At 60.2% G+C, this 230,214-nt stretch carries 194 protein-coding genes, 1 tRNA gene, 7 pseudogenes and 2 riboswitches (2 of these 204 only partly in view); of the genes and pseudogenes, 81 read left to right on the top strand and 121 right to left on the bottom strand.

Annotation, left to right across the window (positions count from 1 at the left end):
* The 3 genes from UIA24_RS09140 to UIA24_RS09130 form a co-directional block, all read right to left on the bottom strand.
* Window positions 1-1,756, bottom strand: partial view of an efflux RND transporter permease subunit gene (locus UIA24_RS09140; RefSeq protein WP_330522711.1) — the 5' portion only. 1,424 nt of this gene lie to the left of the window's left edge; the window shows 1,756 of its 3,180 coding nt (coding positions 1-1,756); the start codon lies at window positions 1,754-1,756; the stop codon falls past the left edge of the window.
* A 12-nt stretch (window positions 1,757-1,768) separates the two neighbouring features.
* A complete protein-coding gene (gene mexE / locus UIA24_RS09135; protein ID WP_330522710.1) occupies window positions 1,769-3,010 on the bottom strand; it encodes a multidrug efflux RND transporter periplasmic adaptor subunit MexE in 1,242 nt (413 codons plus the stop codon).
* Between the two features lie 174 nt (window positions 3,011-3,184).
* The gene (locus UIA24_RS09130; protein ID WP_102053852.1) at window positions 3,185-3,919 is read right to left on the bottom strand and encodes an SDR family oxidoreductase; all 735 of its coding nucleotides are present in this window, start codon (window positions 3,917-3,919) and stop codon (window positions 3,185-3,187) included.
* Window positions 3,920-4,042: 123 nt separating this feature from the next.
* Here UIA24_RS09130 and UIA24_RS09125 point away from each other — a divergent pair, with 123 nt between their 5' ends.
* Window positions 4,043-4,858 (top strand): LysR family transcriptional regulator, encoded by an 816-nt coding sequence (locus UIA24_RS09125; protein WP_330522709.1) that lies wholly within the window; start codon window positions 4,043-4,045, stop codon window positions 4,856-4,858.
* On the opposite strand, the gene UIA24_RS23295 is transcribed toward UIA24_RS09125, so the two are convergent.
* The 3 genes and pseudogenes from UIA24_RS23295 to UIA24_RS09115 all read right to left on the bottom strand — a co-directional run bounded on the left by UIA24_RS23295 (window position 4,798) and on the right by UIA24_RS09115 (window position 6,593).
* On the bottom strand, window positions 4,798-5,016 hold the full coding sequence (locus UIA24_RS23295) for a GNA1162 family protein (RefSeq protein WP_442963007.1): 219 nt from the start codon (window positions 5,014-5,016) through the stop codon (window positions 4,798-4,800). The genes UIA24_RS09125 and UIA24_RS23295 overlap by 61 nt on opposite strands.
* Window positions 4,946-5,359 (bottom strand): annotated as a pseudogene (locus UIA24_RS09120) (GNA1162 family protein). The gene UIA24_RS23295 and the pseudogene UIA24_RS09120 overlap by 71 nt, the downstream one beginning before the upstream one ends.
* Before the next feature lie 298 nt (window positions 5,360-5,657).
* Window positions 5,658-6,593, bottom strand: a complete 936-nt coding sequence (locus tag UIA24_RS09115) for a LysR family transcriptional regulator (protein ID WP_330522708.1) — start codon at window positions 6,591-6,593, stop codon at window positions 5,658-5,660.
* Between the two features lie 110 nt (window positions 6,594-6,703).
* On the opposite strand from UIA24_RS09115, the gene araD1 reads away from it, so the two are divergent.
* Window positions 6,704-7,699, top strand: a complete 996-nt coding sequence (gene araD1, locus UIA24_RS09110) for an AraD1 family protein (protein ID WP_102053156.1) — start codon at window positions 6,704-6,706, stop codon at window positions 7,697-7,699.
* A 54-nt stretch (window positions 7,700-7,753) separates the two neighbouring features.
* Window positions 7,754-9,337 (top strand): aldehyde dehydrogenase (NADP(+)), encoded by a 1,584-nt coding sequence (locus tag UIA24_RS09105; protein ID WP_330522707.1) that lies wholly within the window; start codon window positions 7,754-7,756, stop codon window positions 9,335-9,337.
* Between the two features lie 67 nt (window positions 9,338-9,404).
* Here UIA24_RS09105 and UIA24_RS09100 read toward each other — a convergent pair whose 3' ends face one another.
* The 4 genes from UIA24_RS09100 to UIA24_RS09085 all read right to left on the bottom strand — a co-directional run bounded on the left by UIA24_RS09100 (window position 9,405) and on the right by UIA24_RS09085 (window position 14,854).
* Complete coding sequence (locus tag UIA24_RS09100; RefSeq protein ID WP_330522706.1) at window positions 9,405-10,799, bottom strand: FAD-binding oxidoreductase; 1,395 nt, start codon at window positions 10,797-10,799, stop codon at window positions 9,405-9,407.
* A gap of 62 nt (window positions 10,800-10,861) precedes the next feature.
* Window positions 10,862-11,584: a FadR/GntR family transcriptional regulator gene (locus UIA24_RS09095; RefSeq protein WP_102053153.1), complete on the bottom strand. Its 723-nt coding sequence runs from the start codon at window positions 11,582-11,584 to the stop codon at window positions 10,862-10,864.
* Window positions 11,585-11,679: 95 nt separating this feature from the next.
* On the bottom strand, window positions 11,680-12,954 hold the full coding sequence (locus UIA24_RS09090; protein ID WP_330522705.1) for an OprD family porin: 1,275 nt from the start codon (window positions 12,952-12,954) through the stop codon (window positions 11,680-11,682).
* 160 nt (window positions 12,955-13,114) lie between these two features.
* Complete coding sequence (locus tag UIA24_RS09085; protein WP_330522704.1) at window positions 13,115-14,854, bottom strand: IlvD/Edd family dehydratase; 1,740 nt, start codon at window positions 14,852-14,854, stop codon at window positions 13,115-13,117.
* Between the two features lie 197 nt (window positions 14,855-15,051).
* Here UIA24_RS09085 and UIA24_RS09080 point away from each other — a divergent pair, with 197 nt between their 5' ends.
* From UIA24_RS09080 to dmpG, 3 genes are read left to right on the top strand one after another with little or no spacing between them, the layout of a single operon-like run.
* Window positions 15,052-16,359: an MFS transporter gene (locus tag UIA24_RS09080; protein WP_330522703.1), complete on the top strand. Its 1,308-nt coding sequence runs from the start codon at window positions 15,052-15,054 to the stop codon at window positions 16,357-16,359.
* A gap of 43 nt (window positions 16,360-16,402) precedes the next feature.
* Window positions 16,403-17,341, top strand: coding sequence for an acetaldehyde dehydrogenase (acetylating) (locus tag UIA24_RS09075; protein ID WP_330522702.1), 939 nt, complete (start codon window positions 16,403-16,405; stop codon window positions 17,339-17,341).
* 11 nt (window positions 17,342-17,352) lie between these two features.
* Window positions 17,353-18,375 (top strand): 4-hydroxy-2-oxovalerate aldolase, encoded by a 1,023-nt coding sequence (gene dmpG / locus UIA24_RS09070; RefSeq protein ID WP_330522701.1) that lies wholly within the window; start codon window positions 17,353-17,355, stop codon window positions 18,373-18,375.
* Window positions 18,376-18,518: 143 nt separating this feature from the next.
* On the opposite strand, the gene UIA24_RS09065 is transcribed toward dmpG, so the two are convergent.
* Complete coding sequence (locus UIA24_RS09065; protein WP_330522700.1) at window positions 18,519-19,475, bottom strand: LysR family transcriptional regulator; 957 nt, start codon at window positions 19,473-19,475, stop codon at window positions 18,519-18,521.
* 151 nt (window positions 19,476-19,626) lie between these two features.
* Here UIA24_RS09065 and UIA24_RS09060 point away from each other — a divergent pair, with 151 nt between their 5' ends.
* Genes UIA24_RS09060 through UIA24_RS09050 form a run of 3 tightly spaced genes read left to right on the top strand, consistent with a single transcriptional unit; the run spans window position 19,627 to window position 22,596 of the window.
* Window positions 19,627-20,460, top strand: coding sequence for an amidohydrolase family protein (locus UIA24_RS09060; RefSeq protein WP_330522699.1), 834 nt, complete (start codon window positions 19,627-19,629; stop codon window positions 20,458-20,460).
* Between the two features lie 49 nt (window positions 20,461-20,509).
* Entirely contained in the window at window positions 20,510-21,856 is a 1,347-nt protein-coding gene (locus UIA24_RS09055) for an MFS transporter (protein WP_330522698.1), read from the top strand.
* Window positions 21,856-22,596 (top strand): SDR family NAD(P)-dependent oxidoreductase, encoded by a 741-nt coding sequence (locus UIA24_RS09050; RefSeq protein ID WP_102053145.1) that lies wholly within the window; start codon window positions 21,856-21,858, stop codon window positions 22,594-22,596. The genes UIA24_RS09055 and UIA24_RS09050 overlap by 1 nt, the downstream gene beginning before the upstream one ends.
* 206 nt (window positions 22,597-22,802) lie before the next feature.
* Here UIA24_RS09050 and UIA24_RS09045 read toward each other — a convergent pair whose 3' ends face one another.
* Window positions 22,803-25,226, bottom strand: a complete 2,424-nt coding sequence (locus UIA24_RS09045) for a glucose/quinate/shikimate family membrane-bound PQQ-dependent dehydrogenase (protein WP_330522697.1) — start codon at window positions 25,224-25,226, stop codon at window positions 22,803-22,805.
* Window positions 25,227-25,662: 436 nt separating this feature from the next.
* Between UIA24_RS09045 and feaR the strand changes: the two genes are divergently transcribed.
* The 4 genes from feaR (at window position 25,663) to UIA24_RS09025 (ending at window position 32,066) form a co-directional block, all read left to right on the top strand.
* Window positions 25,663-26,595: a transcriptional regulator FeaR gene (gene feaR, locus UIA24_RS09040; protein WP_330522696.1), complete on the top strand. Its 933-nt coding sequence runs from the start codon at window positions 25,663-25,665 to the stop codon at window positions 26,593-26,595.
* A gap of 178 nt (window positions 26,596-26,773) precedes the next feature.
* Window positions 26,774-28,885 (top strand): PQQ-dependent dehydrogenase, methanol/ethanol family, encoded by a 2,112-nt coding sequence (locus UIA24_RS09035; RefSeq protein WP_330522695.1) that lies wholly within the window; start codon window positions 26,774-26,776, stop codon window positions 28,883-28,885.
* Window positions 28,886-28,979: 94 nt separating this feature from the next.
* Window positions 28,980-29,840: a transporter gene (locus tag UIA24_RS09030; protein WP_065758969.1), complete on the top strand. Its 861-nt coding sequence runs from the start codon at window positions 28,980-28,982 to the stop codon at window positions 29,838-29,840.
* A 204-nt stretch (window positions 29,841-30,044) separates the two neighbouring features.
* Window positions 30,045-32,066: a TonB-dependent receptor family protein gene (locus UIA24_RS09025; protein WP_330522694.1), complete on the top strand. Its 2,022-nt coding sequence runs from the start codon at window positions 30,045-30,047 to the stop codon at window positions 32,064-32,066.
* Window positions 32,067-32,128: 62 nt separating this feature from the next.
* Here UIA24_RS09025 and UIA24_RS09020 read toward each other — a convergent pair.
* A pseudogene (locus tag UIA24_RS09020) lies at window positions 32,129-32,813 on the bottom strand (Fic family protein); the annotation flags it as partial.
* Window positions 32,814-33,098: 285 nt separating this feature from the next.
* Complete coding sequence (locus UIA24_RS09015) at window positions 33,099-33,695, bottom strand: LLM class flavin-dependent oxidoreductase (protein ID WP_256588040.1); 597 nt, start codon at window positions 33,693-33,695, stop codon at window positions 33,099-33,101.
* Here UIA24_RS09015 and UIA24_RS09010 point away from each other — a divergent pair.
* From UIA24_RS09010 to UIA24_RS08985, 6 genes are all read left to right on the top strand, one after another.
* Window positions 33,694-33,876, top strand: coding sequence for a 4-oxalocrotonate tautomerase (locus UIA24_RS09010; RefSeq protein WP_099774546.1), 183 nt, complete (start codon window positions 33,694-33,696; stop codon window positions 33,874-33,876). The two genes, UIA24_RS09015 and UIA24_RS09010, sit on opposite strands and share 2 nt — an antisense overlap.
* 133 nt (window positions 33,877-34,009) lie before the next feature.
* A complete protein-coding gene (locus tag UIA24_RS09005; RefSeq protein ID WP_330522693.1) occupies window positions 34,010-34,495 on the top strand; it encodes an acyl-CoA dehydrogenase family protein in 486 nt (161 codons plus the stop codon).
* 3 nt (window positions 34,496-34,498) lie between these two features.
* On the top strand, window positions 34,499-35,584 hold the full coding sequence (locus UIA24_RS09000; RefSeq protein WP_330522692.1) for an efflux RND transporter periplasmic adaptor subunit: 1,086 nt from the start codon (window positions 34,499-34,501) through the stop codon (window positions 35,582-35,584).
* A 9-nt stretch (window positions 35,585-35,593) separates the two neighbouring features.
* Complete coding sequence (locus tag UIA24_RS08995) at window positions 35,594-38,680, top strand: MexW/MexI family multidrug efflux RND transporter permease subunit (protein WP_330522691.1); 3,087 nt, start codon at window positions 35,594-35,596, stop codon at window positions 38,678-38,680.
* A gap of 4 nt (window positions 38,681-38,684) precedes the next feature.
* Window positions 38,685-40,124: an efflux transporter outer membrane subunit gene (locus tag UIA24_RS08990; protein WP_330522690.1), complete on the top strand. Its 1,440-nt coding sequence runs from the start codon at window positions 38,685-38,687 to the stop codon at window positions 40,122-40,124.
* 385 nt (window positions 40,125-40,509) lie between these two features.
* Window positions 40,510-40,869, top strand: a complete 360-nt coding sequence (locus UIA24_RS08985) for an ArsR/SmtB family transcription factor (protein ID WP_065758978.1) — start codon at window positions 40,510-40,512, stop codon at window positions 40,867-40,869.
* Window positions 40,870-40,899: 30 nt separating this feature from the next.
* Here UIA24_RS08985 and UIA24_RS08980 read toward each other — a convergent pair whose 3' ends face one another.
* On the bottom strand, window positions 40,900-41,091 hold the full coding sequence (locus tag UIA24_RS08980; RefSeq protein ID WP_177442403.1) for a hypothetical protein: 192 nt from the start codon (window positions 41,089-41,091) through the stop codon (window positions 40,900-40,902).
* A 245-nt stretch (window positions 41,092-41,336) separates the two neighbouring features.
* Window positions 41,337-42,251, bottom strand: coding sequence for a LysR family transcriptional regulator (locus UIA24_RS08975; protein WP_099774556.1), 915 nt, complete (start codon window positions 42,249-42,251; stop codon window positions 41,337-41,339).
* Between the two features lie 193 nt (window positions 42,252-42,444).
* On the opposite strand from UIA24_RS08975, the gene UIA24_RS08970 reads away from it, so the two are divergent.
* Window positions 42,445-43,467, top strand: coding sequence for a zinc-dependent alcohol dehydrogenase family protein (locus UIA24_RS08970; RefSeq protein ID WP_099774558.1), 1,023 nt, complete (start codon window positions 42,445-42,447; stop codon window positions 43,465-43,467).
* Window positions 43,468-43,525: 58 nt separating this feature from the next.
* Here UIA24_RS08970 and UIA24_RS08965 read toward each other — a convergent pair whose 3' ends face one another.
* Window positions 43,526-44,557: a hypothetical protein gene (locus UIA24_RS08965; protein WP_330522689.1), complete on the bottom strand. Its 1,032-nt coding sequence runs from the start codon at window positions 44,555-44,557 to the stop codon at window positions 43,526-43,528.
* Between the two features lie 363 nt (window positions 44,558-44,920).
* Here UIA24_RS08965 and UIA24_RS08960 point away from each other — a divergent pair, with 363 nt between their 5' ends.
* On the top strand, window positions 44,921-45,526 hold the full coding sequence (locus UIA24_RS08960) for an OmpW/AlkL family protein (RefSeq protein ID WP_330522688.1): 606 nt from the start codon (window positions 44,921-44,923) through the stop codon (window positions 45,524-45,526).
* A gap of 12 nt (window positions 45,527-45,538) precedes the next feature.
* A complete protein-coding gene (locus tag UIA24_RS08955) occupies window positions 45,539-46,783 on the top strand; it encodes an SfnB family sulfur acquisition oxidoreductase (RefSeq protein ID WP_330522687.1) in 1,245 nt (414 codons plus the stop codon).
* Window positions 46,784-46,797: 14 nt separating this feature from the next.
* On the opposite strand, the gene UIA24_RS08950 is transcribed toward UIA24_RS08955, so the two are convergent.
* Window positions 46,798-47,478, bottom strand: a complete 681-nt coding sequence (locus UIA24_RS08950; protein WP_099774566.1) for a cupin domain-containing protein — start codon at window positions 47,476-47,478, stop codon at window positions 46,798-46,800.
* 888 nt (window positions 47,479-48,366) lie between these two features.
* Between UIA24_RS08950 and UIA24_RS23290 the strand changes: the two are divergent.
* Together UIA24_RS23290 and UIA24_RS23285 are read left to right on the top strand one after the other, a co-directional pair.
* Window positions 48,367-49,395: pseudogene (locus UIA24_RS23290) on the top strand (HAMP domain-containing protein); the annotation flags it as partial.
* A gap of 90 nt (window positions 49,396-49,485) precedes the next feature.
* Window positions 49,486-50,250: a methyl-accepting chemotaxis protein gene (locus UIA24_RS23285; RefSeq protein ID WP_371917239.1), complete on the top strand. Its 765-nt coding sequence runs from the start codon at window positions 49,486-49,488 to the stop codon at window positions 50,248-50,250.
* A 62-nt stretch (window positions 50,251-50,312) separates the two neighbouring features.
* On the opposite strand, the gene UIA24_RS08940 is transcribed toward UIA24_RS23285, so the two are convergent.
* The gene (locus UIA24_RS08940) at window positions 50,313-50,864 is read right to left on the bottom strand and encodes a GNAT family N-acetyltransferase (protein WP_330522686.1); all 552 of its coding nucleotides are present in this window, start codon (window positions 50,862-50,864) and stop codon (window positions 50,313-50,315) included.
* 178 nt (window positions 50,865-51,042) lie between these two features.
* Here UIA24_RS08940 and UIA24_RS08935 point away from each other — a divergent pair, with 178 nt between their 5' ends.
* Window positions 51,043-51,333 carry a DUF7693 family protein gene (locus UIA24_RS08935; RefSeq protein WP_330522685.1) on the top strand — a complete coding sequence of 97 codons (291 nt, stop codon included), beginning with the start codon at window positions 51,043-51,045 and terminating at the stop codon, window positions 51,331-51,333.
* A gap of 125 nt (window positions 51,334-51,458) precedes the next feature.
* Here UIA24_RS08935 and UIA24_RS08930 read toward each other — a convergent pair whose 3' ends face one another.
* Together UIA24_RS08930 and UIA24_RS08925 are read right to left on the bottom strand one after the other, a co-directional pair.
* The gene (locus tag UIA24_RS08930) at window positions 51,459-52,811 is read right to left on the bottom strand and encodes a D-serine ammonia-lyase (RefSeq protein WP_330522684.1); all 1,353 of its coding nucleotides are present in this window, start codon (window positions 52,809-52,811) and stop codon (window positions 51,459-51,461) included.
* A 189-nt stretch (window positions 52,812-53,000) separates the two neighbouring features.
* Complete coding sequence (locus UIA24_RS08925; protein WP_065761496.1) at window positions 53,001-53,453, bottom strand: Lrp/AsnC family transcriptional regulator; 453 nt, start codon at window positions 53,451-53,453, stop codon at window positions 53,001-53,003.
* A gap of 188 nt (window positions 53,454-53,641) precedes the next feature.
* On the opposite strand from UIA24_RS08925, the gene UIA24_RS08920 reads away from it, so the two are divergent.
* From UIA24_RS08920 to UIA24_RS08910, 3 genes are read left to right on the top strand one after another with little or no spacing between them, the layout of a single operon-like run.
* The gene (locus UIA24_RS08920; protein WP_330522683.1) at window positions 53,642-54,259 is read left to right on the top strand and encodes a LysE family translocator; all 618 of its coding nucleotides are present in this window, start codon (window positions 53,642-53,644) and stop codon (window positions 54,257-54,259) included.
* A gap of 25 nt (window positions 54,260-54,284) precedes the next feature.
* A complete protein-coding gene (gene panB / locus UIA24_RS08915; RefSeq protein WP_330522682.1) occupies window positions 54,285-55,127 on the top strand; it encodes a 3-methyl-2-oxobutanoate hydroxymethyltransferase in 843 nt (280 codons plus the stop codon).
* A gap of 31 nt (window positions 55,128-55,158) precedes the next feature.
* Window positions 55,159-55,644, top strand: a complete 486-nt coding sequence (locus tag UIA24_RS08910) for a MaoC family dehydratase (RefSeq protein WP_099774578.1) — start codon at window positions 55,159-55,161, stop codon at window positions 55,642-55,644.
* A gap of 56 nt (window positions 55,645-55,700) precedes the next feature.
* On the opposite strand, the gene UIA24_RS08905 is transcribed toward UIA24_RS08910, so the two are convergent.
* A complete protein-coding gene (locus UIA24_RS08905; RefSeq protein ID WP_099774580.1) occupies window positions 55,701-56,018 on the bottom strand; it encodes a DUF3077 domain-containing protein in 318 nt (105 codons plus the stop codon).
* A 125-nt stretch (window positions 56,019-56,143) separates the two neighbouring features.
* On the opposite strand from UIA24_RS08905, the gene UIA24_RS08900 reads away from it, so the two are divergent.
* Entirely contained in the window at window positions 56,144-56,851 is a 708-nt protein-coding gene (locus tag UIA24_RS08900; protein ID WP_218195300.1) for a hypothetical protein, read from the top strand.
* Window positions 56,852-57,098: 247 nt separating this feature from the next.
* On the opposite strand, the gene UIA24_RS08895 is transcribed toward UIA24_RS08900, so the two are convergent.
* On the bottom strand, window positions 57,099-57,869 hold the full coding sequence (locus UIA24_RS08895) for a class II aldolase/adducin family protein (protein WP_099774582.1): 771 nt from the start codon (window positions 57,867-57,869) through the stop codon (window positions 57,099-57,101).
* Window positions 57,870-57,886: 17 nt separating this feature from the next.
* Window positions 57,887-58,726, bottom strand: coding sequence for a TauD/TfdA dioxygenase family protein (locus UIA24_RS08890; protein WP_099774584.1), 840 nt, complete (start codon window positions 58,724-58,726; stop codon window positions 57,887-57,889).
* Window positions 58,727-58,939: 213 nt separating this feature from the next.
* Between UIA24_RS08890 and UIA24_RS08885 the strand changes: the two genes are divergently transcribed.
* From UIA24_RS08885 to UIA24_RS08855, 7 genes are all read left to right on the top strand, one after another.
* Window positions 58,940-59,620: a TetR/AcrR family transcriptional regulator gene (locus UIA24_RS08885; RefSeq protein WP_099774586.1), complete on the top strand. Its 681-nt coding sequence runs from the start codon at window positions 58,940-58,942 to the stop codon at window positions 59,618-59,620.
* Between the two features lie 143 nt (window positions 59,621-59,763).
* Window positions 59,764-59,922, top strand: coding sequence for a DUF2986 domain-containing protein (locus UIA24_RS08880; protein ID WP_099776657.1), 159 nt, complete (start codon window positions 59,764-59,766; stop codon window positions 59,920-59,922).
* 165 nt (window positions 59,923-60,087) lie between these two features.
* Window positions 60,088-61,548 carry a DUF3300 domain-containing protein gene (locus UIA24_RS08875; RefSeq protein WP_330522681.1) on the top strand — a complete coding sequence of 487 codons (1,461 nt, stop codon included), beginning with the start codon at window positions 60,088-60,090 and terminating at the stop codon, window positions 61,546-61,548.
* Window positions 61,549-61,574: 26 nt separating this feature from the next.
* Window positions 61,575-62,462 carry a DUF2950 domain-containing protein gene (locus tag UIA24_RS08870; protein WP_330522741.1) on the top strand — a complete coding sequence of 296 codons (888 nt, stop codon included), beginning with the start codon at window positions 61,575-61,577 and terminating at the stop codon, window positions 62,460-62,462.
* 118 nt (window positions 62,463-62,580) lie between these two features.
* Entirely contained in the window at window positions 62,581-63,408 is an 828-nt protein-coding gene (locus tag UIA24_RS08865; RefSeq protein ID WP_330522680.1) for an alpha/beta fold hydrolase, read from the top strand.
* Window positions 63,409-63,507: 99 nt separating this feature from the next.
* Window positions 63,508-63,852, top strand: a complete 345-nt coding sequence (locus UIA24_RS08860) for a cupin domain-containing protein (protein WP_099774594.1) — start codon at window positions 63,508-63,510, stop codon at window positions 63,850-63,852.
* 371 nt (window positions 63,853-64,223) lie between these two features.
* Entirely contained in the window at window positions 64,224-66,428 is a 2,205-nt protein-coding gene (locus UIA24_RS08855) for an OsmC domain/YcaO domain-containing protein (RefSeq protein WP_330522679.1), read from the top strand.
* A 134-nt stretch (window positions 66,429-66,562) separates the two neighbouring features.
* On the opposite strand, the gene UIA24_RS08850 is transcribed toward UIA24_RS08855, so the two are convergent.
* Together UIA24_RS08850 and UIA24_RS08845 are read right to left on the bottom strand one after the other, a co-directional pair.
* Window positions 66,563-68,041 (bottom strand): MFS transporter, encoded by a 1,479-nt coding sequence (locus UIA24_RS08850; protein ID WP_218195301.1) that lies wholly within the window; start codon window positions 68,039-68,041, stop codon window positions 66,563-66,565.
* A complete protein-coding gene (locus tag UIA24_RS08845; protein WP_099774601.1) occupies window positions 68,038-68,580 on the bottom strand; it encodes a hypothetical protein in 543 nt (180 codons plus the stop codon). The genes UIA24_RS08850 and UIA24_RS08845 overlap by 4 nt, the downstream gene beginning before the upstream one ends.
* A 144-nt stretch (window positions 68,581-68,724) precedes the next feature.
* On the opposite strand from UIA24_RS08845, the gene UIA24_RS08840 reads away from it, so the two are divergent.
* Complete coding sequence (locus UIA24_RS08840; RefSeq protein ID WP_099774603.1) at window positions 68,725-69,630, top strand: LysR family transcriptional regulator; 906 nt, start codon at window positions 68,725-68,727, stop codon at window positions 69,628-69,630.
* 106 nt (window positions 69,631-69,736) lie between these two features.
* On the opposite strand, the gene UIA24_RS08835 is transcribed toward UIA24_RS08840, so the two are convergent.
* Window positions 69,737-70,486: a 3-oxoacyl-ACP reductase family protein gene (locus UIA24_RS08835; RefSeq protein ID WP_099774605.1), complete on the bottom strand. Its 750-nt coding sequence runs from the start codon at window positions 70,484-70,486 to the stop codon at window positions 69,737-69,739.
* A gap of 329 nt (window positions 70,487-70,815) precedes the next feature.
* On the opposite strand from UIA24_RS08835, the gene UIA24_RS08830 reads away from it, so the two are divergent.
* Window positions 70,816-71,646, top strand: coding sequence for a class I SAM-dependent methyltransferase (locus UIA24_RS08830; RefSeq protein ID WP_099774607.1), 831 nt, complete (start codon window positions 70,816-70,818; stop codon window positions 71,644-71,646).
* A 291-nt stretch (window positions 71,647-71,937) separates the two neighbouring features.
* On the opposite strand, the gene UIA24_RS08825 is transcribed toward UIA24_RS08830, so the two are convergent.
* The 9 genes from UIA24_RS08825 to UIA24_RS08785 form a co-directional block, all read right to left on the bottom strand.
* The gene (locus tag UIA24_RS08825) at window positions 71,938-72,831 is read right to left on the bottom strand and encodes a LysR family transcriptional regulator (protein WP_099774609.1); all 894 of its coding nucleotides are present in this window, start codon (window positions 72,829-72,831) and stop codon (window positions 71,938-71,940) included.
* 82 nt (window positions 72,832-72,913) lie between these two features.
* Complete coding sequence (locus UIA24_RS08820; protein ID WP_099774611.1) at window positions 72,914-73,966, bottom strand: alpha/beta hydrolase; 1,053 nt, start codon at window positions 73,964-73,966, stop codon at window positions 72,914-72,916.
* A 49-nt stretch (window positions 73,967-74,015) separates the two neighbouring features.
* Complete coding sequence (locus tag UIA24_RS08815) at window positions 74,016-74,960, bottom strand: alpha/beta hydrolase (protein ID WP_177442442.1); 945 nt, start codon at window positions 74,958-74,960, stop codon at window positions 74,016-74,018.
* Window positions 74,961-75,081: 121 nt separating this feature from the next.
* Window positions 75,082-75,855: a carboxymuconolactone decarboxylase family protein gene (locus UIA24_RS08810; RefSeq protein WP_099774615.1), complete on the bottom strand. Its 774-nt coding sequence runs from the start codon at window positions 75,853-75,855 to the stop codon at window positions 75,082-75,084.
* A 229-nt stretch (window positions 75,856-76,084) separates the two neighbouring features.
* Window positions 76,085-76,552 (bottom strand): (R)-mandelonitrile lyase, encoded by a 468-nt coding sequence (locus UIA24_RS08805; protein ID WP_330522678.1) that lies wholly within the window; start codon window positions 76,550-76,552, stop codon window positions 76,085-76,087.
* A 59-nt stretch (window positions 76,553-76,611) separates the two neighbouring features.
* Window positions 76,612-77,604: an aldo/keto reductase gene (locus UIA24_RS08800; RefSeq protein WP_330522677.1), complete on the bottom strand. Its 993-nt coding sequence runs from the start codon at window positions 77,602-77,604 to the stop codon at window positions 76,612-76,614.
* Window positions 77,605-77,628: 24 nt separating this feature from the next.
* Window positions 77,629-78,219, bottom strand: a complete 591-nt coding sequence (locus tag UIA24_RS08795; RefSeq protein WP_099774619.1) for a flavodoxin — start codon at window positions 78,217-78,219, stop codon at window positions 77,629-77,631.
* Window positions 78,216-79,205 carry an aldo/keto reductase gene (locus UIA24_RS08790; protein ID WP_099774621.1) on the bottom strand — a complete coding sequence of 330 codons (990 nt, stop codon included), beginning with the start codon at window positions 79,203-79,205 and terminating at the stop codon, window positions 78,216-78,218. Before UIA24_RS08790 ends, UIA24_RS08795 begins: the two co-directional genes overlap by 4 nt.
* A gap of 312 nt (window positions 79,206-79,517) precedes the next feature.
* Window positions 79,518-80,522: a sensor domain-containing diguanylate cyclase gene (locus UIA24_RS08785; RefSeq protein WP_330522676.1), complete on the bottom strand. Its 1,005-nt coding sequence runs from the start codon at window positions 80,520-80,522 to the stop codon at window positions 79,518-79,520.
* A gap of 227 nt (window positions 80,523-80,749) precedes the next feature.
* Here UIA24_RS08785 and UIA24_RS08780 point away from each other — a divergent pair, with 227 nt between their 5' ends.
* A complete protein-coding gene (locus tag UIA24_RS08780) occupies window positions 80,750-81,448 on the top strand; it encodes a potassium channel family protein (protein ID WP_099774624.1) in 699 nt (232 codons plus the stop codon).
* A gap of 72 nt (window positions 81,449-81,520) precedes the next feature.
* Here the strand turns inward: UIA24_RS08780 and UIA24_RS08775 are convergent, their stop codons facing one another.
* The 10 genes and pseudogenes from UIA24_RS08775 to UIA24_RS08730 all read right to left on the bottom strand — a co-directional run bounded on the left by UIA24_RS08775 (window position 81,521) and on the right by UIA24_RS08730 (window position 90,966).
* Window positions 81,521-82,447, bottom strand: coding sequence for a transporter (locus UIA24_RS08775; protein WP_330522674.1), 927 nt, complete (start codon window positions 82,445-82,447; stop codon window positions 81,521-81,523).
* 31 nt (window positions 82,448-82,478) lie between these two features.
* Window positions 82,479-83,087: pseudogene (locus UIA24_RS08770) on the bottom strand (nucleotidyltransferase family protein); the annotation flags it as partial.
* Window positions 83,088-83,150: 63 nt separating this feature from the next.
* Window positions 83,151-84,152: pseudogene (locus UIA24_RS08765) on the bottom strand (XdhC family protein); the annotation flags it as partial.
* A gap of 81 nt (window positions 84,153-84,233) precedes the next feature.
* Window positions 84,234-86,492 (bottom strand): xanthine dehydrogenase family protein molybdopterin-binding subunit, encoded by a 2,259-nt coding sequence (locus UIA24_RS08760; protein WP_330522673.1) that lies wholly within the window; start codon window positions 86,490-86,492, stop codon window positions 84,234-84,236.
* Window positions 86,492-86,950 (bottom strand): (2Fe-2S)-binding protein, encoded by a 459-nt coding sequence (locus UIA24_RS08755; RefSeq protein WP_099774632.1) that lies wholly within the window; start codon window positions 86,948-86,950, stop codon window positions 86,492-86,494. The genes UIA24_RS08760 and UIA24_RS08755 overlap by 1 nt, the downstream gene beginning before the upstream one ends.
* A 175-nt stretch (window positions 86,951-87,125) precedes the next feature.
* The gene (locus tag UIA24_RS08750; RefSeq protein WP_330522672.1) at window positions 87,126-87,347 is read right to left on the bottom strand and encodes a LysR substrate-binding domain-containing protein; all 222 of its coding nucleotides are present in this window, start codon (window positions 87,345-87,347) and stop codon (window positions 87,126-87,128) included.
* A gap of 108 nt (window positions 87,348-87,455) precedes the next feature.
* Window positions 87,456-88,343: pseudogene (locus UIA24_RS08745) on the bottom strand (LysR substrate-binding domain-containing protein).
* 77 nt (window positions 88,344-88,420) lie between these two features.
* Window positions 88,421-89,005, bottom strand: coding sequence for an isochorismatase family protein (locus tag UIA24_RS08740; protein ID WP_099774635.1), 585 nt, complete (start codon window positions 89,003-89,005; stop codon window positions 88,421-88,423).
* 48 nt (window positions 89,006-89,053) lie between these two features.
* Window positions 89,054-89,890, bottom strand: a complete 837-nt coding sequence (locus tag UIA24_RS08735; RefSeq protein ID WP_102052243.1) for a pirin family protein — start codon at window positions 89,888-89,890, stop codon at window positions 89,054-89,056.
* 11 nt (window positions 89,891-89,901) lie between these two features.
* The gene (locus tag UIA24_RS08730; RefSeq protein ID WP_330522671.1) at window positions 89,902-90,966 is read right to left on the bottom strand and encodes an alkene reductase; all 1,065 of its coding nucleotides are present in this window, start codon (window positions 90,964-90,966) and stop codon (window positions 89,902-89,904) included.
* A gap of 99 nt (window positions 90,967-91,065) precedes the next feature.
* Here UIA24_RS08730 and UIA24_RS08725 point away from each other — a divergent pair, with 99 nt between their 5' ends.
* The gene (locus UIA24_RS08725) at window positions 91,066-91,947 is read left to right on the top strand and encodes a LysR family transcriptional regulator (protein WP_102052245.1); all 882 of its coding nucleotides are present in this window, start codon (window positions 91,066-91,068) and stop codon (window positions 91,945-91,947) included.
* 16 nt (window positions 91,948-91,963) lie between these two features.
* On the opposite strand, the gene UIA24_RS08720 is transcribed toward UIA24_RS08725, so the two are convergent.
* Window positions 91,964-92,521: a TetR/AcrR family transcriptional regulator gene (locus UIA24_RS08720; protein ID WP_099774641.1), complete on the bottom strand. Its 558-nt coding sequence runs from the start codon at window positions 92,519-92,521 to the stop codon at window positions 91,964-91,966.
* A 109-nt stretch (window positions 92,522-92,630) separates the two neighbouring features.
* Here UIA24_RS08720 and UIA24_RS08715 point away from each other — a divergent pair, with 109 nt between their 5' ends.
* Window positions 92,631-93,131 carry an HPP family protein gene (locus UIA24_RS08715; protein WP_099774643.1) on the top strand — a complete coding sequence of 167 codons (501 nt, stop codon included), beginning with the start codon at window positions 92,631-92,633 and terminating at the stop codon, window positions 93,129-93,131.
* An 11-nt stretch (window positions 93,132-93,142) separates the two neighbouring features.
* Here UIA24_RS08715 and UIA24_RS08710 read toward each other — a convergent pair whose 3' ends face one another.
* The 8 genes from UIA24_RS08710 to UIA24_RS08675 form a co-directional block, all read right to left on the bottom strand.
* Window positions 93,143-93,781: an START domain-containing protein gene (locus tag UIA24_RS08710; RefSeq protein ID WP_099776659.1), complete on the bottom strand. Its 639-nt coding sequence runs from the start codon at window positions 93,779-93,781 to the stop codon at window positions 93,143-93,145.
* 76 nt (window positions 93,782-93,857) lie between these two features.
* A complete protein-coding gene (locus tag UIA24_RS08705) occupies window positions 93,858-94,763 on the bottom strand; it encodes an amino acid ABC transporter substrate-binding protein (protein ID WP_099774645.1) in 906 nt (301 codons plus the stop codon).
* 47 nt (window positions 94,764-94,810) lie between these two features.
* The gene (gene potE, locus UIA24_RS08700; protein ID WP_330522670.1) at window positions 94,811-96,151 is read right to left on the bottom strand and encodes a putrescine-ornithine antiporter; all 1,341 of its coding nucleotides are present in this window, start codon (window positions 96,149-96,151) and stop codon (window positions 94,811-94,813) included.
* Window positions 96,152-96,231: 80 nt separating this feature from the next.
* Window positions 96,232-98,532 (bottom strand): Orn/Lys/Arg decarboxylase N-terminal domain-containing protein, encoded by a 2,301-nt coding sequence (locus UIA24_RS08695; RefSeq protein ID WP_330522669.1) that lies wholly within the window; start codon window positions 98,530-98,532, stop codon window positions 96,232-96,234.
* A 37-nt stretch (window positions 98,533-98,569) separates the two neighbouring features.
* On the bottom strand, window positions 98,570-100,750 hold the full coding sequence (speF, locus tag UIA24_RS08690) for an ornithine decarboxylase SpeF (protein ID WP_330522668.1): 2,181 nt from the start codon (window positions 100,748-100,750) through the stop codon (window positions 98,570-98,572).
* A 373-nt stretch (window positions 100,751-101,123) separates the two neighbouring features.
* On the bottom strand, window positions 101,124-101,360 hold the full coding sequence (locus UIA24_RS08685) for a thioredoxin family protein (protein WP_099774653.1): 237 nt from the start codon (window positions 101,358-101,360) through the stop codon (window positions 101,124-101,126).
* A gap of 19 nt (window positions 101,361-101,379) precedes the next feature.
* A complete protein-coding gene (locus UIA24_RS08680) occupies window positions 101,380-102,417 on the bottom strand; it encodes a permease (RefSeq protein ID WP_099774655.1) in 1,038 nt (345 codons plus the stop codon).
* Between the two features lie 27 nt (window positions 102,418-102,444).
* Window positions 102,445-103,524: an ArsO family NAD(P)H-dependent flavin-containing monooxygenase gene (locus tag UIA24_RS08675; RefSeq protein WP_330522667.1), complete on the bottom strand. Its 1,080-nt coding sequence runs from the start codon at window positions 103,522-103,524 to the stop codon at window positions 102,445-102,447.
* 360 nt (window positions 103,525-103,884) lie between these two features.
* Between UIA24_RS08675 and UIA24_RS08670 the strand changes: the two genes are divergently transcribed.
* From UIA24_RS08670 to arsJ, 4 genes are all read left to right on the top strand, one after another.
* On the top strand, window positions 103,885-104,241 hold the full coding sequence (locus tag UIA24_RS08670) for a metalloregulator ArsR/SmtB family transcription factor (RefSeq protein WP_330522666.1): 357 nt from the start codon (window positions 103,885-103,887) through the stop codon (window positions 104,239-104,241).
* Window positions 104,242-104,314: 73 nt separating this feature from the next.
* Window positions 104,315-105,031, top strand: coding sequence for an arsenical resistance protein ArsH (arsH, locus tag UIA24_RS08665; protein WP_099774662.1), 717 nt, complete (start codon window positions 104,315-104,317; stop codon window positions 105,029-105,031).
* Between the two features lie 111 nt (window positions 105,032-105,142).
* Window positions 105,143-106,147, top strand: a complete 1,005-nt coding sequence (locus tag UIA24_RS08660) for an ArsJ-associated glyceraldehyde-3-phosphate dehydrogenase (protein ID WP_330522665.1) — start codon at window positions 105,143-105,145, stop codon at window positions 106,145-106,147.
* Between the two features lie 13 nt (window positions 106,148-106,160).
* A complete protein-coding gene (gene arsJ / locus UIA24_RS08655) occupies window positions 106,161-107,381 on the top strand; it encodes an organoarsenical effux MFS transporter ArsJ (RefSeq protein ID WP_065761199.1) in 1,221 nt (406 codons plus the stop codon).
* An 8-nt stretch (window positions 107,382-107,389) separates the two neighbouring features.
* Here the strand turns inward: arsJ and UIA24_RS08650 are convergent, their stop codons facing one another.
* Complete coding sequence (locus tag UIA24_RS08650) at window positions 107,390-108,124, bottom strand: phytanoyl-CoA dioxygenase family protein (protein ID WP_330522664.1); 735 nt, start codon at window positions 108,122-108,124, stop codon at window positions 107,390-107,392.
* Between the two features lie 292 nt (window positions 108,125-108,416).
* Here UIA24_RS08650 and UIA24_RS08645 point away from each other — a divergent pair, with 292 nt between their 5' ends.
* Both UIA24_RS08645 and UIA24_RS08640 read left to right on the top strand, forming a co-directional pair.
* A complete protein-coding gene (locus UIA24_RS08645) occupies window positions 108,417-108,929 on the top strand; it encodes a GNAT family N-acetyltransferase (protein WP_065761197.1) in 513 nt (170 codons plus the stop codon).
* Window positions 108,930-109,300: 371 nt separating this feature from the next.
* Window positions 109,301-109,375 (top strand) — tRNA-Gln (locus tag UIA24_RS08640).
* Between the two features lie 219 nt (window positions 109,376-109,594).
* Here the strand turns inward: UIA24_RS08640 and UIA24_RS08635 are convergent.
* Window positions 109,595-111,307, bottom strand: a complete 1,713-nt coding sequence (locus UIA24_RS08635; RefSeq protein ID WP_330522663.1) for an amidase — start codon at window positions 111,305-111,307, stop codon at window positions 109,595-109,597.
* Window positions 111,308-111,805: 498 nt separating this feature from the next.
* On the opposite strand from UIA24_RS08635, the gene UIA24_RS08630 reads away from it, so the two are divergent.
* The gene (locus UIA24_RS08630) at window positions 111,806-112,972 is read left to right on the top strand and encodes an HPP family protein (RefSeq protein ID WP_330522662.1); all 1,167 of its coding nucleotides are present in this window, start codon (window positions 111,806-111,808) and stop codon (window positions 112,970-112,972) included.
* Here the strand turns inward: UIA24_RS08630 and UIA24_RS08625 are convergent.
* From UIA24_RS08625 to UIA24_RS08595, 7 genes are all read right to left on the bottom strand, one after another.
* Complete coding sequence (locus UIA24_RS08625; RefSeq protein WP_330522661.1) at window positions 112,946-113,809, bottom strand: LysR family transcriptional regulator; 864 nt, start codon at window positions 113,807-113,809, stop codon at window positions 112,946-112,948. The genes UIA24_RS08630 and UIA24_RS08625 overlap by 27 nt on opposite strands.
* A 128-nt stretch (window positions 113,810-113,937) precedes the next feature.
* Window positions 113,938-114,774, bottom strand: a complete 837-nt coding sequence (locus tag UIA24_RS08620) for a nitrilase family protein (protein ID WP_330522660.1) — start codon at window positions 114,772-114,774, stop codon at window positions 113,938-113,940.
* Window positions 114,771-116,201 (bottom strand): purine-cytosine permease family protein, encoded by a 1,431-nt coding sequence (locus UIA24_RS08615; RefSeq protein WP_099774674.1) that lies wholly within the window; start codon window positions 116,199-116,201, stop codon window positions 114,771-114,773. The genes UIA24_RS08620 and UIA24_RS08615 overlap by 4 nt, the downstream gene beginning before the upstream one ends.
* Window positions 116,202-116,367: 166 nt before the next feature.
* Entirely contained in the window at window positions 116,368-117,450 is a 1,083-nt protein-coding gene (gene ada / locus UIA24_RS08610) for a bifunctional DNA-binding transcriptional regulator/O6-methylguanine-DNA methyltransferase Ada (protein WP_330522659.1), read from the bottom strand.
* A 134-nt stretch (window positions 117,451-117,584) separates the two neighbouring features.
* Window positions 117,585-118,241: a DNA oxidative demethylase AlkB gene (gene alkB, locus UIA24_RS08605; protein WP_099774677.1), complete on the bottom strand. Its 657-nt coding sequence runs from the start codon at window positions 118,239-118,241 to the stop codon at window positions 117,585-117,587.
* Window positions 118,242-118,357: 116 nt separating this feature from the next.
* Entirely contained in the window at window positions 118,358-119,350 is a 993-nt protein-coding gene (locus UIA24_RS08600) for an asparaginase (RefSeq protein ID WP_330522658.1), read from the bottom strand.
* Between the two features lie 97 nt (window positions 119,351-119,447).
* On the bottom strand, window positions 119,448-120,890 hold the full coding sequence (locus tag UIA24_RS08595) for an alanine/glycine:cation symporter family protein (RefSeq protein WP_330522657.1): 1,443 nt from the start codon (window positions 120,888-120,890) through the stop codon (window positions 119,448-119,450).
* Between the two features lie 174 nt (window positions 120,891-121,064).
* Between UIA24_RS08595 and UIA24_RS08590 the strand changes: the two genes are divergently transcribed.
* Window positions 121,065-121,883: a helix-turn-helix domain-containing protein gene (locus tag UIA24_RS08590; protein WP_065761410.1), complete on the top strand. Its 819-nt coding sequence runs from the start codon at window positions 121,065-121,067 to the stop codon at window positions 121,881-121,883.
* A gap of 6 nt (window positions 121,884-121,889) precedes the next feature.
* On the opposite strand, the gene UIA24_RS08585 is transcribed toward UIA24_RS08590, so the two are convergent.
* From UIA24_RS08585 to UIA24_RS08550, 8 genes are all read right to left on the bottom strand, one after another.
* Window positions 121,890-122,960, bottom strand: coding sequence for a lipocalin-like domain-containing protein (locus UIA24_RS08585; RefSeq protein WP_330522656.1), 1,071 nt, complete (start codon window positions 122,958-122,960; stop codon window positions 121,890-121,892).
* On the bottom strand, window positions 122,950-125,427 hold the full coding sequence (locus UIA24_RS08580) for an ABC transporter permease (RefSeq protein ID WP_330522655.1): 2,478 nt from the start codon (window positions 125,425-125,427) through the stop codon (window positions 122,950-122,952). Before UIA24_RS08580 ends, UIA24_RS08585 begins: the two co-directional genes overlap by 11 nt.
* A complete protein-coding gene (locus UIA24_RS08575; RefSeq protein WP_330522654.1) occupies window positions 125,427-126,092 on the bottom strand; it encodes an ABC transporter ATP-binding protein in 666 nt (221 codons plus the stop codon). The genes UIA24_RS08580 and UIA24_RS08575 overlap by 1 nt, the downstream gene beginning before the upstream one ends.
* Before the next feature lie 87 nt (window positions 126,093-126,179).
* Window positions 126,180-127,118, bottom strand: coding sequence for a copper homeostasis membrane protein CopD (copD, locus tag UIA24_RS08570; protein WP_065761414.1), 939 nt, complete (start codon window positions 127,116-127,118; stop codon window positions 126,180-126,182).
* A 4-nt stretch (window positions 127,119-127,122) separates the two neighbouring features.
* Complete coding sequence (gene copC, locus UIA24_RS08565) at window positions 127,123-127,506, bottom strand: copper homeostasis periplasmic binding protein CopC (protein ID WP_065761415.1); 384 nt, start codon at window positions 127,504-127,506, stop codon at window positions 127,123-127,125.
* 68 nt (window positions 127,507-127,574) lie between these two features.
* A complete protein-coding gene (locus tag UIA24_RS08560; protein WP_330522653.1) occupies window positions 127,575-128,465 on the bottom strand; it encodes a copper resistance protein B in 891 nt (296 codons plus the stop codon).
* 9 nt (window positions 128,466-128,474) lie between these two features.
* The gene (locus tag UIA24_RS08555; protein WP_065761417.1) at window positions 128,475-130,301 is read right to left on the bottom strand and encodes a copper resistance system multicopper oxidase; all 1,827 of its coding nucleotides are present in this window, start codon (window positions 130,299-130,301) and stop codon (window positions 128,475-128,477) included.
* A gap of 151 nt (window positions 130,302-130,452) precedes the next feature.
* The gene (locus UIA24_RS08550; RefSeq protein ID WP_330522652.1) at window positions 130,453-131,805 is read right to left on the bottom strand and encodes a methyl-accepting chemotaxis protein; all 1,353 of its coding nucleotides are present in this window, start codon (window positions 131,803-131,805) and stop codon (window positions 130,453-130,455) included.
* 336 nt (window positions 131,806-132,141) lie between these two features.
* On the opposite strand from UIA24_RS08550, the gene thpR reads away from it, so the two are divergent.
* Window positions 132,142-132,687: an RNA 2',3'-cyclic phosphodiesterase gene (gene thpR / locus UIA24_RS08545; RefSeq protein WP_330522651.1), complete on the top strand. Its 546-nt coding sequence runs from the start codon at window positions 132,142-132,144 to the stop codon at window positions 132,685-132,687.
* 1 nt (window position 132,688) lies between these two features.
* Here the strand turns inward: thpR and UIA24_RS08540 are convergent, their stop codons facing one another.
* The gene (locus UIA24_RS08540) at window positions 132,689-133,507 is read right to left on the bottom strand and encodes an AraC family transcriptional regulator (RefSeq protein ID WP_099774700.1); all 819 of its coding nucleotides are present in this window, start codon (window positions 133,505-133,507) and stop codon (window positions 132,689-132,691) included.
* Between the two features lie 92 nt (window positions 133,508-133,599).
* Between UIA24_RS08540 and UIA24_RS08535 the strand changes: the two genes are divergently transcribed.
* Window positions 133,600-134,565 (top strand): bile acid:sodium symporter family protein, encoded by a 966-nt coding sequence (locus UIA24_RS08535; protein WP_102052267.1) that lies wholly within the window; start codon window positions 133,600-133,602, stop codon window positions 134,563-134,565.
* Window positions 134,566-134,667: 102 nt separating this feature from the next.
* Entirely contained in the window at window positions 134,668-135,672 is a 1,005-nt protein-coding gene (locus UIA24_RS08530; RefSeq protein WP_330522650.1) for a formylglycine-generating enzyme family protein, read from the top strand.
* 49 nt (window positions 135,673-135,721) lie between these two features.
* Here the strand turns inward: UIA24_RS08530 and UIA24_RS08525 are convergent, their stop codons facing one another.
* From UIA24_RS08525 to UIA24_RS08515, 3 genes are all read right to left on the bottom strand, one after another.
* Window positions 135,722-138,223, bottom strand: coding sequence for a LysM peptidoglycan-binding domain-containing protein (locus UIA24_RS08525; RefSeq protein WP_330522649.1), 2,502 nt, complete (start codon window positions 138,221-138,223; stop codon window positions 135,722-135,724).
* A 248-nt stretch (window positions 138,224-138,471) separates the two neighbouring features.
* Window positions 138,472-139,518: a class I SAM-dependent methyltransferase gene (locus UIA24_RS08520; protein ID WP_330522648.1), complete on the bottom strand. Its 1,047-nt coding sequence runs from the start codon at window positions 139,516-139,518 to the stop codon at window positions 138,472-138,474.
* Window positions 139,519-139,661: 143 nt separating this feature from the next.
* A complete protein-coding gene (locus UIA24_RS08515) occupies window positions 139,662-140,273 on the bottom strand; it encodes an eCIS core domain-containing protein (RefSeq protein WP_083199920.1) in 612 nt (203 codons plus the stop codon).
* Window positions 140,274-140,668: 395 nt separating this feature from the next.
* On the opposite strand from UIA24_RS08515, the gene UIA24_RS08510 reads away from it, so the two are divergent.
* Window positions 140,669-141,862 (top strand): sugar transporter, encoded by a 1,194-nt coding sequence (locus tag UIA24_RS08510; protein WP_102052270.1) that lies wholly within the window; start codon window positions 140,669-140,671, stop codon window positions 141,860-141,862.
* A 6-nt stretch (window positions 141,863-141,868) separates the two neighbouring features.
* Here UIA24_RS08510 and UIA24_RS08505 read toward each other — a convergent pair whose 3' ends face one another.
* The 4 genes from UIA24_RS08505 to hydA all read right to left on the bottom strand — a co-directional run bounded on the left by UIA24_RS08505 (window position 141,869) and on the right by hydA (window position 146,566).
* Window positions 141,869-142,255 carry a DUF2784 domain-containing protein gene (locus tag UIA24_RS08505; RefSeq protein WP_330522647.1) on the bottom strand — a complete coding sequence of 129 codons (387 nt, stop codon included), beginning with the start codon at window positions 142,253-142,255 and terminating at the stop codon, window positions 141,869-141,871.
* Window positions 142,256-142,417: 162 nt separating this feature from the next.
* Window positions 142,418-143,692 carry an NAD-dependent dihydropyrimidine dehydrogenase subunit PreA gene (preA, locus tag UIA24_RS08500; RefSeq protein ID WP_330522646.1) on the bottom strand — a complete coding sequence of 425 codons (1,275 nt, stop codon included), beginning with the start codon at window positions 143,690-143,692 and terminating at the stop codon, window positions 142,418-142,420.
* On the bottom strand, window positions 143,693-145,060 hold the full coding sequence (locus tag UIA24_RS08495; RefSeq protein WP_330522645.1) for an NAD(P)-dependent oxidoreductase: 1,368 nt from the start codon (window positions 145,058-145,060) through the stop codon (window positions 143,693-143,695). It lies immediately after the preceding gene.
* 66 nt (window positions 145,061-145,126) lie between these two features.
* Window positions 145,127-146,566, bottom strand: a complete 1,440-nt coding sequence (gene hydA / locus UIA24_RS08490) for a dihydropyrimidinase (protein WP_330522644.1) — start codon at window positions 146,564-146,566, stop codon at window positions 145,127-145,129.
* Window positions 146,567-147,155: 589 nt separating this feature from the next.
* On the opposite strand from hydA, the gene UIA24_RS08485 reads away from it, so the two are divergent.
* Together UIA24_RS08485 and UIA24_RS08480 are read left to right on the top strand one after the other, a co-directional pair.
* On the top strand, window positions 147,156-148,643 hold the full coding sequence (locus UIA24_RS08485) for an NCS1 family nucleobase:cation symporter-1 (RefSeq protein WP_330522643.1): 1,488 nt from the start codon (window positions 147,156-147,158) through the stop codon (window positions 148,641-148,643).
* A 45-nt stretch (window positions 148,644-148,688) separates the two neighbouring features.
* The gene (locus UIA24_RS08480) at window positions 148,689-149,972 is read left to right on the top strand and encodes a Zn-dependent hydrolase (protein WP_102052276.1); all 1,284 of its coding nucleotides are present in this window, start codon (window positions 148,689-148,691) and stop codon (window positions 149,970-149,972) included.
* 197 nt (window positions 149,973-150,169) lie between these two features.
* Here UIA24_RS08480 and UIA24_RS08475 read toward each other — a convergent pair whose 3' ends face one another.
* Window positions 150,170-151,081 (bottom strand): LysR family transcriptional regulator, encoded by a 912-nt coding sequence (locus UIA24_RS08475; RefSeq protein ID WP_330522642.1) that lies wholly within the window; start codon window positions 151,079-151,081, stop codon window positions 150,170-150,172.
* A 286-nt stretch (window positions 151,082-151,367) separates the two neighbouring features.
* Between UIA24_RS08475 and UIA24_RS08470 the strand changes: the two genes are divergently transcribed.
* From UIA24_RS08470 to UIA24_RS08440, 7 genes are all read left to right on the top strand, one after another.
* Window positions 151,368-152,684 carry an MFS transporter gene (locus tag UIA24_RS08470; protein WP_102052278.1) on the top strand — a complete coding sequence of 439 codons (1,317 nt, stop codon included), beginning with the start codon at window positions 151,368-151,370 and terminating at the stop codon, window positions 152,682-152,684.
* 19 nt (window positions 152,685-152,703) lie between these two features.
* Complete coding sequence (locus UIA24_RS08465; RefSeq protein WP_102052279.1) at window positions 152,704-154,095, top strand: FAD-dependent oxidoreductase; 1,392 nt, start codon at window positions 152,704-152,706, stop codon at window positions 154,093-154,095.
* A 100-nt stretch (window positions 154,096-154,195) separates the two neighbouring features.
* Complete coding sequence (locus tag UIA24_RS08460; protein WP_330522641.1) at window positions 154,196-154,900, top strand: YebC/PmpR family DNA-binding transcriptional regulator; 705 nt, start codon at window positions 154,196-154,198, stop codon at window positions 154,898-154,900.
* 112 nt (window positions 154,901-155,012) lie between these two features.
* Window positions 155,013-155,513 (top strand): PaaI family thioesterase, encoded by a 501-nt coding sequence (locus tag UIA24_RS08455; RefSeq protein ID WP_065758377.1) that lies wholly within the window; start codon window positions 155,013-155,015, stop codon window positions 155,511-155,513.
* Between the two features lie 167 nt (window positions 155,514-155,680).
* Window positions 155,681-156,904 (top strand): multidrug effflux MFS transporter, encoded by a 1,224-nt coding sequence (locus UIA24_RS08450; protein WP_330522640.1) that lies wholly within the window; start codon window positions 155,681-155,683, stop codon window positions 156,902-156,904.
* 32 nt (window positions 156,905-156,936) lie between these two features.
* Window positions 156,937-157,527, top strand: a complete 591-nt coding sequence (locus tag UIA24_RS08445; protein ID WP_065758379.1) for a TetR/AcrR family transcriptional regulator — start codon at window positions 156,937-156,939, stop codon at window positions 157,525-157,527.
* 85 nt (window positions 157,528-157,612) lie between these two features.
* Entirely contained in the window at window positions 157,613-159,502 is a 1,890-nt protein-coding gene (locus UIA24_RS08440) for a propionyl-CoA synthetase (RefSeq protein WP_102052282.1), read from the top strand.
* 803 nt (window positions 159,503-160,305) lie between these two features.
* On the opposite strand, the gene zapE is transcribed toward UIA24_RS08440, so the two are convergent.
* Window positions 160,306-161,406: a cell division protein ZapE gene (gene zapE, locus UIA24_RS08435; protein WP_330522639.1), complete on the bottom strand. Its 1,101-nt coding sequence runs from the start codon at window positions 161,404-161,406 to the stop codon at window positions 160,306-160,308.
* A gap of 124 nt (window positions 161,407-161,530) precedes the next feature.
* Window positions 161,531-162,379: a LysR substrate-binding domain-containing protein gene (locus UIA24_RS08430; RefSeq protein WP_330522638.1), complete on the bottom strand. Its 849-nt coding sequence runs from the start codon at window positions 162,377-162,379 to the stop codon at window positions 161,531-161,533.
* Window positions 162,380-162,480: 101 nt separating this feature from the next.
* Between UIA24_RS08430 and UIA24_RS08425 the strand changes: the two genes are divergently transcribed.
* From UIA24_RS08425 to UIA24_RS08410, 4 genes are all read left to right on the top strand, one after another.
* Window positions 162,481-163,710: a cyanate transporter gene (locus tag UIA24_RS08425; RefSeq protein WP_330522637.1), complete on the top strand. Its 1,230-nt coding sequence runs from the start codon at window positions 162,481-162,483 to the stop codon at window positions 163,708-163,710.
* 121 nt (window positions 163,711-163,831) lie between these two features.
* Window positions 163,832-164,074, top strand: coding sequence for a DUF2790 domain-containing protein (locus UIA24_RS08420; RefSeq protein ID WP_330522636.1), 243 nt, complete (start codon window positions 163,832-163,834; stop codon window positions 164,072-164,074).
* Window positions 164,075-164,225: 151 nt separating this feature from the next.
* A complete protein-coding gene (locus tag UIA24_RS08415; protein WP_330522635.1) occupies window positions 164,226-164,846 on the top strand; it encodes a TetR/AcrR family transcriptional regulator in 621 nt (206 codons plus the stop codon).
* Window positions 164,847-164,912: 66 nt separating this feature from the next.
* On the top strand, window positions 164,913-166,331 hold the full coding sequence (locus UIA24_RS08410) for a hypothetical protein (RefSeq protein ID WP_330522634.1): 1,419 nt from the start codon (window positions 164,913-164,915) through the stop codon (window positions 166,329-166,331).
* A gap of 13 nt (window positions 166,332-166,344) precedes the next feature.
* On the opposite strand, the gene UIA24_RS08405 is transcribed toward UIA24_RS08410, so the two are convergent.
* The 16 genes from UIA24_RS08405 to paaF all read right to left on the bottom strand — a co-directional run bounded on the left by UIA24_RS08405 (window position 166,345) and on the right by paaF (window position 182,450).
* Window positions 166,345-166,830: a GNAT family N-acetyltransferase gene (locus UIA24_RS08405; RefSeq protein ID WP_065758386.1), complete on the bottom strand. Its 486-nt coding sequence runs from the start codon at window positions 166,828-166,830 to the stop codon at window positions 166,345-166,347.
* Window positions 166,831-166,974: 144 nt separating this feature from the next.
* A complete protein-coding gene (paaZ, locus tag UIA24_RS08400) occupies window positions 166,975-169,029 on the bottom strand; it encodes a phenylacetic acid degradation bifunctional protein PaaZ (protein WP_330522633.1) in 2,055 nt (684 codons plus the stop codon).
* A 59-nt stretch (window positions 169,030-169,088) separates the two neighbouring features.
* Window positions 169,089-170,342, bottom strand: coding sequence for an OprD family porin (locus UIA24_RS08395; protein ID WP_330522632.1), 1,254 nt, complete (start codon window positions 170,340-170,342; stop codon window positions 169,089-169,091).
* Between the two features lie 42 nt (window positions 170,343-170,384).
* Window positions 170,385-172,025, bottom strand: a complete 1,641-nt coding sequence (locus UIA24_RS08390; RefSeq protein WP_218060839.1) for a cation acetate symporter — start codon at window positions 172,023-172,025, stop codon at window positions 170,385-170,387.
* Window positions 172,022-172,330, bottom strand: coding sequence for a DUF485 domain-containing protein (locus tag UIA24_RS08385; RefSeq protein ID WP_102052287.1), 309 nt, complete (start codon window positions 172,328-172,330; stop codon window positions 172,022-172,024). Before UIA24_RS08385 ends, UIA24_RS08390 begins: the two co-directional genes overlap by 4 nt.
* 86 nt (window positions 172,331-172,416) lie before the next feature.
* Window positions 172,417-173,493, bottom strand: a complete 1,077-nt coding sequence (paaE, locus tag UIA24_RS08380; protein ID WP_330522631.1) for a 1,2-phenylacetyl-CoA epoxidase subunit PaaE — start codon at window positions 173,491-173,493, stop codon at window positions 172,417-172,419.
* Between the two features lie 20 nt (window positions 173,494-173,513).
* Window positions 173,514-174,047 (bottom strand): 1,2-phenylacetyl-CoA epoxidase subunit PaaD, encoded by a 534-nt coding sequence (gene paaD / locus UIA24_RS08375; RefSeq protein ID WP_102052289.1) that lies wholly within the window; start codon window positions 174,045-174,047, stop codon window positions 173,514-173,516.
* Window positions 174,034-174,789 carry a 1,2-phenylacetyl-CoA epoxidase subunit PaaC gene (paaC, locus tag UIA24_RS08370; protein WP_330522630.1) on the bottom strand — a complete coding sequence of 252 codons (756 nt, stop codon included), beginning with the start codon at window positions 174,787-174,789 and terminating at the stop codon, window positions 174,034-174,036. Before paaC ends, paaD begins: the two co-directional genes overlap by 14 nt.
* 1 nt (window position 174,790) lies before the next feature.
* Window positions 174,791-175,072 (bottom strand): 1,2-phenylacetyl-CoA epoxidase subunit PaaB, encoded by a 282-nt coding sequence (paaB, locus tag UIA24_RS08365; RefSeq protein ID WP_065758393.1) that lies wholly within the window; start codon window positions 175,070-175,072, stop codon window positions 174,791-174,793.
* A gap of 15 nt (window positions 175,073-175,087) precedes the next feature.
* Window positions 175,088-176,077, bottom strand: a complete 990-nt coding sequence (gene paaA / locus UIA24_RS08360) for a 1,2-phenylacetyl-CoA epoxidase subunit PaaA (RefSeq protein WP_065758394.1) — start codon at window positions 176,075-176,077, stop codon at window positions 175,088-175,090.
* A gap of 191 nt (window positions 176,078-176,268) precedes the next feature.
* Window positions 176,269-177,579, bottom strand: a complete 1,311-nt coding sequence (paaK, locus tag UIA24_RS08355) for a phenylacetate--CoA ligase PaaK (protein WP_099774743.1) — start codon at window positions 177,577-177,579, stop codon at window positions 176,269-176,271.
* 94 nt (window positions 177,580-177,673) lie between these two features.
* A complete protein-coding gene (pcaF, locus tag UIA24_RS08350; protein WP_330522629.1) occupies window positions 177,674-178,885 on the bottom strand; it encodes a 3-oxoadipyl-CoA thiolase in 1,212 nt (403 codons plus the stop codon).
* Window positions 178,882-179,322 (bottom strand): hydroxyphenylacetyl-CoA thioesterase PaaI, encoded by a 441-nt coding sequence (gene paaI, locus UIA24_RS08345; protein WP_099774747.1) that lies wholly within the window; start codon window positions 179,320-179,322, stop codon window positions 178,882-178,884. Before paaI ends, pcaF begins: the two co-directional genes overlap by 4 nt.
* Window positions 179,315-180,832, bottom strand: coding sequence for a 3-hydroxyacyl-CoA dehydrogenase PaaH (gene paaH / locus UIA24_RS08340; protein ID WP_330522628.1), 1,518 nt, complete (start codon window positions 180,830-180,832; stop codon window positions 179,315-179,317). Before paaH ends, paaI begins: the two co-directional genes overlap by 8 nt.
* A gap of 2 nt (window positions 180,833-180,834) precedes the next feature.
* Window positions 180,835-181,626, bottom strand: coding sequence for a 2-(1,2-epoxy-1,2-dihydrophenyl)acetyl-CoA isomerase PaaG (paaG, locus tag UIA24_RS08335; RefSeq protein ID WP_065758399.1), 792 nt, complete (start codon window positions 181,624-181,626; stop codon window positions 180,835-180,837).
* Between the two features lie 53 nt (window positions 181,627-181,679).
* Complete coding sequence (gene paaF / locus UIA24_RS08330) at window positions 181,680-182,450, bottom strand: 2,3-dehydroadipyl-CoA hydratase PaaF (protein WP_330522627.1); 771 nt, start codon at window positions 182,448-182,450, stop codon at window positions 181,680-181,682.
* 288 nt (window positions 182,451-182,738) lie between these two features.
* On the opposite strand from paaF, the gene paaY reads away from it, so the two are divergent.
* The gene (gene paaY, locus UIA24_RS08325) at window positions 182,739-183,338 is read left to right on the top strand and encodes a phenylacetic acid degradation protein PaaY (protein ID WP_102052296.1); all 600 of its coding nucleotides are present in this window, start codon (window positions 182,739-182,741) and stop codon (window positions 183,336-183,338) included.
* A 77-nt stretch (window positions 183,339-183,415) separates the two neighbouring features.
* Entirely contained in the window at window positions 183,416-184,378 is a 963-nt protein-coding gene (gene paaX, locus UIA24_RS08320) for a phenylacetic acid degradation operon negative regulatory protein PaaX (RefSeq protein ID WP_330522626.1), read from the top strand.
* 11 nt (window positions 184,379-184,389) lie between these two features.
* Here paaX and UIA24_RS08315 read toward each other — a convergent pair whose 3' ends face one another.
* From UIA24_RS08315 to wecB, 4 genes are read right to left on the bottom strand one after another with little or no spacing between them, the layout of a single operon-like run.
* Window positions 184,390-185,241 carry a DUF4434 domain-containing protein gene (locus UIA24_RS08315; RefSeq protein WP_330522625.1) on the bottom strand — a complete coding sequence of 284 codons (852 nt, stop codon included), beginning with the start codon at window positions 185,239-185,241 and terminating at the stop codon, window positions 184,390-184,392.
* Window positions 185,241-188,102: an NfrA family protein gene (locus tag UIA24_RS08310; RefSeq protein WP_330522624.1), complete on the bottom strand. Its 2,862-nt coding sequence runs from the start codon at window positions 188,100-188,102 to the stop codon at window positions 185,241-185,243. The genes UIA24_RS08315 and UIA24_RS08310 overlap by 1 nt, the downstream gene beginning before the upstream one ends.
* Window positions 188,099-190,273, bottom strand: a complete 2,175-nt coding sequence (gene nfrB / locus UIA24_RS08305; protein ID WP_330522623.1) for a cyclic di-3',5'-guanylate-activated glycosyltransferase NfrB — start codon at window positions 190,271-190,273, stop codon at window positions 188,099-188,101. The genes UIA24_RS08310 and nfrB overlap by 4 nt, the downstream gene beginning before the upstream one ends.
* Window positions 190,270-191,424, bottom strand: coding sequence for a non-hydrolyzing UDP-N-acetylglucosamine 2-epimerase (gene wecB / locus UIA24_RS08300; protein WP_330522622.1), 1,155 nt, complete (start codon window positions 191,422-191,424; stop codon window positions 190,270-190,272). Before wecB ends, nfrB begins: the two co-directional genes overlap by 4 nt.
* Before the next feature lie 336 nt (window positions 191,425-191,760).
* Here wecB and ilvA point away from each other — a divergent pair, with 336 nt between their 5' ends.
* Window positions 191,761-193,323 carry a threonine ammonia-lyase, biosynthetic gene (gene ilvA / locus UIA24_RS08295; RefSeq protein WP_330522621.1) on the top strand — a complete coding sequence of 521 codons (1,563 nt, stop codon included), beginning with the start codon at window positions 191,761-191,763 and terminating at the stop codon, window positions 193,321-193,323.
* Between the two features lie 84 nt (window positions 193,324-193,407).
* Window positions 193,408-194,556 (top strand): L-threonine dehydrogenase, encoded by a 1,149-nt coding sequence (gene yiaY / locus UIA24_RS08290; protein ID WP_330522620.1) that lies wholly within the window; start codon window positions 193,408-193,410, stop codon window positions 194,554-194,556.
* Between the two features lie 37 nt (window positions 194,557-194,593).
* Here the strand turns inward: yiaY and UIA24_RS08285 are convergent, their stop codons facing one another.
* On the bottom strand, window positions 194,594-195,946 hold the full coding sequence (locus UIA24_RS08285) for a GntP family permease (RefSeq protein ID WP_102052304.1): 1,353 nt from the start codon (window positions 195,944-195,946) through the stop codon (window positions 194,594-194,596).
* A 99-nt stretch (window positions 195,947-196,045) separates the two neighbouring features.
* Window positions 196,046-196,585 (bottom strand): gluconokinase, encoded by a 540-nt coding sequence (locus tag UIA24_RS08280; RefSeq protein ID WP_102052305.1) that lies wholly within the window; start codon window positions 196,583-196,585, stop codon window positions 196,046-196,048.
* Window positions 196,586-196,790: 205 nt separating this feature from the next.
* Between UIA24_RS08280 and UIA24_RS08275 the strand changes: the two genes are divergently transcribed.
* From UIA24_RS08275 to UIA24_RS23275, 3 genes and pseudogenes are all read left to right on the top strand, one after another.
* Window positions 196,791-197,810, top strand: coding sequence for a LacI family DNA-binding transcriptional regulator (locus UIA24_RS08275; protein WP_330522619.1), 1,020 nt, complete (start codon window positions 196,791-196,793; stop codon window positions 197,808-197,810).
* Window positions 197,811-197,835: 25 nt separating this feature from the next.
* Window positions 197,836-198,687: pseudogene (locus UIA24_RS23280) on the top strand (PAS domain-containing protein); the annotation flags it as partial.
* Window positions 198,688-198,786: 99 nt separating this feature from the next.
* Complete coding sequence (locus UIA24_RS23275) at window positions 198,787-199,224, top strand: methyl-accepting chemotaxis protein (RefSeq protein ID WP_442963010.1); 438 nt, start codon at window positions 198,787-198,789, stop codon at window positions 199,222-199,224.
* Window positions 199,225-199,226: 2 nt separating this feature from the next.
* Here UIA24_RS23275 and UIA24_RS08265 read toward each other — a convergent pair whose 3' ends face one another.
* The 7 genes from UIA24_RS08265 to UIA24_RS08235 all read right to left on the bottom strand — a co-directional run bounded on the left by UIA24_RS08265 (window position 199,227) and on the right by UIA24_RS08235 (window position 205,816).
* Window positions 199,227-202,556 (bottom strand): transporter substrate-binding domain-containing protein, encoded by a 3,330-nt coding sequence (locus UIA24_RS08265; RefSeq protein ID WP_330522617.1) that lies wholly within the window; start codon window positions 202,554-202,556, stop codon window positions 199,227-199,229.
* Window positions 202,553-203,161: a response regulator transcription factor gene (locus tag UIA24_RS08260; RefSeq protein ID WP_065758412.1), complete on the bottom strand. Its 609-nt coding sequence runs from the start codon at window positions 203,159-203,161 to the stop codon at window positions 202,553-202,555. Before UIA24_RS08260 ends, UIA24_RS08265 begins: the two co-directional genes overlap by 4 nt.
* Window positions 203,162-203,413: 252 nt before the next feature.
* Window positions 203,414-203,668, bottom strand: coding sequence for a DUF1272 domain-containing protein (locus UIA24_RS08255; RefSeq protein WP_330522616.1), 255 nt, complete (start codon window positions 203,666-203,668; stop codon window positions 203,414-203,416).
* 47 nt (window positions 203,669-203,715) lie between these two features.
* Entirely contained in the window at window positions 203,716-204,462 is a 747-nt protein-coding gene (cobM, locus tag UIA24_RS08250; RefSeq protein WP_330522615.1) for a precorrin-4 C(11)-methyltransferase, read from the bottom strand.
* Window positions 204,463-204,501: 39 nt separating this feature from the next.
* On the bottom strand, window positions 204,502-204,927 hold the full coding sequence (locus UIA24_RS08245; RefSeq protein WP_102052311.1) for a cobalamin biosynthesis protein: 426 nt from the start codon (window positions 204,925-204,927) through the stop codon (window positions 204,502-204,504).
* Entirely contained in the window at window positions 204,927-205,616 is a 690-nt protein-coding gene (locus tag UIA24_RS08240) for a CbtA family protein (RefSeq protein WP_330522614.1), read from the bottom strand. The genes UIA24_RS08245 and UIA24_RS08240 overlap by 1 nt, the downstream gene beginning before the upstream one ends.
* An 11-nt stretch (window positions 205,617-205,627) precedes the next feature.
* Window positions 205,628-205,816 carry a CbtB domain-containing protein gene (locus UIA24_RS08235; protein ID WP_065758417.1) on the bottom strand — a complete coding sequence of 63 codons (189 nt, stop codon included), beginning with the start codon at window positions 205,814-205,816 and terminating at the stop codon, window positions 205,628-205,630.
* A gap of 97 nt (window positions 205,817-205,913) precedes the next feature.
* Window positions 205,914-206,135, bottom strand: a riboswitch (cobalamin riboswitch).
* Window positions 206,136-206,194: 59 nt separating this feature from the next.
* A riboswitch (cobalamin riboswitch) is annotated at window positions 206,195-206,394 on the top strand.
* Window positions 206,395-206,492: 98 nt separating this feature from the next.
* On the opposite strand from UIA24_RS08235, the gene cobW reads away from it, so the two are divergent.
* From cobW to UIA24_RS08215, 4 genes are read left to right on the top strand one after another with little or no spacing between them, the layout of a single operon-like run.
* On the top strand, window positions 206,493-207,560 hold the full coding sequence (cobW, locus tag UIA24_RS08230) for a cobalamin biosynthesis protein CobW (protein WP_065758418.1): 1,068 nt from the start codon (window positions 206,493-206,495) through the stop codon (window positions 207,558-207,560).
* A gap of 3 nt (window positions 207,561-207,563) precedes the next feature.
* Window positions 207,564-211,325: a cobaltochelatase subunit CobN gene (gene cobN, locus UIA24_RS08225; protein ID WP_330522613.1), complete on the top strand. Its 3,762-nt coding sequence runs from the start codon at window positions 207,564-207,566 to the stop codon at window positions 211,323-211,325.
* Window position 211,326: 1 nt separating this feature from the next.
* The gene (locus tag UIA24_RS08220) at window positions 211,327-212,328 is read left to right on the top strand and encodes an ATP-binding protein (protein WP_330522612.1); all 1,002 of its coding nucleotides are present in this window, start codon (window positions 211,327-211,329) and stop codon (window positions 212,326-212,328) included.
* A 53-nt stretch (window positions 212,329-212,381) separates the two neighbouring features.
* Entirely contained in the window at window positions 212,382-212,993 is a 612-nt protein-coding gene (locus UIA24_RS08215; RefSeq protein WP_330522611.1) for a vWA domain-containing protein, read from the top strand.
* Window positions 212,994-213,112: 119 nt separating this feature from the next.
* Here the strand turns inward: UIA24_RS08215 and UIA24_RS08210 are convergent, their stop codons facing one another.
* The gene (locus UIA24_RS08210; RefSeq protein ID WP_065758421.1) at window positions 213,113-213,379 is read right to left on the bottom strand and encodes a DUF3509 domain-containing protein; all 267 of its coding nucleotides are present in this window, start codon (window positions 213,377-213,379) and stop codon (window positions 213,113-213,115) included.
* A gap of 312 nt (window positions 213,380-213,691) precedes the next feature.
* Here UIA24_RS08210 and UIA24_RS08205 point away from each other — a divergent pair, with 312 nt between their 5' ends.
* A complete protein-coding gene (locus UIA24_RS08205) occupies window positions 213,692-215,017 on the top strand; it encodes a sigma-54 dependent transcriptional regulator (RefSeq protein ID WP_330522610.1) in 1,326 nt (441 codons plus the stop codon).
* On the opposite strand, the gene UIA24_RS08200 is transcribed toward UIA24_RS08205, so the two are convergent.
* On the bottom strand, window positions 214,970-215,947 hold the full coding sequence (locus tag UIA24_RS08200) for a site-specific integrase (protein WP_330522609.1): 978 nt from the start codon (window positions 215,945-215,947) through the stop codon (window positions 214,970-214,972). The genes UIA24_RS08205 and UIA24_RS08200 overlap by 48 nt on opposite strands.
* A gap of 178 nt (window positions 215,948-216,125) precedes the next feature.
* On the opposite strand from UIA24_RS08200, the gene UIA24_RS08195 reads away from it, so the two are divergent.
* Complete coding sequence (locus UIA24_RS08195; protein ID WP_330522608.1) at window positions 216,126-217,181, top strand: DNA-binding protein; 1,056 nt, start codon at window positions 216,126-216,128, stop codon at window positions 217,179-217,181.
* Here UIA24_RS08195 and UIA24_RS08190 read toward each other — a convergent pair.
* Genes UIA24_RS08190 through UIA24_RS08180 form a run of 3 tightly spaced genes read right to left on the bottom strand, consistent with a single transcriptional unit; the run spans window position 217,143 to window position 224,677 of the window.
* The gene (locus UIA24_RS08190) at window positions 217,143-218,531 is read right to left on the bottom strand and encodes a DUF1552 domain-containing protein (RefSeq protein ID WP_102052320.1); all 1,389 of its coding nucleotides are present in this window, start codon (window positions 218,529-218,531) and stop codon (window positions 217,143-217,145) included. The two genes, UIA24_RS08195 and UIA24_RS08190, sit on opposite strands and share 39 nt — an antisense overlap.
* Before the next feature lie 2 nt (window positions 218,532-218,533).
* Window positions 218,534-222,778, bottom strand: coding sequence for a DUF1592 domain-containing protein (locus tag UIA24_RS08185; RefSeq protein WP_330522607.1), 4,245 nt, complete (start codon window positions 222,776-222,778; stop codon window positions 218,534-218,536).
* Window positions 222,779-222,817: 39 nt separating this feature from the next.
* Entirely contained in the window at window positions 222,818-224,677 is a 1,860-nt protein-coding gene (locus UIA24_RS08180; protein ID WP_330522606.1) for a zinc-dependent metalloprotease family protein, read from the bottom strand.
* A gap of 238 nt (window positions 224,678-224,915) precedes the next feature.
* On the opposite strand from UIA24_RS08180, the gene UIA24_RS08175 reads away from it, so the two are divergent.
* Complete coding sequence (locus tag UIA24_RS08175) at window positions 224,916-225,521, top strand: SCO family protein (protein ID WP_099774788.1); 606 nt, start codon at window positions 224,916-224,918, stop codon at window positions 225,519-225,521.
* 23 nt (window positions 225,522-225,544) lie between these two features.
* Complete coding sequence (locus UIA24_RS08170; RefSeq protein ID WP_442963009.1) at window positions 225,545-226,027, top strand: copper chaperone PCu(A)C; 483 nt, start codon at window positions 225,545-225,547, stop codon at window positions 226,025-226,027.
* Window positions 226,028-226,067: 40 nt separating this feature from the next.
* On the opposite strand, the gene ppk2 is transcribed toward UIA24_RS08170, so the two are convergent.
* The 4 genes from ppk2 to UIA24_RS08150 form a co-directional block, all read right to left on the bottom strand.
* On the bottom strand, window positions 226,068-226,886 hold the full coding sequence (gene ppk2, locus UIA24_RS08165; RefSeq protein WP_330522605.1) for a polyphosphate kinase 2: 819 nt from the start codon (window positions 226,884-226,886) through the stop codon (window positions 226,068-226,070).
* A 107-nt stretch (window positions 226,887-226,993) separates the two neighbouring features.
* A complete protein-coding gene (locus UIA24_RS08160; protein ID WP_065757780.1) occupies window positions 226,994-228,184 on the bottom strand; it encodes a cation:proton antiporter in 1,191 nt (396 codons plus the stop codon).
* 6 nt (window positions 228,185-228,190) lie between these two features.
* Window positions 228,191-228,754 carry a PqiC family protein gene (locus UIA24_RS08155; RefSeq protein ID WP_065757779.1) on the bottom strand — a complete coding sequence of 188 codons (564 nt, stop codon included), beginning with the start codon at window positions 228,752-228,754 and terminating at the stop codon, window positions 228,191-228,193.
* Between the two features lie 17 nt (window positions 228,755-228,771).
* Window positions 228,772-230,214, bottom strand: partial view of a PqiB family protein gene (locus UIA24_RS08150; protein ID WP_330522604.1) — the 3' portion only. Its footprint extends 210 nt past the window's final position; the window shows 1,443 of its 1,653 coding nt (coding positions 211-1,653); the start codon falls outside the window, past its right edge; the stop codon is at window positions 228,772-228,774.

The raw sequence follows: 230,214 nt of genomic DNA, 5'->3' as shown, positions 1-230,214 counted from the left end.
GGGCGAAGGCCACCAGGTACTGCTTGTCCTGAGCCGGGACGAAACCAGTCGGCGTCGAGGTAAAGCCCAGCCAGGTCATGACCATCAATCCGCCGTAGACGAACAGAGCAATGCCGCTGCTGCGGATAACCCGTCCCACGGTGCCCACGTAGCTGTGGCTGGCGCGCTCGAAGAAACGGTTGAACGGGGCGAACAACCAGCCGCCCAGCAGGCGTTCAAGTGCCTTGGAGAAACGGTCCTTGGGCGCATGGTGGTCTTTGAGCAGCACCGCTGCCAAGGCTGGCGACAAGGTCAGCGAGTTGAAGGCCGAGATCACGGTGGAAATGGCGATGGTCAGGGCAAACTGCTTGTAGAACTGCCCGGTGAGGCCGGAAATGAACGCCGCCGGTACGAACACCGCGCACAGCACCAGTGCCGTGGCGATGATGGGGCCGGTCACTTCGCCCATGGCGCGCTTGGTGGCTTCCAGCGGGGTGAGGCCAAGGCCAATGTTGCGTTCGACGTTCTCCACCACGACGATGGCGTCGTCCACCACGATCCCGATGGCCAGCACCAGGCCGAACAGCGACAGCGCGTTGAGCGAGAAGCCGAACAGGTGCATGACCGCAAAGGTACCGATCAGCGAAACCGGCACTGCCACCAGCGGAATGATCGAGGCGCGCCAGGTCTGCAGGAACAGGATGACTACCAGTACCACCAGGATCAGCGCTTCAAACAAGGTATGGACGACCGCTTCGATGGAGCCACGGACGAACACGGTCGGGTCATAGACGATGCTGTAGTCCATGCCTTCAGGGAAGTTCTGCTTCAGCTCGTTCATCTTGGCCCGCACTTCATCGGAGATCTCGATGGCGTTCGAACCTGGACGCTGGAAGATCGGGATGGCGACGGCGGGTTGGTTGTTCAACAGCGAGCGTAGCGCGTACTGGCTTGAACCGAGCTCGACCCGGGCGATGTCTTTCAGGCGAGTGATTTCGCCGTCGGCACCGGAACGGATGATGATGTTCTCGAACTCTTCTTCGCTGACCAGACGGCCTTGGGTGTTGACCGACAGCTGGAAGCTGGTGGTGCCCGGTGCGGGTGGCGCACCCAGTTGCCCTGCGGCAACCTGACGGTTTTGCTCACGGATTGCTGCCACCACATCGCTGGCGGTCAGGTTGCGCGATGCGGTCTTGTTCGGGTCGAGCCAGACCCGCAGCGAATAGTCGCCCATACCGAACAACTGTACGTCGCCGACACCGCCCAGGCGTGCCAGCTCGTCCTTGATGTTGAGGATCGCGTAGTTGGACAGGTAGAGCATGTCATAGCGGTTATCCGGCGAGGTCAAGTGCACGACCATGGTCAGGTCGGGCGAGGCCTTGTCGACGGTGATGCCGATCCGCGTCACTTCTTCGGGCAGTTTCGGCTGGGTTCGGGTCACGCGGTTCTGCACCTGCACTTGCGCGTTGTCCAGGTCGGTGCCCAGGGCGAAAGTGATGGTCAGGGTCAGCTTGCCGTCGGCGGTGGACTGCGAGGACATGTACAGCATGTTCTCCACACCGGTGATGGCCTGCTCCAGTGGCGCGGCGACGGTTTCACCAATGACCTTGGGGTTGGCGCCCGGGAAGTTGGCGCGCACTACCACCGTCGGTGGTACCACTTCCGGGTACTCGCTGATCGGCAGTTGGAACAGCGAAATGCTGCCAGCGATCAAGATCAGCAGTGACAGCACTGCGGCGAAGATCGGCCGAGTGATAAAAAACTTGGAAAAATTCATCGGTGGTGTCCCTTAACCGCGTGGTGCCTGGTTACTGGCGAGCTTGACCGTGGTGTTGCCCATCGGTTTGCCCTGGGTGCTGGCTTCAAGTGCCTGACGTTGCCGGGCGAGGGCGGCCAAGGTCGCTTCGCTGGCCATCGGTGTGTCCTGCGGGGTGACTGGCGAGCCAGGGCGAACCCGCTGCAGGCCCTTGACCACGATGCGCTCGTCTTTGTTCAGGCCGCTACGAACGATGCGCAGGCCTTCCAGCTTCGGTCCCAGTTCGACCGCGCGATAATCGGCCTTGTTGTCCTTGTCCATCACCAGCACGAACTTCTTGCCCAGGTCGGTACCGACGGCTTCGTCGTTGATCAATACCGCGGAGTAAGTGGCACTGCCGACCAGCTTCAGGCGTGCATACAGCCCAGGGGTGAATTGCCCGTCGCGGTTGTCGAACACGGCACGGCCGCGGATGGTGCCGGTCTTGGGGTTGACCTGGTTGTCGACGAAGTTCATCTGCCCCAGGTGTGGGTTGCCCTGTTCATTGGATAGGCCGAGGTACACTGGGGTGCTCTGGCCACGCTGACCATCGCGGGCCAATTGGCTGTATTTGAGGTAGACCCGCTCGTCGGCATCGAAGTAGGCATACACCTTGTCGGTGGAGACCACACTGGTCAGCGGCGTCACATCGGCGCTGACAATGTTGCCTGCGGTGTACTGGGCGCGGCTGACGCGACCGCTGATGGGGGCGGTGACACGGGTGAAGCTCAGGTTCAACCGGGCCAGGTCCAGTTGCGCCTGAATTGCCGCGACGCCGGCGCGTGCTTCGGCAGCGGCGCTGGTGCGCGACTCGGCCAGCTCGGCGGAAATCGCATTGCTGCTGCGCAGGCGCTCGCCACGTTCGGCTTCGTTGGCGCTGCGGGTAGCGGTGGCACGGGCTTGCTGCAGTTGTGCCTCAAGGCGGCGGACTTCTGCCTGGAACGGGCGCGGGTCGATCTGGAACAGCAGGTCGCCTTTCTTCACCTGAGCGCCTTCGGTAAAGGCCACCTGATCGATCTGCCCGGAGACACGAGGCCGAACCTCTACGGTTTCCGGCGCTTCCAGCCGGCCGGTGAATTCGTCCCATTCATTGACAGGCTGCTCCAGCACCTTGGCCACACTGACCGTGGGCGCGCTGGGTGCCTGTACGGCTTCAGGGGTACGGCCGCAGGCACTCATGACCAGAAGTGCCAAAGCGGCGAGGGGATAACGCAAGGGTTTGAGTGACTGCTCCATGGAGAGAATCCGCCAATTATTGAAAGTGGGCGAATTCTGCGTGCTAGAGCGGTCAACAACGAATCGAACGAGGCGAAGGTAACTATCACTGGGAATGATGGATGGTGCTGGATCCCTATCATCAGTATCAGCGATAGGCGTCGCCTGGCCCGTCCAGGGGCGCGTGGTTGGGCATCAGGCCTGCTGGCGGGTCGCTGCTAGAACGATCTCGCGGATGCACACGCCTTGGGGCTGGCCATAGGCGTAGTCGATGGCATTGGCGACGTCGTCGGCCGAGAGCACCACGCCACCCATGTCCTGTTTCCAGGCGTGGTAACCGGTCTTTATGGTTTCGTCGGTGGTGTGGCTGAGCAGTTCGGTTTCCACCGCGCCCGGCTCAATGGTGATGACCCGGACGTTGTGCGGGGCCAACTCTTCACGCAGGTTTTCCGAAAGGCCTGTGACGGCAAACTTGGTGCCGACGTAGGCCACGTGGTTGGAGAAGGTTTTGCGCCCGGCGACGGAGCTGACGTTGATGATGGTGCCGTGTTTGCGCGCTACCATGCCACGGGCTACGGCGAGGATGCCGTTGAGCAGGCCACGTACGTTGATGTCCAGCATCTGGTCCCATTCCGATGGGTCCTGTCGGGTGATATCGCCCAGCAGCATGACTCCGGCATTGTTGATGATGGCATCCGCCGGGCCGAACTGTTGCTCGGCCTGAGCGACCGCGTCGAGCAACGCGGCGCGGTGGGTTACATCCACTGATACCGCCAGGGTGTCAGGCAGGTTCAGTGCCAGCATGGGTTCCAGGCGACGAGCCAGCAGTAACAACGGGTGTCCACGACGGGAGAGCAGTCGGGCGGTGGCTTGGCCAATACCGGAACTGGCGCCGGTGATGACAATGAGGGGCTTGCCGGTAGTCGTCATGAAAGGTGCTCCTGGGATCGAAATATTTGATGGCTTGAGGTGGGCGAAACTATAGATTTCTCTAGAGAGCCTGAAAAATGGATTATTCTTCTTCCTGCCATCGGCTTTTGTTATGGGTTAGCAATGGACTACCGCCAGCTTCGTGCTTTTATCGCCGTTTTTGAGGCGCGCAACATCACGGTTGCTGCGCAGCGTATCCACCTCAGCCAGCCGGCACTTTCCGCGAGCATCAAGCTGTTGGAAGACGCCTTGGGTACCCCATTGTTCGTGCGCCAGGCGCGCGGCGTGGAGGTCACCGAAGATGCTCGCGCGCTTTACCCGCAGGCCAGACGCATGGTGGCGGACGTCGACAGTCTGGCCCGACAATTTCGCGAGAAGCGTCACCGTGTGCTGCTGCAGGTCGGCGTGGAGCAGGACATTGCCCAGTGTTACGTTCAGGCGCTGATTCGCGGCGCGAGTCAAGTCGTTCCCGGCGTGTTACTGGGGCTACTGGAGGGCTGTGAAGGGGATGCGCGGCTGGCGAGCGAGGAACTGCGTTGTGAAGACGAACTGTTCTTGCCGTTGTGGAGCGAGCCTTATGTACTGGCGCTGCCAATGGACTACAGCCAGGCAGAGGGTGAGTCGACCGTCGACCCTGCACTGGAGCAGGCAGCCTGGATCACATGCCCAGGCCATGCCAGTCATCAGCGCTTGCTGCCCTTGTATGGCGCAGGCGCCATCACGCCTGAAGCCCAGGCCGGCTCCTTCAGGCTGGCACTGGCCTTGGTCGCTGCCGGTCAGGGCATCGCGGTGGTACCAAAGTCCTTGGCCGAAGAGCAGCCTGAAGTTCTCGTGCGGTCATTGCCCATGCTTGATCTCAAGCGCCGCATTGGCCTGTGCTATTCAGCCCAGGCGCTGGGCAACCCGGCCTTGGTGCAACTGCGTGATGCCATGCGTTGACCGCCGGGCGTTAGCCAGTAATTCGACGGTCTTTTGTTGATGACCTGCTTTACCGCAGCAGAGATTAGCAAGCCGATCACACGATCATCATAGGTGTGACGGCCTTCCTCGCTCGACGCAGAAGCCGACCACAGCTCGGTGCCGGTCTTGAGGTTCACTCGCCTGGCTTGGGACTGTCACAACCGTTGCGCTATTCAATACCGTGTAGCGGCTTCCGTATGCCTTCACGGTGACATACAAGGCCGCATCGGCACCGAAGATTTCCTGCAACCTGGCCGTCTATATCTGGTGGATATCACCGGGTTTCGTCATCCCATTCTGACGCAAGGTTTCATCCACCAGTGCCACTGGCAGGACGTAGTAACCGGCCTCGGCCAGCGGAAAGGTGAGCTGGGTCTTCATATCGATGGCGGTCAGGGTTCCAAGGTTCTCCTTCAGGCGATGCGGCTTCGCCGTGCCTGGTAATTGAGACAATCCATGGATTCTGCGCCAGCAGATCATGCTCCGGCCCACGCCAGAACAGCGAGCACTCGCTCTGTATCGCCGTCAGCGGTTGAACTGCATAGGCACGCCGGTTTCCAAGTTTTCGCTTTTGCATTTCAGATCTCCCGGCTTGGGCGATCAGATTTGAGCTCGTGGGTAAAAAGTTGGCTCAGTGCAATACCGCTGCGAAAAGACAAAGCGAGCAAGCGGGTGCGGACTAGATGGGTAAATCAGCAATGACTTATGAGTGAAACTCATTATTCAAGCGGTGGCGCGTGATGTCAGTGCGCCTGTCAAGATCGAGGAAATGACCACTTCATAGCGTGGGATGTTGTGCGTGTTGCAATGCGTCCCACAGTAGTTTTGCAGGGGCGGAAAGCTGGACACCCTGGCGAGTCACTATTGAGTAAGGCTCGCTGCGCGAAATCAATATCAGTGGCAGCGATACCAGTACGCCCATTTCGCTTGCGGCATCGGCGACTTCCTCTGGCATCAGGGCGACCAGATTCTGGTCCTGCTGCAGCAACATCAGCGTTGTGAAGGTTGAGGCTGTTTCCAGAGGGAATCTGGGGAACTCTAGCCCTGCTTCGCTGAACTCACGTTCAAGTACCAGGCGCATCGGCATGTTCGCCGGGTAGACGATCCAGCGGTAGTCGTTGAGTTGCGTCAGTTCCAGTGAGTCAGCGTTGGCCAGTGGATGCCTGGGACTACTCACAACCCTCAACTGTTCCCGGTACAGCGGCAGGCAGTCGTAGGCTTCCGGGCGCTGACTAACACTGGTTCGGCAAACTGCAAGATCCAGTCGACCTTGGTCGATCAGGGCGAGCAGTCGGGCGCTGGTGTCTTCGATGATTTCCACCGATAGCTCCGGTTGGCTCTGGCGCAGGCGCGCCAGGCTACTGACCAGCAACGGTACTGCCCCCATGATGATTCCGACAGAGATCCGTCCTCCCTGACCTTGAAGGATGCCGATCATTTCCTCACGTAAATGTGCCAGGTCGCTATGGATCAATCGCGCGTAGCGAACGGCGCAGCGCCCTAGATCATTGGCCTCCAGGCCTTGGCTGGTGCGAGTGAATAGCCGCGTGCCAAAGGCCGATTCAATTTCATTGAGTGCCTTGGTCGCACCAGGCTGGGTAATCGACACCTGTTCAGCAGCCTTGTGCAATGAGCCGTGTTCATCCAGAGCGATAAGCAGCCGCAACTGTTTCAGGCGCAAACGGGAAATCAAGGAGGGGAGAGAAGCAATCATGGGGATGAGGGAAAGTTATCGCTTGATCAGTGGCTCTCATTAGGCAGGCTGCGGCCGGATTCGTAAAGTGCGGTCAGCAAATTCTTTCCCCAATACAAAGGGTCACGGTCATGCGACTGATTCAATTCGAGACGGTTACCGGTGTACGTTCGGTCGGTATCGTTGAAGGCGAGCAGATTCAAGTAGTGCACGGCACAGCCAGCACCCGAGAGCTGGCCCTGGCAGCTATTTCCGAGGGGCGCGGCCTTGAAGCCGAAGTACTGGCCCGAGGCAGTTCCCCCGGCCCGCTGTACCGTGAACTGCTGGAGGCCGGTCGCGTCCTGCCGCCGCTGGACCATGAAGACCCTGCTCACTGCCTGATCAGCGGCACAGGATTGACCCACCTGGGCAGTGCAGCGACCCGCGACAAGATGCACCAGCAGAAGGCGCAGGACGAGTCGCTAATGACCGACACCCTTCGGATGTTCAAATGGGGCCTGGAAGGCGGTAAACCTGGCGCGGGCCAAGTCGGTTCACAGCCTGAATGGTTCTACAAGGGTGATGGCAGCATCGTAGTACGTCCCGGCGCAGACTTTTTGGTGCCGGCTTTCGCTGAGGATGCCGGCGAGGAGCCGGAGCTGGTCGGCCTCTATGTGATCGGAGCTGACGGTCGACCCTATCGCCTGGGCTATGCCTTGGGCAACGAATTCTCCGACCACGTAGTTGAGCGTCGCAGCTATCTGTACCTGGCGCACTCCAAACTACGCATGTGCGCCTATGGTCCTGAGCTGCGGGTCGGCGATTTGCCGGCGAACCTGTGTGGTTTCAGCCGCATCCACCGCGATGGTGAGGTGTTATGGGAAAAGGCGTTCCTCAGTGGCGAAGAGAACATGTGCCACAGTTTGGAAAACCTCGAGTTTCACCATTTCAAGTATCGGCAGTTTCTCCGGCCGGGGGACGTACATGCGCATTTTTTCGGCACCGCAACGTTGTCGTTCGCCGATGCTATCAAGGCGCAGCCGGGGGATACCTTCGAGATAGCGATGAGCGAATTTGGCGCGCCATTGCGCAACGGCATTGCGATCGACGCCGAGCCGCTGGCCCCGGGGGCGATCACCTCGCTGTGAATGGGTGTATTAGGGGCTTCGGCCCGGTCTCGCAATAAGCTTACGGAGCAGAGAATGACCGTCATAACCGGTTGGAACTATATCGCAGGCGTCAGAAGCGCCGCAGGCAGTATTACCCTACAAAGCTACGACGCAACGTCAGGCCAGGCATTACCTTTCTGTTTCCATCAAGCCACCCAGGCCGAAGTGGATGCCGCTGCCCAAGCTGCTCAGACGGCTTATCCGGTTTATCGCAATCTATCGGCGACTCGCCGGGCGGAATTTCTTGAGGCCATCGCCGACGAGATCGATGGGCTGGGTGATGATTTCGTTGCGCTAGTCTGCCAGGAAACGGCTCTGGCCACGGGCCGCATTCAGAGCGAGCGTGGGCGGACTAGCGGGCAGATGCGTCTGTTTGCCAAGGTGTTGCGTCGCGGCGACTTCTACGGCGCACGGATCGATCGTGCGTTGCCGGATCGCCAACCGCTACCGCGTCCAGACCTGCGCCAGTATCGCATCGGTCTTGGCCCGGTGGCGGTGTTCGGAGCCAGTAATTTCCCGCTGGCTTTCTCCACAGCCGGTGGTGATACCGCTGCTGCCTTGGCGGCAGGTTGCCCAGTCGTGTTCAAGGCCCACAGCGGGCACATGGCGACTGCCGAATGGGTCGCAGATGCCATTACTCGCGCCGCGAAGAAAACCGAGATGCCGGCGGGTGTATTCAATATGATTTATGGGAGTGGTGTGGGTGAATGGCTCGTCAAGCATCCAGCGATCCAGGCAGTCGGCTTCACCGGTTCTCTTGGTGGTGGTCGGGCGCTGTGCGACATGGCCGCGGCACGGCCACAGCCGATTCCTGTGTTTGCCGAGATGTCGAGTATCAACCCGATGCTGTTGTTACCGGAAGCAATCAAGGTGCGTGGCGACAGGATTGCCAGCGAGCTCGCCGCCTCAGTGGTGCTCGGCGCCGGTCAGTTCTGTACCAACCCTGGCCTGGTGATCGGCATTCGCTCGCTTGAGTTCAGCGCGTTTCTCGAACGCTTCACCGCGTTGATGAATGATCAGCCGGCGCAAACCTTGCTCAACGCCAGTGGTTTGAGCAGTTACAGCCGTGGGCTCGACAACCTCCATGATCATGCTGGTATTACCCACCTGGCGGGTTCACCACAGGTCGGCAAACAAGCACATGCCCAAGTATTCAAGGCCGATGTCAGCTTGTTGTTGAGCGGTGATGCCTTGCTACAGGAAGAAGTCTTTGGTCCAACGACTATTGTCGTCGAAGTGGCCGACAAGGCCGAGTTGGTCCAGGCGCTGCATGGTCTGCGCGGTCAACTTACCGCCACATTGATTGCAGAACCCGGCGATCTCGAGACTTATGGCGATCTGCTAGCCCTGCTTGAGCAGAAGGCCGGGCGTCTATTGCTCAACGGTTATCCGACGGGGGTCGAGGTGTGCGACGCGATGGTGCATGGCGGCCCTTATCCAGCAACGTCCGATCCTCGCGGCTCCTCGGTTGGCACCTTGGCTATCGAGCGCTTCCTGCGCCCTGTGTGCTATCAGAACTACCCGGACGCTTTGCTGCCGGATGCGCTGAAAAACGCTAACCCATCAGGTATCCAGCGTCTGGTGGACGGTGTGAGTTCCTGTGTTGCCTTGGGCTGAGCCTGGCGTGCGGTAGGTCAAAGGTCGACCGGTATTTCCGGTCGGCCTTTTTTCTGGGTAACACCCCTCAGCCGAGCTGACGGAAGATCTTGCCTGGATTCATCTGGTTGAGCGGGTCGAGTGCCTGTTTGATTGCACGCATGGTGTCGATAGCGACCTGACCGTGCTCCTCTACCAGAAAGTCGATTTTGTGCAGGCCAACGCCGTGCTCGCCAGTGCACGTGCCGCCTGCCGCCAGCGCCCGATGGACGATGGCGTGGTTGAGGCGTTCGGCTTCGGCCAGTTCCGCGGGGTTATTGGGGTCCAGTAACAGGCAGACGTGGAAGTTGCCGTCGCCGACATGTCCGAATATGGGGGCTGGCAGGTAAGACTGACGCAGGTCCTGTTCGGTAGCGCTTACGCAGTCGGCGAGTTTCGATAGCGGAACGCAGACATCTGTGGACAGCGCCCGGCAACCTGGCTTGAGCTGTAAAAAGGCGAACAGTGCGTTGTGGCGTGCACTCCACAGGCGGTTGCGCTCTTCCTGTTGGGTCGCCCATTTAAAGTCCATCCCGCCATTGCTGGCGGCCAGGTCCTGCACCGTTTTCGCTTGTTCGGCAACACTGGCTGCGTTGCCGTGGAACTCCAGGAACAGTGTTGGAGACTCCTGCAGCGTCAGCTTGGAATAGTGGTTCAGTGCCTGGATCGCCAAGCGGTCAACCAGCTCGGCTCGGGCTACCGCAATGCCTAGCTGGATGGTTTCAATCACGGTTTGTACCGCGCCCTCGACCGAATCGAAACTGCACACCGCAGCGCTGATCGCTTCTGGCTGCGGATGCAGTTTCAAGGTGACTTCGCTGATCACCCCAAGCGTGCCTTCACTGCCGATGAACAGCCGAGCGAGGTCGTAGCCAGCGGAAGATTTCTTTGCCTTCGAACCGCTGCGCAGTAGCCGCCCGTCGGCCAGCACGGCGTTCAGGCCGAGCACGTTCTCGCGCATGGTGCCGTAGCGCACCGCGTTGGTCCCTGAGGCACGGGTGGCGCACATGCCGCCGATGCTGGCGTCTGCACCAGGATCTATGGGGAAGAACAGGCCGCTGGTACGCAGGTATTCATTCAATGCCTTGCGGGTGATACCTGGCTGCACGGTGATGCTCAGGTCTTCGGGCTGGAATGAGAGCACCTGGTCCATCCGTGAAACATCGAGACTGATACCTCCCTGCACGGCCAACAGGTGGCCCTCCAGGGACGAGCCGCTGCCGTACGGGATCACGGGTACTCGGTGTTCATGGCATAGCTTCAGGATAGCGCTGATGTCTTCGACACTGTGTGCGTAGGCCACGGCATCGGGCAAGACCGGGTCATACAAGGACTCGTCGCGACCGTGATGTTCACGCACCGCTTGGGCGGTGCTGAAGCGCTCGCCAAGCAGGTTGTCGAGGGCGTCGCGCAAGGGTTGGGGCAGAGGCTGGGATGAGGTCATGACAGGGCTCCTGTAGGGGAAGGTCGGTTCGCCCGGCGCGACCGCGACCCATTCCCCACCGGCTACAGCGGGGTCAGGACATTCATCACGGTATCGAGGGCGACACGGGTGTCGTCGAGTTGTACCAGCGAGGCATGCCGGGCGCCGAGGGCGTCGCGGTTCTTGATCGCGGTAAGGATTGCCTTGTGCCGCGGCAGGCTCAGTTGCTGGGTGTTGGGGCGTCGGTTGGTAACATTGATCGACTCGCGCAGCGGTAGCGAAAGCATGTTGCACATGTAGGCGAGTAGGTCGTTGTGGGTTGCTTCTGCGATCGCACGGTGGAAGTCCAGGTCCGGCTGTAACAGGTCCTTGCGGGTCTGGGCTGCCTCCATGCGTTGGTAGGCTTCTTCGATGATTGCGATGTCGGCATCGGTCGCGGTGGTCGCTGCCATCGCGGCGATCTCGGGCTCGAGGATCCGTCGCACGCCTGCCAGGGTGTGGAAGAACTCGCTGTGAGGCGTTGACTGCATCAGCCAGAACAGTACGTCTGGGTCGAGCAGGTGCCATTCGACACGCGGGCGCACCACCGTACCGACCCGCGGCTTGGAGTAGACCAGGCCTTTGGCACTGAGCACGCGAGTCGCCTCGCGCAGTACCGGCCGACTGACCTGGTATTCCTCGCACAGTGTTGCCTCCAATGGCAGCTTCTCTTCCGGCTTGAAACGGCCGGAAACGATGTGCATGCCCAGCTCCTGGACGATACGGGCATGCATGCTTTTGCGTGGTGTGGGCGTCTGGTAATTCATGACGGAGACGTTGCTCTGGCGAAATGCCGTCCATCATAGCATCGCTCTCGGATCGATTTGGCTCCATGGGGCGATCCCGAGAGTTGCACCCACCCTTACTTCAACGGGATTGTGTAGGCCAGGATCAAGCGGTTCTCGTCGATATCTGCACCAAAACTGGAGCGCACCATCGCGTTACGCCAACGCACGGCGAGGTTCTTCAAGGGCCCGCTCTGCAGGACGTAGGTGATGTCCAGGTCGCGCTCCCACTCGTGACCTTCGCCGCCTTTGGCCAGCTTGACGTTGTCGCCACTGACATAGCGGGCGAAGGTAGTCAGCCCCGGTATACCGAGTGCGGCGAAGTTGTAATCGTAGCGTGCCTGCCAGGAGCGCTCGCCGGCGAAGATGAAGTTACGCACCTGAATATCATTGACCAGTGGCGTGCTGGCGCCGGACAGCAACAGGGCATCGTTGTCGCCGTACATGCGCTGGTAACCCGCGCTGATGGTGTGACCGCCGTAACCGGCGCCGAACAGGCTGGTGAGGGATTTGTTGTCGAGCGTGCCTGCTCGGGCGCTGCCGTCATCTTCACCAGTGAACAGGCCAACGTTGGCAGAAAGGCTCCAATCGCCAAGCTTCTGTTTGTGGACAAGGTTGTAGAAACGCTGCTGGTAGATGTTCTCAAGCTGTGATTGCCATAGGCCAATCATGGTTCGTTCGGCGTTGAAACGGTATTCAGCACCGGCATAATTGAAGCGGTCTGAGGTCACACCGGCGATGCCATTGGCCGCGAGATCCGCGTGACCCGACTCGTTGCGCTGGCTGGCAGAGCGAAATTGGCCGGTGTAGAGCGTTAGTCCCTCTAACTCACGTGAGGTCAGCATGCCGCCTTGATAGCTTTGAGGCAGCAGGCGGGCGTCATTGCGCATCGCAATTGGCAGTTCCGGAAACAGTTCGCCTACCTTGAGTTCGGTCTTTGAGAGACGAATCTTGCCCACCGCGCCGGCGCGCGAGAATTCGTCGGCAGAGGAGCCGTCGTCCTGGGTCGGCAACAGTCCGCTGTTCGAGCGTCCAGGACCGCTGTCGAGCTTGACCCCGAGCATACCAACAATATCCACACCCACGCCTACGGTGCCCTGGGTGTAGCCCGATTGAGCCTGGAGCAGAAACCCTTGGGCCCACTCCTCCTGTTTCGACTGGGCAGCACTGTCCTGGCGAAAGTCTCGATTGAAGTAGAAGTTGCGGGCAAGAATGTTGGCCGTGGCATCTTCTACAAAGCCATGCTCCTCGGCATGTGCGCTCCATGCCGCCGCGGACAGTGGCACGACCATGCAGGCGGCCAGCAGTTGCGCCGGTGACAGAGCGAAGGGGTTGGCGTTGATACGGGTCATTATTGTTGTACTCCCGATGTAGTGGATTCCCTGAAGGGAAGTAGGGCCGTTGTTGGACTGGGTAACAGTTGTTTCGGGCGAGCGGCTGTGTCCCGTTTGAGCAGGATTCGCAAATGTCTGGGGAAGCGAGCGCCAGCGAGTGCTGGCGCTCATGTTGAGATCAGTGCGAGTGACGCGGTACTTCCGAACCGCGACAGCCAACCAGGAAGTCGAAGTCGCAGCCTTGATCGGCCTGCAGCACATGATCGACATACAGGCGGCTGTAGCCGCTGGAGAAAATTTTGGCGCTTGTGTCGGGGTTGAGATCGCTTAGTCGCGCCTGCAATTCCTCGTCGCTGATGTCCAGATGCAGGCGACCACCCGCACAGTCGAGCTCGATAAAGTCACCATTGCGTACGGCCGCCAGTGGTCCACCCGCGGCTGCTTCCGGGGCGACGTGGAGCACCACGGTGCCGTAGGCGGTGCCGCTCATGCGCGCATCGGACAGGCGCACCATGTCTGTTACGCCCTTGGCCAGGACTTTGGGGGGCAAGCCCATGTTGCCGACTTCGGCCATCCCAGGATAACCCTTGGGGCCTGCGTTTTTCAGGACAAGGACGCAGGTTTCGTCAACATCCAGATCCGGGTCGGCAATGCGCGCCTTGTAGTCGTCGAAGTTCTCGAAGACCACTGCACGCCCGCGATGCTGCATAAGCTCGGGGGTCGCTGCCGAAGGCTTGAGAACCGCGCCGCGGGGTGACAGATTGCCACGCAAGATGCAAAGCCCACCGTCGGCCACCAGCGGGTTGTCGATCTGGCGGATCACTTCATCGTTGTACTGTGGCGAGGCCTGGCAGTTTTTCCATAGGCTTTGGCCGTTGGCAGTCAGGGCGTCGGGGTTAGGGAGCAGGCCGGATTCGCCAAGACGACGGATCACCGCTGGCAGGCCACCCGCGTAGTAGAACTCTTCCATTAGAAAACGACCGGAAGGCTGCATGTCGACGATGGTGGGTGTACCGCGACCAATGCGAGTCCAGTCCTCCAGATCCAGTTCGACGCCGATGCGCCCGGCAATGGCCTTCAGGTGAATCACTGCGTTGGTCGAGCCGCCGATGGCGGCGTTGACTTTGATGGCGTTCTCGAACGCAGCTTTGGTGAGAATCTTCGACAAACGCAGGTCCTCATGGACCATGTCGACGATACGCATGCCCGACAGGTGCGCCAGGACGTAGCGGCGAGAGTCAACGGCCGGGATCGCTGCGTTGTGCGGAAGTGAGGTGCCTAGGGCCTCGGCCATGCAGGCCATGGTAGAGGCGGTACCCATGGTGTTGCAGGTCCCGGCCGAGCGTGACATACCTGCTTCGGCGGAAAGGAATTCATCAAGGCTGATCTGCCCGCCCTTGTAGGCTTCGTGCATCTGCCAGACCACAGTACCGGACCCGATATCCTTGCCTTTGTGCTTGCCGTTGAGCATCGGGCCACCGGTGACGACGATCGCTGGAACGTCGCAACTGGCTGCGCCCATCAGAAGGGCCGGGGTGGTCTTATCGCAACCGGCGAGCAGGACCACGGCATCTACCGGGTTTCCTCGAATGGCTTCTTCCACATCCATGCTGGCCAGGTTTCGGGTGAGCATGGCAGTAGGGCGCAGGTTCGATTCGCCGCTGGAGAACACCGGGAACTCGACAGGGAAGCCTCCGGCCTCAAGTACGCCTTTCTTTACGTGTTCGGCGATTTTGCGGAAATGCGCGTTGCAGGGCGTCAGTTCTGACCAGGTGTTACAGATGCCGATGATGGGCTTGCCCTGGAATTCGTGATCCGGGATACCCTGATTTTTCATCCAACTGCGGTACATGAAACCGTTCTTGTCGGCCGTACCGAACCATTGTGCGGAACGAAGCGGAGTTTTTTTATCTGTCATGGCGCGGTCAGCTCTTATTGTATGACTAATTGGAGGATGTTCCGCTGAATTTACCCGATAAAAAGCCATTTTGAAATCGTTGCGCACAAAATAGTATTACTATATTGTCTCGGTCACTTGGCCGGGATCGGTGCGCCACTGCCGCTTCGACTGGTCGGGGTCAACAAATCCATAACAAAAACAATTTGGAGAAGACTATGAGTCCGGAAGCTCGGATCATTCGCACGCTCACGCTCAGGTTGATTCCCTTCCTGATCCTGTTGTACCTCGTTGCCTTCATCGACCGCTCCGCGGTCGGCTTCGCCAAATTGCACATGAATGCCGATATAGGCCTGAGTGACATGGCTTATGGTTTTGGTGCAGGCCTGTTCTTCATTGGCTACTTTATGTTCGAGGTGCCGAGCAATCTGTTGCTGGAACGTTTCGGTGCGCGTCGTTGGTTTGCCCGCATACTCATCACGTGGGGTGCGATCACGGTGGGCATGGCGTTTGTACAGGGCTCCTACAGCTTCTATGTGATGCGCTTTTTGCTGGGTGCAGCCGAAGCCGGGTTTTTCCCGGGTGTGCTGTACTACATCACCCGTTGGTTCCCTGTACGTAACCGCGGCAAGGTGCTGGGCTTCTTTATTCTTTCCCAGCCCATTGCGCTGATGGTTACCGGGCCACTGGCCGGCTGGCTGTTGGGCATGAATGGCATTCTCGGTCTGGCCGGCTGGCAGTGGCTGTTCATTACCATCGGCATTCCGGCGATCGCGCTGGCCTGGCCAACGCTGAAGTTCCTTCCTGACACCCCCAAGGATGCGCGCTGGCTGGCGGATGCTGATCGCCAATGGCTGCTCGGTGAACTGGAAAAAGACCGCAAGGAGTACGGCCAGACCGAGCACACCAATCCATTGCGTGCCCTGACCGATCGCCGTGTACTGATCCTGGCCCTGTTATACCTTCCAAGCACCCTGAGCACTTATGGCCTGAGCCTGTGGCTGCCGACCCTGGTGCATCAGTTCGGCGGCAGCGACCTGACGACGGGCTTCATCTCAGCGATTCCATACATCTTCGGTGTTATTGGCCTGCTGATCATCCCGCGCAGCTCCGACCGTTTGAATGATCGCTATGGGCATCTCACGGTGCTTTATATCCTTGGCGCCACAGGCTTGTTCCTCAGCGCATGGCTGAGCTTGCCAAGCCTGCAGCTGGCGGCTCTGTGCCTGACGGCCTTCAGTCTGTTCTCGGTAACAGCAATCTTCTGGGTGCTGCCGGGGCGCTTCCTGTCCGGTGCCACGGCCGCTGCGGGGATCGCGTTGATCAACTCGTTCGGCAACCTGGGCGGTTACATCGGTCCGTTCGGTATCGGTGCCTTGAAGGAGTACACCGGCTCTTTGTCCTCCGGCCTGTATTTCCTTTCGGCGGTGATGCTCAGTGGTGTGGTGTTGACCTACATCGTTTACACAAAACTGGAAAAGAAAGCCTCGCTCGCGCGTAACGCTGCGCTCGGACAGGCATCCTGATTGCTCAGGTGGGCAGGGATGCCCGCCGTTCTGGAGTACTTGCATGACTAGAAAACTCAAAGTCGCCATCGTCGGCTCGGGCAACATCGGAACTGATCTGATGATCAAGGTCCTGCGTAACAGTCAGCACCTTGAAATGGCTGCCATGGTGGGCATTGACCCGGCGTCCGACGGGCTGGCCCGCGCCCAGCGCATGGGGGTTGCCACCACCCATGAAGGGGTCGAAGGGCTGACCCGCATGGATGTGTTCAAGGACATCGACTTTGTCTTTGACGCCACCTCAGCTGGCGCCCACGTGAAGAACGATGCTTTCCTGCGTTCGATTAAACCGGGTATCCGCCTGATCGACCTGACCCCGGCCGCCATCGGCCCGTACTGTGTGCCAGTGGTCAACCTGGAACAGAATCTTGCCCAGCTCAATGTGAACATGGTCACCTGTGGTGGCCAGGCGACCATCCCGATGGTCGCAGCAGTATCGCGGGTGGCCAAGGTGCATTATGCAGAGATTGTCGCCTCAATCGCGAGCAAGTCGGCCGGCCCTGGCACCCGTGCTAACATCGACGAATTCACTGAGACCACATCCAAGGCCATTGAAGTGATTGGAGGCGCTGGCAAGGGCAAGGCGATCATCGTCATGAACCCGGCCGAACCGCCTCTGATGATGCGTGACACAGTATTCGTCCTGTCCGAAGCTGCCGATCAGGGGCAGATCGAAGCGTCTGTCGAAGAAACTGTTGCAGCGGTGCAGGCCTATGTGCCGGGCTATCGCCTCAAGCAGAAAGTGCAGTTCGACGTTATCCCGGAGAACGCGCCCCTGAAAATTCCCGGCCTGGGTACATTTTCCGGTCTGAAGACCTCGATTTTTCTGGAAGTCGAAGGCGCCGCCCATTACCTGCCAGCCTACGCTGGCAACCTCGACATCATGACCTCAGCGGCCCTGGCCACCGCCGAGCGCATGGCGCTGTCGATGCTGAATGCTTGAGGACAAACGCCATGACGTTCAACCCTGCGAAAAAGCTCTACATTTCAGACGTGACGTTGCGTGACGGCAGCCATGCCGTTCGCCATCAGTATTCGATCCAGAATGTCCAGGACATCGCCCGTGCGCTGGACAAGGCAAAAGTCGATTCGATCGAGGTCGCCCACGGTGACGGCCTGCAGGGCTCTAGCTTCAACTACGGCTTTGCCGCTCACACCGATCTAGAGTGGATCGAAGCCGTGGCGGATGTGATCAGCCATGCAAAAATCACTACGTTGCTGCTGCCCGGTATCGGTAGCGTGCATGACCTCAAGGCTGCCTACGACGCTGGCGCCCGGGTGGTTCGCGTGGCGACCCATTGCACCGAAGCGGACGTGGCCAAGCAACATATCGGTTACGCTCGCGAATTGGGCATGGACACTGTCGGTTTCCTGATGATGAGCCACATGCTCGCCCCCGAACAGTTGGCGCAACAGGCAAAGCTGATGGAAAGCTACGGCGCTACTTGCGTGTACATGGCCGATTCTGGCGGTGCAATGAACATGCAGGATGTGCGCGAACGGTTCCGCGCCTTCAAGGCTGTGCTAAAGCCGGAGACCGAAACCGGCATGCACGCGCACCACAACTTGAGCCTTGGCGTGGCAAACTCGATCACTGCGGTGGAAGAGGGCTGCGACCGCATCGACGCGAGCCTCGCCGGTATGGGCGCTGGCGCCGGTAACGCGCCGCTTGAAGTTTTCATCGCGGCAGCCGAGCGCCTTGGTTGGAACCACGGCACCGACCTCTATACGTTACTCGATGCTGCCGACGATATTGTCCGGCCACTGCAGGACCGCCCGGTACGGGTCGATCGGGAGACGCTGGCACTGGGCTATGCCGGTGTCTACTCGAGCTTCCTGCGTCATGCCGAAATCGCCGCAGCCAAGTACGGCCTCAGGACCCTCGACATTCTTGTCGAACTGGGCAAACGGCGTATGGTCGGCGGCCAGGAAGACATGATCGTTGATGTGGCGCTGGACCTGCTCAACAAGGCCTGAACTCAACCCGGCCCAAGTTCTTGATGGGCTACCCGGTTCTGATACGTGTTGTGCCACATTTCGAGTTGAGCGATTTGTAGCTGTGATCGGAACCGGTCTTGCGTCTTGCGGGTGACGTATTGTCCGCTTCACCGAAGGGGTAGTTATCGGTCGGCATTCGGCAATTCGAAGCCCGGGATGACCCGCCCCACCGTGATCGCCTGGCGATAAAGCACCTGCATGATCTGTATGGCCGACTCGGACATCGGCTCGAACCGTGAGTAGACAAAGCTGATATCGAAGTGAATCGCCTCAACCAGCGGTACAACGATCAGACCGCTGTCCTGCGCCACGAACTCGTCGATGATGGTCAAACCCATGCCCTGCTTGACCAAGGCGACCGCTTCGTTTGCATTGGTGAAATTCAGCATCGACTTCAGGTGCAAGCCTTGGCGTTCAATCTCGTTGGCCAGCAACCGGCCAAACGGCATGTCAGGGCGAAACAGCAGTAATGGCTGGTCGACCAATTCATGCAATGACAGTGACGACCTTTTGGCAAAGGGATGATCCGCTGGCATCACGCAGACCATGCGTGCACGCATGAAGGCACGCGAGTGCAGGTGGTCATGGATCAGCGGTAGTGCCGAAATTGCCAGGTCGACTTTCTTGGAGAGGATCTGGTTGGGCATATCTCCCATCAACGTGGTTTGCCATTCAATATTCAGCGCCGGTACTTCTCGCTTGAGTTGGGCTAAGGCGAACGGGATGACCACGGTCGACAGCGACGCGCTGCAACAGATGCGGAGCTGGCGGTGGGTACCGCTGGCCAGGGCAAGTGCACATTCGTTGACCGCCAGCGCGGCTTGGTAAACGCGCTCGACTTCCCGGTAAAGGGTGTGGGCCTCGGCGGTGGGTACCAAGCGGTTGTTGATGCGCTGGAACAAGCGGTAGGCCAGCCGGCTTTCGATATAGGCGATCAGCTTGCTGACCGCCGGCTGCGACACATACAGCATTTTCGCCGCAGCGCTGATCGATCCCGTGAGCATCACTGCCCGGAACACTTCCATGTGTCGCAGCTTGAACACCATCGTGTTGGCGTCTGGGCCTTCGCCGTAGGGCATGGGGTCATTAACCTTTGGTTATTGTTCTAGCGATCTCTGTATGAGCGCGTTTTACAGCGTGATCGTATCTTCACTGCAGCTGCATCGCTCGCAGCGACGAACAATAACAAAGATCAATGATCAAGCGCAGCGACGCTTGGCAGGAGCAGCCTTGAGCATCTACGACGAACCCAAGATTGATTGCCATAACCATCTCTTTGACCCCGTGCGATTTCCTTATCGCGCCGACACGCTCTACACGCCGACCAAGCAGGAAGTTGCGCCCCTTGAACAGTTCGGTCGGGTCATGGACGCCTATGGCGTGCAACACGCTTTGCTGGTGGGGCCGACTAGCGGCTATCGCACAGACAACCGTTGCCTGCTGCATGCATTGGCCCAAGGCGAGGGCCGTTTCAAGGGCATTGCCGTGGTCGACCCTGGCACTGGCCTGGAAGAACTGGCAGCGCTGAGGGAACAGGGGGTGGTGGGTATAGCGTTCAACCCGGCGCTGGAAGGGGTGGCGGTGATGAACGGTGCGGCCGCACTGTTCGAACGGCTCGCCGAACTGGACCTCTTCGCACAGATTCAGGTGTGCGGCGACCAGCTAGTCGACTTGCAGGGCTTGATAGAAACGACTGCGCCGCGCTTGCTAATCGACCATTGTGGCCGCCCCGATATCAACTCAGGCCTGAACCAGGCAGGGTTCCAGACGCTCTTGGGCCTTGCCGGGAGCGGCAGAGCCTGCGTGAAAATCTCCGGCATGCATAAGTTCGCCGCCTTGAATCATCTGGATGAGCAGTCAGGCGATTACGTGCGCGCACTGCTCGAGGCCTTTGGCCCGGATGCCTGTGTGTGGGGCTCGGACTGGCCGTTCATTCGCGAGCAGTCGCGGGTGGACTACGGGCCGCTGCTGAAGCTGGCAGAGCGGTTGATGCCCGATACCGATGTACGTCGCAAAGTGATGTGGGACACGCCACGGCGATTGTTCGGCTTTGGCGAGCATTGAGCCAGACCTGGGCTGAGTAACAACCCCGATAATAACAAGGAACAAGACAATGACGACCGACAATCGATTCGGAGCGGCAACGTTCGCCTGTCCGACGGCGCAAATTGCCAGAACACGCACTAGATTCATGATCCTGGCGCTGATATCCGGTGGCACCATGATCAACTACCTGGATCGCAGTGTGATGGGCATCGCCGCCCCCAGCATCAGTGCCGACCTGGGCCTGAACGCGGTGATGATGGGCCTGATTTTCTCGGCGTTCTCCTGGACCTACGCGGCAGCGCAGATTCCTGGCGGAATCCTGATCGATCGGCTGGGCACGAAACGCACTTACTGGCTGGCGCTGACATTATGGTCGTTGTTTACGGGCCTGCAGGGTCTCGCGCAAGGCTTTCTCTCGTTGCTGGGCTTTCGCTTGCTGGTGGGCGCCAGCGAAGCACCGTGCTTTCCCACCAATAGCCGTGTGGTGGCGACCTGGTTCCCGCAGAATGAACGTGCCCGGGCGACCGGTATCTACACCTTCGCCGAATACGTCGGCCTGGCATTCCTCACGCCGTTGCTGTTCTGGGTGTTGCACGCCTATGGCTGGCGCGTTCTGTTGATGGCAGTGGGCGTCCTGGGGGTGATCTACGGCCTGGTCTGGTTGCGCAAGTACCACGAGCCTCATGAGTCGACCACGGCCAATCAGGCGGAGCTTGATTACATTGCCGAAGGTGGCGGAGTGATCGATGGTGGCCAGAAAGCCAAGCGGTTCTGCTGGTCGCAGATTCCCGCGCTGCTCAAGCACCGGAACATGCTGGGGATTTGCCTGGGGCAGTTTGCCTGTAACTCGACCAACGTGTTTTTCCTGACTTGGTTTCCCACCTATCTGGTCACAGAGCGGTACATGCCTTGGCTCAAGGTGGGTTGGGTAGCGGTGCTGCCATTCATCGCAGCCTCGCTCGGTACCCTGGCCGGCGGCTGGTTGTCGGACGCCTTGTTGCGCCGCGGCTACTCGCTGAATCTCGCACGTAAGTTGCCGGTGATTGCGGGGCTTCTGACCGCATCCGTGATCGTGCTGGCCAACTACGTGGACTCCGATGCGCTGGTGATTGCCATTCTCTGCGTGGCCTATTTTGCCCAGGGCATGTCTGCGCTGGCCTGGATGATCGTCTCCGATATCGCACCCAAAGGCTTGCTCGGCTTGAGCGGCGGGGTATTCAACCTGTTTGCCAATGCCGCCGGTATCGTCACCCCGCTGACCATCGGCGTCATTGTCTCGACCACTGGCTCGTTCGTCTGGGCATTGGCCTTTGTGTCCTCGATTACCGTACTGGGTGCGCTGTGTTACCTGTTCATGGTCCGCGATCTGCAGCGCCTGCCTGATATTCAATCCGTTCAACAAGGAGCACTTTGATGACTCTACAGCTTGAAGGTCAGACGGCCATCGTTACCGGCGGCATGCGCGGTATTGGCCTGGGCATCGCTCGCCGCTTGCACAGCGCGGGTGCGCAAATTGTTATCTGGGACCTGGCAGTCGATGGCTGGGACAGCATCGCCAATGGCTTTGAACCGGTGATGCGCCAGGCGGTCAACGTGGCTTCCCTGGCGTCCGTAGAAACAGCCTTCGGCGAGGTCGTTGCCCAGCAAGGACGAGTCGATATCCTGGTCAACAATGCCGGTATCAATGGGCCGGTCGTTCCCTCCTGGGAGTACCCGGCCAGCGCCTGGGACCAGGTCATTGCTATCGACCTGACCGGCGTGTTCTATTGCTGCCGCACGGTCATCCCGCACATGCGCGAGCGCGGTTACGGGCGTATCGTCAATATCGCGTCAATGGCAGGCAAGGATGGCGTGCAGTACATTTCGGCCTACTCAGCGGCCAAGGCCGGCGTGATCGCATTCACCAAAGCCGCGGCGAAGGAACTGGCCCAGGACGGCGTGCTGCTCAACTGCATCGCACCGGCCATGGTGGAAACCGGGCTGATGGCGGAAATGACGCCCGAGCACATTGCGGCAAGCAAGGCCAAGATTCCCATGGGGCGTTTCCTGCAAATCGAGGAGATCGCCAACATGGTGACCTGGATCGCCGGGCCTGAGTGCAGTTTCACCACAGGCTTTGTGTTCGACCTCAGTGGGGGGAGGGCGACCTATTGAGCGATCTGGGTGTAGTGCAACTCACCGCAAGTGAGCTCGAGACCGGCTAGCCCTTGTAGCGGGTGCCGAAGGTGGCGTGGAGGTCTTCCTTGACCTCGAAAGATCAAGGAAGACGCAGCCTTCGTCAGCGGCTATAGGGGGCGTGCAAGCAACAACGTAACGCTGAAACCCTCATGTGACGACAGCGGGTTTCACGTGTTACAGGTTTACTTGCTGTCAGGCAGCGCGTAAGCCATCACATAATCGCCGCGATCAGGTGACTGACGCGCACCACCCGCGGTGATGACGATGTACTGCTTGCCCGTCTTCGGCGACACGTAGGTCATTGGGCCACCCTGACTGCCTACAGGCAGGCGGGCTTTCCAGGCTTCTTCACCGGTGGCCGAGTTGAAGGCGCGCAGGTAGTAATCCTGAGTGCCGGCAATGAACACCAGTCCGCCCTGGGTGGACAGCGTACCACCTAGCGTCGGCATGCCGATCGGCAGAGGCAGGTGCATCTTGATACCCAATGGGCCTGTGTCCTGGACGGTGCCAACCGGTACTTGCCAGGCGATTTTCTGGCTCTTCATGTCGATGGCGGTCAAGGTCCCAAAGGGGGGTGCCTGGCAAGGGATGCCGGCAACCGACAGGAAGCGGTTCTTGTTCACCGCATACGGCGTGCCTTTGAGCGGTACCGCGCCCATGCCGGTGTTCAAGGCTTCACCACCGGAAGAGGCCTTGGCATCTTTCTGTTGTGGAATCATCTGTATCCACAGGCCCAGACGCATGTCGTTGACGAAGATGAAACCGTGTACCGGATCGGTCGAAATACTGCCCCAGTTCATCCCGCCCAGCGAGCCCGGGAAGCTCAGCGACACATCGGTGCCAGGCGCGGTGTACAGCCCCTCGTAACGCATTTTCTTGAACGAGATACGGCACAGCAGTTGGTCAAATGGAGTGGCTCCCCACATGTCCGACTCCGAAAGGTGCTGGGCGCCGATCTGCGGCATCCCTACCGATTTCGGCTGGGTCAGCGAGTAAGGCTCGTTCGGGATGTTGGCCGCCTTGACCGGAACTTCTTCAACCTTGGTTAACGGCTGGCCAGTGTGGCGGTCCAGTACATAGATCTGGCCGGCTTTGGTACCGATCACAACGGCGGGGACCTTACTGCCGTCAGCCTTGGTGAAATCGATCAGGCTTGGCTGCATCGGCAGGTCGAAGTCCCACAGGTCATTGTGGACGGTCTGGTAGACCCACTTCTCTTCGCCAGTGGTCGCGTTCAGCGCCAGAACGGAAGCACCGTACTTGTGGTTCAGCTCGGTACGCTCCACACCGTAGATGTCGGTGGAGGAGCTGCCCATCGGCAGGAAGACGGTGTTCATCGCCGGGTCATAGGACATCGGGGCCCAGCTGTTAGGCGTACTGCGCACGTAGGTGCTACCGGCAGCCGGCGCTCGCTTGTCTTGCGGGTTGCCCGGGTCGAACGCCCAGCGCATTTCGCCGGTGATCACGTCGAAGCCACGGATCACGCCGCCTGGCATGTCGGTCTGGACGTTGTCGGCCACACGGCCGCCCACTACCACCGTGGTCCCGGCCATCAGCGGCGCCGAGGACAACTGGTAATAGGCGTCAGGCACATTGCCCAGACCAACTTTCAGGTCAACCTGGCCATTCTTGCCGAAGCCTTGGCAGTACTCGCCGGTGTCGGCGTCCACGGCGATCAGGCGCGCATCGATGGTGTTGGTCAGCAGGCGGCGTTGGCAAGCGGCACCGGCCGGCACCGATACAGGCTTGACCGGCGTGCTGCCATCGGTGGGCTGGGCGACCGCAGCGGTAGCATCGAAGTAGGCGAGACCGCGGCAGCGCTGCCAAACAGCAGATTTGGCGTTGATCTCGTTTTTCCACAGTTGTTTGCCGGTGTCGGCATCCAGTGCAATGACGTTGTTGTGCGGGGTGCAGATGAACACCTTGTCGCCAACCTGCAACGGCGTCATCTGGTCTTCGGCGCCATTGCCATCACTGATGGCCATGTCTCCAGTGTGGTAGGTCCAGGCCGGCGCCAGCTTCGAAACGTTGTCACGGTTGATCTGGTCCAGCGCGGCGAAGCGGCCACCCCCTTCGTCGTTACCGTAGTGTTCCCAGTTTTTCTGGGCCTTGGCAGGGTCGACCTTGGTCAGCCCAGGGCCGTCACCGGTTGGCGCCACAGGCGCGTGTGGGACGAACATGCCAGCGAAACCGGCTAGCAAGGCGATCGCCAGAACACCGCTCGGGGCGTAGCTAGCGCTGCCGCTGGCCAGGCCATTGGCCTTGCGCAGGGTAGGGTAGACCAACGCCACCAGCAGGCTCAGCACGCCCAGAGCGAACAAACGAGAGACCAGTGGCCAGAAATTCAGACCGGCATCGGCGAGTGCCCAGACCACGGTGATTACCATCACCGCCGCGAACAGCCAGACGCCCGACAGGCGCTGTTTGAAGAGCAGAATGGAGGACACGATCAAACCGAGACCAGCGAGCAGAAAGTACCAACTGCCGCCAAGCGTAGCGAGGTATCCACCACCTGCTGCGAAGAGTAACCCGAATACCAGCACACCAAAGGCGCCGAACCCTATGAGCCAGCGACCGGCGGATGCCGGAGGTCGAGACGTAGTCATGTTGCATGATCCTTCTGACGCATGAGCGTTTGTGGGAGTAGTTTTAGAGTAGTGGAGGCCAGAGTGCTTGGCCTGGTTTTCAGGGCGCCGGTCGCTGGGGAGTCCCAACGCCTGCGCATCGCCGCTGACACAACCGCTCAAGGCGATGTGTTCGATGAAAGCCCGAAAATTATGAACTAAATAGTTAGTCTTGTGACGATATCAAAAAATGAGGGTGGCTGCGACACGTTGTCATTTGCCAGAAAGGTCGATGTCAAAGCCGAACTTGGTCGCCAGCACCACGTGCTCACGAATCTTGCGTGTCTCTTTCTGAGGCGAGCCTTCCAGGCTCGTGAGCAGCATTCAGCATGGGTGCGAAGCACCCATTCGACCACCCCAGACCTTGCCCTCCAGCAATTTAGATAATATGTTAATAAAAATAAATCCTGGAGGCGCCATGTTCCTGTCATCAAGCGAGCAGATCGGATTCGAACGCTGGTGCCAGTCCCTACGCAGCATCTGCGGCAATTTCAGCACGCTGCCTTCTAGCCTTACCCGGCATTTCATCGGAGAAATCCACAGCCAGGCGATTGGGGCGCTGGATACGGCGCATATCCGTACTAATGCCAGTTTGATCAGTCGTGAGCGTATCGGTATCGACAGTGATGACAGTCACTGCTTCCTCATCTATCAGCGCAGCGGCCGCCAGCGGATCCGTCAGGCCGGGATGGAGGTGGAGTTGGGGCCGGAGGACATTGCACTTGTGGACTCGGCGAGGTTGTTCGAAATCGAGCCGCTGGGGTTGGTGGAGAACGTCTCTGTGCATCTGCCACGGGACATCGTCACCTGCAAATTCAAGGGCGATAACCTGTTCGGCAAACTGTCGCGCAATAACGTTTCCAGTCGCATGGTGCGTTCGCTGGTGCAGTCGATCGGCATGCTTGGCGACGGTGCCGCCAGTGGTGACGATGGACAGGCGATCCAGAGTGCGCTGGTCAGCCTGGTGCTGCCGGCGATGTCCGGCCAGGCGCAAAGGCAGGAGCATCCGCTGGAAAGCAGTAATCTGTATTTGACTGCGCTGCGCCTGGTGGATGAGTCTTTGCATGATGTAGATCTGGGCCCGGCCTATCTCGCCGATCAGTTGCACACGTCTGTGCGCAGCCTTTATCGCCTGTTTGAAGAGCACGGTGAAAGCGTGTCGCGCTACATACTCCGAACCCGCCTGAGTAAAGTGGCCCATGACCTGTGCAGCCCGCCATTGCGCAGTCAATCAATCACCCAGATTGCCTTCAAGTGGGGCTTTGTCGATGTTGCCCATTTCAGCCGGGCGTTCAAGCGTCAGTTCGAAGTCTCGCCCCGTGATTACCGGGCGCATGCGTTCCAGAAGTAAGCCCAGTCGGTACTGGCAGAAAATGCCAACTGAATTGGCGGCCACAGTCAAGCGCAGCCCTCCCTCAAAACTTCTAATACCTCTACGTAGCGCAAGCCCTGCTATTGCGTGACCCGCGGGGGCGGTCTGCCCTGTGGATTCATAAAAACAATAAATGTGTCGTTGGAGTCAGAAACACATGAAAACCCTCTTTCTGCTGGCGGGTCTCCCATTGCTGCTTTCCTCCCTGCATGCCTCGGCTGTGGAAAGCACGCATCCTGCCCAGGTCGATACGAAACGCCTTGTCAACGCCAATCTCGAACCCGGCAACTGGATGAGCCACGGTCGTACCTATGATGAACAGCGCTACAGTCCGCTCAGTGGTGTCAATGACAAGAACGTCAGCCAGCTCGGCGTGGCCTGGACCACTCGCCTGGATATCGACAGCGGTACTGAAGCGACGCCCTTGGTGGTTGACGGGGTGATGTATACCACCGGTGCCTTCAGCATCGTCTATGCGATGAATGCGGCCACCGGTGAGCTTCTGTGGAAGTACGATCCGAAAGTGCCGCCAGCCAACCTCAGCCAGGGCTGCTGCGGCCCGGTCAACCGCGGTGTCGCGGTGTGGAACGGTAAAGTCTACGTCGGCAGCTTCGACGGCCGTCTGATCGCCCTCGACGCGGCTACGGGTCAGGAAGTCTGGTCGGTGGACACCATTCTCGATCGCTCCAAGAGCTACTCCATCACCGGCGCCCCGCGCATCGTCAAAGGCAAGGTGTTGATTGGCAACGGCGGTGCCGAGTTTGGCGTGCGGGGATATGTCACCGCCTACGACGCCGAGACTGGCAAGGAAGCCTGGCGCTTCTACACCGTACCGGGCGATCCGAAGCTGCCGCCGGAAAACCCGGCGATGGCCATGGCCCTCAAAACCTGGACCGGCGACAGTTGGGTAAAGTGGGGCGGCGGCGGCACGGCTTGGGACTCCATGGCCTATGATCCGGAGCTGGACCTTCTGTACATTGGCACCGGCAACGGCTCGCCGTGGAATTACCAGTTCCGCAGCGAGGGCAAGGGCGACAACCTGTTCGTCTCGTCGATCCTGGCCCTGCGCCCGGACACCGGCGAGTACGTCTGGCACTATCAGGTCACGCCGCAGGACCGTTGGGACTACACCGCAACCCAGCACATGATTCTCGCCGACATCAAGGTTGACGGCCAGGTGCGTAAGGTGTTGATGCAGGCGCCGAAGAACGGCTTCTTCTATGTGCTAGACCGCACCAACGGCAAGCTGATCTCGGCGAAGAACTACGTGCCGGTGAACTGGGCCAGTGAGATTGACCTGAAGACGGGTCGTCCGGTGCTGACCGGCGCCGCGGACTACTCCAAGGAGCCGAAAGTCGTACAACCGAGCTTCCTCGGTGGACACAACTGGCACCCAATGTCCTACAACCCCAACACCGGTTACGTGTACATTCCGGCCCAGCACACCCTGGCCGAGCTGAAGGCGGCCAAGGAGCCGGTGTTCGTCCCGAACAAGTCGGTAGTGAACTTCGGTCTGGACGTGCCCGACCTGCCGGAAGACCCGAAGATCCTCAACCAGATCCGCGACGCCTGGACCGGCGAGTTGATCGCGTGGGACCCGGTCAAGCAGGCGCCGGCCTGGAAGCAGGCGTACATCAGTGCAGGCAACGGCGGCACCCTGAGCACCGGCGGCAACCTGGTGTTCCAAGGCACCGCCGATGGAAGGGTTGTGGCTTACAGCGCCGACAAGGGCGAGAAACTCTGGGAGCACCGCGCCAACTCCGGCGTGATGGCTGGCCCCATTACCTACACCGTTGGCAACGACCAGTACGTGGCGTTCTCCGTGGGCTGGGGCGGTATTTTGCCGTTGCTGACTGGGCCGCTGACTAACAAGGGCAAGGTGCAGCCAGAGTCGCGGATCATCGCCTTCAAGCTGGGCGCCAAGGGTGAACTGCCGCCGCCGCGTCAGGCACCTGTGTTCCCCAACGTCGACCTGAAACTGACCGCCACGCCGGAGCAATTGGTCCAGGCCCGCGGTATGTTCAACGGCCTGTGCGCCGGCTGCCATGGCCTCAACGCCATCAGCGGTGGTGTGGTCCCGGACCTGCGCTACCTGACCAAGGACAAACATGCGGCTTTCCCGGCGTTCGTCAGCGGCGCGCTGATCTATCGCGGCATGCCGAACTTCTCCGACATCCTCAAGCGCGAGGACATGGAGCTGATCCGTCAGTACCTGATCAAGCGCACCCATGACCTCCAGGCCGACCTGAAGGCCACTGCCGCGCACTAAGTCTCACCGCCGACCCAACCAAAGCCTTGGTGGCCCCTGAAAAGGGGCTGCCCGGGGCGCTTCACGCCAACAAAAACAACAACGAGAGTTCACCATGAAGATCATCAGTCCCTCGACCCTGGCGACCGGCCTGGCTGTGTTTGGTATTTCCCTGTCCGCGCTGGCCGACGTAAAGCCCGATCCGGGTGACTATACGGCGCTGCCCAAGGGCACCGACGTGGTCGTGCTTTACCAGCAGAACCCGCGCGGCGACAAGGTCTACTCCGGCGGCAAGAAGGTCGCCGACGACCTCGACCTGGACATGACCGTCGGCGTTCTGCGTCTGATCCACTTCACCGACTTTTTCGGCACCGGGTATACCTGGGACCCACAGATCGTTATCCCCTTCGGCCAGCAGGATATCGGCGCCAGCCATAGCAAGACGTCAGGGCTGGGCGACATCACCTTCGGCGGCACCTTGTGGACCATCGGCGATCTGGAACACAACGAGCACCTTGGCTGGTCGGTGTTCTTCACGGCGCCTACCGGCAGTGACAAGAACGAAGGTTTTGCCCTCAGCAACAACCGCTGGGCCGTGGACTTCCAGGTGGGCTACATCAAGGGCCTGACTGACAAAATCAGTTGGGATGTGATCGCCGAAGCTGAGTTCTATGACGATCAGCGTTCTACCGACGCGAAAAAGGACACGCTGCTGCAGCTGCACAATCACCTGCGCTACAACTTCACGCCTGACACCTATGCCGCCATCAGCTACAGGCACAACTGGGGCGCACGGGAAACCCTCGACGGCGAGACCCTGGCCACCAGCCACAACAATGGCACTGTCGGTTTCACCATGGCGACCATGGTCAACAAGCAATTGCAGTTGATGGGGCAGGTGATGCACGACACCTCGGTGCGTGAGGGGGTGAAGATCGATAATTCGCTGCAGTTTCGGTTGGCGTATTTCTATTGATCCGACTCGCTGGGGTAACGGGCCGCACGGCGGCCCCAACTTCCTGCTTTCGAGTGACCAACCTTCGTACCCTGCGCTTCTAAGTCCTGCTTAATAGCCATGTGCCTGTGAGCTTGCGCATGGTCTGCCTTAAACAGCGTCCAACCCAAGAGAGGGCGCCCCGGTACGTTGGAAAATGTCCAGCGCTGCCAAGTGGAACAACCCATGAAAAATAACCAGCGGCACCGTGCCGCACATCGCCGTAATGCATTCGGCGCACTTTTACTGACCACCACCGGCGCTCTGGCGGACTCATCCGTCGAAGTCAAACCGGTAGTCGTCACGGCTACCCGCACCGGTGACCAGTGGGCGCAGACCGCGCTGTCGGCCAGCGTCGTAGATGCCGCTGACAGCCGTGGCGAGCAGGCGTTGACTCTCGGCAATATGCTTTCCAGCGTGCCCGGTGTCGTCGTGCAGAGCCGCTACAACGCCGCCCAGGGCCTGCGGCCGGCGATCCGCGGTTTCGGCTCGCGCTCCAGTTTCGGCGTGCGCGGCATCCGCGTGCTGGTGGACGGCGTTCCCCTGACCATGCCCGACGGCCAGACTGAACTCGACGGTGTCGATATCGGCCTGGTGGAGCGTATGGAAGTCATCCGCGGCCCGGCCGCGGTGCTCTATGGCAACGGCGCCGGTGGCGTACTGGTGATCAACACCCGCGAGCCGGGCGACCATCCGAGCGTATCCGGCAACTTCGGTTTTGGCAGCTCCGGCTATCGCTGGCGGAGCGTCGAAGCCAGCGGCACCGAAGGCAACTTCGGCACCTTGGTGGCGGTCAGCTCGACCCAGGTGGATGGCTATCGTGATCACGCTACCAGCGAAGCCAACAATCTCACTGGCAAACTGCGCTGGTGGGGTGAGACCGGCCGTTTGGCGCTGAGCTTGCACGCCCTCGACAATCGATCCGAAGACCCCGGTGGTCTGACGCTCGATCAGGTTCGTACTGATCGTCATCAGGCGCGTCCGCAAAGCCTGAGCTTCGACGCTGACGAGCGCATCACCCAGCAGCGTCTGTCACTGGTTTGGGACGGCCAGTCGGTGGGCGAGGATACGTATCAGGTACGCAGCTACGTTGGTCAGCGCGACTTCACCAACCACCTACCGTTGGCGGCCAACGGGCAGACGAGCTACGAGCGACTGTTCGATGGTGTCGGCGCGCACTACAGCCATGTCGCAGACTGGTTCGGCCTGAGCCACACGCTGACGTTCGGTGCGGACCTGGAATCGCTGCGCGACGACCGTGATCGCAACAACAACCTCATCGGAGGCGAAAAAGGTGCTTTGACCCAACGTCAGCGTGAAGAGGCCCAGAGCCTTGGACTGTTCATTGAAAACCAGACTGCGCTAGGCGAAAACTGGATGCTCAGCCTCGGCCTGCGCCATGACGAAGTGCGTCTGAGCATCGACGATCACTTCCTCAGTGATGGCCGCGATGACTCCGGTGATCGGGTCTTGCGCGACCTTAACTACAGCGCTGGCCTCAGCTACCGCCTGGACGAGCACCACACCCTTTACACGCGCGTTGCGACCTCCTTCGAAACCCCGACGGTCAGCGAACTGGCGAACCCCGCGGGAGGCGGTTTCAACAGTAGCCTGGAGCCGGCCCACGCCCTCAACCAGGAAATCGGCCTGAAGGGCGAAACCGCGCACTGGCGTTACGAAGCGGTGGTCTACCGCATCGACACGCGCGATGAGCTGGTGCCTTATGTCGATGGCCGTACCTTCTACCGCAATGCCGGCTCCACCCGCCGCGACGGCCTGGAACTGAGCGCGCGCTGGCAGCCCGACGAGCACTGGCAACTGACCACCGCCTACAGCCTCAATGACTACAGCTACCGCAGTTTCGAGAATTACGATGGCAAGCGCCTGCCGGGCATCCCCGTGACGAGCCTGTTTGGTGAGCTGAGCTATAGCCGGGACAACTGGTATGCACGCATCAACACCTCGGTCTACGACCGCCAGTACGCGGACAGCGCCAACACCGCACGGGTGGGTGGCTATGCGGTGGTTAACCTGCGTGCCGGTATGTCACTCAAGGGCAAGGCGAAAAATCTGGAGCCTTATGTGGGGCTGGATAACCTCACGGACCGGCGTTACTACGACAACTTGCGGATCAATGACAATGCTGGTCGTTACTACGAACCTGCTCCAGGGCGGACGTTCTATGCAGGGCTGAAGGTACAGTTCTGAGTGGGGAGGGCAGTGCTCAGCTTGCGGTACACGAACGCGTACCGCTGATTTAGAAACCGATCTCAAAGACTGTCCGGGTCCTTAACCGAGTCCGGTTCTTCGAATGCTGAGCGCACGGCTTCCACAACACGTTCTGCCCGGTGAGCGTCGTCCAGTTGCGGATACGCTTTTTTCAGCTTGCCAGATACCTGCCAGCCGTTCTCCTTGAGAGAACGAATGATCCGGCTCGCATCCTGATCCGGCATTTCCAGCACCTCTTTGAGCCGTTCCTGAGCACGCTGGAAAATAACCAGCACACGGGCCTCGTCTGCCATTTCGGTACGGACCGTATGCGCAAAGACCTGTGCCGCGTAAAGAACGCGTTCGGTCAAATCGATAGGATGCTGCGTATCGTTGCATGAGTGGCCGCGAAAACACCTCCAGCGTACGGTCGTAGCGTGTCCGGAAATCGATCGAGCTCGTGATGGTGGCCGACACTGGCAGAATCACGCCATCCGGCACCATGTTATCGCGGATCAGGGTGTCATTGATCAGGAAACGGTGGATCCGGCCATTGCCGTCCCGCATGGGGTGGATGTATGCAAAAGCGAAAGCGATAGCCGCTGCTCGAGCCAGCGGCTCGGCGCCCCGCGTTGCCAGCTCGAACGCTTTCAGGCCTTCGAGCAGTTGCGGCAGCACCTCAAATTTCGGCGCAATGTAGTGCACGATGTGCTCGCGCATGGTCGCTTGCGCGACGAAGACCGGCGAGTGGCTTGAAACCCACCTGCAGTGTCGAATCCCTTAATGGGAGCTGGAAAATGATAGCCAGAAGAAGGTGGTACGTGAAAACAGTAATTTGTTGGGCGCGAAAACGCTAACGATCACTCAAATTTGATGACGAGTCTGCTAGTTTTTCCGAAAACGATAACGCGCTAGAGGCCCCGCTCTACACTTGCCCTCAAGTCAGGCCCAGGCCCTAGTGGCACTTGGTGTGTTGGGGCCACAACATGCCAGCATGTGCTCAAGGTTGGGCTTAAGCCTGTAGGTACGCACTCACCCAGTCTTGAAATGCCGAGGCTGTGTGCCTTGCAACCAGGCGTTCAGCCGGTGAAACGGGCCTTTGATCCATAGCGGCAAGCCGGCCTCCTCGCTACCGAATAGCTCGAGCATTTCCAGTACCTCAGGCAGTGGGATACCGGCATGGTCGAAGAGGAACAGCTGGCGCTGGTAATCGCCGAACTGCTCGCGGAAGGTCAGTGTCTTGTCGATGATTTCCTGAGGGCTGCCGACTGACAAAGGGGTATCGCGCATGAACTCTTCCAGCGAAGGGCCGTGGCCGTACACCGGCGCGTTGTCGAAGAACGGGCGGAAACGCTCGCGGGCAACTTGCGACTGGCGGTTGACGTAGATGTGCCCGCCAAGGCCGACGATGGCCTCCTGAGGGGTGCCATGGCCGTAGTAGGCGTAGCGAGAGCGATAGAAGGTGACCAGGCGCTGGAAGTGACTCTTGGGCCAGAGGATATGGCTGGCAAAGAAACCGTCCCCGTAGCGCGCCGCCTGTTCGGCGATCTCTGGGGTGCGGATCGAGCCATGCCGGTCGATGTTTTCCTCCCGCCAGAGCATGGGTAAGCAGACAAGGAGATCCTTCATGCCAGAAGTCATCGCCTATGCAGCCGCTGCCCGTTCCCAGCAGCAGAAGAATAAATTGCTGCGTTCGGTCACTGACTACGTTGCCAGCAGATTCGAAACTGCCCGCGAGCACATGGTGCAGATCGTCAAGGCGCAGCCTGGCGACAAGGCCAGGGGCGGGATCCCTTTCGACGAGCGCTGAAGGCCATACATGCGGCTTATTACAGAAAGATTGTACGACTACATTGAAATAGTACGTTAATGTGCGTACAGTCGTATCGTTCGATGTCGATACGGACCTCCGGGATTCATCTCACCCCAGCAGGGAGCTGAACATGAGGACAGTGATGCAGTGGCGTGACCTGCCTGCTGAGGCCGAGGAATGGGTAGCGCGTATCGAGGCGGTTCGGCCGCTGATTCGGCAGTATCGCGATTACGCCGAAGAACAAGGTGAAGCCCATCCCAAAGTCATTGCCGAGCTGTGCAAGCTGGGCTTTTCCCGTCTGTGCGTGAGCAAGGACTTTGGTGGCCAGCAACGGGATATCCGCGTCATTTCGCAGATCGTACAGCGCCTGGCCGCGCTGGATACCTCGGTCTCGTGGCCTCAGGTACGGATGTTTTTCATGCCGCGCAGCGAGTGCCGCATCACCAACACCTACGTCCAGCAGGCCGATGGCGATGGCCTGAACGTGCGGGTCGGGCTAGCCGGGTCGATGCTCAGCGAGCATGCCGTCAACACGGTCGGGCCAGTGCAGATGCAGGTTGGAGTTTTTCAAATGTTGAATTTCCAGGCGGTCGCCACCAGAGGCGACAGGGAGTAAGTCATGCGGGCGAAACACTATCTAGGGAAGGTAACGGCGTCGGTGGTCACGCTTGCTGTGCTGGGCGGCTTGACGCTGCGTTACATGGCTCACGGAGAGGAACCGGCGCCCGCCCCTGCACTGGTACCCGCGGCACTGGCTCTGGTCAGGCAAGTGCCGTACACCTATTACCAGGTCGCCATCGGCCAGATCGAGGCTCGCCAGCAGGTGCTGCTGTCGGCCGAGGTCAGTGGGCAGGTGGTGGCGCTGGCCTTCGACTCGGGCGACCGGGTCAAGGCGGGCAATGTGGTGGTGAGGCTCAACACTTCGCCGGAGGAGGGTGAGCTCACCCGCCTGCGTGGCGAGTTCGAGGCCGCCAAGACCCATTACGCACGGCTGCAGGCGCTGGCGCGCAATGGTGCCGAGAGCCAGCGGGCGCTGGACAGCGCACGGGCACAGTTCGATGCGGCCAAGGGCAACCTGGAGAACATCCAGGCGCAGATCGCGCAGAAGACCATCCGGGCACCATTCTCCGGCGAGCTGGGCATCCGCCAGGTTCACCTGGGCGACTACGTCCAGGCTGGCCGACCGTTGGCCACGCTCACCGACCTCAACGGGCTGCGGGTCAACTTCACCGTGTCCGAGCGTGACAGTGCCAGCATCGTCAAGGGGCAGGCCGTGGAAGTGGCGGTCGATGCCTGGGGCGGCATGACGTTCGAAGGCGTGGTCAGCGCCATCGATCCGCAGGTCAACAATTCCCATGTGATTCGTGTCCAGGCGCTGCTCAAGGACCATCAGGACAAGCTGCGTCCGGGCATGTACGCCAAGGTGAAGGTGCAACTGCCGGGCAAGGACGAGCTGGTCGTGCCGGAAACCGCGATCACCTACAACGCCTATGGCGAGAGCGTCTTCGTCACCTACGAGGACAATGGCCAGAAGAAGGTGCGGCGCAAGAACATCAGCATCGGCGAGCGTCGCGATGGCTTGGCGGTGGTGCTCAAGGGGTTGCAGGCCGGTGAAGAGGTGGTGACGTCCGGGCAGATCAAACTGCAGGACGGCGTTGCCATTGAGCCCGTGACCGACACGGTGCGACTGAACGTCCAGCGCTGAGGAGCGATCATGCATTTCACTGATATTTTCCTGCGCCGCCCGGTGCTGGCGCTGGTGGTCAGCACGTTGATCCTGCTGTTCGGGATCATGGCTTTCAGCAAGCTTCCGGTGCGTCAGTACCCGATGCTGGAAACCTCTACCATCACTATCACTACCCAGTACCCCGGCGCCTCGTCGGAGCTGATGCAAGGCTTCGTGACGCAACCGATCAGCCAGGCCGTGGCCTCGGTCGAGGGCATCGACTACCTGTCGTCCACCTCTACCCAGGGAAAGAGCCTGGTGACCGTGCGCATGCAGCTCAACAGCAACTCGATCAATGCTCTGACTGAGGTGATGGCCAAGGTCAACCAGATCCGTTACAAGTTGCCCGAAGAAGCTTATGACCCGGTGATCGAGCGCACCTCGGGCGGCTTCACCAGTGTCGCCTACGTGGCGTTTTCCAGCGAGCAGCTGTCGATGCCCGAAGTGGCCGACTACATCTCGCGGGTGGTCGAGCCGATGTTCTCGGGGATCGATGGTGTCGCCAAGATCAACGTGCTGGGCGGGCAGACCCTGTCCATGCGCCTGTGGCTCGACCCGGACCTGCTGGCCGGTTATGGCATCACAGGCCAGGACGTGGCGGATGCGATCAAGGAAAACAACTTCCAGGCCGCGCCCGGTCAGGTCAAGGGCCTGTATGTGGTCAGCAACCTGCGGGTCAACACCGACCTGAGCAGCGTCGACGACTTCAAGGACATGGTCCTGCGCAACGACAACGGCAACATCATCCGGGTGCGCGACGTCGGTACCGTGGAGCTGAACGCCGCGTCGTTCGACACCAGCGGTGCGATGAGCGCAGTCCCGGCGATGTTCCTGGGCCTCGACGCGGCCCCCACCGGCAACCCACTGACCATCGTCAACGCGGTCAAGGCACTGATCCCCGAAATCGAGAAGACCCTGCCGCCAGGCGTCAAGGTGCAGATTCCGTTCGAGGTGGCGCATTTCATCCAGTCGTCCATCGATGAGGTGACCCATACCCTGGTCGAGGCGCTGGTGATCGTGGTCCTGGTCATCTACCTGTGCCTGGGCACCTTCCGCACCGTGCTGATTCCCCTGGTGACTATTCCACTGTCGATGCTGGGTGCCGCGGTGCTGATGCAGATGTTCGGTTTCAGCCTGAACCTGCTGACCTTGCTGGCGATGGTGTTGGCGATCGGCCTGGTGGTGGATGACGCCATCGTGGTGGTGGAGAACGTCCACCGTCACATTGAAGAAGGCAAGACACCGTTCGAGGCGGCCTTGCTCGGCGCCCGTGAGGTGGCCGGCCCGGTGGTGGCGATGACCTTCACCTTGGCGGCGGTGTATGCGCCTATCGGTCTGATGGGGGGGCTGACCGGGACGCTGTTCAAGGAGTTCGCGCTGACCCTGGCCGGCTCGGTGGTGGTATCAGGCATCGTCGCCCTCACGCTGTCGCCGATCATGAGCACCCGCCTGCTCGATGCCAAGTCGAGCGAAGGCTATATGGCGCGCAGGGCCGAGGCTTTCTTCAGTTGGTTGGCCGAGCGCTATGGCAAGTTGCTGGGCATGTCGTTGTCCATGCGCTGGATCAGCCTGGCCATCGCCCTGGTGATCTTCTTCAGCCTGCCAGTGCTGTACAAGTCGGCGCAGAGCGAACTGGCCCCGCTGGAAGATCAGAACATCCTGCTGACCGCGATCAAGGCGCCGCAGCACGCCAACATCAATTATATCGAGGCGTTTTCCCAGAAGCTCCACGAGGTGTTCCAGGAATTCCCCGAAGGCTACAGCGACTGGGTGGCCAACGGTACCGACGGCTTGTCCAATAGTGTCGGCGGCATCAACCTGGTGGATTGGGACAAACGCGAGCGCAGTGCCAATCAGATCCAGCCACTGCTACAGCAACGGGTGAGCCAGATCGAAGGCACCAGCATCTTCGTCTTCCAGATGCCGCCGCTGCCAGGTTCCACAGGTGGCCTGCCGGTACAGATGGTGGTGCGCAGCGACCAGGACTACCAATTACTGTTCGACGTAATGGACAAGCTCAAGGCCAGTGCTCGCAGTAGTGGCCTGTTCGCTGTGGTCGACAGCGACCTTGACTTCAACAACCCGGTGGTCGAGGTTCAGGTCGACAGGGCCAAGGCCAATGCCATGGGTATCCGCATGAGCGACATCGGCAGGACGCTCAACAGCCTGATCGGCGAGAAGTACGTCAACCGGTTCGCCTACCATGGCCGTTCCTACGATGTGATTCCCCAGTCGGTGCCCCAGGATCGCCTGACCCCCGAGGCGCTCAATCGCTACTACGTCAAGGACCAGCACGGCAACCTGGTGCCGCTGTCGACCCTGGCTACCATCCAGGTCAAAGTCGAGCCGAACCTGCGTCCACAGTTCAACCAGCAGAATGCCGCTACCTTCCAGGCCATTCCGATGCCAGGCGTGACCCTGGGCGACGCCGTTGCCTTCCTGAGCGAGCAGGCCAGGCAGTTCCCGGCTGGCTACACCTACGACTGGCAGTCCGATACCCGGCAATATGTGCAGGAGGGCAACACCTTGGTGCTGACCTTCGCCTTCGCCCTGGTCATCATCTACCTGGTGCTGGCAGTCCAGTACGAAAGCTTCATCGACCCGTTCATCATCCTGATCAGTGTGCCATTGTCGATCTGCGGGGCGCTGCTGCCGCTGGCGCTGGGCTACACCTCGCTGAACATCTACACGCAGATCGGCCTGATCACGCTCATAGGGCTGATCAGCAAGCACGGCATCCTGATGGTAGCGTTCGCCAACGAACTGCAGATGCAGCACGGCATGGGCAAGCTGGAGGCGATCCGGCATGCGGCCGAGGTGCGCCTGCGCCCAATCCTGATGACCACTGCGGCCATGGTGGTGGGGCTCGCACCGTTGATCTTCGCCACCGGCGCGGGTGCCAACAGCCGCTTCGGCTTGGGCCTTGTGATTGTCGTCGGCATGTTGATCGGCACCTTGTTCACGCTGTTCATCCTGCCGACGGTCTACAGCCTGTTGAGCACTGGCAGGCAGCCAAAGGTGCTGCCCGTCGCGGAGCACGACGGCCAGGTCATCGATGCCGCGGCGCGGGGATAATCCAATGTTGAAAATGACACGATGTGCACGGCCGCTGTCGCTGGCGGCCCTGGTGGTAATGGGTGGTTGCGTGAACTACGCCGGCATCGACCATCGTCAGACCCTGCTGACCCCCGAGGGAGCGCCTTCGGCATCCCTGGCCGACGCGCGGCTGCCAGCCGCGCCCTGGCCGACCGAAAATTGGTGGCAGCAGTATGCCGATGCCCAGCTCGACCGTCTGGTGGCCAAGGCCTGGGCGAGCAACCCCGGATTGCAGGAGGTGCGGGCGAGGGCGGACAAGGCCAACGCCTACCAGGAATACTACGACGCCGACCGTGCTCCACAGGTCGATGCCGCAGGGGGTGTGTCCCGCTCGCGGCTGTCGCACAGCGAGGACTTCGCCGGACAGGGCAATCGCTATGTCAGTGTGCGCAGCCTGGGCGTGACCTTCGACTACGACCTCGACTTGTGGGGCGGTAAGCGCAGTGCCTGGGAGGCTTCGGTCAACCAGGCCCGGGCCGCGGAGGTCGAGCTGCAGTCGGCGCGCTTGCTGCTGGCCGCCAACGTGGTCAAGGCCTACAACCAGCTGACCTATGCCTGGGACGTGGTCGACCTGAGCGAGCGTGATCTCAAGCGTTTGCGCAACCTGCAGAGCCTGACCGGTGACCGCTTCCATAACGGTTTGGACAACAAGTCCCAGCTGCAGCGGGTCGATGGCCTGGTGGCGCGCGCCGAGGCGAGCTTGCTGGGGGCGCGCAGCGATGTGGAAATTGCCCGCCTGCAGCTATCGGCCCTGCTCGGCGCGGGCGTTGACGGTGCCCGCGACATCGTCCGGCCCAAGCCGCTGAAAAGCACCGAGGTGGCGTTGCCGGAGAGCCTGCCTGCCGAACTGCTTGGGCGGCGTCCAGACATCGTCGCGGCCCGCTGGCGGGTTGAGGCCGAGTCTCGCACGGTGGCCTCAGTGAAGACCCGTTTCTATCCCAACATCAACCTGCGTGCCGCAGGCGGTATCCATGCCATGTCTGGCGACAGTTTCAACGACACCGTCAGCCGGTTCTGGAACATCACGCCAACCGTGACCGTGCCGTTGTTCGATGCCGGTCGCCTGCGTGCCGACCTCAAACAGAGCAACGCCGACCTGGACCTGGCGATCGCCCGCTACAACGCCACGTTGAACACGGCGTTGCACCAGGTTGCGACGTCGGTGACCGAACTGCAGGCCGTCAACCGGCAGATCGGCCTGCAGCGTACTGCGCGCGATACGGCCCAGTCGTCCTTCGATCTGGCTGTAGAGCGGTTTGAAGTCGGAGAAAACAACTTCCTTGATTCGCTCAATATCGAGGAGCAATTGATTGAGGACGAACTGCGTCTTGCCCTGTTGAGCAGCAAGCAGGTTGACTCGGCAGTGGGCCTGGTGACGGCACTGGGCGGTGGTTACCAGCCCGAGTCAGTGAACGTTCAGTAGATGCCCGTCTTCCGGCGCCAGGGTTGCATCCTGGCGCCGGCTTTACACCTTGAAACAATCCCTTAATCCGCTCCGCATGGTTTTCAACCCTTTGTTTTGCAAGGCCCAATGGGTTGCGCCTCAAGGGCATCAGGTAGCACGTTTGCCGTGTCTGGCTCACGGAGCGCTGCAAAACTGGTGTATAGTCCTACATTGCTCGTACTAACAAACAGTCGCGATTCCAGATGCAGACAGCCATAGGCTGACGGCCCGAGGTCAATGGGAGATTGCTTTCCCCCAAGGGCGCGACATGGAATCGTACCTGTTCAATACGAGGAAACCGCTGTGCCGACGCGCTTCCATGCTTCAGTACGCGGTGATCCTTGTAAAGTTATTGAGGTATCGCATGTACACTGCCAACCACCCCAGCATTGAACAGATCCGCCTGGAAAACGTCCTGACAGCACTTGGCAATCCGTTGCGCCTGACCGTGCTGAAGGTACTTTCCGATGGTGAGGAACACCCTTGTGGGCGCATTCTCAAGGGGGCATCGAAATCGACCATGACCCACCATTGGCGTGTCCTGCGTGACAGCGGTGTGATCTGGCAACGCCCTTATGGTCGCGAGAACCTGCTGTCGATTCGCCGCGAAGACCTGGAGAGCCGTTTCCCCGGGCTGTTGAGCTCTCTGCTCGAAGCCGTTGCGAATGACCCGCAGACCGTGCAGGTCATTCGCGACAACGAAGCACGTTTGGAGGAAGGCTGAGTCGCCTTCCTTCCTGGGCGCGCCCCTGGCTCAGATCGCCAGCTTGAGCGGTGTGCCAGCAGGCCCATGCAAGACTGGCCTAGTGACTGGGTAGAGGATGCTGTGGCTGCCCGCGCCGCGGATTTCGTTGATCCGGCAGTCGAAGCCCACCATTGCCTCGTCCATCGTTGGTGCGTCACTGCGGCCGGTGGACCACTTGGTGGCGAGGAAACGCTGTTTCATATCTAGGTGTTTATTGGCGAAAATTCCCGACAGGTGCTGATGGTCGAGACGGCGCTGCCGAGTCGGGCCATGGCATTCATGGCGTTTCATCAACCAGCGAAGGCAGCCAGGCGATCGTGCAGTGGTTGCTGGAGCAGCCGATACTGGCTGGTCTGATGGCGCGGCAGAAGAGCCAGCATGGTGAACTTGAACGGGCGGATGCAGGGCCGACCTATGAATAAGGCCCCACAGGTTTGTCGCAAGCGTCAAAGGCTATCCGGATCCCCAAAGAACATCTGAATCCGCGAACGCAGCCAGCGTTCACCCGGGTCGTTGTCCTGAGCGCCGCGCCAGGCCATGTGCAGCTCAAAGCTGCGGACGTCGATCGGCAGTTCTTCGGCGCGCAAGCCGCCTGCAGCGGTCAGCACTTCGGCGGTGTAGTCGGGCACGATGGCCAGGATGTCGGTGCCGGTCAGCAGGCTACCCAGGCCATTGAACTGTGGCACGGCCAGTACGACATGGCGCTTGCGGTCGAGTTTGGCGAGTTCTTCGTCGATAAAGCCACTCAGGTCACCAGCGAACGACACCAGTGCATGGGGGCGGCAGCAGAAGTCGTCCAGGCTGAGGCTGCCCGGCATGCTGTCGGCCCGCAGCAGCTTGGGTTTGCTGCGCCGCAGTACCTTGCGCTTGGCATTTGCCGGCAGGTCACTGGTGTAACTTACACCCACCGAGATCTCGCCCGAGGCGAGCAAGGCCGGCATCAGAATGTAGTTCACCCGCCGCACGACCAGCACGATACCCGGTGCTTCGGCGCGAATGCGTTTGAGCAGTTGCGGCAGCAGGGCAAACTCGGCGTCGTCGGAGAGGCCGATGCGAAAGACCGCCGTGCTGGTGGCGGGGTCAAAGTCGGCCGCACGGCTGACGGCGGTGGAGATGGAGTCCAGCGCGGGGGAGAGCAGGGCGAAGATCTCTACCGCACGTGCCGATGGCTCCATGCTGCGGCCGGTGCGAACGAACAGCGGGTCGTCGAACAGCGTGCGCAGGCGCGACAGTGCGGCACTGATGGCCGGCTGGCCGAGGAACAGTTTCTCCGCTGCACGGGTCACGCTGCGTTCATGCATCAGGGTTTCGAAGACGATCAGCAGGTTCAGGTCGACGCGGCGCAGGTCGTTACGGTTCATCGCTTTGCTTCACTGGATGGGGCAGGGGTGAATCTTAAGGGGAAAGGCTGCTACCCTGCACCGAATAAATTGAACGTATGCCAGTACCTTCAATCAATGACAGGCATGTCGACTATTAATAGCCACGGATGGCCTAACCAGGAAAGCCCCGATAGAGTTCAGGGTATTAGCGATTCACTTGGCGAGGTTTGCGATGTCCCGCATGATCCGTTTCCACAAGTTCGGTCCGGCCGAGGTGCTCAAATGCGAAGAGCAGGCAGCGCCGACCCCGGCTGCCGGCGAGGTGCAGATTCGCGTCCAGGCGATCGGCGTCAGTTGGTACGACGTGCTCTGGCGGCAGAACCTCGCCTCGTCTCAGGTTCGCCTGCCGGCCGGCATCGGGCATGAGATGGCGGGCGTGGTCATGGCCGTGGGTGAGGGTGTCGATGATCTCGCCGTTGGTGACAAGGTCGCCAGCTTTCCGGCCAGCAGCGCCAATACGCACCCGGTGTACGGTGAAGTCATTGTGTTGCCGCGAGATGCCTTGACGCGCTACCCCGATGTCCTCAGCCCTGTCGAGGCCAGTGTTCATTACACGCCCTTGCTGATTGCCTATTTTGCCTATGTCGACCTGGCCAGGGCCAAGGCCGGGCAGACGGCGCTGGTGACCGATGCCAGCCACTGTGCCGGGCCTGCCTTCGTGCAACTGGGCAAGGCGCTGGGCATTCGGGTCATCGCTGCCACCAAGCAAGCGAGTGAGCGTGACTACCTGCTTGGTTTGGGTGCCGAGAAGGTGATCGTCACTGAAGAGCAGGACCTGCTCATGCAGATCAACAAGTACACCGAAAACCGTGGCGTTGACATGGTGCTCGATGGGCTGGGCGGGCCGCAGATGTCGTTGCTGGGCGATGTCCTCGCACCGCGTGGCAGCCTGGTGCTGTACGGCTTGCAGGGCGGTAACCAGACGCCGTTCCCGGCGTGTGCGGCCTTCCAGAAGAACATTCAGTTTTTCGTTCACTGCATTGGCAACTTCACCGGCAAGCCGGAGCTGGGCATTGTTCAGGACCATGTGGCATTGCAGCGTGCACTGCGTGACATCAACCAGTTCACCGCCGACCACTTGCTGACACCCCAGATCAGCAAGGTCTATCCGTTCGAGGCGTTTGTCGCCGCGCATCGGCATATGGATGAGTGCCCGTGTGGCGGGCGGATTGTGCTGGAGCTTGCTCCTCACTGACGACTGGGCCTGTTGAGCCGCAGTGCCTGTATCGTTTGATTTAATGACAGGCTAGGCCTTACGGTTGCGGTTCGTAAGGCCCTGGCGGGGCATCGGTAGCGCGAACGCTGCTTTCGATCTGCTCTGCCAGGTAATACACCCCGGCCATGACTCCCGAGGCTCGGTTTTCCAGCAGTGTTGCCCATTCTTCGTCCAGGGCGACGTTCAATATGACCCTGAGCTGCTCGATCATTTCAGGCCGCTCACTGTCATGCATCAGCGCACCAACGCCCGTCACTACCAGTGAAATCATCATTCCGGCAACCCGGCCAACGGCGGCCGCCGTTGCGCTCGCCGCACCGCGCACGGGCAGGGTGGACTCCAGTTTTTCGCTGGTGCGTTGTGCAACCGAGGACAACACCGCATCTGCCTGGTCTGCGCCACCTGCGCCCGTCGCGGTGCGCACCTGCGTTACCAGTGCCGCATACGCCGGCAGTTTGCTGACAGGGTTGGTGTAGACCAACTGGTAAAGCGATGCATTGAGGGCAGGGGGTGGCCCCAGGCTGATCGCAGGGATACGGCTGAGCCGCAGGTTGAATTGGTCGGGCGGTAAACGATAGCGCTGCACGATACCCTGAAGTTGCGGACCGAGCAGTTGGGCGTACAGCGCGATGGCTTGTTGCATGACCGCATCGGGATCAATCTCCTTGGCGACCGGCTCCAATACCCGTTCGTGATATTGCTCTTGAAGGTATGCGGCCAGGCGCTTTTCGCCGGGTTCAGTGTCATTGCCGGCGTTCATTTTGTACCAGGCAACCTTGATGGTCAGCCATTGCTGGGTCCAGTAGCTGGTGAACCAGGGAATGAAGTCGGCTTCGGTCTGCTGGTAGACGCGGTCCCGCCAGGCTTTCATCGAGCGGCGTGCGTAGTCTTTGACCGACTCTGTGACTGCCTGCGAAGCACTGACAATTTCCCAGTCCACCTGCTGCCAGGTGGATTCAGGTATCACCACGGGCGCTTGCGTTTCGGGTGCCGGCGCTTTTGAGGCGCAGCCAGGGATTCCCGCCAGCAGTGCAATGATCAGGGTCACGGTCAGGGCGCGTCGATTCAAGACCGCGGTCCCCCAGAAGAGGTTCGAGAATGGGTGGGTTCTGCTATGCCTGAACCCCCGCCCGTACGCTACTTGTTAAGTATAGGTGGCGAACCGTTCGTTCAGCGCCCGTGCGGTACGGCGCCTTCTGTTCTGCTCAAGCCGCTGTCCAGTGGCTAACAGCGTTGTATGACGGCTGTTGCGCGAACAACAGTGGCGGTGTTCTTCCTGAAAAAATATTCAATAAAAACAATTGGATACGATTGGCACAAAAGCTGCTGATAGTCCTGCAGCCTGTCCGCCGGACATACCGAAACAGTGCCTTAGCCGGTGCGGTGTTTAGCCCGCACCCAGGTCCAATCGAAATCGACAAGGAAGAACCGCATGTCAATACACTGGCTTCGCCATGCCGCCCTGGGGGGGCTGCTGCTGGCGGCGAATGGCCTCGCTCTGGCGGCAGACAGCCCTTGGCAAGTGCGCCTGGGCGTCAGCAATATCGTCCCAAGCTCCGACTCTGGCAGCATTCAGCCTGGCACGGTCGATATCGACAGTGATGCCGGCCCGACCTTCAACCTGGCGTATTTCCTGACACCAAACCTTGCCATCGACGTACTGGGCGGTCTGCCGTTCAAACACGACATCAAACTGAACGGCAGCAAGGTTGGCAGCACCAAGCAATTACCGCCGATTGTCTCGCTGCAGTGGCATTTCGCCCCTGACGCCCGTGTGCGGCCCTTTGTCGGTGTCGGCCTGAATTACACCTATTTCTACGACGAACATCTGGACAACGGCGCCAAGCTGGAGCTCTCCGACTCTTGGGGGGCGGCCTTCCAGGCGGGGCTCGATATTGCCATTGATGACCACTGGAGCCTCGGCGGCGATGTGCGCTACGCGAAAATCGACAGCACCGTGAAGATCGACGGCCAGAAGGTCGGCAGCGTCGATGTCGACCCGACGGTGTACAGCCTCAATCTTGCCTATCGTTTTTGAAGGAAACTCGCCATGACTGACTTGAACACCCCATTGGCCGAGCAGGCCGACGCCTTTATCCAAACTCAATCAAGCACGCCGGCACAGCGCCTGACCAGTGAAGCGCAGGCCATTGAAACGGCCCGGCGCCTGGCCAGCGAGTTTGCCCGTGAGGCCGTTGCGCGTGATCGCGAGAGGCGTCTGCCGGTTGCCGAACTCGACGCATACTCCCAGAGCGGGCTATGGAGCATCGTGGTACCCAAGGCGTACGGTGGGCTGGGCGCCGGTTACCGAACGGTCGGTGAAGTCTTCAAGCAGATCTCGTCGGCGGACGGCTCACTGGGCCAACTGGCGCAGAACCACTTCGTTATCCTGGCCCACATCGCCTTTGACGCCAGTGAGCAGCAGAAGCGCTTTTTCTTCGACCTGGCACTGTCAGGCGCACGCTTTGGCAATGCCTTCTCCGAGCGTGGCAGCAAGCACGTAGCAGACTTCCAGACCCGTATCAGCGCTGAAGGCGACGATTTTGTGGTGAGCGGCCAGAAGTTCTTTTCCACGGGGGCGCTGTTGGCGCACTGGGTGCCGATTGTCGCGGTTACCGAGGAAGGCTTGCCGCACCTGGCCGTGGTGCCACGCAATGCACCGGGGCTGAAGGTGGTGAACGACTGGTCCAGTTTCGGTCAGCGCACCACCGCCAGCGGTACGGTGCTGATCGATCAGGTAAGGGTACCTGCCGCGCAGGTGGTGCCGATCTGGAAGGCGTTCGACCGTCCGACCGCAGGCGGTGCCATTTCTCAGTTCATCCAGGCTGCCATCGATGCAGGCCTTGCCCGCGGCGCGTTCAACGATACCCTGGACTATGTGCGCCGGCATACCCGTCCATGGATCGACTCGGGGTTGGAGAAAGCCACGGATGATCCGTACATCATTCAGCAGGTGGGCGATTTGCAGATTCGCTTGCGTGCCGCTGATGCGGTATTGGACCTGGCGGCTGATGCGATTGACCATGCACTGAGCGAGCCGACAGAAGACAACGTGGCGCAGGCCTCGCTGCTCACCGCCGAAGCCAAGGTGCTGACCACCGAAGTGGCAATCCTGGCCAGCAACCGCCTGTTTGAATTGGCGGGTACCCGGTCGACCCTTGAGGAATACGGGCTTGACCGTCATTGGCGCAACGCCCGTGTGCATACGCTGCACGACCCGGTACGCTGGAAGTACCACATCGTTGGCAACTATGCGCTCAATGGCGTCAAGCCACCTCGCCACCCCTGGAGCTGATCGGCGTGTGCTGGCTAGGCACTGTGTGGTGTAGTAATGCGACGTAAATGTCCTGTTTTTATCCAAACGCTGGCGCCATCAGCGCCCGCTGTGGCGACCAAATGGTCGCCTTTGGGCAGGCGCATCCACGACAGGGCTGTAAGCAGGTCGCCATCAACCTCCACCTCACCGGCCAGCACCAGCATTTCGGCGCCATCCGGGCATGCCATCTCGATGTGCGTGCCTTGCACCCACACTTCCAGGCGTACCGTTTCGTGATTGTCCTGGAACAATGGGATAACGCCTATACCCGGGCGTTGGGCATCCGGTGTCAGTGTTGCGTGGTTCATGTCGATCACGCAGTGATGACGGTCTGCCGGATCGAACTGCCAGAGTTTGACGAAGATGATGCAACCATCGCTGGAGCCGGGTGTGTGCCGCGAGGTTGGAGGATTGCGCACATAGGTGCCGGCAGGGTAGTCGCCATGTTCATCCTGGAACACACCCTCCAGTACGATGAACTCCTCGCCGCCGTCATGGGTGTGAGGGCTGAACTGGCTGTCAGGCGCATAGCGCACGATGGAGGTGGCGCGTGCAACTTCGTTACCGATGCGGTCGAGCATTCGTCGCTGCACGCCCTGCATAGGGGAGTCTACCCAGGGCATGTGTGCTGCGTGCAGCACGATACGCTGGTCGAAGTCGGCGTTGATTTCCATGCAGGGAGTTCTCGTTTTGGCGGCGGTTCGGGTTACCTGTCACCCGTTAGTGTTGTGCCAACGCAGCGGCCGCGCAAGGCGTTAGTACTTGCCGTTGGGTAGCAGGCTCTTTAAATAAAAAACCCTTGCGTTCTGGCAAGGGCTTTTCCACGTCTGAGGGTGGTTATTCTTCGACAGTTTCGAGGGTGTTCTTGATGTGCTGAAACAGCGTGTCCTGGCACGTCCGGTATTGGCGTTCTAGTTCATCAAGCTCTTGCATTCTAGAAAGCCAAACCTCGTCGGATACAGTACTTAGATGTTCCACGGTGTTTTGCCAAGTAGCTTTGGCGCAGTCGGTGGCATTCAGCAAGGCTAGGAAGTGTGCGTCTACAGGCAGTGCTTGCGCAGAGTGTTTCCGTGACAACATTAAAAAACCCGGTAATCCATTGATTTAGTGTGGTTAATGTTAACCCTCTGGGAGCAAAAAATCGTGCGGTATACGACGAATGGATAGTGGGCTATCAATCTGTGCGCGGTGCTGTCAGAGGTTTTCCCCGGCCTGTCACAAGGCTTAAACATGGCGTCGGCAAAATGACGTCAAAATGCTTACGTGGCGATATTAAAGTGATATTATCCTGCGCTGGCGATGTGCAGGTCTGAGCTGTGAGGGTGTGCGTATCGGCCCAGGAGCAGATTATTTATAAGCGTATTCACGGATGGCATCGTAAAAAGAACCATCGGGTTTGTAACTTTCACATACCGCATTCATAACCGCTCAACTTATTCAGGGTTTGCCGTGTGCCTTGCGATTTAACGTCATGAACGCTGCGCCGCAGTACCACTCGCCTGAAAATCATCGGATATAAAGTTTTTGCCAGCGCGTTTAACACGTCGTGGCCGCCAAGGATTATGTGCATGTTCAATCAGCTAAAATTCAGCCAGAAAATTCTGCTCGCTGCCGCTGTGGTAGTGGTGATGATTTTCTCTTTATCCAGCCTCTATAGTTACTCGTTGCAGCGCGATGCGGTCAGCAAGAGCCTGGAGAACTATCTCAACGATGTTGGCGGCGCCACTGCCAAGGGCATCCAGAGCTGGCTGGCAGGGCGCATTTTGCTGGTGGAAAACACCGCCCAGTCGATTGTCCGTAACCCGGCACCTGAGGAGGTCGTTGGCCTGCTGGAACAAAAAACGCTGCTGTCGAACTTTGTGTTCACCTACCTGGGTAGTGTTGACGGCCGTTTTACCATGCGCCCGGACAGCAAGATGCCTGATGGCTATGACCCGCGCACACGACCTTGGTACCTGGCCGCCAAGGCGGCTGGAGGCACCATCCTTACCGAGCCCTATGTCGACGTGGTCACCGGCGGGCTGACCGTAGCCATCGCAACGCCTGCAGGCAGCGCGGGCGTGCTGAGCAGCGATCTGAACCTCAACGTGCTGAATGACACCATCAATTCGCTGAACTTCAATGGCTTGGGTTACGCGTTCCTCGTGAGCAGTGATGGCCGGATTCTGGTTCACCCAGACAAGAGCCTGGTCATGAAGAACCTGAAGGATGTGTACCCTCACAATACGCCACGTATCGGCGACAACTTCAGCGAGGCGAGCAACCAGAACGGTACGCGCATTCTCAGTTTTGCCCATATCGACGGCCTGCCTTCCGCTGACTGGTACATCGTACTGTCCGTTGATAAAGCCAAGGCCTACTCGCTGCTCAGCGAGTACCGCACGTCAGCGATCATCACCACGCTGGTCGCGGTCGCTGTGATCATGCTGTTGCTCGGCGTCCTGATCCACGTGCTGATGCGCCCGCTGAACGCCATGGGTGTTGCCATGCGTGACATTGCCAAGGGCGAAGGGGACCTGACCAAGCGCCTGACGGTACATACTCAGGACGAATTTGGTGAGCTGGCCACGGCCTTTAACCAGTTTGTCGAGCGCATTCATGCCTCTATCCGCGAAGTGTCGTCGTCGGCTTTCCATCTGAGCGATGTGGCGACCCAAGTGGTCACGGCTTCCAATTCGTCGATGCTCAACTCCGACGAACAAGCCAGCCGTACCAATAGCGTGGCTGCGGCCATCAATGAACTGGGTGCTGCTGCCCAGGAAATTGCACGCAATGCGGCAGAGGCTGCACACCAGGCCAGCGATGCGCGGGCGCGGGCGGAAGAAGGCCAGAGCATTGTGGACGCCACCATCAAGACGATGAACCAGCTGTCCGCCAGGATCAGTGACTCGTGTGGCAACATCGAGGCGCTGAACGGCAAGACGGTCGACATCGGGCAGATCCTTGAGGTCATCCAGAGTATTTCCGACCAGACCAACCTGCTGGCACTCAACGCCGCCATTGAGGCAGCGCGTGCCGGTGAAGCCGGGCGCGGCTTCGCTGTGGTCGCCGATGAAGTGCGCAACCTTGCCCATCGCACACGAAGCTCGGCGCAGGAAATCCAGCACATGATCGAGGAGTTGCAGGTTGGTTCCAAGCAGTCGGTAGAAACGATGGTAGAAAGCCAACGCGACAGCGAAAGTAGCGTCTTGATCGCCAATCAGGCCGGCTCCAGCCTTGGGGTTGTCACCGAGCGTATTGGTGAAATCGACAATATGAACCAGTCCGTGGCCACGGCGACAGAAGAGCAGACATCGGTGATCGAGGCGCTCAACCTGGACATCAACGAGATCAATACCCTCAACCAGGACGGTGTCGAGAACCTGCAAGCGACCTTGCGCGCCTGCAACGATCTGGAGCGTGAAGCCAACCGCCTCAAGCATCTGGTCGGAACCTTCCGCATCTGATCGCGGCCAGCCGCTGCGCCATGTGAGCCAAGGCGCAGTGTTGGACGGGTAGGGGCTTGCCCTTACCCGTCCTGGTGCTGGCGTGCCCCGTGCCGCAAGCACATCCAGTCCTCACGACTCAAACGGTACATGCGCACTGGCCGGCCATGAAACTCGCGTAACTCGAATGTCGTAAAGCCGGTTTTTTCAGCCACCCTCAACGAGGCGACGTGCTCCGGTTCGATGACTACAACGACAGACGCCAGTTGTTTTCGAGCAAAAACGCAGTCAACAACAGCGTTGCTCGCTTCGCAGGCAAGCCCTTGGTTCCAGTACCTTCTGGCCAGGCGATACCCCAGATTGGCTTCTTCTGCGCCATCAATCACTTCCGGCCCAACGCCACAAAATCCGACGAGGTCATTCGTGGCTTTTTCGACCAAGGCCCATGGGCCTATGCCGAGCGAGGCGTAGCAGGCCAGGCACCATTCAATAAAACGCCGGGTGGCCTGCTCGTTACATACCCCGCGCACCGAATACCTCATCACCTCAGGGTCGCTCAGCATTGCTGCCAGCGCGGGTAGATCGTGCTGTGATAGATGCCGCCCAATCAGCCTCGGCGTTTCAAATAAATGCACTTATCTCCCCTTGTGCCTGCCCTTAAGTTGATCGGCGCGCGGGTGCGCGTCGTCCTTGCATGCAGCGTCAGCCGTCAATACGGTAACATCCTGGCCGCCGCAAGGTAGATCAAGCAACAACCGTGTACCTGTCTGGAAAATAGCGAGTAGCGCCCATGCACCTGCCGAGTGTGAACTGATGACCCCCTTGACCGCCCGCGAGGTGTACCAATGCTTGCGAGACGCCGCCTTGGGCATTCGACCCTTGCAGCGCCTTGGCCAGCCGTCTGGGCATGGTCTGTTGGAGGTTGGCATTGAAGGGTGGCAACTGACGCTCGACTTCAGCGGCAACAGCCTGCACCACTGCCTGCGTGGTCAGAGCCCGGATGGCCGAGTAGGGGCCTGCGACAATTGGCAACGTACCGACCCGGTCAGTTTGCTCAGTACCTGGGAACTGGCCCAGGTTGAGCGGTTGCTGAAGGACGCTTGAGTCAAGGCTGCACGGGTTCGTCGGCACACTGCTTGAGCCAGTCAATCAGCACCTGTACACGCTGGGGCATGGCTTCGCGGTTGGGGTAGACGAATAACCTGTGGCCACGGCGCTGCGATCAAGGGCTAGTGTCCAGCCAGTAGTGTACGGCTCCGGCTCAGGTAGGCGTCCATTTCTTCGTCCGGGACCATGCTGCCGCCGGTGCCCCACATGATGTGCGTCGCCTTGGCCATACGTGGGTCATCCAGCCCCAGGCGTGCCCTGTAGCCTTGTTGCTCCTGCAACACCCGCAGGAAACCGGGCAGCCCGGCCAGTGCCGAGGGCTCCAGCTTCAGGCCTTCGGTAGCCTCCATCAGGGCCAGCAGGCGGTAGAGTTCGTCATCGGTGACGGTGTAGTAACCGTCGATCAAGCGCTGCATGGCGCGCCCGACAAAGCCTGATGGCCTGGCCACTGCCAGGCCATCGGCGGCGGTGCGGTTGTCGATGCCGACGTCGTAGACGCTGACCGCATCGTGCAACCCGGTGTAAACCCCCAGCAGCATGCAGGGCGAGTGCGTCGGTTCAGCAAAGACGCAGTGCACCGCATCACCGAAAACCTGCTTGAGACCGAACGCCACCCCGCCAGGGCCACCGCCGACACCACAAGGCAGGTAGACGAACAGTGGGTGCGCCTGATCTACCGTGATGCCTGCAGCGTCAAGCTGGCGTTGCAGCCGGCGTGCGGCCACGGCGTAGCCGAGGAACAGGTTCAGAGAATTTTCGTCGTCGACAAAATGGCATTTCGCGTCCATCTCGGCCTGTTTGCGGCCTTGTTCCACCGCCACACTGTAGTCGGAGGCGTATTCGATCACCTCGACCCCGCAGGCGCGCAGCCGGTCTTTCTTCCATTGCCGGGCATCGGCGGACATGTGCACGGTGGCCTTGAACCCCAGGCGCGCGCTCATGATGCCAATCGACAAGCCGAGGTTGCCGGTGGAGCCGACCGCGATACTGTACTGGGCAAAAAAGGCCCGGGCTTCATCGCTGTCCAGCGTGCTGTAGCTGTCGCCGGGCTGAAGCAAGCCGCCGGCCAGGGCCAGGTCCTCAGCGTGCTTGAGTACTTCATAGATACCGCCCCGGGCCTTGATCGAGCCAGAAATCGGCAGCAGGTTATCGGCCTTCAGCCATAGCCGGCCTTGTATCGGCAGCTGATGCTCCGCGCACAAGGCAGCCTGGAGCTGGGCCAGCGGCAGCAGCGGTGACTCGATGATACCGTCACTGGCCTGTGTCTCGGGGAAGGCTGATTGGATAAATGCCGCAAAGCGTTCAAGTCGGGAGGCGGCGTCGTCGACATCGGCGACGTTCAGCGGCACATCACCCAGCGCTTGCGCTGTCGGTGCCAGCGCCGGATTGAACCAGGTGGTTGGTTCAAGACGGATCAATTCGGCGAGCAAAGGATGGTTTTCGCACCCGTTGTCGATCATTTCATTGAGGGTCATGTTCTGCCCTTTGTTCTCGTCAGTGCGTGAGGTTGTGTAGATCGCAGTTGTAGCGATTAAGCCTCGGACGCTGGGGCTTTACAACGGATGTATGTTCAACGGATAGCTGATCTGTGGTCACCTGTGCAGGTTCGGCAGAGCACGTCGGGCATGGCTTCGAGCCGGTGCCTGTCTGCCAGGCTTGCGCCATCACAAAGGAAGAAGCCTGTTCTGGATGACTTGCTTCATTACCAGGGTGGAGGTCAGCCGCTGCACATTGGGCAGTGTCGAAAGGCTTTCATCGTAGAGCCGCTGGAAGGCCGGCAGGTCCTGAGTGATGACCTGAAGCAGGTAGTCCGGCTCGCCAAACAGTCGCTGAGCGTCGACCACCTGGGGAATGTCAATCAGCGCCGTCTCGAACGCCTCGACGGCGCGCCTGTCGCCCTCTCGGAGCGTTACAAACACCATGGCAGAAAAATTCAGGCCCAGTGCGCCGGGATTCAGCTGTGCGCGATAACCCAGCAACACGCCAGACTCTTCCAGTGCCCGTACACGCCGATGGCACGGGGAAAGGCTCAGGCCCACGCGCTCGGCCAGTTCGGTGACCGATAGACGACCATCTTTTTGAAGCTCGGCAAGAATCTTCCGATCAGTCCTGTCCATGTAGAAGAATCTCCCGGTTAGCGGCACGTACATGATGATATTCGAAAGAAAATTCTAGCAAGATTTCACTAATCTTCCTCGTACCCTTAACAGCTGCACTTTTCTGGCGACCAGATGAGGGCGGCGTTTGATTCACGGAGTGAGGCGATGCAGATGATGATGAGTAAGCAGCAGGGGCGGGTGGCCCGATGACGTTCAGTGTGGTCGTTGCATTCTGGGCGGTGTCGATTCTGTTCATTATCACGCCCGGCGCGGATTGGGCGTATGCGATTTCGGCGGGCCTGAAGGGGCGTGTCGTCATACCTGCGGTGGCCGGGCTGCTGTCTGGCCACTTGATTGCAACCGTGATTGTGGCAGGCGGTGTCGGCACGCTGGTTGCCAGCCACCCGGTAGCGCTGTCGGTACTGACCGTTGCCGGGAGCGCTTATCTGCTTTGGTTGGGCATCAATATGCTTGCCCATCCGGCTACACCGCACGCTGATGCCCGTCAGGCATCGGGCTCCTGGTCGCGCTGGGCAGTCAAGGGGCTTTGCGTGAGCGGGCTGAACCCGAAAGTGTTCCTGCTGTTCCTGGCACTCTTGCCTCAATTCACGGATGTCACCGCGCCATGGCCCGTTCCCATGCAGATCATTGCGCTGGGGCTCATACACGCCTTGAGTTGCGGTGTGATCTATCTGCTGGTCGGGTTTGGTTCACAAGCCGTTCTTCGGGCACGCCCGGCTGCAGCGCACCTCATCAGCCGGCTCTCTGGTGCAACCATGATCATCATCGCGGTAGTGCTGCTCGCCGGGCAGCTGTCCGGTTAATTCTATTTCAGCGAGGCGACCCCCGATGAGCGACCAGCCTTCACCTTATGGCAGTGCCCCTCGTGCCCAACAGGCGACCCGCGTCAGAATTTCACACCTGAAACAGATGAAAGTTGACGGCCAGAAGTGGGCGATGCTCACTGCGTATGACATGTACAGCGCCGCTATCTTTGAAGAGGCCGGGATACCTGTCCTTCTGGTGGGGGATTCTGCCGGGAACAATGTCTATGGCAATGAGAACACCCTATCGGTAACCGTTGATGAACTTATCCCGCTGGTGCGCGCGGTAACTCGCTCGACACAGCGAGCACTAGTGATTGCGGATCTGCCTTTTGGTGCTTACCAGGCTTCGGTGGAGCAGTGCTTTAACACGGCCGTCAGGTTCATGAAGGAGGCCGGTGCGCACGCTGTGAAACTGGAGGGCGGTATCGAGGTGTTGCCGCAGGTTGAGAAGCTTGTCAGCTCGGGTATCCCCGTCATGGCGCATATCGGTTTTACTCCACAACTGGAACATCAATTAGGTGGATACCGCGTACAGGGTCGTGGCGAAGATGCACAGCGACTGATCGACAGTGCCAAAGCCTTTGAAGCCGTGGGCGCGTTCGCTATCTTGATCGAGATGGTGCCGGGGGACGTGGGTGGCGCGATCACTGCAGCTGTTTCGATTCCTACTGTCGGGATCGGCGCGGGTAACCAATGCGATGCCCAAGTGCTGGTCTGGCAAGACATGGCCGGGCTGCGCACGGGGCGGCTGCCGCGGTTCGTCAAGCAGTACGCCGATCTACGTTCGATCCTTCACACCGCGGCAAGGGACTTTGCAGGTGAGGTAGAGGCAGGAACATTTCCCGGCCCCGAGCATACGTTTTAACCGCCGACTATCAGTAGCCAAGGAACCCCACATGAAAAGCCCGAGAGAACGTGCTGCTGAAGGTCTTCAGGTCGGCGACTGCTTTACAGTATCCCGCTGTTTCTCAGAGGACGATGTTCGTCAGTTCGCACAGATATCTCGGGACTACAATCCGGTTCACTGCGATGCCTGCTATGCCGAACTGCGCAGGTTCAAGGCGCCCATTTCCCACGGTCTTCTGACGGCCAGCCTGCTCACTGAAATCGGCGGGCAGATTGGTTGGCTGGCGACAGGGATGCAATTCGAGTTCAAACGCCCGGTTTACCCAGGCGAACAGATCACGTGCCATTGGCGCATCACTGACATCAACGAGCGGGGGCAGGCAAAGGCCGAGGTGATAATACTCAACGCAGAAGGCGTCACGGTGCTGGAGGCTTTGACCTCGGGTGTGCTGCCGGGCGTACAGGAGCGTGAACGCCTCAAACAGATGCTTTGTGAGGGGGACCCCACCAACGGTGCCGCCACGTCTGTGAGTTGATTGGCGGCCATGAACACCAAGCGGGCAGGGCGCTATGCCACTACCCGCATACACCGCTAGCGTGCTTCCGGCCTTGACCGGTCGGCCTCCATGCCTCCGAGTAACGCCTGCGCCAGCCCTTGAGCCATATCAACGGCCGTGCGCGTGGACCAGAGCAGATGACGGGTTTCGCTGTCGACCACCTGACAGGCCTGTTCGTTGGTGGCGTAGGCGGAGCGTAGCAGGATGGTGAGGTGGATCAGCACGTCTTCGACGTTGAGCCCGGCGCGAACACTGAACAGCGGATCGTGACTGTCTTCGCAGGAACCGAACGTGGCGCAGGCGGTGGTTTTCAGGATGTTGGTGTGCGGGGGATCGGGGACTATCTTGGTCATGGTGATGCTCCTGGAAAATCTGACCGCTGACCTCTTGCGCTAGGTGGACGGTCTCGCTGAGACCCTGTTCAATCATGTTAAGGCTCAATAATGTCAATGGGCCGCTATGCCAAAAGGACGAGGTCATGCTTCTGCAAACCCGCAATTTTATTCTTGAAGCACTTGGCGACCTGGCCATTGGAGATTACAACGCACGCCCCTTCGACTGCGCTTTCGAGTTGCTCGCGGCACCACCAAGCCGCAAGCGTCTGATCATGGTCGGCTTTAACGGCTCTCTTGCCGATGCCGTCCACACCAACGCCGGTTCAATAGGTGCAGGTTACGATCAGCCTGAATTTTCCAATGTTGCCTATGGCCTTGATGGCGGTTGGGGGCCGAAAACCCTGGCTCGGCGCCTGACAGAGTTACCCACCGCACTGGGTTTTGAGTGGCGCGATACCATTTACACCAATGCACTGTTGATGTGCTCCAAAGATGCCGCATCGATACAAAAAGTTGCGCTAGGATCCTCTGCTGCGAGCCTGGAGTCACTGACACGCAAATCAATGCAGTTTTTCCAACGGGTGACGATGTCGCTCGCTGAACCAGAACTGATCATCGCGTACAGCAATGGGTTGGGGAGCCCGTCCGCCGCGAGGATCATGTGGGAGGCATTCGGCAACGGTGAGGCATTGGACCATGTCGATTCGTCTTCCTACCGTGCGACGTACGGGTTCACCGCTACCATCGCAGGGCGGAGGGTACCGGTTGTGGGAATACGGCATATGTCCAGGTTTGTACCAAGCGTTGAGAACATAAAGCTGGCCTGGACAAGGCAACGAGAGCGGGCTTGAAAAGCTGAGTGGCCAGTTAAAGCAAGACAACCAGCCACTCAGCCAGCGCCTCAAGCAATGGTGGAGGTCGAGCTTTTACTCGCGTAAATCTGAAAGAAAGACGTTTCAGTAGGGGGCTCACCACTCAGGCGGGTTTGTTGGTGGTCCAGACACAACAACTCTGCTCCGCGCGTTCGGGGCGTGATGCGTCTGGAGGTTTCGGTCAGTCGTACGCTCTGACAGCCGTTCCGACCTGGCTGAGAGAGGCTTACTCAAGAACGCCTGGATCGCGCCGGATTTCCTCGCGTGCCATGGCCTCCCACAGGAACGGGAAGCCGTTCGTATCGGTGCGCGTTCCGGTTGCGAGAGCGACACTAGCGGGCAATGGTGAGCCGCCACCTAGCGTTTCGACATGCCAGGCCAGACGGCTGCGCCACTCCAATGTGATAGCGCGCAAGTGCGCCTGGCGAATGCCATTGGCCACCACCAGTACGCCGTGGTTTGCGAGCAGCGCCCATTTTTGCGTCCCCAGTGCGTCGACGACAGCTCGGCCCAATGCAGTGTCTTCCACCGTGCCTCGATACTCGTCATAGAGTACCGGGTCAGTGTCAACCAACGCGGATGTCTGGTCGTAAATCGGCGGAATTCGTCCGGCCGCCGACCACACCGATCCCCATCGCGGATGGTTATGGATCACCACGCCCACATCATGACGGGCTACGTGCACATCCATATGCAGATTGATGGCCGGCGTGATGTTCCATTCCCCCTCGATCACCTTGCCTTCCTGATCGAGGCGCACGATATCCGAGGCGGTCACTTCTCCCCAGGTGAGTTCCCAAGGGTTGGCCAGGTAAGTGCCATCGTCCTGGCGAACGGTGATGTGACCGGCGATGTGGTCGTTATAGCCTTCGCGAGATAACACCCGGCAAAGTAGCGCCACGCTCTGGCGCGGAGTCAATTCAGGCAGCAGCGCATAGCGACCTGGCCTGGGTATGTAACGGGTCAGCAAATCGTAGTTCAGTTCATCCTTCAGCATGGCTGTTTCCTTGAGAGTTACGCGTGGAAAGGCCCGCGAGCGAATACCGAGGTACGCTGCATGCGCCGTTGATGCGGTTGATAGTCCAGGATGGCGTTGTGGAGCACGCTGCGGTTGTCCCAGAGCACCATGTCACCCACTCGCCAGCGATGGCGGAAGCCGAACTTAACGTGTTGGCAATGTGCATTCAGGTAGGCAAGGATCGCATCGCTTTCCTGGGTGGCCAGGCCGTCGATATGGGTGGTGTAGGTCGGGCTCAGATACAACGCCTTGCGACCTGATACCGGGTGCTGAATAACCAGCGGATGCAGGTGTCGACGGTTCATGTTGATGACCTCGACATAGCGATCATGCGTGACAACGTTCTGGCGCAATGCGGCCGTCATTGGCCCGTTCATGTCGTGCCAGGCGCCAAGGCCTTCAAGGTAACGCTTCATGCGCTCGGACAACTCGTCGTAAGCCGTGGTCATGCTGATCCAGCAGGTGTCGCCGCCACACGGCGGCAAGATCTGAGCGTGTGTCATGGTGACGATAGGTGGGCTTGGCAGAAAGCTCTCATCGTGGTGCCACATATCGGCGCGGTCGCCCAGCTTGGAGTCGATCACGGTGATCTGTTCAAAACCTTCGCCCAGGTTGGGATAGAAGGTGTGAACTTCAGGCTCACCGAAGTACCGTGCCATTGCCAAATGTTGCTCGGGCCTTAGCCCAGGGACGTGCAGCACTATGGCTTCATGTTTTACAAGTAGCGCCTCAAGCGCCGCCAGCGTTTCCGGCAAAACGATTGAAGCGGGATCTAGATCAAGCACCTCGGCACCCAGGTTTGGGCCAAGAGGCTGGACGCTGAACGATGAAGACATAGGCAATCTCCCGGTAGGGTTGGAATATCCGATCTTATGGGCCGTATCACGCTGCGTTTAGACGTTGTCTGATCGACGAAAATGATCATACTCACGTCGCCAACGTTGAGATATTCGCATTCCGGAAGCCCTGGAATTTGAAGTTAAGTGATTGATTTAAATGGATAAATATATAAATCGTGGTGCGGCGATAAACGCAGCACTCGGGTTTTCATGAGCAAGAGAGGCGATGAAACCACGATGGCCCCAACGTCTAAGCCGGAGCAGCTTCCTGCGTTACGCAAGCGTCCGACTCAATCACGCTCTCGCGCACTGGTCGATGCTGTGGAGCAGGCGTGCCTGCAGATTCTGGATGAAGCAGGCGAGGCAGCGCTGACCGTCGCGCGCATCGCGGAAATATCAGGGGTCGCAGTTGGGTCGATCTACCAGTATTTCCCCAACAAGGACGCGATCGTCGCCTTGCTGTACGAGCGAGTACTCGATGAGGAATCCGAGGCATTATTGAGGCTGCGCGAAAGGTTGGTTGGCGTGCCCTTGAAGTCGGCGCTGCGGGTAATTCTGGCCAATATCATTCGGGTCGAAACACGTCTGTTCAAATTGAACCAGGCGTTTCACTTGCGTTATCACTCGGCCTTGCACCTGGGAATGTGGCGCGGCCCTTATCACACGGCGGGAGAGTTCATCGAAGCGACATGGCTGCCGCTCCTGCACCTTTACCAGGATGAGATCGCTACCGAGCACCCTGCTTTGGCGGCTTACTTGCTCGGGCAGGGACTGCGCAGCGTCATCCGGTCCGTACTGGAGGACATGCCGAACCAGCTCGAATCCCCGGCGTTACTCGATAGCCTGGTGGCCATGGCGCTCGGTTGCCTGCGCCCCTCAACATTCGACTAATACGCCGTCACGCAGTCAGTGTTGGCTAACGCGGCACTCAGGCTGATCGAGTCGTTACGCATGAACAAGGGATGTTATCAGGGCTTCGGGTTGAATATTCCAAGCTGATATCATTCGCCAAATTGAATGCTGAGCAGACACAAATGAACCGTCGTAAAAAAATAAACCAGTTGTTAAAGGCTCATGCCAAAAAGGCGAGTGCCAAACTGGCACCGAAGAACAAGCCTAAATATGTGAGCAAGGCTGATCGATTGAAGCTGGAGCTGGCTGCTGAGTCCGACCAAGACTCAATTAGACCGTAAGCGTCTGCCCCCCCATGCGTTGCAGTGAATGAGTGGCCAACGCTATACGTTTGCTACCATTAACGAACGGCATCGAGATGGAGGTCTGCAGCGTGCAGAGTCGGCCTTCGCCTCCCTGGCATTGACCCACTTGTTGCAAGCCTGCCTGACCACATTGGAGGTGCAATGCGCATTCCATTGTTTTACGCGGTGTCCGCTGCACTCTTCTTGACCGGGTTTTCCTGCTTGGCGCAACCACTGGATGCGACCGAGAGCGCAAACACTGCCGATACAGCGGCTGTCACGGCGGCGGCCAAAGATGCCGTGTTTACCCAGGAACAGCTGGATCAAATGCTCGCGCCCATTGCGCTTTACCCGGACCCGCTGCTGGCACAGGTGCTGATGGCCACCACGTACCCCGGGGAGGTCGCCGAAGCGGTAACCTGGTCCAAAGCACACCCGGACGCCAAGGGTGATGATGCGGTCAAGCAAGTGGCGAACCAGCCGTGGGACCCTAGCGTGCAGGCGCTGGTTGCGTTCCCGCAGGTTCTGGCAACGCTGGGCCAAGATCCCGTCTGGGTACAGCGCCTGGGCGATGCCTTCCTGGCGCAACCCGACGATGTCATGGGCGGCGTGCAACGCTTGCGTCATCAGGCGCAAGCAGCAGGCAACCTTCAGAGCAACCAATATCAGAATGTGACGGTTCAGGCTGCTACGGCCCCGGCCCCCACGAATGCGACCTCCGCCCCCGCTAGCAGTACCTCGACCATCATCATCCAGCCTTCCGATCCGCAGGTGGTGTACGTACCCAGTTATAACCCGACAACCACCTATGGTGCCTGGGCCTATCCCGCGTCACCTCCGGTGTACTACCCACCGCCGCCTGCCTATTACCCCGGCTCGGCATTGCTGGCTGGGCTGGCATTCGGTACCGGTGTGGCGATCATCGGCTCGCTGTGGGGCGATTGTGACTGGGGTAATAACGACATTGATATCGACGTCAATCGCTACAACACCATCAATCGAAACAACCAAATCACCAACAATCAGAACAAGTGGCAGCACAACGCCGTTCACCGCGATGGCGTTCCCTATCGAGACAGCAGGAGCCGCGAACAGTATGGCCGGCAACTGAACGGTGCCAATCAGCGTGAGGCTTATCGCGGGGACAATGCACAGCGAGCCCAGGCTCGTGAGAAGGCCCGGGGTTCCATGGACAAGTACGGTATGGAACGACCGGCCACCAGCAACCGCGAAGCCCGTGATCGCGCGAATGCAGCTCAGCCCGGCGCCCCGGACAACAATCGGTTGCAAGCAGGTAACGACAGGCTGAAGTCGTCTGACAGGGGCCAAGGTACAGCCAGAAACACTCGGGAGAGTCAGCCACCCAGGAATGCCACCCAGGAACGTGGCCAGGGCGAGTTGCAGGCACGCCAGGCTGCGCAAAAACGGCCATCCGCCAGCACTGGCAGTGCCCGCAACAATGTATTTGCCGGCGCTCGCTCGCCGTCCCAGGCTGACGCACAAGCCAGTCGTGGTCGTACCAGCCAGGTATCCGCCCAGCGCCCCAGTGCCTCGCGATCAGCCGGCAACCCGATCAGTCGGCCGTCCAATCCACCTGCACGTCAAAGGGGAGGGCGACGTTGAAAAACATTCCTCGAGTAACGGCCCTCATGGGCCTGTGCCCTCATGCCTTGGTGATAGCTGCCAGTGTGGCATGGTCGTGCATTGCTGCCGCACAGCTGGCATTTCCAACGCCTGAAAAGGCCGCTGAAGCGTTCGTTGAAGCCGTGGGGACGGAGCATGCCGATCAGGCACGTTTAACCGAGTTGCTCGGTGAGGAATGGCGCAGTTTCATTCCGCGCGAAGGCGTGCAGCGCAGCGATGTGGATGCGTTTTTGCAGCAATACCATGAACAACACCGCATTGAAAAAACTGGTGATAACAAGGCGCTTCTTTCTGTTGGCAGTGACCACTGGACACTGCCCATACCCCTGATAAAAGGCGAGAACAGTTGGCGTTTCGACATCAAGGCCGGTAGTGCCGAAATCCGTGCACGTCGAATTGGCCGAAACGAACTCGCTGCGCTGCAATCGGTGCTGACCTATCACGACGCCCAGACGGACTATGCATCAGTCGACCGTGATGGTGACGGCGCACTCGAATATGCGCAGAAAATCTTCAGCACCCCCGGCAAGCATGACGGCCTCTACTGGGCGGACGACGACAGCGGTCAGATCAGCTCGTTGGGGCCGTTGTTCGGCAAAACCATTGCCGGCGAAGATTGGCATGGTTACCGCTTTAGGATTCTGGATGGCCAAGGTCCTTCGGCACCCGGCGGCGCCTACAGCTACCTCATCGGTGACAAGATGAGCCGTGGTTTCGCACTGATCGCCTGGCCGGCGAAGTATGCTGACACCGGGGTGATGAGTTTCATGATCAGTCATGAAGGGCAGGTGTTCGAGAAAGACCTGGGGCCTGCTGGTGATAAATTGGCGCAGTCGATGAAGCGCTTTGATCCAGATGACAGTTGGAAGGAGGTCACTGTTGATCACGACTAGCACGTGGGGCAGCGGTCAGTAGAAGCGCCTGACTTTTACCTGTCGTGCTGATCGTTGTACTCGCGACTGGTACTCTGTGTCGTCTGCCTGCGCGCTGAACTGTCTACCGAGGCCTTGCATGCCACTGTCTATCCGTACTGAAACCTGCTGGATCGATACGCCATACGGGCGACTGTTTTGTCGTCGCTGGTTTCCTCTGAGCGTATCAAGCAATACGCAAAAGCCACCGATCATTCTTTTCCATGACTCCCTTGGTTGCGTCTCGCTATGGCGGGATTTCCCCCAGCGGCTGTGCCATGCAACCGGGCATGAGGTCATTGCCTATGACCGGCTCGGCTTCGGGCAGTCCGACGCTTACCCCGGGCAATTACCGCTGCACTTTATCCGAGACGAAGCCGAGTGTTTTTTTGCGCACCTCCGGGCCGCGTTGAAGATCGATCGTTTTATTGCCCTGGGCCACAGCGTTGGCGGCGCCATGGCGGCGAGTTGTGCGTCCTTGTATGCACCGGTGTGCATGGGGTTGATTACCCTGTCGGCGCAGGCGTTCGTCGAGGACCTGACGTTGCAAGGCATTCGAACGGCCGAGGTGCAATTCGAACAGCCGGAGCAGATGGCGCGGCTTGAGAAGTATCACGGCGACAAAGCACCGTGGGTGTTGTCCGCCTGGACCCGTACATGGCTCTCCCAGGCCTTCAGGGCGTGGACTATTGAACGCACGATTGACGCACTCCATTGCCCACTGCTTGCCATCCATGGCCAGTACGATGAGTACGGGTCGACGCTGCATCCGATGCGTATCGCAAAACTGACGACATCCACGGGTCAGTATTTGATCGTGGATGATTGCCACCATGTCCCCCATCGGGAGGCACCTGAAGCCGTGCTTGAGGCGGTCGGTCATTTTCTCGGTGTTTCCTCGACGGCCCTCCGCACAGCCTGCACGTAATCCATATGACCGGTTACCTCGCCAAGTGAGCATGCCGTGGCCTGAGGTACCGAAACGTCCTATTGTTGGGCAGTGGGGGATCACAGAGAGGACCGCGCGATGAGCAACGAACAGGAAGCACCTGAGACACACGGTGTGACGGTGAAGTTACTTGCAACGCTTGACCTTGGCCCTGAGATCGCCGGCATGGCAGGGCGCCAACTGAGAATGCGCCTGGTGACTATCGAACCCGGAGGCGTCTTCGGCCCGATGCACAGCCATAAAGACAGGCCAGGTACCGTTTATATCTTGCAAGGCACGATCACTGACCATCGCAATGGTGTCGCCACGGACTACGGGCCGGGAGTAGGGTGGCCCGAGGACAGGAACACCACCCACTGGCTTGAGAACAGAGGCGCGACTCCGGCGGTGGAAATCTCGGTCGATATCGTCAGGCAAGCGTAAATACAGGCCCGACCGTTAATGCGATCGGGCCTGTCAATATCCTCATCTGCTTTGAATTGTGTTATTGCGGCCACAACTAAATACAGCGTGTCTTAAAAGTACAAACGCATTCATTGCCGTATTCATATCAATCGTTTCCGCTGGGTGTAAGGCTCACCTGCACCGTGCGTTGAATCTTGAATACCTGAGCCTGCCAGAACGCCGGGTGCGGCGTGAGGCCGTCAGCAGCAACGCGGGTTGCTGCTGCGCAGCCTGGCCTGGCCTGGCTTGGCGGGACCGGCCAGCGACCATTGCTCAAAAGCACAAGACTTCCAGCCGAAAAGCCGGATAATGGCGGCCAAATCGTTTGGCTCGTATTCAGGTAATCCCGCATGGAAATCAAGGTTAACTTTCTCGACAACCTTCGGCTTGAAGCCAAGTTCGATGACTTTACGGTGGTGGCTGATCAACCTATCCGCTACAAGGGTGATGGCTCCGCACCGGGTCCGTTCGATTACTTTCTGGCTTCATCGGCTTTGTGTGCGGCTTACTTTGTGAAGTTGTATTGCCAAACGCGCAATATTCCCACCGACAACATTCGCCTGTCGCAGAACAATATTGTTGATCCGGAAAACCGCTACAACCAGATCTTCAAGATTCAGGTCGAGTTGCCAGCCGATATTTCCGAAAAAGACCGCCAGGGCATTTTGCGCTCCATCGACCGTTGTACGGTAAAGAAGGTGGTGCAAACCGGGCCTGAGTTTGTGATTGAAGAGGTGGAAAGCCTGGATGCCGATGCCCAGGCATTGCTGATGCTGAACTCAGCGTCAGACGCGAGCACGTACATCCCCGGCAAGGACCTGCCACTGGAACAGACCATCGCCAATATGTCGGGCATTTTGGCGGGCCTGGGCATGAAGATTGAAATCGCTTCGTGGCGCAATATCGTCCCCAACGTATGGTCGCTGCACATTCGCGATGCGCACTCGCCACTGTGCTTCACCAACGGCAAGGGTGCGACCAAGGAAAGCGCACTGGCGTCGGCGTTGGGCGAGTTTATCGAGCGACTGAACTGCAACTTCTTCTACAACGACCAGTTTTGGGGTGAAGACATCGCCAATGCGGCGTTCGTGCATTACCCGAACGAGCGCTGGTTCAAGCCAGGCCGTAGAGATGCACTGCCGGCTGAGATTCTCGACGAGTATTGCCTGGAAATTTACAACCCTGACGGCGAGCTACGCGGCTCGCACCTGTACGACACCAACTCCGGCAACGTAGAGCGAGGCATCTGTTCTCTGCCGTATGTGCGTCAGTCGGACGGCGAGGTGGTGTATTTCCCGTCCAACCTGATCGAAAACCTGTTCCTCAGCAATGGCATGAGTGCCGGTAATACGCTGGCTGAAGCGCAGGTGCAATGCCTGTCGGAAATTTTCGAGCGTGCGGTAAAGCGCGAAATTCTGGAAGGTGAAATCGCACTGCCTGATGTCCCGCACGACGTGCTGGCGAAATACCCCGCTATTCTCGCCGGTATTCAGGGGTTGGAAGAGCAGGGCTTCCCGGTGCTGGTGAAGGACGCGTCGCTTGGCGGGGCATACCCGGTGATGTGCGTCACCTTGATGAACCCGCGTACTGGCGGCGTATTTGCCTCGTTCGGGGCGCACCCAAGCTTTGAGGTGGCGCTGGAGCGCAGCCTGACGGAACTGCTGCAGGGCCGCAGTTTTGAAGGCCTGAACGATTTGCCTCAGCCTACCTTTGAAAGCAATGCGGTGACTGAGCCGAACAACTTTGTCGAACACTTCATCGACTCCAGCGGTGTGGTGTCGTGGCGCTTCTTCAGTGCCAAAGCTGATTTCGAATTTGTTGAGTGGGACTTCTCCGGCGAAGGTGAAGACTCCAATGCCGAGGAAGCTGCGACCTTGTTCGGCATTCTCGAAGACATGGGCAAGGAAGTGTATATGGCGGTGTACGAGCATTTCGGCGCAATCGCCTGCCGTATTCTGGTACCGGGTTATTCGGAGATTTATCCGGTAGAAGATCTGATCTGGGATAACACCAACAAAGCGTTGTTCTTCCGCGAGGATATCTTGAACGTGCACCGTCTGGATGACGCCGGCCTGGAAGCACTGGTTGAGCGTTTAGAAGACAGTGAACTGGACGACTACACCGACATAGCCACCTTGATCGGTATCGAGTTTGACGACAATACCGCCTGGGGTCAGCTGACGATTCTAGAGCTGAAGCTGCTGATCTATCTCGCCTTGCAGAAATTTGAAGAGGCTAAAGAGCTGGTGGAAGCCTTCCTGCAGTTTAACGACAACACGGTCGAGCGCGGTTTGTTTTATCAGGCTTTGAACGTGGTGCTGGAAGTGCTGCTGGACGATGACCTGGCGCTTGAAGATTACGAAGTCAATTTCCGCCGGATGTTTGGCAACCCGCGGATGGACGCCGTGTTGGGGTCGGTGGACGGCAGCGTGCGCTTCTTCGGCTTGACGCCTACGAGCATGAAACTGGAGGGGCTCGACAGGCACCTGCGTCTGATCGAGAGCTATAAAAAACTGCACACGGCGCGAGCCAATGTGTCGGCGCTGTCTCGCTAAGAGCACAACCGTGAAAAGCCAGGCACTGCCTGGCTTTTTTTTGTCATGCGTTTGCTCGGCGCCTCTGTATTGTTATCGACGAGAAGCGGACCTTAACAATAGATGAACAGGAACAGATTGCAGTGATAAAGGGCTTATGAAACTTGCGAATAGATGCTTGCGATCTTTTTACGTTGCAGCGTGCTTGTCAGGGCAGCGACCAACGTCAGAATAGCTCCGGTACCAAGACAGATCTGAGGTGCGGATTCGATTGGGAACAGTTTAAAGAGCAGCGCCATAATCACTGCCCCAGCAGTTTGTCCGAGCAGCCGAGCAGTGCCCTGCATGCCCCCGGTGGCACCACTTCGCTCTATGGGCGTAGATAGGAACATATTACGATTGTTGGCCACATTGAAAAGGCTGAAACCCAAGCCGCACAGCACTGTCAGTGCTACAAGCAGAAGGTATTGGCCCGTCGGTTGGCACAGTGAGGCGGCCCCCAGCCCGGTAGCTAGACACAAGCCGCCTATGGAGCAAAGGCTAGCCATCGAGGCTCGGTCTGCAAGGCGGCCAGCGAGCGGTGCCACGATTGCAACGGTCAATGGCCAGGGAATCATAAAGAGGCCTGCCTTGACCGCCCCTAGTCCTAAGTTGTGCTGCAGGTAAAAGGGCAGTGCGACCATTCCTGTGGTCTGTCCCGCAAAGCAACAGATCGAGGCGATCACTGAAATGCGCAATGAATGGGATCTGAGCAAATCAAGCGGGATCAGTGGCGTTTTTTTGGGCATTTCCCGTCTTACCAGCAACGTCAATTGAATGGCTGAGATGGCCATTAGAGCGCTAGCAAGAACGGGCTTGTCTGTGATGATCCAGGCCGCAATGACCAACGTTGCAAATACACCCGCATTCAACAACACGCTCAGCAGGTCTATCCTGCGAGCAGTGCCCTCAGTGCGAGGTAGTGCACTGGCTGCTATCAGTACCAGCACGCCTAAGGGGAGGTGTACAGCGAAGAGCCAAGGCCAGTTGGTCACCGAGAGTATTGCCGCCCCGATTACCGGCCCCGCTGCCGATGATAGTGCGACACCAAGGGCATTCCAGCCTATCGCGGCACCGAGCTGCCGATGCGGCACTACTGTGCGAAGTAGTGCAATCCCCAGTGCCATGACTGCCGCTCCTCCCAGTCCTTGCAAAAAGCGGGCAGCGATGAGCCAGGTTATGGAGGGAGCCAAAGCACACAACAAAGTGGTGCCTGTGAACAGCGCAACACCCCACCGGAATACCCGGCGATAGCCTATGCTTTCACCCAGTGCAGCGCATGGCAGTAGAGCCATCAGCAGTGCTGTCTGGTAAGCCGTCACAATCCAGACGGACATCGCAGCGGAGACCTTTAACGATTCGGCAATCGTTGGCAGGGCGACGTTTACTATCACCGTGTTCAGTACCACCAGAACCATGGCCGCCAGCACGGAACCGATCGCAATTGCACATAATGGCTCGGGCAGGTCTGAATCCGCATCTGTTGAATGTGGCGAAGGGTATCTTGCCGACGATGCTGACTCAGGTTGTTTGCACGAGCGCAACGGTTCTGCGCAGAGCCGCAACGTCCTGGCGCTATTGGGGCGAGGTTTCACCGTCTTGCCTCCGGCACCCAGGCACCGTCTTGCTCGACATACCTCGTCAGCCTTTGGGCCTCTTTGTCCTCTTTCTTCAGATCCCGTTCGGTAAACCGGAATAACAGCGCGGGCCCAGCTATACAGCGCGTATCGTGAATGTCGCCAGGCAGGTACACCTGAGTTTGTCCGGAGCAAATTACAGTGGAGCCTCGTTTTACGAGTTTCACCCTACCGTCCTGGTCCTTGATCCGGGAATAGGTGCCCATTTCGATAGCACCCTGCTGAACCGCATAAATTACCCATCCTCTTCCATGATCATGTGGAGGTCGATAGAGCCCTTCAGGTTCAGTGTGCGCCAACAGCATGAATCCACTTGTTGGGTCTCTGTAAACTTCTTGTTGCGCCAATGCTTCCAGGTGCAATGTTGCCAACCACTGCTCCGAGATAGGGGTATCCAAGAGTTCATCCAGTTGCTGTTGACAGCCTGCAACTAACTCAGAGCTCAGAGCCCCCCAAATTGACCTGACGTTACTAACGAATTTGTCCAGTGAGTTCATACCTGCTTTCCCGATCTAGTTCACTACGGATGTCCCGATAGCTCGAACTTTAGGTAGCAATGGTGCATGGCGGAAGACGCACCACTTGCACTTTATTGATGCGTTTGACGCCCTATCACCTGCGGGGTGCGCTAACATCAACCCATGACGATTCCAGATTTCAATCTGCTGATTACCCTTGATGCGGTCCTCGCTGAAGGGAGTGTCGCTCGCGCAGCCAAGCGCCTGCACCTTAGCCCGTCGGCCATGAGCCGAGCGCTTTCGCGGTTGCGGGAAACAACGGGCGATCCACTTTTGGTCAGGGCGGGTCGGGCGCTTGTCCCGACACCTAGAGCGCTAGAGCTTCGTGACCGTGTCAGTCAACTGGTGATGGATGCTCAGGATGTGTTGCGTCCCACGCAGATGCTCGACCTCAGTCAACTCGTTAGAACGTTTACCCTTAGGACTAGCGAAGGCTTTGTGGAGTGCTTTGGGCCCGAGCTTATCGCACGCATCGAGGAAGACGCCCCTGGTGTGCGGCTGTGTTTTTTGCAGAAGCCAGACAAAGACAGCCAGCCTCTTCGCGATGGGATTGTTGATCTGGAAACCGGTGTGATAGAACTCTCGACCGCTCCTGAGTTGCGGGGGCAGGCCTTGTTCAGGGACAACTATGTTGGCGTTGTGCGATCAGGACATCCACTTAGTCGTGAGAAAGTAACGCCTACTGAGTATGCTGCAGGCAAACATATCTTTGTGTCACGAGAGGGGCTGGACAAAGGCCCGATTGATGACGCTTTGATGTCTCTTGGACTGACGCGCAAGGTTGTTACGATCGTCGGAGGCTTTTCGACCGCTCTGGGTTTGGCCCGGGGGTCTGATCTGATCGCTAGCGTTCCTGAGCGCCATACTGCAAGTTTGCGCCAGGGGATGCATAGCTTTGCGCTTCCGGTTCGCACCGCAGAGTTCACCGTTTCTTTGCTTTGGCATCCAAGATATGGAGCTGACCCCGCTCATCAATGGCTTCGGAGTCTAGTGCTGGAGATTTGCAAAAGAGGTACTGAGGGCGTTTGATGGCTGCCAATACCAGTTGAAACCGGTCAACTGCAGCCATTCAGGTGCGCAGGCAGAACAGAGGCGCCCCGGGGCGAGCAAATAGCGGGCTCCGGGGCGCAAAGAACTAGGCCGAGAACCCCCCATCAATCGTCAAGCTGGCGCCGGTGATGTAGCCTGCTTCCGGGCCGGCCAGGTAGGCGACAAAGCCGGCAATTTCCTCGGCCTTGCCGTAACGATCCAGTGCCATCAGACCTTTCAGGTACTCGGCGCCCTCACCATCGGCCGGGTTCATCTCAGTGTCCACCGGGCCGGGTTGCACGTTGTTCACGGTGATGCAGCGCGGGCCCAGGTCGCGGGCCATGCCTTTGGCCAAGCCGACCAGCGCCGATTTGCTCATGGCGTACACTGCGCCGCCAGCAACCGGCATGCGTTCGGCGTTGGTGCTGCCGATATTGATGATGCGCCCGCCGTCGAGCATATGCTTGGCAGCTTCCTGGCTGGCGACGAATACACTGCGCACGTTCACCGCCAAGGTGTGGTCAAGCTGCTCCAGGGTGATTTCCTCAGTGTTGCCCCAGGCCAGCACGCCGGCGTTGTTGACCAAAATATCCAGGCCGCCGAAGTGCTCGACTGCTGTACGAATGGCCTGTTGCACGGCTGCGGCATCAGCACTGTCGGCCTTGAGGGCAAGTGCCTTACCACCAGCGGCAACCACTTCGCTGACCAAAACATTGGCCCGCTCAGCAGACGATACATAGGTGAAAGCTACTGCCGCGCCTTCACGGGCCAAGCGTTTGACGATGGCCGCACCGATACCGCGGGAGCCACCTTGAACGAAAGCGACTTTTCCTTGCAGCGTTTGGGTAGAGGTCATGGTGTATCTCCTTTACAGAAAGTTAGTTCAGCCCGACTGCGGTGTGAGCAATCTATTGCCATGGGCCTGCTTAGCTATAGCCTGTTGATCAGGAGCAGGGCCCCATAATCTTTTACGGTTCATCCGGGCGCGGTGTGTCGAGGTGCAGAGTATTGCAGTGGGTGGTTAAGTCAGGATTATGGGCGTCCGCCACTGGCCGGTATTCGAGAACGCAGCGAGAATGGCAGCATAGCCCACACCGGGATTCACCGCGGAACGTGACCCAGGATCAACGGGCGGGTGCGCCTCATCACACGTCAGGCAGCGCCAATACGAGGAGGACCGTGTCTATGCAAACGCGTATCAATGAAGCAATCCAGACGCACTACACCCGTGCGGACTTGGGAGACGTCATACTGACGGCGCTGGAGAAAGCGGGCAAGGACATAAACCACCTCACGCCCGAAGACTTGGCGCCCATCGACCAGTTTCATATCCGCGGCCGGGCGGCGACGCTCGAGCTTGCCCGGGCTGCAGGGCTCGATGCATCAAAGCACGTACTTGATGTGGGTAGCGGCGTAGGCGGGACCTCGCGTTGCCTGGCGAAGGAGTTCGGTTGCCGTGTCACGGGCATCGACCTTACAGACGAGTACTGCCGCGCTGCTTCGATGCTCTCGGCCAAGACTGGCCTTGCACACCTCGTCGACTACCGCCAAGGCGACGCCACCAAGCTGCCATTTGATGACCAGACATTCGATGTCGTATGGACGGAGCATGTGGCAATGAACATCCCGGACAAGACGCGGCTGTACAAGGAAATGCACCGCGTTCTAAAGCCGGGCGGCACGCTCGCTATCTACGATGTACTTGCTGGTCCGTCTGGCCCGGTGCTGTTTCCGGTTCCGTGGGCGCGCACACCGGATACGAGTTTCCTCGTGTCGCCAACTAAGTTGCGCGCGCTTCTCGAGGAAGCAGCATTCACGATTACCGACTGGTCTGACACAACAGAAGCGGCGCGCGCGTGGTTTGTGACCCTGGCCGAGAAGATCCAGAAAGAAGGCTTACCATCCCTTGGATTCCATTTGCTGCTTGGCGCTGATTTCAAGGTGATGGCGCAGAATCAGGGTCGAAACCTGCAAGAGGGGCGGATTGCTCTTGCACAAATCGTTGCGAGGAAGTGAGCTATGCTCGCAGGGTAAGTTTATCCTCTTGGATATGTTTATCGACGGTATCTGCGCGGAGGGTTCAGTCAATTCGCCTCACAGTAGGATATGCGACTGAATCGAAAACTGAATCGATCCTCTTTTTGTACGTGCATGGAGTGACAGCTCCTGGCCGATTCCTGCCATTCCCAATGACCGCTATGGGTTGTGGATTCAACCGGTCGCGTACGACTGCAATCGATCAAAAGCATCTGCTCATTCGCGGGTTTGTGGGGCGGGTAGAATTCAGATGCCTTGAAGGTCGATGACTCAGCGCTTGTAGAGTAACGCTTCAACTACAACGCCAAACGCTGATGAATGTTCACGGCGATTGGGGTAGTAGAGATGGTAACCGGCAAAGGGTTGGCACCAATCTTCCAACACCCGCACAAGGCTACCGTCGGCTAGCTCTTTCGCCACCATGTCCTCCGGCAGGAAACCCAAGCCACATCCCGCCACGGCCGCACGCAGGATCGGCAGGCTGCTGTTGAATGTCCATTGCCCTTCGACACGGGCCTTCAGTTCGTGACCATCCTTTTCAAAATCCCATTGCATCAGGTTGCCATGGGTGGGGAGGCGCAGATTGATGCAATTTTGCGCCGCCAGATCACCGGGCACCTTCGGCACTGGCCGCTTGTTGAAATACTCAGGTGAGCCCACGACTGCGATGCGCAAGGGTGGCCCGATAGGAACGGCGATCATGTCCTTAGCGACCTGATCTCCCAGGCGTACACCGGCGTCATAGCGTTGCGCGACGATGTCGGAGAGGGCGTAGTCGACGGTGATTTCGACTTTGATGTCCGGATAGTCGGGAAGCACCTTTAAAAGCTTGGGCCACAGAATATTGTTGGCGGCATGTTCGGATGCTTGAATCCGCACATTGCCTGCCGGGGTGTCACGAAACTCGCTGACTGCGGCCAGTTCGAGTTCAATCTCATCGAACCGCGGCGCCATTGACTGATACAGCCGCTGACCCGCCTCGGTCGGCGAAACGCTGCGCGTGGTACGCGTTAGCAGGCGCACACCCAATCGGCTTTCCAGCGCGCGCATGGTGTGGCTCAGCGCCGACTGCGAGACGCCAAGCTGGGCGGCCGCGCGGGTGAAACTGCCTTCGCGGGTGATTATCACGAAGGCTTGCAGGTCGTTGAGATTGGCGCGGGACATTGATGAAAACCTCTCATGAGGGGCGCGGGATTAATCCATGAAAGCAGGTTGCACACGGATGCGCGACCCCCAAGAGAGTTGATTACAAGGTGCGGGCGTAAAACGCGGTCAGTTTGCCAATCGCGGCATCGACATAACGCGGCACCCAATAGGTTTCGATGTGGGTCGCGCCGTCGAGGATAAACACTTCCTTGTCGGTGGTGCCGGTGGCTTTCGGAAAGGCGTCCTGCGTCATGTACAGGCTGTCGGCTTTGCTGCCAGCGATCATCAGCAACGGTTGGTTGATCAGCTCGATATGGTCAGTGGCGTCGAAACGCATCAAGTCGATCAGGCTGCTGGTGGTGTATTTGAAGGTCGAGTTCGGGTGCGCGTGGGTCTTCCAGTAGTACTCATAACCTTGGCGATACAGCTCGAAGGGCAGTTTGGCAATCTGCTCGTCGGTGAGGTTGGCATCGCCCGAATACAGCACCGCGCCGCCGGCCGCCTCTTGCGCGCGGGCTGCTGACGCCTGTTGCAGGCGTTGCTGAATGCTGTCCATTTGCGAGTCGTTGTAGCCGTTGCGACGTACCCGGCCCGAGTTGAACATGCTCACCGTTGCCAGCGATTTGAAGCGTTTGTCGGTTTGCGCTGCCGCCAGCGAATAACCACCGCCACCACAGATGCCGAGCAGGCCCAGACGCTTGTCATCGACGCCGGCAAACTGGCTGATGAAGTCGGCCATGCCGTGAATGTCTTCGATGCGATACGCCGGTTTATCGATGCTGCGCGGCTGACCACCGCTGGCACCCTGATACGCCGCATCGGCCGTGATGGTGATGTAGCCCTGTTCGGCCAGGCGTTGCGCGTACAGACCGGCGACTTGTTCTTTCACGCCGCCATTGGGGTGTGCAACGACCACGGTCGGGTAGGTCTTTTTCGCGTCATAGTTAGCCGGTGTGTACACGTTGGCGGCGATATCCAGACCGTTGAGCTTGTAGCTGACCGGATGGATGTTGACCTTGCCCGGTTCGTTCTTGCTGATCGCGCCGTCGTAGGCGAGGGTGAACGGGTTCTTTTTGTAATCGGCGGCCAAGGCTTCGCCCGCGGAGAGGCCGACCAATGCCGACATGAATGTGGCTTTGAGTGTGTTTTTCACGTGAAGCTCCTGAGCAATCAAAAGGGCGGCAGTGGCAAAAGTATTTGGGTCAGTCCAGCTGGTTTTCTTTGAGGAACTGCGCGACCAGGTCAGCGATCTGCACGTTGTTCAGATCCGACATGGGGAAGTGGGTATTGCCGTGAATGCCGATCTCCGGCAGGTGGATCAGTCGCACATCACCGCCGTGGCGATTGACCGCGTCACGCCAGAGTCGGGCCATTTTCAGGCGTGCGCGCCAACTGTCCTGAGCGGGCAGGTCGACCGCCTGCTCCGGGATGTTGTCGCCGTAAAGGATCAGAATCGGAATGCGCGTGAGAGCCATGAATTGCTCCATCGGCACCGCCGCGCCTTGCACTGTGTCGAACGCGCTGGGAATCGGCGCAGGCACTTCACCTTGAGCGAACACGAAGCTGCTGCCTGGCTCGAACGCAACAATGGCTTTCACCTTGGTGTTCTTGATCGCCGTCAACCAGCCCGGCCCGCCACCTTGCGAATGGGTGAATAAAATCCCCGGGCCGATTTTGTCGAACAGTGCTGACACGCCATCAGAGACCACGCCCATGTCGAACGGCCCGGTGTTCGGCGTCATCGCCCGGAAAAACTGCTCGCGGGTCTGGGCATCCTGTGCCACTTGCACGCCGTTGAAGTAGTTGGGCCACAGGCCGATGCGGAACTGGTTGAACCACAGTTGCTCGTCAGGCACAGGCTTGATTGTGGCCTCGACCATGCTGCGCCCGGCATCGCCACGCCGTGGCTGATCGATCAGATAGACGCCGTAATGGCGGCGCAGAAAGATGTTCTGAAAGCCTTCGCGACCATCGGCGGTAGTTTCCCAGGTCTTGGAAAACTGACCCGCACCGTGCCACATGACGATGGGCAGTTTTCGCGCATCCACCGGGATTTGATAGAAGGCGTATACGTGGTCACCGTGGTAGGTCTGGCCGTTGGGCGTCATCGGTTTGTGCGGGTTGAAGGTGCCCGGTGCAGTTGTCACCGTTCCGCCGGCGGCGAAGCTGCCTTGTTGTTGAATCAGCAACGAGCCATCGGGTTGGTTCGCGCAGGCCGCCAACAGGCTCAACAGCGTGATGCTCAGCAGGTACTTTACAGATTTCATGTCATTTCCCCGAAGCCGCGAGGGCCTGGGTCAACGCGGTATTGGCACGTTCAGCCGTCTGCGCATCGCCGTGTTTTTTCAGCAGTTCCGTGACCTCGAGCAACTGTGCCGTGCTCAGACCGACGCGCAAGCTCGCCGCCATGTGTGAGCGCAATTGCGGCTCGACACCTGGCGTTGCGGCCAGCGCCCCGACGGTCGCCAGTTCGCGGCTTTGCCAGTCGAGGTTGTCGCGCTCGAAGATGTCGCCGAACAGGTGGGTTTGCAGGAACCGGTTGATCACCGGAGCGAACTCGAACACCGGGCCTTTGACCGGGGCGCCGGAGATCCTGGTTTGATTCGCGGTTCCGGCGGCCAGCAGCTCATTCCCGATCGGAATCGCCCGGCTCGGCTCACGCCCCGGCGCGTCTTCGATACCGCGCTGTTTGCGCGTTTGCACCACCGTCATCAGCTCGTTCAAGGCGTTGAGGCTGCGGGGGAAGCCCACATAGGCGTATAGCTGCACCAGAATTTCCCGGGTTTCGCTGATGGTCAAGCCGGCATCGAGCCCTTGATTGAGCGCGGTGTTGAGGTTGGGTATGTCGCTGGTTGCCATGAACGCGGCGATCAGGGGAATCGTTTGTTGTTGGCGCGACAAGGTAGCTGCGCTGGCTGGCGTGCTGGCCATGGTCTGCGATGCCTCGGCTGCTTGAGTGGTAACGCTGAACATCGCCCCGATGCCCAGACAAAGTGCCATGAGTGCGGGGAGTGCAGTGCTATTGCGTGCGTCAGTGGTCATCGTGAAAGGCTCCATCCATTGCGGGTCACTGCGGTGTCACTGGATCGTACGGAGGATGGTTGTTGCGATTAATCCCGAAATTGCGCATGGACTTCTGAGCAGAACTCATGAGTCGACATTGCCATAACCGCTGCAATTCCGGCGCGACCGCGCTGGTGCGGGGCATGGAGGTCGGATGACGGTTTGCGACAAAGGTGCCGGGAGAGCAACTTCGACACATTCCGTAACTTCATTGGCCGGCGTACTGCGCCTCCGATACCTGTTCCGCCCAGGTGACGGTCTTGCCGTCCTCGGCTTCAGCGATGGCGATGTGGGTCATGCCGTTGCTGGCCGTGGCGCCATGCCAGTGACGGGTATGCGGCGGAATCCAGACAGTGTCGCCCGGTCGGATTTCCTGTCGCGGGCCGCCCTCTTGCTGCACGTATCCGACGCCTGCGGTGACGATCAGCGTTTGCCCCAGCGGATGGGTGTGCCACGCCGTGCGTGCGCCGGGCTCGAAGGTCACCGTGCCGCCGCCGATGCGCGCCGGCGCATCACCTTTAAACAGGCCATCAACGCGCACTGTGCCGGTAAAGTTTTGCGCCGCGCCCTTGACCGAGGGCTGCGAGCCGTTCGGCGTAACGCGGATTTCGCTGGCGGCCTGGGATTCTGCCGCCATGCATGACAAAGCAACGAGTGGTGCGATCAATCGGTTCATCGGGTCAACTCCGGTCAGGCGTGAAAGCGGCGCCGCACGTGGCGGCGCGTTGGGCAGACTCAGAGACCGGTCATCTTCAGTGCCGATTCCGGCAGGCGTTCACCGTGCACCTGAATCTGCGCCATCTGCTCGTTGATCACGCGCAGATCGTCACTGGTCAATTGAAGCTCGACTGCGCCCAGGTTCTCTTCGAGTCGATGGGGTTTGGTCGTGCCCGGGATCGGCACAATCCACGGTTTCTGTGCAAGCAACCATGCCAGCGCGACTTGCGCCGGAGTAGCGTGTTTGCGTTGCGCGACGGCTTTCACCACGTCGACCAGCGCCAGATTGGCCTTGCGGGCTTCAGGGGAAAAGCGTGGTACAAAGTTGCGGAAATCGCTGGCGTCGAACTGCGTGTGCTCGTCGATTTGACCGGTGAGGAAACCGGCGCCGAGCGGGCTGAACGGTACGAAGCCGATCCGCAGTTCTTCCAGCACTGCCAGCAGTTCCAGCTCTGGGCCTCGCCAGAACAGCGAATATTCGCTCTGTACCGCCGTAACCGCTTGCACCGCATGTGCCCGGCGAATGGTTTCCACACCCGCCTCAGACAGGCCGAAATGCTTGACCTTCCCCTCGGCGATCAGCTCCTTGACGGTACCGGCGACGTCTTCGATGGGTACCTGCGGATCGACGCGGTGCTGATAAAACAGGTCGATGCAGTCGGTGCGCAGGCGCCTCAACGATGCCTCGGCCACGGCGCGGATATGCTCCGGGCGGCTGTTGGTGCCGCCGCCGCGTGCGCCGGTGATCAGGTCGATATCGAAGCCGAACTTGGTAGCGATGACGACCTGCTCGCGAATCGGCTGCAAGGCCTCGCCCAGCAGTTCTTCATTAGCGAACGGGCCATACGCTTCAGCGGTGTCGAACAGGGTGATGCCTTGCTCGTGAGCCGAACGAATCAGCTTGATCATGCCGGCTTTGTCGGCAGCCGGCCCATAGGCCGAGGTCATGCTCATGCAGCCCAGGCCCAGTGCGGACACTTCCAGGCCATTACCCAACGTGCGGATTTTCATGATGTCACTCCGTACAGAATTCGATTAACGCGTGCGGGGGTGATCGCTCAGCCAGGCGTTCACGCGTTCCATAGTCTTGCGCTCCTGCTCACTCTCCATCACAAATCCCTTCAGAACCCTAGCCTTCGGCGCGTGCTCGACCAGCACGCTGCGACTGTTGCCCAAGCCATAACTCCCGTGGGTGTTGAAGGGGATGAGGGTCTTGCCGGTCAGGTCGTGGGCGCTGAGAAAGGCGCGCACGATCGGCGGGGCGGTTTCACCCCAGATCGGAAAACCGAGATAGATCGTGTCGTAGTCGCTGAGGGCGTGAATCTTGCTTTGCAGCTCGGGTTCGAAGCCGCTGTCACGCTCCTGACGCGCCTGCTCCACGGTTTGCAGATAGTCCTCGGGGTAGGCGTGGGTCGGGCGAATCTCGAAGAGATCGGCACTCAGTCCACGCTGGATCAGCCCTGCAACGACGCGGGTATTGCCCGAGCGCGAGAAATACGCGACCAGAATCCGCGAGCCTGAGCGCGGTGTTTCACTAGCGCCTTGCGTGTCGGCGAGCGATAGCAGCGGGGCGCTGGCCAGTGCGGCGATCACCGTGCGCCGCAGCGGATCATGATCGTTGCTCATCGACCGACACGCGCCTTGAGGGCCTCGGGATAACGCTCGCCTTCGATGCGGATCTGCGCCAATGCTGTATCAATTGCCTTCAGTTCGAAGGCGTCGAGCGTGATGTCTGCGCCGCCGAGGTTTTCTTCCAGACGATGCAGTTTGGTCGTCCCCGGAATCGGCACAATCCACGGCGCCTGCGCGAGCAGCCATGCCAGCGCGATCTGTGCGGGTGTGGCTTGTTTCTGCGCGGCGATCTGACGGATCAACACCACCAGGCCCTGATTGGCTTGCAGCGCCGACTGGCGGAAACGCGGGACGACGCTGCGGAAATCGTCGCTGCCGTAAGTGGCCTCCGCCGACACCGTGCCGGTGAGAAAACCTTTGCCCAATGGGCTGAACGGCACTAAGCCGATGCCCAACTCCCAAAGCGTCGGCAGGATTTCCTGCTCAGGCTCGCGCCACCACAGCGAGTATTCGCTTTGCAGCGCTGTGACCGGCTGCACCGCATGCGCACGGCGAATGGTCTGCGCACCGGCCTCCGACAGGCCGAAGTGCTTGACCTTGCCTTCGCCAATCAAATCCTTCACTACTCCAGCGACGTCCTCGATCGGCACGTCCGGATCGACGCGGTGCTGGTAAAGCAAATCGATGTAATCGGTCTTCAGTCGACGCAACGAACCCTCGACAGCGACCCGGATGTGCTCGGGGTGGCTGTTGAGAATCTGCTGTTTATTGTCGTCGCCGAAGGTGAAGCCGAACTTGGTGGCGATGACCACTTGATCACGCACCGGTGCCAGGGCTTCGCCCACGACTTGTTCGTTCAGGTAAGGGCCGTAAACCTCGGCGGTATCGAAGAGCGTGACGCCTCGGTCAACCGCCGATCGGATCAGAGCAATGGCTTGTTGTGTGTCAGTCGCCGGGCCGTAGCCATGGCTCAAGCCCATGCAACCCAAGCCCAGGGCTGACACTTCGAGTGAACTGCTTCCGAGTGTGCGCTTGTGCATTTGGATCTCCCGACATTTGGCGTTGGGAGAACAGTAAGCGAGCTAATGAGCGGGCACTAGACGGTTAAATCGGCAAGGGTTCATGAAATTTGCTCATCAGTCTCAGAAAACGGGAGGTGACGACTGTGTCCTCATGGATACCTAGACGCCCTGAGCAAGTGCTCAGAAACAGGCCTAACTATCGCGTTTGATAGTAAATAATCGAGCGATCGCTTCTGGCCGTTACCTGCCCTCCGCGAAGGGCAGTTTTGGGTAAAGGGCTGCTGGTCATGGATGAGTACTATCGACCCTTAGCAGACGCTTGCAGGTTCTCTATGAATGACCGGTAGTTGTTTGCTCTTCTGCACTGTCAACTGCAGACCAGTACGCCACCCCCTCCAATTGCACATATTCAATGCGGTTCCGTCCATTGTTTTTAGCCGCATATAGCTGCTGGTCTACGGCGTTGATGAAGTCTGTAGGCTTTTCCCACTCACCTGGCACTACCGAGCCCGCGCCTATGCTGACCGTGACGCGGTGACCATGCGGCGATAGCGCATGCACGATGGACTGCTTCTGAATCAACCGCTGGCAGCGCTCAGCAACTCTACGCGCCACCTCGGCATTGGCTTCGGGCAGCAGCACGACAAACTCTTCGCCTCCGTAGCGAGCCACAAGATCGCGAGGGCCATCCAACGCCAAACTCAGCGTCTGTGCAATCGCTATCAAACATTTGTCGCCTTGAATATGGCCGTACAAATCGTTGTACTGCTTGAAAAAATCGACGTCAAACAACAGCAGAGACAGTGGCTGGCGCTCGCGGCGCGCGCGTTCCCACTCCAACTCGAAGCAGCTATCGAAGCGGCGGCGGTTGGCGATACTCGTCAAACCGTCCTTGAACGAAAGCACCTCTAGCTCTTTCTGCAAGCTCAGCAGTTGGTCCTCGGTCTTCTTGCGTTCGCTGATGTCAAACATGAAGCCGATCAGTGCTTCGACCTCGCCTCTGTCATTGCGCACCACGTGCACAACGTCGCGAATCCACACATAGCCGTTGTCCTTGGTCAGCGCTCGGTAGTCCGCCTCATGGTCCACGCCAGCCTGGGATTGTGTTACGCAGAAATTCACCACATATTCGCGATCTTCTGGATGCATGCGCATAGCCCAGTCTTCCACGCTCACCCAACTTTCAGGGCTCCAGCCCAGCAACGCTTCGATCTGAGGGCCGATATAGGCGAATTTCATTGAGGCCCAATCAATCTTCCAAGGAATCGCCTTGGTCGACTCCAGCAAGGTTCTGTACACCTCACTGTCATTAACGAACTCGCTTGCATCGGACATACGCAATAGCCCTCAGAGTCATATCAGTAAGCCACTTTAGCCTTAAGCAGGCAGTCGTGGAAATTTACTGAGTGTGTTGCAACGTCATCTGTCCTGCGACCGATCAGCGATGCGCTCTCACCGGCATTCGCGACTAGAATTCCACTGCCGACCCTTCTAAAGCCAGGTCCGGTTTCAACCCTGCAATGTCAGGTCGCTAGTGTTATTTCCGTCTATGGGATACCGGTATGGCAAATCTGCAAGACAAAACCGAATCCGAAGAGGATCTGGCCCAGATGGTAATAGGGCGGGGCCCCTGCACCTACCTGTTGTTGCTGTTGCTCGGATTGATCCTCCTGTTTCCTTTTCTCGAGGAGGGGATACTGGCCCGCACGTTGCTCGGCATTCTGTTTTCAATCGTGCTGCTGGTGGGCGCCTCTGCCACTCGGCAGACTCGGCGGGGGTTGATCCTCAAGCTGGGCCTGGCGTTGCTGGGGGTTGGCCTTCAATGGACGGCGTTGTGGGCGGAGAGTGTCGCGACTCTTGTCTTTGCCGCCGTATGTTATGCGGCGTCTCTTGCCGTCTCGTTTAGCGGCGTGCTCCGCTACATTCTCAAGCGCGGGCCCATTACAGCCGACAAGCTGCATGGTGCGCTTGCAGGTTACATCATGCTGGCCTTCGTCTGGTCCTTCGTCTATGGCCTGGTCGAGGTATCCAGCGCGGGTTCCTTCGGCCCCGGGCAACTCGACTTCATGCAGCCCGGCTCGTTCTTCAAGCTGATCTATTTCAGCCTCACGACGCTCACGACCACCGGCTATGGTGATGTGATCCCGTTGACTGACCACGCCCGCTCACTGGTGATGGTCGAAGAATTTTCAGGCGTCTTTTACGTGGGTGTTGTCATCGCGCGGCTTGCCGGCCTTTATCCGTCGAATCAGATCAGGTGACGCTCGATTTTGACTGAGTTGTCCCTGATTGCAGACGACCCCGTGAAGGCGATGCAGCGAATGTCCTGGGGGTCAGAGCCCTCCGCCGAAGCGGTACTGCCAGACGATGCCAATGGCATCGTATTCGCTGCCCGTACGGGTATGCCCGCCATTACTCGCGTTCAGCTTTAGCGAATGGTTGCGGTTCAATGGCAGCGTAAGGGTGCATCCGTAGCGTGTATTTTCCTGAAAGTCATGGTTGCCGACCCCATCGACTGAGCTACTTCCGCCCGCGAAATAGGTTGTATCCAGCGACGCCCAAACACCATTGCTAAAGGCATAGATGAGATGCCCTTGTACTTGGTAGATCGGGTTCTGTGACAGCGTGTGGTCGCCGAGGAACTCGTTATTGTCGGTGTAAAAGGTACCCGCGCCGGATAACTCCAGGGTCACTGGCCCCAGGCGTTTGGAAATCCCAAGCTCGGGTTTGAACGACCAGCGGTTGTTGCCCAGGTTCACCAGTTTGTTCGCGTCGTATTGCCCCAGAGGCGCTGTGATCGCCAGGCTGGCGCCGATAATGACATCTTGTTGATAGCGGGGGAATTCAGCCAGGGACATCGCCGGGGCGCCATACAGGTTCACCGAGAAGCGCAATCTTGGATCGATCAAACCCGTGACATTGCGCTCCTTGGGTTCACCGTTGAACAGGGCAGAGCCGCTCAGTTTTGCCTCAGGCACGACGATGTCGAACTTCCCCGAGCGGCCCCAGACGTCGAGGGACCTGGCAAAGGCAAACACGACTGTCTTGATGTTGAGCTTGGCATCCTGGAGCGGAACTGAGGGGTTGGCCGTCACGCTGCCATGGAGATCGCTGTAGCCCATCAGCAGGAAATTGATACCGACCGGCGTATTGGCGTAAGACCTGGGTTCGAGATCCTCTGCGACCGCGTTGGGGGCTGTGATGACGAGCGAAGCGGATGCGAATCGAACCAGCCTGACGACGCAGCGTTTGTGTTTCATCCACGTTTGCTTCCTGTCAGGCCCTGAAGTTCTATGTATTGTTGTAGCGCATCTGGATTTGTTTGGCACTGGCCGCGGCTACCCGCTCCATGTGCTGATCGCTGAGGATGTCTGTGGGTGAGTCGATATCCAGCAGGACACCTGAATCTTCAACCTCTACCGGAATACAGGCATCAGCATTGTCGAGGATGACCTGCCTGCCGCCCTGATCGCCTTGCAGATGAGCAAGCGCTGGCCAGAAGCGCCGACCAAACACCACGGGATGCCCCCGCTGTCCTTGATGGAAGGGCAGGACGATATGGTCGGTGCTGGACAACGTGCGCAGTTGCTTAAGCGTCTGCGCGTCGATCCATGGCATGTCACCGAGCAGAACCGCCACGGCCTTTGCCCCTGAATGCTCAAGTGCGCGTACGCCCGCCGCGAGACTGGCCCCCATCCCGTCATCGGCATGCGCCGCCCACACGATGTCGACCTGGAGGTCGATTGCCAACTGTTCGGGGACGTCACCTGGACGTAGCACCACCCGAACGTCGTCGAACACCTCCCGCGCACGCGCCAGGGTTGCCGCCAGTAGTGATTGCCCCGAACGCAGTCGGGCTTTTCGCTTGTCGCTGCCAAAGCGCTCGGCGCGGCCCGCTGCCAGTACCAGCGCGACACAGCCGCCCTGCGAGCCATGAGGCTGCTGATTACACCTGTCGTGTTGCTCCCTCGTACGCTTGGCCTGGTCCACGGACAGCTCGCCAGGCAGTGCGACATTGTTCTTGGCGGCAAGGACTTCGGCCATGACACTGACCGCGATTTCCGCCGGGGTCTTGCTACCGATGTAAATGCCGATCGGCCCATGTAAGCGCCTGAGCGACGCTTCGGTCTCACCGAAATGCTCGATCAGTCGCGCTCGGCGGTTCTGGCTGTTGCGCCGGGAACCAATGGCTCCAATGTAGAACGCCGGGCCGTGCAGGGCTTCGAGCAAGGCCAGGTCGTCCAGTTTCGGGTCATGGCTCAGGGCAATGATGCAGGTACGCACGTCAGGTGCGAATGCCCGGACGACGTCGTCGGGCATGCCGACCACTGTATCGACGCCGGTAACCGTCCAGGTGTTGATGTACTCGGGCCTGGGGTCGCACACCGAGACCTTGAAACCATTGAACTGGGCCATGATCGCCACATATTCAGCCAGTGCGCCGGCGCCAATCAGCAGCATGCGGTAACCCGGGCCGAGTGGGTTGCTGATGCGCTGGCCGTCGAAGCTGAACGGATCTGGCGTGGTGGTTGCTTCGAGTGCGACCTCGCCGGTCGCCAGGTTCAGGTGGCGACGCATCAGCATGCCTTCATCAAGTCGTGCCAGAAGCTGTTCCAGTGCCTGCAGGCACGGTGCGAATTCAAGGACGATCTCCAACGTGCCGCCACAGGGCAGGCCGAAGCGGTGTGCTTCGTCGGTGCTCACCCCGTAGCGAACAAGCTGCGGTGCACCTTCCGGCAAGCCGGGCCCTTCGTAGGCGCTACTGTAGCGGTGAATCAGGTCATCCTCGATGCACCCTCCGGAGACGCTGCCCACGACGCGTCCGTCGTGGCGCAGCACCATCATCGAGCCTACCGGCCTTGGCGACGAGCCCCAGGTACGGACCACCGTCGCCAGCAGGCAGCGCTCGCCGGCAGCGAGCCAATCCCGCGCGGTGCGAAGAACGAGCAGGTCAATGCTTTCCATGGAATCTCCTCAGTGAGCACTTCGGCTTCACAGGTTGAGCCTGAGGCTCGATGTTCATCGGCCTCGCGGCTTCAGGCCTGTCTAGCTGAAGGTGTACCTGGACAACGGCATGCTACGGATGCGCTGGCCAGTCAGCCGCGCCACCGCGTTGGCCACCGCCGGTGCGACTGCCGGCAACGGCGGTTCGCCAATCCCGCCCATCTTCGCGCCGCTCTCGATGATGCGCACATGCACCCGCGCCATGCGCTGCGGTGTCAGGATAGGGTAGAGGTTGTAGTTGCGTGCACGTGGCTGGCCGTTGGCATACACCGCTTCCTCCACGAGGGCCTGGGACAATCCCAGCGCTACGGCGCCATTGACCTGAGCCTCGATGATGGCCGGGTTGACGATGCTGCCCGGATCAATCGCTTGCCAGATATCGTGGACTTTTACCTGGCCCTGCTCGATGGACACCTCGGCAATTACCGCCGCTTCCGAGCCGAACGGCGAGGCCATGGCCACGCCCCGTGCCCGGCGCGAACCATCTTCGGCGGTGAACGGGCCACGTTTCCAGCCACCCGACAGTTCGGCGACCGCCTGCAGGAGATGGGTCAGGCGGTCGTTGCCGCGCAGCAGGTGCAAGCGCAGCTCAAAGGGGTCCTTTTTGCCGTGGTCGGCCAGTTCGTCGAGGAACGCTTCGTAGAAGAAGTCATTCATCGAGTTGCCCACCGAGCGCCAGTAGCCCAGCATTGCCGGGCCTTTGACATACACTTGGGCGATGCGCTTGTGGGTGATGGTGTACGACTTGCCCGTCAGCCCCTCGAGTGCCGAGGGGTCGAGTCTTTCGCCCTGTTTTCCGGCGATTGCTTCGGTTGGGCCTTCGGTCGCGCTCACGGCTTCAAGCGCTACGGGCAGGCCCTCGGCGTCCAGTGCCGCGCGGAACTTGACCACCGCCATGGGGCGCAGGACATCGCGCAGAAACTCCTCCTCGCGGCTCCAGATCAGTTTGACTGGGCGCCCGACGGCCTTGGCCAGCAGGATCGCCTGTGGGTAGGGGTTGGCGCTGTCGTAGAGGAAGTGACGGCCGAAGAAACCACCCAGCAGGGGTGAGTGCAGGGTGATCTGTGACGGGTCCAGGCCGGTACGCTTGGCAATGTCGGCGCGGAACATGTCGGGTGCCTGGTTGGGCAACCACAGCTCAAGCGTGCCATCGGCGTTGAAGCGTGCCAGGGCCGAAGGGGGCTCAAGCTGCGCGTGGTTCAGGTACTGGTTGTGGTAGGTGGCCTCGACCTTGGTTGGCGCCGAGGCGAACGTCGCGCTGAAGTTGCCCTCGTTCTCCGCATCGCGGCCCGGGCCCGCCGCACTGGCCAGTCGCTCACGAAAGGCGTCACTGGAGAAGTCAGCGGGCATCGGGCGCAGCGGCGAGTCTTTGCCAGCTTCCTGCCACTCCACCTGCACGGCCTCCACGGCGCGCTTGGCATGCCACCAACGCTCGGCAACCACGGCGACCGCGCCGGGCAGGCGATGAACCGAATGCACGCCCTTCATGGCCTTGACCTGCGCTTCGTTGAGCAAGGCGCCTACGGTCATGCCCAGGCGCGGCGCATGCTGCACGGCTGCGTGCAGCATGCCGTCGAGTTTGACATCAATGGTGTAGATGGCTTTTCCGGTGGACTTGTCGTAACCATCGACCCGCTGCACCGGCTTGCCGATCCAGCGGAACTGGCTCGGATCACGCAGCTGCACTTGGGCAGGGTCAGGCACCGGCAGGTCCATGGCGCGTTCGGCCAGTTCGCCATAGCTCAGGACACGGCCCGAGGCGGCATGGACCACGCGACCGGGTTCGGTGGTCAGTTCGCTGACCGGCACCTCCAGGCGTTCAGCGCCTGCCTGCAGGAGCATGGCCCGGGCCAGGGCACCGAGGCGGCGCATGGTCGGGTAGCTGGTACGTACCGACATGCTGCCGCCAGTGATGCGCATACCGTTGTCCATGACCACGTATTGCTCACCGGGCGGGGCGCTGTCGACCAGGAAGGTCGCAGGGTCGGCATCGAGCTCCTCGCCGACGATCTGTGCCATGGCGGTAAAAGTACCTTGCCCGCCCTCCATGAATGGGCTGAGCAGGCGAACAGTGCTGTCCGGGCGGATTTCCAGGAACGCCGGGACTTGTGTGCCCGCCGCCTGCCCACCACTTGCGGCGGCTTGGGCCCGGGTCAGGCTGATTGGCAGGCCGAAGCCGAGCACCAACGCGCCAGCGGCGGTTCCTGCGGACGCAAGGAGAAACCGGCGCCGGGAAATATTCACCGGTTCTCCGAGCGGGTATGGCTGTCCGTCGGGGCTGCTGAATATGCTGTCGTTCATCAGCTGTTCTCCTGATCGGCCGCTACCTCATGCACGGCGGCCTGGATGGCGTTGTAGGTTCCGCAACGGCACAGGTTGGTCATTGCCGCCGCGATCTCTGCGTCGGTCGGATGGGGCGTGTGCTTGAGTAGGGCGGTGGCCGCCATGACTTGTCCGGACTGGCAATAGCCGCACTGGGCGACCTGATGCTTGACCCAGGCGGCGACCACCCGTTTGCCCACCGCATCGGCTTCGATGGCTTCTATGGTAGTGATATCGCGCCCGACGACGCCCGCAATGGGGGTGACGCAGGCGCGCAGCACGTTGCCGTCGACCATCACCGAGCACGCGCCGCACTGTGCCAGGCCGCAGCCGTACTTGGTTCCGGTCAGCCCCAGGTCGTCCCGGATGACCCACAACAGTGGCGTGTCCGCGTCGGCATCGACCTGGTAGGTCTGTTGGTTGATTCGAAGCTCCATGGCTCACCTGCAATCAGTCGGTTGGTGTCTCGGTTTTCTCGTGGGAGCAGTACGCCAGGCGCACGTCATCCAAAGACGCTAGCACAAGGTCGGCCCGGCGATGCCCGCAGGGTATTGCTAAGACCTAGCGATGAGCGTGATAAAACGGGCTATGCCGTAGTGCGCCTTAAGGCAATCAGTCCACCAGGCGCAAGGCGTCGATCACGACCTGCATGGCCCGTGAGGTCTCCCGCTGGGCGGCGTAGTAGAGGTGATGGCCGGGAAAGCTGCGCCACCATTCTTCGAGCACCGGCACTGCCCGGCCCGACGCCAGGTGTGGGCGGGCCAGGTCTTCGGGTACGTACGCCAGGCCCCATCCTGAAATGAGGGCTCTCCTCCGTATGCGACAAGTCCCCAAGGGGACGAAGCTGCCTACTTTAGGTGCTGCTCGACTAGCAGGTAACCCGCATAAAGCGAATGTACCTATGCAAGAAATTGATTAATCAAGCCGACAGGGTGGGGCGCTTCACTCCAGACGCAGTGCTGCGATCAATAGTGACATGGCGCCGGTGGGTTGCCGTCGGCTGGGATAGTACAGGTGCAAGCCGGGCCACATCGGGCACCAGTCATCCAGCAGTCGTACCAGATGCCCGTAGCGCAGGTAGGGCTCGGCCAGTTCTTCCGGCAGATACGCCCAGCCCGGCAATGGCGGCGTCCAGGCAGTCGAAGGTCGTGTTGAAGATCAACTGGCCGTCGACCCGGATGTTCAACCGGCGGTCGTCCTTCTCGAACTCCCAGGGCCACAGGTTGCCATGGGTGGGCAGGCGGATATTGATGCAGTTATGGTGCATCAGATCCTCAGGCTGTTCAGGTGCGGGGTGTCGGGAAAGATAGCTTCTGGTTGCCACCGCAGCGAACCGTGCGTCGGGGCCGATGCGCACGGCGATCATGTCCTGGTCCAGGGACTCACCGAGCCGCACGCCGGTATCGAAGCGCTCGGCGACGATATCCACCAGCCCGTTGTCGGTGAATACCTCCACCTTGATACCGGGATACTTGGGCAGGAAGCGCTTCAGCTTGCCCATCAGCACGGTATGAACCGCGTGGTCCGAGGCGGTGATGCGCAGGGTGCCGGTCGGGCTGTCGCGCAGATCATTCAGCGCTTCGAGTTCGGCGTCTATCTGCTCCATTTGCGGCGCCACGGTCTGCAACAACTGCTCACCGGCTTCGGTTGGGGTCACGGTACGCGTATTGCGTGACAGCAACTGCACGTCTCCAGCGTACGCACGGCGTGGCTGTCGGCGGTCTGGGACAGGCCCAGGCGTGCGGCTGCCTTGGTGAAGCTCCGTTCCCGCGCCACCGCAAAAAATACGGTCAGGCCGGCAAAAGCGTCGCGCAGGGTCTTGTGTTCCATGGGCTGGCAAACCTCGAATAACCGCATCTGTAGCAGGCTTGGCAACGCACTCGCTCATGGAACACCTGAAAAGCCCTCTAGCTGCCGAAGGATTCCATGAGTACTTGAACCAGCTCTCCACCTTCTGGGGTTGCCCAGCTACCTGCCAGTTCGGCAATCAACTGGTTGGTGGTGGTGAGTGTTACACCGGCCTTGTCCATCCGGCGCAATGCGATGTCATCGGCCATTGCCGTTGGCGAGGCGCCTGCATCGGCGACTACCTGGACTTCATAACCTTCCCGTACCAACGTCAGTGCTGGGTATACGGTGCACACGTCATTGGTTACGCCCGCGATGATGAGCTTATTGCGACCTGTAGCTTTCACCGCAGCAGCGAAGTTTTCGTCATCCATCGCGTTCACGATACCCAGCCGTTTTACGCGGGCGGCAAACGCCGAGGGAAGGATCTGTTCCAATTCGCTCAGCAACGGGCCTTGTGCATATGCTTCCATGCTTGATGTCAACACGACAGGCATCTTCAAAATGCGTGCGGCCTTGGCAAGCATCAGGGCGTTGCGTTTCAGCTCGTCAAAGGGCATGGACTTGGCCCAGCCCATAGTGCCGACCTGATGATCAATCAGCAGGAAGGCGGCATTGTCAGCGCTGAACTTTTCGTACTTCATGGTGATTCTCCTAATCGTTACAGGTGGGTACAACACCCAGTGGTGGGGTCAACGAGCGTGCAGTGTTCCAAAGGCACCGCGCCGGTAGTCGTCTACCGCCTTGGCCAGCGCCTCTGGCGAAGCAAGGGCAAGAGGGCCTTGCCAATACACCGGTTGATTCAACGGAGTACCTGAAAACACCACGGCTTTCGCGTGTCCGTTTTTTGCGTGCAACGTAACCAGTCGATCCGGCCCATGCGGCAGGTTTACCGGGGCTTTCGGGTCAGTCAGGTCAAAGGCATGACCATCGACATGAATCTCCCCGTCAATCGGCATCACGAATGCGACGTGCCCTTCTGGAACGGGAATCTGCACCTCGCATCCGTGCTCAAGGGCGATATCCAGCAGCCGGACGTCCGTAGGGAGTGACAGGGGTGACACTGCGTCCGCAAAGCTTCCGAGGGGCACTCGAACGTTAGCGCCTGCCAGGCGGACAACAGGCACGTCCTGCGCTTCCAGGCTGAAGACAAAAGGCGCGCCTGCCTGTTTGTCCTCCGGCAGGTTGATGAAAATTTGCAGCATGTGAACCGTCTTGCCTGGTTCGGCTGGAACCTCTTCATGCACCACACCGTTACCCGCCGCCGTCCAGTGCAGGCCACCCGGTTGAATCAGGTTGCGATTGCCCAAGGCGTCGCGGTTGTCGATACCGGTTTCCGAGTCCAGAAACAGGTAAGACACTGCCGAGAAGCCCGCATGAGGATGGGCGGGGAATGTCGGCCCACTCATCCAGGCATGATCTACCCCCAGGAACGGATCGATCGGTTTCGCATACAGGTCGCCACGGAGGCTGAATGCTCTGAACTGGCTGCCGTGATTCATACGCTGCAAGCGGGCGATGGGTTGCATGACAGTGCTCCTCAGGCCCCTTGGGACAGGGTTGGGTAGTCGATGTAGCCTTCAGCGCCCGGTGCGTAGAAGGTGTCCTTGTTTGGCAGATTCAACTCGGCGCCTGCACGGAAGCGATCAGGCAGGTCGGGGTTGGCGAGGAATGCGCCGCCGAATACAGCGGCATCCGCTTTGCCGGTAGCGATCAACGATTCGGCGCTGTCTTTGTTGAGGCCGCTGCCAATCAGGTAGCTGCCGCCGAACAGAGGGCGCAATGCCGCGTGGTAGTCGAACGTGGTGCCGAACAGTGCCACGTGCAGGTAGGCCAGGTTCAGACCACCAAGCTGCTTGACCAGATAGGTGTAGGTTTCCTGCGGATTGGCATCGACGATGTCGTTAAAGTTCATCTCGGGGGAAATCTTGATACCCACACGGTCGCTGCCCACTTCACTTATCAGGGCGCCAATCACTTCCAATACGAAACGGACTCGATTCTCAACCGAACCGCCATAGTGGTCATCGCGCTGGTTGCTGCCGGTCGACAGAAACTGTTCAGGCAGATAACCCGAGGCGGCGTGCAGTTCTACGCCGTCGAACCCGGCTTCAATCGCGCGGCGCGCGGCTAGGCGGTAGCCTTCGACAACAGCGGCAATCTCGCTAACGGTCAGTGCGTGCGGTGTGACGAAGTCTTGCAACCCCGTGGCAGTGTAGGTCTGACCCGCCGCCTTAATGGCAGAAGGCGCCTGCGGTTGAGCTCCGTCAGCCAGCAACGACGGGTGTGAAACACGACCGCAATGCATCAGTTGCATGAAGATGCGGCCACCGCGAGCGTGTACGGCTTCAGCGACTTTCTTCCAGGCGGCGACCTGTTCGGCGGTTTCAATACCAGGCGTACGGACATAGCCCTTGCCGAGTGCAACGGGAAACACGCCTTCAGAAATGATCAGCCCGGCACTTGCCCGTTGTGCATAGTAGGTGGCGACCAGATCATTCGGCACACCCGCATCGTCAGCGCGCGAGCGTGTCATGGGGGCCATGACCATGCGGTTGGAGAGCGTGTAGCGACCTACTTGGACTTCGGAAAACAGAGCGTTCATTTGGGGCTCCTCAGTGGTGATGGAGCCATGATGGATCAATCCGAATACGGGATAAATCCGGTAAAATTGAAATCACTGATCCACTGATGGAGCAATCATTTGGAATATCTCAATGACATGGCCTTGTTCGTCGAGGTCGTGAAGATGCGCAGTTTCCGCGGTGCGGCGGAGTCCTTGGGCATGCCGAACTCGACGCTCTCGCGGCGTATCAGCGGCCTGGAAAAGCAGATTGGCTTGCGCTTGCTCCATCGCACGACTCGCAGGATCGAGCTAACCGAAGCCGGTCAGCTCTACTTCGAGCGCTGCAAGCGCATCGTCGACGAGGCCCGCTTGGCCCATGAGCAGTTGGGCGAGATGCTGGCCCGCCCTGGCGGCTTGTTGCGAGCTTCACTGCCGGTAGACTTCGCCAACATCTACCTGGCGCCATTGATTGCCGAGTTTGCCCGGCTGTATCCCGGCATCAGCTTCGAGTTCGATCTGACGCCACGTCAGGTGGACCTCGTCAGTGAGCCTGTGGACGTTGTCATCCGTATGGGCGAGCCGCCCAACTCAAACCTGATTGCGCGTAAACTCGCAAGCCTGCAACGTTGCCTGTACGCCTCACCCAGATACCTTGAGCGTTCTGGTGAGCCGGACCATCCCTCCCAGCTCATCAACCATGAATGTCTACGGATGCGCGGATTAGGTGCCGACCGCTGGACGCTGTCCAGCGAGGCCGGTAATGAGCACGTGGACGTAAGAGGGCGATTCGCACTCAACAGTGTGGGGATGCTCAGGCGCCTGGCATCCCTGGACCTGGGCATTGCCTTGCTGCCGGAGGGTATTGCTGCACAGGATGTGGCCAGTGGGGCACTGCGAAAAGTTCTGCCGCAGTGGCAAGCGTCACCGGTATCGGTCTACGCACTGACCGAGACACGGCTGTTGCCAGCCAAGACTCAACGGTTTATCGAGTTTTTGCGCGACAAGCTCGAAACCGCCTGAGCGTCTTAGGCGCGCTTCATAGAGGCTTGGCAGGCATTTGCATCCCCGCAACCATCTCTCGTGCTGCCGCGATGAATGCCGTCGAAGCCCCATTGACCTGGCACGTGACGATCAGCCCCTCACCGATCACGAAAAGCTGCATCGCAGCCACAGACGGTTGCTTGAGCTGTGCCTCGGTACAGATCGTTTCCAGGTAGGCGAGCACCTGTTGCTTATGTTGCTTTGCCAGTTGGTGAGGTGTTTCGCGCTGGTCACTGTATTCAGCAGCGGCGTTGATAAAGGCACAGCCAAAAAAGTCTGGCCCTTGCGCCCAAGCGGCAATGAAGTCGATGTAGGCCAGTGGTCGCAGCGGGCCAGGCGCTGCCTCTAGCGCTGCCTTCATCTGCGCCATGAATTCGGTATGGCGAAGCTGTAGCGCGGCGTCGATCAGGTGTTCTTTGCTCGGGAAATGCCGATACAGCGTTTTCTTGGTGACCCCGGCCACCTGGCTCAGTTGCTCTACGCCGGAGGCGTGGTAGCCCTGGCGGTAAAACAAGCGCAAGGCCGACGCGGTGATGGTCTGGGATGTGCTCATGTGTTCTGGCCTCCTGGGGTACTGGACGTAGTGTACACCGATCGGTTGACATGCATGTATACCGATCGGTATCTTTTGCGCGGTCTAAAGCCTTTCAGGAGTTGCTACGATGCCCATCGGCCCCATCCTCAAATCGAGTGCGCCCCCCGCGCCTTCGCTGCATTTCAGCCTGTTGTCATTCATTGGTGCGGTTATCGCGATTGGTGCCACAGGCTGGCTTAGCCATGTGTCTGGAGCTCCCTGGTTGATGGCGTCCTTTGGTGCAAGCTGTGTACTCGCCTTCGGGTTGCCGGAGTCACCCTTGGCCCAGCCGCGCAGCATCATCGGTGGGCACCTGGTATCGACACTGGTCGGGTTGCTGGTACTTCACACGTTGGGGAATTCGTGGTGGGCCGGTGCGCTGGCCGTGGGCCTGGCGCTGGTAGCGATGCAACACACGCGCACATTGCATGCTCCGGCAGGCGGGAATCCATTGGTGGTTTTGGCAGCCGGTGCGCCTTTCAGTTTTCTGCTCACGCCGGTATTGGCCGGCTCAATCGTGATCGTTGCCGTTGCCTGGTGCTTGAACAACGCCCGTAGCCGTTCCAGTTATCCGAAGTACTGGCTATAGGCCGACTGTGCTCAGTTGCGAGGTTCGCTGCTGTCGGTCGAGGCCGGGTGGAGGCCTTGCCGTTCGGCGACAGCGCGTAGTGTTCTCAGGGTAATCATCGGGGCGTCGATGACGAACTGATTGGCCAGCCATGAAGGAATATCCCCTGCAGGATCGGCTTGCAGTTGGTAAGTCACCTCCGTTTCACTGTCGCTTTTGGGCACCATTTTCCATAGGCCACTCAGCTTGCGCACCCGGGTCTGGCCCGGTACGCCAGGCACCATGCCAGGCACGGCGCTGAGGTGGCGTATGACTGCGCCGTCGTCGGTACGCTCAGTGTGTACCTTGAGTACGATGTCGCGGGTATTGGCCGGCCATGGCAGGGCGGTGGTGAGGTAAACCCAGGTGTCATCGCCTTCGACTTTCAACAGGCGCATGTCTGCGCAGGCGTATAGCCATTTGCAGGCGACCCGCAGGTTTTCCTGCAGGTCGCTGAGGGTGGCCACGCTGGCCTTGATCAGCGCTACGCCACGAAAGCGCTGGTAGGGAGAGCCCGGCACGTTGCTCAGGTAGACCTGGATGCCGTCCTCGTTTGCGGCCAGTTGCCAGTCCTCGGCGCTGACCAGCGTTGGGCGGCACAAGCCCAGCATGAGCAACAGGCCCGTGGCCATCGCTGGGAGTAGGTTCATGGTCAGACTCCCTGTGTACTAGCACGTTGAGCCGCTCCGCTGCTGTGAGTCTCCGGTTCTAGGGTTGGGCATACACCTTGAAGAGTTTTTTGGCCGTCTCGCCGGCGCCTCCCAGGTACTTGTCGTAGGCCTGTTCGATTTCGCCGGAACGGTACATTTCGCTGAGTGTGGTATCGACCAGCAAGCGGAAGTTTTCATCGCCGCGCTCCACCATCAATGAGACGGGTGCGAATTCAAAGATACGGTCCAGTATCATCAGCTTTGCGCCCGGGTAATCGGCGGCGACATGGGTTTTGAGCGACATCCGTTCAGAGAAGAACGCATCGGCCTTGCCATCGGCGACCAGTTTTATCCCTTCGTCGTTGTCCTTGACCGTGATCAGTGTGGCAACTACGCCGAGCAAGCGCATTTTCTCGCGGATCCACGCCTCGGAGACGCCGCCACCGGTGGTGACGAAGGTCTGGTTGGCGAGACCACGGTTGACGGTGGCGCGCCAGGTCGGCCCGCTGTGGGCCACCTTGCCATTGAGCACATTGAGTAACGCCTCATTGGCGTTGTCACGCACGACCACGGAAAGCCCGGCCGTGTAGACTGGTATTGAGTAGCTTACGGTTTTGCGCCGTTCCAGTGTCGCCGGTGTTGGCGTACAGAGGATGTCGATCTTGCCCGAGCCGACGGCGCTGGTGGCCTCGGTGATGTTGATGGGCTGGTAGTGCACTTGCAGCGAGGTCAGCCCCAGTTCGGCCTTGACCTTGTCGGCGATTTTCAGGCATAGGTCGATGGCGTAACCGCCGACCTTGTCGCCCTCCATGCTGCTGAACGGTGCGTAGTCTGGCAGGTAGCCCAGGTTAAAGGTGTTGTTGGCGCGAACGCGCTCCAGGGTGTTTGCGCTGGCCACGACCGGCATCAGCGCAAGCAAGCAGGTCATCAGCAGGCTTGCGGGTTTGGTTAACTGTACGTTCATATCCTGTTCCCCGTGTTCAGATGTCTTTGCAGTCCTGACAGCAACGCCTAAGGATTGCCGGCCCTGGCCTGGGCGGTTTGAGGCTCATTGACAAAACGTTTGGCGAGGAAGCCGTAGAGCAGGTAACCGAAGGCCAGCACCAGAGTGCCACCGAACACGGCGTCTCTACCGCAGGCATAGAGGGCATACAACGAATAGGCCACGGCAACCAGCAGCACGGCGGTATTGCGTGTGTTGACTGCTGATGAAGCCTTGGCCTTGTACATCATGACCAGCAGCCCGGTGAGCGCTGTCACGTAGGGAATCAGGTTGGTCACTGCCGCCAGGTTGACCAGTTTGCTGAACTGGGCACTGGCATTGGGCGAAATGGTCGACAGTGCCATGAGGGTCTGCAGTACGCCGCAGACGATCATGCCGATGATCGGTGCATTCCGTGCGCTGACCTTGCTGAACAGTTTCGGGAACATGCCTTGGTCGGCGGTCATCTTGGCCGTTTGCGCCAGGGTGAACTGCCAGCCCAGTAGCGAGCCTACGCACGCCATCACTGCCAGCGCCATGATGATGTTGCCGACCGTTGGGTTGAAAATGTGCGCATAGACGAGTGCGAAAGGTGCTGACGCGTTGGCCAGCTCAGCGTTGGGGATGATGCCCTGGATGACGGTAGTCGACAGCACATACACCACCGCAGCCCCCAGTGTCCCGAACAGGCAGGCCAGCGGTACTGTACGTTTGGGGTCTTCTACCGCATCGGAGGCCTGCGCGGCCGACTCCATGCCCAGAAATGCCCACAGGGTCAAGGGAATGGCTTTGCTCACTGCCTCGGAGATCGGCAGGCTGTTAGGGTTCCAGGCCGCGGCCAGCACGTCAGGCTTGAACCAGAACCAGCCGATGATGCACAGGCCTGCCACCGGGATGATCACGCCCCAGACGGTGACTGCACCGATCTTGCCGGTGATGCTGGGCCCGCCAAAGTTGGCCAGGGTGGTCAACCAGAGCAGGCCCACTGTACCGATGAACAACGGAATGGCGCCGCTGCCCAGCCAGGGCACGAATGAGGTCATGTAACCCACTGCGGAAATGGCGACGGCGACGTTGGCGATGGCCAGCGACAGGAAGTACAGGTACGAACAGAGGAAGAACCCGGACTTTGCGTGCGCCTCTTCGGTATAGGCAGACAATCCGCCTGATCGTGCGCAGAAAATGCCACATTGGGAAAAGCAGTAGGCGATGGCCATGGACCCAACGGCGGTCACTAGCCATGACAACAGTGATACTGCGCCGAGTTGGGCCATGCTTGTGGGTAGCATGATGATGCCGGAGCCCATCATGTTGACCGTTACCAGAGTGGTCAGCCCCACGAGGCTCATTTTCTTGCTTGAATCAGCCATCTGAAAACTCCTTACGCTCTCAAAAGCACTGACCCTGATTCCGGCGGTTTACTGCAAGCCGCAGGGGAGGGGGCTAAACGCTATTGTTTGACCACATACACCTTGTAGGTTGGCCGCCCCTGGCCATCACGCACGATTTCGATGCCATGGTTGTCATGCTCGAAACCCGGAAAGTGACCATCGAACAGCTCCATTGCCAGCAAGTAATCGACGATGGCCTTTTTGTCGGCACCGGCTTTCTCTCCCGGCATCATCAGCGGGATGCCCGGTGGATAGGGAACGATCTGCACCGCGACTGTTCGATCAAGCATGTCGCGTACGGCAATCTGCTCTATTTCGCCACGAACCAGCCTGGCGTAGGTGGCGCGCGGGGAGGCCACCGGGTCAGGTAGCAGGGTGTAGGCAGCATCCATGTTGTGCAGCATTTTCGAGGCAAGCATGTCCTGGTGCATCTGCTCGGCAAGGTCCTTCAGGCCCATGTCGCGATAGCGATCACCATGGCTGGCGACCAGGTCGGGCAGTACCTGTTCCAGCGGCGAATTGTTGTCGTAGTGCCTCTTGAATTCCATCAGGCCAGCGACCAACGTGCCCCATTTACCTTTGGTCACGCCGATGCTGAACAGCAGCAGTATCGAGTACGGTTCCGTCTTTTCCACCACGGTTCCACGACTGGCGAGGAAGGTCGAGACCAAGGGGGCCGGGATACCGCTGGGCTCCATTGCGCCTTCGAGTGTCTGACCGGGCGTAAGCACCGTGAACTTGATCGGGTCAAGCATGCAGTAGTCGTCACCCAGGTCGCCGAACCCGTGCCAACTGGCCGTTGGTTTGAGCACCCAGGCATCGCCTCGGTGTAGCGCATCGGGGTCGATCTCGGCAAAGGGCACGCCGTTGACCTCATCCGGTTGCCAGACGCCAAACCACCAGTCGCCGGGATCGCGCTCACGCAGTTCGTTGCTCAGGCGCACCATGGCCTGGCGGAAGGCAATGGCCTCGCTGATCGATTCGTCGGTGAGGTACTCGCCGGCATCGTCCATCATCTTCGACGAGACATCGATCGACGCGATAATGCTGTATTGCGGCGACGTCGAGGTGTGCATCATGAAGGCTTCGTTGAACAGTGCCGGCTTGACCGGCACCTTGCCTGAGCGGATGTGGATCATCGACGCCTGTGACAGCGCAGCCAGCAGTTTGTGGGTCGAGTGGGTGACGGTGACTGTCGCATCATCGGCATGGCGCTCTCCACGGTGCATGCCGTAGCGTCCTTCATAGAGTGTGTTGAAACGCGCATAGGCGAACCAAGCTTCATCGTAGTGGATGCGGTCGACACTCTGGCTCAGCTCTCGGGTGGTGACCTGCACGTTGTAGCACAGGCCGTCGTAGGTCGAGTTGGTCAGCACGGCCAATACCGGGCGTGCCTGCTTGTGGGTTGCCAAGGGGCTGTCGGCGAGTTTCTGGGCCACGGCTGCCGGTGTCAGTTCGCTGCGCGGTACAGGGCCAATCAGGCCGCGTGCATTGCGGCGTGGGCGCAAGTACAGCGGTACCGCACCGGACATGTTCAGCGCATAGTTCAGCGATTTATGGCAATTGCGGTCGACCAGCACTGCATCGCCGTCGGTCACGGCAGCGTGCAAGACGATCTGGTTGCTCGCTGAACTGCCGCCCATCGAGAAGAAGGTGTAGTCGGCGCCAAACACCCGCGCGGCGTATTTTTCTGCTTCGTCCACCGGGCCGGAATGGTCGTTGAGCGAACCTAGCTCACCAACCGAGACGCTGAGGTCTGAACGCAGCATTTGCTCGCCATAGAATTCGAGAAAGCTACGTCCGACGGCGGTCTTCATGAACGCCGTGCCGCCGGTATGGCCCGGGGTATGCCACGAGTACTCATGGGTGCCGGCAAAATTGACCAGGGCACCGAAGAACGGCGGCAGGATGCTGTCGAGGTAGCGACGGGCAGCCGTTTCGATGCGTCCGGCGATGAATTGAGGGCTGTCTTCAGGTTGCCAGATAATCCCGTCGATGTGCTCGAAGAACGCCAGCGGAATCTGGCCTTGGGTCGCTTGGCTCAGGCCCAGCATGATCGGCAACTGTGCGGTGCGTCGCCGGATCAGGCGAATCAGTCGCAGCGCCTGTTCTGGTGCCGCGTCGCATAGCCCCCAGCCGATAATGGCGCAGCTGTAAGTTGAGTTGGCACTGATGGCGATCTCTGCCTCATCGAGCGACCCCACCAGCTCCACCCCGAGCTCATGTTCATGCAGCGCATCAGCGATGGCGTGGGCGCTGCGCACGATAATGCTGTCGTCGTGCCCCTTGGCATTGATCACGATCAGGACGGGGAAGCGTTGAACCATGTCGGCGGGTAAGCGCGTTTGCGATTGACTCATCGGGAAGGCTCCTTGAGGGTGGATAGCGTGTCTAGCGTCAAGTCTTGAGCACGTAGCCGTAAGCGCGAGTGCGTCCACCGTCCTGTTTCAAATACACGCCTTGTAGTTCCGGCGTGAAACCGGGCAGTTGGTTGATGCCTTCTTCCAGCGCTAGGAAATACTTCAGTACTGCGCCGCCCCATATTTCCCCAGGTACTACGCAGAGCACGCCAGGCGGGTAGGGCAAGGCGCCTTCGGCGGCGATGCGGCCGTCGGCGTCAGCCAGTGCTATGAGCTCGACGTTGCCGCGGATGTACTGGATCTGGGCGTCCTGAGGGTTCATCGCTTTTTTCGGAAAGTGCGCCTTGCGGAACATGTCTTTCTGCAATTGCTGAACGTTGTGCTGGCGGTACAGGTCGTGCATTTCCTGGCACAGCTGGCGGATCGTGTAGCCGCTGTAGCGCTCCTGATACTGCTCGTAGACCGTGGGCAGCACCCTGCTCATGGGGGCGTTATCGTTGATGAACCGCTCGAAACGGGCGATCTGTGCGCCAAGATGGCTCATCTTCGCCCAGTCTTCGGCAGGGGTAAGCAGGAACAGGATCGAGTTGAGGTCGCATTTTTCCGGAACAATGCCGTTCTGGCGTAGGAAATTCGCCAGTATGCCGGCGTGAATGCCGAAATCCGCGTAGCTGCCGTCGGCGGGATTGATGCCCGGTGTTGTAAACAGCAGTTTGCAGGGGTCGATGAAATACTGCTTGTCGGCATACCCTGGGAATGCGTGCCATCGCTCCCCTGGCTGAAACTCGAAAAAGCGGATGTCCTTGGCGATTTCGTCGGTCGGATAGTCCTGCCACGGCCGGCCGTCAATGGTGCCCGGCACGAACGGCCGGACCAGGGTGCAGGCCTCCAGGATCAACTTGCGTGCATTGATGCCGAACTTGATGCAGTCGTCCCACAGCCGCACGCCACTGCGACCGGAATGGATACGTGCATTGATATCCAGAGACGCGAACAGCGGGTAGAAAGGGCTGGTGGAGGCCTGGGCCATGAACGAGTTGTTCAAACGGGCATGATTGCAGTAGCGCGGCTGCCCTTTGATGTGGCGGTCTTTTTTATGGATCTGCGAGGCCTGGGAAAAACCGGCTTGCTGTTTGTGGACGGATTGGGTGACGAAGATGCCCGGGTCGTTTTCATTCAGATCCAGCAGCAGAGGTGAGCAATCCTTCATCATCGGAATGAACTGTTCGTAACCTACCCACGCGGAATCGAAAAGAATGTAGTCGCACAACTTGCCGATACGATCTACCACCTGACGGGCGTTGTAGATGGTGCCGTCATAGGTGCCCAACTGGATGATCGCCAGGCGAAACGGGCGTGGCAGGGTTGCCTTGTCTGGCGCGACTTCGCTGACCAACTGACGCAGGTAGCCTTCATCGAAACAGTGGGCATCAATACCACCGATGAAACCGTAAGGGTTGCGCGCAGTCTCCAGGTAAACCGGAGTGCCGCCCGACTGGAGTAAAGCACCCTGATGGTTGGACTTATGGTTGTTGCGGTCGAACAGGACCAGGTCACCTGGGGTGATCAGGGCGTTGGTAACCACCTTGTTGGAGGCCGAGGTGCCGTTGAGCACGAAGTAGGTCTTGTCGGCGTTGAACACCGTGGCTGCATGTTTTTGTGCAAGCAGTGCAGGGCCTTCATGAATCAGCAGATCGCCCAGTTTGACGTCAGCATTACACCTGTCGGCGCGAAACAGTGTTTCGCCGAAGAAGTCGAAAAACTGCCTGCCTGCCGGGTGTTTGCGAAAAAACTGGCCACCCTGGTGGCCGGGGCAGGCAAATGTTGAGTTGGCCGCCTCCGTGTAGTACTTGAGTGCGTTGAAGAACGGAGGCAGGAGGGCGTCCTCATAGTCCTTGGCCGCGGTCTCTAGTTGATGACCGTAATAGTCGGCGTTATGACTGGAGAGTTCGAAAACACCATTGACCTGCAGGAGTACGTCCTGCACACGCTTGTAGTCTTCCAGGGCACGTTTACCGCCTTGTTCGACGGCGAAAAAAATGGGGATATCAAAGCCGTTACGCTTAATGACCTCAAGCGCTCCCGCCAGCACATCGTCCAGCGAAAACACTGCAGCGGCGACGTCGGTGTAGTCGGTTTGATCCAGGGGTACAACGTCTCGAGTGGTAGTGAAGCAAGCACGAACCGAATCATTGGCAGCGACTTTCAAGGCGTCCATGAATGGGCCTCTTAAGGGGGTGTGTATGTCGTCTGTTTCAATGGAACAGCAGTGTTTAGGGTGGGTTAATGATTCCGACCCCAAGCCATCGGTTTTATTGGTTATAGATCATGATTGATGAGCGCGTAATGTTTTGTCGAAAGGGTGAACAGCGAGGCTGCACGCTGTCGATTTCATCCACAGAACTTCACAGTCACGTGCCAGCGAGGTCGGGCGTCGATAGGGTCAATGTCATGAAACAATCACGGGTTACCTCGGCAACCACTACCAAGGCCGCCAGAGGCGGGGCGTGAGCCAGTAAGCGTGCGAACCCTAAAGATCCTGTCAGCGATGGACAGGGCCCTGTTTGCCCTTGTGTCGCTGGCTGCCTACCTCAAGCGCTGAGCCACTGTTCGACCTTGTCACGGGAGGGGACGCCCCCTGAGTGAACAACTTTTCCATCAATCACAACGCTGGGCGTGGACATAACCCCGTAGCTGACGATCTGTTGCATGTCTTCGATCTTCTCCAGCTTCACCGGGATGCCTGTCGCGCTCGCCACCTGTTCGATGATGGCCACCGTTGATTTGCATTTGGCACAACCGCTACCCAGAACCTTGATGTCTTTCATAAAAACCTCAATACGTGGATTAAAGCGCGAAGTTGAAGAGGTAACCGACGATGAGAATGCCGACGCCGACGACCCCAATGAAGGTGGCTATCAGGCGAACCTTCAGCACCTTGCGCAAGATCACCATCTCCGGAAGGGAGAGGGCGATGACACTCATCATGAAGGCCAGCACAGTGCCCAGCGCCGCGCCCTTTGCGAGCAGTGCCTGCACAATCGGGATGATGCCTGCAGCATTGGTGTACATGGGGATGCCGATAAGTACCGCGAGCGGAACCGACCACCAGGCTTCCTTGCCCATGAAGCTGGCCATGAAATCCTCAGGCACATACCCGTGAATGCCTGCGCCAATGGCAATACCGGCAAGGATGTAAGGCCATACTCTCCCAACGATTTCACGTACGCTGCTAAACCCGGCATTTATCCGCTCATACAGCGGCATACTCGTGTCACCGGCGGTTGCCTGGATTTTGGGCATTTCACGAACCCAGTCCTCCAGATAGGCCTCCATTTTCAGGCGTCCAATGACCCAACCTGCGACAACCGCAATAAACAAACCCAAGCCCAGGTACAGCAGTGCGATCTTCCAGCCGAACAGGCCAAGCAACAGTGTCAGCGCTACCTCATTCACCATAGGCGCGGAAATGAGGAAAGAGAACGTCACCCCTAGTGGCACGCCCGCTTGAACAAAACCTATGAATAGAGGAACGGCTGAGCAGGAGCAAAATGGAGTAAACACACCAAGTGACGCGGCCATGACATTGGCCATCCCCTCGCTTCGTCCCGCCAGCATTGCGCGGGTGCGCTCAGGCGTGAAGTGGGAGTTGATCATGCCCATCAAGAACACAATGCCGGTCAGCAGCATCAGCACTTTGGGTGTGTCGTAGAAGAAAAACTGTAAGGCGCCGCCAAGGTGGCTATTGCGATCAACCGGAAGCGTTGCGACCAACGCTTCGGACGCAGGAATCAGGGCCTCATACAGTCCGAACCAGACAGACGCGGCCACTGCCAAAAAGAGGCGGGGGTTACGTTCAGGCCAGCGCACAATTACTTCGTTCATGCACACGACTCCCAGGGTGCAGACGCACTAGACCACGGACGAATGGCCAAGAAAGGCTGAAATTCCGTTGACGGTGCTACGTGCGCTGCGTGTTACGCCGATCAACGTGGCAGAAGCCGAACCTGTCCACTCGCCATAGCCGACCAGCCATAGCCTCGGTTCTTGGGTCGAGTGAGTGCCTTCGACGTCAACGCGGCCTTCGGCATTGATTACGCCAAGTCCATTCAGATGCTGCAGGGCTGGCCTGAATCCGGTACACCAGATCACCACATCCACGGCAGATTCAGTTCCATCGGCCCACCTCACGCCGTTGCGAGTGAAATGTTCAAAAGGGCGTACAGATCTGAGAGCGTTACGCTCACGAGCCTCGACAACGGGAGGCACCATGACGATGTCGCCCAACCCGCCGACGGGTTGGTCAATGACACGCCCCTCCTGTTGAGCTTTCAATCGCTCAGTCGCACGCTCGAAAAGTACCCGCCCATCAACATTGTCAGGCAGAAACACCGGTTCAGCAGGGGTTACCCATGTGGTCTCGGCGACCTTGGAAACTTCTGCCAGAATCTGCGCCCCGGAATTACCGCCGCCCACCACCAGCACTTTCTTGCCCGCAAATGCATGTGCTTCAACATAGTGCGCAGAGTGCAACTGCCGCCCAGCGAACTGTTCGGCACCGGGGTAGTGAGGAATGTAAGGGTTGCTCCAGGTACCTGTCGCGCTGATGACAACCTTGGCATCCCAATGCCTGTCGTCAGCGTGTACTCGCAAGCCAGACGCTGTACGCTCCACACGCGAGACCTGCACTGGGCGCTCGACCGGAAACTGGTACCGCTGCTCGTACTGGTTGAGGTACCCGATCACATGATTTCGTGTCGGGTAGCCATCTTGTGTGGGGGGCATCATCCAGCCGGGGATTGAACTCCAGGTGGCCGGTGAGAACAGGCGCAGTGAGTTCCAGCCATGACGCCAGGCGCCTCCTGGCGCTTCCTCTGCGTCGAGGATGACGAAAGAAAGTTGGGTGCGGCGCAGGAAATACGCTACAGCCAAGGCTGATTGGCCCCCACCGATGATGACGATGTCTAGTTGACTGCTAAGCGGATGAGCCATGGGAGGGGAGCCTGGAGTCGATGCGGGGCGGTGCCTAGTATAGCGACTCCGTTTTGACGCCAACTGATCTGGCTCACAAAGCCATTGCGATTATCAGGCGAAAAAAGTGCATTTGCAGATGGCCATGACTGCTATGCGTTTTGCGTTTCGTGCAAACCACAGGCCTCTTGACTCGCCAACCAGCCAGGAAACGAAGGTGGCGCTTTACTGTATATTTGAAAAATCATATATTCGTTTAACCATATAAGCCCCTGAGCTTGGTAATGAGCGCCAAGCCCGATGCTTACCGCCATCCTCTTCACGACAGCCATGAACATATCAAGAGGTTTGTGCTGGTGAAAACCAAACGTCGAGACCCCTATGGCTGACCCCCTGACGCCAACCACCGTATTCAAATGCCTGGCCGATGACACCCGCGTTCGCCTGATGTTGCTCATTGCTCGTGAGCAAGAGCTGTGCGTTTGTGAGCTCACCTGTGCGCTCGATGAAAGCCAGCCCAAGATTTCCCGTCATCTGGCACAGCTGCGCAATTGCGGTTTGCTTGAGGATCGTCGGCAGGGGCAATGGGTTTATTACCGCCTGCATCCCAACCTCCCGGCCTGGGTGATCGCTGTGCTCAAGAGCACCCTTGAAGCCAACCAGCGTTGGCTCAGCCCCGACGCCAAGCGCCTTGACGTGATGGGTGACCGCCCACAGCGCCTTTCTGCTTGCTGTTGAGTCAACGCTTGCCCGAGCTGTGCTCGGCTTTTATGAGATAGCCCGCAGGGCGCACTTGCTCAGGAGTCAATCCGTGACTGAAGAACATCTCCCCAACCTTAATGCTGAACTGGTCGAACTGCCGACTCCCGATAAGCTTGGCAGTACCCTGTTGGCCACGCACAAGCCACGCATCCTGCTTCTGTACGGCTCGACCCGCGAGCGCTCGTTTAGCCGCTTGCTGACGGAGGAAGCCGCTCGCTTGCTGGAGCATTTCGGTGCCGAAACACGAATCTTCAATCCATCCGGTCTGCCCTTGCCTGACGATGCTCCGGACAACCATCCCAAGGTGCAGGAACTACGCGAGCTGATGCAGTGGTCGGAGGGGCAGGTTTGGTGCTCACCTGAGCGTCACGGTGCGATGACTGCCGTGTTCAAGGCGCAGATTGACTGGGTACCGCTGGCCATGGGCGCCGTGCGTCCGACCCAGGGCAAGACCCTGGCCGTGATGCAAGTCAGTGGAGGGTCTCAGTCTTTCAATGTGGTCAATCAGTTGCGCGTACTCGGACGCTGGATGCGCATGTTCACCATTCCGAACCAGTCGTCGGTACCCAAGGCCTACCTGGAATTCGACGAAGAGGGCCGTATGAAGCCGTCGACGTTCTACGACCGCGTCGTGGATGTGATGGAAGAACTGGTGAAATTCACCCTGCTGTTGCGTGAGCGCTCCGACTATTTGGTCGACCGTTATTCCGAGCGAAAGGAGTCCGCAGAAGAACTCTCCAGGCGTGTCAATCAACGCGCCATTTGAAGGGTTCGTTACTGTTTCGTAATGCCCGTACGTCATTATCAACGGCATCTACAAGTCCGACATCGTCACGTCGTAACTACCTGCAGGCCGTTGCTTCAAGAGAACAAACACATGCGTATAAAAGTAGGTATCAACGGTTTCGGTCGCATCGGTCGTCTTGCCTTGCGTGCAGCCTGGAGCTGGCCTGAGTTTGAGTTCGTGCAGATCAACGATCCGGCAGGCGACGCAGCAACGCATGCGCACCTGATCAACTTCGATTCGGTGCATGGCCGCTGGTGCCACGAAGCGAGCGCCGAGGGTGATCAGGTTGTGATTGACGGCAAGCGGATCAAGGTGACCGCCAACAAGGCGATTGCCGACACCGACTGGTCGGGTTGCGATCTGGTCATCGAAGCCAGCGGCAAGATGAAAACCGTTGCGGTACTTCAGGCCTACCTGGATCAGGGTGTGAAGCGTGTGGTTGTGTGCGCGCCGGTCAAGGAAAGCGGCGCGCTGAACGTTGTCATGGGGGTTAACCAACACCTGTTCGACCCGGCATTGCACCGTATCGTGACCGCAGCCTCCTGTACCACCAACTGCCTGGCCCCGGTGGTCAAGGTGATCCATGAAAACCTGGGGATTCGCCACGGCTCGATCACCACTATTCACGACCTGACCAACACCCAGAGCATCCTTGATCAGCCGCACAAGGATTTGCGTCGCGCCCGTGCCTCGGGCATGAGCCTGATCCCGACGACCACGGGTTCTGCCACCGCGATTGCCGAGATCTTCCCTGAGCTGCGCGGCAAGCTGAACGGCCATGCCGTGCGCGTGCCGCTGGCCAACGCCTCGCTTACCGATTGCGTGTTCGAAGTCGAGCGCGCTACCTCCGTGGATGAGGTCAACGCGTTGCTTAAAGCGGCCGCAGAGGGCCCGCTGAAAAATATCCTGGGCTATGAAGAACGCCCGCTGGTGTCCATCGACTACCGCACCGACCCGCGCTCCTCGATCATTGATGCGCTCTCGACCTTGGTGGTCAATGACACCCAGGTGAAGATTTACGCCTGGTACGACAACGAGTGGGGGTACGCCAACCGTGCTGTCGAGCTGGCCAGGCTGGTCGGTTTGGCAGGCTGAGAAGAGAGTGATCATGCACGCGCTGTCAGCCCTCTCCCCGCAGGTGCGCCAGTACCTGCTGGTCACCGGTAATTACTGGGCCTTTACGCTCACCGACGGTGCACTGCGCATGTTGGTGGTGTTGCACTTCCATGCGTTGGGCTACAGCCCGTTGCAGATTGCGTTCCTGTTCCTGTTCTACGAGATCTTCGGGGTCATTACCAATCTGTTGGGTGGCTACCTTGGCGCCCGGGTGGGTCTGAATCGCACCATGAACATTGGTCTGGGGCTCCAGGTGGCGGCGTTGTTGATGCTTGCCGTACCTGCGGCTTGGCTGACCATCCCTTGGGTGATGGGTGCCCAGGCAATGTCGGGGATTGCCAAAGACCTCAACAAGATGAGCGCCAAGAGTTCAATAAAACTCCTGGTGCCCGACAGTCAACAAGGCACGCTCTACCAGTGGGTAGCGATCCTTACCGGCTCGAAGAACGCATTGAAGGGCGTTGGCTTCTTCCTAGGCGGCGCATTGCTCGCGCTGATGGACTTCAAAAGCGCAGTACTGGTCATGGCGGCGGTCTTGGCGTTGATCTGGCTAGCTAGCCTGTTCTTGCTGAAGAAAGATCTTGGCAGGGCCAAAGGAAAGCCAAAGTTCCGCGACATCCTGTCCAAGAGCCGGGCAATCAATATCCTCTCGGCAGCGCGAATGTTCCTCTTTGGTGCCCGCGATGTGTGGTTCGTGGTGGCCTTGCCGGTCTACCTGAGTAGCGTGTTTGGCTGGGATTTCTGGCAGGTGGGCGGATTCCTGGCTGCCTGGGTGATCGGCTACGGCATTATCCAATCGCTGGCTCCAAACATCACAGGAAAGAAACGCGGCCACGTTCCTGATGGGCGGGCTGCCTTCGTTTGGGCGGGGCTGTTGGCAGGCCTGCCTGCGGCCATTGCCCTGGGACTCTCGGCGGGCGGCTCTCCGCAACTTGTGCTGCTGGGCGGCCTCCTGGTGTTTGGCGCACTGTTTGCCGTGAACTCGTCGCTGCACAGTTACCTGATCGTTTCCTACGCCAAGGAAGACGGGGTGTCCTTGGACGTAGGCTTCTACTATATGTCCAATGCAATGGGACGATTACTGGGCACTGTGTTGTCGGGCTGGATTTATCAGCGTTACGGGCTGGAGGCGTGCTTGTGGGTTTCCACCGCATTCGTCCTGTTGGCCGCACTGATTTCCGTGGCCTTGCCTCGGCACGCGATTGTGCACTAACGATTCAATCAACCGGCCTGAACCACGCTTGGGTCGGTTGAGCGTACAGAATGACCACCATCGTCATACCCAACGAAGGCTAAATCCGAAGGATCGAATCGATCGCTCGTGTCCATCCGTACATTTCGCAGGCCCACTGTTTCCAGGTGCGACGCGTACAGACGCTCAGAAAAATAGCTGATCAGCAGGGTGCGACGGCGTGCGCCGATTGCGTTCAGGCTGGCGGCATGCACCAGATCGACATCAAACACCAGAATGTCACCCGCAGCGCCTGAAAGCTGCACAGATCTGGATTCGTCGTTGAAGTCGAACGGCGGCGCTCCGTGCTCGGGGCGATGGCTGCCGGGGACGATACGGGTTGCGCCGTTCTCAGGGCCATAATCGTCGAAATAAGCTAAAGCGCCGACGATGTCGCCTGGTCGTTGCGCCGACAAGTCGCGGTGCAGTTGCTGATGGCCGCCACCTGCAAGGGGTTCGCGACCCTCGACCTGTGCGAGGAAGAACCGTTCTCCAATCAGCTCGCCAACCACCGTCAGTACCTGCGGCAGACGACACACCGCCTGAACCGTCGCGTCAGTGTCCAGCAGCGAGTGACGCCAGTCCATGCCGCGCGGCACCGGCCATTGGTCAGACGGCTTCACGCCCGCATCGAACACGGCACGAAGGTCACTCAGCCACTCGTTTGGGATTGCGCGACGGAGCAGCACATAACCCTCTCGATGGAGCTGTTCGCGGTCTGTCATAGCGTCCTCAGTTCTCATCGCCACCAACGCGTCTTGCAGGGTGGCCCGGCGCTAGACTAAAGCAATCGACAAAACCGGCCAATGATTCAGCGCAGCGTTTGCGAGCCCACTACGACGATCAGTCAGGTGTGCCAGCAGGACCTTGACGGTGATGGCGTTGCAACACCAACCGCATGATCCTTAGCAACTGCACGGATCACCGGTAGCATTCTTGCCTTTTTTTATAAACAATAGCGCGCGCAAAACGGCCGCTGCCTGCGGCGGTCATTAGTATTTTCTCTTTGAGCTTCCCATGCCTTCGACGACTGACATCACCCTTGAACTGGTGCAGGCCAGCCCTGATCAAATCGAACTGGTGCGTAACCTGTACCAGTTCTATGCCTACGAGTCCTCGGACTGGGAGCAGGAAGACGTTGAACTGGACGGTCGCTTCTATATCCACGATGAGCACCTGCAGCGCTACTGGCAAGAGCCGCAGTGGAGCGCCAACCTGTTGCTGGTCGACGGTTTCATTGCCGGTTTTCTGCTGATCGAGCGCAGTGACTTACCCGGTATCGATGCCCTGGAACTGGCGGATCTGTTCATCCTGAAAAAGTACCGCCGTAAAGGCATCGGGCGTGCTGTAGCGGCCCAGATGCTGATGAGTGCGGAGCATGCCTGGCTGGTGCGTTACTACTATCAGGATGAAGCCGCAGCGGCATTCTGGGGTTCAGTCATGGAGCACCTGCCGCGCGCGGTTCAGGCTATCGAGCCGGATGATGACCCCGAACTGTTGAGCTTCCTGCTACCGCGCGTGGTGCACTGAGTACGCGTAGGGTACTGAAAGCACTGCTAACCTTCGGCCAGTAATCAATTCTTCATGAAATCGAGGTGTTTTCAGTTTGATTTCTACCGTGCAGGAATTTAGTTTCTGCACGCATTTCGCGGGTTCGCAAGGGGCCCGTCCTGGTCGATGCCTCTAGGCGACATTGCTGCAAGCAAACGAGGAATGACGGTAGCCTGATTGGGGGCTCTTGGCGGTGAGACAGTAAATTGCTGTTTTAAAACCGATTTTTTTGTTTTTGAGGCTTCCCATACAGCGCGAAAGTTGATAAATTTCGCACATTCCTGCAGCGGCACTGGTTCGCAAGCTGCAGAATCTTCAATCGAGTGCATGACACTCGTCGCAACAGATACAGGGGCGTCGCCAAGCGGTAAGGCAGCAGGTTTTGATCCTGCCATGCGTTGGTTCGAATCCAGCCGCCCCTGCCATTTTCTATCAGCATCCACGTATGGCTCAGTGCGCAGATTCTGCTCGAGTTCAGGGTGTTCGTCTTTTCGGGAAGCGCGATCCAGTGTTTCCTGAATCAGCAATATTTATATCCATGTAACGTCTCTGGCATAGCACCGATTGGCGCACTGCCATGTCCCAGTGTCCTGCATTTGATGGCCGGGATCGGGGCCTTTACTGCCCCAATCCCGGCATTTCGGTTACTGGCCAGCCGACAGTGGTGGTGTGCGTGGTGGGATCATTCGTTTGTTCCCGGTCGATTCAAACGCGCAAGCAAGGTGCAACAAGTTTGAATCGTCATAGGCACGCCCAGCGAGGGTCAGCCCCACGGGCATACCGATGTCCTTCATCACGCCCATTGGTACGGTGACGGTTGGAACCCCGAGGTGGCGGATGGCGAGGTTGCCGTTGGCGACCCATACGCCGTTGCTCCAGGCAATGTCTGCAGCTTCAGGGTCGACATCGGCATTTGCCGGCCCAACGTCGGCTACTGTCGGGAAGATCACCGCATCCAGGCCAAGCCGTTCCATCCAGTCTTCGAGGTCGATCTTGCGGGTCTTTTCAAGCCCGCGCAGCCCGTCTGGCACGGTCGGGATCTTGTCCCACGGCGTAATCCCGCGCTCGGCCATTCGCACGTATTCGTCCATGCCAGCGGCAAGGTCGCCCTCGCGGTTGGGCAGGGTACCAGGGTCGTGAGGGAAGATCAGCGGGCCGTTCACATCGACCAGACGGTTCAACTTCGGATCGCCGTTGGCCTGCAGGAAGTCATCGAACGCCCAGGCGGTCAAGTCCCACAGTTCGTGATGCAGGAACTCTTTGGACACCAGACCTCGTGTAAACACGGTCGGTGCCCCTGGGCGATCACCCTCGCAATTGGAGACCAGCGGGAAATCGACTTCGATCACTTCAGCCCCGGCGGCTTCGAGTGCCTTGCGAGCGTCTTCCCAGAGCGCAATCACTGACGGGCGGGTATTGATGCGCTGCCCGGTCGGGCCGCCGATGCCGGGGGCCTCAGAAGTGCCCGCTTCGGGGTCTGCATTGATGTACATGCGGGGAACGCCGAGCCGTTTGCCAGCGAGTGCCTCAGGCTTCGCGGCAAGCGACAGGTAGGAGGCAGGACGAACCGAGGCGACACTCGGAATCGGCACCCAGGGCTGCATCCGCCACAGATCGCCGCGGGTGTCGGGATCTTCTGCGACCACCACATCGAGCACTTCGAGCAGGTCGGCCATGGTTCTGGCGTACGGCACGACAACGTCCATCGTCGGCGTCAGTGGCCAGTTGCCGCGCACCGAAATCACCCCACGCGAAGGCGTATAGGCGCACAGGCCGTTGTTCGACGCCGGGCCGCGCCCGCTCGACCAGGTCTCTTCCGCCAGGCCGAAGGCTGCGAAGCTGGCCGCGGTGGCAGTACCGGCGCCGTTCGATGAGCCCGATGCGAAGGGGGCGGTGAGGTAGTCGGCGTTGTAGGGGCTCTCCGCTCGGCCGTAGACCCCACGCTGCATGCCACCGTTGGCCATGGGCGGCATGTTGGTCTTGCCCAGGCAGATCGCACCGGCGGCGCGCAGCCGTTCAATGGTGAACGCGTCGCGATAGGCAATCAGGTCGGCAAATGCCGGGCTGCCAGAGGCGGCGGTGAGGCCCTTGACCAGATAGCTGTCCTTGGCGGTGTAGGGGATGCCATCGAGTGGCCCCAAGGTTTCGCCCCTGGCCCGACGGGCATCGGAAGCCTGCGCGTCCTTGAGTGCGTCAGGGTTGCGAACCACCACTGCATTGAGCGCAGTGGCTGTGCCAGGGGCGTCATAGGCGTCGATCCTGGCGAGGTACGCCTGGACGAGCGCGACCGCTGTTGTCTGCCCGGATTCGAGCGCCGCACGCAGGTCGGCAATGGAAACCTCGGTTACCTCGATCATGCTGCGGGTGCTCCGTCACACGGGGAATTGGATACTGGGATGTCAGTTGTCTGAACAGGGTGTCTCATGTCGGTTCTCATTGCACGGCAGGGGCCGGGCTTGCACGCTGGGCCGGGTAAGCGCTTGGGCGTCCTGTCTATCAACACACCAGGAGCGGGTGCGTTAGTGTAACGGTTTGCTGCTACGGTCGACTTCTATTGAAGCGGCACGTTCTGGCAGTTATTGGTTGCAATACGGCCTGTGACGCACGTCAGTGTGACGTTCTGATAACCATCAGCACATTGCCATTCCCGTCCAGGGTTCAAGGGGGGGAGGCACTCCCTCGTCGCACCCCTCAAAAATAATGCAGTTTCCCCTCATTTTTTTGCATTACCGCCAGCGTACTCATCTCCTTCAGAATCCCTGCGCAATCGAGTTTTGCCCCGCATGGCTGCTTGCGCAAGGTGTATCGCTCGGTATTGACGGTGCGTGTTTTTTCAAAAGGTATTTGCTCCTCCCATGTCTACCCGTGGTCTGCGTCACTGGCTGCAGCGCCTTGCCCCGGCAACGCTGAATATCCCCCCCAAAGAATGGTTTCGCGCCGGTCTTGGCGCGTTGCTCGGTGTTTTGCTCGCGGGCACGGTGTGCAGCGCGCTGTTCGGCAGCGCGGTGGCCCTGCATCTGCTGGGGCCTTTGGCGGCGTCGGCCGTGTTGCTGTTCGGGGTGCACTCCGGGGCGTTGTCACAACCGTGGCCGCTGATCGGTAGCTATGTCATCGCTGCATTGGTGGCGCTAGGGCTGCACCACTGGATCGGCCCCGGGCTGCTGGCCGCCAGTTCGGCGCTGATGTTGGCCATTCTGCTGATGTGCCTGCTGCGTTGTCTGCATCCGCCGGGCGGGGCACTGGCGGTGAGCCTGGCATTGGCGGACCCCTCGCTCGCTGTACTCGGTGTTCAGGTCCTGGAGCCCGTGTTGCTCAACGCCTTGTGCCTGTTGCTGGTGGCGGTGCTGTACCACCGGGCAACCGGGGTGCGCTACCCAAAGACGGCTGCGCCGCGCAAGGACTTGCACCATACCCTCGACCCATTGCCGAGTGAACGGGTAGGGGTCAGTGGCGAAGATCTGGATCAGGCGCTGGAAGCGTTGGGCGAGTTTGTCGATGTCACCCGTGATGAACTGGAACGAATCATCATGGCCACCGAGCAGCAGGCGTTGAAGCGTAGCCTTGGCGGGATTACCGCAGCCAGGGTGATGTCACGGGACGTACAGTTCGCCACGCCCGGCACCACGCTGGAGCAGGCCTGGCAGCAGTTGTCAGGTCATCATGTGAAGGCTTTGCCGGTGCTCGATGAGACGAAGCGCCTGGTCGGGATTGTCAGCCTGAGTGATTTGATTGGCCCGGCCATGGCCCAGCAACGGTTCAGTTGGCGTGCGCTGTTTGGTCGGCGTCAGCCGGTGCGGCTCGAGACGATCATGAGCCGGCGTGTGGTCAGTGTCGGCAGTCAGCAGCAGGCGGTCACGCTGCTGCCGTTGCTCTGTGAGCAAGGGTTGCATTGCCTGCCGGTGCTGGACGGTGAGCAGGTGGTAGGGGTGATCACCCAGACCGACCTGATTGCCGCGCTCAAGCGTCAGTTGCTCAGCAAAGTGGCAACGGTGCGCTCAGATCTGCGGGTCCCAGCGTTGTGACCAGTCATTGTCGCGGGCGACGACTTCGCGTAATACGCTGAACGCCTGTTGCAGCACCTGCGAGTCGCGTTCGCGGGCATACACCAGGTAGGTGGGGTAGGTGAATTCGGGCGCTTGCGGCACGCGCTCGAACACGCCGCTGTCCAGGTAGGCTTGTACCACGCGTGTGCGAAAATAGCCGCTTCCGCCGTGTTCGAGTATGTACTGCAGGGCCATCGGGCCGAGGTTGAAGCTCAGTGCCGGGCGGGCGCATTCGGGCAAGGCTGCATCGTGCAGGCGGCGGAAGACATTGCCCCAATCAATGTAGACGTAGGGTTCGGGCGTGCAGGCCTTGCGAATGCGGATCAGCTTCTCTTCCATCAGTTGCTCGACCTGCAGGCCCGGGCCGTAGCTTGGCTGATAGACCAGCACCGCGTCGAGTACCCCTAGCTCCAGCTCTTGCAGCAAGCTGTTGCGCTCGCCGACTTCACAGCGCACGGCATGGTTTGGCAGTTCCCGCTGCAGGGCACTGACCCAATTGAGCATCAGTGGGTTGCACAGGCTGACTTCGCCGCCGATGTGCAGCACCTGATGGCAGCCATCGGGCAGCGGCAGGTCGCGGCGCGCGGCTTCCCAGGTTTGCACCAGTTGGTTGGCGTACACCACGAAGGCTTCGCCGTCGGCGGTAAGGCTCGCGCCGCTGCGGCTGCGCACGAACAGTTGGCAGGCCAGTTGTTGTTCGAGTTTCTGCACTCGGGCGGTGATGGCGGTCTGTGTGACGTGCAAGCGCTCGGCCGCCGAGGCCAGGCTGCCGCAACGGACGATCTCAAGAAAGGTTCGGGCCAGCTCGATATCCATGAATGCACCTGATCAGCAAGGTGGCCATTCTAGTGGTTTTGTCGGGCATGGGGCGAGGTGTGTGGGTGAGGCAGCGCCGGCAAGGCCGACGCCGGTTTGGCAGGGGCGGTGTCAGCCGCGCAATGCACTCAATCGTAGAGTGCCGGCTGGCGGTCCTGATGTACGTGATTGTTGGCGCTGATGCGCTTGTCGCGAGCCTCGCTGAGGTCCAGGTGGGCGAGGATGATTGCAGGGTCGGCAGCGGCGCCGTGCAGTGGCCCGGCCAAGGGGTAGCCGTTGGCATCGACAATCACCGAGCCGCCGACCCATTCCACACCGCGTTCAGTGCCGCGACGGTCGCAGGCAGCGATATACAGGCGGTTGACCGAGGCGTTGGCCTGCACCCGCACCACTTCAGCAGGACGCTCTCCGGCAGGGCGAGGGCCGTCCGGCCAGTTCACGGGGGCGCACAGCAGTTCGGCGCCGGCCAGTGCCGGCAGGCGCACCCATTCAGGAAACTCCAGGTCGTAGCAGATCATCATGGCAATGCGGCCAAAGCGCGTCTCAACCACCGGCGGCGGGCAGTTGCCGGGGGTAAAGAAACGTTTCTCATCGTTCCACAAGTGCGCTTTGCGGTACACGGCCTGCACGCCGTTGGCATCGATCAATGCCGCGCTGTTGTACAGCTCGTCGCGTTCGGTGCGTTCGCAGAAGCCGCCGACGATGACGACATCCAGCTCCGTGGCCAGCACCGCCCATTGGCGCAGGGTTTCACCGTGGGCGGTTTCAGCCAGGCTCAGGGCTTCGGCCTTGTCGATGAAGACGTAGCCGCTCTGTACCAACTCTGGCAGAACCACCACCTGCGCGCCCTGGCTGGCTGCCGCACGTATGGCGGCCAGTGCCTGTTGCCGATTGTGCTCAAGGTCGCCGACCCTGGGGGCCAACTGGCAGCATGCGACGGTGAGGTGTGTGGGCGTTGATTTCATCGTGTGGCTTCCTCAAGCTGGCGGTCGTTGGCGGCCAGCAGGCGTTGTTCGGCGTTCAGGTCCAGGGTTCGACAGAGGCGTGCATAGATCACACCGGTTACCAGCAGGCCAACGGCGAAGGCAATGTCGGCACCGCCGAGGGCGGCGGCTGCGGGGCCGGTGTAGAAGCTCAGCGACATGAACGGCACCATCGCCAGCAGGCCGATGCCGTAGGCGCTCAGGCCGGCCTTGCCCCAGGCGCCGTAAATGCCATTGGGATTGAAGATCTCGCTGATCACATAGTGACCCTTGCGCACACCGTAGAAGTCGACGAGGTTCACCGCCGTCCATGGCACCAGGAAGTACAGCATCAACAGGATGAAGGTGTTGAAGCTGCCCAGGTAACTCTCGGGAATCGCCAGCGCGACGATGAAGACGATGGCAGCGATGATGGCAATGCCAGAGACGCGGATTTTCAGTGACGGGGTGACTTTGCGGAAGCTGTCGATGGCACTGATGCTGGTAAGCATCGCCCCGTAGCAGTTGACGGCCATGATGCCGACCAGCGCCGGTATCGAGATCAGTACGGTAAAGGTGCCCAGCCCCGGGATGAACTGGTTGCCCACTTCACGCACGCTGCCGATGGCATCCGGCGATGGCAGGGCCGAGGCCAGGAAGGCGCCGAGCGACATCAGCCACAGGGCCGATCCGGCCGCGCCGAGGTAGGTCCAGAACACCACCTTGCGGGCAGGCGTATCATGAGGCAGGTAGCGCGAGTAGTCAGAGACGTACACCGAGTAGCTGATCTGGTAGCCCGCTGCTGCAGAGAGTTGTACCAGGAAGGCACCCCAGGAGAAGTGTGCGTTGTCCAGGGCCGCATCGGCCTGCAGGGTCATCACGGCGCTGACGGTCAAGGCGCCGAACACCACGATCATCACGTAGGTCAGCCAGCGTTGAACCGTGTGCAGCAGGTCGTGACCCACCACCGCCAGCACCACGGCAACGGCGATGACGCCCAGGTACCAGGGGGCACGCTGGCCGGGCAGTACGGTGTTGATGGCGTCAGTGGCGAGGATAACGTTGAACACATTGAAACCGATGTACACGAACACCACGGCAGCGAAGGGCACGATGGCGCCTTTGAGGCCGAACTGGGCGCGTGACTGGATCATCTGTGGCAGGCCCATGCGGGGGCCCTGGTTGGCGTGAAAGGCCATGAAGAAGGTGCCGAAGCAGACGCCGATAATGATCGCAAGTATCGAGTACAAGGCGCCGAGGCCGAGTGCGGGGCCGGTGAACCCGGTGACCATGGTGGTGAGGACGAAGTTGCCGGTAAACCAGAATGGTGCCTGATGCCAGACCTTGCCATGGCGTTCGGTGCGCGGCACGTAGTCGATGGAGCGAACCTCGATTTTCGGTCGAGCGGTGACCTTGTTGGCGTTGCTCACTGGGAACCTCATGTCTTGTTGTTGTGTACGCGTGTAATGGGCCCGCACTGGCGGACATAAGTGGGGTGGATGTTCCGACAGTGAGTAAGGTCGAGGGAATCGGCGTAGGGAAATAATTACTTCAGAAATTTCTGAAGTAATACCGGCGGTTACTTGAGACCGGTCATCAGGGCCTGACTTCACGCGCCAGCAAGGCGCGTTTGCGCTCTACGCCCCAGCGGTAGCCCGACAGGTTGCCGTCGCTGCGCACCACGCGATGGCAGGGGATGGCCACGGCCAGTGTGTTCGCGGCGCAGGCCTGAGCCACGGCGCGCACCGCCTTCGGTGAGCCAATGCGCTCGGCGATCTGCGCGTAGCTGGCGGTGCTGCCCGCCGGGATTTCGCGCAAGGCCTGCCATACCCGTTCCTGGAAGGCCGTGCCCCGCACATCCAGAGGCAGGTTCAGACCCAGGGCCGGGGCTTCGACGAAGCCAACCACGGTAGCGATCAGTTGCTCGAAGTTGGTGTCTGCGCCGATGAAATTGGCATTGGGGAACATGTCTTGCACGTCGTGCAGCAGCTGTTGCGGGTCGTCTCCCAGGAGAATCGCGCAAATACCCCGCGCGCTCTGCGCGACCAGAATCGAGCCCAGTGAGCACTCACCCACGGCAACGCGGATATCCAGGTGCTGGCCTCCGGCGCGATAATCACTCGGGCGCATGCCAAGCAGGTGGTCCGAAGCCGCATAGAAACGGCTGTTGGAGTTGAAGCCCGCCTCATACAAGGCATCGGTGACCCGGCCGCCAAGTGCCAGTTGCTCGCGTACCCGGCGTGCGCGGTGGGCATTGGCGTAGCCCTTTGGGGTCAGGCCGGTCACGGACTTGAACACCCGATGAAAGTGAAACGGGCTCAAACCGGCATAGGCTGCCAGGTCAGCGAGGGTGGGGAGTTCAGTGCTGCTCTCGATCAGCCGGCAGGCATCGGCCACTCGCGCTGCATGCTGGGCCAGCACTATGGACGGCAAAGCCCCGGCACGTTTCGAGGGACGATAGCCGGCCGCCTCTGCTGCCTCTGGCGTGTTGAAAAACTCGACGTTTTCCGCTCGCGGCAATCGGGCAGTGCTGCCCGGGTGGCAGTACACGCCGGTGGTGCGTACGGCATAGACAAACTGCCCATGGGCGGTCGTGTCACGTGCCAGTACGGCTTGCCAGCGCGGGTCTTGTTCAACTGCAGTGGCCGGCACTGTGGTGCTGTCCTTGTCTGTGTTCATAATGCTGTTCCCGCTGTCAGTGACCTACAGGCTGCACGTTAAGCCGCTACCCGCAGTAAGGCACTCCGACTCTTGCGGTTGAATTCCATAGGCAGCATGAGCCACTCATCAAGACACGATGAATCGCTGCTTCGTCAACCTGCCTTACGGAAGGTGAAGTTGATGCGTTGCGCGCCCATCACTGAATGCAGCGCCTCCTTGATCGGCGCTACACCATGGTAACGCAACCGGTCTTCACCGCCCCAGACCACCACATCGCCATGAAACAGTGGCACGCGTTGGGGCTTGTCAGCCCGGTGATGGCCGCCAAAGAGGAAGGTGGCCGGGATACCAAGAGACACCGAGATGATCGGCCAGGTGTAGTCGCGTTCATCTTTGTCCTGGTGCAGGGACATCCGCGAACCGGGTTGATATTGGTTGACCAGGCAGGCATCGGGCACAAAGTCGGGGAAACCTGCTGCCTTTGCCGCCGCTGTCGCAAGCGCCAGAAACGCGCTTGGAAGTTCCGGCCAGGGCTGCCCGCTGGCGGGGTCGATCGGGCTGTAGCGGTAGCCGCTGCGGTCGCTTGTCCAGCCCAGATGCCCGCAGTTGGTCAGGGCCACGGACATGCTGAAACCGCCTGGGGTGACCATGTTCCGAAACGGCGCGACTTCGCAGATGTGGGCCAGGGCCGGCAGCACTGCCTCGACGAAGGGCAGGGCAAAGCCGCGCAACACGCAGGCCTGGTGTGCCAGGGGTTCCATGGCCTGCGTCGGTGTGTGCAGACCTTCAAACAGATCGAGTGTGCTCATGGTGCTTGCTTCGCGGTTGTGAGGATGCGGCCATTTGGCCCGTCACATCAGCACCAATGTACTCCATTACGTGGGCACCGGGCTCAACTGCGCGCCAGCCCGTGCCCAGTGGTCGGTCAGGCCGCGCGTTCACCGCACAGGTCCAGGGCGAACCAGTGTTCGGCCTCGCCCACACTCAGCCCGGCGCCGAGCAGGGCGAACAGCTTGCCCAAGGCCGCTTCCCGGGTCATGCCGCCACCGGAGACCAGGCCGACATCGCGCAGGCGGCTGCCGGCGGCGTAGGTGTCGAACAGTACGCTGCCTTGTGGGCACTGGCTGATGGCCGCCAGCACTACGCCGCGCTGACGCGCTTCACTCAGCACCTGCAGCAGTGCGGCATCGTCGGATGGCCCGGTACCGCTGCCGTAGCATTCCAGCAGCAGGCCCTGGATGCCGCTGTTCAGCACGCTGCGAAGCTGTTCAGCCTGAAAGCCGGGGAACAGTGGCAGCACCGCCAGCTTGACCGGTGTGCGTGGCTGGCGATAGCACAGGCGTGCTGGCAGTGTTTCAGCGCGAGCGCCTTCACGATGACGAGGCAGTTCGGCGAACGCATCGAAGGCTTCGCTGCGCAGCTTGCTGGCACGGGCACCGTGCAGCAGGGCACCGTGAAAGTACAGGTGTACGCCGTCCTCGATACCCGAGGCCATGATGCCGAGGGCGCCCTTGAGGTTCTGCCAGGCATCGCTGTTCGGTGCGCCCGCCGGCAGCATCGAGCCGGTCAGCACCACCGGAACATTCAGGCCGAGCAACAGGAATGACAGCGCCGCTGCGCTGTAGGCCAGGGTGTCGGTACCGTGCAGCAGCAGGACGCCGTCGTGGCCATCTTCGACCACGGCGTTGACGATGGTGTCACGCATGGCCAGCCAGTTCGCTTGCTGCATGTTGGCGCTGTCCAGCAACGGTTCCAGTTCAAGCAGGCGCCAGGCAGGTGCCGGTGTATCGGGGTGCTCCAGCAGGTAATCGTGCAAGCGTGCCTCGAAGCCGCTGGCCGGGGCCAGGCCTTGTGGCGTTTGCAGCATGCCGATGGTGCCGCCGGTATAGAGGACAAGAAGGTTCTTTACTGCGCGCATGGGAAGCGTCCAGGCAGATGGAAAGTGCGGTGTGAAAGATCGCGGGAGCAGTGGCAGGGAAGGCCGCCCCGGCATAGGGCGGCCTTCAGGTGGTCACTCAGCGTTGCGCCGGTGCCAGTTGGGGTTCAGCGAGCGCCGGGCTTTCGGCGTGTTGGCCCACGGGCCAGGCTTGCGGGTCCAGGTCGAGGTCGGCGAAGCGTGCGGCGTCGAACACCGGTTGCGCGATGCCGGCACGGCGCTGCTCGTCATAGTCGCGCATGACCCGCAGGCCGACCTTGAACAGCATGGCCAGGGCGGCCAGGTTGACGAAGGCCAGGCAGGTCATGGTGATGTCGGCAAAGGCGAAGACGGTGGAGAGGTCTTGCACCGACCCCCACAGGATCAGCAGTACCACCAGGCCACGGTAGGCGATCAGCACCAGCCGGTTGCGGCTGAGGAACTGCAGGCTGGTTTCGCCCAGGTAGTAGTTGTAGAGGATGCAGGTGAAGACGAACAGCGATAGCGCAACGCTGACGAACAGACGCCCCCAGTCACCGACTACCGCAGCCAGCGAGTTCTGGGTCAGGGCAATACCGTCACCTTCAAAACCAGGCGTGTAGAAACCCGACAGCAGGATCAGCAGAGCGGTGCAGGTGCAGATCACAAAGGTGTCGAGGAACACGCTGAAGGCTTGTACCACGCCTTGTGCGGCTGGGTGGCGCACCGCGGCAACAGCGGCGACGTTAGGCGCACTGCCCAGGCCCGCTTCGTTGGCGAAAACCCCGCGCTTCACGCCCATGACGATGGCGCTGCCCAGCAGACCGCCGAATGCCGGGTCGAGGCCAAAGGCGCTCTTGATGATGGTTTCCAGCATGGCCGGCACGTGCTCGATCTGGGTGATGATCACGTACAGGGTGACACCGATGTAGGCCAGGGTCTTGACCGGTACCAGCAGGTCGGACACCGAGGCGATACGTTTGATGCCGCCGATGAACACCACGCAAAGCAAGGCTGCCAAGGCAAAGCCGGTCTGCTGTGGTTCAAAGCCAAACGCGTTTTGCAGCGAGTGGGTAACGGTATAGGACTGCAGGCCGTTGAAGGTGAAGCCATAGGTCACCAGCAGCAACACGGCAAACACCACTGCCATCCAGCGCAGTTTCAGGCCATGCTGGATGTAGTACGCCGGGCCGCCACGGTACAGGCCGTCTCCGTCGCTGCGTTTGTAGACCTGGGCCAGGGTGCATTCAAAAAAGCTGCTGGACATACCGACCAGTGCAGTAACCCACATCCAGAACACCGCGCCTGGGCCGCCGAGGGTAACGGCAATGCCGACACCGGCGATGTTCCCGGCACCGACACGGCCGGCAAGGCTCAGCATCAGGGCCTGGAACGAACTCAGTTGGCCTGCCTGGCCGCGCAGCGATTCCTTGAACACACTGAACATGTGGCCGAAATGACGGAACTGGACGAAACGAGAGCGCAAGGTGAAGTAGCTACCCAGTCCGACGATCAGCACGATGAGGAGTTTCCCCGAAAGGAAATCGTTGAGCGCTTCGAGCATGAAGAGACCTCGATTCTTATTGTTTAAGTGAAAGACAAACGACCGCAACAGTGCGGTGCAGGCATGGCGCGCATGGTTGGCCAAGAAAAGCCTGGTTACAATTTCGCGGGTTGATCTGAAATGATGCGACTTGATGCTAAACTGGCGCCGCTAGCATCAATCGGAAGTGCATCAATGAGTGAAAACCTGGGCGTAAACCTCAAACTGGCTTGCAGCCACTACCGCTCTATCTCGGAGGTTTGCCGCCAGCTGTCGATCAACCGTGGACAGTTCAACAAGTACCTCAGCGGCCAGAGCCAACCGACGCCTTACAACCTCAAGCGCATCGGCGACTTTTTCGGTGTCGAGGATTACGAGCTGGGTTTGCCGCCAGAGCAGTTCGCCCGTCTCATCGGCGCGCGCGTTACCGTACTGCCTGGCGCCGGTCAGGAGGACCCGCTGGTCGAGTTGCTGCGTCCTTTGCGCGATCACGGCGGTAACTTGTCGCGTTACTGCGGTTACTACTTCGAGTACTCCAACTGCATGTCGGTGCCGGGCTCGATCCTGCTGTCACTGGTGCACTTGCGTGAAGAGCGGGGTACCTTCCTGTTCGAACGCCAGGAGCGTCAGGAACGCACCAGCAGCATCGACGTACAGGCCGAAGACTGGGTGCGTTGCCGCTACCTGGGGGCAGCGTTCCAACTGCAGGATCGCCTGTTTCTGGTCGACTACGAGTCGTTGACGGTCAACGAGATGAGCCAGACCATCCTCATCCCCAGCTTCAAGAGCCGCATCACCCGCCTCAATGGGCTGAAGACCGGAGTCTCCAGTGGTGACCGGCGCACCCCGACCTGCACCCGAGTGGTGTGGGAGTACCTGGGGCCGGAAATCAACCGGATCAATGCTTACCGTCAGGTCCGCTTGTACCGGCCGGATGATCCGCGCATCGATGATGATGTGCGTGCGCGCCTGGAGGTTGGGCCCATCCGTAACGGTTTGTTCGAGATTGCCTGAGCGTCGTCAGTAGCCGGTCATCTCCAGGTAACCACGCCCGGTATTGCTGCCCAGCAGTTGCACCGGGCCTTCCCAGTAGGCAACGGTAGTACCCATCCAGGCATGGGGTTGCAGGGCCGCGACCTGTACGTCCAGGTTGTGCGTGGCGACTTGCAAGCGCCAGCGAGTGGGGAGCTGCTTGCCGTTGTCCTGGCGCGTCCAGGCTTGCGGGTCGAGCCGGATTTGCTCGCTTCGCAACGGCTCGGCGTGGCCGTCGGGGCTGATCCAGGTACCTGCTCGATAGGGCTGGCCGTCGCGTTGGCGCACCTGGAACAGCATCAGCTTGGCGCCGTTCTCCAGGTGCAGGGAGAACCAGTCCCACCCCTGTTGTGTGTTGCTCAGCGGCTGGCTGCTCCATTCCCGGTCGAGCCAGGCGCGTCCCGTGACCGGGTAGCGTTGGCCATGGCGTTCAACCTCGCCACTGACCTGATAAAACGGTTGGCTGTAGTAGTACGACGCTTGGCCCTGGCCAGACTTCTCGCTGTAGCCGCGGTCGCCATGCAGCACCAGCGGCCCTTGGCTGATCAGTTGCAGGCGATAGCTGAAGCCGTTGCCGGTAGCGCGCATCTGCAACTGGTCAAGCCCTTGGCCTGCCGTGCTGGCCAGTGACCAGTCGTCGATCCAGGCACGGAAGGGGTACGCGTCGACACCCGCCTGGCCGATGCCGCCACGGGCAAGGGTCTGGCTGAACTGATGGCTGGACGCGCTGCTCAGCGCGGCGTGCCCCAGCCACACGGTCGGGCTGGACCAGCCGGCTACCTCGGCACCTGGGCGCAAGGCGGAGCGGAACAGGGTCCATTGCACGCCCCAGTCATGTCCTTGCTCGTCGGTGAGATTGGCCGTGACGTACCACCACTCGATGCGGTAGCCCGCATGGGCGCCGTGGTCAGCAGGAAAACTCAGCGCTTGTCCACGCACTACCGGTGTGTAGGTCGCAGTTGCCTGGCCAAGCCCGGCAAAGCCCTCAGTCGCTGGCGGGGCCTTGTCGCACCCGCTCAGCAGCAGGGCACAGGCGATGATCCGGACCTTACGCTTCATCGGCGAATTGCCTCAACAGGTCAGCCGGTTGGCTGCGCAGCAGTTGCCACAACGGCCCGATGGCCGCCAACAGGCTGGTCAGCAGGCCCAGTACAACCAACTGCAGCAGTTGTGATGGAAACACCTGCAACGGCAGCCGCCAGCCAAAGGCCTGCACATTGACCACAGCAACCAGGCACCAGGCCAGTAACAGCCCCAAGGGGATTGCCAGCAACACCGTCAGGCCGGCCAGCATCAAGGTTTGCCCCAGGCTCAACCAGGCCAGCGTGCGCCGCTCGACACCCAGCGCCCACAGCGGGGCCAACTGCCCGAGGCGGCTCTGGCCAAGGGTCAGCAAACTGATGAACAGCGCCACTCCGGCGACCGCCAGGGTCAGGCTGTTCAGCGCAGCGGTGGCGACGAAGGTGCGCTCGAAGACCTCGCGGGACCAGCGTTTGAGGGACGCCTGATCGGTCAGCTGGTTGCTGTCCAGGGCAAACTGTTGTTGCAGCTGCGCCATCAGTGGCGCTACCTGCTGTGCGGCCAGGCGCACGCTCAGGGCGTAGAAATCCGCCTCGGGCCAGTAGCGTTGTAACCAATCGGCACTGACCAGCAGGTGCCCCTTCGGGTTGCCATAGTCGGCATACACCCCGACAACCCTGAGGCTGGGCGCTGCAGCCGGGGCAGGCAGTGACAGGCGATCACCCAGGCTCAGGTGAAGGTGGCGGGCCAGTTGTTCGCTGAGCATCACGCCCTGGCCGGTGGCCAGTTGTCGCCAGGCGTCATCCTGTTGCTCAAGTAGCGTCCAGTGCTGCGGGTAGTAAGGGTGATCGGTGATGCCAAAGAGCTGGGCGGGCCAACCCTGCAGGCGCAGTTCTACGCGCCATCGCGGCAGCACGGCTTCGACCTGCGGCTGGGCAGTCAGCCAGTCATTGATCGCCTGCGCTTGTGCAGTATCGCGTGGGCTCAGGTAAAGCTCGGCGGCAAGACGCTGGTCGAGCCAGCTCATGAAGGTCTTGCGAAAGCCTTCGGTCATGCTGCCCACGCCCACACTGGCGCTCAAGGCCAACAGCAGTGCCATCAGGGCAAGGGCCAGCGCCGGTAGCTGTTGGCGGCTGTCGGCGATGAACCAGTGCGCCAGCGGCCGCTGACAGTAGCGTGCGAGCAGCAGCAACGCTGCGTCGAGCAAGGCCGGCAGCAGCAGAGCGGCGGCCAGCAGCAAGGCAGTGATCATCACAAAGGCGATACGCAGGCTGTCACCGAACCGCCAGCAGGCCAAGGCCAGCAGCGCCAGGCCAAACGCCAACAGGACCTGGCGGCGTAACCAGAGGCTTTGTGCCGCCTGCCAGGCGTGTGGTTGTGCCAGGGCCAGCAGTGGCAGGCGAGCTGCGCGCAACAGGCTGTTTGCTCCGGCCAAGAGCGCACCGAGCAGGCTGATGGTCAGGCCCGTCAGCCACCATGTGGGTGACAGGCTCAGTTGCCCGGCCACCTGCACACCGTAGAGGCCGCGCAGGCTGGCAGCGACGTCATCCAGCAGCAAGGCCGCCAGCAGGTAACCGCTGAGCACGCCAGCCAGACCGCCCAACAGGGCAAACAGGCCAAGCTCAAGTGCCAGTGCGCTGACCAGCGCGGCGAGGCTTACGCCGCAGGCGCGCAAGGTGCGTAACAGGCTGCGGCGTTGCTCCAGGGCCAGGCCAATGGCGGCATGCACGATAAACAGGCCGACCAGGAACGCCAGCAGGCCAAGGGCGCTTAGGTTCAGGTGGAAACTCTCGGTCAGGCGCTGCAAGTCCTGTGCGTCGCTTGAAGTGTGCAGTTGCAACGTGCCAGCCAGGTTGGCCGGCAGGCGCGGTGCGCTGTCGGCGAAGGCCGCTGGCATCAGCAGCCGTGAAACCTGCCCTGGCGCTTTCAGCAGTGTTTGCGCGTAGCCAATATCGACAACGATCACCCCAGGGGCCAATTGCGCCTGCACGTGCAGGGGCGGCAGGTATTGGCCATCTTCGGTCTGCACCTGGGCGCCCGGTTTCAGGCCAAGGCGTTGCAAGGTGTCTGGGCCGACCCAGGCTTGCCCGGGCGGGCCAATGAAGCCGCCAAGGTCGAGTCCTTCGTTGGCTTGCCCGGCGATGGCTGATCCCTGGGGCAGGGTGAGCGGTTCGATGCCGATGAGCCGCACGTTAAGCGAGGCATCACCCACAAGGTTCAGGCGGCCTTCGAGCAGCGGCGAAACGGGCCAGCCCTCACGGCGCAGCGCAACATAGACCGCTTGGCCGATGTGCGGGCCTTGGCGTGGTGCCCAATATGCCTGCGCCACGCCGCCGAGTACGGCGCTGGCCCGGGCGTAGTCGGCCCGTGCCTGGGTATTGAGTGCCTGTACGCCGGCCCACAGTGCGGTAGCCAGCCAGAGCCCGGTGAAAATGCTGAAGCACTGCAGCGGGTGGCGCCGCCAGTGGCTGAGCAGGGCCTGGAGGCTGATCCTCAGGCTGCTCATTACACCGCCTGGGGCTGGACACGGCCCAGGTGCAGATAGCATTGCCGGGAGAGTCGGGCAGCCAGGCGTGGGCTGTGGGTGACCATCAACAGGCTGCTGCCGGCCTCACCGACCAGCCGCAGGAGCAGCTCGAGTACTGTGTCGCTGCTGGCTTCGTCGAGGCTGCCCGTCGGTTCGTCGGCCAGCATCAGCGAGGGCTTTGCTGCCAGCGCGCGGCCAATGGCCAGGCGTTGCTGTTGGCCACCGGAAAGTTGTTCGGGGTAACGCTCAAGCAAGGGGCGCAGCCCCAGTTGTTCGGCCAGGTAGGTGGCCCAGGCGGGGTCGTGACGCTCTGCCAGGCGCGCTTGAAAGGTCAGGTTCGCGGCCACATCAAGGCTGCTGATCAAGTTGTACTGTTGGAATACCAGGCCAATGCCGAGCCGTCGCCAGCGTGCCAGCTCCGCTTCCCGACGCCCTTGAAGCGGTGTGCCATCGATCAGAATGTGCCCGCTGTCTGCCCGTTCCAGGCCTGCGATCAGGTGCAGCAGGGTGCTCTTGCCGCTGCCGGACTCGCCCATCAACGCCATGCTCGACCCGTTGGGCAGGTGCAGGTCTACGCCCCGCAGAACCGGCAGTGTGCCTTGGGCGGTGGTGAAGGACTTGTACAGGTTTTCGACCTTTAGCATGGGTAGCACACTTGCACGGGGAGCACCTGAGTAGGGTAGGCCATCCGCTGGATGCTATCGAGGCGTCCACCTCAAACCCGGATCCGCCTAGCCGCTGGGCAGTTCCACCTCCGGGCTAAGGGTACCCAGCCAGGCCACCAGGCCAAGAACGATCACCGCTACCGATAGCTCCAGGACCATGCTGCGCCGCAAGGCGTTGATAGCGCTTTGGTAATGGCCGGTTTGTAGCGAGGTTTCCAGCAGTGGGCTCAACTGGAAGCGATTGAGTGCGGCAAACACCAGCATGCCAGCAAACAGTATGAGTTTGAGCGACAGCAACCCACCGTATGTGCTGTTTGTCAGCGGTTCCAACGTCATCCCGACGATCAGCAGGTAGTTGACGACGCCGGTAAGCACCAGCACAACCACGATCAATGTCCCTGTGACTTCAAAACCCCTGAGCGCCTGGGCCAGTGCCCGCAGTTGCTGGTTTGCTGTGGGGTGATTGGCCTTTAGCAACCAGGCAAAGGCGAACAATGCTCCCAGCCAGCCACCTGCGGCCAGCAGGTGCGCAATATCGCTGGTGAAATGCAGGTAGCGCCTGTAGCCATCGTCCATGGCACCGTGTCCGCTCCAGGCCAGGGTTGCCAGGGCCACTGCGCCACACAGCATCACCAGCCACTGACCCACGGGTGAGTCGCGCCCTACGCCGAGGGCTACGAGGGTCGCGAGGGTTAGCGCGCCGATGCGCAGCCACCACATGTGCCCGACATCGGTTTCCATCAGTACCATCTGCAGCATGTGCGGGTGCAGTTCAGTGAAATCTGAGGCGCCACTCATCGTTTTCGTCAGTTGCAGTATGCCGAGGGCCGACAACAGCACACCCAACACGGCGCCAGTGGCAAGCAGTGCGCTGAAGCGCGCTGCCGAGCTTTCGGCCACAACCTGCGTCGCAGGGCTGTACAGGCGAAAGGCTGCCAGCCCAAAGAGCAGCATCAGGTCGATGCAGAGCACCAGACGCAAGGCGATGTTGAGCAGGTCATCCATGCTCTCAGTTCACCGTGAAGGTAACAGCGCCGGTAATAGGGTGGGTGTCGGAAGATACGGCTCGCCATTCGACCTTGTAGGTGCCCGCACTGAGTGGCGCTGCCGGCGTGATGAGCATGGCTTTCGGGTCACTGCTGCCACTGACCGCGGCTTTGACGGCCATCGGGGCGTGCGCCATACCCTGCATGCCGGTCATCATCAGTTTCGCGCCTGAGAATTGCGTCACCAGGTTCTCGGAAAAGTGCAGTTCGATTTTCGCCGGTGAGGCGACAGTGGCGCCCTCTGCCGGGCTGGAGGAGAGCAGCTTGGGATGCGCTTGAGCGCTGAGGCTGAGGAACAGACCGGCGCTGAGTGCGGCAGCGACGCTGAGTGTTTTCAGAGGGGACATGCAAGGCTCCTGACGGCCTGGGCCGTGGTTGGGTTAGTGTGTGGTGGGCTTCAAGGGGGGGCCGCTGTTCAGAACCACATGCGCACGCCCATCACCAAGCGTGCCTCGCTGCGGTCTTCACCGTCGTCAAGGGCGTAATCGGCGGTCTTGCCATACGTACGATTCCAGGTAACGCCAATGTAAGGTGCAAACTCTCGACGGATTTCATAGCGCAGCCTCAGGCCTACCTCGGTATTGGCCAATCCGGAGCCTGTAGCCCGTTGCGGGTCGTTTTTGCCGTAAAGGTTCAGTTCAGCCGTTGGCTGCAGGATCAGGCGGTTGGTGAGCAATACGTCGTACTCACCTTCAAGTCGAGCGGCCGTTTGACCGTTCTCGCCCACGTAGGCGGTTGCCCTCGTTTCGAGGTCATACAGGGGCATGCCTTGCACCCCCAGTGCTGCCCAGGTCTGGGGATCTCCTGGTTTGAAGTCCTGACGTATCCCGCTGACGACGTCCCACCAAGGGCCGATGGCATGCGCCCAAAGCGCCTGCAGTTCTGCCTTTTCGGTGACACCGTTGCTGCGCTCACCTTCGGAGCGTACCCACAAACGGTTCAGGTCGGTGCCAATCCAGCCGTTCACATCCCAGTTGAGTACGGCGCCATTGTCCGCGTCCTGCCATTCGAGCTTATCGATCAGCACCTTTGAGTTGATCGCGTCATCATGCATTTGATGGCCGCCCGCGCTCTCGAAGACGGCTGCGCGATCAGCGTCGGTGAGCACCGGAATCGGTGTGCGACTTTCCTGCGTTGGACTTGGGGCCATGCCCTGCATAGGGCTGTAATCCATACCCTGCATCTGGGAAGGATCCATGCTTTGCATCGACTGTTCCTGCGCCACCGCCACAGGGAGGTGCAATAGCCCCAGGCTGAAAGCCACGAGGCTTGCGCGCAACGGTTTCGCGGTTTTTTCGATGTTCATGCCGTTCTCCTACTCATCTACCCGTACTTCGCGGAACATGCCCATTTCCATGTGGTACATGAGATGGCAGTGATAGGCCCATCGACCCAGTGCATCGGCGGTGACGCGGTAACTGCGCTTGGTGCCGGGTGGCATGTCTATCGTATGTTTGCGAACCATGAAATTGCCGTTTTCATCTTCCAGATCGCTCCACATGCCGTGCAGGTGTATCGGGTGCGTCATCATGGTGTCGTTGACCAGGACAATACGGATTCGCTCCCCGTACTTGAGCCGAATCGGCCCGGCATCGGCGAACTTGATGCCGTCGAACGACCACGAGAACTTCTCCATGTGGCCGGTCAGGTGCAAGGTGATCGTGCGGCTCGGTTCGCGGCCATCGGGGTCCTGGAAGGTGCTCTTCAGGTCAGCGTAGGTCAGTACGCGTCGGCCATTGTTTCTCAGGCCCATGCCGGGATCACTGAGCTTGGGGGCCGGGGCCATGGTTTGCATGTCTACCAGTGGATTATCGGTTTCAGAAGCTGGGTGGTGCTCCATGCCACTCATCGCGCTCATGTCATGCATGCTGTGCTCAGGCGTTGTGCCTGGCTGGCCATGGTCCATGCTCTGCATGCCATCCATGGTTTGCAGGCCGTCCATGCTCTGCATTCCATCCATGCTCTGCATAGCCCCTTGGTCCATGTTGGTCATATCGCCATGGTCCATGCTCCCATGGTCCATACCGCCCATGCCCATGTCGCTCATGCTGATCTGCGGCCGTGGGTCGAGCGTTGGCACAGGAGCGCTCAGCCCTTCGCGTACGGCGAGTGTGCCCCTGGCAAAGCCGGTGCGGTCCATTGATTGGGCAAAGAGGGTATAGGCCTCCAGGGTCGGTTCGACGAGCACGTCATAGGTTTCGGCCACGGCAATACGTAACTCATCGACACTTACCGGCGTGACGTATTGGCCGTCTGCTGCGACGACGGTCATTTTCAGGCCGGGAATGCGCAGGTCGAAGTAGCTCATGGCCGAGCCGTTGATAATCCGCAGCCGTAGCCGCTCACCCGGTTTGAACAGGCCGGTCCAGTTAGCGTCGGGAGCGTGCCCATTGAGCAGGTAGGTATAGGTGGCTGCACTGATGTCGGCAAGATCGGTGGGGTTCATCTTCATCTGTGCCCACATCTTTCGATCGGCTACAGTGGCGGCCCAGCCGTTCTTGCCGACATCATCAATGAAGTCACCGACGGTACGCTTGTGGTAGTTGTAGTAGTCAGACTGCTTCTTCAGCTTTTTCATGACATGCGTCGGGTTTTCGTCGGTCCAGTCCGACAACATCACCACATAGTCGCGGTCGTAGCTGAATGGCTCGGGTTCCTTCGCGTCTATGACCAGAGGCCCATAGACACCAACCTGTTCCTGAAAGCCGGAATGGCTGTGGTACCAGTAGGTGCCGTTCTGTTTGACCTTGAATTGGTACACATACACACCACCCGGCTCGATACCGTGGAAGCTCAGGCCGGGTACGCCGTCCATGTTCACCGGCAGGATGATTCCGTGCCAATGAATCGAGGTATTTTCTTTCAGACGGTTCCTGACTCGCAGGGTGACCGTATCACCTTCACGCCAGCGCAGTAGCGGCCCTGGCAGGCTGCCATTGATTGTCATGGCGGTACGTGGCGTACCGGTGAAGTTAACGCCCATTTCACCAATGGACAGATCGAAGTCGTTGCCGGTCAGTACATTCGGCTGGCCAGGGCTGGCAATCGCCCATACTGGCGTGCGCCACAGGCCGCAGCCTGCCAGCAATCCGCCTGCGGCCAGGGCTTTGACAAAGGTGCGTCTGGAGGTCGTGGAAGACATGCCTGTGGTGTCCCGTCAGTCAGAATCTCTCGATTGGAGAGAACGTGTTATCTCAGGGCGGGAGGCATTTTTGCGGATGCCAGGCGCCATGGACATTACGATGCCACAGCGCAATCGGGCAGGTGATTACATTTCAGTCAGGTTGGCTGATTCAGGGCTGGGTACCCTTCGCCCCCTGATCGCTCTCGAGGATATCCGAGAAGCGGCCAATGGCCTCGACCACCTGTTTGGCACCCACGTGAATTGCCTGCATGGCAGCGCCTGCTTCCTCTGCGAGTGCCAGGCCTTGTTCAGCCTTGAGGGTGCTGTCGTGCATGCTTTTGACTGCTTGCTGGGCAAGCGCCTGACTGCGCGCCACCACCTCGCCGATTTCAAGGGTGGAGGTACTGGTGCGTGTCGCCAGGTTGCGTACTTCGTCGGCCACCACTGCAAAACCGCGGCCCTGTTCACCGGCGCGTGCCGCTTCGATGGCAGCATTGAGCGCCAACAGGTTGGTTTGCTCGGCAATGGCGCGAATGGCGCCAACAATGCTGCCAATTTCCTCGGACAGCTGACTCAGCGCATTGATGTTGCCGGCGGCCTCCCGAAGTTCCTCGGCAATGTCCTGTACCCGGCTGACCGCCTGGGCAACCACGGCCGTGCCCTGACTGGCATGCTCATTGGTTTCACGCGAGGTTTCGAAGGCCAGCATCGCCGCCTGCGACTCGGACCGGCGCTGCTCGATTCTCTCGCTGATGTCGCTCGCCAGTTTCATGACTCCGTACAGCTTGCCGTCGACGTCATAGAGCGGGTTATAGGTAGCCTGTAGCCAGACGTGTCGGCCTTGCCTGGCTACGCGCTGGAACAGCCCCGAACGCGGTTCACCTCGGCACAGGCCTAGCCAGAAATCTTTATAGGCGGCGCCGTGCACTTCACTGGGCAGGCAGAAGGTGCCGTGGTGTTTGCCACGAATCTCTTCCAGGCGGTATCCCATGGTTTTCAGGAAGTTATCGTTGGCGTTCACCACCTTGCCCTGCAGGTCGAACTCGATCACTGCCATCGAGCGATTCACCGCATCCATTACGCTGGCGTGCATCTGGTTGCGCAGCGTACCTTCGGTGATGTCGGAGGCCACTTTGATGACTTTTTCAACCTGGCCATTGGCGCCTCGAACCGGCAGATAAGTGGCCTCCAGCCACACCGCTCGCCCCGTGCTCGACAGGCGCTGGAACTCACCACTGACAGGCTCGCCTTGTTGCAGGCGGCGCCAGAGTGCCGCGTATTGCGGGCTGTTGGCATACTCGTTGGTGCAGAACAGGCGGTGATGGCGGCCCATGAGGGCGCTCAGGGAGTACCCCATCAGGGTGAGGAACAACGGGTTCGCATCGAGAATTTCACCGCTAGTGCTGAATTCGATGATTGCCATCGACCCGCGCAGGGCCTCGTGTTCGGCGTTCCGCTCGGCCAGGCGCTGCTGGCAGGCATCCAGGGCGTTTTTCAGAAGGGTGGATTTACGTGTGAACATGCCGGGAGTTCCAGAGAGAAGCGTAGCGTGAGAGTCGCAGAAGGCAATTTGATACTGTCGTACCATTGTGCACCAAATACTTGTACATAAGTAATTTTATGTACAAGTATTTTGGGGTGAGGTGCCTGGCTGCACCAGGCAGTCATGTGGTGAGTCACACCCGTGCCATGTGCTGGCCACGCGCAGCAGCAAGCATCTGCGTGGGCCACTGGTATTGAATCCGAAAGGTTTTGACTCGTAAATTGAGCTTTAGGCGTAGGGTTTAAAGGGGTATTGCACGCGCAGGTGTTCTGCTTTTCTAGCCAGTCACAGGGCTCTGCCGAGAGGGAGGCGTGTATGCGCAACGAATCGCGTGAGCCGGGTGAACCCGTCAAGCGCCTGTTTTTCGCCTTGCCTTGTGCGCACGCACAACGTCGAGCCATTGCTCAATGGCGCGGTGCTCTCCACGTGGACAGCGGGCGCCCGGTGCCGGTCGACAATTTCCACGTCACGTTGTTATTTCTTGGTGCCGTTGCGGTAACGCAGGTTCCTGCCCTCTGTGCGGCGGCTGCGACTGTTGCGCGAGCAGGCCAGCACTTGACAGTGCCACTTGATCGCCTGGAAGTGTGGCGTCAGTCCCGTGTGCTCTTGCTGACTTCCGTGCAGACGCCGCTGCTGCTGCGTCAACTGGTCTATGCCCTGCGGGAAGCCATGTTGCCGTTGGGCTTCACTGAGTTGCCCAAGGATTTCCGGCCGCACCTGACACTGATGCGCGACTACCGTACTGCCGTCCCGGAAAGCAGTGCGCCGCCGGACTTTCATTTGAATGCCGGCCATTTCACGTTGTTCGAGTCCCATAGAGGCCAATATCGACCTGTGGGCGAGTGGCGTTTAGGTGGCTAGCTCAGGGTACTGCCACGGCCTTGGTGTTGCCTCGCAGCCACTCGCCGGGTGATCTGCCGAACTGCTGACCGAAAGCCGCAATGAATGCTGACAACGACTCGTAACCGCACGCCAGCGCCACATCGGTCACGCGGTCGCCACGCTCCAGTGCCGGTAGCGCACTCAGCATACGCAGCCGCTGACGCCAGGCACGAAAGGTCAGGCCCGTCTCGCGTCGGAACACTCGGCTGAGGGTTTTCTCCGAAACGCCCAGCTGGAAAGCCCAGGTCGCGAGCCCTGTTGCATCGTCGGGGTGCTCCTGCAAGCGCTGGCACAAACCACGCAGTCGTTTATCGCCGGGCAGCGGTAAACGCATGTCTTCCTCAGGCGCGCTGGCGAGTTGATCCAACAACACCTGAACCAGACGACCATCGGCGCCGTGTTGTTCGTAGTCCACCGGTAGGCCGCTGAAGGTGGAGATCAGTTCGCGTAGCAGCGGGTTGATGCCCAGCACGCGGCAGTCGGTGGTACGCCTGCAGTTGGCAGCCTGGTCCAGGTACAGGCTGCGAATACAGGTGCCCGTCGTGCAGGTCACCCGATGCACGGTGTTGGCGGGTATCCATACCGCGCGATGTGGCGGTACGACGTAGAACGCGTGTTCGGTATGCACTTCCAACACGCCACTGATGGCATGGGACAACTGCGCCCACGGGTGGCGATGGGCGTAGCCGAGCGCAATGTTGGGTAATGCGTGTGCATGGCCGTACACCGGACGCGGCAGCCGCTTGAGCGCGGCGAGGCGTTGTGTGGGGCGTATTGCGTGTTGTCCGTTTGGCGACACTGGCAGCGTTCTGGCGTTAGTCGGAATGGGCCACAGACCGTATCGTCTCGCCCGGCAAGCTTCAAGCCTAACCTCATTTGCCAGGACGCCCGATGAAATCGTTACGTGTGTTGTTCGATAATTTCACCCTTGCGCTGCTCGCAGTGATCCTTGTCGCCACACTGTTGCCATGCGAGGGGCAGGGCGCCTTGGTGTTTGGCGTGTTGACCAACCTGGCCATCGCCCTGCTGTTCTTTCTGCACGGGGCCAAGCTTTCCCGCGCGGCGGTCGTGGCCGGGGCAGGGCACTGGCGTCTGCACCTGCTGGTGTTTGGGTGCACCTTCGTGATGTTCCCGCTGCTGGGGCTGGCACTCAAACCGCTGTTCCTGCCACTGGTTGGCGATGAGCTGTACCTGGGCGTGCTGTACCTCTGTGCTTTGCCTGCGACGGTGCAGTCGGCCATCGCCTTTACCGCACTGGCCCGTGGCAATATTCCGGCGGCAATCTGCAGCGCCGCCGCATCGAGCTTGCTGGGTATCGTACTGACGCCTGTGCTGGTGGTGCTGTTGATGGGGGTGGAGGGCGAGGGGGCTTCCAGCCTCGATGCGTTGTTGAAGATTGTTCTGCAACTGCTGGTGCCCTTCGTGGCCGGGCAACTGGCCCGACGCTGGATTGGCGCCTGGGTCATGCGTAACGCTACGTGGCTGAAAACCGTGGACCAGGGCTCGATTTTGCTGGTGGTCTATACCGCCTTCAGCGATGCGGTGGTCAGCGGGCTCTGGCAGTCCGTCGCGTTCTCACGACTGTTGGGCCTGACGGTGGCGTGTTGCGTGCTGCTGGCCGCAGTGCTGTGGTGCACCCAGGCATTGGGCCGTTGGCTGGGCTTCAACCTGGAGGATCGCATCACCATCCTCTTTGCCGGCTCAAAGAAAAGCATGGCCACCGGTGTGCCAATGGCTCAGGTTTTGTTTGCCGGGGGTGGCATTGGCGCGGTAATCCTGCCGCTGATGATCTTTCACCAGATCCAGTTGATGGTTTGCGCGGTCTTGGCGCAACGTTATGCGCGTCGCGTGGGTTGATACGGGTCGAGTTGTTGATTTCAGAACGGTCCTACAGCCAGCCTGCAGGTGGATCTGCTAGCGTTCAAGCTTTTCGGGCTATCGGCCCATGGGGATACTGCTGTGCTCTGTCTGCCCACTGTTCGCTTGCTGTTTCCCGCTGCGGTTCTGCTGTTGCTGACCGGCTGCCAGGCCCAATCCCTGTCATTGCCCAAGAGCGAAAAACTCTCCGCAGAAAAAGTCGCGCAGATCGCGACGACCATCGACCAGACCTACCCGAAGCTGTCCACCGACATACGCACCCAACTGCTCAATACCGTGGTGCAGTCGCTGGACAATATGGTGTTTGTCAAAGGCGGCGAGTTTCAGATGGGGGATTTTGGCTGGAAGTGTGACTATGACCCCAGCAATATGTGCGAATGGCCGTGTGGGGTTGAGACCGAGCGGTTGTGCAATATCAGCATGGATGGGGATGATGATTTTGTTCATCCGGTTAAGTTGAGCGGCTACTATTTTTCTAAATTCCAGACCACGCTAAAAGACTTCGATTTATTTTTTATTGCCCAAGGCAAACCTCTTTTTGATAAAGAGCTACGAAAGCGAGAGGACTTGCAGTTCCGGTACCAGCCTAAAAAACCCGCCTTCCCTCAAGCGTGGCAAGAAGCCAAAGATTACTGTGGCTGGCTGGGCCAGTTGAGTGGTTACCCTGTAGATTTACCTACTGAAGCCCAATGGGAATATGCCGCTCGCAACCGTGGTCAGTATGTGTTTTTTGCTACCGATAACGGTGGTTTGGACTATGGGCGAAATTTTCCTCACCCGGATGAAACGCGTACCTTTGCAGTAGACCGTTTCGTACCCAACCCCCTGGGCATTTACAACCTGTCTGGCAACGCCGTTGACTGGGTCAATGACTGGTATAGTGCGGATTATTACCGTCACTCCCCCGTAGAAAATCCAACCGGCCCAGAAACCGGAACACTGCGCGTGCACAGAGGCTCAACCTATGCCGAAGGGCCGCTACTTTCTGCGAGTACGGTTCGGCGCTGGGCTGATGAGCCTGTAAAAAGCCGATACTTGCCCGGTTTTGGCTTCCGCTGCTCCATACAGTCCGATCAGCCACTCTGAGTAAGTAGCAGACAAGGGCGTAATCATCCGCCCTTGTCACTTTCAGTGCTTACGCTAGCCCTGTGAACGTGCCGTTGCGTTGCGCAGCCAATAGAATGTCCTGCTTGGTGCTAAAAGAGCTCGGCGACCAGGCCATGCGCTCCTCACTGTGTTCGGCTTTCGGACTGACGGCTAGCCCATCAATAAAGCGATTGAAGAAGCGTTGCTCGCGGGCATCGAGTAGCGAGTTGATTCGTGCCAGACTCTCCATGGCATTTACCTTTTGGGCTTTGGGATCGCAGTGTTCCAACACCTCGATAAACTGTCGCCAAGTGCGCACAGCTGAAAGCAGCATAATCAATGCACGCTCCCGACGCTCGTTAAAGCTCCAAACCAAGCTCTCTGACAACAGGTGGACCATGGGACCCATTGTCTCGGGCGGTAGCAGGCTCAGGGGAATACGTTGCCCACCTATCCATACAGCGTGATACTTAAGTAAGTGGTCTGTTAGCCGTTCTGCTTCCAGCTTGGTCGCATTTCTTTCGTCCCACCAAGTAACCATTTCATACAAGCTTTCATGAAGTATTCTCTGGCTCTCATCTATAGGGTGACTAGCGACCTTAAATAGCCCAGATACCAAGTAACTAAACGCATCATCCGTTACACCCAGTAAATACCGGTAATCCACCTCAGCCAACGCCTTGCAAAACAGTAAGGCCAGTTTCCCGACCAGCTCCACGTCGACTACGGTAGTGAAGCCGCCGCCGGCCCCTGGCCCCAGTACTAGCGAACCACTGCAGCGTATAGCCAGCCGGTTCTTCGCGATTTCAATACCAAACTCGCCACTCACGCCAATGCCTGCGGCAACATTCCCCTCCGCCTTGATCTGCGCTAAATCCACCCAGTTGCTGCTGGCATTCGCCTGACCGGGCTCGATGTTGCCAATGCCTTGCAGGTCGGGTTCGATCCATTGAAAGTTGCCGGTGAGGGCGCCACCGGTTTGGGCGCCGGCGAACGCGGTGCCTTTGACTCCGATGTAGCCACTTTTGCCGACGTCCAGGGTTGGCGTGCCGAGCAAGGCCGTTGCGCCCGCGGGCTGCTCGCGGGGTTTGTACTGTGTCTTTGTTGCCGCTTCCCCCTGTAATTGGGTGCCCACAAAGCAGCTCAGCTCCAGCCGGCCACTCAGGCGGAACACGCCCAGGGGGTGACGCACGGTCTTACCCTCGCCGTTGCGGTAGGTGATGCTGGCCAGGTAGCCGCCTTGGCTTGGGAAGTAGCTGTTGAAGGACACCGCGGCGTCGGCCAGGGAAAATTCGGCCGTGCCCTTGACCCCGACATCGATCAGCCCCTGCGCCGGGTTCCAGCTGTTGATGCCGGCACTGGCGCTGGCGGCGAAGCGCAAGGCCTGGGCGTCGGCCGAGACGGCGTAGCGGGCCGCGTCGGTGGCGTTGGAAGTCCAGGAGACTTCCTGGTGCAAGGTATTGAGCAGGTTGTCCTTGTCACTGCTCCACGAGGCCAGCTTGGCCTCCAGGCTACCCAGTGGCCCTGATTTGCGGGCGGTGCTGATCGCCGACTGAATGTCCTTGATCAGTTCACCGGCCAACTGCTTGTTGAAGGGTTTACCAGCCAGAATCCGTGTACTGACATGCCCTTTCCAGTCGATGCGCTGGTGGAACGACGTGCGGATGTAGTGGCGACGGCTAGGGTCGCTGAACAGGATCACTTCCACCACATGAATACCGGTGCGCTGCTGATGCCCTTGTTCTGTTCTGCGCTCACGGCCTTTGCCGTGTTTGAGGTCGGGCATGGCCGCCGTGGAGCGGGTGCTGCTGGCTTCGGCTTCGCCCTTGCGCTGGGCAGCCAACTGCGTGCGCAGTTCGGTGATTTGCGCGTCGATATCCTGCACTTTCCGTTGCTGCAGTTGTTCCCAGTTGCTTTCGCGGCGGTTGCCCGAGAACAGGCTGGGCTCATAGCGTTGGTACCAGTCGCGGGCTTCCTGCAGCGTATAGAGTTGCCCGGACAAATCTTCCTCGGTCGTCGGCGCTGGTGTGCTCGGCTCAGCAGGTTCGACCGGCGCCTCACGGGTGAGCACGCCTGCGGCTTCGGCCTTGAGCGTCCAGTCCTCTTTGACGCAACGGGTGCAACTGCACGCGGCATAAGGCACTTCGATGCGGGCGCAGTGGCTGACGGGCTGGGCGGCTGCCAGCGTTTCGTGTAGTTCGTCCATCAGTTCGCGAACGAAGGCGACTTCCTGTTTCAGGGCCTTGGACTGCGGGGCGGTCAACACGCACAGGTGCGGCGAGCCTGTCACATGAACCACATCGACCAGTTCTTCCTGGCATTCGGTTCGGCCTTTAATGGAAAGGCAGGTCTGGCTGTCCGCGTGCATGCGCGGGGGTAACCGCGGGCGCGAAGGCGTAGCAGGCAGGTTCAGTTGCCAGCCCACCTTGATCACATCGGGATCCTTGATGATCGGGTTGAGCGCCAGTACCTCTGGCACGCTAGACCCATTTTGCTGGGCGATGAGCACCAGCGTGTCGCCGGCTTTGACGGTGTAGGTGTTAACCAGCATCTGTTTGTCGTCCTTGTACGTTAGCGGCCCTCATGGCCAACCCGCAGCCCTGAGTGCGCACAGCGATGAAGGTTGTGACGCTAACAAATGCCTATGAAAACCAATGTAGGACCATTCCTAGTGCTGCGACATATCTCTCCGAAAAATCGAGCACGTCATCTGGACTGTCTCCCGTGTAAGCGGCAGCATTGCCGGCGATACACCGATCGCCAGCAATGCCGACTACTACCGCTCTGCGTTCGCAGCCCTTACACACGGGCTTCCAGGATCAGGTTGAAGGGAGTTTCCGTTGCGCGGCGGAACCGGCTGAATCCCGCCTCGTTGAACACCTTGCGCAAGCGTGCCTCTCCGGCCTGCGCACCCAGGCCCAGGCCGACCTCCTGGGACAAGGAGTTGGGCGTGCAGATAAAGGTCGAGGCGGCGTAGAACAGCCGGCCCACCGGGTTGCTGTTCTCTTCCAGGGTGTCGTTGGCGTAGGGCTCGACCAGCAACACGGTGCCGTCCGGTTTCAGTGTTGCCCGGGCATGCCGGGCAGCCCCCACGGGGTCGCCCATGTCATGCAGGCAGTCGAAGTAGCAGATCAGGTCGTAGTCCGCACCGGGATAGTCCTTGGCGCTGGCCTGGATGAACTGCACGTGATCCTCTACACCGCCTTCCACCGCGCGCTGTGTTGCCGTGGCAATGGACGGTGCGTGGTAGTCGAAGCCGGTAAAACGTGACGCCGGGAAGGCCTGGGCCATGATCACGGTCGAGGCGCCATGCCCGCAGCCGACATCGGCCACCTTGGCGCCTGCACGCAATTTTTCGACGACGCCGTCCAGCGCGGGCAGCCACTCCGCGACCAGGTGCGCACGGTAGCCGGGCCTGAAGAAACGCTCGGTGCCGCTGAACATGCAGGTATGGTGCTCGCCCCATGGCAGGGCACCGTTACCACGCATGGCCTTTACCAGCTTGTCCTTGTCGTGGAACAACGCTGAAATCACCACGGCGCCACCGGCGACGTACACCGGCGAGTCCTCTATTGCCAGGGCCATGGCCTGCTCTTCAGGCAGGCGGAACTGGCCCTCGGCATACTCCATATAGCCTGACGCCGCTTGAGCACTCAGCCATTCGCGCAGTAACCGGGCATTGCAACCGGTTTTGCTGGCCAGCGCTTCAGGGGTGGTGGGTTGGCTGTCGGCCATGGCCCGATACAGGCCCAGCTCTTCGCCAAGAATTACGTTGGCAAGCATTGCAGCGGCGCCCATGTCGGTCACCAGCTTGCCCATGAAGTCATTCAGTTTGGCCTCGTCCATGGTGTGTACTCCTTTCAGAAGACCACTATCAACGCAGGCACCGACCAGGTCGGTGACCTCCGGCCGTTACATCGGGAGTGAGGCTTTAAGTATAGTTCCGCACCGTAGTGACGGTGATCCGTTCGGCTCGCGCCCTGTGCTGGCTAGGAGCCGTGTTTGCCGAGCGCCTTGGCGACATCGGCCTGGATCTTGTAGGCCGGCGCTTCCACCGCGTCGTAATCACGGGTGTAGCGCGCGGCAAAGTCATCGACGCCCCATTGCTGGTACTGCTGCACATGCTTGAGCTCATGGGCCCAGAGGGCGACGTTGTTCAGGGCGTCCTGCTCATGGCGAAAGACGATGATGTCCATCAAGGTCACGGCATTCACGTCAGGGTTTTGCAGCATGGCATTGGCGGCGTTCAGCTCCTGGGTATCGCCGACCTTGTAGCGGGCGCTGTCGAGGACCTGGAAGTCGTAGTAGGGTTCAAGTTGCACACGGATGTTCAGCGGAATCGGCTGAACATCACCCGCAGCGGCTGAATTGCGCGACTGCTTGATCCATCCGGCAAGGCCGGTAGCCGCTATTTGGCCGACTTGCGCAAAGACGGTACCGATCTCTGTTTGGCTGACCGGCGCGCAGAAGCAGCTGCCCATGCACACCTGGTACTGGCCGGTGGGGCATTGTGTGGTGGCGCCAGAGGCGAGCAGGGGGCTGCACAGGGTAATGCTCAGGGCCATCGAACGGCCCAGTGTACGCAAGGAAGCGGCTGGCATGAGGGGTCTGGAACCAAGGCTGATCGGCAATAAGGGCGGTGGATTCTAGCGACTGTTCGACCATTGAGAAGGCGGTAAGTTGCGTTGTCGGCCCGCAGTTATCACCTGTGTTCGCCGAGGCCTGGGGCCCGCGTTCCATGGCGCTGCCGACGGCCGTGTTGTTCAGCGCAGGGGGGCGGCGTAGAATCCCGGGCATCAGGCCGCACCCTCCATACTCATAATGATCTGTTGACTGCTCGCTTTACCCAGGGCTGCGCCCTTGGGTGGCGATAGCCTGCGCAGGTCTTTTGCGTATGAATTTGAGTTTCGAGTGCCCGTACAGGTACCGGGTTGGTTCTAGACCAGCCCGGCAGCGGCCCCTGTAGGCGGTGTGCTCCCAGAGCGTTGCCCATCTTTTGACAAATACACCCACGGATACGCGTGCCGGTAGTTGGTTGAGCGTGATTGCGCTGGCCCTGGCGGCTTTTATTTTCAACACCACCGAGTTCGTTCCGGTCGGCCTGCTGAGCGCCATCGGCGCGAGCTTTGAACTGTCGACCGCTCAGGTCGGCCTGATGCTGACGGTCTATGCCTGGGTCGTATCGTTGACCTCGCTGCCGATGATGCTGCTTACGCGCAATATCGAGCGGCGCAAGCTGCTGGTTCTGCTGTTTGTCCTGTTCATTGCCAGCCATGTGCTGTCCAGCATGGCCTGGAGCTTTGGCATGTTGCTGCTCAGCCGCATCGGTATTGCGTTGGCGCACGCTGTGTTCTGGTCGATCACCGCCTCGCTGGCCGTGCGCGTGGCGCCGCCGGGCAAGCAGGTGCAGGCACTCGGCCTGCTGGCGACCGGCACAACACTGGCGATGGTGTTGGGCATTCCGCTCGGGCGGGTGGTGGGCGAGGCGCTGGGTTGGCGGATGACCTTCATGGCGATTGCCGGGGTGTCCGGGTTAACCATGCTGTGCCTGGCCAAGTCCTTGCCGTTGCTGCCCAGCCAGAATTCCGGCTCGCTGCGAAGCCTGCCGGTGCTGTTCAAGCGGCCGGCGCTGGTGTCGCTCTATGTGCTGACCGCAATGGTGATTACCGCCCAGTTTACCGCTTACAGTTACATCGAGCCGTTTGTCGACGTCGTGGCGGCCATGAGCGGCGAGGTGACCACCTTGCTGTTATTGCTGTTCGGTGGTGCGGGGTTGTTCGGTTCGTTGCTGTTCAGCCGCTACAACAACCGCTTCCCTCGCGGTTTGCTGATGGCCTCAATCGCTGCACTGGCGCTGTGCCTGGCGCTGTTGTTGCCCCTCTCCGGTGAGGTATTGGCGCTGGGCGCGCTGTGCGTACTGTGGGGCGTGGCCATCATGTGTTTCGGGCTGGTGATGCAGGCCAAAGTGCTGAACCTGGCGCCGGATGCCACCGACGTGGCGATGTCGCTGCATTCGGCGATCTACAACATCGGTATCGGTGGTGGAGCCTTGCTCGGTAGCGTGGTGATCAGCCACGTGGGTGTGGCTCACATCGGCGTCGTCGGTGGTCTGCTGGCCGGGGCTGCACTGTTGGTGTGCGTGGTGACCACCTACCGCTACAGCGCGCCGGCCAAGGTTGTTTCGCAGTAGAGTGGCTCAGTAGCTGTTGCGTACTCGCCGGGTAGTACGCCAGTGGGTCAATACCCACCAGTAGACCAGGCCGTTGACCAGCAGCACCACGGCACATAGTGCGATCTGGATCGAGGCGGTCAGCCCGGCGGGGTAGATCAACGGCCAGACATAATGCTCAATAAACCCGCCGCTGTAGCCCGAACTGCCGGCGGCCTGGCGCAAGGCGTTTTCCCAGGCGGTCAGGGGGCAGGTCAAATGAAAGCCTTCGACCGCTGCGCCCCAGGCAATGGCCGGCACGTGGCACCAGATCAGCGTGCGCCACTTGAGCACCAGCAGTCCGCCAAAGAGCACAAAAAGAATAAACAGCAGATGAAACAGCACCAAACCATCTGCGCCCAGACGGTACAACATGATCACTCCTGAATCGGCTTACGGTCCCTGTTACGCAGCAGGATAATCCAGCTGCCATTACGGGCCGCAGTTTTATTTTAACGGGGCCGCTGGGGCTGCGCCGGTTAACATGAGTGACGGCCAGCCGCGGCTGCGGCTGGCCCCTGGTCGCTGAGATGCCCTTCAAGGTGTTACGTGATAGGGGTTGCGCGGGTCATGCTGCCAATCGAGGAAGGGTTTGCCGTTATCCTGCGCGACCATCTCAATACAGTCCTGCACCGGGCAGGTGATCTGGCAGAGGTTGCAGCCTACGCATTCGGCGTCGATCACCTCGTAGCGGTGGCTGCCATCGGGCTGTTTCAGGCTGGCGATGGCCTGGTGCGAGGTGTCTTCGCAAGCGATATGGCAGCGCCCGCAGCCGATGCAGGCCTGTTGGTCGATCCTGGCGATGACCTGGTAGTTGATGTCCAGGTACTTCCAGTCGGTGGTGTGGCCGACGGCCCGCCCGCTGAAATCCCGCAACGTGTGATAACCCTGGCTGTCCATCCAGCGTGAAAGGCCGTCCTTCATCGCTTCGACGATTCGAAAGCCATGCAGCATGGCGGCGGTGCAGACCTGTACCGAACCACAGCCCAGCGCAATGAACTCGGCCGCATCGCGCCAACTGCCGATACCACCGATGCCGCTGATCGGCAGGCCCTGGGTGGCCGGGTCTCGGGCGATCTCGGCAACCATGTTCAGGGCAATCGGTTTCACCGCCGAACCGCAGTAACCGCCATGGGTACTCTGATTCCCGACAATGGGCAGGGCGACCATGCGCTCCAGGTCGACACTGGTGATGGAGTTGATGGTGTTGATCAATGACACCGCGTCGGCGCCGCCACGGTAGGCCGCACGTGCCGACTGGCGGATATCGGTGATGTTCGGCGTGAGTTTGACGATCACTGGCAGCTTGCTGTGGGTCTTGCACCAGCGGGTAACCTGCTCGACGTACTCCGGCACCTGGCCGACTGCCGCCCCCATGCCACGCTCAGGCATGCCGTGGGGGCAACCGAAGTTAAGCTCGATACCGTCAGCGCCGGTGGCTTCCACCAGCGGCAGTATGGCTTTCCAGGATGCCTCGACACAGGGCACCATCAACGACACGATCAGAGCGCGGTCGGGCCAGTCCTTTTTGACCTGGGTGATTTCGCGCAAGTTGATTTCCAGTGAGCGGTCGGTAATCAATTCGATGTTGTTGATCCCGATAACCTCGCGGTTGGCGCCATAGTGCGCCGAGTAACGTGAGGACACGTTGACCGCAGCCGGGTCTTCACCAAGGGTCTTCCAGACCACGCCACCCCAGCCGGCCTCAAACGCCCGGACCACGTTGTAGGCCTTGTCGGTGGGCGGGGCGGAGGCCAGCCAGAAAGGGTTAGGCGCTTTGATGCCCGCGAATTCGATCGACAGGTCTGCCATTTATGCGGCCTCCACGTGGTTCATCAGTTGGGCATGAATGGCCTGGGCTGCCAGCTTTCCGTGCTGCACGGCCTGGACGGTGAGGTCCTGCCCGAGTTGGGTACAGTCGCCACCGGCATACACGCCCGGGAGACTGGTGCGCATCTGTTCATCGACGCGAATGCGGTCGCCGTCGCGGGCCAGGAGTTGCCCGCTGGCGTCGCTCAGGGCGTGTTCGTCGAAGGTCTGGCCGATGGCCTTGAAGATGGCATCGGCGGCCAGTTCGAAGGTTTCCCCGGTAGGCTGCAGGCGACCTTCGTGCAGGTGGGTACGAGCAAAGCGCATGCCGCGCACCCGACCCTGTTCATCCAGCAGGATTTCGTCGGGTTGTGCCCAGGTCAGCAGACGCACCTGGTTGGCCTTGGCGATGTCCTGTTCATGTGCCGTTGCGCCCATGTCCGGGTAGCCACGGCGGTACACCAGGTTGACCTCACGAGCACCCAGGCGGGCCATCTGCACGGCCATGTCGATGGCGGTATTGCCGGCACCGAGCACGATGCAGCGCTCGGCCAGTGGCAGTTGGCTCAGGTCGTCGGCCTGGCGCAGTTCGCGGATGTAGTCGGTGGCGGCGAGCAACCCCGGCGCGTTTTCGTTGGCCAGGCCGAGTTGACGGCTGGCGTTCAGGCCAAGGCCAAGGAACACCGCATCGAACTGTTGGCGCAGATCCGACAGGCTCAGGTTGTCGCCCAGTACCTGACCATGGCGTATTTCAATGCCGCCAATCTGCAGCACGAACGCCAGTTCGCGCTGGGCGAAGTCGTCGACCAGCTTGTACTTGGCAATCCCGTACTCGTTCAGCCCTCCGGCCTTGAGCCGTGCCTCGAAGATCACTACGTCGTGGCCGTGCCATGCCAGCCGATGGGCACAGGACAGCCCGGCCGGGCCGGCACCGATCACTGCGACGCGCTTACCGGTTACGGGCGCGCGCTGGAACGGGTGGGCGTCGAAGTCAGCGTGGTCCAGGGCGTAGCGCTGCAGCGAACCGATCAGCACAGGCGCGCATTCCTGATGATGGTTGCGCACGCAGGCTTGCTCGCACAGCACCTCAGTCGGGCAGACCCGCGCGCAGCTTCCACCGAGGATGTTGGCCGAGAGAATTTTCTCGGCGGCGCCCTGGATGTTGTCCTGATGAATGTTGCGGATAAAGGCGGGGATGTCGATTTCGCTGGGGCAGGCGTTGACGCACGGCGCATCGTAGCAGTACAGGCAGCGTGCGCTTTCCAGCGTAGCCTGACGGGCATTGAGCGGCGGCGCCAGGTCGCTGAAGCGCTCGGCCAGGGTGGCGTTATCGACGCCGGGTCGGGGGAGGTGATTCAAGGAGTCGATCACGGTGGTGGCCTCTGTTCTGATTGTTAGAGTCACTACGGCCTGTGGAGCTGCGTCACGGCTTTGCTTTCAGCGTTTCACGGCGCTCGGCTTATGCAATTCGGCACGCTTGCTCAACAGGTCGAATACCGCAGGGTAGGCGGGCCGTTCGAGGTAGCGCCCGGCACCGCGCTCGGCGCGCAGGTCACCGTTGGCCCAGACCACGCGGCCTTGGCTGATGGTGTGGCTGGGTATGCCGCGCACGGTCTTGCCTTCGAAAATGTTGAAGTCGACGTTCTGGTGATGGGTCTTGGCCGAAATGGTCCGCGTGCCTTCCGGGTCCCAGAGCACCAGGTCGGCATCGGCGCCGACGCGCAGGGCACCCTTGCGCGGGAAGAGGTTGAAGATCTTCGCGGTGTTGGTCGAGGTCAGGGCGACGAAGTCGTGCACCGACAGCTTGCCGCTGTTGACCCCTTCATCCCAAAGCACGGCCATGCGGTCTTCAATGCCGGCCGTGCCATTGGGGATCTTGCTGAAATCGTTGCGCCCGGCGGCTTTCTGCTCGGCGCAGAAGCAGCAATGGTCGGTGGCGGTGGTGTGCAGGTTGCCTGATTGCAGGCCTTGCCACAGCGCCTGTTGGTGGCCGATTGGGCGGAACGGCGGGCTCATTACGTAGCCGGCGGCCGTCTGCCAGTCCGGGTGGCGGTACACACTGTCATCCAGCAGCAGGTGCCCGGCCAGTACCTCGCCGTACACCGGCTGGCCCTTGGCCCGGGCGTAGCTGATTTCGTCGAGTGCCTCGCGGGTCGAGACATGCACCAGGTACAACGGCGTACCGAGGGTTTCGGCGATACGGATCGCGCGGCTGGCCGCCTCACCTTCGACCTGCGATGGCCGCGACAAGGGATGCGCCTCGGGGCCGGTGAGGCCCTGGGCCAGAAGCTTGCGTTGCAGGTGGTAGACCAGTTCGCCATTCTCGGCATGTACGGTAGGCACCGCGCCCAGTTCCAGGCAGCGCTCGAAACTGGCTACCAGGGTATCGTCGGCGGCCATGATCGCGTTCTTGTAGGCCATGAAGTGCTTGAAACTGTTCACGCCATGCTGTTGAACCAGTTCGCCCATTTCTTCCCGTACCTGTTCGCTCCACCAGGTGATTGCGACATGGAAGCCGTAGTCGGCGGCCGATTTCTCGGCCCAGCCACGCCACTGGTGGAAGGCTTCGAGCAGCGACTGCTGCGGGTTGGGAATGACGAAATCGATGATTGACGTGGTCCCCCCGGCGAGGCCTGCGGCGGTGCCGCTGAAAAAGTCCTCGCTGGCCACGGTGCCCATGAAGGGCAATTGCATGTGGGTGTGCGGGTCGATGCCGCCCGGCATCAGGTACTGGCCGCTACCGTCGAGTACTTCGCAGCCAGTGGGGACCTCGAGGTTGTCGCCAATGGCCTTGATCAGGCCGTCGGCGCAGAGCACATCGGCCCTGTATCGCTCTTCATGGGTAATCAGGGTGGCGCCACGGATCAACAACGTCATAGCGAAGCTCCTCACAGGCTTGACCGGTGTTCCGGTTCTACATTTTGTGCCACGGGACGCTGCTGGCAGAATCCTGCCACTGCTGTCAGAAATTGAATCTAGTTGTGCTTTTTCGATTGGGCAAGAATATTTCTAATAAGCTTATTCCTAATTCAAGCTACTGATTTTTAAGGATAAAAAGACAAAATCAACAAATTGGTGCAGGCGCTCACCAAATTGACGCACTTGACAGAAAGCCGAAATGGTCAAGATTTCTCATGGGAAATCAGCGGTTTGACCGGGACAGGTGCGGGCCTATGGCAATCACCCAAAAATATTCCCTGCACCCCTTTGGTTCCCCAGGGGGCGTACCTGCGTCAGGTGACCGTGAACCCAGTCGCCGCCGGGGTGCGTCCATCGGTGCTGTCGGTGCCGGGAAAGCGGCGTTGTACGCCGGTTTCAACACAATCGCAGCCGCCGTCGCCTGTTTCGGCACGCTTATTGTTTGCCGCCGCTGTGCGTTGGCCGGAGCCGCGATTGTTCAATGCAAGTGCAAGAACTCCAGCCATCGTCACGATGTGCAGACAATCAGAACAATAGTGGAGCGGCCATGCAGCAGATCAAATCGCAAGTGAGCGAACGCGACGGCTTGTTCGAGCTCGACGCCGGCAGTGATGTTCTCGAGAGCCCCCGGTACAACCACGATATTGCGCCGACCAAAGTCCACGAGCGCACCTGGAACAAATGGCATATCACTGCGCTGTGGGTCGGCATGTCGATCTGCGTGCCGACCTACACACTGGGCGGTGTGTTGACCGCCTACTTCGGTCTGACGGTTGGGGAGGCGTTGCTGGCGATCCTGCTGGCAAACGTCGTGGTGCTGGTACCACTGACACTCAATGCCTTTCCCGGGACCAAATACGGCATCCCTTTTCCGGTGTTGTTGCGCTCTTCATTCGGCATCATCGGCTCCAACGTACCGTGCCTGATCCGTGCCTTGGTGGCGTGTGGCTGGTTCGGCATCCAGACGATGTTCGGCGGTCTGGCTATCCACCTGTTTTTCGGCGCGATCTCGCCCGAATGGAAAGCCTTGGGCGGCACCGGTGAGGTGATCGGCTTTCTGCTGTTCTGGACCTTGAACCTGTGGGTGGTGTTGCGCGGTGCCGAGTCGATCAAATGGCTGGAAACCCTCTCGGCTCCATTGCTGATGCTGGTGGGGGCTGGGTTGCTGTTCTGGGCCTTGCCGAACGTTTCCATCAGCGAACTGATGGCGCAACCGCCGAAACGCCCGGAAGGCGCGAGCGTGACCGGTTACTTTCTCGCCGGACTGACAGCCATGGTCGGCTTCTGGGCCACCTTGTCGCTGAACATCCCTGACTTCAGCCGCTACGCGAAAAGCCAGAAGGACCAGATCGTCGGGCAGATCATCGGTTTGCCGCTGACCATGTTCCTCTTCGCCGCCCTGGGGGTTGTACTGACGGCCGCATCGGCATCGCTGGTAGGGGAAACGGTGTCTGACCCGGTCAGCCTGATCGGGCACATCCAGAACCCGCTGTGGGTTGCCTTGGCGATGGCCCTGATCATCATCGCCACGCTGTCGACCAACACGGCTGCAAACATTGTTTCGCCGACCAACGACTTCCAGAACCTGGCGCCAAAATGGATCGGCCGCACCAGTGCCGTCATGCTGACCGGCGTGGTCGGGCTGTTGCTGATGGCCCATGAGTTGCTGAAAAAGCTCGGCCTGATCGTCTCTGACGTAAGCCTGGAGTCGGTCTATTCCAACTGGCTGCTGGGGTACTCCAGCCTGCTGGGGCCGATTGCCGGAATCATGGTGGTGGACTATTTCCTGATTCGTCGGCAGACCCTGGACCTGGCTGGCCTCTACCGTGACGACGTGTATCCCGCCTGGAACCTGGCCGGTTTCGTGGCCTTCGGTGTGCCCGTGGCCCTGACCCTGTTGTCGCTAGGCAACACGGCGTTCAGTTGGTTCTATGATTACGGCTGGTTTACCGGTTCGGCCTTGGGTGGGCTGATCTACTACATGCTTGGCAGCCTCAAGGCCTACCGCGCTGCGAGCGTCAAAGCCAGCGTTTAAACCCCCAGGCCCGTGGAGGCCCGTTGACTGATGCAGGAGATGCACATGCAAACAGCTCAGGACGTTCTGCAATCTACCCTCCACCACGTCGACGGAGGTCGACTCTGGCGTTCACTGATGGAGCTGGCGCAGCTTGGCGCCACCGCCAAAGGTGGCGTTTGCCGTCTGGCACTGACTGACCTGGACCGCCAGGCCCGTGACCTGTTCGTGACGTGGGCGCAGGCTGCCGGTTGTACGGTGACGGTGGATGCGGTGGGCAACATCTTTGCCCGTCGTCCAGGGCGCAACCCGACACTGCCGCCGGTGATGACCGGTAGCCATATCGACACGCAGCCTACGGGCGGCAAGTTCGATGGTTGCTTCGGGGTGATGGCGGGCCTCGAGGTGTTGCGCACCCTCAATGACCTGAAGGTGGAGACCGAAGCGCCACTGGAGGTGGTGGTCTGGACCAACGAGGAGGGCTCGCGTTTTGCTCCGTGCATGATGGGTTCGGGCGTCTTTGCCGAAAAGTTCACCCTTGAGGAAACCCTGGCCAAGACCGATGCCGAGGGCATCACTGTCGGCGAAGCACTCAATGCCATCGGCTACGCAGGATCGCGTGCGGTGACCGGGCACCCGGTGGGCGCCTATTTTGAGGCGCATATCGAACAGGGGCCGATACTTGAAGACCAGCAAAAGACCATTGGCGTGGTGCTCGGTGCCCTTGGCCAGAAGTGGTTTGACCTTAACCTGCGCGGGGTCGAGGCCCACGCCGGGCCGACACCCATGCACCTGCGCAAGGATGCGCTGGTGGGGGCAAGCGCTGTGGTGGCCGCCGTTAACCGCGTGGCACTGGAGCACCAGCCGCATGCCTGTGGCACCGTAGGGTGCCTGCAGGCCTACCCGGGATCGCGCAACGTCATTCCTGGCGAAGTGCGCATGACCCTGGACTTCCGTCACCTGGAGCCCGAGCGCCTGGCGTCGATGATCGCGCAGGTCAAGGACGTGATCACCGACACCTGTCGTCAGCATGGCCTGAGCTACACCCTGACGCCGACCGCCGACTTCCCGCCCCTGTACTTCCATGAACGTTGTGTGGAGGCGGTGCGTAATGCCGCCAGGGGGTTGGGCCTGTCACACATGGACATCGTAAGCGGTGCCGGGCATGACGCGATCTTCCTGGCAGAACTGGGGCCGGCCGGGATGATATTCGTACCATGCGAAGGCGGGATCAGCCACAACGAAATCGAGAATGCCGCACCGCAAGACCTCGCCGATGGGTGTGCGGTGTTGCTGCGGGCGATGTTGTCGGCAGCGCAGGCCATAGCGCGTGATCGGGAAGCGGCATGATCTCGAATTTACATTATGTGTATAGGGTATCTACTTGTTTTAATTAGATTAAATACCTGTACTTAAAGTAAATTCTAGCTTGTTATTTTGACCGCTTTCAGGGTTCTGTGACGGGCTTGCCTGCGATGGTTTCGAGGGGGCGTCAGTGAATGCGTGGCGCCTGCATCGTTGGCAAGCCAACGTCCCACAGGGGCAATTCAGGGCGTCGAACGCGGGCTGTGCGTCATGAGGTTGTCTTCATCCAGGCTTTCCTGAACCATCTGCAGAAAGGTTGCCACCAGTCGCCGTGAGCTCTGTTCGCGCAGGCACACCAGGGTTTCGGTCAAGCGTCGTTGGCAGTCGACAATCGGCAGGGCACAAACCCGCGCATCGGCGCCGAACTCGGCCGCCGACACCACCCCGACGCCAATGCCCACCACCACAGCCTCCCGCGCTGCTTCGCGGCCTTCGACCTGAATCGCCGGGCGAATGCGCAGGCCTGCGCGTTGCATTTCTTCTTCCAGGGTTTGCCGGGTCACCGAGCCCGGTTCGCGCAGCACGATGGGCGTGTCATCGAGGTCCTGGAGGCTGATCGAGGCACGGCTTGCCCACGGGTGCTGGTGGGAGACGAAGGCGACCATCGGGTCGTCGCGCAAGGGCACGCAGAGCAGCCGTTGATCGTCGACATCGCGCCCCAGCAGGGCCAGGTCGGCCTGGTAGTTGAACAGGCGCAACAGCGACTCGTCGGTGTTGCCCGTCTCGATCTTCACGCTGATGCCGGGGTAACGCTGGCAGAACCGGGCGATCTGCGGCAGTACGTGTACCGGGGCGTCTACCGCCAGTACCAGGGTGCCGGTTTGCAGCGCGCGTGAATCCTGCAGCAGTTCGTGCGCTTCGTCCTCGCAGGCAAACAGGCGCTGGGTGATGCCCAGCAGGCGCTCACCCAGATCGGTCAGTTGCACCGAGCGTTTGTTGCGGTGGAACAGCAGGACGCCGAAACGCTCCTCCAGTTTGCGCACCTGATCGGAGATCGCCGGCTGGGTGAGGAACAATCGTTCGGCGGCACGGGTGAAGCTGCCGTGCAGCGCAACCGCGTGGAAAGCCTTGAGTTGAGCGTGTGAAACGGACATGGCGGCACCTGTTACAAGCTGAGCTTATATTTGAAATACGATAAATCGATTTTCTTTATCAGTCAGTAATTGTTTCCATCGCTCTCAGCCCGCTGGCAACATTCGTTCGAGTGTGTCCCGGGCCATGGGCTCTGGACGACAGCGCAAACAACAACCGCGTATCCCCGGGATCCATCTGACCAGGTGATGGCCTTGCTTGGCCGTCACGCAGTGCGCAACACAAGAACAAGACAGGCGTTTTTTCCCAATTCTGCCGGCACACTCAGATTCCGAGGTCAGATTCACCATGAATAAACACATCGCAAGCATCAAACGTTGGCGCATGCAGATCTTCGCCATCACCTGGTTGGCCTATGCGGCGTTCTATTTCACCCGCAAGGCTTTCTCGGTGGCCAAACTGGGCATTGGCGAAGACCCCAGCTTCACCCTCGACAAAATGGCCATGGCCAACCTCGATGCGATCTACCTGACGGCCTATGCCGTCGGCCAGTTCACCTGGGGCATGCTCGCCGACCGCTTTGGTCCCAGGGTGGTGGTATTGGGCGGCCTGGTGATTTCGGCCGCCGCGGCGGTGGTCATGGGGAGTTATGCGACGTTCCCGATTTTCGCCACCTGCATGCTGATTCAGGGCTTGGCGCAATCCACCGGCTGGGCAGGGCTGTGCAAGAACATTGGCAGCTTCTTCCCGGCGGTTCAGCGCGGCCGTGTACTGGGGCTGTGGAGCTCTTGCTACGCCTTCGGCGGCCTGGTCGCCTCGCCGTTTGCCGGCTGGTGGGCGTACACGCTGATTGGCAGCTGGCACGCTGCGTTTTTCTCCAGTGCTGCGGTGGTCGCTGTGGTGGCAGTGCTGTTCTTCTTCCTGCAGCGCAACAAGCCCGAGGACGTTGGCTTGCCGGCGGTTGAGCCGGAGCCGGAAAGCATGGTGCCTGGTACCACCCTGTGCAGCGTCTGGGCACCTCTACGCGAGATTCTGCGCAACCGCACGGTGCTCACCCTGGGCCTGGCCTATTTCATGTTGAAGCCGGCGCGCTACGCGATTCTGCTCTGGGGGCCGGTCATCGTCTTCGAGCAAATGCCGTCGCTGGGAAAGGTTGGCGCGGCCATCGTGCCCACTGCGTTTGAACTGGCCGGCTTGCTCGGGCCGATCATGATTGGTCTGGCCTCGGACAAACTGTTTGGCGCCCGGCGTATGCCCGCCTGTGTACTCAGCCTGCTGGTGTTGACCGTGACGCTGGGGTTGTTCATGGGGGCGATGCACACCGGCAGCGTGATGTTGGTCGTGGCCTTGTTGTTTGTCATGGGCCTGACCCTATATGGGCCGGATTCGATGATCAGCGGCGCCGCCGCAATTGACTTCGGTACCGCCAAAGCGGGCGCCACTGCTGCTGGTTTCGTCAATGGCTGTGGCTCGGTGGGGGCCATTCTTGGCGGCCTGCTGCCGGGCTACTTCGACACGGTCACGGTGTTCATTGTGTTTGCTGGCTGCGCCTTGTTCTCGGCGCTGGTACTGGTACCGCATTGGAACAGCCGCCCGGCCAGCCTGGCCGATACGGCAGCCGTCGCACCGAACACATCAATGGCAATCAAGCCAATGCGCACCTGAGTCGACAAGGAGACACACAATGAGGCCGTTCTGGTTACAGCAGGCATTGGACCAGGAAGAGGCGGCGCCTTGTGCGCCGCTGGCCGGTGACAGCCGTTGCGATGTATGCATCGTCGGCGGCGGCTACACCGGTTTGTGGACCGCGCTGATGCTCAAGGAGCAACAGCCGACGCTGGATATCCTGCTGATTGAGGCGGATACCTGCGGCGCAGGTGCCAGCGGGCGCAATGGTGGCTGTGCCTTGTCCTGGTCGGCCAAGTATTTCACGCTGGAGCGGCTGTTTGGGGTTCAGGAGGCGGTGCGCCTGGTCCGGGAGTCGGAACAGAGTATTCGGGCTATCGGCGACTACTGTACTGCCCATGGTATCGACGCCGACTACCGATTGGATGGCACCCTGTACACCGCCACCAACTCCGCTCAAGTGGGGGCGACAGACCGTGTGATCGCCGCGCTGGAGCGCCAGGGCGTGAACTCGTTCCAGCGTTTGCCATTGGCGCAGGTGCAGCGCCTGGCAGGTTCGCACAAGCACCTGGAGGGGTGGTTCTCGCCGGCGGCAGCAACGGTTCAGCCCGGTAAACTGGTACGTGGTTTGCGCCGGGTCGCGCTGCAGCGGGGCATTCGTATCCACGAACAGACTGCGATGACCGGCCTGCAGCAGGGGCGACAATCACAGGTACAGACCGCCCACGGTACGGTACACGCCGACCGTGTGGTGCTGGCCTTGAATGCCTGGATGGCACGGGCGTTCCCACAGTTCGAACGCAGCGTAGCGATTGTCTCCAGTGACATGATCATCACTGAGCCCTACCCACAGTTACTCGAACAGATGGGCTTGAGCACAGGTATCAGTGTGCTGGATTCGCGGATTTTCGTGCATTACTACCACAACACCCCGGATGGCCGGCTGATGCTTGGCAAAGGCGGTAATACCTTTGCTTATGGCGGAAAAATGCTGCCGGTGTTCGATCAGCCGTCGCCCTACGAGCCGTTGTTGCGGCGAAGCCTTGGCGAGTTTTTCCCGGCATTGGCCGACGCACGGATCGCGGCGACCTGGAATGGCCCTTCTGACCGCTCGGTCACCGGCTTGCCGTTTTTTGGCCGGTTGCAGGGCGAGGGCCAGGTGTTCTATGGCTTTGGCTACTCCGGGAGTGGGGTGGGGCCTTGCCATATGGGCGGGCAGATTCTGTCCTCATTGGTTTTGGGGCTCGACAACCCCTGGACGCGCTCGCCGCTGGTCAATGGCCCGTTGGGCTATTTTCCACCTGAACCGATCCGTTACCTGGGGTCGTTGATGGTGCGCAATGCGATCCGGCGCAAGGAGCAGGCCGAAGACCATGGGCGCCGACCCCGCCGCCTGGATGTGCACCTGGCCAGGTTTGCTGCAGCGGCTGGCAAGGCCGACAAGGGTTGAGGCGATTTTTTGTCGATTGCGGCAAAGAGGGCGTATAAACTGCACCCACTTTGCCGGTCGCTACCTGAACCGGCGCTTGAAGCACAGAAAGAGAGTCGACATGGGCGCACAGTGGAAAGCCAAACATAAAGAAGCAGCAGCCAATGCCAAGGGCAAGATCTTCGGCAAGCTGGCCAAGGAAATCCAGATCGCCGCACGCGGTGGTGCCGACCCTGACATGAACTCCCGCCTGCGTCTGGTGGTCGAGCAGGCCAAGAAGGCCTCGATGCCTCGCGAAACCCTGGAGCGCGCGATCAAGAAAGGTGCTGGCCTGTCGGGTGACGTCGTGCAGTACACCCTGGTCAAGTACGAAGGTTTTGCTCCGCATCAGGTGCCACTGATCGTCGAGTGCCTGACCGACAACGTCAACCGCACCGTTGCTGAAATCCGCGTACTGTTCCGCAAGGGTCAGTTGGGTGCCGAGGGTTCGGTGTCCTGGGACTTCAACCACGTTGGCCTGATCGAAGCCAGCCCGGACAGCGCCGACGCCGACCCGGAAGTGGCCGCCATCGAAGCCGGCGCCCAGGATTTCGAGCCTGCCGAAGAGGGCGCGACCCTGTTCATCACCGAAACCACCGATCTGGATGCAGTGCAGAAGGCGCTGCCTGAGCACGGTTTCAGCGTCATTTCGGCGAAGATCGGTTATGTACCGAAAAACCCTGTCACCCTCGGCGACGATGATAAGCTCGCTGAAGTTGAAGCCTTCCTTGAGGCCATCGACAACCACGACGACGTCCAAAACGTCTACGTCGGTCTGGCAAGCTAATACCTTCCCGTCACACTGCCGGGCAGCCTCGTTGCCTGCCCGGTGGTCGAGACGCCAGCATGGCGTTAACATCGGTCCTGTAATTGTTCCCATAACAACAATCAGGACGTTTATGAACAACACCCATGTACTTTCCATCCAGCAGTTGGCCTCGCCTGAGGGTTCCTGCTACGGCTGCGGCTGCTCCCATCCTACCGGTCTGCACGTTGAAAGCCATTGGGCCGAAGACGGCGTGCATGTGCTGTGCAAGCACACCCCGGCAAGTGAATTCCATGGTTGGCCGGGGCTGGTCTACGGCGGTCTGCTGGCGATGCTGGTCGATTGTCATTCCAACTGGACGGCAATGGCCTATCACTACCGTGCCGAGGGCCGTGAACCGGGCAGCCTGCCACGTATCGACTGCGTGACCGGGCAACTGAGCCTGACCTACCTCAAGCCGACCCCCATGGGTGTCGAGTTGGTGCTCAAGGCCCGCGTTGAAGGCGAAGTAGGGCGCAAGAGCCGGGTGATCTGCGAAATCTGGGCTGGTGATGTCCTGACCGTGACCGCCGACTCGGTGTTTGTTCGTGTAGACACCGAACGCCTGCGCCAACAGGCTCACACCCCCGCTTAAGGTTGTACGTCTTTGGAATGGCAGCCCTGTTGGCCGTGCAACGGGGGTGTCGCTCCGGCCCGCCTGTGTTGATGACTTGACCCGTTGAAAAGAGGTGTATACGCTCGCGTCACTCAGAAGCCTACCGACCGTTAGGTTTTGTCTGGGGCGAATTGGAAATCGAGCACATGCATACCGTAACGAAAACGCCATCACCGCCTGTTCGGTTTGCGGTGGCGCTGGCGCTGATCGGCGCCCTGGGCCCTTCGGCAGTCGACATGTACCTGGCTAGCATGCCGGCGATTGCTGCCGAATTCCGAACGTCATACGCCGCCGTGCAGTTGACCTTGACGGTGTTCCTGCTGGCCATGGGCGCCGGGCAACTGTTGTTTGGCCCACTGATCGATATGCTGGGTCGACGTCGGCCATTGTTGGCAGGGCTGCTGGTGTTCATCCTCAGTTCGGTATGGGCGGCCCGCGCAGATTCCCTCGACGCGTTGGTTGTGGCGCGCTTTGTTCAGGGCTTGGGCAGTGCCCTGACACTGGTCGTGATCATGAGCATGGTGCGCGATGTCGCCGAAGGCGCCCGGGCGGCGCAACTCTTTGCCTTGCTGATGACCATTGAAGGCCTGGCGCCGGTTGTTGCGCCGGCCTTGGGGGGCGTTGTTGGTGCGCACTATGGCTGGCGAATGGTCATGCTGGTGTTGGCCACGCTGGGTGCCGTCGTGCTGCTGAACGCCAGCCTGGTGCTCAAGGAAACCTTGCCTGCAGACCAACGTATGGCCTTTCGACCCAGGGCATGTCTGCGCACTTATGCAGGGATTGCCAGTGACCGTCAGTTCCTGCGCCCGGCGTTGGCGCTGGTGGCGGTGTTTTTCTTCCTGTTCGCCTACATTGGCGGCGCCGCGTATGTCTATCAGCACCACTATGGGCTGTCGGTCGAGGCGTTTGGCAGTCTATTTGGTGCCACCGGCATTGCGATTTTGCTGGGGGCGATCACGGCGGGGCGGCTGGTGGCACGCAAAGGGCTTGGGCGGTTGGCGTTGGTCGGCGCCGGCTGCATGCTGCTCGGGTCGCTACTGGTACTGATTGGCGCCGTTACCGCCAGCGGGCTGGTTGGGATCGTCGCAGGCATGGCCCTGGCCATGTTTGGGCTGGGCGTTGCCGAGGCCACGCTGATGTCGATGGCCATGGCTTCACAAACCCGTGCACTAGGCTCTACGGCGGCGTTGCTGGGGGCGTTTCAGTTGATCATTTCGTCGTTCGCCACGCCGTTGTCAGGCATCATGGCGCCTTTGGGCGCATCGCATTGGGCGTTGCTGCTGGCGCTGTCGGCTGCGTTGGTAGCGGTGCTGGTACGCGCCAGTGTGCGCTGTGCGCCAGGCGAGCGGCCGCACCTGGCCGGGCACTGATGCCCGGGTAACTGTTTTCTGGAGAACGCTGCATGAGAACCCTGTCGCCTTCGGCAGAAAAGATATGTGTGATTGCCGTCGAGCATTTTGCCAACAGCGGCTATGACGCCTGTTCGCTCAATGACATTGCGGTGGCGGCGGGTATGCGCAAGCCATCGTTGTATGCGCATTTCAGCAGCAAGGACGACCTGTTCCAGGCCGTCTTCGAGCGTGCGGTGGAAGCAGAGCGGTTGTATGTCGAGGACTGTTTTGCTCATCCGCATGGCGATGTTCCCGGTGGGCTGTACTGCCAGCGTCTGGGTGAGCGCTATCTAGGGTCGGCGCATTTACGTTTCTTGCTGCGCACGGCGTTTTTTCCGCCGACGGAGCTGCGGGCCTGGATCTCCGCGGGGTTCGAAGGTTATCTGGCGCGGCTGGCGGCGTTGTTCGTTGCACGCATGAAGGCCTATCGGCCGACGTTCGAGGATGAGCAGGCCGTACTCTACCGGGATGCCTACATGGGAATTGTCGACAGTTTGGCGGTGGAGCTGATCTACGCCGGGCCTGAGGCCTATGCCCGACGGCTGGCCGCATTGTGGAAGGTGTTCGAGGATTCATTGGCGCGTAGCGGCGCCGAAAAATAAGACCTTAGTACCATGGCGGCTTCATTGAAGCGGTCCATACTCATCGTTCGCCCTTAAATAACAACAAGCTCAGGGTTCGACATCGATGACTTACCAGCACTGCTATGATCGCTCCATTGCTGACCCCGCTGCGTTTTGGGCCGAGCAAGCCAATGACTTGGCCTGGTACCGAAAACCGACACAGACGCTGACCGAAAACGCCGATGGTACGCACCAGTGGTTCAGCGATGGCCGCTTGAACAGCTGCTACCTGGCCCTTGATTATCAAATCGAGCAAGGCCGTGGCGAGCAAGTCGCGCTGATCTATGACTCCCCGGTAACCCACACCCAGCAAACCTTTACCTACCTGCAAATGCGCGACGAAGTCGCACGCCTGGCCGGCTTGCTGCGCCAGTTGGGTGTGGAAAAGGGTGACGGTGTCATCATCTACATGCCCATGGTGCCCCAGGCCGCCATGGCCATGCTCGCCTGTGCCCGCATTGGCGCGGTGCATTCGGTAGTGTTTGGTGGCTTTGCCGCCAATGAGTTGGCCCTGCGTATCGATGATGCCCGGCCAAAACTGCTGCTGACTGCCTCCTGCGGGTTGGAGTTCGACCGGGTCATTGCCTACAAACCCTTGGTCGACCGGGCCCTGCAACTGGCACAACATCAGCCCAGGCAGGTATTGGTGCTTCAGCGCCCGCAAGCCCGTGCCGAGATGATCGAGGGACGCGATCTGGATTGGCAGGCCGCCGTCGCCAGTGCTGAACCGGTCGCGCCGGTCGAGCTGGGCGCTGCCGACCCGCTCTACATCATGTACACCTCGGGCACCACCGGAAAACCCAAAGGTATCGTGCGCGAAAACGGCGGCAATGCCGTGGCGCTGAAGTTCGCCATGCAGCACATCTATGGCATGCAGCCGGGTGATGTCTGGTGGGGAATCTCCGATGTGGGCTGGGTGGTCGGGCACTCGTTGATCGTTTACGGGCCGCTGATGAATGGCTGCACCAGTGTGTTCTATGAGGGCAAGCCGATTCGTACACCAGACGCCGGTGCTTACTGGCGTGTGGTAGAGCAGTACAAGGTTAACGGGATGTTCTGCGCGCCGACAGCGATGCGGGCGGTGCGCAAGGAGGACCCGGAAGGCCTGTTGCTGCGTAAATATGACCTGAGCTCGTTGCGTCAGTTGTTCCTGGCCGGCGAGAAACTTGACTCCAGCACCCACCAATGGCTTGAGGCAACCAGTGGCAAGGCGGTCCACGATCACTGGTGGCAGACCGAAACCGGCTGGCCGGTGACAGCGCCCTGTGTCGGTCTTGATGGCAGTGGCGTGCGAGCGGGATCGAGCAACCGTGCGGTACCGGGGTACCACGTTCAGGTACTGGATGACGACGGGCATTTGCTGGGGCCGAATCAGCAAGGTGCCATCGTCATTGCCTTGCCGTTGCCGCCCGGCTGCAGCCAGACCTTGTGGGGCGACCATGCACGTTACGTGCAGTCGTACCTGCAGACGTATCCGGGTTACTACCATACCGGAGACGGCGGTTACCTGGATGATGACGGCTTTGTCTACATCATGGGGCGCACCGATGATGTGATCAACGTATCAGGCCATCGCCTGTCGACCGGTGAAATGGAAGACCTGGTGGCCGCGCATCCGGCCGTGGCCGAATGTGCGGTGATCGGTGTCTACGACGAGATCAAGGGCCAGGTGCCACTGGCACTGGTAGTGCTCAAGGACGCGACGCCAATCAGTGAGCAGCAGTTGCAGAGCGAGCTGGTTGCCCGCGTTCGCGAGCAGATCGGCGCACTGGCCTGCTTCAATCAGGTTCGTGTGGTCAAGCGCCTGCCCAAGACGCGTTCAGGGAAAATTCTCCGGGCCGTGTTGCGCAAGATCGCCGATCAACAGCCCTATACGCCGCCATCGACGCTCGATGACCCCGCCGTGCTGGATGAGATCGAGGCAGTGCTCGCCAGCCTTGCTCGGGCAGGCTAAGGCGCTGACGGAACATGGCCTGTGCTCCAGGCCATGTTGGAGTTTGCGCAGGAGCGGAATAGATAGTGCACTTAGGTGTCCAGCGCCTTCTTTCTAGGCATATGCCTCGATAAAGCAATTGCGTATCTCGGCTTCCTGGCTGATAGCCAGTCATATAGGGTCTTATCCAGCTCTTCATCGCGTCGATAGGGTGCTGTCAGTTCATAAATCTGCAACTGGATGGGTATTGATTTAGTGTGACTTTACTTTCGTGAAAACCAGCGTCTCGGCTCATATTGGGTGGGAATACAGCATGTGTGGAGAAAAATACTTACAAATGCAATCCATCCAACGACATCATTGCCTTGAATGAAAGGTTTTAATGTGGGGAAAACGACATCGTACCCGTACTTTACGGTGCTCATGTGAAAAGATCCAAAGAAAATGGCTAGGGACAATAGTATAAAAAACCATTTCCACCTGAAGTTTTCGCCAGAAAAAAATCTCGATAAAAAATATAAAGAAAAAAGTGTTATCAAGGACAGTGCGAGATATATAACTGAAACGATAATAGTGCTTGTCATTGTTTTTTGTGCTCCAGGTACATTGATCTACCTGTAACGCTATCGCTTACCGCTTCAAATGTAAGAGCTGTGCTGTAGGGCATTTCTGAAAATCTATAAAAATATTTCGACCCCAAGAGCCGACTTCGGGGCCGTGAAAAATATGTCCTGATAAGGTTGTGGGTAGGTCGAGAAACCAGGGGGTCTGACCCTGATTGCACTTTCTGTTCCGTTGTCCCAAACCCCACGTACCGCGAGGCTTCACCCTTGCGCAATCTGCTGCAACTGCCCGAGGCGGCTGCGGGTGCGGGCCAGGTCGTTGGCTGTCCCTTGCAGGGCGGCGTCCAATGGTTGTTCGCCAATCAGCACCAGGTACTTGTCCTGGTCGTAGAGCACGTCAATCAAGTTGATGAAACGCTGCTGAGCGGCGATCGAACAGTCCGCCAGGTTTGGCAGGCCATCGATGACCCAATGCTCGAATCGCTGCGCCAATTGCAAGTAGTCGATGACGGCGGTGGGTTGCTCGCAGAGGGCCGCGAAGTCGAACGCAACACGCTCGCCGTCAACTAGCCAGGCCTGTACATCACGTTTTCCCACTGCAAGGGCGGTGGGCTGCGCCGGTGGCAGGTCGAGGGCTGCGCGTTGCTCGGCGTTGCCTGGCCACAGGTAGCAACCCTGGGTAAAACGCTGGTGGCTGCCGCTGCCCGGCAGGCCCCGGTAGTCCTCGCCGCCCACTTCGACGACGTGCATGTGCTGTTTGATCAGGCGGATGACCGGCTCGAAACGCTGGTGGTAGAGCGGGTTTGGCAGCAGCCCTTCGGGCGGGTAGTTGGAGGTGACCAGCAGCAGGATACGTCGCTCGAACAACGCCTTGAACAGTTGGGTGATGAGCATGGCATCACCGATGTCATGGACATGGAACTCATCGAAGCACAGGACTTTGCAGTCCTCGAGCAACTCGTCAAGGGTGCAGGCCAGCGCATTGTCGGCATGCCGATGACGGAACATGCCGTCATGCAGCCGGGCGAAGAAGTCGTGAAAGTGCAGGCGGCGTTTCTGCTCCAGGGTGATTGCCCGGAAGAATCCCTCCAGCAACCAGCTTTTGCCGCGCCCGACACCGCCATAGAGGTACAGGCTGCGTGCCTGGCCCCGCGCCAGTTGTTCGACCTGCCCGGCCATGAAGCCGATCACCTGTTGCTGGCTGTGGCTCAGGGTATAGCCCTGTTCGTGGGCTTTGTGCTGGAACCACAGACGCAACTGCTGAGCGGGACCATCGTTGAGGGTAGAACCGCGTTGCATACGCTGGCGCAAGCTGCGCAAGGGGGAGCGAATCCAGGATGAAGAGGGCGGCTTTGCAGTCAACGTGGGTTCCTTGGCGTAAGGGGAACGAACAGCCCACCTTGAGCGAGCGCGGCTAATTTACCCAATAGCGACGCAGGCGACCAGCGATCTTGAGCCCCTGCGGTGTTACGGTGCCTTGTGGCCGTCAGTGTGCGGCGCGACGAGCGCACAAGGCCTCCAGACTGTCGCGCAGAGCCGCGCCATCGTCGTCCAGCGCCGGGCGAGCGTAGAGTGCCAGTGTCAACCCGTCGATAGGCGCGAAGCCTTCATTGACACCCAGTACGCGATGGCTGGGTTCAACACTGCGTGCCGGGATCAGGCTAACCCCCAAGCCTGCATTCACTGCCGCGCTGATGCTGGCCAGGCTGGTGCTGGAGTAACTGATACGCCAAGGGCGCCCGGCCGCTTCCAGCGCATGGATCATTTCCTGGCGATACAGCGCACCTACCGGGAACACCACTAAGGGCACGGGGTCGGTTATCGGGTGTTTGGCACTGCTGACCCAGGCCAACGGTTCCGGCCAGTACGCATGACGGTCACTGTCAGCGCCCCATTGCTTGACCAGCAGCAGGTCCAGTTCGCCATTACGATACAGGTGCAGCAGCGGCAGGCTGAGGCCGCACTCGACCTCCAGGCGCATGCGTGGGCGCTCGGCCAGCAGATGGCTCAATGGCGTGGTCAGAATCTCGCCGGCGAAGTCATCCGGTACCCCAAGACGCAACGCCACCTCCGGTTGCTGGGGGCTCAGGGCGTGGCGCGCTTCCTCTTCCAGGCGCAGGATGCGCCGGGCATAGCCCAGCAGCCGTTCGCCTGCTTCGGTCGGCCAGACCTGCCGCTGGCTGCGGTCCAGCAAACGGCAGCCCAGGCGTTGCTCCAACCGGATGATCTGTTGGCTGATGGTTGATTGGGTGAGGTGCAGGCGCTCGCCAGCGCGGGTGAAACTGCCGGCTTCGACGACTGTGACGAAGCTGCGCAACAGTAAAGGGTCAAGCATTCGAAATCCCACTGGCATGCATGAAATCAATTAATTTCATACTACCCCGGCGTCTCAGGATAATCACCGGCATCTGTTGAATCCCATGAAAAGGCGCAAGCATGAACAGCGAAATGAACGCGCACCTGAGTCGAACCGGCGCGCTCGGCTGGCTGTTGGTGGTGGCGGTGGCGATTAACCTGCGGCCGATCCTGACCAGCATCGGCCCGTTGCTGGAGGAGATTCGCAACAGCACCGGCCTGGGTTACCAGCAGGCGGCACTGCTCACCGCGTTGCCGGTGTTGTGCATGGGCCTGGTACCGTTGCTGCAACCCTGGCTACGCCGCTGGCTGAGCGAGCACCACGGGATGCTTGCCGGGCTTGCAGCCATTGCCCTGGCGTGTACCTGGCGCCTGTTTCTGCACAGTGGTACGGCGCTGATTGCCAGTGCCGCGTTGGCTGGCCTGGGTGTGGCTTTTATTCAGGCCTTGATGCCAGGCCTGGTCAATCGTTGGTTCCCCTCACGCCTGGCGTTGGCCATGGGCGTGTATTCGGCAGCGTTGATGAGCGGTGGTGGAATCGCCGCCGTGCTCGGCCCGCGGATCGCGGAAACGGCCGGGCACTGGCAGGCGGGTCTTGGGGTGTGGCTGCTACCGGCGCTGCTGGCCCTGGTCTTGTGGTGCGTGGCGCGCCCCAGCGCGGAGCAGGCGCGTAGTGGGGCAGAGGCCAGGCGACACTTTTTCGGCAGCCGCCGTGCGTGGTTGCTGGCGGGCTACTTTGGCCTGATCAACGGTGGTTACACCAGCATGGTTGCCTGGTTGCCGGCCTACTATCGGCAGATCGGTGGCAGCGCCCAGGGCGGCGGCGAGTTGATTGGCTTGATGACCATTTTCCAGGTGTTGGGTGCGTTGGGCCTGCCGTTGCTGTTGCGGCGTTTGGCTGATCGGCGCCCGGGGCTGTTGGTGGCCTTGTTGTCGCAGTTGCTGGGCTTTATCGGCCTGCTGATGCAGCCTTCATTATGGTCGGGGCTGTGGGTGGCGCTAATTGGTTTCGGCCTGGGCGCCTGCTTCAGCCTGAGCCTCACGCTCACCCTTGAACACTTGCGCGGCAAGCCTGCCGAGGCAGGGGCACTGGCGGCGTTTGTTCAAGGTATCGGTTTTATCATCACCGGCATCATTCCCTACCTGACAGGCTGGCTGCGGGATATCAGCGGCGATTTCCAGGCCTCGTGGCTGTTGCTGACCTTGACCGTGGTACTGATGCTCGTGGTGACCTTGCGTTTTTCTCCAGGCGGTTATGCCGGCGCCATGAGCGAGGAGGGTGAGCGTCAGGTGAGCCCTGTGGCCAGATGATGGGTGACAGGTGTTTCACCCGTGTAACTGAAGGCGTGCCGTTGATCCGCAAAACCTACGTGTCGTCTGTGCGACGCCACACTCAAGGGTGTCAGCCATTTCCATTTGGAGGGCAACCCTCATGAAAGCTCGTTGGGTGTTGGCATCGGCTTTGCTGGCCTGTGCTGCTGTGCAGGCACAAGACGCAGTACCGTTGTATCACTATGGCATGCCGCTTGATGTGGCCAAGGTGGTCAACCTGAGTGAGCCGGAGTCGATGCTGTGTGAGGTGGTAAAGGCACGTATGGTCTACAAGGATTCGGCCGGGCAAGTGCGTCGCCTGGACTACCTGAAACTGGCGCAAGCCTGCAACCATGGCGGTTGATCCGCCGTCCTTGATGTTATGGCCTGAGTGCAGTCATGGTGTGGCTAGGTGCTGCTGAACGTCGTTGAATGACCATGACCGCACACAAGGCTTTTGCCTGAGGTGAGTGAATCGGCGTAGCCTTGCCGTGTCAGCCGCAATGGATTCGCCCATGGCCCCGCGCAAACCCAGCATTCGCCAACGCAATATCGACAGTATTCTCCTCGCTGCGGAAAAGGTATTTGCCGAAAAAGGCTTTGCCGGCACCGCCATGGCCGACATTGCCGAGGCCGCCGAACTGCCGCGTAGCAATGTGCACTATTACTTCAGTACCAAGGCAGAGTTGTATCAGGCTGTGGTGCTCGGCTTGCTTGAGGTGTGGAAGCAGGATGCGCTATGTTTCGAACTGTATGACGATCCGCGGATCGTGCTCAGCAGCTACATACGCGCCAAGATGAACCATTCGCGCAGCCGCCCCCATGGCTCCAAGGTCTGGGCCGATGAAATTATCCATGGTGCACCCAACCTCGGCACTGCCCTGGATGACAGCCTGTGCGGCTGGGCGAAACTGAAGGAGGCGAAAATTCGTCAATGGGTCGAAGACGGACGCATTCTGCCGGTCGAGCCCTCAGGGTTGCTGTACATGATCTGGGCCTCGACCCAGCACTACGCCGATTTCAGCCATCAGGTCAGCCTGCTGAACGCGCATAAGCCCCTTGATGACCTGCAGTTTGAGCGCGCCGTGCAGACCGTCACCTGCGTCATCTTGCGAGGTATCGGGCTGGAACCCTGAGCGGCCACCCACTGGCAACGCCTACTGTGGCATGCTTGCTGGCTTTGGTAACACCGGAATCAGGGAATGAACGGGCAGGATCTCAAGGACAGGCAGCAACTGCAGGCAAGGCTTGAAAGGTGTGTTTCCGTCTATGCGCTGATCGACCCGTCTCAGGCGGGTGAGGGTGAAGACACGGTGTTGGATGGGGTTGAGGTCCGCTCGTTTGAGGCCGCCCCGCAATCCCTCGGCTTGGCGCTGAACAGTGAGTGGGAGCCCGAGTCCTGGTTGCTGCGCCTGAGCCCGTTGGCCATGGCGGGCTGGCCAGGGGAACGGCAGCCCGGCCTGAACTGGTTCAAGGTCGACTTCCGCCTGTCGTCATCACCGGATGCACAAGCGTCGCTGTACGCCTTCAGGGCGCTTGACGATGCGCGAACGCCTTTGGAAATCCTCGATGTGCAGGTGCTGGACAAAGGCGAGACGCTTCGCAAACTGGTGCGCTTTAGCCAATTGCGCGGCCTGCCGGTTTCCTCCAAGGCGAGTATTGCCGAGTTGCTCCAGCAGGCTGCCGATGATTGTGATTGGCCGATGTTGGTCGTGCATGATGTCGGCCAGGCTAACTGGAATTCACTGTATCCCGGTGCGATATGCCCGTGCCGAGGCAAACACGCCGTGCTGTTCTACGACTGCGGTGTCCCGACAGGGTTCAACTATGCCACCTTGCCCAGCCCGCCGTTGGACCCCTTTGCCAACGCGTCAGCCGAGGCACCGGTCATCCTGTCGCACTGGGACATGGACCACTGGGCTGGCGCTGCTGCCGGGCAGCCGCTTTTCGGTGGCCGTGGTATTCGCATCGCGTGGGATCCACGGGCGCTTGATCGCCCCTGGATCGTACCCAATCAAGGCCGTGCGCAGAGCGGTCAGCGTGTTTCCAGCATGGGCTGGCGACTGGCGCTCGCCTTGGCGCGGCGTGGTAACCTCCACATCTGGCCGAGTCAGCTCAATGGCGTTTTCAGCCGTCAGGGCCATCGCATCATCAAGTGTCAGCCACAGGGTGGCCACAATGACAATAACAACACGGGCCTGGCCCTGCTGATCAATGCCGGTGCTTCAAGGCGTGAGCCACAGTACCTGTTAACGGTGGGCGATGCCGACTACTCATCGTTGTACCTTCATTACCCGCAAGTTCGGGCGTGCGGCTATCGAGGGCTGGTCGCCAGTCATCATGGTGGCAACATCAACAGTGCGCCGCCTGCGCCACTGGATCGCTGGAGCAAGCTGGTTTATTCACACGGCGCCAGGTACCACCATCCAACGCATGCTGCACGACTGGCCCACAGCGCCGCGGGCTGGCAACAGGTCCGCGAAACCCATCAGCGGCGCAATCGTCGTATTCGCGGAGGTGTTCAGCAACAGGTGGGCAGCGTGAGCCTGGGCATTCACGTTGAGCCCTGCCTTTGCGCGCACCTGGGTGTGCCTGCCGATGCCAACTGCCCGATTCAGTAATGCCCGATCCGCTTTAGCGGTCGCCGCGCGCAAACGCGTGCAAGGTCTGGCCTTCCATCCGGTAGCGCACCCACTCATCCTGAGGCTGTGCGCCAATCGAGCGGTAGAACTGAATGGCGGGTTCGTTCCAGTCCAGTACGCTCCACTCCAGGCGGCCGCACCCCTTGTCGCAGGCTTCTCGGGCGATATGGCGCAGCAACTGCTTGCCTGCGCCGCTACCGCGTTGGTCGGGGGTGATGTACAGGTCTTCGAGGTAGATGCCGTTGCTGCCCAGCCAGGTGGAGTAGCTGAAAAAGTACACCGCGTAGCCGATGACCTGGCCATCGCGCTCGCAGATCAGCGCTTTGGCCGTCGCCTCAGGGCTGAACAGGCTGCGCTCGATATCGGCGAGGTTGGCGACCACTTCATGGCGGGCGCGTTCGTAGTCGGCGAGCTCGATGATCAGCTCGAGAATGCGCCCTGCGTCTTCAAGGCGGGCGGGGCGAATGTGCACGGTCATAAGTGAGGTTTCTGCGGGCAAGGGGTGGGCGACCATCGTAACCGTCAGGGTGTGATCGTCAACTCTGCCGGCAGGCCAGCACCCACACTGATTGCATGGGTGCTGGCGTTCCTGCGGTCTAGCGGCGCACGCTTGCTGCGTGAATCAGCCTTGGCGTTTTACCACCAGCGTCAAGATGTCGTAGCTGGCCACCAGCTCGCCGAGCTGGTTGGTGACTTCGACATCCCAGGCCACGACCCCTTGCGGGATACCCTGTGGGCTCTTTTTGCCCTGGTCGATCTTGCGCTTGCAGGTCAGGCGCGCCTGGATGGTGTCGCCGATGCCCACCGGATTGATAAACCGCAGGGTGTCCAGGCCATAGTTGGCCAGCACCGGGCCGGGTGCGGCGCTGACGAACAGCCCTGCCGCCGCCGACAGCACAAAGTAACCATGGGCGATGCGTTTGCCGAACTGCGATTCCTTGGCGGCGATGTCATCGAAGTGCATGTAGAAATGGTCGCCCGACAGGCAGCCGAAGTTGACCAGATCGGCTTCGGTCACGGTACGTCGATGGGTCAGCAGTGACTCACCAATCTGCAGGTCTTCAAAGTGACGGCGGAACGGGTGTACCTCGGTTTCTATCACCTCGGCGCCACGTACGTATTCACCGGTAACGGCCATCAGCATGCTCGGTGAGCCTTGCACCGCGGCGCGCTGCAGGTAGTGCTTGACCGCGCGCAGGCCGCCCAGTTCCTCACCGCCGCCGGCTCGACCGGGGCCGCCGTGCTTGAGCTGTGGCAGTGGCGAGCCGTGCCCTGTGGACTCCACTGCCGCTTCGCGGTCCAGCACCAGAAGGCGCCCGTGCCAGGCGGCAGCGGCGGGTATCGCCTTGGCGGCAACCTGGCGATCATGGGTGACCAGCGTTGCGACCAGGCTGCCTTTGCCACGAGCTGCCAGTGCCAGGGCTTCGTCCAGATCGTCGTAGGCCATCAGTGTACTGACCGGGCCGAAGGCTTCGATATCGTGAGCACCGCCCTCGGCATGTGGATTGCGCGCCTGGAGCAGGGTCGGGGCGAAGAACGCACCCTCCGCGACGCCTTCGCCAACCGGGGCGAAACCATCGCGCTCGCCGAACAGCAGGTCGCAGCTTTGCAGCAGGCTCTGCACACGTTCAGCCACATCGGCCTGTTGGCTGTGGGAGGCGAGTGCGCCCATGCGTACGCCTTCAACCGATGGGTCGCCGACCACCACCTTGCTCAGGCGCTCGCGCAGGCGGGTAGCGACCGCGTCGATGTGCTTGGCCGGGACGATGGCGCGGCGGATGGCGGTACATTTCTGCCCGGCCTTGGTGGTCATCTCGCGGACCACTTCCTTGATGTACAGGTCAAACTCCGGGTCGTCCGGGGTTACGTCCGGGCCCAGAATCGCGCAGTTCAGCGAATCGGCCTCGGCCGTGAAAGGTACCGAATTGCGGATCAGGTTCGGCGTGACGCGCAGTTTGGCGGCAGTGTCGGCAGAACCGGTAAACGTGACCACGTCCTGGCCCTGCAAGCGGTCGAGCAAGTCGCCGGTGCCGCCGATCACCAATTGCAGGCTGCCGACCGGCAACAGGCCGGACTGATCCATCAGGCGCACGACTGCCTCGGTCAGGTAGCTGGTGGAGGTGGCCGGCTTGACGATACACGGCATGCCCGCAAGGAAAGTCGGCGCAAACTTTTCCAGCATGCCCCAGATCGGGAAGTTGAAGGCGTTGATGTGCACGGCCAGGCCCGCGCGCGGCACCAGGATATGGCTACCGGCGAAGTGGCCTTGCTTGCCCAGCGGCATGGCCGGGCCTTCATGGACGATATTGCCCGAAGGCAGTTCACGGGTACCGATACCCGAGTAGGCGAACAGGGTGGCGTTGCCGCCTTCGATGTCGATCCAGCTGTCGGCACGGGTGGCGCCGCTGTGGTGCGACAGGGCATACAGCTGCTCCTTGCGTTCGCTCAGGTACAGCGCCAGGGCCTTCAGCCGGGCGGCACGCTGCTGGAAGTCCATGGCCATGAGCTCGGCCAGCCCACGGGCCCGTGCGTGTTCAATGGCTTCGGCGAAGTCTGGGCGCTCTTCGTGGCTGTAGGCCAGGACATGGCCGTCCAAAGCGCTGCGCAGGGGTTGAGCGCCGTGCTGGCCGATCCAGCGGCCGCCGATGAAGCTTTGCAAGGTTGGGGCGTGAGACATCAGGTGTTCTCCTACGTGAATAAGGCCGCTGCGCCAGCGCTGGCGCAGCGGGAGGGTGCTTACCAGAGCGCCAGGGTGTAGCCGACAATGAGGCGGTTCTCGTCCACGGCGTTGGTCAGGCCATTGCCGGAGCGGAAGGTGACGTTGCGCCAGCGCAGGCTGACGTTTTTCAGTGGCCCGCTCTGCACCACATAGGCGATATCGGTATCGCGTTCCCACTCACGACCGTTGTCCACGCTGGCCGTCTTGGCGTGACGACCGTCGGTGTAACGGGTCATGAAGCTCAGGCCCGGTACGCCGAGGGCGGCGAAGTCGTAGTCATAGCGCACTTGCCAGGAGTCCAGGCCAGCGCGGGTGAAGGTGTTGTAGGTCACCAGGTTGACCACATAGGGGTCGCCACCGTTGAGGAACGGGAACGCACTGTCGCCGGACTGCTGCTGGAAGTTGGTGCTGAACTTGTGGGCACCGACACCCAGGGTGAACATGCCGTTGAAGTTGCGGTTATCGATGCGCCCGGCGCGTTCGGCGCCGTCTTCACGGCTGTCGAAGTAGCGGATATCGCTGCGCAGGCTCAAGCCTTCGGCCAATGGCCAGGTATGCACCAGGCCGACGAACTGCTGGCGGTAGATATCCTCCAGCTTGCCGTAGTAGTAGCTCAGTGCCAGTTGCGGGTTGATTGCCCAACTGCCGCCGGCAAAGTCGAAGGCGTCACTTGTGGCTGCGCCATACCCGATGTCGTCACGGCTGGAGGAGTCGCGCAGATTGGTTTTGGTCAGCCGCCCGCCGTTGAAGGTCAGCCCGTCGAGTTCCTGGCTGGTCAGCAAACCACCCTGAAAGGTCGAGGCGAGCAGGCGGGTGTCGTTGTAGACCACCACCGGCAGCAGCGGCTGCAGGGTGCCCAGGCGCAGGACACTCTTTGACGCGCGCAGCTTGGCCGTCAAACCCAGCTCGCTGTAATCATCGTCCGGCTCCAGGCTGTTACGGCCGTAAGGCAGCAGGCCCGTACCGCGACGATCGCGGCTTGAGTCCAGTTTGATACCCAGTTGGCCCATTGCGTCGACACCGAAGCCCACCGTGCCTTCGGTGAAACCCGATTCGATTTTCGTGGTAAACCCCTGTGCCCACTCGTCGGCCTTGGCCTGTGGCGCGTTGCTTTGACGAAAATCACGATTCAGGTAGTGGTTACGCAGTTCGATCTTGGCGTGGCTGTCCTCGATAAAGTCAGCCAAGGCCGGTGCGGCGGCCATCGGCAGGGTGAGGCCAGCCAGCATGGCGGCAAGCTGTGGAGCGGAAGCAGTACGTTTGTGGTTCATTATTTTTATACCCAACAGTCCTGTGACAGCGTTACGTAATGGTCAGTGTTTACTGGCACCGGCGGCGCCGATTCCGGTCATCGAACGAATGAACTGGGCCAGGTAGCGGCCGCGTTCTTGCGCTGCTTGTGGTGAGCTGTCGGTCACTGAGAACACCCAGGCGCCAAGGAACGCCAGGCTCATGGAGAACAGGGCCGGGTTGTTGTAGGGGAACAGTGCCTTGTCGAAGTGCAGGACGTTGACCCAGACCGCCGGGCTGAGCACCAGCAGGGCGATGGCCGAGACCAGGCCAGCCATGCTGCCGGCGACTGCGCCGCGGGTGGTCAGGCCTTTCCAGAACATCGAGAGGAACAGCACCGGGAAGTTCACCGAGGCCGCAATGGCCAATACCAGGCCGGAGAGGAAGGCGATGTTCTGCGACTCGAAGAGCAGGCCAAGGATGATCGCCAGAACGCCGATCGCCAGGGTGGCAATACGCGACACGCGCATTTCTTCCTGCTCGGTGGCTTTGCCCTTGCGCACGACGCAGGCATAAAGGTCATGGGAGACCGCCGAAGCACCGGACAGCGCCAGGCCGGCGACCACCGCCAGAATGGTGGCAAAGGCCACTGCCGAAATGAAACCGAGGAACAGGTTGCCGCCAACCGCCTGGGCCAGGTGCACGGCGATCATGTTGCCGCCGCCGATGATCGCGCCGCTGGCATCGCGGTAGGCTGGTTCGGTGCCCACCATGACGATGGCGCCAAAGCCGACGACAATCAGCAGCAGGTAGAAGTAGCCGATGAAACCGGTCGCGTAGAACACGCTCTTGCGTGCTTCCTTGGCGTCGCTGACGGTGAAGAAACGCATCAGGATGTGCGGCAGGCCGGCGGTCCCGAACATCATGCCCAGGCCCAGCGAAATCGCGTCGATCGGGTTGGACAACAGCCCGCCGGGCGCCATGATCGCTTGCCCCTTGGTGTGTACCGCCGCTGCGCCGGCAAACATCGCTTCAGTGCTGTAGCCAAAGTGACGCAGTACCATGAGCGCCATGAAGGTGGTGCCCGACAGCAACAGCACGGCCTTGATGATCTGCACCCAGGTCGTGGCCAGCATGCCGCCGAAGGTGACATAGAACACCATCAGTACGCCCACCAGAATGACCGCATACAGGTAGCTGATGCCAAACAACAACTCGATCAGCTTGCCGGCACCGACCATTTGCGCCACCAGGTACATCAGGGCCACGGTCAGGGTGCCAAACGCCGAGGTCAGGCGCACGGGTGTCTGTGCCAGACGATAGGAGACCACGTCGGCGAAGGTGTACTTGCCCAGGTTGCGCAAGCGCTCGGCAATCAGGAACAGGATGATCGGCCACCCGGCCAGGACACCCAGCGCATAGAGCAAGCCGTCATAGCCATTGAGGAACATCATGGCGGAAATGCCGAGGAACGACGCCGCGCTGATCATGTCGCCAGCAATCGCCAGGCCGTTCTGGAAACCGGTCAGGCCACCACCAGCGGTATAGAAGTCGCTGGCTGAGCGGGTGCGCCGTGCAGCCCAACGGGTAATCCCCAGGGTGAACAGGACGAACATCAGGAACATGCCGATGGCGTTCCAGTTCAACGGGCGGGCAGCATCGGCGGCGAGCGCCAGGTCGCTGATCATCAGGCCCGGCAGCAGTAAGGTAAATACGGGTTTCATTGGGCGCACTCCTGCCGGACTTTGTCGTTGAGCGGGTCGAGTACGTTGTTGGCGCGGTAGACGTAGATGCCGGTCAAGGCAAAGGACAACAGCACGATCACGACCCCGACCAGCATGCCGACCGAGGTGACCCCGCCACTCAGGGATTGACCCAGGGTGCTGGGTGAGAAGGCAACCAGCAGGACGAAGCCGTAGTAGATGACAAGCATGGCCAAGGTCAGCGACCAGTTCAGGCGCTGTTTACGCTTGACCAGCTGTTGAAAGTCCGGGTGCTTGCAGATGCTTTCGATATCGTTGGGTGTCATGGCGCTCTCTTGATCTTTTTTGTAGTTGTTTTGGGGGTATTGCCGGCTTGCGGCAGGGGTAGGCATTGCCTGCCCCTGCGGGTGGATCAAAGCTGGTCGAAATCCAGGACGACCTTGTCGCTGACCGGGTAGCTCTGGCACGAGAGCACGTAGCCGGCGGCCACTTCGTAGTCTTCAAGGGCGTGGTTGCTGTCCATCTCCACTTCACCTTCGACGACCTTGCACTTGCAGGTCGAGCACACGCCTGCCTTGCACGAGTAGGGCAGTTCGGCGCCGATGGCATTGCCGGCGTCGAGGATGCTCTGGCTGTTGCGCGGCAGGTCGAAGGCCAGGGCGCGGCCGTCGCTGATCACGGTGATCTGGCTGACCGCCGAATCCGCCTGGCGGGCCGCTTCGCGAGCTTCGCGACGCTGCTCGTTGCCGGCTGCGGCGAACAGCTCGAAATGGATGCGTTCGGCCGCCATGCCGCTGTCCTTGAGGCGGTCGCGGACGATCTCGGTCATGGCCTGTGGTCCGCAGATGAACGCAGCATCAAGACGCGGCACATCAAGCCAACGGCTGAACAGTTGCCCACACTTGTCCGCATCAATACGGCCGTTATAGAGGTCGATGTCCTGTTGTTCGCGGCTGAAGACAAAAATCAGGTTCAAGCGCTGCAGGTAACGGTTTTTCAGGTCTTCAAGCTGTTCGCGGAACAGCGCACTGCTGCTGGCGCGGTTGCCATAGAGCAGGGTGAAGTGGCTGTTGGGCTCGGTTTCCAGGGTGGTCTTGATGATCGACAGGATCGGGGTAATACCGCTGCCAGCGGCAACCGCCAGGTAGCGGCCCTGTCGTTCAGGGGCGAGGGCTATGTTGAAGCTGCCGGCTGGCGGCATGACCTCGAGCACATCGCCTGCGCTCAGCACGTCGTTGGCGAAGGCCGAGAAGCGACCACCCGGTACCCGCTTGACGGCCACGCGCAACTCGCCGTCGTTGACCCCGGTGCAGATTGAATAGGAACGGCGTACTTCCTCACCGTCCAGCTGGGTGCGCATGACCAGGTATTGGCCCTGGGTAAAACGAAACTGCTGGCTGAGCGTCGCCGGCACGTCGAACAGAATCGACACCGCATCGCGGGTTTCTGTGCGCACTTGCTTGACGGTCAGTCTGTGAAATTGGCTCATGGTGGCTCTCCATCACGCGCTTAGATGCACTTGAAGTAATCGAAGGGTTCGCGGCAATCGCAGCAGCGGTACAGGGCTTTGCAGGCGGTCGAGCCAAACTGGCTGAGCAGTTCGGTGTGTGCGCTGCCACATTGCGGGCAGTTCACGGTGCCGTCATCGCCGAGCAGGCTGCGTTTGTTGGCACTGCCCAGCGGGGGCGCGATGCCATAGGCCAGCAAGCGCTCGCGGCCGGTGCTGGTGATCCAGTCGGTGGTCCAGGCCGGGTGCAACTGTCGTTCGAGCTGCGGCGCGCTAAACCCTGCGTCTTCCAGGGCCTGACGAATATCGGCTTCGATGACTTCAGTGGCGGGGCAACCGGAATAGGTCGGGGTGACCACGACATGCAAATGCCCGGCATTCCAGGCCAGTGCACGAACAATCCCCAGCTCTACCACGCTGATCACGGGCACTTCCGGGTCCATGACCCGGCCCAGCACCCGCCAGGCCTGGTCGAGGTCGCCGGGCGCCGCGGCGCGGGCGCCGAGGTCGCTGGCAATCAGCTCACCAGGTTGCATCGGGGTAGGCTCGTGGCAAGAACTGCATTTCAGCCAGCAGCAAGCCCAGATGCTCGCTGTGCAGGCCCTGACGACCGCTGAGGTAGAAGTGGCAGGCCGGTGCCGGCAAGGGCAGGGTGGCGCTGTCGAACGTTCGCTCGACCTGCTGTTGCCAGGCGGCGGCTATCTGCTGCGGGTCGCCGATAAGGCCCGCCGCGTGCAGGCGCTGCTCGACGGCATCGCTGTCGCTCAGCTCGACGGTGAAGCGCCACAGCTGCGGGATGGCTGCGAGCATGCGCTGGTGGCTTTCCTCGGTGCCGTCGCCCAGGCGCTCGACCCACTCGCTGGAGCGGCGCAGGTGATAGGTCACTTCTTTCACGGCCTTGGCGGCGATGCCTTGCAGGCGGTTGTCGCTGGAGTGGGTCAGGCCTTCCAGTACCGCCAGGTGCCAGGCGTCATAGAAGAACTGCTTGAGCACGGTGACGGCATAATCGCCATTGGGTTGCTCGACCAGCAACAGGTTGCGGTAGGCACGTTCGTCGCGGCGGAAGGCCAGGTGATCGGCATCGCGACCGTCATTGGCCAGCTCGGCGGCGTACTCCAGCCAGTTGCGGGCCTGGCCAACCAGGTCCAGGCCAACGTTCATCAAGGCCAGTTCTTCTTCCAGTGCGGGCGCCCGACCGCACCATTCACACAGGCGCTGGCCCTGGATCAGGGCGCTGTCGCCCAGGCGTAGCAGGTATTGGATCAGGTCCTGGTTCATCTTACATATGCCCCACTTCAGCCGGCAGCTCATAGAAGCTGGCATGGCGGTAGACCTTGTCTTCGGCGGGGTCGAACAACGGGTCTTTTTCGTCTGGCGACGAGGCGGTGATCAGTGCCGAGGGCACTACCCAGAGGCTCACCCCTTCGTTGCGGCGGGTGTACAGCTCACGGGCATTTTCGATGGCCATGGCGGCGTCGGCGGCATGTACGCTGCCGACATGCTTGTGGTTCAAACCGTGCTTGCTACGCACGAAAACTTCGAAAAGGGTCCACTCGGACATCTCGGCTACTCCAGATCAGGCGGCGTTCTTGTTGTGTTTTTTACGGGCGTGAGCAACGGCGGCGGCACGTACCCAGGCACCGTCTTCGATGGCCTTGCGACGGGTAGCGAGGCGTTCCTGGTTGCAGGGGCCGTTGCCCTTGAGCACCTCGTAGAACTCTTCCCACTGAATCGCACCGAAGTCGTAGTGGCCGCGTTCAGCGTTCCATTTCAGCTCCGGGTCGGGTGCGGTGCAGCCCAACAGTTCCAGTTGCGGTACGGTCTGGTCGATGAAGCGCTGGCGCAGTTCATCGTTGCTCTGGCGCTTGATCTTCCAGGCCATCGATTGCGCGCTGTTGGGTGAGTGTTCGTCGCTTGGGCCGAACATCATCAGGGCAGGCCACCACAGGCGATTGATGGCGTCCTGAACCATGTCCTTCTGTGCCTGGGTACCGTGACGCATCATGGTCAGGAGGATTTCGTAGCCCTGGCGCTGGTGAAAGCTCTCTTCCTTGCAGATACGGATCATTGCCCGCGAGTAGGGGCCGTAACTGGTGCGCTGCAGCACGACCTGGTTGACGATCGCGGCGCCGTCGACCAGCCAGCCTACGGCACCCATGTCCGCCCAGTTCAGGGTCGGGTAGTTGAAGATGCTGGAGTACTTGGCTTTGCCGCTGTGCAGCTTGGCGACTTCTTCGTCACGGTCGGCACCCAGGGTTTCCATGGCGCTGTACAGGTACAGGCCATGGCCCGCTTCGTCCTGGATCTTGGCCATCAGTTGCAGTTTGCGTTTCAGGCTAGGGGCGCGGGTGACCCAGTTGCCTTCGGGCAGCATGCCGACGATTTCCGAGTGGGCGTGCTGGGAAATCTGTCGAATCAGGGTTTGCCGGTAGGCATCGGGCATCCAGTTCTTCGGTTCGATCTTGATTTCCGCATCGATCTTTTCCTGGAACGCGCGCTCCTGCTCGGACATCTCCTCCAGCGTCTTGAGGCGTTTTACGCCGGTCTCAACCAGTTGTGCGTACATGCTGTGTCTCCAGCCTTGAGGGGTGGGCTTGGGCCTGGCAGTAGTTATAAGTGATACATAATCAAATATCAAACACAAAAATACGTGTCGTATAAAATTTTTGTATCGCTTTTACCCGAACAGCGGGCGAAAAAAAGCCCCGCCGAAGCGAGGCTCTTTTCGTGCTGCTGGAATAGCCCTTATGGGGCGGGTTACGTGCGCTTGTCGAACACCCGGCAGGCCTTGCCCTCGGAGCGTTTAATCGAAAACACGGGCTGCAGCACGATACGTGCACTGATGCCGATGTGGGTTTTGATGTGTCGGCTCAGATCGCCGCACAGGGCTTTCTGCTGATCCTCGCCAAGGTGCTGTTGGTCGGGCCTGAGCTCAACGTGTACATCGAGGCTGTCGAGATTGCCATTGCGATACAGATGCATCTCGTAGCACTCGGAAAGCTGTTTTATTTTCAGGACCTGTTCCTCGATCTGTGTCGGGAACACGTTGACACCCCGGATGATCAACATGTCGTCGCTACGTCCGGTGATCTTGTCGATGCGTCGCATCGGTCGGGCAGTGCCTGGCAACAGGCGAGTGAGGTCGCGGGTGCGATAGCGAATCATCGGCAGCGCCTCTTTGCTCAAGGAGGTGAACACCAGTTCGCCCAACTCACCATCAGGGAGTACCGCCCCGGTCACCGGGTCGATGATCTCGGGGTAGAAATGGTCTTCCCAGACGGTAGGCCCGTCCTTGCTTTCCGCACACTCCATGGCGACGCCCGGCCCCATGATTTCCGAAAGGCCATAAATGTCCAGGGCCGTGATGCCCAGGCGCGACTCAAGGGCGCTGCGTAGCTCAGGTGTCCAGGGCTCGGCGCCGAAAATACCCAGGCGCAGGGCCAGTTGGTGCGGGTCGATGCCTTGGCGCTCGATTTCATCGGCAATGTTCAGCATGTAGGATGGCGTGACCATGATGATGTCGGGCTGGAAGTCACGGATCAGTTGCACCTGCTTCTCGGTCTGACCGCCGGACATCGGAATCACTGTACAGCCGAGGCGTTCGGCACCGTAGTGGGCGCCAAGGCCGCCTGTGAACAAGCCATAGCCGTAAGACACGTGAACCTTGTCGCCTTTGCGCCCACCGGCGGCACGGATCGAGCGGGCGACCACATTGGCCCAGGTGTCAATGTCGTTCTGGGTGTAGCCGACCACGGTCGGCTTGCCGGTGGTGCCGCTGGACGCATGCAGCCTGACGACATCGTGCATGGGCACAGCGAACATGCCGTAGGGGTAGTTGTCGCGCAGATCGGCCTTGTAGGTAAACGGGAGTTTTGCCAGGTCATCGAGGCTGCGGATGTCGTCGGGGTGTACGCCCACTTCGTCGAAGCGCTGACGGTACATGGGGACATTCTGGTAGGCGTGACCGAGGCTCCAGCGCAAGCGCTCCAGCTGATGCTGGCGCAGTTGGTCGATGCTGGCGGTTTCCATCGGGTCGAGCACGGCGGCATTGCTGATCTGCATGTTCATGGGTTCACTCAAATTGTTTTTGTAAGGGCCGGGGCTACCGGCCTGAGTGCATGACGCCAAGAATACCTTGGGCGCCATGGCCTGGGGTGTACGTTCAGCCGTCAAGGCGCTCGATGATCAGCGCAATGCCCTGGCCTACACCGATGCACATGGTGCACAGGGCATAGCGCGCCTTACGTTCCTCCAACTCGATCAACGCGGTGGTCACCAGGCGGGCGCCGCTCATGCCCAGCGGGTGCCCCAGCGCGATCGCGCCACCATTGGGGTTGACCCGTGGATCATCGTCGGCGATGCCCAGTTCGCGCAGTACTGCCAACCCTTGTGCTGCGAAGGCTTCATTGAGCTCAATGATATCCATGTCGGCCAGGCTCAGGCCCGACCGCTCCAGAACCTTGCGGGTAGCCGGCACCGGGCCAATGCCCATGATCCGTGGTTCAACCCCGGCGGTGGCCATCGCCACGACCCGGGCGCGAGCTTTAAGGCCATAGCGCTGGGCTTCGGCGCGGCTAGCCAGGAGCAGAGCGCAAGCGCCGTCGTTGACGCCGGAGGCATTGCCTGCGGTGACCGTGCCATTGGCGCGGAACGGGGTGCCGAGTTTCTGCAATTGTTCCAGCGTGGTTTCGGCACGCGGGTGCTCGTCGTGTTCGACCACCTTGGGTGGGCCTTTGCGCTGGGCGATCTGGACGGGGATGATTTCCTTGGCCAGTCGGCCACGGGCCTGCGCCGCGGCGGTGCGCTGCTGGCTACGCAAGGCAAACGCGTCCTGATCGGCACGGGAAATGTTGAACTGTTCGGCGACGTTCTCTGCCGTTTCCGGCATGGAATCGATGCCGTACTGCTGTTGCATCAGCGGGTTGACGAAACGCCAGCCAATGGTGGTGTCGAACAGCTCCGCCTGGCGCGAAAAAGCCTGCTCGGCCTTGCCCATGACCAGTGGTGCACGGGACATCGACTCGACGCCTCCGGCCAGCATCAATCCGGCTTCGCCACTGCGAATGGCCCGGGCCGCACTGCCGATGGCATCCAGGCCCGAGCCGCACAGGCGGTTCAGGGTGGTGCCGGGCACGCTCAGCGGCAAACCGGCCAACAGGGCTGACATGCGCGCGACGTTGCGATTGTCTTCGCCCGCCTGGTTGGCGCAGCCGTAGTACACATCGTCAATGGCGCTCCAGTCCAGTTGTGGGTGGCGCTGCATCAGTGCACGCAGCGGAACCGCACCGAGGTCGTCAGCCCGCACGCCACTGAGCGCCCCGGCGTAACGGCCAATGGGGGTGCGCAGGGCATCAATGATCAATGCGTCGTTCATGCCGGGGTCTCCGTGTTCAGCACGCTGCCGCGCACTTTGTAGGACTTGCCGTGAAACAGGGCGATCAGTTCGCCCTGCTGGTTTTCAATGCGTACGTCGTAGTTGCCGGTACGGCCGCTGCGGCTTTGCTCGGTACACACCGCCGTCAACGTGTCGCCGAGTCGTGCCGGGGCGATGTAGTCGATGCTGCATCCAATCGCCACGGTGGCATCGTTGTAGCTGTTGCAGGCAAAAGCGAAGGCCGAATCCGCCAGGGCGAACAGGTAACCGCCGTGGCAGGTGCCGTGGCCCTGGAGCATGTCCTCGCGCACGCTCATGCCGACCCGCGCACTGCCAGGGCCGGTGGCGAGCAGGCGCATGCCCATGCCCTGGCTGGCCTGGTCGCGTTGGAACAGGGCCTGGGCGCAGCGGCTGGCCAGATCAAGACAGTCATTCATGGAACAGGGCTCCTTCGGCCAGTAGCCGACGCAGTTGCAAAGAAGGACGGTAACGTTCTTCGCCGTAAGCGGCCTGCAGGTTGCCCAGCACCTGGACAACCCGCTCGATACCGATGGCATCCGCCCAGGCCAGAGGGCCGCAGGGATAGTTGACCCCGGCGCACATGGCCAGATCCAGGTCCTGAGCGCTGGCAACGCCTTGCAACAGGGCGTCAGCTGCTTCATTGGCCAGCATGGCGACGGTACGCAGTACACACAGGCCCGGGCTGTCCCGCAGGGCGCTGACGGCGATACCGGCACGGTTGAGCAGTGCGACGACCTGGTCGCGGGCCAGCGTAGTGGTGTCTGCCGCAGTGCTGATGGCCAACCGAGAGGCTTGTTGGTAATCAAGGGCGAGGTCGAGCAGGACCAGATTATCCAGACCCTCCTCACGGGCCCGTTGGCTGGCCATTCGACCATCACTCAGCGCCACGGTGGCATCGCCGACCCGCAGCACGCCGCGGCCTGCACGGCGTACCACGCTGATGCCGCTGGCTGCCAGTCGCGTGACCAGCGGCTCAAGCAGGCCGCTTTCGCCTTCCACGATCAGTTGCTCGACCACGGCGGTGCTGTGCAGGTTGCTCGGCTGGGGACGCACAGCACCTTCACGGTAGTCATAAAAGCCAAGTCCACGCTTGCGACCCAAGTGGCCAGCGTCGACCAACTCTTTCTGGATCAATGAAGGCTGAAAGCGCATGTCCTGGTAGTAGGCGTCGAACACTGAGCAGGTGACGGCATAGTTGACGTCGTGTCCGATCAGGTCTGTCAGCTCGAAGGCGCCCATGCGAAAACCACCGGCTTCGCACAACAGTGCATCGAGGCTGGCGCAATCGGCCACTCCCTCCTGCAGCAGACGCAGGCTTTCGGCATAGAACGGGCGAGCCACGCGGTTGACGATAAAGCCCGGCGTCGAGCGGGCCAGCACCGGTGTTTTGCCCCAGGCACGGGCGGTGGCCAGGATGCAGGCTGCAACCTCTGGATCGGTGGCAAGGCCGCTGATCACTTCAACCAGTGCCATTAACGGTGCCGGGTTGAAAAAGTGCATGCCGACAACCTGGGCCGGGCGTTGAAGGCCTGCCGCCAGGCGGGTGATGGACAGTGACGAGGTGTTGCTGGCCAGGATGCAGTCACTGCGGCACAGGCGTTCCAGTTCGCTGAACAGTGCCTGCTTGACCTCCAGGTTCTCGACAATGGCCTCGATCACCAGCCCGGTATCAGCCAGGGCCTCAAGGCTGTCGGCTGGCTGCAGCCGGGCGATGCAATCGGCCTTGGCGGTGGCCGCCAGCTTGCCGCTGGCAACGCGTTTGGCCAGCTGCTGGTCGATGTTGGCGATCGCCTGCGCGGCCGCGCCCGGACGATTGTCGTACAGCCGTACCGGGTGCCCGGCCTGGGCGGCCACTTGTGCGATGCCGGCCCCCATGGCGCCTGCGCCGATCACTGCGATCAGGGTGTGCGGGTTCAAGGCGGGCATGTTCAGCACCCCTTGAACACTGGGGTGCGCTTGGCCATGAAGGCGCTCACCCCTTCACGGTAGTCTTCGCTACGCCCGGCCAGGCGCTGGAGGTCGCGCTCGAGTGTCAGTTGCTGCTCGAAGCTGTTGTCCAGGCTGGCGTGCAGACTGCGTTTGATCAGGGCCAGGCCATAGGTCGGCTGAGTCGCCAGGTGTCGGGCCAATTTCAGTGCTTCATCACGCAAGTCGGCATCATCGACACAGCGGTAGATCAAGCCCCACTCCACGGCCTGCTCGGCGCTCAAACGATCACCCAACAGGGCCAGGGCCTTGGCCCGAGCCATACCGACCAATCGAGGCAGGGCCCAGGTGCCGGCAGAGTCGGGAATCAGGCCAATCTTGCAGAATGCCTGGATGAAGCTTGCGGAGCGGGCGGCCAGCACCAGGTCGCAGGCCAGCGGAATGTTGGCGCCGGCACCGGCGGCCACGCCGTTGACCGCACAGATAACCGGCATTGGCAGCTCACGCAGCGTGCGGATCAACGGGTTGTAGAAACGCTCGATGGATTCGCCCAGGTCTGGCACCGCTGCACCTGGCGCGACATTGCGGTCGCCCAGGTCCTGACCTGCGCAGAAGCCACGCCCCTCGGCAGTGAGTAACAGTACCCGCGCCTCGCCGCTCTGACGCACCGTCTTGAGTGCCTGGCGAACCTCTTCATGCATCTGGGTATTGAAACTGTTCAGTTGCTCGGGTCGATTGAGGCTGAGGCGTGCAACGCCGTCTTCAATGGAAAACAGAATGTGTTCAAACGTCATGGTGGCTGCCTTTGGTTGCAGGTCTGTCAATGTCGCGAAACGGACGCAGGGGCTTACTGGCCGTTGAAGCGGGCTGGGCGTTTTTCCTGGAAGGCGCGAATACCCTCGTTTCGGTCGGCGGTGCCGGCGAGCAAGGTAAAGGCGTGGCGTTCAAAGCGCAGGCCGCTGGCCAGGTCGAGGTCCTGCGCCTTCAACAGCGCTTCCTTGGCCAGGCGTACCGCCAGCGGCGCCTTGTTGGCGATGGTGCTAGCGATCTGCAGGGCGCGTTCGACCGTCAGCTCTGGTGGTGTGATTTCACTCACCAACCCGGCCTCCAGTGCACGGCGCGCACTGATGGGCTCGCCGCTCAGGACCATCTGCATGGCCAGCGATTTGCCAACTGCGCGCAGTAACCGTTGGGTGCCGCCTGCGCCCGGCATGATCCCCAGATTGATTTCGGGTTGACCGAACTGAGCATCTTCGCCAGCGATCAGGATGTCCGCGTGCATGGCCAGCTCGCAGCCGCCCCCCAGGGCATAGCCGTTGACTGCAGCGATCAAGGGTTTGGCGAAGCCGGTGATGCGCTGCCAGTGCGCCTGGCGGGGGTCGTTGAGCATGCCGACGAGGTCGCGCTCAGCCATTTCATTGAGGTCGGCGCCTGCCGCAAACGCCTTGCGGCTACCGGTCAGCACCACGGCGCGGATGGTGTCGTCGTGGTTGCAGCGTTCCAGTTCGTTCGCCAGTTCGGCGAGCAGTTCGGTGCTGAGTGCGTTCAGCGCCTGAGGGCGCTGCAGGGTGATCAGGCACACCGCCTGGTGGGATTGCACGGCAAGTGTTTGCGGCATGGCAAGGACTCTCGCAAGGCGGACGCGGCCTTTGGCCGGACTGGTTTTTTGGACGGGCCCCAGGGCCGTTTTTCCAGAGTATAGCCACAACGTGATACGCAAATACAATACTAAAATAAAATAGCGTGTCTTAAATTCGCGGGTCTCTTACTCGCGCCGCGTACTATTTTTGCCGATTTTTGTTGTGGAATTAGTGATTTCTGGATGTTTGGCGCTGTTGCAATGTGATACAAGAAAGACGATTTCGCAGCGAACAAAATTCCAGCTTTAGACGCGAGGAGCGTGCCTATGACGTGTTACAGCCTCGATGGACTGACGCCAGTGGTTGATCCAACGGCTTACGTTCACCCATCCGCCGTGTTGATCGGTGATGTGATCATCGGCCCGCGTTGCTATGTCGGCCCACTGGCCAGCTTGCGCGGTGACTTCGGTCGGATCGTGCTGGAGGAGGGCGCGAACGTTCAGGACACCTGTGTGATGCATGGTTTTCCGGACAGCGACACGGTAGTTGAACGCAATGGCCACGTCGGTCACGGCGCGGTACTGCACGGATGCCGGGTCGGTGCAGATGCCTTGATTGGTATGAATGCAGTAGTGATGGATAACGCGCATATCGCCGCGCGTTCATTCGTTTCGGCCGGTGCGCTGGTCAAGGCTGGTTTCAGTTGCCCAGAGCAATCGTTGGTGCTGGGTTCACCTGCGCAGGTCAAGCGCCGGCTCAGCGATGAGGAAGTGGCCTGGAAGCAGGCCGGTACGCGCGAGTATCAAGTGTTGGCGCAACGCTGCATGGCCTCGCTGCAGGAATGCACGCCACTGAGCGTCGTCGAGGCCGACCGCCGCCGTATCCATGACAGCGGGTTGCGCCCCAAGTCGTCGGGCAGCGCCTGAACAGCGCCCCGGCTGTGCCCTGAATGGTCATTGCTGACTGCCAGGGGTATATTTCTTATTTTTCGACCGGAACGCCCATGTCGTCCCTAGCTCCGCTCACTCAACTGATCGACCGTTTCCAGCAGCAAACGCCCATTCGCGCCAGTTCGTTGATCATCACGCTCTACGGTGATGCCATTGAGCCACATGGCGGTACCGTGTGGCTGGGAAGCCTGATCCAGCTGCTCGAACCCGTTGGGATCAACGAGCGCTTGATTCGCACATCCATTTTTCGCTTGACCAAGGAGAACTGGCTAACGGCTGAAAAAGTCGGGCGGCGCAGCTATTACAGCTTGACCGGCACGGGACGGCGTCGTTTCGACAAGGCCTTCAAGCGGGTCTACGCCAGCACTTTACCGGCCTGGGACGGCTCGTGGTGCCTGGCAATGTTGACTCAACTGCCGGCCGACAAGCGCAAGCAGGTGCGCGAAGAGCTGGAGTGGCAAGGCTTTGGTGCGATTTCTCCGGTGGTGCTGGCGTGTCCACGTTGCGACCGGGCCGATGTGAACGCCACGCTTCTGGACCTCGGCGCACAGGAAGACACACTGCTGTTCGAGACCACCGCACAGGATGTGATGGCTTCAAAAGCACTGCGCATGCAGGTTCGCGAGAGTTGGAACATCGATGAGTTGGCGGCGCATTACAGCGAGTTCATCCAGTTGTTCCGGCCACTGTGGCAAAGCCTGCGCGAGCAGGAGCAACTTGACCCACAGGAATGCTTCCTGGCGCGCATCCTGCTGATTCATGAGTACCGCAAGCTGCTGCTGCGTGACCCGCAGTTGCCTGACGAATTGCTCCCTGGCGATTGGGAAGGGCGTGCAGCGCGGCAGTTGTGCCGGAATATCTATCGGTTGATCTATGCGGCAGCCGAGCAGTGGCTGGAGTCGGCGATGGAGACCGCCGACGGGCCGTTGCCGGATGCCAGCGCAGGGTTCTACAAGCGCTTTGGTGGCTTGCCGGTCGGCGCCGGGCCTGGCGGCGAAGCCGATACGGCGGACTAGCAGAAGCTGGCTCAGGTACCGTCTGGCGCGGGCAGGAGGTGCTTGGCCCACGGCCGGTAATGCAATTCAAACACGGCCTGCGGATGGCAGCTTGTAGTGGTTTGCGGTGGTGCGGGGCTGGCCTTGAACGGTTGACCTTCCGTGCTGGTTTGGCGAAACGCTTCACGGATGATGCCAATCTCGCAGGCGAGCGCTGCCGCGTACTGCTGGCGGACGAACTCAGGCAGGCGCCCGGTCCCCGCGCCGTCCTGCCACCATACCGTCAGGCCGAGACGGGCCAATGCCTCCAGCCACTGTGCCTGTCCGTTCGGTGACAGCTTGCCAGTGCTGAAAACACTAAGGTGCATGGGGCCACCTGCTTCGCGCAGGAAGACTTGCAGCAGCGTGTGCAGCGCCTCACGGCGGTCGGCCTGTTGGAAGTGCAGGTCATCCAGTTCCATGGGCAGGTACCAACCGCTGACCGGAAGCGCCCAGGTGTCCTTTAGCCGTTGCTGCTGAGCCAGCGATTGGCCCAGTTGTGCTTTCCAGTAGGCGATCAGGCCCGCGCCGTCCAGTTCGTCGATACGCCTGTAGTAGGCGTCGTCCATGTGCAGCCCGAGTACCAATTGCAGGCCCTGTTCATGGGCCAGGCGCAGGCTGTTGGCGAGCCAACCCTGGGCGCCGCCAAAGTCCTCGCTGCCGTAGCGGCTCCATTGCACGATCAGGGTCTGGACGCCCTGGTTTGCGGTTTCGCGCCAGAGGGTGCGCCACTGTGCCGGGCTCAGCGCCGCATCGCGGCTGAGCGGCTGGTAAAACAGACGCTCGTCAGCATTGACCAGAACACTCAGTATCAGCAGTAGCACGCCCAGTACGTATCGCCCCATCAGAAGTTCAACTCCACGCCCAGGAGCACGCCGTTGGCCTGCTCATATAGATTGCCGCCCAGCGCCTGCTGGTATTCGGTGCGAACTGTCAGATGGCCGCGGTAGGCGTTGTAGCGGTCGTCATCGAACCACCATTGCCAGCGCAGGCCGAGGCCGGTGCGCAGGTCCTGACGCCAGTCGTTGCCGGGATCCTGGCTGGAAAACGCCAGAAAACCATAGGGCATCAGTGTTTGCGGGCGGGTAGCTGGCAGTTTCCAGGTATGCCCCTGCTGGAAGCGTGATGTCCACTGGTGTTCACCAGCGTGCGTCCACCAGGCAGCGTCCAGATAGAGAAACCGTTCATTCCAGTGGTTCTCCTCGACACGCCAGTCATTGCGGTAGTCGCCTTGATCGAGGAACGAAGCAGTCGCGCGTAGCAGCAGGTCATTGCTGCTCTGGGCATTGCCGCGCAGGTCGCCATAGGTGTCAGCGACCTTGCCGGGGCTGAGCAGTTGGCCGAGGCTGAGGCCGCTGTAGTGCTGATCGTCGATCTGGCGTTGGTGGTACAACTCGGCGTACAGGTTCAGGTTGGTGGTGCCCAAGGGCTTGTAGCGCAGGCCGAGCCCGGTCCCCATGCTTTGGGCATAGTGGCTGCGGTCCTGGCCGCCGAACAGCACTCGGCCATACACCGACAGTGTGCTGCCGTTGCGGCTCGGCTCATCACCCAGGGCATGGTCCCACAGGGCTAGCTGAACGTTCTGCGAGGCAGCACGGCGTTGCGGGTTGTTGCTGCGCAGGGTGTCGTTGGTCGAGACGCCCGCCGGCGACCAGGTGCTGGCCACGCTGATGCTGTCGCGTTGCGAAAGGCTCTGATGGGCGCGGCGTTGCCGGTACACACGGGCGGCGAGGTGGGTGTCATCGGTACCGTCGTCCACCATGTTCTGTTCCAGGTCGATGATACGGCGCAGTTCCTGGCGGGCTGCTGCGCTGTTTTCAACCTCGTCGTAGCGCCAGGCCAGGGTTTCGCCAATGCGGTAGTCTTCCGGAAAGTCGTGGCTGGCCTGTATCAGGTAGGGCAGCGATTGCCTGCGCAGTTGTGGTGTATCGGCGGCGGCCAGGCGCACGCCGTAGTCGGCGCGATAGCGCGGGTTTTCGGGGGCGAGCCGTGCCGCTTCTGCCAGCCATTCATTGCTCTGCTGCGGGTCGTTGGCGTGTTGTGCGGTCACGGAGGCTGCATAGTAGTGATCGGCGCGCGGCTGATGGCGCAGGGCTTCGCGTTGCAGGGCCATGGCTTCGGCGAAAGAGCCACGGCGTTGCGCAATGGCCGCGCCCAATGCCCAGTCGTCGGCGCTGCTGTGTGGCGCAGCACGCCAATGCTCCCAGGCCTCTTGAGTGTGGTTGCTGTTCAAGGCGCTACGGGCAGCGGTGAGTCGGGCATTGGCCGTCCACTGCTCGGAGGGTAGTTGCTGCCAGATCCTGTAGGCGGCTTCGGCGTCGCCCGCCGCGTCCAGTGCATAGGCCAATGGCACTTGGCTGGCCGGGTCGCCATGTCGTACGGCTGCCTGGTAATAGGCGACGGCCACTCCGGGGCGTTCTGGCATCGCGCAGCGGCCCAGCGCACGCAGCTCACCGATTTCACGAGGTATTGGCGGGGTCGCAGCGCGAACGACCTCGCAGTGACCACTCTGTGCCAAGCGTGCCAGCAGTTGCTCGCGGCTGGCGCTGTCGAGTTGCGGGATCAGGGTTTTCGCACGGCCTGCATCCAGTGGTCTGTCGACGCGGCTGTACAAACCACCTAACCGTTGCAGTAACACCGGTGGCCAGGGGCCTTGGCGACGGTCGTAGGCCTGTTCGAGCAACTGTTGCGCACGGTCATCCTGATGGTGTGTGAGTTGCAGGTAGGTCGCCTGATCCAGCGCCTCCAGGCTGCCGTTGAGGTGGTAAAGGCGCTCCCAGGCATCAATGGCTTCACCCGGGCGATCGAGAGGATGCGCCATGGCTTCGACCGGCAGGCGTTGGGCCAAGGCCCTGCGGTCGCTTTGCTGGACGAGTTCCCTCAGTTGCTGACGCCGTTGCGGTTGCTCAAGTTCCTGCTTGGGTAATGCTTGCAGCCAGCGCAGCGCCAGGTTTTTTTGATCCAGCGCGATGGCTCGGTCGATCATCGCCAGGCGCATTTGGCGTGCCGCTTCGGCAGACGGCGGCTTGGCCAACAGTGCGCTCAGTGCTGTTTCGTCCAGGCGCTGGACGTAGGCATTGGCCAGGCGCCGCCACGGTTCTTCAGGCAACGGCCCGCGCGCGGCCAAAGGCGCGAGCTGTGCGATGGTTTGCTCACTGTTGTGCAGTTGCTCGGCCCAGTTGGCGCGCGCCATGCGCAGCAGACGATCATCACCTTTGCCTGGCAGTTGGTCGAGCCAGTCCAATGCCCGTTGGGCGCCCCCGAATTTGGCCAGGCTCAGGCTATAGGCTTGCCATAAGCGTATGCGTTGCGTGAGCTCACTGTCCGCGATCCACCGCTCGACCTGGCTTTTACCGGGCGGGTCTTGCTCAATCCAGGTCAGGCGCAGTTGCAGCAGGGCGTCGGCGTGATCTGCGCTGGCGCCAAAGGCTTCGGCCACCTGTTCAGCCTCGCGGTAGCGTCGTTGCCGGGTAAGCGCCTCGATCAGCAGGGCGCGTGCATCATCGTTGTTGGGCACTTTCTCCAGCAGGTACCGGGTCAACCGCTCGACCTCTTGCCAGTTGTTGTTGCGCGCCTCGCGGTAGCTGCGGTCCATATAGGGGAAGCTGCGGAATCGCTCAAAACTACTGAGCGGCGCGGCGAGCGTCTGTGAACTGATACACGCCACCAGCAGGCTGGCAGCAATCAGCAGTGGACGTCGTTTCATGCCACTTCCTGCGCCATCTGATAGGCGATCCGCAGCTCGGCGGCCTGCTCGGCCAGCGTTTCCTTAAGAACCTCGGCGGTAATCAAACCGCGCGCCACCAGGTGCTCGCCGATGGACATCTGCTCCGGGTTGTAGTCAATGAGTACCTGATTGAACAAGCTGGTTGGCAAGATGCCACGCACCTGCAGCAGTGCGCCAAGCATGACCTGGTGATGGCTGACCCGCTCAAGGAGCGCAGCGTCGTCCTGATGCTTGGCCAGCACTGCGAGCATTTGCCGCGTGTCCTCCGGTTGCCAAGGGCTGGGGTAGTGATAACTCAATCCCAGGGTGACTCGCCCCTGGGGGGCCAGTTGGCAGCGTACGGGACGTTTCAACTGGCGACTGATCACACCCAGCGCTACCTGGCTGACAGGCCCCTCGCTGGCCAGAACCAGCGTCGGGCCGTCTTCAGCGACCGGCAGCACCGCATAAAGAATAGCCAGCCGACGAGGCAACTGGGCAATCAGCGCCGGGGTAATGTTGAACGGGTTGAGCGGCGCCCACGCCATGTCAAATTGCTCGGCAAGTGCCTGGACCAACTGCTCGCTGTCGATCAACCCTCGCAATAGCAGCTCACGCCCCAGGCGCCGGCGTACCGGGCTGGTCAGGGCATCCTGCAATTGTGCTTCGCTGATCAGCCCCTTGGCGACCAAACGCTGCCCCAACGGTTCGCGCATGGGGGTGGTCAGCGCCGGAAACTCGTGAGTGGTCTTGTCCCAGGCGACCCGTCGCGAGTCGCCCATCTCCAGGACTTGGCGCAGGGCACGCAGGTTGGCGAAAAAATTGACGAAATTGCTCCACATCATTCGGGGTGCCGAAAGCAGGCCCTCAATGATGCCGTAGTAACGGGTGACGAAATAACCGCGCTGAAGCAAACGATTGATCAACAGCAGGCCGTTGAGCCAGAGCAGCGTCGACAACAGGGCGCTGTCGGACAGGATGGACGGGAAGCGCCAGGCGTCGGGCGCGATCACCGTCACCAGCCACATGGCCAGCAACACCAGGAACAACAGGTTAACCAGAAAACTCAGCAGGTAGGCAAACAGCCCGCGGCGATCGCGCCAGAGGAAGTAGTTGAGTGCCCCGATGCGGCTCCAGCCCAGGTTGCTGGTGCCCTGAAAGACAATCCCCACGATCCAGCGCGACTTCTGGCGGATCGCGTTTCGCCAGTCACGCGGGAAGTGTTCGCGCACGCAGATAACCTGGGCAAATTCACGGCTCATGCCCCAGTGCCATTCGCGCTTGAGCGCCAGTTGCGGGTCGCTTATCGAATAGCGGGCAAAGATGCACTTCATGCCTTTGTGCTTGAGCCTGAAGCCGATGTCGTAGTCTTCGGTCAGGCTCTGTACATCGAATGCGATACCGTCACCGTCTTCAAGCAGTGCCGTGATAGCCCGGCGGCTGAAGCAGGTGCCGACACCTGCGCTGGGAACCTGGCCGCTGAGCGCTTCGCGGACAATCACATCCTTGCCATGGTTTTCGGCGAACTCATCGACGTAATGACCTGCCGTGAACCCGTGCCATTGGGGGGCGAAGGGGTAGACCGGTATCTGAATCATGTCCTTGTCGGGCAGCAAGTAGTTGAACAGCCGCAACTCCATCGGCGAGATGACATCCTCGGCGTCATGCAGGATGAAACCGGCGAACTCGATCCTCGCATCGCGCTGGAAGCGCAGGATCGCATCGATGATGTTGTTCAGGCAGTCGGCCTTGCTGGTGGGGCCGGGGCGGGCACAGATGACTTTGTGAACGTTGGGATAATGCAGGCACACCGCGTCGACATCAGACTGGGTTTGCGGGTCGTTGGGGTAGGTGCCGACAAAAATCTGGTAGTTCTCGTAATCCAGGGTGGAGGCCGCCAGGCGGGCCATCTCGCCAACGACGCCCACTTCGTGCCAGGCAGGCACCATGATTGCCAGCGGTTTTTCCGGTACCTCGAACAGGCGGCGTTCGTCGGCGCGCGCATATTTGTCATAGATGCGAAAGCGCCGTATGAGTTTGCGCAACCAATAAATCAGGTCGATGAACAGATCGTCGAGCCCGAGCAGGAACATCAGGCTGGCCAGTACGATGGCCAGCAACTTGAGGCCGAACAGCACGTAGGTCACGGCGTCGACCAGGCCCAGGCTCATGACATCTCTCGCCCGTTGGCGTTGTCCTCGAGCCAGCGGCTCAGTCGTTCGGCAATGCGCTCGCTGGCATGCCCGTCACCGTAAGGGCTGAGCACCCGGCTCATGTGCTGGTAGAGGTCGGGCTCTTCAAGCAGGCGGCTGGTTTCCTTGACGATCCGTTCGGTCTGGGTGCCCACCAGCAATACCGTGCCACCCTCCAGCACCGAGGGGCGCTCTGTTACCTTGCGCAGCACCAGCAGTGGCTTGCCCAATGCCGGTGCCTCTTCCTGGATTCCTCCGGAATCGCTCAGGATCAAGTAGGCGCGGTCCATCAGCCAGACAAAATGTCGATAGTCCTGAGGGGCGACCAACAGAATGTTTGGCTGATGCGAAAGCACCGAGTAGACGGCCTTCTGGACGTGCGGATTAAGATGCACCGGGTAGACGAACTGAACCTCGGGGTAGCGCAGGGCCAGCTCGGCGATGGCCAGGCAGATACGCTCAAAGCCATGCCCGAAGTTTTCCCGGCGATGGCCGGTGATCAGCACCATGCGCTGGTCATCGCGCAAAGCCGACAGCGGCGAGCCGATTGCCGGTTTCCAGTGGCTGCTCTTGAGGTGTTCGCGCATCCACAGCAGGGCATCGATGACCGTATTGCCGGTCACTTCGATCTGCTCCAGCACGACCCCTTCGCGCAGCAGGTTATCGCGGGCCTTCTTGGTGGGGGGGAAATGCAGGTTGGCGATGATCGTGGTCAGACGACGATTGGCTTCCTCGGGCCAGGGCGCCTTGAGGTTTCCGGTACGCAGGCCGGCCTCGACATGGGCGATGGGGATATGGCGGTTGAAGGCGCAGAGTGCAGCGATGAAGCTGGTGGTGGTGTCGCCGTGAACAAGGACGATATCCGGGTTCACCCGCTCGTAGTAAAGGTCGAGCTTACCCAGCAACTGTTGGGATAATCCGTTGAGGCTCTGGTTGTCGGTCATGACCTGAAGGTCGATATCGACGGTCAGGCCGAAGTCCTTCAGAACGTGATTGAGCATTTCCCGGTGTTGCCCGCTGGAGCAGATGTTCAGCGCTATGTTGGGCCATTGGCGCAATACCCTCGCCAGCGGCGCCATCTTGATCGCTTCGGGGCGTGTGCCGAAAACCATCATGACTTTATAGGGCATGTTCGTGCTCCTCATAGCCTCCTTGCGCGTGCTAAAAGTTGTACGGTAATCATGTCCTGTAAAAGTTAGATACAAGCAGTTGCCCGAAAGCTTGTCCAATCGCTTGGTCGGACGCTTGAGGCCCAGCGGGGCAGCAGGCCTGGCACAAGTCGTTGACGTGAGGGGGAGACCTGAGCTAGTTTCCTTCTCATGACTTTACTCCCGCATTTGCCTCAGCACAGCATTATTACCGCCATTATCGTTTTGGCGGGCTAGCTGGCACTTGCACCGAACCCGCCCTGGAGGCGGGTTCTTTCTCTCTCTCCTGGGCACTTTGAAAAAAACCAGGAGTCACCGATGACCAGCCTTACCGCTTGCCCCAGCGTACCCACCGTCTTGACCACGATGCTGTCGGACTATGTGCGCAGGATTCTTGCCGCACCGGTGTATGACCTGGCCATTGAAACACCACTGCAATCGGCCCGTGCACTATCGGCTGCCTTGGGCAACGAGGTGTTGCTCAAGCGTGAAGACCTGCAGCCCACCTTTTCCTTCAAGATCCGTGGCGCGTATACCCGATTGAGTGCCTTGACTGCCGCCCAGCGCGCCTCTGGCGTGGTCACCGCGTCGGCAGGCAATCATGCTCAAGGCGTTGCCTTGGCCGCCCGCGAGTTGGCCATGACCGCCACTATCGTAATGCCAACCACCACCCCTGAACTGAAGGTCGAAGGTGTGCGTTCCCGTGGTGGCCACGTGGTGTTGCACGGTGACAGCTTCCCTCAAGCCCTGGCTCATGCGCTGACGTTGGCCGACACCGAGGGCATGACCTTTGTGCCGCCCTTCGATGACCCGGACGTCATTGCCGGGCAGGGCACTGTCGCCATGGAAATCCTTCGTCAGCAGCCTGGCAACCTGGATGCGATCTTCGTGCCGGTCGGTGGTGGTGGGTTGATCGCGGGGATCGCGGCGTATGTGAAGTACCTGCGTCCGCAGGTCAAGGTCATTGGTGTAGAACCGGCGGACTCCAACTGCCTGCAAGCGGCCATGGCGGCCGGGGAGCGGGTGGTACTGTCACAGGTCGGCAGTTTCGCTGACGGTGTGGCCGTGGCGCAGATCGGTGCGCATTGTTTTGACGTGTGCCGTCACTTCGTGGATGAGGTGATCACGGTTGGCAACGATGAAATCTGCGCGGCGATCAAGGATATCTACGACGACACCCGTTCGATCACTGAACCATCGGGCGCATTGGCTGTCGCCGGCATCAAGCGGTATGTGGCGTCGCGCGGTGTGACGGGGCAGACGCTGGTGGCCATCGACTCGGGGGCCAACGTCAACTTCGACCGACTGCGTCACGTAGCCGAACGCGCAGAACTGGGGGAGCAACGTGAAGCGATCATCGCGGTGACCATCCCGGAACAACCCGGCAGCTTCAGGGCGTTCTGCCAGGCGCTGGGAAAGCGTCAGATCACCGAGTTCAATTACCGCTACTACCCCGGCAAGGAGGCTCGCCTGTTCGTGGGCGTACAAACCCACCCCCAGCGGGATCCTCGTGCGCAGTTGTTGGCGAGCCTGCGTGATCAGGGCTACAGCGTGCTCGACCTGACGGATAACGAACTGGCCAAGCTACACATTCGTCACACGGTTGGCGGCCATGCTGGCCCCAATGCCAACGAACGGGTCTTGCGCTTTGAGTTTCCAGAGCGCCCAGGCGCCTTGCTGGCGTTCCTTGAACGGCTGGGCAAGCGCTGGAACATCAGCCTGTTTCACTACCGTAACCACGGTGCGGCTGAGGCCCGGGTATTTACCGCTCTCGAGGTGCCAGAAGAGGAACGTGCCGAGTTACCCGCGATGCTGGACGCCATAGGCTATCGCTACTGGGACGAAACGGATAATCCGGCCTACCAGTTGTTTCTGGGTTAAGCCCAGCGTTGCCGCAGATCAACACGCCGTTCAGCCTACAGGTAGATCCTGAGTGCAATCGCACATTGCATGAGGGATCGGACCATGAGCAGTACGTTTTTCATTCCAGCGGTCAACATCATGGGCATCGATTGCCTGGCAGAGGCAATGGATGCTATTGCCGGCTACGGTTTTCGCAAGGCCTTGATCGTCACCGATAGCGGCCTGGCCAAGGCCGGTGTTGCCGAGAGGATTTCCGAGCAGTTGGCGGTGCGCGACATCGATGCCGCCATTTTTGACGGTGCCAAACCCAACCCCAGCATCGCCAACGTCGAGCAAGGGCTGGCCCTGCTGCAGCGTGAGCGCTGTGACTTTGTCATTTCATTGGGCGGCGGTTCGCCCCATGACTGTGCCAAGGGCATCGCGCTGTGTGCCACCAACGGCGGGCATATCCGTGACTATGAAGGTGTCGACCGTTCGGCCAAGCCGCAATTGCCACTGATTGCGATCAACACCACGGCCGGTACTGCCAGTGAAATGACGCGTTTCTGCATCATCACCGACGAGGCCCGCCACGTAAAAATGGCCATTGTCGACCGTAACGTGACACCGCTGTTGTCGGTCAACGACCCGGCCTTGATGGTAGCCATGCCCAAGTCACTGACCGCTGCAACCGGTATGGATGCGCTGACCCATGCGATTGAGGCGTATGTGTCGACGGCAGCCACGCCGATTACCGATGCCTGCGCGCTGAAAGCGATAGCGTTGATCAACGAGAACCTGCGTCAGGCCGTGAACGAAGGCTCCGACCTCAAGGCCCGCGAGAACATGGCCTATGCGCAGTTCCTGGCGGGCATGGCATTCAACAATGCCTCGCTGGGGTACGTGCATGCGATGGCTCACCAGCTGGGTGGCTTCTATGACTTGCCGCACGGCGTCTGTAATGCCGTGCTGCTGCCTCATGTGCAGCGCTTCAACGCCAGCGTCAGTGCCACGCGCTTGCGCGATGTGGCCACGGCCATGGGTATCGAAACCAACGGCCTGACCCCGGAGCAGGGTAGTGATGCGGCCATCGCCGGGATCGTCAGCCTGGCACGGGCTATCGACATTCCGGTTGGCTTGGCGGTGCTCGGTGCCCGCGAAGAGGATATCCCGACGCTGGCGGCCAATGCGCTGAAAGACGCCTGTGGCCTGACCAACCCACGCCCGGCGAACCAGGCCGAGATTGAGGCCATCTTCAAGGCTGCGTTCTGATGTAACGCTGGCGCCGGTCAGCCCGGCGCCACGTTGATCAAACCACCCACGACAGCAGCATGATGAAGATGATGCCGACCACGGAGAGGATGGTCTCCATCATGCTCCAGGTCTTGAACGTCTGCGCTACGGTCATGTTGAAGTACTGCTTCACCAGCCAGAACCCCGCATCGTTGACGTGAGACAGGATCAACGAGCCAGCCCCGGTGGCCAGTACCAGCAATTCGCGGTTCACCCCGGGAATCATCCCGATCACCGGCGCAACGATTCCCGCGCCCGTGATGGTTGCGACCGTCGCTGATCCTGTGGCGATGCGAATCACCGCCGCTACCAGCCAGGCGAGCATGATGGGCGAAATCTGCGCCTGGACGGCCATCTGCCCGATGACATTGCCGACACCGGTATCGACCAGCATTTGCTTGAAGCCACCGCCGGCGCCAACGATCAGCACGATGGCGGCAGTAGGGGCCAGGCTTTGGTCCAGCAGTTTCATGATCTGCTGGCGGTTGAACCCGCGGGCTGAGCCAAAGGTATAGAACGCCAGCAACAGCGCGGCGAGCAGGGCGGTGATCGGGTGTCCGATCAGGTCCATCCACTGGCGGAAGATGTGCTCGGCGGGCAGCACAACGTCAGCGAAGGTTTTCAGCAGCATCAGGAACACTGGCAACAGCACGGTCATCAGCGTCACGCTGAAGCTCGGCAGGTTCTGCTGGTCGGACTCACGCGCAATCTGCTCCATCAATGCCTGTGAGGGTGAGCCTGGGATATAACGCGAGATGAAGTTGCCATACAGCGGGCCGGCAATGATGGCCGTCGGTAGGGCAACGATCAGTCCGTAGAAAATCGTCTTGCCAATATCAGCATTGAAAATGCCAATCGCCAGCAGCGGACCTGGATGCGGCGGCACCAGCCCATGTACCACTGACAGGCCGGCGAGCAGCGGGATGCCGATCTTGATCAGCGACACACCGGAGCGTCGGGCAACGATGAACACCAGCGGGATGAGCAAGACGAAACCGATCTCGAAGAATAGCGGAATGCCCACCAGAAAGGCCGCGAACATCATGGCCCAATGGACGTAACGTTTGCCGAACGCACGGATAAGTGTCTGTGCGATCTGGTCGGCCCCGCCAGAGTCGGCCATCAGTTTGCCGAGCATGGTACCCAGTGCCAGGACAATACCGACGAAACCGAGCACACCGCCGAAACCGTCTTGAAATGACTTCATCACCTTGGCCACCGGCATTCCAGAGGTCAGGCCGAGGAAACCGGCAGCCAGTGTCAGGGCGACGAAGGGGTGGACTTTAAAGTAGGTAATCAGCAGCACCAGGCCGATGATGGTGAGCAGGGCGTCCAATAGCAGGTACGTGTCAGTTGCCAGTCCGAACATGGTTCAGAGCCTCATATTGTCTTTATTTTGGGCAGTATGGGTGGTGCTTTAAATGTGTGAGATAGCGCTATCTTTGGTGAGCCGGAAAATCAGCTTTGGTCAGGCTGTTTGCGCCAGTACCGACTCACCGCAGGGCTTTAGCCATTGGTCCACCCTGGTTGCCAACTGATCGACCGGCAAGGTGGCATCCAGCACCAATGTCAGCGGCTCGTCATGGGGGGCTTCAAGTGCTGCGAACTGGCTGTCGATCAGGCTGGCGGGCATGAAATGCCCCGGACGGGCGCGGACGCGTCGGGTGGCTTCTTCTGGGGACAATTCGAGAAAGACGAAACACAACGCCGGCACGGCATCACGCAAGGTCTGCCGGTAACGTTGCTTGAGGGCCGAGCAGGTGAGAATAGGGCGTTCACCTGCGGCGATCGTAGCCTGCAACTCTTCAGCCAGGCGTATCAACCAACCGGCGCGGTCGTGGTCGTCGAGTGGAATGCCGGCGCTCATTTTTTCGATGTTGGCGGCTGGATGAAAGGCATCGCCTTCGATCAAGTGCCCACCACTGCGTTCGGCAATAGCTGAACCAATGCGGCTCTTGCCGCATCCAGCTACACCCATTACCACTATCGCGGCCTGGGAAGTGTTCATCGGTACCTCCTGCAGAGCAAGATAGCGCTGTCTTTGGCCGGTAGAAAGATTGGCTCGGACGCTACCTGCCCAGATGTTATTGATTTTGTATTAGCAGTCTGGGTGTTCCTTGCAGCACGCACGCAGTTTTGCATTGCCTGACGCATGAGACAGCGCTACCTTAGTGCTCGTTCCCCATTCTTTGCAAGACAAAAATATCAGGCCCATGACCCGAATCGGCTCCCGCACTACCGGTCGTCCCACCCTGGCAGAAGTGGCCAGGCTTTCCGGGGTTTCCCCGATCACAGCGTCCCGCGCATTGCGCGGTGTCAGTACGGTTGCCCCGGAGCTGGTAGAAAAAGTCCAGGTGGCCGCGGCGACACTGGGCTATGTCGCCAACCCGGCTGCGCGTGCATTGGCTTCGGCGCAAAGCCAGTCGGTGGTCGTGCTGATTCCGTCCTTGTCCAACCACTTGTTCATCGACACGCTCGAAGCGATCCATGAGGTCATGCGCCCGCGCGGGTTGGAGGTATTGATCGGTAACTACCACTACGACCTTGCCGAAGAGGAGAACCTGATCCGCAACTACCTGGCCTATCAGCCCTGCGGCATTCTGCTTACAGGCTTCGATCGCACCGAGGCAGCGCAGCGGATGTTGAGCGCCAGTGCTGTGCCCTGCGTACACATGATGGAACTTGGCAACGCAGAAGGGGTGATCTCGGTAGGGTTCTCCCAGCGCGACGCTGGCCGCGCAGCCGCGCAACACCTGTTGGCCCGGGGGCGACGCCGGCTGGGCTTTATCGCCGCACAGCTGGATCCTCGTGTCATGCAGCGGGCTGAAGGTTTTCGAGAGGCGCTGGCCGAAGCGGGGCTGCAAGCGCCGGAGTTGGAATTGCTGGCACCACAACCCTCATCCATTGGCCTGGGCAGTGAGCTGTTCAGCCAGTTGATTGCCCAACACCCTGACCTCGACGGTATTTTCTTCTGTAACGACGACCTGGCGCAGGGCGCGATATTTCAAGCGTTGCGCCAGGGGATTGCAGTGCCAGAGCGTGTCGCGATGGTGGGGTTCAACGACTTGCCATCATCGGCTCATCTGGTGCCCCGGTTGACCTCGATACGAACGCCACGCGCCGCTGTAGGGCGTTGTGCGGCGCAAGCACTGCTGGCGGTGCTGGACGGCAAGAAAGGCCTGCAACCGGCACAGGACCTGGGCTTCGAGCTGGTTGTTCGCGAAAGCACCTGAGCCTGTGCTGAACGAATGCAGGGTGATGGCTTTTTGCTTGCGAGTGGCTAAGGGTGATCTATGCTCGGCAAAAAACGGCAAGGAGCTGAATGGCATGTTTGATTCTCATCGTAAGGCCGATCTTGCAGAAATCGAGCGGTGTAATCGGGCATTGGCTGATGCAAACGGGAAGTTGACCGCTATCAGCCAATCCATGGCGATCATCGAGTTCAGCCCGGACGGGGTGATACTCGAGGCCAACGACAACTTTTGCCTCACTATGGGCTACACCCTTGAGGAAATACACGGCAAGCATCACCGTATCTTCTGCGAAGAAACGTTCGCCAAGAGTGAAGCCTATCGCCAGTTCTGGCGTGACCTGGCCCATGGCAACCCCTTGAGCGGCACATTTGCGCGTTTGACCAAGGCCGGGCAGGAGGTTTGGCTTGAAGCCAGCTATATGCCGGTCTTCGACGCTGACCACCAGCTGACCCGTATCATCAAGGTGGCCTCGAACGTCACCCAACGGGTGACCCAGGAGCACGAGGCCAAGAGCCTGATAAATGCTATCAGCCGCTCCATGGCGGTCATCGAGTTTACCCCCGAAGGCAGGGTGATCCATGCCAACGAAAACTTCCTCACGACCATGGGTTATCGTCTGGACGAAGTGGTCGGTCGGCACCATGGCCTGTTTTGCCTGCCACGTGAGCGCGAGTCGGCAACTTACCGGGAGTTCTGGGCCTCGTTGAACCGTGGCGAATACCATTCGCACCGTTTTGAACGGGTCAACAAACGGGGGCAGGTTGTGTACCTGGAGGCGTCCTACAATCCGATCTTCGATACCAAGGGACGGTTGTACAAAGTGGTCAAGTTCGCCCGCGACATCACGGCTCAGGTCAGTACCCAGCAGTCTGCCGCGGAGGCTGCTCATGCGACTTCATTGCAAAACGACGCCTGTGCGCGAAAAGGCTCACAGGTCGTCCAGCAGGCGGTTCACGTGATCGAAGAGATCTCCGAAGAGCTCAACGCGGCTGCGCGCAGCCTTGATGCCGTCAGCCAGCAATCCAAGCTGATTGCGCAGATCGTCCAGACCATTGGCAGTATCGCCGACCAGACCAACCTGCTGGCACTCAATGCGGCCATCGAAGCCGCGCGTGCAGGCGATCATGGCCGTGGATTCGCGGTAGTTGCCGACGAGGTGCGTAGCCTGGCTTCACGAACCAGCAAGGCCACGTTGGAGATCGTCGATGTCGTACAGCAGAATCAAGACCTGTCGCTGAACGCGGTGGCGAGCATGCAGTCGAGCCTGTCTCGCACAGGGCGTGGTGTTGAGCTGGCAAACGAGGCGGGTGAGGTGATTCTGGAGATCCAGCAAGGCTCGCAGCACGTGGTCGATGCAATCAGTCAGATCAACTCGACACTCATGCTGAAGTGAGCCTAGTGGGTTGGGGTGCGTTGATTCAAATGCGCATCCAGGTCGGTCATGCTCTTTTCCAGTTTCAGGATCAGGGCGTGCAGTTCCTGTTGCGAGGGTTTTCCGGCACAGGCCTGCTCTACGGCTTCACAACACTGCACGACGCCGCGGGCCTTGAGCATTTTGGCCCCCCCTTTGATCCGATGCGCCAGTGCACGCACATCCTGATGCGTGGGAGAAGCGCCAAGTGACTGCAGTGCCTCAAGGTCTTTGGCGTTGCTCTCTGCCAGTTCACCCAACAGGCGTGTGATCAGTTTCGGATCGCCCAGCGTCAGGTAGCGCAGGTTGTCGATATCGAAGCCGCTGCTGTCTGCGCTGGATGCGCTGTCTACAGGGCCAAGGCCGCTTGCAGGTGCAGGATCGGCTTGAGGGCCGGCCCCGGCTGTCTGCAACTGGCGGCGCAACTCGTTCAGACCGATGGGTTTGAACAGACAGTCATTCATGCCGGAGGCCAGGCAGCGTTCTCGCTCTTCAGCTTGGGCATTGGCGGTCAGGCCAAGGATCAAGCAGGGGGGCAGGTTGTTCTCGGCTTCTGCACTGCGAATACGCCGGGTCAGTTCATGCCCGTCCATGATGGGCATGTTGCAGTCGCTGATAACCACATCGAAACGCTGATTCTGCCAGGCTTGCAACGCACGGCTGCCATCATCCGCCAGGGTGACATCATGCCCCAGCACGCTCAGTTGCTTTTCAAGCAGCATCAGGTTGGCGGGGTAGTCGTCGACGACCAGAATGCTCAGCTTCGGACTGATGCCGTTCTGCGGAGCATCCTCGGTTGGCAGGGTTGCCACGCTACTGGGGTCTATTCGTGGCAGGTAGAGCTCAATACAGATCCGGGTGCCTTGACCAAGTGTGCTGCGCAACGTCAGGCGCCCACCCATGAGTTCGCACAGTGTGCGGCTGATCACCAGCCCCAGGCCGGTACCTTGCTGGGAGCGCTGATGACTGGCTTGCACAAAGGGGCTGAACAAGCGGGCCTGGTCTTCGAGACTGATGCCGACACCGGTGTCTTCCACGTCAAGCTGCAGGTCCATGTGCGGGTCTGAAGAGGTGCTGTCAGCGCGCAGGCTGACGGTGACATGGCCGTGTTCGGTGAACTTGATGGCATTGCTCAACAGGTTCGACAGTACCTGCCGGAAACGCAGGGGATCGATCAATACCAGGCCGGGCAAGGGCCTTTGCAAGTCGGATCGCAACGTCAGCCCCTTGAGCCTTGCACTGCCTTCATGCATGCGCACGGTCGCGTCAATCACGGCCAGCAGGTCGGTGGGCTGAGGTGTCAGGGTCATGTGCCCTGACTCGATCCGGGCGATGTCAAGAATATCGCCGATCAGTTCCAACAGGCCATTGGCAGCATCAGAGGCAACCTTCAGTGAAGCGGGGTCTGCGCGATCCTGTTCGGCATCGATGACGGCCAGCTCCAACAGGCCGATGACTGCGTTCATCGGGGTTCGGATCTCATGGCTCATGGTTGCCAGGAAGGTACTTTTGGCCTTGTTGGCTGAATCGGCCTGTTCTTTGGCTTCGCGTAACTCTTCAAGCAAGCGCTTGCTGAAACCCAACTGTTCCTGAAGTGCCTGTTCGGCCTCGGTACGTTGTCGAATCAGTTTGCGCAGGTAGTGGTTCCAGAAAAAGATGGCCCCAATGACCAGACCGGCGCCGATCAGAATCTGCAGGATCAGTGCACGGTAGTTCTGCCAACGGTCATTGCTGATCAGTGCATTGGTTCGCCAGCGGTTGGTCAACTGGACCATCTCGTCCGGGGGGATGCTCAGCAGCGCCTTGTTAAGAATCGAATGCAGAACCGTGGCATCGGGCGCGGTGGCGAAAGCGGCGGTAACCGGTGTATCACCCAGCGTTGCACAGATCCGTAGACTGTCCTTGAACAACCTGCGAGTGAAGTAGACGGCATTCAGGTGAGTGCTGATGGCGGCATCTGCCCGGCCTTGAGCCACGTACTCCATTAGCGCCATGGCATTGGGCGCCTCGACCAACTGAATATCCGGGTGCTGCTTCAACAACTGGTCCTTGAACGCATAGTCGCGCACGACCGCCAGGCGTCGGTCCTTGAGCTGCTCAAGGCTCTGCGGTGCATCCTCGCGCAGGCTGGTGACAATCACTTGGGGGTTGGCCAGGTAGGGGCGGGTAAAATTGAGCCGGGCTTGCCGGGACGGGCCATACATCAGCGCCCCTGCTATGTCAGCCTGGCCATGTTCAACCTGCTCGATGATTGCCGATACCGAGGGGGCCTCTACAAATTCGAACCTCAAGCCGGTGCGTAATGTGATCTGCTCCAGCAAGTCAACGGTGATACCGCGAAAGTGCTGGTTGTCATCCATGAACGTAAGCGGCGCGTAGGTGCTGTTCACTGCAACCCGTGCGATGGGGTGTTGTTCAATCCAGGCACGCTCAGTCGCATTCAGCGATGACGCTTCTCGGTTCAGCAGAATGCTCGCATTACCGCTGCTCCAGCGGCGTAGTACGTTCAGGCGGTCGCTGTCAGCGATATTACCCAGGGCCTGGTTGACCAGGCGTAGCAAGGTCTGATTGTCGCGTGACAGCGCGAAGGAAAAGCTGCTTCGATCATTTTTGACAAAATGCGAGATCCGCAAGCTGTCTTGAAAGTACCGGCCAATCAGATAGTCAGAACTGACGACATCACCGAAATAGGCCTCGGCCTGGCCCAAGGCCACGGCAGAAAGGGCGCTCAGGGTCGAGTTATAGAGTTGCAAGCGGGCAGCAGGGTAAAGCTGGCGAACCTCGGCCTCTGGCAGGTAGTGGTCCACCATGGCCAATGTCACGTTTGCCAGTGGGTCCTCTGCACTGCGGGGTTTGCCCAGTGGGGTGACAATGATGGGCTGGTCGTCGGCATACGGCTGGCTCAGGATCAGCGTAGTGTCTGCCGCCTCATAGCCGTTGGCGCTGCCCAGCAGGTCGATGCGGCCTGCATCCAGGGCGGCGATGGCCTCGTGACGGCTTGAGAAACGTTGCACTTCAATCGGAATTTTCAACTGCTCGCCGAGCAGGCCTGCGTAATCGGCAGTCAGGCCCTCATAGTCGTTCTGGCTGAGGTTGATGTCGAACGGAGGGTAGTCCGGCGCCGAGGTGCCCAATACCAGCGTGCGCTTGTCTTTCAACCACTGACGGTCATCCTCCGACAGCGACAAGGGTTTACTGCTGCTCAAGGAGCGGGCGAGCAGCGTACGCGGTTCGCCCTGACTGTCAGCGAAAGAGTGACTGGCTGTCAGCAATACCAGACAGCAGGCCAGAAAGGCCAGCCTTGGGCGCTTCATAGCATATTACGGTTGGCCAGATCGACCATTTCGACCAGCGAATTGACCTGTAGCTTCTCCATGATTCGGGTTTTGTAGGTACTGATGGTCTTTGGGCTGAGCTGAATGTCGTCAGCGATGTCTTTGTTGGAGCGGCCTTTGGCGAGCAAGCGCAACACGACCATTTCTTGAGCGGACAACTCTTCCAGGCGCTGCTTCTCAGTGGTCATCGGGCCGCGCAAGGACATGTCAGGGAAGTAAGAGTAACCGGACACAACCGCTTTCAAGGCCGCCATCAGGGAGTCGGCCGTCTCTTCCTTTTGAACAAAGGCGGAAGCACCTGCATCCAGGCACCTTCGGGCATACAGCTCTGCTGCCTGTCCGGTGTACACCACAATGCGCGGCGGCTGATCCGCTTTCAGCAGACGCTGGATCACACTCAGGCCATCACGGCGTGGCAGCCCAAGGTCAAGAATGACCACGTCGGGTTTGAGCTTTTCAACCAACTGAATAGATTCTGCGCCGTCGCCGCACTCGCCCAGGACCTGGTGCCGCTGCTGTTCCAGCAGCATCTTCAAGCCAATACGAATAGTGGGGTGATCGTCGACGATTAAGACCTTCGCCATGCGCAACTCCTTGTCGTGAATGTGGGCCTTTTCTTGATTCTCTCAGGAAGGCGCGCCAGGCCGTTGTCGGCAAGCAGCGTACGATACGCAGAATAATAGCCAATGAGTATGGAGAGTATAGGAGCGTAGAAAAATATAGGTTGTTTAAGTGAAAAATCCTACGGCCAAAGTAAAGCAAGCCTAACTACGATTGGAAAAACCGAAATCGCGGCCTCATATGAAGACGCGTTTCGGTGTCCTGCAGTTGAGAGGCTACTTGCTCGAGCGGGTTGGACAGCCGTTTTCCTTGACGATGCGTTGTTTCGAAGCAGGGTTGCGCACTAATGCTGCACCAACTCGTGGCGGACGGGCCGTTAGTTGACCGCCACAGTTTGGGCAGAGGCCCTTCAATTCATTGTTGTTGCAGTCTCGACAATAAGTGCATTCGAAGGAGCAGATAAACGCATCCTGGCTGTCGCCAGGCAGATCGGTACCACAGCATTCACAGTTGGGACGCAGTTCAAGCATGGTCGACTCCTTCATACTTAGTGAGTGCGCTGTCGCACACAGGCCGTCTAAGGCCGGTAGAGGTGTGCGTGGCCGGCACGGTACAGCGCCGATTCGGCAAAGGCATCTGCTGCCAGTACCCGTCCTACCAGAATCAATGCAGTACGCCGGAAGCCTTTAGCCTGGACTTGCGTCAGGATATCGTCCAGCGTGCCTTTGACCCAGTCCTGGTCCGGCCAGGTCGCACGGTGCACGACCGCGATTGGGCAGTCCCCGCCATAGTGGGGGCGCAATTCTTCGACGATCTTTGCCAGGTGCTGCACCCCCAAGTGTATGGCAAGCGTGGCCTTGTGTGCGGCCAGGCTGGCCAGTTCCTCGCCAGCGGGCATAGGCGATTTGTCGGCATAGCGCGTGAGGATGACGCTCTGCGAAACCTCTGGCAGGGTCAGCTCGCAACCGAGCAAGGCGGCACTGGCGGCAGCAGCGGTGACACCGGGAATGATCTCGAAGGGAATCGCCAGTTCGCGCAAATGGCGAATCTGCTCACCAATGGCCCCATACAGGCTCGGGTCGCCACTGTGTACCCGGGCTACATCCTGGCCTTTGGCATGGGCTTCACGCATGGCCTCGACAATTTGCGCCAGATGAAGCTCAGCGCTGTTGATCACGGTTTCGGCACTGTGCCCTTCGAGCACGGCAGCGGGCACCAGAGAGCCAGCATAGATAATGACCGGGCAGCGATGAATCAGGCGCTGGCCCTTGACGGTAATCAGCTCCGGGTCGCCGGGGCCGGCACCGATGAAATAGACGGTCATGGGGTGAATCCTGAAGGTAAGGTCGATGCGAGGCGCAGATTATCCGTCAAAGGACGCGCCGCAGGCCAATGCCAGGGTGGCATTAAGGCTGGCATGGCGTGGAACAAGGAGCTGTGCAGGCATTGAGCCGTAGTGCTCGGCCAATGCAAGTGCAGCACTTTCAGCGACGCCGTAACAGCCGCTGTGGGCGAAGGCGGGGAGCGAACGGTGGGTCAGGCGTGATTCAAAGGTAGCTAACTGGGCAGCGCTGAAAAACAGCAGTGGAATGCCGAGTTGAGCGGCGAGGGCATGCAGGCCGGCCTCCTCGCTTTTCAGTTCGATACTGGCAAGGCCAAGCAGGTTATCGTGGCTGAGGCCATGGGCCTGCAGGGTTTGATCCAGTAGATCGCTCAAGGCTGCCACCGAACAGCCTCGGCGACAGCCCAACCCGGCGAATACTCGCAACGGATTGGGCCGTTCAGGCATTACGCCTGGCTCTGGCGACGGTAGAGCCAACTGCTGATCAAGCCCAATGCCAGCCAGAAGGCAGCGTTGGTCAGCAGTGAGGCGAGTTTGAATTCGGCCTCCAGTGCTTCCGGAGCCAAGGCCTCATGCGCGTCTGGCTGTGGTGCACCGATTACATGAGGGATGACCAGCAGTACGGCGCCCAGTAACTTGAGCAAACCGTTGTTGGCGAATGCAATAAGCCCCAAGCCAATGGCGGTGGCCGCTGCAGTACCGATCCACCAGAATTGGCGTTGCGCCAGATCGGCCGCGGCCGTTCCTGGCAACTCCGCTGGCAAGCCCAGCGTGGGCGCCAGGCAGAACACCGCAAAGCCTGCCAGGCCCCACAGTACGCCTGCGACCCAACCTCCAGGCGCACGCAAGGTATACAGCCCCGCCAGTACCAGGGCAAAACCGAAGGCCACTACCAGGTTGCTACCGGTCGTGGACAGCAGCCGTTGCCAGCCGTCTTCGGGGGCCCAGGCTTGCGCATCGTGATGATGTTCGGCGGTACCCGCATCATGGCTGTGGGTTTCGACTGCAGGCGCTGCACTCTCGTAGGCTTCCGCCTTGATAATCAGCGGGGTGACCCACAGGCTTTGCAGCAAGGTCAGCAGCAGGGCAGCGAGCAGGCCGGTGAAGCCGGCCGTGCGGGCAATGTGCTTGATCATGGCGCTGTCCCTTAGTGGCAAGGAAACGCGGCGCTGTGACGGGTGTCATGGGCAGCGTTGTGAACCGCCTCGATGTGCGAAAAACCCGCGAAGTAAACCAGGCACAAGCCCAGCAGCGATGCGCCTATAGCGACGACCAGACGCTGGCTGCGAGTGGTACTGATGGCGGCGGAGTGGCTGTGGGCGGTTGTGACGGGCATGGTGCTTTCCTCTGAGGGGTTATCAGCAGCAGGCATGCGCAAGAAACCCATGGGCGGACTCACCCAGAGGTTGCAACAGCGCCCGCCCACCGCGGGTTTGTCAATTCTGTACTGGGCCGGTCTCCGGGCTTGCGAGGGCTGACACTGTGCTCAGCCTGGAGCGTCACCTTCCCATGCCGCGTTGCTGGCACAGTGGTCTAGACGCTTTCCTCGCTTACCGTTGCGGGGGCAGCACCGGAATTGTCGCGCGTAACTCAGGCCGCGACGCACCGGTTTCCCGTTTCACCTCGTTAAAGGCACCCAAACGAAGGCGGTAGCAAATCACGGGCGCAGGTGCGCGTCAATCACAACGACGGTTGACCGACCCTGAACGACTGCGTAGCCTTGCCGTTTCGAGGTTCTCCGGTCAGCCCGGAGCTAAGACGGGAACGCGGTTTAAGCCGCGGCTGCCCCCGCAACTGTAAGCGTTGCAAAGCCTGGCATTGCCACTGCGTAGTTTTGCGGGAAGGCGCCGGTGCCGCTGGTATGTTCGCCAGCACGACGCAAGCCAGGAGACCTGCCTCGGACAGTTTCCGACATTCAACCGGGCGGGGTGATCCGGTAGCGAACGCGCACGGGCACATGACCCCCGTGGTTTTCGTCGTGCCCGCCCGCCATTGCTGCCAAGGGCAACGACATGAAAACACTGGCAAAACTCCCCGTTACCATCGTCACCGGCTTTCTCGGCTCGGGCAAAACCACGCTGTTGCGGCATATGCTCGACAATGCGCAGGGGCGCCGTATTGCAGTCATCGTCAATGAGTTTGGCGAGCTGGGCATCGACGGTGAAATCCTCAAGCAATGCAGCATCGGCTGTACGGAAGAAGAGGCCAGCGGTCGGGTGTACGAGCTTGCCAACGGCTGCCTGTGCTGCACCGTGCAGGAAGAGTTCTTCCCGGTCATGCGCGAGCTGGTGGCACGTCGTGGCGACCTGGACCATATCCTCATCGAAACCAGTGGCCTGGCCCTGCCAAAGCCTCTGGTACAAGCCTTCCAGTGGCCGGAAATCCGTAACGCCTGCACGGTCGATGCGGTCATTACCGTGGTCGACAGCCCGGCCGTGGCTGCCGGTACGTTTGCGGCGTATCCGGACCAGGTGGATGCCCAGCGTAAACTCGACCCGAACCTGGACCACGAGTCCCCGCTGCATGAACTGTTTGCCGACCAACTGGCCAGTGCCGATCTGGTGGTACTGAACAAGGCCGACCTGATCGAGGCGCATGCCTTGGCAGCGGTACGCGCCGAAGTGGCCGAAGAGCTGCCACCCGCGGTCAAAGTTGTCGAGGCCAGCAGTGGCCGTCTACCGCTTGAAGTCTTGCTCGGATTGGCAGCGGAATCGGAAGCGCACATTGACGGTCGTCGCACTCACCATGACAGCCATCACGACGGCGAAGACCATGATGATCATGACCACGACGCTTTCGACTCCATTTCGATTGAACTGCCCGAATCCGACGAGAGCTTGCTGCTTGATGCCTTGACCCAACTGGTCGTACGTCACGGCATCCTCCGCGCCAAAGGCTTTGCAGCCATTCCGGGCAAGCCGATGCGCCTGCTGATCCAGGGTGTCGGTACGCGTTTCGACAAGCACTTCGATCGTGCCTGGCGCGCAGACGAGCCGCGCAGTACCCGTCTGGTACTGATCGGCCAGGCGCTGGATGGCGCGACACTGGAAGCTGAACTGCGTACAGCGCTGGGCGCCTGACCCATGCACCTGCTGCGGACCCAGCCCGGCGGCTTTGTGCCGGATGACAGTATTGCCGACTTGGGCCAGACACCCGCCGAGCTGGTTATTCTCTGCAGCGGTGATTCGCACCTGGCACTGCTGGCCGAAACAGCCCGGCAACTGCCGGAGGATTATCCCAGCCTGCGTCTGGCCAACCCGATGCAGGTGCAGAACCATGCGTCGGTAGACCTGTATGTTGATCAGGTGCTGCGCCATGCCAAGGTCATTTTGCTGTCGCTGCACGGTGGCATTGGGTATTGGCGTTATGGCGTCGAGCAGTTGGTGGCATTGGCTGCCCAAGGCGTGCAGTTGATCCTGGTGCCGGGTGATGACCGTCCGGATCCGGAGTTGAGCAGCCTTGGCAACGTGCCGGCGGCAGACGCGGAGCGGCTCTGGCACTTTCTGCGGCAGGGCGGCAAGGCCAACGCGCTGAACCTCTTCAAATGCATGGCCAATCAATGGCTCGGACGTGACTACACCTGGGATGTGCCCCAGCAACTGCCGCGCACGCTGGTGTATCACCCGCAGCGCGAGGCGGCGGTACTGGACGACTGGTTCGCTGACTGGGTAGCCAGTCAGCCTGTGGTTCCTGTCCTGTTCTACCGCTCGCATCTGCAAGCGGCCAATACAGCCTTCATCGATGTGTTCTGCGAGCGCATCCGCGCCGCAGGGCTCAACCCGCTGCCCATCGCGGTGGCGAGCCTCAAGGAAGCCGAGTGCCTGGCCCAAGTGGAAGCCTGGCTGGATCAGGTCGAGGCCGCGCTGGTCATCAATACAACCGGGTTTGCCCAGTCCAGCCCGCAGAAGCCTCACCTTCGGCCATTTCGCCGCAATATTCCGGTGCTTCAGGCCATTTGCGCCCAAGACAACGAACCCGGTTGGCAGGCCAGCGAGCAGGGCTTGGGCGCACGTGATCTGGCGATGCACATTGCCTTGCCGGAGCTCGATGGGCGCATCATCACCCGCCCGATCAGTTTCAAGGACCTGGCGTGGCGCAGTGAGCGCAGCCAGTCGGATGTTGTCTGTTACCGTGCACAGCCGGAGCGTATGGACTTCGTTGCAGAGCTCGCACGCCGCTGGTGTGAACTGGCGCAACTGCCCAATGCCCAGAAGCGTGTAGCCCTGGTGCTTGCCAACTACCCGACCCGTGACGGGCGAATTGGCAACGGGGTAGGGCTGGACACCCCGGCTGCAGCGCTGAACATTCTACGGGCACTTCAGGGGCAGGGTTATCCGGTTGGCGCCTTGCCGGACACCGGCACGGCATTGATCCAGGCCCTGCTCGGCGGTGTCAGTAACGACCTGGAAAGCCTCGATCAGCGCCCTTGTGCACAAAGCATGGCTTTGGAGGACTACCGCGCCGCATTCGCCGCGTTACCGGCGGCCAACCAGGCTGCCGTGCGGGAGCGCTGGGGTGAACCTGAGCAGGACCCGATGTTCCGCAGTGGGCGGATGATGATCGCCGGCCTGCGTTTTGGCCTGACCTTCGTCGGTATTCAGCCTGCGCGTGGTTACCAGCTGGACGCCAGTGCGGTTTACCACGACCCCGATCTGGTACCGCCCCATGGCTATCTGGCCTTCTACTTCTGGTTGCGTCATGGCTTTGCCGCCGATGCACTGATTCATGTCGGCAAGCACGGCAATCTGGAGTGGTTGCCAGGCAAGGGTGTCGGTCTTTCAGCGCAGTGCTGGCCTGATGCACTGCTGGGCCCGTTGCCAAACATCTATCCGTTCATCGTCAATGACCCGGGTGAAGGCGCCCAGGCTAAGCGCCGGACTCAGGCGGTGATCATCGATCACCTGATGCCGCCCTTGACCCGTGCCGAAACCTACGGCCCGTTGCGCGACCTGGAATTGCTCGCTGACGAGTATTACGAAGCTCAACTGCTCGACCCACGCCGAGCCACTGAGTTGCAGCGCGATATCCTCGCGCTGGTCCGTGACAACCATATCGATCGCGAACTGCAGTTGGAAAACAGCCTGGATGACGCCGCCGTCTGGTTGCCAAGGCTGGACACCTACCTGTGCGACCTCAAGGAGTCGCAGATTCGTGACGGCCTGCATGTGTTCGGAGAATCGCCCCAGGGCCGCCTGCGCCTAGACACCTTGCAGGCATTGCTGCGGGTAGAGCGGGGCGATGGCCGTGGTCAGCATGCCAGCTTGCCAAGGGCACTGGCCAAGGCATTTGCCCTTGGCGTCGATCCGCTGGATTGCGATTTGGGGGCCGCCTGGCAAGGCCCGTGTCCGCACCGGCTGAACGAGGTAAGTGCCGACCCTTGGCGTACGGCGGGTGACACCCGTGAGCGACTGGAACTGTACGCACTGCGCTTGATCGAGCAGGCGTTGGACGGCGTCATGAGCTTGCCGGAAGAACCCTCCTGGAACGATGTCCGGGCGATTCTCGAGGCGCTGGTACAAACCGTCGCACCGCAGCTGGATGCCTGTGGGCCGGCAGAAATGCAGGGCCTGCTCGATGCACTCGATGGGCGATTCGTGCCGGCCGGCCCGAGCGGCGCACCGAGCCGGGGGCGGCTCGACGTACTGCCGACCGGCCGTAACTTCTATACCGTGGACGTGCGCAACCTGCCGACCACGACTGCCTGGCGCCTGGGCTTTGCCTCGGCCAACCTGATACTGGAGCGCCACCTGCAGGACCACGGCGACCACTTGCGTCAACTCGGGTTGTCGGTGTGGGGCACAGCAACCATGCGCACGGGCGGGGACGACATTGCCCAAGCCATGGCGCTGATGGGCGTACGCCCGGTATGGGCCAGTGGCAGTCAGCGCGTCGATGACTTCGAGATTTTGCCGTTGAGCCTGCTCGATAGACCTCGGGTTGATGTGACCTTGCGGGTTTCGGGCTTCTTTCGCGATGCTTTCGGCAACCTGATCAAACTGTTCGATGCCGCCGTACAAGCGGTTGCAGCGCTGGACGAACCGGACGACCTCAACCCGTTGGCCGCGCGCGTACGGGCCGAACAGGCGGAGTTGCTGGCAACCGGCGTCGAACCGGAGCAGGCGCGGCGTCAGGCAGGGTGGCGGGTGTTCGGGGCCAAGCCCGGCTCATATGGTGCGGGTGTACAAAACGCGATCGACGGCCGGCAGTGGAGTCGTCGCGAGGACCTGGCCGAGGTTTATCTGAACTACGGCGGTTATGCCTATGGTGGCGCAGACGAAGGTACGCCTGCTCGTGGTCATTTTGCCCGCCGCCTGAGCCAGGTTCAGGCCGTACTGCAGAACCAGGACAACCACGAGCACGACTTACTCGACTCCAATGATTACTACCAGTTCCAGGGCGGCATGCTGGCCGCCGTGGAAAGCCTCGGTGGCGCATCGGTGGCCAGCTATCATGGCGATCACAGCCAGCCGGAACGGCCACGCATCCGTACCCTCAAAGAAGAGTTGAACCGCGTCATCCGTGCCAGGGCGTTGAACCCCAAGTGGATTGACGGGGTCAAGCGTCATGGCTACAAGGGTGCCTTCGAGTTGGCGGCGACCGTCGATAACCTGTTTGCCTTTGATGCCACTACGCACCTGATCGACGATCATCATTATCAGGCGCTGGCCGACGCCTATGTACTGGATGGCGAGACACGGGACTTTATCCGTCAGCACAACCCCGATGCCTTGCGCGATATGACCGAACGCTTGCTGGAAGCCCAGCAGCGGGGCCTCTGGCAAACACCAGGCGCCTATAAAGAGGCGCTTGAAGAACAGTTGCTGGACGGTGAAGAAGAGAACTGAAATGACTGAAGCTGCACATTTTCCTCTGGCTGCGGTGGTCGGTGCCGATGACCTGAAACTGGCATTGTGCCTGACTGCAATCGATCCGAAGATCGGTGGTGTCCTGATCGAAGGTCCGCGCGGCATGGCCAAAAGTACGCTGGCCCGTGGCCTGGCGGACCTGCTCGGCGAAGGACCATTCGTGACCTTGCCCTTGGGCGCGACAGAGGAGCGACTGGTCGGTACGCTCGATCTGGATGCCGTACTCGGCCAAGGACGCGCGCAGTTTTCACCGGGTGTTCTGGCCAAGGCCGACGGTGGCGTGCTCTATGTCGATGAAGTCAACCTGCTGGCCGACCATCTGGTCGACCTGTTGCTGGATGTCGCCGCCAGTGGCACCAACCGTATCGAGCGTGACGGTATTTCTCACCGCCACAGTGCCCGTTTCGTGTTGATTGGCACCATGAACCCGGAAGAGGGCGAGCTACGGCCACAGTTGCTTGACCGTTTCGGGTTGAATGTCGCCCTGGAGGGCCAGCCACTGCCACAAGCGCGTGGGCATATCATTCGCCGGCGCCTGGCGTTCGACAGCGACCCCGTTGCGTTCTGCGCGCAGTGGGAGGAGGCGCAAGCCGCGTTACGGCTGCGCTGCCATGAAGCACGTGAACGCTTGTCCGCCATTGCCCTGGACGATCAAGCCTTGGTGAACATTACCGAGCGCTGCTTTGCCGCGGGCGTCGATGGCCTGCGTGCCGATCTGGTCTGGTTACGTGCCGCGCGCGCCCATGCAGCGTGGCGCGGCGCTCAGCACATCAGCGAACAGGATATCGATGCGGTGGCGGAATTCGCTTTGCGTCATCGCCGTCGTGATCATGCGACCGATTCGCCGCAGCCACAATCGCCCAAGTCGACAGGCAGCAGCCAGGCACAAGCGCAGTCAGAGGGTCAGTGGGGGGAGTTGCCACCGCAGGCAACCGCGACTGGCGTTCGACGCGAGGCGCCCAGCTGGCCAAAAAAGCCCTGAGCATCCGCCCGCCCAAGCACATTGTGGCGGATGCAAGGCCACATGCCGGTCGATTGAAGCGAGGTGAGCGGGGCGCAGCCGTTGCCAGCAGGCAGGGACGCGTTGCCTGGCCTGCCACGCTGCTCAAAGGGCGTCCACGTCAGCGCCTGGACCTATGCTGGGTTCAGCGTAGCGCCTCACCCCATGAACTGTGGGTGGTGATCGTCGATGCCTCGGCTTCAACTCGCCGTTACAAGGCGTTGAGCCATGCCAAAGGCTTGTTGGCCGAGTTCTTCGATCAGGCCTATCGGCAACGGGCACGCCTGGCACTGTTGACGGCCAGCGGCAAAGAGCCACGGTGGCAACGTCAGGGGTTAAAAGCGTCGAGGGCGCTTGGCCCCTGGCTGGAAGCGCTGGGCGCTGGCGGTGGTACACCCTTGCTGGCGGCGCTGGAACAGGCCAGGCAGTGGTTGCTGCACCGGGCCAAGCGTTACCCGGACGAACAGCGACGTTGCCTGATTCTAACCGACGGGCGGCTCAGTGCCTGGCCAGCATTGCAGGCATTACCCTGCACCAGTCTGTTGATTGATATGGAAATGGCGCCAATACGCCTGGGGCGCGCTCGTCTGATGGCCGAACAACTACAGGCCGACTATCAACATATCGAGCAGTTCAAACCGTTATAGGTTGGCCAATTAAGTGATGGCACTGATAATGCGGTTTGATATCACTGTTATATAGGCGCGTGATAAGTTTCCGCGTGGAAGTGCGTCAGAGTGACGCACTTCCACATTGGCCCTACTGCTTATTCAGGCATCGACCACGGTTGTAGGTCGTAGCCTTTTTCGCTCAATTCGGCCCGCACTTCTTCAATGAAATGCGCCAGTTGCGCCGGGTCGGAATAGGTGCTGCTCGAGACTTGCTTGCTGCCGATACGGGTGCTGGTCCGGTCGATCACCGCCAGGCTCAGCTCGCCTGTACCGTTAGGTGAATCCCACGTTACGCATTGGAAGGGTTCAAACGCGTGAGTGGTGATTAGCAGTGCTTCGTTGACACGCAGCGAGGCGTTCATCGGGTCAGGTCCTCTCGTAATACCCAAACATTTATGGAAACCGCTACAGCGGTGAGTTACTTGTACTGATGCGCGCAAGGCTTGTTCGAGTCACATGGCTTATTAAAAAAATCAGCGCATCACGCTAACGTGTTGTTTTGCGTGTGTCCTTGGATATTCGGCGGCATAAAAAATTCCAAGCATCGCTTTATTGCCGGCAGCTGATAGACAAACGGTAGTGGGAACTTGACGGTTCGTTGCTACTGTTACAAACGGACCTGCCAACATGCTGTTTTCACTGACTTTCCCAATAATTGGCGTCAAGGATCGTTCATGTTCGAGCCCGCTCTGAGTCGCCGCCTGCTGATTGTTGATCCCTGCGACGACTGCCATCGCCTGCTGCCCGGGTTGCGAAGTGTAGGCTGGGAGGTCGATAGCTGTACGTTGGCGGCGGCCTCCGAGCAGCGCTGCGATGTGGGCTTGTTGCGCTTGCAGGCGTCGCACCTGCAGCACCCGGATGCCGTCAAGGACTTGATCAGCCGCAGCGGTACGGAATGGATCGCCGTGCTCAGTGCCGAGGAGTTGCGTACGCAGAATGTGGGCGATTTTGTCTGTGAATGGTTTTTTGACTTTCACACCCTGCCATTCGATGTCTCCCGGGTACAGGTCACGCTGGGGCGCGCCTTCGGCATGGCGCGCTTACGTGGCAAAGGCGCGGTGCATGTGGGCGAGCCTGAGCACGAGTTGCTTGGCGACAGCCTGCCGATTCGTGAGTTGCGCAAGTTACTCAGCAAGCTTGCGCCCACGGAGTCGCCGGTATTGATCCGCGGCGAAAGCGGCACGGGCAAGGAGTTGGTTGCACGCACGCTTCATCGCCAATCGCTGCGCCGAGACAATCCCTTTGTGGCGATCAATTGCGGAGCGATCCCGGAGCACCTGATCCAGTCAGAGCTGTTCGGTCACGAGAAAGGCGCATTTACCGGCGCCCATCAGCGTAAGGTCGGCCGGATTGAGGCGGCTAATACCGGGACGCTGTTTCTCGACGAGATCGGCGACCTGCCGTTGGAGCTGCAGGCCAATCTGCTGCGCTTTCTACAGGAAAAGCATATCGAGCGGGTCGGCGGCAGTCAGCCTATTCCCGTTGATGTAAGGGTTTTGGCGGCGACCCACGTGGATCTGGAATCGGCGATCACCCGTGGACGGTTCCGGGAGGACCTGTACTATCGGCTCAATGTGCTGCAGGTGGTCACTGCGCCCCTGCGTGACCGGCATGGCGATCTGTCGATGCTGGCCAATCATTTTTCCCATTTTTATAGCCAGGAAACCGGCCGTCGCCCGCGCTCGTTCAGCGAGGATGCCTTGGCGGCCATGGGCAGGCACGATTGGCCGGGAAATGTGCGCGAGTTAGCCAACCGTGTGCGTCGAGGCCTGGTGCTGGCCGAAGGGCGGCAGATTGAAGCGCAGGACCTGGGCCTGCACGGGCTTGCCCTTGAGGTGGTTCCGATAGGCACGCTGGAGGACTACAAGCACCGTGCGGAGCGTCAGGCGCTGTGCGACGTGCTCAATCGTCACAGCGATAACCTGAGTGTTGCTGCGCGCGTGCTTGGCGTTTCACGCCCCACCTTCTATCGGCTGTTGCACAAGCATCAGATTCGCTGACGGATCGCCACTGAGCATTGCCAGTTCTCCGAACGACGCCGAGGCATCGATGTAACGCATCGCGGACTTGGCGTCCTTCCAGCCGACATGACTCATCAATGCCTTCAGGTCCCAGCCGCTGGCGGTCGCCCAGGTGGCGAAGCCGCGACGCAGCGAGTGGCCGGTGTAAAGCGCCGCGGGAACACCGCTGCGCTCGAAAATACGACGTAACAGGCCAATCAGGCTGTTGCTGTTGAGCGCGTCCTCGCCGAGGTTTCCCCACCGGTCAAGTTTGCGGAACACCGGGCCGTAGGCAATCCCCGCAACCTCCAGCCAGCGCAGATAGGCTTGAACCGGGCAGAGCACCTTCAGTGCCGGCGCTTTATGGTGAACACCCAAGGCCAGGCGGTCGGCTTTGCTTTGCGGCAAGTAGATCGACAGGCCGGCACCTGCTTGCGCCTGAATGTGTTCGATGCGCAAACGTGCCAGTTCGTCCCCTCGAAAACCTTTCCAGAAGCCGAGCAGCAGCAGTGCGCTGTCGCGCCGAGCGCGTAACAGCCCGGGCATGTCCTGGCTGTGTTGCGCGTGCGTGGCCTCGCGCTCCAGGTGCGCGACCGCACCTTGCAGGTGTTGCAGCAGCAGGGGAGCTGCCTGCCTGGGCTGCGCGGGGTGCAGGCTGCGGATGCCTTTGATCATTTGGCGCACCAGCGGCGCTTTGGTCGGGTCGGCAAAGCCCTGGCTGGCATGCCATTGCCCCAGCGCGGCAAGGCGTTGCTTGAGTGTGTTGATGGAGTGCTCGCCTGCGTAGTCGGCCAGATAGCGGGCAATGCTTTCGGCGGTCGCCGGGAGAAAGCCGCCCCAGGTCACTTCGAAGTGTTCTACCGCAGCACGATAGCTACGCCGTGTGTTCTCGCGCACGGCGGCCTGTAGATAGCGATCGACGTTGTTCATTGCCCTTTCCTTGCGAATGCGTACTGCCTGACGAGCTTCAGGTACGCATTCTAGCGTCTAAGATGCGATAAGCCTTGATTATTTAATCTTAGAATTTTGGTTTTTAAGTAATTTCCGAGGTAGTATCTGATATGTAATTACATGGTACGTACCACAATACGAAATCGTAGGAGCACCCATGGCCCGAGGCGGGATCAACAAGGCAGTCGTTCAGAAAGCCAGGCAAGCACTGCTGGCCAGGGGCGAGCATCCAAGTATCGATGCGGTACGTATCGAGCTGGGCAACACCGGTTCGAAAACCACAATTCACCGCTACCTGAAAGAGCTCGAGGCGCAGCAACCGGCCACGGTCGCCAGCACGCACACGCTAAGCGACGCACTGAGCCATTTGGTGGGCCAACTGGCTGAACAGTTGCGCGAAGAGGCTGACTGCCGGGTAGGCGATGCCTGCGCCGTGTTCGAGGAAGAGAAACAGACATTGCTGGCGCAGTTGCAGCTCAGCCAGCAGGCCCTTGCGGCGCTGCAGCAACAGCAGCAGATTCAGGCTGCCGCGCTGGCCAGCGAATCCGCCGAACTGGCGACCACCCGCAGTGCCTTGCAGACCGAGCAGACCCGTAATGCCACACTGAATCAGGCCGTAGGTGAACTGCAGGTGCGTTTGGCGGACAAAGACGAGCAGATCCAGTCGCTCGAAGATAAACATCGGCATGCCCGTGATGCCTTGGAGCACTACCGCACGGCGAGCCGTGAACAGCGCGAGCAGGACCAACGCCGTCATGAGGGCCAACTGCAGCAGGTGCAGATGGAGATTCGCCAGTTGCAACAGAGCCTGATCGTCAAACAGGACGAGTTGACACGCCTGAATCGCGACAATGAGCGCCTGCTCGTTGAAGCTAGGCAACTACAGCGCGAATGTATGGCATTGCAGGATCAGCATGAACAGCAGCAACAGCAGCTCCAGGCGCTTAATGCCAGCCTCGCGCAGTCACAAGGGGCGCGTGAAGAGTTGCTCCGACAGGCCCAGGCACAGGCCCAGCAGTTGGAAGAAAGCCGCTTGCAACAGGTGCTGCTGGTACAGCGCAGCGAGTACCTGGAAGCGGCTTTACGCGAGCGTGAAGCCGCACTGAGGCAGCTACATGCAGCCGGTCAGCCTATCGAAGATCGGCCGCACAACGGCCTGTCACTGCGCGACGCCTCAACTTCCAACCGTGGTGAAGATACCGTTGATCGGTGACACATTGCCCCCATACGGCACCGTGGTGCCGGCTGCCAGGGCGATGCTGGCCCATACCCGCTGCATCATCACATAATATCTTTGATCCCAAAACTTGAAGTCACCTTGATTGTGCACGTCTAAAAACCGACCTTTGCCGTCGCCACTCTTCAGCAACCCCGATGCGCCGCCCATCAATACCAACGGCATGTTGACCATGTGCTCCGGCGCGCCGTCGGCCATTTCACTGGTAAGCACGACCAGGGTGTGTTGGAGCAGGTTGTCGCCCGGTACATCGGGGTCTGCGCGTCTTGCCAACTCGTCCATGAACAGCTTGGCTTGGCGCACGTACCACTGCCGCGAGCCCCTCCAGACTTCTTCACCTGCGTAGCCGTGTGCGCAATCGTGCGGGTTGGTTGTTGCGCTGACGTCGAGTATGTTCAGCGACTCGGCAGAACGACCCACCTGTATGGTAGCGACCCGGGTCACACCGCAGGAGAGGGCCGTCGCAACGACCTGGTGATGGCTGGCCTGAACCTGGTTACGGAAGGCTGCTGAACTGATCGGATGGTCCTCGATACTGAGCGGCTCACACACCGAGGGGATGGCACCGTCCATATCGGTCTTGACTTGCTCGACCGCATCGAGGTGATCTTTGAGCTTTTGCAGTTGCGAACCGGAGAGGCGCGACTGGACCTCCTGTATGTCTGCCAGCACGGGGTCAAACACATGCGCCCCACGCGCCTGAGTGTCTCGCGCGTCTTGACTGACCGCGCCGAACACCGCCTCGTACATGCGTACCGGGTTCTGGTAGGGCGCTCTGATCCCCTGTGCAGACCACGACACATACCAGGGGGTGCCATCGGTACCCGCGTGTGGCCCGGCGAACAGGCTACGGTGCGAGGGCTGGGTGCCGGGCATGGCGTCACCCAAAAGCATATCAATCGAGGGCTTGCTTGCCAGGTTGTCGCGCAGGATATATTGCCAGCCATTGTGACCACCATTGCCTGGGCCGGAGATTATACCGCGCAAATACAGTGACTGATCTCGGTAAGCGGCCAACTCCTGGCTGACCGCATTCAGCGTAAAGTCACTGGTGTCCAGCGCGAAATCACGCTTATCCGGGGCAAGGCCACGGCTGGGGTTACCCGCAGCTGTAGGGAACCACAAACCATTGCCGTTATGTTGCGGGCCAACCAACGCGTCGACGGCCAATCCATCGGGGACAATAAAGAACACCACCTTGAGTTTGGCTTGCTGAGACTCCCCCAGCAGGGCCATCTTCGCCAAACCGACACGGCTTAAGGGCAGCAACGCACCGGTGGCAGCCAGTTGCATCAGGAAGCGACGGCGACTTTTGAGCATGTCCATGATTATTCCCGTCCTTTTTTATGGAGAAAGGCATTGGAGGTAGCCAGGTTACGTATCATGTCGGTCAGCGACCCCGAGGTTTTCAACCCCTCTGCCAACGCGTTCAAGGTGCCGGCGGTACCCGCATCAGGCTCGTTGCCGAACGCAAAGCGGATGTAGCTATTGGCCATGCAGGATTGGGCTGCGTTGTTGGTGGGGATGAGCCGGGCGATGTCACGAACGTCCTGAACATGCGCCCATTCGATGAGCCCAGTGTTGTCGACGAAGGGGCCTGCGGCATTGATCGGCAGTTTTACCGGGTACTGGCCATAGTTGTAGGCATTCTCCTCGGTACGGTAACGCCCGGTCGCGTCGTAGTGCTCCATTGATGCACCGGTATCGTTCATGTACTGGTGGCATTGCCAGCAGCGGCCCTCCGAGGCCTCTTTGCCGTTGACCAGGTCCCAGCGTTCACGGGTGGTCACCGCCTTGGCCGGGAACGTTGGCTCTCCAGGCATCGTATCGACCGGTGCGCCGAATTCGCGGCAGAACAACTGTTCACGGACCATGATCCCGCGTTTGACCAAGGAGGTGGCCTGATAGTCTGACGTTGCAGCTTGAGTCAGGCCCAGGTGCAGCAGGCCACCCCGACGGTCATCGACCGTCACCTTGCGCATTTCGTTGCCACTGACACCGGAGATGCCATGGTGCTCGGCCAGCGCCTGGTTCAGGAAGGTATACCCCGGGTTGAACAAGGCGTTGAAGCTGCCATTGCCGTTGGTCATTACCTCGCGTACCAGGCGGTACTGCTCGGCGGCCATGTCTTGAACAAGACTGGCACTCAAGCCGGGTTTTTCCTGAGCCCCGCGATTGGTCTTGATGTAATAGCTGATGAAGCGATTGAACTGCTCCACACCACGATCAGACCGCAACATTTCATCGACCTGCGCACTGATCTGCGCTGGTGTGTTCAGCAGCCCCTGCTCAGCTTTGCGTAACAGGGCAATGTCCGGCGTGGTCCCGAGGATCGCGAACGACAGCGCGGTCGCTGTTTCACCCGGTGTCAGTGTGTAGGTGCCTGAGCGCTGCGCATCGGCAACACCCAGTTCCGAACGGTAGAGGAAGTTCGGCGACAGCAGCAGCGCGGCAATCAGCGATGTCTGGCCATGTTCATCCTTCAAGCGCTGATAACGTGTGCGTTCCTCATTCGACAGCGGCCGGCGGAACACCTTATGCCCCAGGTCTGCGAGCGTCTCGGTGTTTGCAGACGCCGCGTTGGCAACGAACCAGGCCATGTCGTAGAGCGATTTCACGTCATCGGCCTGCAGCAGGCCATGGTCTGCATCGCCCGGGTACTTGAAGGTTTTCGGTGATTTATCCGCCGGTAGTTTTTCAGTGTTTATCGTGACGCCAAACAGATCCTGAACACTGTTGGCATACTCTGACGGGGTCAGCAGCCGCAGTTGGCGCTTACCGTAAGACTCTGCCGGGTTCAGGTAGGGCGCCCAGACCACATCAAACAGGTGCCGGGAAATTTCCGACGCACACGTCACATCACAGTGCCCGCTCACGGGCATGCTCATGATCTGTTTGACCAGCGCATCACTACCGGCAACGTTCCAGGTGATCGCCTTGTTCTGATCGTTGAAGTAGTCGATGGAGTGGCAGGTGCTGCAGGTTTTTGCCAATACCTCTTGCCCCAAGTCAGTGACGGCGCGGTAGGTAATCGGCGTCAGTTCAATGTTGTTGCTGTCTTCGTTGATGGATACCGTTGTTTTCGTAGGTTCTGGAAGCTCCTTTGGATAGTAGGGGTAGATGAAGTCATATTCGCCATAGTTCAGGATTTCCTTGGCCTGACCGCCCCAGGGCACCTGGACCTCACGAGGTGCGGCGCCTGCGCTCTTGCTGAGCACGGTGACCTTCCAGAATGCGTCATTGACGGAGGCAGGTTTGGCGGGCGCCTTGAGTGTGGCTTCAACCTCCACATGTGTTGGCCGTTTACGGTATTCCAGTTTCACGGCCCGGGTCTGGGTATCGATCTTGGTTCCGGCCTGTGTGTTACTGGCGAACGTGACTTGTGTCTTGCGCGTTACCGGAATCCAGTCTGCGACGTCGTTCAAACGTACCTCGTAGGTGCCGGGTTTCAAGCCGAAAATCTGCAAGTCAGGGCTGCCCCAGGCCACCTGGAACAGTCGACTCCGCCCATCGGGGTCGATCAAATGCCCACTGACCATCTGATCGGCCAGGTGCGCATCCGGTACAACGGTAGGTTGAAGGTGCAACACCGTACCGGCCTGCCCCCACTCCTTGGCGTCGAAACTGACGCGGTAGATGACACCGGTCACATCGTCTGAAACCAGCAAGCTCTTGTCTGCAAGCTCGAGGAAGTCGGCAGGACGACCGACGCATTTGTCGGTCAGGCAGTAGACATCAATGCTGTCGGCGGATTTGCCCCAGCCATTGATCAACGGGATTTGGTTGATGACCTTTTCACCGTTCTGGATGCCCAGCATGCGAATTTCCATACCGGGCTCGCTCATCGAACCCGTCCCATGCACGGCAACCAGCAGGTGCTGTACGTCAGGCATGAGTGCTGGATAGGACTTCCAGAACTTCAAGCCCAGCGGTGCGGTGTTGGTCCCCATTTCATAGGCCGGCGGGCTGTAATCGCTCGGTTTGATCGCTGAGAGAGGCTTGTCGGAAACAATCGCACCCGTTGTCAGTTGCGGTGTGATCAACTCCGGTCTGTTGAACTCATCGGCGGTAAAACCGGGCGTACTGCGGCCAAATACGTACGGCACGCCAAAGTGCTGACCCGAAGTGGCAATCCGGTTGACTTCATCAGCGTTGGGGAAGCCCTGGCGATTGTTATCGCTGAACCAGATTTTGCCATCGCTGGGGTTCCAGTCGAAACCGACCGAGTTGCGGACACCCTTGGCGAGGATTTCTGATTCACCGGTTTCAATGTTGTAGCGCAACAGCGTCCCATAGCGTTCATCCGTGGGAATCATGCACAGGTTGCAGGGGATGCCGACAGCGGTGTAAAGCCATTTATCTGAAGGGTCTGAAGGGTTGAACTTGAGAGGGTGTTTTTGGTGCCAATAGCGGTACACCCCTGCGCCTAACGGCGCTTTTGTGTCATCTGCGGGGAAGGTAAGCACTCGCTCAGGTTTAGGGTCGGCGTACGTGCTGTCAATATTGCGTACCCGATAGAGCCCACCCGTGGTGGAGTAGAACAGGTCACCATCGCGGTACACCACGCCGTGAGGTTCTTCGAGCCCCGAAGCAACGATGTAGATACCCGTTGGCTTGCCTTCCGCGTTCAATGGCAGTGCGTAAATGAAGTTGGCTATGCGCCCTTCGTAGACGTAGCTGGGGATCGCACTGGAGCCGACGTACAAGACCTTGTTCCCCATCGCCATCTGGCGGGGCTGGGACAAGCCTTCGGCAAACACCTCAACCTTGATTCCAGGAAGCCCGTGTAGCTGGCTGATATCGAGCGGACGGCGGTACTTGACCGCAAACTGGTGTTTCTCACCGTTTTCCTGGGTGAACTTGACCTGGTTGGGGGTCGTCAACGGCAGATAACCCTGCGCCGGGTCCATAATGATGTCGTAGTTGCAGGCTTTCAGGCCTTCTACGGTGATGGTCGTATTGGATTTGCCGGATATCGGGATTGTTTCACCTTTGCAACGCAGCACGCCGGTGACGGTAACATCGCCACCGGGGCCCACCCCCTGGGTGGTGGCCTTGTACGGAACATCGCCCGTAACGGTGGAAAAGCTCAGCTCAAGTTTGTTGCTGCTCGGCGCGGCGTTACATTCGCCGAGGTCTTTCCAGGCATCCCCCCAGTTCGCCGTCTGGCCAGGCGCATAAGCCGGTTGGTTACACCAGGCCCAACTTCCCACGCCATAGGGGGCCTCACTGTCCTTCCAGCACTCAAATGCGTGACCGACATTCGTTACCCAGGCCCCTTGTTGGTACTTCAGGGTTTTGCTGGCGTTGGCGTTGGCGTTGGCGTTGCCTGGCTTGCCTTGCCCCTTCACGGCATCAAGCGCGTATTGCTCGGCTTTGCAGGCCTCGGCACTTGCCTGCTTACCCGGCTCGAACTGGCTGGAAGAGGGGCGCTGCATGACCTTGCCATCGGTGGCGGTCTTGTTCTGTGCGTGAGCCTGCGTCGAAACAGCGCTACTGCACAGAACGGTCAGTGTAATAAACAGGTAAGGCGCACGCAGACGATGCTGCGCAGGTACGCGGGGAGTCGCCATAGTAGTAACCTCGTTGCACTCATACCAAGAGGAAATGACTTAGCCTTTGACTGCCGAGCAAGGGCCCAGCAAGCGCCAGACCTGGCTGTCTGGGGCAGGGGCTGTACCCTTGACCCACTGTTTTGCCGCATAGCGTTGCCCGTGGTAATGCACTTCATTGGGCGCGGTGTAATAGCGCTGGGCACTCCAGGGCACCGGGATGGTGCTAAGCAGGCTCCAGGCGTCGTTGCTGGAAGGCGGAGCGGTGCCTGTCGACCAAGATGAGATCCACACCGCGTGCTCGGCGCTGACTTTGATACCCGAGGCGTAATCCTTGGCCTCCCACGGCGTTACCTGCTCGGCCTCGGGGTCTCGATAGTCGCACCCTGACGGTGCCGCAGTGATCGTCACGGTCTGTTCGGCAGAGGTCACACGGTGCCCCGCACTGTCGCTGGCGCGGGCGCTTACGCGATAGACGCCTGCGCCCACGTTGTTCCAGGTAAAGGTGTAAGGTGACGTGCTGTCTTGCCCGATCACGTCGGTGCCACGAAGAAACTCCACGAGGTGAATTGTCGCGTTGCCACTGGCAGTGGCGTTAGCGCTCAGTTGAACCGTCGCAGGCTCTACGGTTCCGCCAGCGACGGATACGCTGACTTCGGGGGGCTTGGGGCTTGGGTCTGGCGCAGGGTAGTAGGCCGCTACAGTGGGCGCCGCATCGCGCAATACACGGGCGTTGTCATGCTTGTCTTTCGACCCCAGAGGCAAGCCCTGGTAACTCATCTGGGCATTCGACCAATAGTTGATACGGCTGCAGCGCTGGCTGGTGCTACCCGGGCACTCATAGGCCATGACGGTACGCCAATGGCCGGGCCAGCGAATACCATGGGCATAAACAGGCGTGACAGGTGCGTCGTACTGGTCCGGATCATGCCGGGCAGCCAAATTGTGGCCCAACTCATGGGCGAAGGTATGGTTGCTGAGGCACTTCGGGTCGGCGATGCTGACGCCGGCATTCTTGTTCAAGGCGGTGTAGGCCAAGCCACACACATCGGGTATCACGGTGAGCAGGCTAAGCAGGTCGGCCCGACTGGCATCTCGTTGATACCGTGCGGGTTGTCCCAATTGTGCATCGTTGACATTCCACAACCGGGAGAGCACCTCTTTGCCGGTTGCAGTGCCCGATTCCGTCCAGTCGATGCGCTGCACACCGGCATTTTCAAACTGCACATTGATCTGACTGTTTTCCAGGCCGCTATTGGCCATGGCCAGCGCATTGGCGACGCTGGCGTCCATGTCGGGCATCAGCTCGAATGCTTTATTGGAAACCAGTGTCAGTACGCGAATCACAACGGGGGCCGCGTGTGCCGCGGGTTTGGCGGGCGCTGCCGGCGTTGTTGCAGGCATGCCCGCAGGCTCCTCGTTGACCTCGTCATTGCCCTCGGGGAATTTTGACGCGTCGACTTTGACGACCGCATGTCGCCCGTCACCCAACGGCTCGATGCGATACAGTTGGCCATCAACCTTGACCACCCCCACCAGATGCGCGCCATGCCGTGTCAGGTAGGCCGTATTCTGGTCATCTGTCGGGCCTTGCCTGGCGCTGACGGTACCCTGCCAAGTAACAATGCCATCAGGCTGAGTACTGATTCGGGCCTTGTGGAATACCCTGGAGACTCCGGCCTCAAGGTCCAGTTGCAAGTCCCGGCTGGTTGCAGCGATTAATTCGCCCTGTACCTGAACCAGCGATATCGACAGGGTCGTCTTATCGTCGGCAAGGTGTCGCAGAACAGGATTGGCGCTGCCGCGCAGTTGTTGTAATGGCTCCTCGGCCAGTGGCTTCAATGGCCGCTCAGCCGCATGAGCGAGCAGGCTCATGCCTAGAGACACAATCACGATGACCGATTTCAAACGTCGCGCCATTTCGCCACTCCTTCCTTGTTCACGAATGGGGTCAAAGTAGGCGCTGCGCGAAGAGGTCGTCTACTGACAGAAATACCAGGGGGGGAGGGAAATGGTGGTTTGAAGAGGGCCTACGACAGAGGTCGAGCGACGGATTGCTGGAACCGCTGGCCGTTCGCATGACAGAATATGTGACTGCATAACGTTTGCTGAAGGCTCCACTCCCAGGACTGGTACCTTCCCGAAAGGATGGTAATACATGACTGATTTACTGACCCGACGCCAGGTTGTCGCCGGGATCAGCCTGCTGGGCCTGGGTGCTCTCGTAGGTTGTGATAGCTCTGGTGGCTTGTCGTTCAAGCACGGTAAAGACATGAGCAATCAGATCCTCGGGCGCTCATTCAAGCTGAAAGACCCTCAAGGCAATGAAACAACCCTGTCGAGTTTCCGTGGCTCGATGCCCATGGTGTTCTTCGGCTTTACCCAATGCCCGGCGATTTGCCCGACGACGCTGGCACGTGCGGTGCAGATCAAGAAACTGATGGGCAAGGATGCCGATTTTCTTCAGGTGATCTTCATTACGCTCGACCCCGAGCGCGACACGCCGCAGGTGCTCGATGCTTATGTAAAAGCCTTCGACCCTTCGTTCGTCGCATTGTCCGGCACGCTGGAAGAGACTGCACAGACCGCCAAGGAGTTTGGCGTGTTCTACGAGAAAGTCCCTAGCGGCGAGACCTACACGTTGTCCCATACGGCAACCAGTTTTGTTTATGACTCCCGAGGCGTGCTACGTCTTGGCCTGTCGCATTCCCTTACGGCAAAGGAATGTGCAGAAGACCTGCTTACTGTTATGGAGGTATGTTGATGCGTTCCACATTCGCTAGCGCAATGGTAGTCAAGCCACTCAACCGCGCTGTGGCGCTGTTCATGCTGCTGGGCGCAACATTGCCTGCGGTAGCGCAAACCGTCGTTGATGACGCCTGGGTACGGGCCACGGTTCCTCATCAGGCAGCAACCGGAGCATTCATGAAAGTGACTGCCGACAGTGACAGCACGTTGCTCAGCGTTGAGTCCCCGGTGGCCAAGACCGTGCAGATCCATCAGTCGCAGATGAAACACGACGTCATGAGCATGCAGCCCGTGACGTCGGTGGCGCTGCCGGCAGGAACAGCCGTTACGCTGGAGCCTGCTGGCTACCATGTGATGCTGATCGACCTGGTCAAGCAGATCAAGGAAGGTGACGCGGTACCGCTGACGCTGGTGGTGAAAGATGCCAAGGGCCAGCTGCAACGCATCAACGTCAGCGCGCCGGCACGCGCACTGAACATGCCAGACCATGGCCACATGTCGGGTCACATGCACATGGAGTAATCCTGTTCCAACCGGGACGAGTCCGCGTCGTCCCGGTGCTTCAGAACGGTTCGCCGATGTATTTGAAGGGGTAGTCGATGTCCTTGTACCGGCCGATTCTGCGTTTTGGCAATTTGACCTTCGGCTGTTTGATTTCCTTGTAGGGGATTTGCGCAAGAAGGTGTGTCAGCAGGTTAAGCCGAACCCGCTTCTTGTCCTCCGACGGGGCAACGAACCACGGGGCCCATTGAGTGTCCGTTGCTTTGAACATCTCGTCCCGGGCACGTGTGTAGTCGTCCCAGCGATTGAAAGACAACACATCCATCGGCGACAACTTCCAGGTTTTTCGGCCATCGGTAATTCGTGCTCTGAGGCGACGCTCCTGTTCTTTGGGGCTCACCTCCAGCCAGTATTTGAGCAAGATGATGCCCGAGCGCACGATGTGCCGTTCAAACATTGGCGTCAGCTCAAGAAACGTGCGCACCTGGTCCTCGTCCGCAAACCCCATGACACGTTCGACACCCGCCCGGTTGTACCAACTGCGGTCGAAAATCACCACTTCACCACTGGCCGGGAAATGCGGCATATAGCGCTGCGAGTAGAGCTGGCTTTTCTCCCGCTCGGTAGGTGAGGGTAGTGCGATAACCCGAAAGACCCGCGGGCTGACACGCTCTGTCAATGCCTTGATGGTGCCGCCTTTGCCTGCGCCGTCGCGCCCTTCAAAAACCACCAGAACCTTTGCACCGGTCTCCACGACCCACTGCTGTAGCTTGACCAGCTCAACATGCAATGCCTTCAGTTGCTTTTCATAGGTCTTGCGGTCGAGCTTTTTTTGCGATGGCTTGGCAGGATTGCGCGCTGTAGTTTTCTCGTTTTTCATCGTTGCTCCTTTGCGCTACACAGCTCTATTGGAGTGAAGCGTAGCCACTGCCATCCGATATGCGTTGCCGATAGTCGGCGCCTGAACGGTATGTGTGCTCACTTCACTCAGGGTGTACGACGGACCAGGCGGGCCACCCACGGGTTGGCGCTCAGACCATGCAACAGCACACTCAGCAGAACGGTACAAATGGCGGTGGCGACCAAGGTGCTGGTGGACGCCAGTGGGTAGTCAATGATCATCACCGCGAAGACAATTGTCGCCAGCCCTCGCGGGCCGAACCACGCCATGAACAGGCGCGTCTCAAGGTCGAAGCGCGTTCCCAGCAGGCACAGTAACACGGGAAGCATACGGACGAGGGTCAAGCTGAGCAGGGCGTATAGCCAAATATCCCAGGTCAGGCTGCTCCACGCTTTCGGTATTACCACCGCACCAAATACGCCCCAGGTGAGCACCGAGAGCAGGCTGGCAAACTCTTCGCTGGCCTGAAGCAGGTGATGCTTCTGATCCTTGAACAGGTACCCGGCAAGCAGGCCGCCGACGAATGCGGCAATAAAGCCGCTGCCACCCAGCACTTGCGCCGTGGCAAAGCACAGCACCGCAAGCCCCGGCAGGGTGAGTTGCGACCATACCTGCATTTGCCACTGATGTTTCCAGGAGAGCTTTTGTAGTTGCCAGGCGATGAGCGTGAGAAGTACCCCGCTGAGCGCACCAATGCCCAGCTCTTCGGCGACCAGTTCCAGGGCAAGTAGAACCGGATGCTGCGCTTGTTCCTCAACCAGTAACGCCAGAAAAAGCAAAAGTACCGGTACGCAAATCCCATCGTTAAGGCCGCTTTCTACGTTAAGCCCCTCGCGCACGGGTTCGGCGACCTTCGGATTGGTGACGACGGCTTTTCCCAGCGCCGCGTCGGTAGGCGCGAGTAGGGTTGCCAGGATTGCAAGCTCTATCAGCCGTACCTGCGGGAAGACCCAGAGCCCCACCAACCAGCCCAGTACGATGGTCAGCGGCAGACCGATCAACAGCAGGCGTAACGGCAACCCCTCATGGGCGCGCAGTACCTTGAGGTTTGCATTGGCAGCATCGCTGAACAATACAATGGCCAAGGTCAATTCTGCCAATGCCCTGAGGCCATCCTTGTCTATCCGCGGCTGCAGAATGCCCAAGAGCGCAGGGCCGAGTACGATCCCCACGAGCATGAACACCAGGGGGCCATTGAACAGCCGCTTCTCGAAACGCCCGGCGAAAATGCTGTAAACCAGCAGGAAGGCTGTGAATAGCGCAAGGTTCTGGTACATGTGCGGTTACTGTGGCGATGGACAGGTACTGCGCCCGTCACTGGCTGCTTGTGTAATCAACGTTGCCAGCGCTTGAACGTTATGCTGGTGCGCGGCAACCAAGTCCTCAATCGTTACCCCCGAGGCCGTTCTGAATACGCTCCGACAACTCAAGGAGGGCGTGTTGTCCCCTGTGGTCAACGCGCGAAGCCGCCATTTGGTCTCGAGCAAGGCGTATTGCCCAGGCACCGAGTCGAATCGCTGAACATCCAGCCTCAAGCCGATCTTGTGCGAGGCACCATTGCTGGGGAGCAAATCGACAAGCGCACTTTGCAGTTCGTCGGCGAGGCTCGCGCCCCACCATTCTGTCTCCAGAACGGCCAGGCCACTGTTGCCTTGGCGAACGACAATTTGCGGGCGGTCGACCTGCGGCGGCAGACTGAGCCGTTCAATCTGGATATCGAGGTGGCTGGAGCCCGATACGGCGGGGGCCTGGGTTGGCATCAGGGTGTGATAGTGAATCGGATCGCTGCGGCACGCTGTGAGCAACAGTGCCAAAGCGATCGACAATGGTTTGAGCGGTAGCCGCATGGTGCAAACTCCTGCAATCAGTTACGCGAGGGTTCCAGGTTTTCTGCGGGTGCATCCTTGGGTCTGCCGCGCAACAGCGACTCGGGATGACGCCCGAAATAGTCCGACAGCTCCCGCAGGGAGCGCGACATACGCCCCACGTCATCCAGGGTTTGCTTGAGCTGTTCTCGTTGTGGCGAGTCGTCGGCCAGGGTCGTATTTGCCGATTGCAGGGTTTTGCTGATTTCTTGCAATGTGCCGTGAACACCCGGCAGCGTGTTGCTGTTGAACTGTTGCAGGCCCTTGCGCAGTTCCACCAGATTACTGTCCAGGTTGTTGGCGATGCGCTCCAGTGGAAGTTTGTCCAGCTTGTCGAGCATTGACTGAAATTTTTCCTGCAGTTGCTCCAGGCTTCCTGGCACCGTAGGCAAGCTGACGGGGCGCGCGTTTGGATCGAAGACCACCTTCTTCGCATCAGGGTAAAAATCCAGCGCAATATACAACTGCCCGGTCAGCAGATTGCCACTGCGCGCCTGAGCCCTGAGGCCATTGTCGATGAAGGTGCCGAACAGGCGTACGCTTGCCTGTTCGTCACTGGGATCATGCTTGAGCGCCTTGAGCATCTTGGCGTGAGCGGGCCCCAAGCGTTGCGGATAGATCACAATGCCAATGTTCGCCGGGAAGCTGTGGCGCTGCTCATCGTAGTCCAGGTTGACCGAGACGACCTTGCCGATGTCGATGCCAAGAAACTCCACCGGAGCGCCGACCTTCAGGCCGCGCAGTGCTTCATCGAAACGCAGTGACAGGTACTGCGCCTTGCCGTTAGGTGGGGCGAGGGCGGTTTCCTGGTCGGCAAACAGTTCAAAGGGAGAATCCTCAAGTGCTGGCCGGTCGTCAGGGCTGTAGTCCGGTGCACGAAAGGCGATACCGCCGACCAACAAGGAAGACAACGATTCAGTGCTCACCGCAAACCCATTAGCGCTGAGTTCGACGTCGACGCCGCTGGCGTTCCAGAAACGGGTGTCATTGGTGACGAAGGCATCATTGGGCGCATGGACAAACACTTCAATGTCCACGCCCTTGCCATCGGGCGCCAGGGTGTAGGACACCACCTGGCCGACGGGAATCTTGCGGTAATACACAGGCGAGCCAATGCCAAGCGAACCCAGGTCAGGCGCGCGCAGTATGAAACGCTTTCCCGGCTCGCCGTAGGTGATGGGAGGAGGCACCTCCAGGCCTTTGAACGCCTTGGATCGCCCCTCACCTTGACCGACATCGGCACCGATGAAGTCACCGGACAGCAGCGTGTCGATGCCAGAAACACCGCCGGCGCCTATGCGTGGACGCACGACCCAGAACTGCGAACCGGTGCGGGTAAAGTGTTCCGCCTGTTTATCCAGTTTCAGGGTTGCAGTCACATTTTTCTGGTCGCTGCTCAACTGGACGTCAGTGACTTGGCCAATCACGACGTTACGGTATTT

The organism is Pseudomonas sp. AL 58, from assembly GCF_036348395.1.
In the GTDB taxonomy this organism is placed as follows: domain Bacteria; phylum Pseudomonadota; class Gammaproteobacteria; order Pseudomonadales; family Pseudomonadaceae; genus Aquipseudomonas; species Aquipseudomonas defluvii.
Note: the sequence above shows the minus strand (reverse complement) of the source record. Positions and strands in the feature narration are given on the sequence as shown.

What these genes read in the sequence shown, in the direction of transcription:
- mexE (WP_330522710.1), bottom strand. Translation starts at nt 3,010, where the DNA reads ATGGAGCAGTCACTCAAACCCTTGCGTTATCCCCTCGCCGCTTTGGCA.
- UIA24_RS09130 (WP_102053852.1), bottom strand. Translation starts at nt 3,919, where the DNA reads ATGACGACTACCGGCAAGCCCCTCATTGTCATCACCGGCGCCAGTTCC.
- UIA24_RS09125 (WP_330522709.1), top strand. Translation starts at nt 4,043, where the DNA reads ATGGACTACCGCCAGCTTCGTGCTTTTATCGCCGTTTTTGAGGCGCGC.
- UIA24_RS09115 (WP_330522708.1), bottom strand. Translation starts at nt 6,593, where the DNA reads ATGATTGCTTCTCTCCCCTCCTTGATTTCCCGTTTGCGCCTGAAACAG.
- araD1 (WP_102053156.1), top strand. Translation starts at nt 6,704, where the DNA reads ATGCGACTGATTCAATTCGAGACGGTTACCGGTGTACGTTCGGTCGGT.
- UIA24_RS09105 (WP_330522707.1), top strand. Translation starts at nt 7,754, where the DNA reads ATGACCGTCATAACCGGTTGGAACTATATCGCAGGCGTCAGAAGCGCC.
- UIA24_RS09100 (WP_330522706.1), bottom strand. Translation starts at nt 10,799, where the DNA reads ATGACCTCATCCCAGCCTCTGCCCCAACCCTTGCGCGACGCCCTCGAC.
- UIA24_RS09095 (WP_102053153.1), bottom strand. Translation starts at nt 11,584, where the DNA reads ATGAATTACCAGACGCCCACACCACGCAAAAGCATGCATGCCCGTATC.
- UIA24_RS09090 (WP_330522705.1), bottom strand. Translation starts at nt 12,954, where the DNA reads ATGACCCGTATCAACGCCAACCCCTTCGCTCTGTCACCGGCGCAACTG.
- UIA24_RS09085 (WP_330522704.1), bottom strand. Translation starts at nt 14,854, where the DNA reads ATGACAGATAAAAAAACTCCGCTTCGTTCCGCACAATGGTTCGGTACG.
- UIA24_RS09080 (WP_330522703.1), top strand. Translation starts at nt 15,052, where the DNA reads ATGAGTCCGGAAGCTCGGATCATTCGCACGCTCACGCTCAGGTTGATT.
- UIA24_RS09075 (WP_330522702.1), top strand. Translation starts at nt 16,403, where the DNA reads ATGACTAGAAAACTCAAAGTCGCCATCGTCGGCTCGGGCAACATCGGA.
- dmpG (WP_330522701.1), top strand. Translation starts at nt 17,353, where the DNA reads ATGACGTTCAACCCTGCGAAAAAGCTCTACATTTCAGACGTGACGTTG.
- UIA24_RS09065 (WP_330522700.1), bottom strand. Translation starts at nt 19,475, where the DNA reads ATGCCCTACGGCGAAGGCCCAGACGCCAACACGATGGTGTTCAAGCTG.
- UIA24_RS09055 (WP_330522698.1), top strand. Translation starts at nt 20,510, where the DNA reads ATGACGACCGACAATCGATTCGGAGCGGCAACGTTCGCCTGTCCGACG.
- UIA24_RS09050 (WP_102053145.1), top strand. Translation starts at nt 21,856, where the DNA reads ATGACTCTACAGCTTGAAGGTCAGACGGCCATCGTTACCGGCGGCATG.
- UIA24_RS09045 (WP_330522697.1), bottom strand. Translation starts at nt 25,226, where the DNA reads ATGACTACGTCTCGACCTCCGGCATCCGCCGGTCGCTGGCTCATAGGG.
- feaR (WP_330522696.1), top strand. Translation starts at nt 25,663, where the DNA reads ATGTTCCTGTCATCAAGCGAGCAGATCGGATTCGAACGCTGGTGCCAG.
- UIA24_RS09035 (WP_330522695.1), top strand. Translation starts at nt 26,774, where the DNA reads ATGAAAACCCTCTTTCTGCTGGCGGGTCTCCCATTGCTGCTTTCCTCC.
- UIA24_RS09030 (WP_065758969.1), top strand. Translation starts at nt 28,980, where the DNA reads ATGAAGATCATCAGTCCCTCGACCCTGGCGACCGGCCTGGCTGTGTTT.
- UIA24_RS09025 (WP_330522694.1), top strand. Translation starts at nt 30,045, where the DNA reads ATGAAAAATAACCAGCGGCACCGTGCCGCACATCGCCGTAATGCATTC.
- UIA24_RS09010 (WP_099774546.1), top strand. Translation starts at nt 33,694, where the DNA reads ATGCCAGAAGTCATCGCCTATGCAGCCGCTGCCCGTTCCCAGCAGCAG.
- UIA24_RS09015 (WP_256588040.1), bottom strand. Translation starts at nt 33,695, where the DNA reads ATGAAGGATCTCCTTGTCTGCTTACCCATGCTCTGGCGGGAGGAAAAC.
- UIA24_RS09005 (WP_330522693.1), top strand. Translation starts at nt 34,010, where the DNA reads ATGAGGACAGTGATGCAGTGGCGTGACCTGCCTGCTGAGGCCGAGGAA.
- UIA24_RS09000 (WP_330522692.1), top strand. Translation starts at nt 34,499, where the DNA reads ATGCGGGCGAAACACTATCTAGGGAAGGTAACGGCGTCGGTGGTCACG.
- UIA24_RS08995 (WP_330522691.1), top strand. Translation starts at nt 35,594, where the DNA reads ATGCATTTCACTGATATTTTCCTGCGCCGCCCGGTGCTGGCGCTGGTG.
- UIA24_RS08990 (WP_330522690.1), top strand. Translation starts at nt 38,685, where the DNA reads ATGTTGAAAATGACACGATGTGCACGGCCGCTGTCGCTGGCGGCCCTG.
- UIA24_RS08985 (WP_065758978.1), top strand. Translation starts at nt 40,510, where the DNA reads ATGTACACTGCCAACCACCCCAGCATTGAACAGATCCGCCTGGAAAAC.
- UIA24_RS08980 (WP_177442403.1), bottom strand. Translation starts at nt 41,091, where the DNA reads ATGAAACAGCGTTTCCTCGCCACCAAGTGGTCCACCGGCCGCAGTGAC.
- UIA24_RS08975 (WP_099774556.1), bottom strand. Translation starts at nt 42,251, where the DNA reads ATGAACCGTAACGACCTGCGCCGCGTCGACCTGAACCTGCTGATCGTC.
- UIA24_RS08970 (WP_099774558.1), top strand. Translation starts at nt 42,445, where the DNA reads ATGTCCCGCATGATCCGTTTCCACAAGTTCGGTCCGGCCGAGGTGCTC.
- UIA24_RS08960 (WP_330522688.1), top strand. Translation starts at nt 44,921, where the DNA reads ATGTCAATACACTGGCTTCGCCATGCCGCCCTGGGGGGGCTGCTGCTG.
- UIA24_RS08955 (WP_330522687.1), top strand. Translation starts at nt 45,539, where the DNA reads ATGACTGACTTGAACACCCCATTGGCCGAGCAGGCCGACGCCTTTATC.
- UIA24_RS08950 (WP_099774566.1), bottom strand. Translation starts at nt 47,478, where the DNA reads ATGGAAATCAACGCCGACTTCGACCAGCGTATCGTGCTGCACGCAGCA.
- UIA24_RS23285 (WP_371917239.1), top strand. Translation starts at nt 49,486, where the DNA reads ATGCTCAACTCCGACGAACAAGCCAGCCGTACCAATAGCGTGGCTGCG.
- UIA24_RS08935 (WP_330522685.1), top strand. Translation starts at nt 51,043, where the DNA reads ATGACCCCCTTGACCGCCCGCGAGGTGTACCAATGCTTGCGAGACGCC.
- UIA24_RS08930 (WP_330522684.1), bottom strand. Translation starts at nt 52,811, where the DNA reads ATGACCCTCAATGAAATGATCGACAACGGGTGCGAAAACCATCCTTTG.
- UIA24_RS08925 (WP_065761496.1), bottom strand. Translation starts at nt 53,453, where the DNA reads ATGGACAGGACTGATCGGAAGATTCTTGCCGAGCTTCAAAAAGATGGT.
- UIA24_RS08920 (WP_330522683.1), top strand. Translation starts at nt 53,642, where the DNA reads ATGACGTTCAGTGTGGTCGTTGCATTCTGGGCGGTGTCGATTCTGTTC.
- panB (WP_330522682.1), top strand. Translation starts at nt 54,285, where the DNA reads ATGAGCGACCAGCCTTCACCTTATGGCAGTGCCCCTCGTGCCCAACAG.
- UIA24_RS08910 (WP_099774578.1), top strand. Translation starts at nt 55,159, where the DNA reads ATGAAAAGCCCGAGAGAACGTGCTGCTGAAGGTCTTCAGGTCGGCGAC.
- UIA24_RS08905 (WP_099774580.1), bottom strand. Translation starts at nt 56,018, where the DNA reads ATGACCAAGATAGTCCCCGATCCCCCGCACACCAACATCCTGAAAACC.
- UIA24_RS08900 (WP_218195300.1), top strand. Translation starts at nt 56,144, where the DNA reads ATGCTTCTGCAAACCCGCAATTTTATTCTTGAAGCACTTGGCGACCTG.
- UIA24_RS08895 (WP_099774582.1), bottom strand. Translation starts at nt 57,869, where the DNA reads ATGCTGAAGGATGAACTGAACTACGATTTGCTGACCCGTTACATACCC.
- UIA24_RS08890 (WP_099774584.1), bottom strand. Translation starts at nt 58,726, where the DNA reads ATGTCTTCATCGTTCAGCGTCCAGCCTCTTGGCCCAAACCTGGGTGCC.
- UIA24_RS08885 (WP_099774586.1), top strand. Translation starts at nt 58,940, where the DNA reads ATGAGCAAGAGAGGCGATGAAACCACGATGGCCCCAACGTCTAAGCCG.
- UIA24_RS08880 (WP_099776657.1), top strand. Translation starts at nt 59,764, where the DNA reads ATGAACCGTCGTAAAAAAATAAACCAGTTGTTAAAGGCTCATGCCAAA.
- UIA24_RS08875 (WP_330522681.1), top strand. Translation starts at nt 60,088, where the DNA reads ATGCGCATTCCATTGTTTTACGCGGTGTCCGCTGCACTCTTCTTGACC.
- UIA24_RS08870 (WP_330522741.1), top strand. Translation starts at nt 61,575, where the DNA reads ATGGGCCTGTGCCCTCATGCCTTGGTGATAGCTGCCAGTGTGGCATGG.
- UIA24_RS08865 (WP_330522680.1), top strand. Translation starts at nt 62,581, where the DNA reads ATGCCACTGTCTATCCGTACTGAAACCTGCTGGATCGATACGCCATAC.
- UIA24_RS08860 (WP_099774594.1), top strand. Translation starts at nt 63,508, where the DNA reads ATGAGCAACGAACAGGAAGCACCTGAGACACACGGTGTGACGGTGAAG.
- UIA24_RS08855 (WP_330522679.1), top strand. Translation starts at nt 64,224, where the DNA reads ATGGAAATCAAGGTTAACTTTCTCGACAACCTTCGGCTTGAAGCCAAG.
- UIA24_RS08845 (WP_099774601.1), bottom strand. Translation starts at nt 68,580, where the DNA reads ATGAACTCACTGGACAAATTCGTTAGTAACGTCAGGTCAATTTGGGGG.
- UIA24_RS08840 (WP_099774603.1), top strand. Translation starts at nt 68,725, where the DNA reads ATGACGATTCCAGATTTCAATCTGCTGATTACCCTTGATGCGGTCCTC.
- UIA24_RS08835 (WP_099774605.1), bottom strand. Translation starts at nt 70,486, where the DNA reads ATGACCTCTACCCAAACGCTGCAAGGAAAAGTCGCTTTCGTTCAAGGT.
- UIA24_RS08830 (WP_099774607.1), top strand. Translation starts at nt 70,816, where the DNA reads ATGCAAACGCGTATCAATGAAGCAATCCAGACGCACTACACCCGTGCG.
- UIA24_RS08825 (WP_099774609.1), bottom strand. Translation starts at nt 72,831, where the DNA reads ATGTCCCGCGCCAATCTCAACGACCTGCAAGCCTTCGTGATAATCACC.
- UIA24_RS08810 (WP_099774615.1), bottom strand. Translation starts at nt 75,855, where the DNA reads ATGACCACTGACGCACGCAATAGCACTGCACTCCCCGCACTCATGGCA.
- UIA24_RS08805 (WP_330522678.1), bottom strand. Translation starts at nt 76,552, where the DNA reads ATGAACCGATTGATCGCACCACTCGTTGCTTTGTCATGCATGGCGGCA.
- UIA24_RS08800 (WP_330522677.1), bottom strand. Translation starts at nt 77,604, where the DNA reads ATGAAAATCCGCACGTTGGGTAATGGCCTGGAAGTGTCCGCACTGGGC.
- UIA24_RS08795 (WP_099774619.1), bottom strand. Translation starts at nt 78,219, where the DNA reads ATGAGCAACGATCATGATCCGCTGCGGCGCACGGTGATCGCCGCACTG.
- UIA24_RS08790 (WP_099774621.1), bottom strand. Translation starts at nt 79,205, where the DNA reads ATGCACAAGCGCACACTCGGAAGCAGTTCACTCGAAGTGTCAGCCCTG.
- UIA24_RS08785 (WP_330522676.1), bottom strand. Translation starts at nt 80,522, where the DNA reads ATGTCCGATGCAAGCGAGTTCGTTAATGACAGTGAGGTGTACAGAACC.
- UIA24_RS08780 (WP_099774624.1), top strand. Translation starts at nt 80,750, where the DNA reads ATGGCAAATCTGCAAGACAAAACCGAATCCGAAGAGGATCTGGCCCAG.
- UIA24_RS08775 (WP_330522674.1), bottom strand. Translation starts at nt 82,447, where the DNA reads ATGAAACACAAACGCTGCGTCGTCAGGCTGGTTCGATTCGCATCCGCT.
- UIA24_RS08760 (WP_330522673.1), bottom strand. Translation starts at nt 86,492, where the DNA reads ATGAACGACAGCATATTCAGCAGCCCCGACGGACAGCCATACCCGCTC.
- UIA24_RS08755 (WP_099774632.1), bottom strand. Translation starts at nt 86,950, where the DNA reads ATGGAGCTTCGAATCAACCAACAGACCTACCAGGTCGATGCCGACGCG.
- UIA24_RS08740 (WP_099774635.1), bottom strand. Translation starts at nt 89,005, where the DNA reads ATGAAGTACGAAAAGTTCAGCGCTGACAATGCCGCCTTCCTGCTGATT.
- UIA24_RS08735 (WP_102052243.1), bottom strand. Translation starts at nt 89,890, where the DNA reads ATGCAACCCATCGCCCGCTTGCAGCGTATGAATCACGGCAGCCAGTTC.
- UIA24_RS08730 (WP_330522671.1), bottom strand. Translation starts at nt 90,966, where the DNA reads ATGAACGCTCTGTTTTCCGAAGTCCAAGTAGGTCGCTACACGCTCTCC.
- UIA24_RS08720 (WP_099774641.1), bottom strand. Translation starts at nt 92,521, where the DNA reads ATGAGCACATCCCAGACCATCACCGCGTCGGCCTTGCGCTTGTTTTAC.
- UIA24_RS08715 (WP_099774643.1), top strand. Translation starts at nt 92,631, where the DNA reads ATGCCCATCGGCCCCATCCTCAAATCGAGTGCGCCCCCCGCGCCTTCG.
- UIA24_RS08710 (WP_099776659.1), bottom strand. Translation starts at nt 93,781, where the DNA reads ATGGCCACGGGCCTGTTGCTCATGCTGGGCTTGTGCCGCCCAACGCTG.
- UIA24_RS08705 (WP_099774645.1), bottom strand. Translation starts at nt 94,763, where the DNA reads ATGAACGTACAGTTAACCAAACCCGCAAGCCTGCTGATGACCTGCTTG.
- potE (WP_330522670.1), bottom strand. Translation starts at nt 96,151, where the DNA reads ATGGCTGATTCAAGCAAGAAAATGAGCCTCGTGGGGCTGACCACTCTG.
- UIA24_RS08695 (WP_330522669.1), bottom strand. Translation starts at nt 98,532, where the DNA reads ATGAGTCAATCGCAAACGCGCTTACCCGCCGACATGGTTCAACGCTTC.
- speF (WP_330522668.1), bottom strand. Translation starts at nt 100,750, where the DNA reads ATGGACGCCTTGAAAGTCGCTGCCAATGATTCGGTTCGTGCTTGCTTC.
- UIA24_RS08685 (WP_099774653.1), bottom strand. Translation starts at nt 101,360, where the DNA reads ATGAAAGACATCAAGGTTCTGGGTAGCGGTTGTGCCAAATGCAAATCA.
- UIA24_RS08680 (WP_099774655.1), bottom strand. Translation starts at nt 102,417, where the DNA reads ATGAACGAAGTAATTGTGCGCTGGCCTGAACGTAACCCCCGCCTCTTT.
- UIA24_RS08675 (WP_330522667.1), bottom strand. Translation starts at nt 103,524, where the DNA reads ATGGCTCATCCGCTTAGCAGTCAACTAGACATCGTCATCATCGGTGGG.
- UIA24_RS08670 (WP_330522666.1), top strand. Translation starts at nt 103,885, where the DNA reads ATGGCTGACCCCCTGACGCCAACCACCGTATTCAAATGCCTGGCCGAT.
- UIA24_RS08660 (WP_330522665.1), top strand. Translation starts at nt 105,143, where the DNA reads ATGCGTATAAAAGTAGGTATCAACGGTTTCGGTCGCATCGGTCGTCTT.
- arsJ (WP_065761199.1), top strand. Translation starts at nt 106,161, where the DNA reads ATGCACGCGCTGTCAGCCCTCTCCCCGCAGGTGCGCCAGTACCTGCTG.
- UIA24_RS08650 (WP_330522664.1), bottom strand. Translation starts at nt 108,124, where the DNA reads ATGACAGACCGCGAACAGCTCCATCGAGAGGGTTATGTGCTGCTCCGT.
- UIA24_RS08645 (WP_065761197.1), top strand. Translation starts at nt 108,417, where the DNA reads ATGCCTTCGACGACTGACATCACCCTTGAACTGGTGCAGGCCAGCCCT.
- UIA24_RS08635 (WP_330522663.1), bottom strand. Translation starts at nt 111,307, where the DNA reads ATGATCGAGGTAACCGAGGTTTCCATTGCCGACCTGCGTGCGGCGCTC.
- UIA24_RS08630 (WP_330522662.1), top strand. Translation starts at nt 111,806, where the DNA reads ATGTCTACCCGTGGTCTGCGTCACTGGCTGCAGCGCCTTGCCCCGGCA.
- UIA24_RS08625 (WP_330522661.1), bottom strand. Translation starts at nt 113,809, where the DNA reads ATGGATATCGAGCTGGCCCGAACCTTTCTTGAGATCGTCCGTTGCGGC.
- UIA24_RS08620 (WP_330522660.1), bottom strand. Translation starts at nt 114,774, where the DNA reads ATGAAATCAACGCCCACACACCTCACCGTCGCATGCTGCCAGTTGGCC.
- ada (WP_330522659.1), bottom strand. Translation starts at nt 117,450, where the DNA reads ATGAACACAGACAAGGACAGCACCACAGTGCCGGCCACTGCAGTTGAA.
- alkB (WP_099774677.1), bottom strand. Translation starts at nt 118,241, where the DNA reads ATGAGCACACTCGATCTGTTTGAAGGTCTGCACACACCGACGCAGGCC.
- UIA24_RS08600 (WP_330522658.1), bottom strand. Translation starts at nt 119,350, where the DNA reads ATGCGCGCAGTAAAGAACCTTCTTGTCCTCTATACCGGCGGCACCATC.
- UIA24_RS08595 (WP_330522657.1), bottom strand. Translation starts at nt 120,890, where the DNA reads ATGCTCGAAGCGCTCAACGATTTCCTTTCGGGGAAACTCCTCATCGTG.
- UIA24_RS08590 (WP_065761410.1), top strand. Translation starts at nt 121,065, where the DNA reads ATGAGTGAAAACCTGGGCGTAAACCTCAAACTGGCTTGCAGCCACTAC.
- UIA24_RS08585 (WP_330522656.1), bottom strand. Translation starts at nt 122,960, where the DNA reads ATGAAGCGTAAGGTCCGGATCATCGCCTGTGCCCTGCTGCTGAGCGGG.
- UIA24_RS08580 (WP_330522655.1), bottom strand. Translation starts at nt 125,427, where the DNA reads ATGAGCAGCCTGAGGATCAGCCTCCAGGCCCTGCTCAGCCACTGGCGG.
- UIA24_RS08575 (WP_330522654.1), bottom strand. Translation starts at nt 126,092, where the DNA reads ATGCTAAAGGTCGAAAACCTGTACAAGTCCTTCACCACCGCCCAAGGC.
- copD (WP_065761414.1), bottom strand. Translation starts at nt 127,118, where the DNA reads ATGGATGACCTGCTCAACATCGCCTTGCGTCTGGTGCTCTGCATCGAC.
- copC (WP_065761415.1), bottom strand. Translation starts at nt 127,506, where the DNA reads ATGTCCCCTCTGAAAACACTCAGCGTCGCTGCCGCACTCAGCGCCGGT.
- UIA24_RS08560 (WP_330522653.1), bottom strand. Translation starts at nt 128,465, where the DNA reads ATGAACATCGAAAAAACCGCGAAACCGTTGCGCGCAAGCCTCGTGGCT.
- UIA24_RS08555 (WP_065761417.1), bottom strand. Translation starts at nt 130,301, where the DNA reads ATGTCTTCCACGACCTCCAGACGCACCTTTGTCAAAGCCCTGGCCGCA.
- UIA24_RS08550 (WP_330522652.1), bottom strand. Translation starts at nt 131,805, where the DNA reads ATGTTCACACGTAAATCCACCCTTCTGAAAAACGCCCTGGATGCCTGC.
- thpR (WP_330522651.1), top strand. Translation starts at nt 132,142, where the DNA reads ATGCGCAACGAATCGCGTGAGCCGGGTGAACCCGTCAAGCGCCTGTTT.
- UIA24_RS08535 (WP_102052267.1), top strand. Translation starts at nt 133,600, where the DNA reads ATGAAATCGTTACGTGTGTTGTTCGATAATTTCACCCTTGCGCTGCTC.
- UIA24_RS08525 (WP_330522649.1), bottom strand. Translation starts at nt 138,223, where the DNA reads ATGCTGGTTAACACCTACACCGTCAAAGCCGGCGACACGCTGGTGCTC.
- UIA24_RS08520 (WP_330522648.1), bottom strand. Translation starts at nt 139,518, where the DNA reads ATGGACGAGGCCAAACTGAATGACTTCATGGGCAAGCTGGTGACCGAC.
- UIA24_RS08515 (WP_083199920.1), bottom strand. Translation starts at nt 140,273, where the DNA reads ATGCCAGCCGCTTCCTTGCGTACACTGGGCCGTTCGATGGCCCTGAGC.
- UIA24_RS08505 (WP_330522647.1), bottom strand. Translation starts at nt 142,255, where the DNA reads ATGTTGTACCGTCTGGGCGCAGATGGTTTGGTGCTGTTTCATCTGCTG.
- preA (WP_330522646.1), bottom strand. Translation starts at nt 143,692, where the DNA reads ATGGCAGACCTGTCGATCGAATTCGCGGGCATCAAAGCGCCTAACCCT.
- hydA (WP_330522644.1), bottom strand. Translation starts at nt 146,566, where the DNA reads ATGACGTTGTTGATCCGTGGCGCCACCCTGATTACCCATGAAGAGCGA.
- UIA24_RS08485 (WP_330522643.1), top strand. Translation starts at nt 147,156, where the DNA reads ATGCAGCAGATCAAATCGCAAGTGAGCGAACGCGACGGCTTGTTCGAG.
- UIA24_RS08480 (WP_102052276.1), top strand. Translation starts at nt 148,689, where the DNA reads ATGCAAACAGCTCAGGACGTTCTGCAATCTACCCTCCACCACGTCGAC.
- UIA24_RS08475 (WP_330522642.1), bottom strand. Translation starts at nt 151,081, where the DNA reads ATGTCCGTTTCACACGCTCAACTCAAGGCTTTCCACGCGGTTGCGCTG.
- UIA24_RS08470 (WP_102052278.1), top strand. Translation starts at nt 151,368, where the DNA reads ATGAATAAACACATCGCAAGCATCAAACGTTGGCGCATGCAGATCTTC.
- UIA24_RS08465 (WP_102052279.1), top strand. Translation starts at nt 152,704, where the DNA reads ATGAGGCCGTTCTGGTTACAGCAGGCATTGGACCAGGAAGAGGCGGCG.
- UIA24_RS08460 (WP_330522641.1), top strand. Translation starts at nt 154,196, where the DNA reads ATGGGCGCACAGTGGAAAGCCAAACATAAAGAAGCAGCAGCCAATGCC.
- UIA24_RS08455 (WP_065758377.1), top strand. Translation starts at nt 155,013, where the DNA reads ATGAACAACACCCATGTACTTTCCATCCAGCAGTTGGCCTCGCCTGAG.
- UIA24_RS08450 (WP_330522640.1), top strand. Translation starts at nt 155,681, where the DNA reads ATGCATACCGTAACGAAAACGCCATCACCGCCTGTTCGGTTTGCGGTG.
- UIA24_RS08445 (WP_065758379.1), top strand. Translation starts at nt 156,937, where the DNA reads ATGAGAACCCTGTCGCCTTCGGCAGAAAAGATATGTGTGATTGCCGTC.
- UIA24_RS08440 (WP_102052282.1), top strand. Translation starts at nt 157,613, where the DNA reads ATGACTTACCAGCACTGCTATGATCGCTCCATTGCTGACCCCGCTGCG.
- UIA24_RS08430 (WP_330522638.1), bottom strand. Translation starts at nt 162,379, where the DNA reads ATGCTTGACCCTTTACTGTTGCGCAGCTTCGTCACAGTCGTCGAAGCC.
- UIA24_RS08425 (WP_330522637.1), top strand. Translation starts at nt 162,481, where the DNA reads ATGAACAGCGAAATGAACGCGCACCTGAGTCGAACCGGCGCGCTCGGC.
- UIA24_RS08420 (WP_330522636.1), top strand. Translation starts at nt 163,832, where the DNA reads ATGAAAGCTCGTTGGGTGTTGGCATCGGCTTTGCTGGCCTGTGCTGCT.
- UIA24_RS08415 (WP_330522635.1), top strand. Translation starts at nt 164,226, where the DNA reads ATGGCCCCGCGCAAACCCAGCATTCGCCAACGCAATATCGACAGTATT.
- UIA24_RS08410 (WP_330522634.1), top strand. Translation starts at nt 164,913, where the DNA reads ATGAACGGGCAGGATCTCAAGGACAGGCAGCAACTGCAGGCAAGGCTT.
- UIA24_RS08405 (WP_065758386.1), bottom strand. Translation starts at nt 166,830, where the DNA reads ATGACCGTGCACATTCGCCCCGCCCGCCTTGAAGACGCAGGGCGCATT.
- paaZ (WP_330522633.1), bottom strand. Translation starts at nt 169,029, where the DNA reads ATGTCTCACGCCCCAACCTTGCAAAGCTTCATCGGCGGCCGCTGGATC.
- UIA24_RS08395 (WP_330522632.1), bottom strand. Translation starts at nt 170,342, where the DNA reads ATGAACCACAAACGTACTGCTTCCGCTCCACAGCTTGCCGCCATGCTG.
- UIA24_RS08390 (WP_218060839.1), bottom strand. Translation starts at nt 172,025, where the DNA reads ATGAAACCCGTATTTACCTTACTGCTGCCGGGCCTGATGATCAGCGAC.
- UIA24_RS08385 (WP_102052287.1), bottom strand. Translation starts at nt 172,330, where the DNA reads ATGACACCCAACGATATCGAAAGCATCTGCAAGCACCCGGACTTTCAA.
- paaE (WP_330522631.1), bottom strand. Translation starts at nt 173,493, where the DNA reads ATGAGCCAATTTCACAGACTGACCGTCAAGCAAGTGCGCACAGAAACC.
- paaD (WP_102052289.1), bottom strand. Translation starts at nt 174,047, where the DNA reads ATGCAACCTGGTGAGCTGATTGCCAGCGACCTCGGCGCCCGCGCCGCG.
- paaC (WP_330522630.1), bottom strand. Translation starts at nt 174,789, where the DNA reads ATGAACCAGGACCTGATCCAATACCTGCTACGCCTGGGCGACAGCGCC.
- paaB (WP_065758393.1), bottom strand. Translation starts at nt 175,072, where the DNA reads ATGTCCGAGTGGACCCTTTTCGAAGTTTTCGTGCGTAGCAAGCACGGT.
- paaA (WP_065758394.1), bottom strand. Translation starts at nt 176,077, where the DNA reads ATGTACGCACAACTGGTTGAGACCGGCGTAAAACGCCTCAAGACGCTG.
- paaK (WP_099774743.1), bottom strand. Translation starts at nt 177,579, where the DNA reads ATGAACATGCAGATCAGCAATGCCGCCGTGCTCGACCCGATGGAAACC.
- pcaF (WP_330522629.1), bottom strand. Translation starts at nt 178,885, where the DNA reads ATGAACGACGCATTGATCATTGATGCCCTGCGCACCCCCATTGGCCGT.
- paaI (WP_099774747.1), bottom strand. Translation starts at nt 179,322, where the DNA reads ATGAATGACTGTCTTGATCTGGCCAGCCGCTGCGCCCAGGCCCTGTTC.
- paaH (WP_330522628.1), bottom strand. Translation starts at nt 180,832, where the DNA reads ATGCCCGCCTTGAACCCGCACACCCTGATCGCAGTGATCGGCGCAGGC.
- paaG (WP_065758399.1), bottom strand. Translation starts at nt 181,626, where the DNA reads ATGACGTTTGAACACATTCTGTTTTCCATTGAAGACGGCGTTGCACGC.
- paaF (WP_330522627.1), bottom strand. Translation starts at nt 182,450, where the DNA reads ATGCCGCAAACACTTGCCGTGCAATCCCACCAGGCGGTGTGCCTGATC.
- paaY (WP_102052296.1), top strand. Translation starts at nt 182,739, where the DNA reads ATGACGTGTTACAGCCTCGATGGACTGACGCCAGTGGTTGATCCAACG.
- paaX (WP_330522626.1), top strand. Translation starts at nt 183,416, where the DNA reads ATGTCGTCCCTAGCTCCGCTCACTCAACTGATCGACCGTTTCCAGCAG.
- UIA24_RS08315 (WP_330522625.1), bottom strand. Translation starts at nt 185,241, where the DNA reads ATGGGGCGATACGTACTGGGCGTGCTACTGCTGATACTGAGTGTTCTG.
- UIA24_RS08310 (WP_330522624.1), bottom strand. Translation starts at nt 188,102, where the DNA reads ATGAAACGACGTCCACTGCTGATTGCTGCCAGCCTGCTGGTGGCGTGT.
- nfrB (WP_330522623.1), bottom strand. Translation starts at nt 190,273, where the DNA reads ATGAGCCTGGGCCTGGTCGACGCCGTGACCTACGTGCTGTTCGGCCTC.
- wecB (WP_330522622.1), bottom strand. Translation starts at nt 191,424, where the DNA reads ATGCCCTATAAAGTCATGATGGTTTTCGGCACACGCCCCGAAGCGATC.
- ilvA (WP_330522621.1), top strand. Translation starts at nt 191,761, where the DNA reads ATGACCAGCCTTACCGCTTGCCCCAGCGTACCCACCGTCTTGACCACG.
- yiaY (WP_330522620.1), top strand. Translation starts at nt 193,408, where the DNA reads ATGAGCAGTACGTTTTTCATTCCAGCGGTCAACATCATGGGCATCGAT.
- UIA24_RS08285 (WP_102052304.1), bottom strand. Translation starts at nt 195,946, where the DNA reads ATGTTCGGACTGGCAACTGACACGTACCTGCTATTGGACGCCCTGCTC.
- UIA24_RS08280 (WP_102052305.1), bottom strand. Translation starts at nt 196,585, where the DNA reads ATGAACACTTCCCAGGCCGCGATAGTGGTAATGGGTGTAGCTGGATGC.
- UIA24_RS08275 (WP_330522619.1), top strand. Translation starts at nt 196,791, where the DNA reads ATGACCCGAATCGGCTCCCGCACTACCGGTCGTCCCACCCTGGCAGAA.
- UIA24_RS08265 (WP_330522617.1), bottom strand. Translation starts at nt 202,556, where the DNA reads ATGAAGCGCCCAAGGCTGGCCTTTCTGGCCTGCTGTCTGGTATTGCTG.
- UIA24_RS08260 (WP_065758412.1), bottom strand. Translation starts at nt 203,161, where the DNA reads ATGGCGAAGGTCTTAATCGTCGACGATCACCCCACTATTCGTATTGGC.
- UIA24_RS08255 (WP_330522616.1), bottom strand. Translation starts at nt 203,668, where the DNA reads ATGCTTGAACTGCGTCCCAACTGTGAATGCTGTGGTACCGATCTGCCT.
- cobM (WP_330522615.1), bottom strand. Translation starts at nt 204,462, where the DNA reads ATGACCGTCTATTTCATCGGTGCCGGCCCCGGCGACCCGGAGCTGATT.
- UIA24_RS08245 (WP_102052311.1), bottom strand. Translation starts at nt 204,927, where the DNA reads ATGCCTGAACGGCCCAATCCGTTGCGAGTATTCGCCGGGTTGGGCTGT.
- UIA24_RS08240 (WP_330522614.1), bottom strand. Translation starts at nt 205,616, where the DNA reads ATGATCAAGCACATTGCCCGCACGGCCGGCTTCACCGGCCTGCTCGCT.
- UIA24_RS08235 (WP_065758417.1), bottom strand. Translation starts at nt 205,816, where the DNA reads ATGCCCGTCACAACCGCCCACAGCCACTCCGCCGCCATCAGTACCACT.
- cobW (WP_065758418.1), top strand. Translation starts at nt 206,493, where the DNA reads ATGAAAACACTGGCAAAACTCCCCGTTACCATCGTCACCGGCTTTCTC.
- cobN (WP_330522613.1), top strand. Translation starts at nt 207,564, where the DNA reads ATGCACCTGCTGCGGACCCAGCCCGGCGGCTTTGTGCCGGATGACAGT.
- UIA24_RS08220 (WP_330522612.1), top strand. Translation starts at nt 211,327, where the DNA reads ATGACTGAAGCTGCACATTTTCCTCTGGCTGCGGTGGTCGGTGCCGAT.
- UIA24_RS08210 (WP_065758421.1), bottom strand. Translation starts at nt 213,379, where the DNA reads ATGAACGCCTCGCTGCGTGTCAACGAAGCACTGCTAATCACCACTCAC.
- UIA24_RS08205 (WP_330522610.1), top strand. Translation starts at nt 213,692, where the DNA reads ATGTTCGAGCCCGCTCTGAGTCGCCGCCTGCTGATTGTTGATCCCTGC.
- UIA24_RS08200 (WP_330522609.1), bottom strand. Translation starts at nt 215,947, where the DNA reads ATGAACAACGTCGATCGCTATCTACAGGCCGCCGTGCGCGAGAACACA.
- UIA24_RS08195 (WP_330522608.1), top strand. Translation starts at nt 216,126, where the DNA reads ATGGCCCGAGGCGGGATCAACAAGGCAGTCGTTCAGAAAGCCAGGCAA.
- UIA24_RS08190 (WP_102052320.1), bottom strand. Translation starts at nt 218,531, where the DNA reads ATGGACATGCTCAAAAGTCGCCGTCGCTTCCTGATGCAACTGGCTGCC.
- UIA24_RS08185 (WP_330522607.1), bottom strand. Translation starts at nt 222,778, where the DNA reads ATGGCGACTCCCCGCGTACCTGCGCAGCATCGTCTGCGTGCGCCTTAC.
- UIA24_RS08180 (WP_330522606.1), bottom strand. Translation starts at nt 224,677, where the DNA reads ATGGCGCGACGTTTGAAATCGGTCATCGTGATTGTGTCTCTAGGCATG.
- UIA24_RS08175 (WP_099774788.1), top strand. Translation starts at nt 224,916, where the DNA reads ATGACTGATTTACTGACCCGACGCCAGGTTGTCGCCGGGATCAGCCTG.
- UIA24_RS08170 (WP_442963009.1), top strand. Translation starts at nt 225,545, where the DNA reads ATGGTAGTCAAGCCACTCAACCGCGCTGTGGCGCTGTTCATGCTGCTG.
- ppk2 (WP_330522605.1), bottom strand. Translation starts at nt 226,886, where the DNA reads ATGAAAAACGAGAAAACTACAGCGCGCAATCCTGCCAAGCCATCGCAA.
- UIA24_RS08160 (WP_065757780.1), bottom strand. Translation starts at nt 228,184, where the DNA reads ATGTACCAGAACCTTGCGCTATTCACAGCCTTCCTGCTGGTTTACAGC.
- UIA24_RS08155 (WP_065757779.1), bottom strand. Translation starts at nt 228,754, where the DNA reads ATGCGGCTACCGCTCAAACCATTGTCGATCGCTTTGGCACTGTTGCTC.